Raw genomic sequence first — 192743 nt, 5'->3', positions numbered from 1 at the left:
AATAATTCAAGTGAATTTGTTTGAAAGAAGAACTTTAAAAGCTTTATTTTCACCCGATAAAATACCCATAAAACAAGAGGAAGCTCAAATGAGCTTCCTCTTGTGAAAAATTGTGGGACAGCAGTGGCCAATCAGCTCCCCTTTTTATCCTTGCATGGGCTGTTAAGCAGTTCGAGGCATATCCTGAATACGTCGCCATGGCTGAGCATCTTCAATTTCATATGCCAGTTCAATTAAGGTTTTTTCATCCCCGACATCGGCTGATATTTGCATACTGATCGGTAGTCCATCGTTTTGCGTTTCTCCCATAGGAATCGACATACCCGGCGCACCCACCACATTTTGGATAGGGGTAAAAGTCACATAGTTCTGTATACGTTCGAATAACTGGTCAAACGGTAATTGAGGTGACAAATAGCCAATTTTAGGTGTGGTATGTGCAAGTACAGGCGATAGCAAAACGTCATAATGCTTAAAGATTTCACGATATTGCTGCTGCATTTTCTTTAATCGATACAGAAACAGCGGGGTTTTATAAAAGTTCTTTTTATACAACTTCGATAAACCAACGGTTAAGTGATCTAATTCTTTTGGACTAAAGTCAGCACCAAAAATTTTCTTGCCAAAGGTACTCAGTAAAAAGGACAACATCCCCCAATATTCACTAAAATCTTCAACAAAGCTTAAGGCAAAAGGTAACTGAAGTTCTTCAACATGATGGCCTAATTTTTCCAAAAGTGCTGCACTATGCATTAAGGTTGCAGTTGTTTCGCTATCTATTTGCCCTGTAATCGATTGCGGGACTAAACCGATGCGTAGTCGACGTTTAGATGGGCCATGAATCATGCCTATGCGTGGCAGTTTTTTATTGTAATAACTTGACTCCATTCCTGCATAGAAATGCGCAGTATCTCGTATGCTACGGGTTAAAACACCTTCACTGATAATATTAATCGGAAGAGAGCCTGCTGCTTCACTGTCATAAGTACGACCACGACTAGGCTTTAATCCAATCAAACCGCAGCATGCAGCAGGGATACGAATTGAACCACCGCCATCATTGGCATGGGCAATCGGCACTACACCGGCTGCAACAAGAGCTGCAGAACCGCCAGAAGACGCGCCGCAGGAATAACTTAGATTCCAAGGGTTATAGGTGGCTGAGCCATCTTTATATTCGGTACTGGCATTTAGACCAAATTCAGGGAGCTTGGATTTTCCTAATACGACAAAACCTTGATCTAAGATTTGTTGGCTAATTTGAGGATTACGATCGGCTGGTTTTGAACCGATGGCCTTTGAACCATGGCGTGAGGGCAATCCTTGATAATCTAGATTATCTTTAAAGAAAAAAGGGACACCCGCAAAAAGACCATGTTCAACATATTGATTTTGCTCTAAAGCACGCTGAAAACAGTCCAGTTCAATGGCATTTAGATGCGGGTTCACTTGTTCCGCACGTGCAATGGCCGCTTGTGTTATTTCTTGCACGGAGGCTTCTTTAGATTTGATGAGCTGTGCAATCCCCACAGCATCTAGATCTGTGAGTACATCCGAACTAAAGGCATGTATGCGTTGACTGTGTTTTTGATCTTCCATGAACGAACCCATTTGTTTTTTGAATTTTGGTAAATGTTGAATGAACTCGGTGTTATCTCAACAACAAATATATGTATTTGAACAATATCTGTTTGAGCATAATAATGACAATAAAAATTGTCAAATATTCATCTGATCTGAGGAAAGTGCAGAGATTGTACTAAGGAGGGCATCTAAAGCCTGTTGAATCTCATCCTTCCATGCAAAGGAACAATTTAAACGGATATATTGAGTTTTGGCTTCTGATACGTTAAATAAACGGCCTGGAGCAACACCGATCTGCTGTTGAATTAAGGCTTCATAGACTGCCATACTTTCAACATTCTCCGGTAATTTTAACCAAAGAAAATAACCACTTGGATGATATTGTAATTTGCATCCAGTCGGTAGGCGGCTTTCTAAATAACGGTAAAACTGTAATTTATGTTGCTGTAGACTTTTTCTTAAGACCCGTAAATGTTTTTCATAATGATAATTTGAAATAAATTCCACCAAGGCATTTTGCAATAAGGTATTGACGGAAATAGTACTCATAAGCTGTAAGTGTTGAATCGCTTGAGAATATTTACCCGCATGCACCCAACCGACCCGAAATGCAGCGCCCAACGTTTTAGAAAAAGAAGAGCAATGTAAGACCATATTATTTTGGTCAAAATATTTCATTGAAACGGGCTTCTTAGAGGCATAATGCATTTCCTCATACACATCGTCCTCAATTAAATGCACATGATATTGGTGTAATAACACGGCAATTTTTTGCTTGATTTCATCACTCACTGTGAAGCCAACAGGATTATGCGAATTCAGCATCAGCCAACAGATCTTGACGGGATAAGTTTTTAAAATATGTTCAAATGCGGTTAAATCAAAACCGTCTTGTGGATGTTCAGGTAAGGTCACCACTTTAAGGCCTAAGCGCTCTGCAGCTTGCAAGGCGCCATAGAAAATATTTTGCTGTAACACAATATAGTCACCCGGTGAAGCTATTGCCTGTAAGGAAAGATTCAGTGCATCCATACAGCCTGAGGTAATCACAATATCCTCTGGATCTGTGGCAATGCCTTGCATGCAATAGCGCTGTGCAATTAACTTACGTAGGGCTAAATTACCAGGTGGAAGATTATCAATGGCATCGTAACTTTTGGAATTTCGGGAAATTTGCCCCATGATTTGGGTTAACTTTTTAGAAAAAACAATGTCTTGAGCTGGAAAAGCTGATCCCAAGGGAATGATTTTTTCATCTTGTATTGATTTTAAATACTTAAATACTAGTGAGTTAATTTCAACCGGTGTGTTTAAGGACACGATTTGAGTTTGTTCAGCCTCTATTTCGACTAAGCCTTGCGCCACATAGTAGCCAGATTTCTCACGTGCATAGATTAAGCCACGCGATTCTAACTCCTGATAAGCATTCATGACTGTGATTAAACTAAAGCCGGACAACTGCACTTGTTCACGCAAAGACGGGAGCTTTTCGTGCGCTTTTAAAGTGCCATTTTCAATCAGTTGACGTAGGTGCTGAGCAAGCTGTTCCGATTTATACATAGTCATCAACTAGACAAAATTCTGTTATAAATATATCAGTAAAATTAATTGTGCATTATATTTTTATAACAGATGAGTCTGTACTGTTATATGTTTTTTCAAATTCACTGTATCTAGTTTTAAGCTTGAATTTTTTATAAGGTGCATTGACCACAACACTTGTGGCGTCAAATGGTATGGAAGTTAGGGAGTTGAATATGTTTAAAGCCAGTGAATTAGAACTGTTACAACATTTACTGGTGGATGTTCCATTGACAGATTCAACGCTGCATCTGCTGCAACAACAGCATACTAATTTAGAAGCGGTGCTGTTACGCAGTCGAATTTTGCGTCAAGTACAGCAAGTGGGCTATGTCAGTATTTGTCAGGAGCATATGAATGCCAAGGCTGAAAATGCGGCTTTCTTATTTGCACCATTTATCCTAGCGAATTTGAATCAGAAGGTGATCTACGCTACACCGCAAAGCCCTGAAAATGTTGCGATATTAAATCGTTATTATCAAGCGGAGGCTAAACTTAGCGCATTTAAAGTTGATGATGTTTTATCGGGACTAAATGTCTACATTGAGCTACATAAAGAACAACTATCGCCAGCAGAATACTTCTATTTTGGTTTGATCAATAGCTTATGTAATCCGAAAGTTTCCAAAATCATTTGTATTACACATCTACATATCGACTTAGAAAAATTAAAACAGCTCGCTGAATATTTAGATGTTGAAATCCATGTCTTGGCGGATAAAGCTGAACCGATTGACTTTGATCTAAGTAAAATCAATATGTTAAAGCTGCTATTTAAAGACAAAGATCAGCAATATATCGATTTATGCCAAAAGTTTTCGTTTATCAATGCGAAAATTTTACAACGATTAGGTTTATATGAATTTGACCGTGCGCAAGTCTTGGTAGAAGACATGTTTTATTCAGAGCATATTTTTGAAAAAATGTCGGTCTATGGTGAATATATCCAAACGCATCTTCAGCACCAAGTGAAAAAGCAAAGTCCTGCATAAGCGATAAAGATGACTAATTAAGTTTATAGCTGTGAATTGATCACTTTAAAAATGCAAAAAGCTTGTAAATCTAGACTTACAAGCTTTTTTTAAATTCAAATTTAAACCAAATTATTTGGTCTGATGATCAATTCATTATGAACTGATCATGAGCAAACATGAAATGTAAGATATACATGCAATAGCGAGTTGCAATAAGCGAATAGATTATCGTTTAAGGTAGATAGGAATTATCTGCACCAACGACAAACGCTACACCAATACAGAATAAAAGCACATAGATCGAGAACCAAATAATGGCACGCTTAAAGGCCTTATCTGAAATTTCACTGTCTGCATATTTTTGCGGTTTTTTAGGCTCTTGATTGCTCATAAGATGTACTCTAAATCCCTAGTGGTTATAGGTGATTATTGGGGTATATCGCTTGAAAGCATAGATACAACATTCATCTAAATTTCTATAACAGTTATAGTTTGGAAGCAGCCATCCTGACTTAATCCATTAATAAACTATGATATTGGTCGGTTCTTTTTCTCAAAAAGTCCCAAACCAATTTAATGCGTGGCTCATGTTGTAAATCGACTAAGGTTAGCATCCAAAAGGTATGTACAAAACGAACATCTTGCGCCAAGACCTGTTCTAATTCGGGTTTTTCCTCGGCCAAAAACTTGGGCAATATTGCCAATCCTGCACCCGCACTCACGGCAATTTGTTGTGCCAAAATACTACTACTTCTAAAGTTGGCATTGAGCTGAATAGGTAAGCGCTCTAAACAATACAGTTCAGGGCTATAGACCAAATCATCTATATAGTTCACAAAAGTGTGTGATTTTAAATCTTCTAAGGTATGAATGGGTTGCGTGTTTTTTAAGTATTCCTTACTGCCATAAATCTTTAAACAATAGTCTGCTAGTCGAGTAATGATATAGGGCCCAGATTTCGGTCGATCGATGGAAATAACAATATCTGCTTCACGATGTGAAAGCTTGATCATTTTCGGCACTGGAATAAGGTCAATAGTCAGTAGAGGGTATTTTTTGGACAATTCTGCCAAGAGCTGTGTCAAAAATGCTGTTCCAAATCCTTCGGGTGTGCCAATTCGCACACGACCTTGCATAGGTTGGTTGGGTTTTTCGATTTGTAAAAAAGCCTGTTCCATTTGTTCAACGCGAGGAACCAGTGCCAAACCGTCTAAAGTGAGCTCATAACCTGTGGCTTCACGTTTAAATAATGGCGTGCCTAAAGCCAGTTCTAGCGCATGTATACGTCGAGAAACCGTACTGTGCTCAACACCGATAATACGGGCGGTATTGGTTAGGGTTTTCGCACGAGCCAAAACCAAAAAATACTGTAAATGATCCCAGTCTACTTTCATTGTTATTGTCATCCCTGTGCATATTTGCACATCAATCGTGCGTGAATCTCTATTGGTAGTCAAAATTTTCTTTGCTAGTTTGAAGTGAATTGGAAAATATAAATATAAGGCTTTTGGATATTTTCTAAGTCAGTACAAAACAATAAGTGCCTATGGAGAGGTCATGAACACAATGTCAAATATTCAGTCAGCGACGGCTAAATTATTAATTAACGGTAAATTTATAGAGTCAAACACTACAGAGTGGCAAGACATTCTAAATCCTGCAACTCAAGAGGTTTTGGGTCGTGTTCCAATGGCGACTATGGAAGAAGTGGATGCAGCGATTGCTTCAGCGCAAGAGGCGTTTAAAACTTGGCGCTTAACACCCGTACAAGCACGTATGCGCATTATGTTGAAGCTACAAGATCTGATCCGTAGCAATATGAAAGACATTGCCCGTGTACTGACTGCTGAGCAAGGAAAGACACTTGCAGATGCTGAAGGTGATATTCAACGTGGTTTAGAAGTCGTTGAGCATGCGTGTTCGGTTGGCACACTTCAAATGGGCGAATATATAGAAGGTGTTGCACGTGGTGTGGATACCTATACTTTGCAGCAACCTTTGGGTGTATGTGCAGGAATTACGCCATTTAACTTTCCTGCGATGATTCCACTGTGGATGTTCCCAATGGCCATCGTCTGTGGAAATACCTTTGTTTTAAAGCCATCTGAACAAGATCCATTATCGACCATGATGCTTGTCGAACTTGCGATTGAAGCCGGTATTCCAGCAGGTGTATTAAACGTAGTGCATGGTGGTAAAGACGTTGTTGATCGTTTATGCACACATCAAGCTATTAAGGCCATTTCATTTGTAGGCTCTACAGCCGTTGGTACACATGTATATAACCTTGCAGGACAGCATGGAAAACGTGTGCAGTCGATGATGGGGGCTAAAAACCATGTGGTGGTAATGCCGGATGCCAATAAAGAACAAACTTTAAATGCCCTCGTTGGTGCAGCATTCGGTGCGGCAGGTCAGCGTTGTATGGCTTTGTCGGTTGCTGTCATGGTTGGTGAAAGTAAAGAATGGGTCAATGAACTGGTTGAAAAAGCCAAAACGCTGAAGGTCAATGCAGGGCATGAGCCGAATACCGATATTGGCCCAGTTATTTCACCTCGCGCAAAAGCACGTGTACTGGATTTAATTCAAAGCGGTGTAGAACAAGGCGCAGAACTGTTGCTGGATGGTCGTGATGTTCAAGTCATTGGCTATGAGCAAGGAAACTTTGTCGGAGCAACGATTTTTAATCAAGTTTCAACCGATATGCGCATCTATACCGAAGAGATCTTTGGACCCGTATTAGCCATTATTCATGTCGATACTCTGGAGCAGGCGATTGAATTGATTAATGCCAATCCATTTGGCAACGGTGTTGGACTATTTACACAAAGTGGTGCAGTCGCTCGTACATTCCAAAGCGATATTGATATTGGTCAAGTGGGTATCAATATTCCAATTCCTGTACCTGTTCCTTTCTTTAGCTTTACAGGATCGCGTGGTTCAAAACTGGGGGACTTAGGTCCATATGGTAAGCAAGCAGTTCAGTTCTATACACAAACCAAAACCATCACCAGTCGTTGGTTTGAGGATACACAAGAAAAAGGTGAAGTGAATACCACCATTAACCTACGTTAATTTAGGAGTTCAAGGATGAATATTGCCTTTATCGGTTTAGGAAACATGGGCGGAAAAATGGCCCAAAACCTACTCAAAGCAGGTTTTACGGTTTACGGTTTCGACTTAAGCGAAATTGCGATTCAGCATTTTACTGAAGCAGGTGGCATCGTTTGCCAAAGTCCAGAAGATGCAGCGAAACAAGCAGATGTTGTGATTAGCATGTTGCCTGCTGCCAAGCATGTCAAAGAGGTGTACTTGGGAGAAAATGGTGTATTGGCGGTAATGAAAGCAGGAAGCTTATGTATCGATAGCAGTACCATTGATCCGCAAACCATTAAGGATATAGCCGAGGCGGGTGCTGCACATCAGATAAAAATCTGTGATGCACCTGTTTCAGGCGGAACTATTGGTGCTCAGGCAGGTACATTAACCTTTATGGTCGGTTCGGATGATCAAACTTTTGAAAGAACCAAAGCTGTATTGGGGCACATGGGTAAAAACATTGTGCATTGTGGCGATGTGGGTGCAGGTCAAATTGCGAAAATTTGCAATAACTTGATTCTTGGTATTTCCATGGCAGCCGTTGCTGAAGGTATGGCGCTCGGTGCGCGTCTGGGGATTGATCCTCAAGCTTTAGCAGGTGTGGTGAATAGTTCGAGCGGACGTTGCTGGAGTTCGGATGTATGTAATCCATGGCCGGGTATTTCAGCAAATGCACCTGCAGGACGTGGCTATACCGATGGTTTTGCAACGCAGTTGATGTTGAAAGATTTAGGATTGGCTGTAGAAGCCGCAGGACAAGTCAAACAGCCGATTATTTTAGGTGGACTGGTTCAGCAGATGTATCAACAGCTGTGTTTACAAGGTAATGCACACTTAGATTTTTCAAGCATTGTGCAGCAATACTTACCTAAGGATGCTTAATCGCTTTGAACACCAATCTAGCCTAGGGATGGCTAAAAATACTAACACTCGTGTCGGAATAACAATAAATTGAGACTGAGGTAGAGAAGATGTCGAATTATCAAGATGTTGCAAAGGCATTTGACTTAAATCATGCTGCCAAAGAAATGTTATCAGGCTCTTTAGAGCAATTAAATGCATGTTATGAATGCTGCGACCGTCATGCGATTGATCAAGATAAGGTTGCACTGTATTGGCAGGGCAAAGATGGGCGGAAAGAACAATATACCTTTGCAGAGCTGCAACAGTGGTCAAGCCAATTTGCCAATTTTTTAAAGTCACAGGGTGTGCAAAAAGGTGATCGTGTATCGGGTTTATTACCCCGTACAGTTGAATTACTTGTGGTGATTTTAGGGGCTTGGCGAATAGGTGCTGTATATCAACCGCTATTTACCGCCTTTGGCCCCAAAGCCATTGAACATCGTTTACACCTTGCACAAAGCAAATTGGTGATTAGCGATGTTGGTAATCGCAGTAAATTAGATGAAGTTGCACATTGTCCTCAAATCGTTACTGTTGCAGATCCAGCGGGTCAAGGGATACAACAGGGAGATTTAAACTTTTGGGATGAAGTCAAAGCACAGTCTACAGATTGTGAATTTGTCTTACAGAGCATCAATGATCCATTTCTTCTAATGTTTACCTCTGGTACTACAGGTCCTGCAAAGCCCTTAGAAGTCCCGCTTAAAGCTTTGATCGCTTTTGGTCAATATATGAAAAATGCGGTAGGGCTACGTGAAGATGATTCGTTTTGGAATATTGCCGATCCGGGTTGGGCTTATGGTTTGTATTACGGAATTACTGGGCCACTTTTACTTGGACATGCAACACTCTTTTACGAAGGTGGTTTTAGCATTGATAGTTTGTGTCAGATCGTAGATGACTACAAAGTGACGAACCTTGCAGGCGCACCGACAGCGTATCGGATGATGATGGCAGCTGATCCTGAACAAATGGCAAAACTCAAAGGTAAATTTAGAGTCGTGAGTAGTGCTGGAGAGCCGCTTAATCCTGAAGTGTTCCGCTGGTTTAAACAAGTCCTAGATGCACCGATCTTTGACCATTATGGGCAGACTGAAGTCGGTATGGTGGTGTGTAATCATCATGGTTTACAACATGATATTCGCGCAGGTGTAGCAGGTTATGCCAGTCCAGGATATCGCGTGGCGGTTGTTGATGAACAAGGACAAGAGCTGGCTGCAGGTACACCGGGTGTACTGGCTGTCGATATTAGTCAATCACCGATGATGTGGTTTGGTGGCTATAAAGAAAGTCGTAAGTCACCCTTTGTAAAGCACTATTACCTCACGGGTGATACCGCAGAATTACACGCAGATGGCAGTATGAGCTTCGTTGGTCGTAATGATGATGTTATTACAACATCAGGTTATCGTATCGGGCCATTTGATGTAGAAAGCGCTTTACTTGAGCATGATGCAGTGATTGAAGCAGCAGTCATCGGTGTACCTGATCCTGATCGGACAGAAATTGTAAAAGCTTTTGTGATTTTAGCTGAGCATGTCACACCGTCAGAAGAATTAGCAGAGCAGCTGGGGCAATTTGTGAAAAAGCGCTTATCTGCACATGCTTATCCACGACTGGTGGAGTTCGTTCAAGAACTACCGAAAACCCCAAGCGGAAAAATTCAGCGTTTCTTATTAAGAAATCAAGAGATTGCAAAACAATCTACGCAGCATGCAAGTTAAATGACGCAACGATTAACTCTAAATGAATGCCGAACAATCAGGATCAAAATCAAGCTTTCATTCAGTTCTAGTCATTTTCAAACTGGATGAAAGCAATTGATTGATGTACAGGAAGATAAGATGCAATTTACCGAAGAACAATTATTAATTCAGGACATGGCACGCAGTTTCGCACAGGAACAAATTAAACCTCAAGCGGCCGAGTGGGATAAACACGGTACCTTTCCCAAAGCGGCTTTAGCGCAGATGGGAGAACTGGGTTTATTGGGTATGTTGGTATCAGATGAATGGGGTGGTTCAGATACAGGTAATCTTGCCTATGTTATGGCTTTAGAAGAGATTGCCGCGGCAGATGGGGCAACCTCAACCATTATGAGTGTACATAACTCGGTAGGCTGTGTTCCTATTGCTAAATTTGGCACAGAAGAACAAAAGCAGAAATATTTAGTGCCTTTAGCACAAGGCAAAATGATCGGGGCATTTGCATTAACTGAGCCGCATACGGGTTCAGATGCTGCTGCCATTAAAACTCGTGCAGTCAAAGATGGCAATGAATGGGTGATTAATGGTGCTAAGCAGTTTATTACCTCTGGACATAATGCAGGGGTCATTATTGTCTTTGCTGTGACTGATCCGAGTGCAGGGAAAAAAGGCTTGAGTGCTTTTATTGTCCCTCGTGAAACAGCTGGCTATGAAGTGATTCGTACTGAAGAAAAGCTTGGATTACATGCCTCAGATACCTGCCAAATTGCACTCACAGACGTGCGTGTGCATGAAAGCCTGATGTTAGGAAAAGAAGGTGAAGGTTTGAAAATTGCCTTATCAAATCTAGAAGGCGGTCGTATTGGTATAGCGGCGCAAGCAGTTGGTCTTGCACGTGCAGCATTAGAAGAAGCAACCCGATATGCCAAAGAGCGTATTACTTTTGGTAAACCAATTTTTGAACATCAGGCAGTTGCGTTCCGATTGGCAAGTATGGCAACAGAAATAGAAGCTGCACGCCAATTGGTCTATCACGCGGCACGTTTAAAAGAAGCAGGACAACCTTGCTTAAATGAAGCGTCTATGGCCAAGCTTTTTTCATCTGAAATGGCTGAGCGTGTTTGCTCCGCAGCATTACAAGTCTTTGGTGGTTATGGCTATCTCAAAGATTTCCCGATAGAGCGTATTTATCGTGATGCACGTATTTGCCAAATCTATGAAGGTACGAGTGATATCCAACGTTTAGTAATTGCCCGCAGCTTATAACGTTGTCATTAAGACATTTAAATGAAAAGGCTTCAGATATGAAGCCTACTCATGAATATTGAACATATATAGGGATATTACATGCAATTTGAAACGATTCTGCTTGAAAAGAACAATGGTGTTGGACTTATTACTTTAAATCGTCCTCAGGCCTTAAATGCATTAAATAGCACATTAATTCAAGACCTTAATTTGGCCTTAGATGATTTAGACAGAGATTCTTCCATTGGCTGTATGGTTATTACAGGTTCAGAAAAAGCCTTTGCCGCTGGTGCAGATATTAAAGAAATGGCTGAACTGAGTTTTCCAAATATTTATTTGGATGATTTTTTTCATCTGGCAGATCGAATTGCTCAGCGCCGTAAACCTCTAATCGCAGCTGTCAGTGGTTATGCGTTAGGTGGAGGCTGTGAGTTAGCACTCATGTGCGACTTTATTTACTGTGCCGATAATGCAAAATTCGGTTTACCAGAAGTGACTTTGGGAGTAATCCCAGGGATAGGTGGGACACAGCGTTTAACGCTTGCTATTGGTAAGGCCAAAGCAATGGAAATGTGTCTGACTGCGAGACAAATGGGCGCAGTAGAAGCAGAGCAGAGTGGTTTAGTTGCTCAAGTCTTCCCTAAAGAGGCGTTGGTCGAAAAGACCTTAAAAGCTGCTGAAAAAATAGCCGAAAAATCTGTAGTCGCAACCATGATGATCAAAGAGTCAATTAACCGTGCATTTGAAGTCAGTTTGCAAGAAGGTTTACGCTTTGAACGTAGAACATTCCATTCGATTTTTGCAACTCAAGACCAAAAAGAAGGCATGCAAGCATTTGTTGAAAAGCGCCAAGCCAATTTTAAAAACAATTAAAAATAAAAAAGGATTATATGGATATGAGTACAAATAACTTAATGATTGAAGAACATGGGCATTTAGGCCAAATCAGTTTAGATCGCGTGGCAAGTTTAAATGCCTTGTCTTTAGAAATGATCCAAGGGATTCAACAGCAATTAGCACTATGGGCTGATCAAACTAATATTCATGCTGTACTTATTCGCTCAAATAGTCCCAAAGCATTTTGTGCAGGTGGAGATATTCGCTATCTCTATGATAGTTATATGAATGGTAAAGATGATCATCAAGCTTATTTTCAAGCTGAGTATGAAATGCTGAATAGCATTCGTGCGTATGAAAAACCCATTATTGTCATACTCGATGGCTATGTACTTGGCGGTGGATTTGGCTTAGCCCAAGCATGTCATGTGCTTGTCAGCAGCGAAAAGTCTAGATTTGCCATGCCTGAAACTGCCATTGGATTTTTCCCAGATGTGGCTGCGACACACTTTTTATCACGTTTGGATGATATTGGTGTGTACATGGCAACTACGGGCGATCAAATCAGTGCCAGCGATGCGTTATACCTAGATTTGATTGACTACCATGTTCCGAGTGAGCAACTTGTTCAATTAGAAGAAGATTTAAGAAATTCTAAACAACTAAGCAAGGAAAATATTGAACAATTGATTGCGAAATATATTACTCGACCAGCGGAAAGTGAACTCAGTCAAAATGCAGATTTAATTCGTAAGCATTTTGGTTTTGAGAGCATTGATGCCATTGAAAATAGTCTTGAAAATGAACAGCATAATGATGCTCAAGCGTGGGCGTTAAAAATACGCAATACCTTGGAACAACGGTCTCCAATCGCAAAAAGGATCAGTTTACAGCTCCAACATTTAGGTCGAGGTCTTTCACTGAAGCAATGCATGCAAATTGAACGACATTTACAAGACGTTTGGTTTCAACATGGCGATATTGTCGAAGGTGTGCGCGCATTAATTGTGGATAAAGACAAGCAGCCAAAGTGGCAACAGTCTAGTCCGACTTTAGACAAAATATTGGAGGAAATATCTATTTAATCAGTGATTTAAAAAACTTTTCACGGTTCAAACCCTTGGTCAATATTCATACTTAATTTCTTATTCGATATGAATAAGTGACTCAGCGTAAATTAAACACATATAAGATCTAAAAATATTGATTTTCAAGAAGAAAATCATCATACAAATCAAGCATCGTGAAAATGCAATATAGAAATATCTTGCAGAATAAGGAAGATAACAATGCAAAATGTACAGGGAAACACAGCTCCACCAGCTAAGTCCTCGCATCGTTTAGCGGGTATTTCCAGCATGGTGGGTACAACCATCGAATGGTATGACTTTTTTATCTATGGTGCTGCCGCAGCACTCATTTTCAATCGACTTTTTTTCCCAAATCTTGATCCCTTAACTGGCGTATTGGCAGCATTTGCTACCTATGCTGTAGGCTTTATTGGTCGACCACTTGGTGGAATTGTTTTTGGCCATTTTGGCGATAAAATTGGTCGTAAATCAATGTTATTGGTCACATTAATGTTGATGGGTATTCCAACGGTGATGATTGGGTTGTTACCGACATTTGAAACCATTGGTTATTGGGCAACGGTCTGTTTAATTATTTTAAGATTTATACAAGGCATGGCCATGGGTGGAGAATGGGGCGGAGCAGTCCTCATGGCGGTAGAGCATGCGCCAGCGGGTAAAAAAGGCTTTTGGGGAAGTTTGCCGCAAGCAAGTACAGGTGGTGGTTTATTGCTCGCTTCGGTGGCTTTAGGTCTAGTCTCAATGTTGCCTGAAGAAGCACTTTTTAGCTGGGGTTGGCGTCTACCATTTTTAGCCAGCATTATTTTACTGGCTGTAGGTTGGTATATTCGCGTAAAGGTGCCTGAGTCTCCAGACTTTGAAAAAGTTAAAGCTCAAACCGAAACAATTAAAGTTCCAGCAAAACAAGTGTTTAAAAATCATCCTAAGCAGTTGATTACGATTATTTTATCTCGTGCTGCTGAAAATGCTTGGTTCTATTTGGCATCGACATTTGCTTTAGCTTATACAACCACACAGCTAAATATTCCTCGACAAGATATCTTGTTTGCAACGATTTGTGGTGCTGCAGTCATCATGGTTATTACGCCAATTTTTGGGCATTTGTCTGATAAAGTTGGGCAAAAAAACATGTTTAGATTTGGTTTATGCGTATTGGCTATATACAGCTATCCATTTTTTGCGATGTTAAATACCAAGGATCCTGTATTGGTTTGGACGGCCATTGTGATTGGTATTGGTGTGGTTTTTCCTTTGATGTATGCACCGCAGTCACAGTTATTTTCACGCCAATTTCCAGCAGAAATACGTTATAGCGGTATTTCAATCTCAGTTCAATTTGCAGGCGTGCTAGGTGGCGGTTTAGCACCATTAATCGCGACGAAATTGCTAAGTATTGGTGATGGAAGCCCAAATTTAATTATTGCCTATATTTCAGGCTTTGCAGTGATTGCGATTATTGCATCTTCATTTTTAAAGCCAGATCAAATAGAGCAAAAGACTAAAGTATTTAGTAGTGAGGAAATCAAATCTTCCTAAATCAACAATCAGGAAAACAGTAGACTGATTTAAATATAGAAATACATGTGAACTAGCCATAGCAACAATTGTTATGGCTTTTTTTTGTCTAAGGATTGTGGCAGGACAAATAATATTGTCAGTATTGCGTAGGATCTTGGCGGCACAAAATATGTTTGATGTGTAAGAGCAACAAATCAAGTTTGTTACACAGATGAAAGATTTAAGCACCAATAAATTAAAAAATATTAAATATCAAAGTCTTAATTATGCTATTTCGTATAATATATATTATGTTAAATAAGATATCAGAGATTGCGCCCTAGATCCGCTACCACGTTGGCGCAACTTCACTGGAGAGATTTAGCACAATGTTAATCTCTCCAGTGAAGTATCTTAATGAACATAATATACGTTATGCCGAAATCAGAATCTTATCAATTGGCGAATCTGACGTTCCTGATGTTTAAATTCAAACCCTATCATTTTTTCAACTCGCTCAGGTTATAATAATGGTCTCCCAAAATATGATTGATCTAATATGAGCACCTCCAATGACCCTTTACACGGCAAAAAACTTGCTGACATCTTGGATGAATTATTGGATTACTACGGTGGTTTTGAAGGCTTAAGCCGCAAAATTGAAATTAGATGTTTTTGCATAGATCCAAGCGTTAAATCATCACTACGATTCTTACGTACTACACCTTGGGCACATGAAAAAGTAGAAAGCTTATATTTGTATGTCTTACGCCAAAAAGCCAAACAGAAAGCGTAACGATTAATACCTACGCTCAAATAATCTTGTATAGCAGTTTGTGTTTTAAGATAAAATGAAACTGCTTAATCCTTCTAGCACTTCCTTGTACGCAGTATCTTCGCCTCAGATTTAATTCGATCCCTATTATGAGCAATACTTTTTCCCAGCATCCTCAAATTGGTGTAGTCACTACATTTTCTGAATTGATTCATAGTCATTTCGAAGGTCAAATGAATGCGCTTTGCTGGCAACGCAGCATACAAGGCGACTTTAAAGAAATAGTCGAAAAACTCGAACTGATTGAAAATATAACCGAAATTTCTATAGATGATCTGATGAAGTTAACACTTTCATCGCAAGGCCATTTAGCCAGAGAAGTTATTTTAAATGATCTGCAACAATTAACAGAATTTGGTGCATCACCTTCGTTGAACTTGCTCAAATGTTATGAACGAGATGATGAATTCGATTTCATCTCAACCGATGTTTATTCCTTTCATGTCGATCGATCACCTATCGCTACCGATACCTTTTTATGTACATATTATGGTGCTTCCAGTGATATTGTGCCAAATGATCAAGTGACACAAAGAATCTTAATTCCTAAAATACGAGAACAACTTAAAGATTTGTACGATGGCCCTACCTCAGAATTTGATGATTTTTTAGCGGAATATTTTTTTGATTTACATTATCAGCTCAAAGAAAATGCTGTGCCTGTAAATCTAGGCAATGGTCATCTTTGGCGTTTAGCGGTGGATCATCCTACACAGCAAGTTTTGCCTTGTGTACACCGCGCACCTGTAGAAAATGTAGGTGAATATCGGCTTATACTGATTTGCTGATTTTAGCTGTGTTTAAATATTGATAAATCGTAAGTCCATACGATCCATTCTGTCTAATGAATGAACCGTATGGGTTAATGCAATATCGTTTTAATCAAAATTGCTTAGTCTAGATTATTGAGATCGAGCTGTATTAAGCCAGCGGTAAAGCACTGGCAATAGCACCAAGGTCAGCAAGGTGGAAGAAAGAATACCGCCGATCACAACCGTGGCTAAAGGCCGTTGCACTTCCGCACCTGTACCTGTTGCCAAAGCCATTGGTACAAAACCTAAAGAGGCAACACAGGCAGTCATGAGTACTGGGCGTAATCGAAGTACAGCGCCCTGCCATACGGCTTCATGCAATGGATACTTGTCCCCCAGTTCTTTAATGAAGGTCAGCATGACCAGGCCATTCAGCACAGCAACACCTGAGAGTGCAATAAATCCAATCCCTGCAGACATCGAAAGCGGAATATCTCTTAACCAAAGAAACAATACACCGCCCGTTAAGGCAAAGGGTACGCCAGTAAAGACCAGCAGACTTTCTTTCACATTATGAAATACTGCCATTAATAAAATAAAGATGGTCAGTAGTGCTAAAGGAATGACAATTTGCATTCTTGCTTTGGCAGATGCAAGGTTTTCAAATTGACCGCCATATTCAATCCAATAACCGCTTGGTAATGCATATTGTTTCAGCTGAGTCTGCATACCCGCCACAAAAGAACCTAAATCACGGCCCTCAACATTGGCAGTCACTACAATACGGCGTTTACCATTCTCACGGCTGACTTGATTGATCCCATCTACATTAGACACTGTGGCAACATTTGAGAGTACAATACTGCCACCATTTGGCAACTTTAACGGTAGTTGTGAAATTGTACTTACATTACGATCTTGATCATTTAAACGAATAACAAAATCAAAACGGCGATCACCTTCTAAAATCTCCCCTACACTTTGTCCACCGACACTGGCTGCCACAGTATCCTGTATAGATTTAACGTTTAAACCATATTGCGCAGCCAAAGCCTTATCTATTTCAATATTTAATAAAGGTAAACCTGAAGTTTGTTCAACTTTTACGGCGCTGCTCCCCGCAACTTGCTGCATAATTTTGGCGATCTTAGTGGCTTCTGTGTTGAGCACTTGCATATCATCGCCAAATATTTTGACGCCCACATCACTACGCACACCTGAGATCAACTCATTAAAGCGCAGTTCAATAGGTTGGGAAAACTCACTGTTATTACCTGGAATTGTAGCCACATAAGCCACCATACGGCCACGCAGTTCATCCACACTTTCTTTAGGGTTTGGCCATTCATTACGTGGTTTGAGCATGATATAACCATCGGAAATGTTCGGAGGCATTACATCGGTTGCTACTTCTGCCGTACCTGTACGAGCAAATACAGCCTGAATCTCTGGGAATTTTTTCAACAGCAGTTTCTCAGCGTTTTCCTGCATTCTTAATGATTCTTCTAAACCAGTGCTAGGAGAGCGCATCAGTTGAACTGCAAAATCACCTTCACTCAGCTGTGGTGCAAACTCACTGCCAATTTTGGTGCTTAAAAGCCCAGTAATGAGCAGTAAACACAGTGCAAAAGTCATCACTACAGCCTTGTAATGAAAGGCTTTATTTAAAATTTGAAGATACTGCTTTTTCAGCCAATTCATCCAACGGCTTTCTGTTTCTTTAATTTCACCTTTCACCCAAAGCGCTACAGCAGCAGGTACAAATGTAATAGACAGAATGATCGCCGCCACAAGTGCCAATACCACAGTTAATGCCATCGGATGGAACATTTTTGCTTCTACACCGCTTAAAGCAAAAATTGGCAAATACACCACTAAAATAATTAATTGTCCAAATATCAGCGGACGGCGTGCCTGACGTGCAGCCAAAAAGACTTCTTTAAAGCGTTCATTTTGCGTTAATGGACGTTTCAAAATTTGCTGTGCATGGGCTAAACGTCGTATACAGTTTTCAACAATCACCACTGCACCATCAACAATAATCCCGAAATCCAATGCGCCTAAGCTCATTAGGTTCGCGCTGATATTCTTTTGTGCCATACCGGTTAAGGTAAACAGCATGGATAGTGGAATAACGCAGGCGGTAATTAAGGCGGCACGGATATTACCTAAAAAGATAAATAAAATGATGATGACCAGAATTGCGCCTTCAACCAAGTTCTTTTGAACGGTTTTAATCGCTTTCTCCACCAATGTGGTACGGTCATACACTGTTTCAATTTTTACCCCTTTGGGTAAGCTGGCTTGAATGTCTTTAATTTTGGCATCTACAGCTTTCGAGACAGTTCGGCTATTTTGTCCCATGGCCATCATGGCAATACCTAAAACCGTTTCTTCACCGTTATAGGTTGCACCACCTGTGCGCAAATCATGCCCAATGGAGACTTGCGCAATATCACCCACCCGAATTGGACTGCCATTAGGGCTGTCAATCATGGTGTTTTCAATATCTGAAATGGTATTTAAGGTTCCTGGCACTCGAACTGTTAACTGCTGACCATTTTCTTCAATAAAACCTGCACCACGGTTTTCATTATTTCCCGTGAGCGCTTGCTGTAATTGTTCTAATGACAGATTCAGCTGTTGCATGCGGTTTAAATCAGGTGAAACCACGTAGGTTTTATTAAAACCACCAATACTGTTGACCTCGGCAACACCTTGTACACGCTGTAATTGCGGACGCACAATCCAATCTTGAATTTCACGCAAATCCATCGCGCTATATGCCGTGCCATCTGCTTTTTTTGCATTGGGTTCAGCTTTCAGCACCCATTGATAAATTTCGCCCAAACCTGTTGAAACGGGCGACATCGTTGGAGAAACTTGGGCAGGCAATGTCGACTGAACTTCTTGTACCCGCTGATTAATTTGCTGACGCGCCCAATAAATATCCGTACCGTCTTTAAAGACAATCGTGACTTGTGACAGGCCATAACGGGAAATAGAACGGGTCAATTCCAAATCTGGAATACCAGCCATCGCATTTTCAATCGGATAGGTAATCCGCTGTTCCACTTCAAGCGCTGTAAAGCCACTGGCCTGTGTATTAACTTGCACTTGGCTATTGGTAATATCAGGGACTGCATCAATCGGCAGTTTTTGATAACTATAAATCCCGACGGCAATCCATGTACAAACAAACAGCATCACCCAAATTGCATTTTGAATTGAAAACTGAATAATGCGTTCGAATAGACCTTCTGGCTTTGGTAAATTTGTGTTCGGATTCTCTGAATTAGTGTTCATGGCCAGCCTCGTCTTTTTCCAGTTCAGATTTCAGTAAAAAACTGCCTTGGGAAATATACTTTTGCCCTGCTTCAAGACCCGAAATCACTTCTAGCCATTGTCCATCACTGGATGCTTGTCCAAGTTTTAGCGCTTGTGCTTTTAAATGCACTTGGCCTTTTTGTTCAGATTCAACAATAAAAATACTGTCTTGACCCTCAATACTTTGCACGGCGGACTTTTGCACCCGTAATACATTCTTGTTACCTGAATCTGCCAATAGCACATTGACCATCACATTTGGGCGAAGCTCAGCAGATTGTTGTTTTAATTTGGCGCGTACTACCAAGCGTCCAGTTTGTACATCTGCCTGTGATGTCAGGCTTTGTACCTCCGCGCTATAGAGCTGATCTGAACCATTGATTTTGAAAGAGACATTTTGACCCGTTTGTAATTGTGCGGAATATTGATGAGCTAAGTTAAATTCCAGCCACAAATCTTTTAGTTGTTCGATGGTGAACAATTGATCTGCCAATTGCACATTTTCACCTACAACAATATCTTTTTGACTGATTACACCTGCAATAGGCGCACGAATGATAAAACGTCCATTTTGACTGCCATTTACACCTAAAGCTTGCAAGCGCGATTGTGCTGACTGTACGCTAATTTGAGCCTGACGATAGGTATTTTCGGCACGCTGATAATCTTGCTTGGCAGAAATTCCTTGAGACCATAGCTTTTGCTCACGCTGATATTCTTGACGGGCTAAATCTAAATTGGCTTCAGCCATACGTAAATTGGCTTGCTGATCAATCAATTCAGGTACTGACAGCACAGCTAAAGTTTGCCCTTTTTGTACAGTTTGACCGAGTGCTACGTTGACTTGTTCGACATGACCGCTGAAGTTTGGGGAAATATGTGCCTGCTGATCTGTATTAACGGCCAATTTACCTGGCAATTGAATAATATTTTCGACCAGACCACTTTCCGCAGTCGCCATTTTAATTCCTTGTTCCGCCATTTGCTGAGCGGTGAGTTGCAGTTCACCTTCTTCAGCATGTTCTGCTTCAGCATCACTATTATTAGCCTCGTTATGCTCTCCTTCATGCTCAGTTTTATCCGCATCGGATTTATTTGTACTGAACCAAAGAGCAGTACACAGCATCAGCGTTAAGCCAATTAAAACTGCAATCATCAAAGGCTGTGAAATTTTTCCATCTTGTTTAATTTTCATGTGATTAACTGCCTTATTGTGTTGATGCGCTGTTGATGAGAGTGTGGGATGCTTCAATGGCTTTTTTATTCAATTGACTATAAGCATCTGAACGGCTGATTTCTTCATAACTAGTGCCAATACTTAAGGCTTCAGCACTGAGTGCGCTCTGCCAAGCCTGCGCCAAAATTTGCATTTGGCTAAGTCGAAGGTCTTGGAGTTGTTTTGTGGTTTGCTGTACATCTGTAATGGCAAATTTACCTGCCTGAAAACCTTGCAAAGTTCGGTTTTGAACCTTTTCAGCCAAGCCAATCTGACTGCCTGTGGTATCAAACTGCGTACGCAGACCTTTAAGCTGGTGAACGTTGTTGGCAATATCCAAAACTTGCTGTTTTAACTCACGCTGTTGCTGATGATTTAATAAAATTTGCTGTTTTTGCGCCATTGGGATGGCATATTGCTGGCGGTTAAAAATATTGAGCGGAATATCCACACCAAGCACCAAGGCCGTATCATTGGCGTCAGTTGAAGACTTAGTACGTGACATGCCCATATTTAGGGTTGGGTTTGGACGTGCTTGAGCTTTTAAATGTTCAATTTGCTGATTTGCCTGCTGAATATTCAAGGCATACAATTTTTGTAACCAGCCTTCCGATAAATTACGCTCAACTAAACTTTGGCTCTGTTCAGGCCACGGTGTAACACTGTTATTCAACGCGATTTGCGAGGTGGTTTCACCCCATAAATTAGAAAGCTGACGCGCCGCAGTTTGCTGTTTTAAAACTGCCTGTTGATATAGACGTTGTATTTCCAAAGCTTCAATTTGAGCACGCTCCACATCCACCAAAGCTATACTGCCTGCTTGATAACGTTTTTGTGCACTGTCCAAATTAGATTTGCTGAGTTTGAGCTGTGTAGCGTAAATCGATTGCTCATTTTGAGCGATGGCTAGCTGTGACCATGCAAACTTCACAATCAACTGACTTTGTGCATTCCAAATTTGCTGTTGCAACTGTATTTGCTGTGCAGAGGTACTTGCGAGTGCTTGATTGATTTTACGCTGACCGAATACATCCATTGGTTGGCTGATTGCGATACTGAGTTCTTGATCTTGATTGTTACCAAAACCATTTTGTTCAATCGATAGACTTGGGTTCTGCCAGAGCTTGCTTTGGCGCATATTAAAATCAGAGATTTGCTGTTGTTGTTGCCAAATATCTGTTTGGGCTTGGTAGTTTTGTACTTTGGCAAATGCAGATTCAAAACTGCTGACATTTTCTGCAAAAGTACTTTGTAAGGCCGTCGAAATACCGACAGCTAAACCTAGACGTATAAACGCCGTAAAATATAAAGACATGATTTTTCCCACTCATTTATTAAAAAAAGTGGCGGGAATGTTTTAGGCTACCCCGCCATTAGCGGGGCATAAACAGGAGGAGGTGTTCGCAGTAAGAGATCAGGGGCTTGATAAAGATTCTTCCAAACAAATTTTGGCGAATATTCAAAGGCCTGATGTGCAATAAAAAGAATCGATTGTGGATTTTGTACAATCAAATGCGTCATAGACGGCAAATGGTCTTGATGATCTTCACCAAGTTGCAGATCGTTAGCCGTATTTTTGATGGGTTTGCTACTAGATTCATCAGATGCTTGATGCAACGAATGCTGTGGATCGGTTTCATTGCTAACGCATAAGATATTTTGATGATGACCAAAATGATAGCTTTGAACAACTTGAGTTTGCTCTTCATGCACACAGAAAGCGGCTGCCACGTTCCAAAGGCTTTGGAACATGAACAATCCAACTAAGACTGTTATCCATGTCGCAGAACGCATATTGCATCAATCAAGAAAATTTTAACGATTATAAAGCTTGGAGTCGGTCGAAGGTCAAGTGAATCTTTGAATTTGTCTTAAAAATGGATTGCCATAGAGATATAACGTAAGGCATTCGCTTTAATCCCCTGACACGGCACATGCTAAAGACAATCCATTGGTTCATGATTACGATTTTTATCGGCGAAACCTTTATTTTTAATTCAGTTCGGAATCATTCTTCAACTTAGCTTTTCTTGTCACAACTAAGCCGCAGAGAACCACCAATGTCGTAACACCTAAAGATAATGAAGTTTCATAACTGTAGGCTGGAGATAAAAACATATAGATCAGCACACTTAAGATCACCAAAATGACTGCCCATGTCAGCCATGGAAATAGCCACATTTTAAACGCAACCTCAGTTCCATTTTTTTCGATTTGTGTTCTCAATTTAAGCTGTGAAAATGCAATCACTAAATAAACCAATAAGGCAATTGAACCTGTTGTAGACAGTAAAAATCCAAATACTTGGCCTGGAAATAAATAATTGACTGCACAGCAAATTAAGCCCACTACAGACGATGCAAATACAGCAATAGCAGGTACACCAGAGGCATTAATAGATGTGACCCATTGAGGTGCTTCTTTGCGTGTCCCCAATGAAAATAGCATCCTTGATGAACTATAAAGTGCTGCATTCATACAACTTGCAACTGCAATAAATACCACACTATCAATAATCAATTTTGATTGAGGGACATTTAAACTGACCAAGACATATTGGAAGGTGCCTAATTGTTGTAATTGCGGTGAACGCCAATCTACCAGTGCAACCGTTATAAAAATTGAAACCACAAAAAATAAGATGACCCGATACAATACTAAATTGGTTGCACGTTTAATTTTTTGTTCAGGATCTTTTGATTCTGCTGCAGCGATCGATAATATTTCTACGCCAAAGAATGAAAATGCTGAAATCAATATTGCAGAAAGTACCCCACCCAGGCCATTTGGCATAAATCCATTATTTTTGAACAGATTTTCCACACCACTCACATCAGGTGCTAACGGCCAAAATCCAAATATTGCGGTGAGTCCAATGGCGATAAAAATCACAATAGCCAAGACTTTTATCAGAGAAAACCAAAATTCAAACTCACCAAAGCTCCGTGTACTAAAAAAGTTGGCTAAACTGAGGAGAATAATAAAAATAGTTGCAAAGACAGCGCTGGATATTGATGGAAACCATGCATGCAAAATTTCTGCACCGGCAATTGCTTCAATAGGAATAACTAAAACCCAAAACCACCAATATAACCATCCGATAGTAAAGCCAGCCCATGGCCCTATGGCTTTTCTTGCATAGGTTGAAAATGAGCCTGTGTCAGGTTGAGCAACTGCCATCTCCCCCAACATTCGCATGACTAAAAAAACCAATATACTAGTAATTATATAAGCAAGAACGGCGGCAGGCCCTGCTTTTGCAATCGCAGCAGATGATCCAACAAACAGTCCAGCACCAATTACACCACCGATACTGATCATCGTGATATGCCGATTAGATAGCCCTGCACCCAGTTTTGCAGTTGAATTATGTGTAGCTAAGCTATCATCATGCATCGATTAGATTCCCTGTCTGCACGTTCAGTCGTACAAATCATTATTTCCAAGATCATTAGGAATAAAAAAGGGAAAATGCTGTGTTCTCCCTTGTTTTGTAACAATTTAATCTAGAAAATGAGTTTTTCATAGTTCTAATCAAAACTTTAAGATGCAGCTTAATGCCATTTTTTCATCTAATTTACTGTTATTACTTATATAATTTATATTTACTTAAAAACTTATTTGACCATTTTCTAGATGCAAAATATGGGCTTTTAAATAATCTAACTCATCACTATGATGCGTGACATATATCATCGGCAGCGCCGACTGTTCTTTCACCGTCTTTAAAAATGGCAATATTTGATCTTTCAGCCTGCGGTCAAGTCCTGTCAGCGGTTCATCTAACAGCAGCAGATCAGGCTGTGACAGCAATGCCCGGCCTATGGAAACACGCTGCGCCTCTCCGCCAGATAGTTCATGTGCCCGCCGTTTGAGCAGTGGCTTCAACTCAAGCAGATCCGCTACTTGCTGAAACTGAAATTGTGCATTTTCCTGAGCAGCTAAGTTCTCTGCATATTGCAAATTTTTCTGCACATTCATATGCGGGAAAAGCCATGCCTTTTGAAAAATCAGCGCTATATGGCGTTTATGCATCGGCACGCTAATTTGCTGTGCGGCATCAAACAATTCACACTGATTCAGCGAAATAAACCCTTGCTGCGGCTGCAGCAAACCAACCAAATTTTTCAGCAGCGTAGATTTCCCACTACCTGATGGCCCCATAATGCCCAGCAGCTGATCCTGCATCTGCAGCCGAGCCTGCAACTTAAAATCGGTGTATTGAAACTGAAAATCACACTGAAGCATGGTCGGCTCCGAGTTTTCGCTGATAGCGCTGTAAAATATAATAATTGGCAATCAATGCGCCAAAAGCCGCCAGCAATGAAAGGATCACTAAACGCATTGCGGCCTCTTCACCATTTGGCTGCTGTATTAGAGAATATATGGCAATCGGTATAGTTCGAGTTTCCTCTGGAATATTGCCCACAAAAGTAATGGTCGCGCCAAATTCACCTAAGCTGCGGCTAAAACCCAAAATACTGCCAATTAAAATCCCTGGTAAAGCCAGCGGCAAGCTAATCGAAGCAAATACCCGTAATGGATGTGCGCCTAGTGAACCTGCAACCTGTTCCAGCTGTTGATTGATCATTTGGAAAGACAAGCGGATCGGCTGCACTATCAGCGGAAAAGCTACAATCATGGAAGCCAGTACTGCACCTTTCCAATTAAATGCCAACTGTATTCCCCATGCATTTAACATCTGTCCAATCCAGCCATTTGAACCAAATAAAATCAACAACAGATAACCCAAAACGACTGGCGGCAATACCATGGGCATTTGCAGTAAAGCTTCAACTATAAACTTCAAATGAAAATCATAACGTGCTAAAACCCATGCCAGTGCAATTGCAAATGGCAAGCAAAATAAAGTCGCACAAATGGAAACTTTGGCTGAAAGATACAGCGCACTCCACTCTTCTGGGCTAAGCATACTTTAGCCTTTCACGCCAAAACCATAATGCTTAAAAAGCATTTTGCTTTGCGCATGGTCTTTAAGATAACGGTAAAACTTCACGGCCTCAGGTTTAGCTGCGCCTTGATGTGTTAAAGCCAATGGATAAATGATCGGTTGATGAGTATGATTTGGAAAAATCCCGGCTATTTTAACTTTAGAACTGATCAGCGCATCGGTACGGTAAACAATCCCCGCTTGGCACTCACCGCGTTCAACAAAAGCCAAAGCCGATCGTACATCATCTGTCCCGACAATCCTTCCATTTAAACTTGATAGCCAGCCCAACTTGGTTAGGCTTTGTTTGGCATATTTTCCAGCAGGTACAGACTCCATTTGCCCTGTACATAAGTGACCTTTGAATGCCTTGGCAAAATTAAACTGCGGCACGGCTTTAAATTGCATATTCACCGCTTTAGGCGTAATCAGCACCAAATCATTGCTTAGCATGTTGAATACTTGCTTTGCAGGTATTTTCTGTTTTTGCACCAAATAATTCATCCAGTCCACATCTGCTGAAAAATACAAATCACTTGGCGCACCGGCTTCAATCTGTTTGGCTAAAGCAGATGACGCGCCAAATACCGGTACAATTTTGATGTCTGGATTCTGTGCCTGATATTGCTTTGCAATATCGCTGATAGCATTGCTTAAACTGGCTGCAGCATAAATTTTGACTATTTCCGCCTGAGATGCGCCAGCAATGAAGCTCAGTCCTACTGCTAAAATAAATTTGAATCGCATAGCAAACTCCTAATGCTGAATAAATACGCCTTGAAGAATTTGTCCTGCTTGCACAGACTGCCCTGCAGGAATCCGAACAATGCAATTGGCTTGCATTAAATTGCTCAACATATGCGACTGCTGTTTAGACAGGCTGGTTAGTTGAAGCTTGCCTTGCTTATCAAAGTGCGCCGACATTCTTAAAAACCGCTCACGTGCATCTGCTTTTAGGTCATGTGTCATGACTGCGCTGAACCAGTCCAGCGCAGGTGTTTGACCTTGTAGGGCTTTCAATAATCTATCTGTATAAATTTGCATGCCGACATAGACTGCAGCGGGGTTGCCCGGCAGTCCGAGTAAATAACAGGAACTGCTGTCAGGACGTCGATATTGTGCAAACAGCATCGGTTTGCCGGGTTTTTGTTTTACTTTCCAGAAAATTTGCTGAAAACCGATGTCCAAGGCTGCGGGACGAACAAAATCATAGTCACCCACAGATACACCGCCAGTGGTTAAAATTACATCAAAGCTGTCTTTTAAACGGTTGAATAAATCCAAGACCGCCTGCTTTTCATCTGCAATATGAATCAATTCAACTTGGACGTGCTGCGACTGAAACCATGCTGAAATCAGCGGCGCATTGGCATCAAATATTTTACCTGCACGATAATCTTCTATATTTTGTGCAACTTCATCACCTGTAATGACCACAGCAACTTTAGGGTAAGCGTAGACCTCACAATGCGAAATACCAGCCATGCTCAGTGCTGCAATTGCCCCAACCGTTAGCTTTTGACCACGGACAGCCAAACATTGTCCGACTGAGAATTCCTCACCTGCATCACGAATATCCGCATGCTTATTTAAAACTGAAGTCAATTCAATTTGCTGTGCATCCGCTTTCACAATTTCTTGCCGCGCTACTGTAGTCGTGCCTTCAGGAATCGGCGCGCCAGTAAATATACGGACAGCTTGGCCTGCTTTTAAAATAGTTTCAGCCGTTTGCCCTGCGCGGATTTCTCCAATGAGCTCAAATTGCGTACCTGCTTTAATTTCACCCGCCGCGCAAATGGCATAGCCGTCTACAGCGCTTTGAGCAAATAAGGGCAGCTGAATTGGTGAATGCACATCTGCCGCCAAATAACGGCCTAAAGCGTGCTGAAGCGCCAAAGTTTCATGCGCTAAACTTTGCGTATGTGTCTGAATCAGCGTAAGCGCTTCGTCCACTGAAATCAGTCCAGCCTCGGCCCCGCAGCCTGCGTGCAATACGGCTTGGTTCATTGGTAGCCTCCTGCATGCGGAATATTCTTCTGCACATCAAATAGATGCACCAAGGCAGGTAAAATGGCAATCAATGATTCTTTTGCGCCTTGTCTGCTGCCCGGCAGTGTAATGACTAAACTGTCATCAATATAGCCGGCAACACCGCGGCTAAGGGCCGCATAAGGGGTGCGTTTCTGCCCAAAACTGCGGGATGCTTCCATCAGCCCTGGAATTTCCCGTTTTAACAGCGGCTGAATGGTTTCAACGGTTAAATCTTTCTGGCCTAGACCTGTACCGCCCACGGTCAAAATCAGCGGATATTGCGTCTTATACTGTTCAATAAGAGCCAAAAGCTGTTCAGGACTGTCCGGTATCACTTGATAGCTGATGTTGCTGAAGTTTGCTTCTTCTAAAATTTCGAGGACATTTTGCCCTGCAGTATCTGATTTTTTACCGGCAGCAACCGTATCTGAAAGCACAATAATCGACGCCGATAAGCTTTCTTTCAATACACGGGTAAAATGTGATTTACCGCCTTTTTTCTTTTGCAGTTTCACCTGATCTAGGCATAAATCTTCAGGCTCACAGTGCGGTTTCAGCATGTCATACAGCGTTAAACCGGCAAGACTGACCGCAGTTAATGCTTCCATTTCCACACCCGTTGGGCCAATGGTTTCGACCACAGCACTGATTTCGACATGCGCCTCAAATAATTCATATTCGACATCTGCACGGTAGATCGGCAGCGGATGACACAGCGGAATGAGTTCATCCGTGCGTTTTGCGCCCAATATACCTGCAATCCGTGCGGTTTTCAGCGCATCGCCTTTTTCTGTATTGCCATTACGCAGCAGTTCAATGCAATGTGGCGGCGCATGCAGAATTCCAGTTGCAATGGCTGTACGGTAACTTTCCGCTTTCATGCCCACATTTTTCATTGCTTTGTCCTTATCTTATTCATTTGCGTCTGCAGTATTAAATTTGGAGTTTTATAGGTGCCATTGGTAAATATTGGCGTTCAAATGCATGGTCTGATGGCTGTTTTGATGTGAATATTCACATGACTCGCCATGAATATGAGCATGCTGCGCTGCATGACTTGTCGCCTTGGGCACATGATCTTTACGAATACAGCAGCCCTCTACATATTGGCTGCTGCCGTCCATATAAAACTCTTCTTTCCAGACCGGAACTTCATGCTTAACCCGCTCAACCGCTTCTTCGCAGGCAGCAAAAGCCTCACGTCGGTGCGGCGCATAGGCCATGGCGATAATGGCGGTATCACCGACCTGCAGCGCGCCAATACGGTGTACAACCCGTACATATGACACGCCGTATTTGGCTTGAATTTCCTGTTCAATTTGCCGGATCATTTTTTCAGCCACAGGCGCATAAGCGGTATATTTCAAAGCTTTTACCGCTTTGCCTTCATGGTGATTACGCACCGCGCCTATAAATACACCTATACCGCCGCATTCAGGAAATGCCTTAATGCTGTCAAAATCGGCTTGGCTGAATACCGTGTCTTGTATGCGTGAAATATGCTTGAGCTCCATATTCAGCCTCCCGCCACAGGTGACAACAGCACAACGGTACTGTCCTGCATCAATGCGGTTTGCCTTGGCACAATGTCTTCTCCCATAGCGCAGGCGCAGCGTTCAAGCATGCTGAACGACTCCGGAAATTGATCTGTAACTTGCTGCAAAACCTCTGCAATCGACTGCTGTGCGAAGCAAGTCAGACTCAAATTCTCTGGCAGCAGGCGTTCAATAGCGCCAAAAGATTCTATTTTGATGGTGATATGAGTCATCTTTAACCTCCAATCATATGCATGCTGATTTTTCTAGATGGACTGGATTGAGCTGTTATGGCATGAAAGCCTTGCTCCTTCTGCCAAATATAACTGCCTAATTTTTGCTGCAAAGCCATTGCATCCAACGGTATTAACTCTGTTGTTTTACTGCTTTTCAGCTGCTGAATTTCATGGCTGAGATTTAAACCTTTTCGGGCAAACAGGCAGTTAAAAAACTCGCCTTGCGCATTCAGTCTCAAACGGTCGCAGCTGCCGCAAAAAGAATTGCTGATGGTTGAAATAATGCCTATAGGCAAGCCGTTGATTAAGTATGATCTGGCTGGCGATGTGCCTTGACCGTGCAGTGTTTGCACTTCAAAAACAGTCTTTAGTTTATCTAGTATGTTTTGTTCGGTAACGACCGCAGCTTTAGACCAGTTTTGATCGCCATCCAGCGGCATAAACTCGATAAACCGTAGTTCGAAACCTTTTTGCAGCGCCCATTTTGCTAATGGAATGATTTGCTGTTCATTCAAGCCTTTGATTAACACGGAATTGATTTTGATTTCAAAGCCCGCTTGCTGAGCTGCTTCAATCCCGTCTAATACAGGCTGTAATTGTTTTTGTGTCAGCTGGAAAAATTGCGCTTCATCCAAACTGTCTAAGCTGATATTTATGCCATCTAAGCCGGCTTGTTTTAAGGCCTGTGCATATTGCTTCAGATAATGCGCATTGGTGGTCATGGAAATACGTTTAAGGCCTAGCTTTCTCAACTGCTGCAGCTGTTGAATAAAATGCACAACGCCTTGACGTATGAGAGGTTCGCCGCCCGTGATCCGGATCTGATCAATCCCGAGCAGCACCATAAATTCACAAAAATTGTAAAGGGATTCAAAACTGAGAAGATTGTGCTTTTTCATCCATTCAGGATGTTCAGGCATGCAATAGACACATTTAAAATTACAGCGGTCTGTCACTGAAATGCGCAACTTGCGTTTTTCACGGCCAAACTGATCCTTAAAAATGGTCACTGGCTGTAATTGTGTCATGCTGTTCATGTTTATCTTCCATGGTGCTGTCATTTGCCCTGTCTTAGCTCAGTACAAATTTTGCGCCCTCTTTTCTTGCAGTAAAAATTGCAATAAGTGTTCCAACTTTGCGCTTTTTTGAATATTTATTTCAGAGGATTTGGTTTGTTTTTTGACACACAAAATCAATAACTTATAAATAACTAATAGCAATTAAAAATATAAATTGCCGTTAAGCCCATTATCTAAGGTATAAAAGCAGTCTGTTTTATCTCTAGATATCATGCTCAAAAGCTTCATATTGGCTGTAGATTTTCTCTCTGGGTTCAAAAACAGCACATTAGGCTCATTATTTGAAATGAAAGCTCCGCAAAAGGTACAGCTTTTAGAGAAAATTCAGCTGACGGTGCTGCTGCAGCTCATCTAGAGAGTTAATGCTGTGAAAAAAGAGTGCATTATTTTGAAAACGTGCAACTTGCATGTGCATTTTACTAAAACACCCCTTCAAACTGCGCTGTTTTTGATCAAGATGCACCTGCAGCATTGTGAGACTGCTTCGTTTCAGCAAACAAAATGGATACAGCGCTTTGCCATTAATTTCCACTACAGCTACTTCACACAAGGGATCCCGCTGCATGGCCTGATGCAATCTCGAAAGCACTTTCTTCGGGATATAGGTCACATCGCACGGGACAAACAAAACATAATCAGACTCAACATGTGACCACGCGCTTTTCATCCCCATCAATGGCCCTAAAAATCCGGCTTCATCATCTTGATAAAAGCGGATCGAGGGAATGAGCCGTTTATAAATCGAATGATCGCGATGGCTGTTGATCCAGACATTTTCAGCTCGTGATTTCAACTGCTGATGGATCTTAATCAGCTGAATTTCATTATCAAATTTTTGTAAAACTTTATTTATACCGTTCATTCTGCGGGCTTGACCGCCCGCCAAAATGACCAAGTCTGTTTCTGGATAGCCTACTGATTTGGTGATTTTCTTCATCATTCTGCGTACTCCGTCTGACAGGCTTTAATTAAGCCTCGAATTTCTGATAAGCACGAACCGCAATTGCCGCCGGCCTTTAAACATGCAGTAACTTGTTTTTCATGGGTAATATTCTTTTCTTTAATGGTTTCGATAATGGTATTTTTACCGACTTTAAAGCAGCTGCACACCAGCGGACCTGCACTGTTGGTCATGTTTATCGGCTGACCTGCAAGCAGCGCTTTGCGGTGCATTGCGCTGAGTCGTTCACGCTTAAACATGCCAGCAATCCAATCACGGTCTGGCAGCATAGAGCGTTGCGCAATATATAGACTGGCAATTAAATGCCCATCTTGCAGCACCACGGTATGACTCAAATCGGCAGTTTGATCTTCCAAATTCAGCCATTCAAAGCTTTCATCGGTAAATGGCAGTAATGTTTTCAGCTGCTGAACCGTGTTTCTAAATTTTTTACGATCGGCCAACTCAAAACGCGTCGCTTTCGCTGTTTTAATTTTGGTCCACCACACCGTGTTTTGAATGGTGTTTTGCACCATTTGCTCAAAGCCGTCACGTACATACAGCACGCCTTGCCACTGTGTATAAAACGGCTGCACAAATACAGGTGTGTGTTTAAACTCAGGTTCGCCTGAAAGCGCATCAACCACAGGGTTAACCACTTTACCAATTCTCGCATCGGACGCTACCTGATCATTCCAATGAATTGGCGCAAAAACTTGTCCACGGCGTATATTGCTGCTGACTTGTGCACGTAAGATGCACAGTCCCCAATTGGATTTAACTTCAACCAATTCGCCATCTTTGACACCAAACTTCAGTGCATCTTGCGGGTGTATTTCACAAAATGGTTCGGCGATATGTGTACTCAAATTTGCAGATAAACCCGTACGGCTCATGGTGTGCCATTGATCACGGATACGGCCAGTATTTAAAACCAGCGGATATTCGCCGCAAATCTTGTTCAAAGGGTCAATAGCGGTTGTTGCTACAAACTTAGCTTTGGCATCCGCATGGCTGAATTGGCCTGCTGCAAACAAACGGCTGACTGCATCAGCGCTCTGATCTAACTGCCAAACTGGCCATTGCACGGGCTTTAATTCAGCATAATCTTGTGCAGATAACTTACTTAAACCCTGCAAATTAAAGTAGCGAAAAGACTCAGTGGTATCACGTTGATCTAAAGGCGTATTTTGATAAGCAGATAATTTTGCATGTTCAATAAATATGTCATAGCTGCTGCTGTAGTCAAAACCGCTATAACCCATCTTTTTCGCAACTTGTGCAATAGACCACCAGTCTGCTCTGGCTTCACCCGGCGCATCTAAAAAAGCAGTTTGACGTGAAATACGGCGTTCAGAATTGGTAACGGTTCCGTCTTTTTCACCCCAGCCCAATGCAGGTAAAAGCACATCTGCATATATTGCTGTGTCTGTGTCTTTGCAAATATCCGACACCACTACAAACTCGCATTGCTCTAAGGCACGTTTGACTTGATCTGCATCTGGCAAGCTAACTACAGGATTAGTAGCCATAATCCAGATGACTTTTATTTTGCCGCTTTCAACCGCCTGAAACAGATCAACCGCTTTTAATCCCGCTTTATTGGCAATAAATGGACTTTGCCAAAACGCTTGTACTAATGCCTGATGCGCTGTGTTATCGACATCTAAGTGCGCAGCCAGCATATTGGCTAAGCCGCCAACCTCGCGGCCACCCATTGCATTGGGCTGACCTGTCATAGAAAAAGGCGCTGCACCTAATTTTCCGATTTTGCCAGTCAGCAAATGGCAGTTAATAATACTGTTGGCTTTGTCTACACCGCGCGAAGACTGATTAACCCCCATCGAAAATAGCGACATAACTTTGTCAGTTTGCGCAAATTTTTCAAAAAATAGCTGTAATTTTTCTAAAGAAATACCTGTACGCTCAGCAACTGCTGTCATAGAAGCTTCTGTTTTACTTTGCTCCAGCGCTTGCGCCAAACCTTGAGTATGTTTGGTGATAAAATCTACATCACTATGATTATTTTGTACTAAATACTGCAGCAAACCGTTGAACAGTGCGACATCTTGCCCCGGTAAAATTGGCAAATGCAAATCTGCAGCCTCACAGGTACTGGTAAAGCGCGGATCAATGACCACTACGAACAAATCACGTTCTTCTTTGGCTTTCATAATGCGCTGATACAGCACGGGATGGCACCATGCTGTATTGGATCCGACCAGCACCACCATATCTGTATGCTCAAAGTCTTCATAGCTTGCTGGTACAAGGTCTTCACCAAATGCACGCTTATGTGCCGCCACAGCCGATGACATGCAAAGCCGTGAATTGGTGTCAATATTTGCAGTACCTAAATAGCCTTTGACAAATTTGTTAACGGCATAGTAATCCTCCGTCAGCAGTTGGCCCGACACATAAAAAGCGATGCTTTCACGTCCGTAAAGATCTATACATTGCTGAAATTTTTCGGCAATCAGTGCTGTTGCTGTGTTCCAATCTGTAGCCTGACGAGTATGAAATGGTGATGTTTGACGCCCAAGCATCGGCTGTAAAACACGTGTTTCTAATCCAATCGTATCGGCTAAGTTACTGCCTTTAATGCACAGCTTGCCATAGTTTGATGGATGGTTCGTATCGCCAGTCACACTGACTTTTTGCCCTAAAGCAGTCTGTTCAACTGTTGCGCTCACGCCGCAACCGACACCGCAGTATGGACAAGTGGTTTGCGTTGTTTTAATTTTATTTTCTGTGGAGCTATGCAGTTCCACTATTGGGATGCTATTCACTTCTGCTGGCTCCTTTTCCAATTCTAACGAGGTATTGCAATAATTTTTAATATTAGACTACTTGCATAAGTAGATTTTTAATCAACACTTAATTCATATAGGAAGTTCCCTCTCCTTTTAAAGGATGAGGAACATAATTCCGCAAGTGGGAGAGGATTTATATGATAAGCACCCTCATCCTAACCTTCTCCCAGTGGGAGAAGGGACTTTCAAAATTAAAGACGCATTACCCTGCTTTCTTTAATGCAAAATCCTTACCAAACAGCAATTTGTTTCGGATGCTTGAAATTGGAGTTTGATCTGAAATCAATTCTGCATACCATGCACCGTCTTCAGTATCGCCAAACAGCACAGCACCAATCACTCTATCTTTTTGAATAATAATGCGTTTATAAATCTGACGCTTTTCATCATTCAAAATGATGTCTTCAAAATCATCCTGCGGTTCAAAGTTGCCAGCTGAAAATACATCACAGCCGCTGACTTTTAACTGCGTCGGAACCGTGGGCGCTTTGAAGGTTAAACTGCCATGTTCGGCCAGATGCGATGCACAAATGAATGCCTGTCCCCAAAGCGGTTCAACTAAACCGAAAGTTTGGCTGCGGTGTTCTATGCATTCACCCACCGCATAAATACTCGGGTCAAAGGTTTGCATGGTGTCATTCACCATCACACCGCGGCCGCAGCGCAGTCCTGCACTTTGTGCCAATGCAATATTTGGGCGAATACCGACTGCAAACACGACAAGATCTGCAGCTAATACCGTGCCATCCTGCAAACGTAATTGTGTCACATGACCATCTTGCCCAATCAACTCTTGGGTATTCGCTGCAGTCAAAATACGAATGCCTTTTTGCTCAATCGCTGATTTCAGCATCAGGCTGGCTTTTTCATCCAGCTGACGGTCCATAATACGGTCCATCAAATGCAGTACAGTAACATTCATGCCACGCTGTTTCAGGCCATAAGCTGCTTCTAGCCCTAATAAACCGCCGCCAATCACCACTGCATTTTTCTTCGTTTTGCAGTAGTCCAGCATTTTGTTGACATCATAAATATCACGGAAGCTGAGAACACCTTTTAAGTCAGTTCCCGGTATAGGCGGAATAAATGGCTTAGAACCTGTCGCTAAAATCAGACGGTCATAATCGATGACCAAGCCTTTTTCTGTGTATACCTGCTTGCGCGGACGGTCTATGCGTACCGCCGCATCACCTGCTACAAAACGGATATTTTTGTCTTTATACCAAGCATGTGAATGCAGCATGATATCTTCAATGGTTTTATCACCTGAAAGCACAGGTGAAAGCATAATTCGGTTGTAATTACCCCAAGGTTCTTCGCCTATGACTGTAATTTCATAACGCTCTGGCGCCATATCCAGCAGATCTTCTAAGCAGCGCATACCCGCTAAGCCATTGCCGACCAAAACTAGTTTCATCAGTTCAGACGATGGCGCGTTATTGGTAATATAGGTTTTTTGAGCAGTTGGACTAATCAGCACACGGCCATTTTCAATTTTGCTTGGAAAAACCAAGAGTTTTTGGTCTTTATCTTCTAAGCAGCGTCCAGTAGCAAGGCTGAAATGCTGTTTATAAATGGGTGATGCAATAACACGTTCACCCTGCAAGTCACCAATAATACCGCGGGACATAACATAGGCTTGGCTAAATGGGTCCTGATTGCTCAGCGCATAAACCCGCTTTTCTTCACCGACACGGAATATCGCAATTTGCTGATTTTCAATCAGTGCGCCCACACCTGTATTTGGCGTAATATCATCTAATGCACAAACATCAAACCAGTCTAAATCATTTATTTCTTTTAAAATTGTCATATTCTTGATCCTTTTTAAACTTCTTTTAGATCACTATCTTTTCATTTTCGCCTTAGCGAGAAACCGAATAAGGATGTAAATCAAATAAAAGAAGTTTTAAATTCGTTATTCTCTTAAGCTTCAACCACTGGAATGCGTGTCGTATCGCGTTCAGCTTCTGTTTTGGGTCTGATTTGACCGCGAACGGATGCAAACTGAATATGCGGATCATTTTGCTGTTCTGCTTTTGCATTCACGAAAGTCACAAAGCGTTTACGTACTTCAGGATCTTCTACAGCAGTACGCCATTCATCTTGATATGTACCCACAACATGGCTCATACGGCGTTCAAGTTCAGCAGCTACGCCAAGCGAATCATTCACAACGACATCTTTCAGGTAATCTAAACCGCCTTCCATGTTGTCGCGCCATACAGAAGTACGCTGCAAACGGTCTGCTGTTTGAATGTAGAACATAAAGAAACGGTCAATGTATTTGATCAATGTTTGCGTATCTAAGTCTGATGCCAAAAGCTCTGCGTGACGCGGCTTCATACCGCCGTTGCCGCATACATAAAGGTTCCAGCCTTTTTCAGTCGCAATCACGCCAACATCTTTACTTTGCGCTTCAGCACATTCACGGGTACAGCCTGATACTGCCATTTTCAATTTATGCGGTGAACGCAGGCCTTTGTAGCGGTTCTCTAAATAAATCGCCAAACCCACAGAGTCGTCTACGCCATAGCGGCACCAAGTACTGCCGACACATGATTTCACTGTACGCAATGATTTACCGTATGCATGACCAGACTCAAAACCTGCAGCAATCAATTTTTCCCAAATTTCAGGCAACTGATGCACTTGTGCACCAAACATATCGACACGCTGACCACCTGTCAGTTTGGTATATAGACCATATTCTTTCGCAATTTGACCTACGGCAATTAATCCATCCGGAGTAACTTCACCGCCTGCCATACGTGGCACGACTGAATAAGAGCCGTCTTTTTGTATGTTGCCTAGGTAGTAGTCATTACTGTCTTGCAAGCCTGCATGGCTTGGTTTAAGTACAAAGTCATTCCAGCATGACGCTAGGATATTGGCTGCCGTCGGTTTACAGATGTCACAGCCTAAACCATGGCCATGCTGTTGAATCAGGTCATCAAAGGTTTTGATTTCGTTCACACGTACCAAGTGATAGAGCTCTTGGCGTGAATAAGCAAAGTGTTCACATAAATGGTTATTTACAGTGACACCTTGACGCTGAAGCTCAGATTTGAGGACTTGAGTGACTAATGGTGCACAGCCGCCGCAAGCTGTTGCAGCTTTGGTGCATTTTTTCAATGCGCCTAAAGAAGTCGATCCGTCAGCAATGGCTGAACAAATGTCTGCTTTAGAGACGTTGTTACATGAACAAATCGTTGCGCTGTCTGGCAACAGATCGACACCGCTTCCGCCCGATTTACCTGCAGATTGTGCATAGCCAGGCATGATTAGGCTTTCTGGGCTTTCTGGAACTTCTAAGCCATTCAGCATCATTTGCAGCAGGTCATTGTATTCTTTAGCACAGCCCACCAATACTGCACCTAGCAGCTTAGTTTTCTCTGCATTCACGACTATTTTTTTATAAACCTGAGCTGCTTCATCTGCATAGAAATAGCTTAAAGAATTTGGTGTCATTGCATGCGCATCGCCTACAGATGCAACATCAACTCCCATCAGTTTCAGCTTGGTGCTCATATCTGCACCAGCGAAAAGCGTGCAGTTTTGTTCCATCACATGCTTTGCTGCAATACGCGCCATGTCATAGCCCGGCGCAACCAGGCCATAAATTTTATTTTGCCAAAGCGCACATTCACCAATGGCATAAATGTCAGGGTTTGAAGTTTGGCAATAGTCATTAATCGCAATTCCGCCACGCTCACCAATGGCTAAACCGCTTTGGCGCGCTAATTCATCGCGTGGGCGGATACCTGCAGAGAATAAGATGATGTCGGTTTCCAGTTCAGAACCATCACCAAACTTCATTACATGCTTCGTATTTGCACCGTCTTCAATGCAAGATGTTGCTTTTTGCGTATGGACTTTAACACCTAGATTTTCAATTTTTGAGCGTAAAACTTTACCGCCTAGATCATCAATCTGAACTGCCATTAAGCGTGGTGCAAATTCAACAACATGGGTTTCTAAGTTTAAATCACGCAGCGCTTTTGCTGCTTCTAGACCCAATAAACCGCCGCCGATCACCACACCTGTTTTAGCATTCAAGCTTGCGGCACGGATGGCATCCAAGTCTTCAATGGTACGGTACACAAAGCAGTTTTCACGTTCATTGCCTGGAATTGGTGGCACAAAAGCGTATGAACCTGTTGCGAGCACTAGCTTGTCAAAAGAAAGAATATCACCGTGATTGGTTGTGACCGTTTTATTGCGCTGATCAATTTCAACCGCTTTGGTGCTAAGGCGTAAATCTATACCGTATGCATCGGCAAAGTCGCTGCGGCATAGGGTTAAATCTTTAGCCGATTTACCGCTGAAATATTCAGTTAAATGCACACGGTCATAGGCTAAACGCGGCTCTTCAGCCAAAATGGTTAATTCAACATCATCACCTGCGTGTTCCAGTACAGATTCGATAAACTTGTGGCCAACCATGCCATGTCCAATCATGATGATTTTCATATTCTTACTCCGCAATTTTTTTTTGTTTGCCCCTAAAGCGCTATGTTTTGTTTAGAGGCAACTTTCAGTATTAGTTTTGAGCTTCAGCTAGATTTCTTTCATTCACAGCTTGTTCAAACAAACGCTGTTCTTTTTCTTTATGCTCTACAGAAAAGCGGATCATCAGTACACAGCTGGCTGCAATCACCACCAAACCGCCAAGCACCATTAGCGTGGTTTGTATATCCAGCATGCCTTTAAGCAAAAAACCTGCAGCCACTGCACCTACGTTACCGCCTGCGCCGATAATGCCTGCCACGCCGCCTAAAGCATCACGGTCAATGAATGGCACCAAGGCATAGGTTGCGCCGCACGCCATATGGGTGAAGAGCGCAAAGACTGTCATTGCAAGGATTGCAAGCACTGCAGTATTCATTTGTGAGAAGACAATCAGGAATAAGCCTTCTAGCAGAATCATGGCAAATAACACTTTGGTACGGCCATCTAAGCCTTTTTTAGTCGCGACTTTGTCCGAAACAATGCCGCCAAGCGCACGAGCAAACAATGCAAGCAAACCAAAGATACCTGCTGCCATACCCGCCTCTTTTAATCCAAAGCTGAAATGGTCGACGTAGTACATTGCTACAATGTTGTGAATAAAGATTTCAATACCGAAACAAGCTGCGTAAGCGCCAAATAGAATCCATACACGGTAATTGCGTGCTGCATGCATTAGAATTGCCAAGCCGCCTTTTTTGTCACTGCCAACACTGATGCCTTGTTCGCGAAGTTCTTTAAAGTTGCCTTGCGGACAGTCTTGTGTGAACTTCCAGTAAAGCACACCAACAATCAGCATCATCACACCGGGTACAATCAGCGCAATACGCCAGCCCATCGCTTGCTCTACACCAAACATAACGAGTGCGCCAAGCAGTAAAGGCATAAGGGCTTGAGTTGCACCGCCGCCTGCATTGCCCCAGCCTGCTGTTGCAGCATTGGCTGTACCCACAACATTAGGCGCAAACATAATGCTTGTATGGTATTGAGTGATGACGAAGCTTGCGCCAATCGCGCCGATCAGCAAGCGGAAGAAAAGAAAGGATTCATAGCTGCTCGCAGAAGCGACACCAAAGACTGGAATACTGCCGATGACTAATAAAGCTGTATAGGTTTTACGCGGGCCATATTTATCACATAAAGGACCAACGATCAGACGGACTAAAATCGTGATCGCAACAGCGGCAATATTAATATTGGCAATTTGATCTTTCGTGAGGTGAAATTCGCCAGCAATCACTGGCATCAACGGTGCACAGGCAAACCATGCAAAGAAGCAAACAAAGAATGCGAGCCAACTCATGTGGAAGGCCCGCATTGCTGCTGAAGAAAAATTAAATAGACTTATTTTTGTGGCTTTTTTGGCATTTAAATTTGAAGACATAACCTTCTCCTGACTGAACTGAACGCATGAATTACTCGGTTATGTCGCTAACACATAACAGAGTCGATCAGAACGGACGTCGTTGGCCGTCTAACAAATTTTTAGAGTCTTCTTTGACTCAATAAGTATTAAGCACGATACGTGCCAAGTTTTTATTTCAATCGTAAATTTCATCTCTATATTTAAGCATTGAGCGCCGATCTATCCGAAAATAAGCGAATTAAGGTAAATAGATAGTCAATATGCCTATAGAGATGCGGCTGAATGTTCAAACGTGGTTCAGCCCTGCACAAGATCAGTGCACGGAAATGGTTCAATTTTAAAATGTGCATATAACCAAGCTAAAATTTAGAAGCAGATTTATATTTTGTATTGTCTTAAAATTTGGCATTTAAATTGCTTAGAAAACTCAATACGTATTTGTTTGGCTCTGTCTGAGCGTTTGCATGCCAAAACTAAAAATAGCCCTAATTGATGATGATCAAGAACGCGCTGAATTTATTCAAGCCTCATTAATTCAACATGACTTTGATGTGGTCGCCAGTTTCATGATTGATCATTTAAATATGTCATATCTGCAAAATATTCAGGCAGATGTGATTTTATTGGATATGGATCATCCACATCGCGATGTCATTGAAAGCTGTGTCAGCCAATTTGACTTACCGACTGTTCTGTTCACTAAAAATTCGAGTCTTGAAATCATCCGAAGCGCGATTGATGCGGGTGTCACGGCATATATTGTCGATGGTATTGACCCTGCACGTTTGAATAGCATTTTAGAAATTTCGATTGAACAATATAAAAAGCATAAAAAACTGCTGAATGATTTGGCTGAAACCAAGTGCAAATTGGCCGATCGAAAAGATATTGAAAAAGCCAAAGTGCTTTTAATACAAATGCATGGTTTAACCGAAGATCAAGCATTTAATTTGCTGAGAAAAAATGCCATGAGTCACCGTATGACGATGGGTGAAATGGCGCGCCGACTGCTTGATGCGCAAGCGCTGTTACAGTCTCAATTTAAGGAATAAACCATGCAAAAGCTTGAAAAAACTGATATTCAATTGGGCTATATTCCTTTACTTGACTGTGTTGCTTTGCTCTGGGCAGAACATCAAGGGTATTTTGCTGAACAAGGCTTGAATGTCACACTAACTCAAGAACCGTCTTGGGCAAGTTTACGTGACCGTCTAGCTTTTGGTTTTTTAGATGCAGCACACTGTTTATCGGCCATGCTGCCTGCGTCTGTGACGGGCAAAGACCATCTCGGCATCCCCTTACAAACCTCACTAACGCTCAGTACCAATTGCGCTTATATTAGTCTGAGTCAAAAGCTCTACTATGAATTAAAGATCCATGCATTAGATCTACCAATTAATTCAGCAGAGAAAATCGTATCTGCGATAAAGCAGAATCAAACGATTCAGTTGGCGCATGTTTTTCAGCATTCGATTCATCATTATATTTTAAGAGAATGGTTGGCACTTGCCGACACAGAACTCGCTCAAACGCAGACCTTTTCAACTCTACCACCGCCTTATATGGTGGAAGCAATATCAACGCAACGAATTGATGGATTCTGTGTCGGAGAGCCGTGGAATACGCAAGCTGAAATACAAGGCTATAGTCGTATCATCGTCAATAGCCAAGATATTATTAAGCCTATACCAGATAAGGTTTTGGCTTTTACTCATGATTGGGCAGAAAAACATCCCAATACCTTAAAGGCGATCAATCTTGCCATCCAAAAAGCACAAAACGATCTACTTCAACAAACACATTTCTCAGAAATATTTTCTTTGTTAAAGCAATATCACATCATCCGTTTTGATTGTTCTGAGCAGATTCACGTCGAGGCTTTTCATCGGATCAAAAGCATCATTCAAAATTTTGGCAAGACCCAAGCGCCACAAACTTCAGACTTTGAATGGATGATTCAAAAAATGCAGCAATATGATCAATTAAATATTGAAGATGAAAAGGTTTTTGAAATAGCACAATCTTGTATTTATCAGGATGCTTTGGGCTGAAGTGATTGATATTCCATAAGACCCTATCATCTGAATAGTGGATCTTGTGTTACATCGACCATGAAACCTTGATTAGTTATGCATCTGCATCGATGGCGTGTAAGTCGATATTTTCTTCAACGAAGACTTCACGAATGCAATCCAGTATCTTTGGAATGTAATTACTATGATCCATATTTCGTACTGACAAAGAGATTGGACTATAGGCTTCCAAATCTAAGATTGGGATGTACATCAAATTTTTCATGCCAATATCACTGGCACTTTCAGGAATCAAGGAAATGCCCTCTCCCGACGCCACTAAGCCCAAAGCCATATGAATTTCACGCACTTCGGTTAAATGTTTAGGTACAAGTCCTAATTCGGTAAATATCGATTGAATGAGCGTGGAAAAATTCGGTTTCGGTGTCGTTGGATAGGCAAAAATTGGTTCATCTAAAATTTGAGAAAGATAAATGCCTTTGTCTTTAAATTCAGCCAAATGATGATTTTTATGAATAGCTAAACGTAGCGCTTCTTTTCTTAATAAAATACGTTTAATGGACGGATCGGTTAAGCGAAGTCGTCCAAAACCAATATCGATTCGACCGGTTTTTAAGGCTTCAATCTGGTCGCGTGTACCACATTCTATGAGTTCAACATGAATATCTGGGTTGCGTTGTCGAAATAGATAAATAATTTGCGGCAATAATGCGTATAAAAGCGAACTGACATAACCAATGCGGACAGTTTTATCGACGGCATTAATTCGCTGTGCCATGGTTTTGGCCTGGGCGGTATGCGTCAATATCTGTACAGCATGCTCATAAAAGAACATACCAGCTTCTGTGGTTTTCACGGGTCTAGAACCACGCTCAAACAAGGTAATGCCCAGTTCTTCTTCAAGCTTTTGAATTTGGCGGCTCAAAGGCGGCTGAGCAATACATAATTTTTCTGCTGCCTTGGTAATACTTTGCTCTTCAACCACGGTGACAAAGTAACGTAAGTGCCTTAATTCCATTTATATACCTTTTAAGTATCTAAAAATACCAAAATCGCTCTAGTTAAAGATATTACATTAAATTAGGGTATATAAATAGTTGGATAGATAAGAAATACGCAAGATGTATAAGTCGATTGAAACCCTGCTCGTGGAAATCCCAACAATCCGTCCGCACAAGATGGCTGTTGCAACCATGCAAACGCAAACCCTTGTTTTGATTAAAATCACCACCGAAGATGGTTATATCGGTTGGGGTGAAGCGACGACGATTGGTGGTCTAGGCTATGGTGAAGAAAGCCCTGAAAGCATTCGTACCAATATTGAAACTTATTTTAGTCCTTTACTGAAAACTCTCACTGGTTTGAATGTTGCTCAAACCATGCAAGCTATTAAACGTAGTATTAACGGCAATCGCTTTGCTAAATGTGCCATTCAAACGGCGCTACTCGATATTTTGGCGCAGCGTTTAAATCTGCCCTTAAGTGAAGTATTGGGCGGCCGTTTACGTGACAGCTTGCCTGTTCTTTGGGTACTTGCATCTGGCAATACGGAAAAAGACATTGCCGAAGCACAAAAGATGATTGCGGCAAAACGACACAATATTTTCAAACTCAAAATAGGTTCACGCCCCGTTGAAGCTGATGTTGAGCATGTTTTAGCTATTAAAAAAGCGTTAGGTTCAGACATTTCTATACGTGTGGATGTTAACCGTGCATGGTCTGAATTAGATGCCATTAAAGGCATTCAGTTGTTACAAGATGGTGGTGTTGACCTGATTGAGCAGCCTTGCGCAATCGATAACATTGACGCGATGCGCCGTTTAACTCATCGTTTTGATATTGGGATTATGGCAGATGAATCACTGATGGGGCCTCAAACGGCATATCAACTTGCTCGGCACAATTCTGCCTCTGTTTTTGCAGTCAAAGTTGCACAGTCTGGCGGTTTAATCGAAGGCTGTGAGGTTTCAAAAATCGCCAAACTTGCGGGTATCGATTTATACGGTGGAACCATGCTTGAAGGTCCTGTAGGCACTATTGCATCGGCACATGCATTTTCTACATTTGACAATTTAGCTTATGGCACTGAGCTTTTTGGTCCATTGCTGTTAACTGAAGAAATTTTAAAAACCCCACTTCAATATCAAGATTTCGAACTCAAGATTCCAACCACGGCAGGTTTAGGGATTGAAATTGATGAAAACAAAATTGATGACTTACGTCGTAAATAACATTTAGCTAGGAGTAAGAAATGCTTTACCAAGTACGCATGGATGTCAATATTCCATTAGATATGCCAGTCGAAAAAGCCAATGAAATTAAAGCTGTAGAAAAGGCTTATTCACAAGATCTACAACGTCAAGGCAAATGGCGTCATATCTGGCGTATCACTGGTCAATATTCAAATATCAGTATTTTTGATGTTGAAAGCAATGAAGAGTTACACAACATTTTACAAGGGCTTCCCCTTTACCCGTATATGAATATTGAAGTTATGGCTTTAAATCGTCATCCCTCTTCTGTTCGTAGTGATGACAGCTGATGTGATTGGATTCCAATTGGGTAGCACATAGTTGGAATCCATTTATCTGCATTTTTAAGTTTGTAAATATTTGAAATAAAAGATTATCTGCCTTGCATGACTGAAGTGGTTAGTCAGGTAAATAGTTTTATCGTTCTTGATGAAGGATCGTAGCATGATTGATAAAAGTACCGCTTCCTTAACAGAAGCACTTTCTCAAATTAAGGATGGATCTACCATTATGATTGGCGGCTTCGGTACGGCTGGTCAGCCTGCTGAACTGATTGATGGACTGATTGAACTTGGCATCAAAGATCTCATCATCGTCAACAACAATGCAGGTAATGGTGACTATGGACTTGCTAAATTACTCAAAGCTGGTGCTGTCCGTAAGATGATCTGTTCTTTCCCTCGCCAATCCGACTCTTGGGTGTTCGATGAGCTATACCGTGCAGGAAAAATAGAACTTGAGCTTGTACCACAAGGTAATTTGGCTTGCCGTATTCAAGCGGCAGGCATGGGTTTAGGTCCAATTTATACACCAACAGGTTTTGGTACGTTGTTGGCAGAAGGCAAACCTACACTCAATTATGAAGGCAAAGATTTCGTCCTCGAAAATCCAATTAAAGCTGATTTTGCTTTAATCAAAGCTCATCAGGGCGACCGCTGGGGCAACTTGGTTTACAACAAATCAGCGCGTAATTTTGGCCCCATTATGGCCATGGCGGCAGATGTGACGATTGCTCAAGTCTCAGAAGTGGTTGAACTTGGTGCATTGGACCCAGAGCACATTATTACCCCTGGCATTTTTGTACAACATGTTGTTGCTGTTCAACCTGCACAGCTTGAGCAATCTGCATAAATCACGTGAGGAAAGAACCATGAGCTATACCAAATTAACCCGTGATCAAATTGCAGAACGTGTTGCGCAAGATATTCCAGATGGCGCTTATGTCAATTTAGGCATTGGCTTACCCACCAAAATTTCAAATTATTTGCCAACAGACAAAGAGGTTTTTCTACATTCAGAAAATGGCCTTTTAGCTTTTGGTCCTCCTCCGGCTAAAGGCGAAGAAGACCCTGAATTAATTAATGCAGGAAAAGAGTTTGTCACCATGCAAACGGGCGGCTGCTTTTTTCACCATGGCGACTCTTTTGCCATGATGCGTGGCGGTCATTTAGATATTGCAGTATTAGGCGCTTTTCAGGTTGCCCAAAATGGTGACTTAGCAAATTGGCATACTGGTGCGCCAGATGCAATTCCTGCTGTAGGTGGTGCAATGGATTTGGCTGTTGGGGCGAAAAAAGTCTTTATTACTACAGACCATGTGACCAAAAAAGGTGAACCGAAAATTGTCGCTGAATTGTCATATCCTGCCACAGGCCTGCAATGTGTCGATCGTATTTACACAGATTTGTGCGTCATTGATGTGACGGTTGAAGGTTTGAAAGTGATTGAAAAAGTCGAGGGCTTGAGCTTTGACGAATTACAGTTAATGACAGGTGCTAAGCTGATTGATACGACAGCTTAAAGCAAAAAGTCCCTCCTTGATTAAAGGAGGGATTTAGGGAGGATTAATATTAAAAAATTAACTTCCTGTAAATCCCTCCCAACCTCTCTTTAAAAAGGGAGGAGCTGAGTTTTTAGGATTTATAAAATGAAAAATGCCTATATTATTGATGCAATCCGCACCCCTTTCGGTCGTTATGCGGGCGGTTTAGCAGCAGTGCGTACCGACGACCTAGGTGCCTTACCCATTAAGGCACTGATGCAGCGAAATCCAAGTATTGCTTGGGAGTCAGTTGATGACGTGATTTACGGCTGCGCGAACCAAGCCGGTGAAGATAACCGTAATGTTGCACGAATGTCGTCGCTACTTGCAGGTGTACCTTTTCAAGTTCCTGCTACAACTGTAAACCGACTTTGTGGTTCATCACTTGATGCGATTGCGATGGCAGCCCGTGCAATTAAAGCAAATGAAGCAGACTTAATTATTGCCGGCGGTGTAGAGAGTATGTCCCGTGCGCCCTTTGTTATGGGTAAATCGGAAAGTGCTTATGGACGCAGTCAAAAGATTGAAGACACCACCATGGGTTGGCGTTTTATCAATCCAATACTCAAGCAAATGTATGGCGTGGAAACCATGCCTCAAACCGCTGAAAATGTGGCAGAACAATTCAACATTAACCGTGCTGATCAAGATGCTTTTGCCTTAGAAAGTCAGCGCCGTACAGCCGCTGCACAGGCCAATGGTTTTTTTGAGAAAGAAATCATCCCTGTAGTCATTCCACAGCGTAAAGGCGACCCACTGATAGTCGATACAGATGAGCATCCACGTGCATCGACGATAGCAGAAGGCTTAGCAAAACTCAAACCTGTGGTGAAAGCTGATGGGACGGTAACTGCGGGCAATGCTTCAGGGATCAATGATGGTGCAGCTGCACTACTGATTGCTTCAGATAATGCTGTCAACAAATTTAAGTTAAAGCCACGGGCCAAAATTATTGCAGCAACGGTGGTGGGTGTTGAACCCAAAATCATGGGTTTTGGTCCTGCGCCTGCCATCAAAAAGCTGTTAGCTCAAACAGGTCTAAGCCTTGAACAAATGGATGTGATCGAGCTGAATGAAGCTTTTGCGGCTCAAGCCTTAGCGGTTACCCGTGAACTAGGTTTGGAAGATGGTGCTAAACATGTCAATCCAAACGGTGGCGCTATTGCTTTGGGGCATCCTTTAGGTGCATCTGGAGCCCGTTTAGTGATGACTGCGTTAAATCAACTTGAGGCAATTTCAGGTCAATATGCCCTCTGTTCGATGTGCATTGGTGTCGGTCAAGGCATCGCTTTGATTATTGAACGTGTTTAATCCTCAATAAAAGTCCTCCTTCTTATAGGGGGATTTAGGGGATTTATAAAATTAAGGATTCAAAATATGCCTACATTCATATCCAATGATGCAACGATTAATTACGCAACTTTTGGTGACCACACACAACCTGCGATTGTCTTTTCTAATTCTTTAGGCACAAAGTTCAGCATGTGGAAGCCTCAGATAGAGGCGTTGCAGCAGGATTATTTTGTCATTTGTTATGATACACGTGGTCATGGTGCATCTTCTGCCCCTCAAGGGCCTTATAGCCTTGATCAATTGGGTACAGATGTCATCCATTTATTGGATCATTTAAATATTCAACAGGCCACATTTTGTGGAATATCGATGGGTGGTTTAACAGGCCAATGGCTTGCAATACATCATCCTAAACGCTTTAACCATGTCATTATATGCAATACCGCTGCAAAAATTGGGCAAGAATCAGCTTGGAATGAACGTGCGCAGTTAGTCCGTCAACAAGGTTTGAAACCAATTGCAGTAACGGCAGCATCACGATGGTTTACAGAACCCTTTATCCAAAGTAACACGGCAACTGTACAATCTTTGAGTAACGACCTCGGAGCTGGCAGCCCAGAAGGTTATGCAAGTTGTTGTGAAGCTTTGGCTAAAGCGGATTTACGCAATGAAATCTCGTCTATTCACGTACCTGTATTAATTATTGCAGGTCAACAAGACCTTGTAACTACAGTTGCAGATGGTCAATTTATGCAAGAACACATTGCAAATAGCCAATTATTTGAAATTAATGCATCGCATATTTCAAACATTGAACAGCCAGATGCATTTAATCAGGCTTTGCAGAATTTTATACAGCAATAATATGCAGCTGAACAAATTCAATGTAATGTTATTAAAATAGAGCCTTGCCATTGTGCAGGGCTTTATTTCGTTTGAAGGCTTTGATTTAATGTCCGTTCTTAAAATAAATGGACAATTAGAAGAATGGTTCATCTATATAAAAAACGGATCAATATTACTTTTTAGTTTAATCATTGGCTTTAGTTCTACGATTTCTTATGCAGATGTTAAAACTCAGCGTATTAAGGATATAAAGACTTATACTCTCGTCAATGGAGATGGTATCGAAATCTTTCTGTGCAATTAGTAGACTTGAAAAATAGGCATATAAATGCTTATTGCGTGCAGCATTGCGGAAATTGGTTTGTGTATAATCCAGAATTTGAAAGTTATAGCTTAAAGAAAAAATATCAAGGCGCAAAAGTATGGACATCTCTTTCATACAAAAAAATAAAGACCGTATTGCAGGCCCAAGCTTTGATGAATAATTATACTTTAACTAGAAAATTAACATTAAAAGCACTCCGTAAATGAATATTGATATTGAAAAAGACCGAAGTATTGGAGTCCTTCGGTCTAAACTTTTAACTCCACTCATTCCACATAGGCGTTTAAGCCCATATATTGAAGAATAGTTTGAAGAATAATCCCATGAAATTTTAAGCTGCAGGATGATTGAGTTGATCAATGATGCCTTGTGCAGCCAATTCATTTAATTCAGCTTCAGTTCTATATTGGGACAAAATTTCTGTCGTGTGCTGCCCTAACTGTGGAGGTGCATGACGGTATTCCACAGGCGTATCAGATAATTTCATCGGTGATCCAATCACTTTAAAATCATGATTTAAAGCATGTGGAATATTCACCACCATTTGACGGTGTTGAATTTGTGGTTCATTTAATGCGTCTTCTACAGAGTTGATTACACCGACTGGCACTTTTACCGCATGAATCGCATCGACCCAAACTTGAGCATCTTGAGTGAGAAAATAGGCACTCAATAATGGAATTAATTCTTCACGGTGCTTTACCCGATCTTGATTACGTAAATAGTTTGGTTGATCTAGCAGTTCTTTATAGCCAATCGCAATACACAAGTCTTTAAATTGCTTGTCATTACCACAGGCAATAATAAATTCCTTATCTTTGGCTTTAAAAGTTTGATACGGCACAATATTCGGGTGATTATTTCCCATACGCTTGGGTGCTTTACCCGAGGTCAAATAGTTCATACCTTGATTGGCCAAAGCCGCCACCTGTACATCGAGTAATGACATATCAATATATTGACCACGTCCAGTATGTTGCCGTGCTAACAATGCCGCCTGAATGGCAATCGTTGAGTACAGTCCGGTCTGAATGTCGACTACAGCGACTCCCACCTTTTGTGCGCCACCACCGATTACATCATCAGATTCACCAGTAATACTCATCAAACCGGACATACCTTGAATGATAAAGTCATAGCCTGGTTCTTCCGCACGTGGACCATCCTGACCAAAACCAGTAATTGAGCAATATACGATATTTGGATTTAGCGTACTAAGTGATGCATAGTCCAAACCATATTTAGCAAGTGAACCTGCTTTGTAGTTTTCAATCACGACATCTGCAGTTTGGGCAATTTCACGGACTAGGGTTTGCCCTTCTTCACTGGCAATATCAATGGCTACAGAATATTTATTACGGTTCGCACATTGGTAATAGCCTGATTCTTTCGTCGCTTGACCTTGCTGATTTGGCATCCAAGGTGGTCCCCACATACGGGTATCATCCCCGACTTTAGGACGCTCAATTTTGATTACCTCTGCACCTAAATCCGCCAATATTTGACCGCACCAAGGACCTGCCAAAACACGGCTTAAGTCCAATACACGAATTCCTTTTAATGCACCCATAGTTCACTCCAGATGTGCCATAGGATTGAGCTATGGCACAGATATTTTTAATTATTTTACTGTTGCAGTTTTTGCAGACGCTTTTTGCTCTGCATCAGCTACATGTATATCTAAACTTGCCAGTTTTTCTTTTTCCGCATCTGAAGAAAGTGATGCTTGCTGTGGGTCATATTGGCGTTCACGAATGAACAAGCCCGGAATAACACCTGCAATAAAGTACGCAGCACCCATTACAATAAAGGCCATAGTGAATGATCCGCCAGCGGCAATCATACCAATGGTTGCAGGTGCAATGGCTGCGCCTAAGCGCCCCATATTGTAAGCACCGCCAATAGCCGTACCGCGTACATCCGTAGAGAAACTTTCTGCCATATAAGTTGCATTTACACCGTATGGAATACCGTATAAGAAACCGAAAGTTACGAGTAAATAGGCAATGTTGCTTGGTGTGTTATAGAAAATGATGATCGGTAAAAATGCTGCCGTGGCTACCGTACCAAACACAAAGGTAATACGACGTCCAAATTTGTCAGCGGCATAGCCTGCTAAAATTTTACCCAGAATCATGGCGGTATATGCACCTACCATATAGCCAGTCATGGCTTTAAAGTTCATGCTGAGTTCAGTTTCTAGATACGTTGGCATCCAGTTGTTAACACCGTAATAACCGAATTGTAGAAATGCAGCGGTCGACATCCAAAAGAAGAACATTTTGCGATGATTAGTGTGTCCAAAAATACGTTTATAAATACTTTCAGAAGGTGCATTTTGATTGACTGCAGCTTGCTGCTGTACAGGTTCAAGTTTTAATTCACGGCGTTTTAGCTGCTCAATTTTTGCTTCCTGCCAAGATTTTGGTTCAGGAACAAAACGCATAAAGATCAGGGCAAAAGCAGCAGGAATAATGGTGACATAAAATAGCATCCGCCAGCCGTGATCTGGAATAATGGCACCCGCCAGCAGCGTTGCAACGATATAACCCACGGTTTGACCGGTTTGCAAAGTCCCAAGTACCGTTGTTCGATATTTGGTTGGCACATATTCTGCCATGAGCGTATTACACGCCATGTAAAGAGAACCCAGTCCAAAAGCGCCAATAAAACGTAAAATTAAAAATTGTTCATAGCTTTGGGTAAAGCCTAAGATACAGGTCATGATCGAGAAAAATACGACCGACCAAGCAATGGTTTTCACACGGCCGAATTTATCGCACGCCCATCCACCCGAAATACCACCCAGCGCCATCCCTGCTAAAGAAGAACTACCGAGCATTCCAGCTTGAAATGTACTTAAACCAAATTCAGCCTTTAAACTGGTCAGGCTGAATGACAGCAACATGATGTCTACACCATCAATCACCAAGGAAATAAAGGCAAAAATAAAGGCCATTTTCCAAGTGTTGCTGGTAATCCGATGCATCGTGCCCACGTTAGAAGGCAATTTGAGCGTTCCTGCTCCGTTTTGCATTTCGTTATTCATTTCCTTGTTCCTCATTTTCCCAAATGAGTCATCGGCATTCCTATGTCTGCACATTTGCCTTTTTTATTCTTTTTATTTCATCACTGCTCAGGCTATTGCACAGAGTTACAAGAGTGTTTCACGATGAATCCTTTATTGATTAAGTTTATTTTTGCATAAAAAGTCTCTAAGGCACTCTATGCAGAGCACCTTATCGATATATAATTCAATTAGTTACCAAAAGCCGCGATGCCTGTTTGCGCACGACCTAGAATCAGTGCATGTACATCATGTGTGCCTTCATAAGTGTTGACGACTTCGAGGTTAACCAAATGGCGGGCAACACCAAACTCATCAGAAATACCATTTCCGCCCATCATGTCACGCGCTACACGGGCAATATCTAAAGCCTTGCCACAGTTGTTACGTTTAATGAGTGATGTGCCTTCTACTGCAGCTAAACCTTCATCTTTCATACGCCCAAAGCGAAGCGCAGCTTGTAGACCCAAGGCAATCTCAGTTTGCATATCCGCCAATTTCTTTTGTATTAACTGATTCGCCGCCAATGGTCGGCCAAACTGTTTACGGTCCATGGTGTATTGGTGCGCTGTATGCCAGCAGAATTCAGCTGCGCCCATTGCACCCCAAGCGATACCATAACGAGCACTATTTAGACAGGTAAATGGACCTTTTAAACCACGTACTTCTGGAAAAGCATTCTCTTCAGGGACAAAGACATTGTCCATCACAATTTCACCGGTAATCGATGCACGTAAGCCAATTTTACCGTGAATTGCAGGAGCAGATAGACCTTCCCAGCCTTTTTCTAAAATAAAACCACGAATGTCACCAACATTACCTTCAGGCGATACTTCTTTCGCCCAAACAACAAACACGTCGGCAATTGGGCTGTTGGTAATCCACATTTTTGCACCCGTGAGACGATAGCCACCTTCGACCTTTTTTGCACGAGTAATCATGCTACCTGGGTCAGAGCCATGATCTGGTTCAGTTAAACCAAAACAGCCAATGTATTCGCCTGTTGCCAGTTTTGGTAGGTATTTCTGTTTTTGCTCTTCAGAGCCAAATTCATTAATTGGCACCATCACCAAAGAACTTTGCACGCTGGCCATTGAGCGGTAGCCAGAATCCACATATTCAATTTCACGTGCAACGAGACCATAACTAACATAGTTTAGACCTGCGCCGCCGTATTGCTCTGGAATCGTTGGGCCAAGCAAGCCCAGTTCGCCCATTTCTCGGAAAATAGATGCATCGGTTTTTTCATGGCGGAATTGTTCGAGTACACGTGGCTGTAAACGCTCTTGACAGTATGCATGCGCAGTATCGCGAATCATGCGTTCTTCTTCAGTTAATTGCTGTTCCAAAAGAAATGGGTCTTGCCAGTTAAATTGTACTTTTGCTTTTTTTACATTGACCATTTGATTCATCGCATCCTCTGCTTTTTCAAGTTTTCGTTGTTTTATTCGATGCTATGTGTGAAAAGTGATTCATTCAAACGATTAATTTGCATGTAGATATGCGCCTTTCGCATACCTGAGCATAGCTCACAGCGTGTTAAGCACTTTAGCCACTGATTTGAACTACGGATTGCTTTATTTATAGACTATAGTGGTATATGAAAATCATTCTTATATGCCATTTTGTGATACCTATCGATAAAAAGGACTTTATCTATGCGGCGCAATATTCCGTCATTGCAAAGCTTAATTTGCTTTGAATCTGCTGCGAAACACGCAAGTTATACGCATGCTTCTCAAGAGTTATTTATTACGCAAAGTGCCGTGTCGCGACAAATTCAACAGCTTGAAGAATATTTAGGTGTCATGCTATTTAGCCGAACACGTCACGGTGTAGATCTCACAGAAGCTGGCAAGCAATATGCAAAAAGTATTAAACCATTTTTGCAAGGCATCGAAAAAAGCACCTCAGATATCATGACGCACAAAGGATTGGGCGGTACTTTAAAGCTTGGCGTTGTGCCAACCTTTGCCACACGGTGGCTGTTGCCAAAATTACATAAATTAAATGTGCAGCATCCTGAAATTACCGTGCATTTGGAAACCAGTACCAAACCTTTTTTGTTTAATGAAAATGTCTTTGACGCAGCGATTTTTGCAGGAACGCAACAGCAAATTGAGCATTGGCCGGGCATTCAAGCGTATTATTTAATGGATGAAGAAGTGGTTCCCGTTTGTTCCCCCAAATTGATTGAAAACAACTTTTCACTTGCGGAAATGACCGATGATCACAGTTTTAATTTAAGCGATGACGAGTTACTTCAATTGCCCTTATTACAGCAAACCACCCGTCCAAGTATTTGGCAAGAATGGTTTCAAGCCCATCAGCTTCAGCATCCCAAACCATTTGATGGTCAGCGACATGAACTATTTTCTATGCTTTCTGTGGCAGCCAGTCATGGCATGGGTATGGCACTCATTCCACAAATGCTGATTGAAGCAGAACTGAGAAAAAAAGAATTGGTGATTGCATCAAATAAAAAATTGCACGGTAGCCGAAAATATTATTTAGTCCACTCGAGCCAAGACAGTTCACCGCAAATACAAAAATTTGTCGATTGGGTGCTACAAGAATTGCATCAGCTAAGTTGAAGTAATCGCTATATTTTGAGTACAGTAAATTCGCTGAATTATTCGTTCAATACATGCAACCGTACGCAATGGACTCATCAATTAAAATATAAGGCTAAATATCTATGCAAAAAATTGTGGTGTTTTCAGGTGCCGGCATGAGCGCAGAAAGCGGCATCAATACCTTCCGTGACAGTGATGGTCTTTGGGAGCAGCATCGTATTGAAGATGTGGCCACACCTGAAGCTTGGGCACGTGACCCTTCTTTAGTACAGCGATTTTATAATGAACGCCGTAAACATATTTTAGCCGCAGAGCCAAATGCAGCGCATAAATTGATTGCAGAACTCGATGATTTTTTTGATGTTCAAGTCATTACTCAAAATATTGATGACTTACACGAACGTGCAGGCAGTCAAAATGTGCTGCATTTGCATGGTAATATTCGCTACGCTAAAAGCTCTGGCCCTCAGGCTCCACACCCAGAAGAACTATTTGAAGTAGAAGGTTCAGATTTAAATTTAGATACAGACAAATGCCCAGCTGGTTATCCACTCAGGCCCCATGTGGTGTGGTTTGGCGAAGCAGTTCCAGCTTATGACGATGCCAGCATAAGCGTACAAAGCGCGGATATTTTTATTGCGATTGGTACGAGTTTAGCGGTCTACCCTGTGGCTGGATTGATTCACCAAATTCGACCGAGCTGCCGTGCATTTTATATTGACCCGAAAGCAGATTATCAGCGTGTACCTGAGCAATATGAACTGATTAAAGCAGGTGCCAGCGAAGGCATGAAAAAGCTATTTGAGCAATTAGTTGCGCCATAAAAGTACATTTTGGCATTGTTCTAGATCCAAAAAATCATTTTGTCTGCTACCTTGGCAGGCTTTTTCAGATATTTAGTCCATTCAACTTTATCAATTGCAGTTAAATCACGGCATACAGGCCTTTGGCATTCTAATTGCTTAACAGTATTACGTTTTATTAAAAAAGTAATATTGGGGCTTGGTCAGTATGGGTTATGTCGCAAGAGAGCTCAGTCCAAAAAGTAAGCTATTGCTTGGCTTAGGATCATTTTTAATTCCTGTGCTTATTTGGTGTGCAGTGAGTTATTTGCCATTTTTATGGCATCCGCAGGTGCAAATTACGCAGTCAGGCAGTGTGCCTTATTTTCAGGTGGATAGCCGTGTCGACAAAGCGGTGTTTTATGCCGAAGCGCAATCTGCGGTCAATGCAGGTTTAGCGCCACCTCAAGGCAAACTGGTCAATCCAATCTATCTACCTGCACCGCATGAAGTGGCAAAAGCGCTGGTTACGGCCTTTATTACTCCGCCTGCCCAACCTGATGCCCCATGGTTTCATCAAAGCTTATGGCACAGTATTAAAATTGTGTTCAGCGCTTTTTTTATTGCCTCTCTCATCGGTATTCCGCTCGGCATTCTTTGCGGTTTTTCTCAAAAAATATCACAACTGACCGAACCTTTTGTTGAATTTTTTCGCTACTTGCCCGCTCCTGCTTTTGGCGCCTTAGCCGTTGCGATTTTAGGCATTAATGATGCACCTAAAATCGCCATTATCGTGATTGGTACGCTATTTCAGCAAATTCTAATTATCGCCAATACCACACGGATGGTTGACCGTGGCTTGATCGAAGCAGGTTTTACGCTAGGCACCAATAAAATGAAAAGCTTATTTTATGTGGTGATTCCGGCGGCGCTTCCCGACATTTACCGCGACTTGCGTGTATTGCTGGGTTGGGCTTGGACCTATCTTATTGTCTCTGAACTGATTGGCACAACCTCTGGGATTACGTGGTTTATCACCCAACAAGCGCGTTACCAAAACTTTGACAATGTCTATGCCGCGATCCTCATCATTGGGGTGATTGGTTTGGTATGCGATGTGGTGCTAATGAAACTCGGACAACATCTATTTAAATGGAAAGCAGGAGCAAAATAATGAACAGCACAGAGTTTAATGCCACCACTTATTTCGATGCAATTTATGCACGCCCTGTCATTTTAGAAGCAAAAAAACTCACACAAAGTTTTAAGCACGGCAAAACTGAACGCACTATTTTAAATCAGTTGGATTTAAAGATTCATAAACGTGAATTTATCTGCGTGATTGGCCCATCGGGTTGCGGTAAATCGACCTTTAGCCGAATTGTGGCTGGAATTGCCCCTTACAGTAGCGGTGAATTGCTGGTCGATGGCCAAGCCATTGAAGGCCCAAGCCCTGAGCGTGGCATGGTGTTTCAAGGCTACACGCTTTTTCCATGGAAAACCGTCAAAGAAAATGTGATGTTCGGCCCTTTAATGAAAGGTGCCAGCAATGCTTCGGCTGAATCCAGCGCCCGCGAATGGATTGATATTATTGGTCTAGAAAAATACCAAGATCAGTACCCGCATGAGCTTTCTGGTGGGATGAAACAGCGCGTTGCTATTGCCCGCGCATTGGTCAATGAACCAAAAATATTATTGATGGATGAGCCGTTTGGCGCGCTTGACCCGCATACCCGTCAAAAAATGCAAAAACATTTAATGGATCTTTGGCAAAACATTGATATCACCATCATTTTTGTGACCCATGATATGGATGAAGCCATTTTATTGGCGGATCGTATTGTGGCGCTCAAAGCCAATCCTGGTGAAATTAAAGAAATTATTGAGGTCGATTTACCCCGTCCTCGTAATCCTGAACTCATGCTGAGTCCTGAATTTAAACAACTGCGCGAACGGGTGGATTTCTTGGTACATGCGCAGGAAGACGAGCTCGACCCAGCGATGGAAAACCTACCGAAAATTCCGCGTATGACTCAAGTCAGTACGCAAAAATAACTGGATTAATCCCTCTTCATCTTTAGGACGGCCTAAATGATGTACTACAGCGTTGGACGGCCAACTTTATAGGAATTGAAGATGAATGAATCTTATGTTTTGCCACTTGTAGATATTTCAAAAATGCAAAGCACGGTACTGTCAGAACGCTTAGAGGTGGCAACCGCGTTGGATCAAGCCTGTAAAGATGTTGGTTTTCTATATTTAAAAGGTGATCAGTTCAATTTTGATTTTGCGACATCATTGATTCAGGTGGCAAAGCGCTATTTCCAACAAGATACCGCCAGTAAAATGCAACACTATATTGGGCTGTCGAAAAATCATAGTGGCTATGTGCCAATTGGTGAAGAACAATTTGCAGGCAACAGCTATGACTTAAAAGAAGCCTATGACGTCAATTATGATTATCATGGCGAAACTAAGGCATTTCCTTTAATTGGCCCTACTTTATGGCCAGATGATGCCACATTTAAAAGTACAGTCAGTGATTATTACCACCATTTACGCAGTATTAGTGAGCAGATTTTTCAGGCCTTTGCTTTAGCTTTGAATGTAGATGAGCATTTTTTTGAGCGCAAAATTACCCATCCGACCAGCCAACTGCGTCTAATTCATTATCCGTATAACCCTGAAGTGAAAGATGCCGAAGGTATTGGCGCGCATACAGATTATGAGTGCTTTACACTGCTCTTACCGACTGCACCAGGTTTGCAGGTACTCAATAAACAAGGTGAATGGATGGATATTCCATTGATTGAAAATACCTTGGTGATGAATATTGGCGACATGATGGAAATTTTGTCGAATGGCAAATATTTGGCCACCAAACACCGTGTTAAAAAAGTCTCTGAAGAACGCTACTCTTTCCCCTTATTCTGCGCCTGCAATTACGACACGATCATTGAGCCAGTACATTCAACTGAAGCGCCTAAATATCAGCCCTTAATTGGTGGTGAACATTTATTTAATCAAACCGCGCAAACCTTTAGTTATCTCAAAAAACGTATCGCTTCAGGAGAGCTGAGTCTAAGAAATGCTGTGCCTTTGTCATCATTTGGTATGGATGAAAATACAGAAGTACAAGGAGCAAGCGCATGAATCTATTTCAGGCTTTAGCACAGCTTCCAGCCAGCCAAGAGGTTTCAGGTCCTATTCCAGACTATTTGTATGGTGCTTTTCGCCGTAAAAGCATTAGTTTTTCAAATGGTTTGACGGATGAAAAGACCATTGTGTATTGGTTTCAGTCACGTAGTTTCACCATCGATCTACGTTTAAAAAGCCAAGAAAATACGCCAGTGAATGAGCGTCAAGGCTGGATTGGTAACACCCTATGGGATGCTAAACAACAATTATTGTCTTGGGACGTTAAAGCACACTCAAATTATCAAAATCATGTGCAATGGCCAGAACCTGCAAAACTACATGCGATTGGCAACTGTATTTTAGAATTCTCTCCAAGCAATGCGTATGTCGAAGACTGGCGTCAACAAGTGCATGAAGGGTTATTTTTAGGCCTGCGCTTGAAGTCAGCTTTAGATGTAGAAAGCCATCAGCCATTGCAGATGGATGGCGGTTTAATTATTTGTGATAAGCATGTGGCCTTTGCACTGAGTCGTTTACCTACAGATCAGCAAACTGTTGCCAGCATCGATATATCATCTGCACCTACTATGTATGAAACGGTGATTGAAAGCTTTGAAGTATCCATCGCTGTAGATGGTCTGCATAAGCACTATACAACGACTTCATCTCAGCAAGATCAACCACTTAACTTTGATCATTTCAAAGTTATTGATGAAACACATTTAATGCAAAACGTCATTATTAATGGTCAAGCAATACAGCTGATGTTCGAGGTGGATATTTATGTTCCACATTATGCATTTCAGCGTCGCACTGATACCACGACAGAAAGTACAGATTGGTTGCAAAATGAAAAACAGCACCTCTTGTACCATGCCGTAGAATGTCTATAGGAAATCAATGTCGTTTATATATTTGCTCATCGCAATCATTGCTGAAGTGATTGCCACGTCCGCCTTAAAAGCCAGCAATGGCTTTACTGAACTAGTACCGATTATTTTTACCGTATTGGGCTATGCCATTGCACTCTTCTTTTTAGGTTTGACCTTTAAATCGATTCCAATGGGATTGGCCTACGCCATGTGGTCTGCTGCAGGCATTGTACTGATTTCTTGTGTGGGCTGGATTGTGTTTAAACAAAATTTAGACCTGCCTGCCATGATTGGTTTGGCCTTTATTTTATTGGGTATTGTGATTATTAATGTTTTTTCTAAAAGCACAGAGCTTTGAAATGTCAGTTTTAAAATGAAGTTTTTAAATAATATCTCTGAAATTTTAAAGACTTAAATTGCTATAGATAAAAATGCTCTAGCTTGCTGTTGCACACTAGAGCATACGTTTCGAATGAATTAACTGTGATCAGTCGGCTTCTATAAAATGCCTTTCACTAGAAAAAAGCATCCAACAATACATAACAGCACAGCAAAACATTTTTTCAGTACTGCTGGTGAAAGCGCATGCGCAGTTTTCGCGCCATATTTAGCCGTAAAGAAACTCATCACACTAATGCCCAAAAAGGCATAGATATGAATAAAGCCAATGGTATTTGGAATTTCAACTTGCTGTTGCATGCCAAAGAACATAAAGCCTAATGCACCCGCAATGGCAATGGGTAAACCGCACGCCGCAGACGTCCCGACCGCTTTTTGCATCACCACGCCATTTGCCGTTAAATACGGCACTGTAATACTGCCACCGCCAATTCCGAAGATTGCCGATGCAACGCCGATACCCGAACCCGCCGCAATTTGCTTAGCTGTAGATGGCAGTGTTTTGTTTGGATCGACTGGCTTTTTTGCTCCCATAAACATGGTATAAGCCACCCAAAGTAAAAACACACCGACAATCATTTGCAGATGTAAGCCCGACAGCCAGCCTGCAATGCCCGCGCCTGCAAAACAGCCAATCGCCATAGGTGGGGCTAAATTTTTAAATACAGGCCAAATCACAGCGCCATTCTTATTGTGCGCCATCAAGGAGCTGATCGACGTCACCACAATCGTAGCCAAGGACGTACCTAGCGCCAAATGCATAATCACATCGGGGCTATAGCCCATTTGGCTAAAAACAATATAGAGCAATGGCACAATGATAGTACCGCCGCCAACGCCAAACAGCCCCGCAGCAAAACCAGCAAATGCGCCAATAATTAAGAAAGTAATGAGTTCCACGAAATAGATACTTTTAAAAAGATGTATTGAAGAAGTCTGACTGGTTTAAGCCAACTCCACTTGACCTACAGCATGATAAGCACGGTTGAAATACACCAAACTTTCTTCCTGCTGACTTTGCTTGATTGCGACCACACGGCACATAAACACGCTGTGCGTACCCACTTCTTGAATCTGTTCAATCTGACAGTCAAAACTGACCAAAGCATCTTTGAGTATTGGTGAACCTGTTTCTAATGTGGTCCAAGAACCCAATTTAAACCGCTCTTCCGAATTAAATTTGCTTGAAGCAAAGGCATTGGAAATTTGCTCATGCTGTGCGCCCAAAACATTGACAGACAGAACTTTATTTTCAAGAAAATGCGCATGAGAACGAGATGATTGATTCATACAAACCAGCAAAGTTGGCGGTGTATCTGTCACACTGCATACTGCTGATGCTGTAAATCCATGCATGCCTGCTTCACCCTCAGTCGTAATCACGTTGACTGCAGTCGTCAATAAAGACATTGCATTTCTAAAATCAGTTGCTTCAATCATCTCTTCAATCTCAATGGTCTATATGGCTTATCTCTTTCTCATGTTTGGATAATAGGGATTTCATTTCCTTCTTGCTCCTACATGAAATTGAGTCAGCTCGAATTTATGCGGTCAATTCTTGGCGAATAACGGCAGCGCCTGCGCTTAGCGCATTTAGTTTGCCTTGCGCCACGTGGCGAGGTAAAGGCGCCATACCGCAGTTTGTTGAAGGATATAGCTTGTCGGCATCTACGAATTGCAATGCTTTGCGTAATGTATTTGCTACTTCTTCTGCTGTTTCTACTTGATTGGTTGCTACATCAATTGCACCAACCATCACTTTTTTACCGCGGATGAGTTCGATTAAATCCATTGGTACACGAGAGTTTTGGCATTCAAGTGAGATGATATCCAGCTTCGATTGTTGCAATTTCGGGAATGATTCTTCGTATTGGCGCCATTCATTACCCAAAGTCTGTTTCCAATCGGTATTGGCTTTAATGCCATAACCATAGCAAATATGAACGGCTGTTTCGCATTTCAAACCTTCAAGCGCACGCTCTAATGTCGCAATACCCCAGTCATTGACTTCATCAAAAAATACGTTAAACGCAGGCTCATCAAATTGAATGATATCCACGCCTGCCACTTCAAGCTCTAACGCTTCTTGATTCAGGATTTTAGCAAATTCCCAAGCCAATTTTTCACGGCTCTTGTAGTGTCCATCATACAAAGTATCAATCATCGTCATCGGGCCAGGCAAAGCCCATTTGATCGGCTGATTGGTTTGGTTGCGTAAGAATTTTGCATCATCAACAAACACTGCTTTCTTACGCGATACTTCGCCCACCACAGACGGTACACTTGCATCGTAACGATTACGAATACGCATCGTTTCACGCTTTTCGAAATCTACACCTTCAAGATGTTCAATAAATGTGGTCACAAAATGCTGACGGGTTTGTTCACCATCACTGACAATATCAATGCCTGCATGGATTTGTTCATGCAAAGATAATTTCAACGCATCACGTTTTGCATCTAATAATTCTTCGCCTTCAAGTTTCCATGCTGACCACAATTTTTCAGGTTCAGCCAGCCAAGACGGTTTAGGTAAGCTACCAGCAGTTGAAGTTGGGAGTAAAATGGCCATATTCGATCTTCTATCTCTATTTTCTTTAAAACGGGTGGTTTAACTCACCCGCGTTTTCATCTATTTAAGTGATTTAAAATTAAGCTGCGTCTGCATTTTCAATACTAAAATTAGTCGCCCACTCATTCAAAATGTCTTGATATGGCTGGATAAAGTTCTCTTCCGTCCATTTGCCCTGTTTAACCGCCAACTGGCCACGTTCAACACGGTCGTACACAATACGTGTTAATGAGTAATCGCCAAAGCTTAAGCTTGGTTGATACACTAAACCTGCTGCCGCATTGGTATTGTAAATTTCAGGACGGTAGATTTTTTGGAAGCTTTCCATGGTGCTGATCGCGCTGATCAGTTCGAAATCTGTATAGTCGCTCAGCAAGTTATTTGCTGAATAAAATGCCAATGGCGCAGTCGCATTTTCAGGTTTGAAGTAACGAACACTTAAGCCCATTTTTGCAAAATAATCATCGGTACGTGAATAGTCATCATTGGTGTATTCCACACCTAAGATCGGATGCACATTTGCAGTACGGTAATAAGTTTTTGTCGTTGAAACACTTAAACAGATGACAGGCTGTTTTTTAAATTCAGCTTTGAATACGTCTGAATTGATCAAGTGTTGATATAGCTTACCGTGTAAATCGCCAAAATCTTCAGGTTTTTCATTGAACTTACAGCCGAGTGCTGGCAATACCACGCTGAAGTCATAGTCACGTACATACGATGAAAAACTGTTGCCGATCATGCCTTCAATGCGTTCATTGGTTTTATGGTCGATGATGGTGCTCTTTAAAGTTTCAATAAATGGGAAAGTTTGACCATTGCCTTCCACATCGAGTTCAGCCGAAATGATGTCAATTTCAAGTGAATAACGATCTGCATTTGGGTTGTCACAAGTAGCTAAACTATTGAAACGGTTATTAATCATTGCCAAAGTACGGCGTAAATTTTCTTCACGGTGTTCGCCGCGTGCCAAATTGGCAAAGTTCGTTGTTAGACGTGTATTGTCAGCTGGTTTATAGTTTTCATCAAAGCGGATACGTTTGATTGAACATGCAAATTTATTACTCATGGAGATTCACTACCCTAAAATTAAAATAATCAAAATTTCTGTATGGAGTAATTTATACGTGAATCTTAAGATGAATAAAAATGATTTAACCTCAACACAAAGTGAGTGAAATTCATGTTTGGTAATTTTATAAGATGAATTTATTTCAATTTAGCTCAATGAGCGCACTTTAAAACTGATCACCCCAAAGAATAATATTCAATTAATTATTGTATAAACAATATCTTATGATTTTATTGTTTGCGTATTCATATCAGAATTTTGCTGATTTTTTGATGTAAAAATGAAACTCATCAATTAGAATGTCTACTTTTAGAATATGATTATTTATTAACCTAAGTGAATTAAACTCAGCTTAAACTGAAAAAAGATCAAATGATTAACTGATTTTGTGATTTCTTATATGTAGATACAAATATCTAAATTTCTCATTTAGATACTTGCCCTATCTTTGTTAGCAGCTATGCAATCACTTTAAAAAATGAAAGATTTATGCGCCACAATTCCTGTCATCGCACCGTCACCTACAGATAATGCAACTGAACCGCCAGAACGGGTCACATCACCGCAAGCATAGATCCCTTTAACATTTGTTTCCTTGGCTGGCGAAGTTTTAATGGCCTCGCCATATTCATTGCAGTCAATCTCTAAACCTAAATGATGAATCCAATCTGCTTGCAAACGAGTCACAGTTGAAACAAACAAACCGTCAAGCACTGTTTTTTCACCATCATCAAAAATTACCTCACAAAGCCCTTCGATACGTGAAATTTTGCGCGTTTCAATCTGAATTTGACGTTTTGAAAGCTTCGCTAATAGCTCATCATCCAATTGATCTGCACTAATGGCATCATTTAAAAACAGCGTTGTATTACCCCAATCTGGTAGCATCAATGCCATATGTAACGAATGCATACCCGATACCAGCATGCCGACTTCACCTAAATTTAGTTCATAACCATCACAATATGGACAATGATAAACAGATTTCCCCCAACGTTCGGCCAAACCATCAACTTGAGGCAATTCGTCACGTACGCCAGTCGCAATAATCATTTTTTCAGCTTGAATGTGCTGATCACCTGCGATAACTGAATATTTTCCATCAACCGCTTTTACATCTGTAACAGTTTCAGCAAGCCATGAAATCGTTGAATACTTTTCTAATTGTGCTTTAGCGTCTTCTGCAATAGCACTTGGGGAACGGCCATCTTGGGTTAAAAAATTATGTGAATGTTCGGCAAAACGATTACGGCGTTGCCCTGCATCAATAATTAAAATACGGCGGCGCGCACGTGCTAAAGGTAAAGCAGCAGAAAGTCCTGCATAACTGCCACCAATAATCACAACTTCATAATTCATATTCCTAATACCTATATGTAACTTTAAAAGTTACTATATCATTTAACATGTTTATAAGAAACTTTTAATGTTACAATATATCAATTACCCTAATCATCTATTTCCTCATGCGTAAAGACAGTAAACTTTCAAGAATGCTACATGTTCTGTTGCACATGGCACGTGAAAACAAGCCTTTTACTTCCGATCAAATCGCTGAGATGCTGGAAACAAATCCTGTTGTAGTGCGTAGAACCATGTCGGGATTAAAAAAGCATGGATTTGTTGATTCTGAGAAAGGCCCTGGTGGCGGCTGGAGTTTGATTAAACCTTTGCATGACATTTCGCTGTATGACATTTACCTTGCTGTCGGTGAACCTTCAATTTTTGCGATTGGCAATGAAAATATGCAGCCAGATTGCTTGGTAGAACTGGTGGTCAATCGGGCGCTTGATCATGCCTTTTTTGAAGCGCAAGAAGTGCTGATTAAAAACCTTAAAGCAACTCAATTAGACCAATTGGCGCATGATTTTCAGATTGAATGGAATCAGCAGATGAACACTAAATAAAATAAATGCATCTTCAAATTGATTTCAATTTTAAGTCGCTATACTGAATCTGACTCAGCTCCAACTTAGAAAAAATCAGCATATTCGAGCTTTGATATGTCCATGAATCGCTAAAATATAAAGTTTATACTTATAGCTTATGATTATGTCTAACAAACTTGACCGTCAGAAACTGACGCTCCCAACAGGTCATGACAAGCTTTTATTGCATTCTTGCTGTGCGCCCTGTTCTGGCGAAGTCATGGAAACTTTAATTGAATCTGGTATTGATTTTTCGATCTTTTTTTACAATCCCAATATTCATCCAGTAAAAGAATATGAAATCCGTAAAGAGGAAAATATCCGCTTTGCAGAAAAACACAATATTCCGTTTATCGACTGTGATTACGACACAGACAACTGGTTTGAACGCGCCAAAGGCATGGAAAATGAGCCTGAAAAAGGTATCCGCTGTACCATGTGTTTTGATATGCGCTTTGAACGTACGGCATTATATGCAGCAGAACATGGCTTTAGCCTAATCAGCAGTTCACTGGGTATTTCACGCTGGAAAAATATGCAGCAGATTAATGACTGTGGTCATCGTTCGGCTTCACATTATGACGGAATAACCTATTGGGACTATAACTGGCGTAAAAATGGCGGTGCTGTACGCATGCTGGAAATCAGTAAAAAAGAAGAATTTTATCAGCAGGAATACTGCGGCTGTGTGTATTCACTGCGCGATACCAACCGCTGGCGTATGAGCCAAGGCCGTGACCGAATCAAATTGGGTGTGAAGTTTTATTCCAATGCGATGGATGAAGAAGCTTGAGTTCTGCCCTTCGTTATTTTTTATGGATATTAATTTGATGTTGTTAAGCCCTGAAATTTTTACATCATTCAGGGCTTTTTTTAGCTATATTTCAACTTATTTCAGTTCTTCAACCAACGTTGGATAGATTGATCCATCGACATCCATTTCGGTTTTATAAATGCCATTGGCAACATTAAATTTGTTCACGTGATAACTCGAGCCATAAAGTGAATCAAATCCTGTACCTTTTTTAAAGACTTGTTTATTGGCAGCCAAGTCCAATAAATGTGTGCCTCCAATAAACTGTTCATATTGTGCAGGGTCAACACCAACTCGGGTTGACATGATTTTCACTGCATCGGCATGCGTTGCAGGGTCGTTGATGTATTTAACCGTTTTATCCCAAACTTGAATGATTTTTTTCCATTCTTCTTTGTTGGCAGATAAATGCGTCATGTTGACGGTTAATGTGTCGTAAATCAGACCGGGTTTATCTTTCGATGTATAAATGATTTTAGAACCTGCTACCGCTTTCAAAGCTTGATTTGCGACCGGTTGCCACACGGCAATCGCTGCAATATCAGGACTTGCAAATACTTGTGGCAGCTCATTGGTCATGGTGTTGACCAACTTCACTTCAGAAGCTTGAATTTTTGCATCATCCAAAGCCGTCGCTAAAAGCAAATGATCAACCAAGCCTTTTTCAGTCGCGACACTTTTTCCTTTTAAATCGGCAAGGCTATTGACGCCATCTTTAGCAATGATGACATCATTACCCGCAGAATAGTCCGTCGCCATAATCATGACGCCTTTCGTGCCGCCAGAACCCGTGACTAAGTTGTCGCCATTGGTGACCAAAACAGCATCCAACTGATTAGCCGCAAATGCAGATAATGAAGCTGAATAATCAAACCATTTAAAGTCCACATTGACACCGGCTTCTTTCAACCAGCCTTTTTCAATAGCAACTTGCCATGCGACAAAACCAGGCCAGTCGCTATAGCCAATTGTGATGGCTTTTGTATTGACAGTGCCTTCTGCCTGAGCATTTGGTTCAGGTGTTTTGGCCGTATTGTCACAACCACCTAGTAAGATGGCGGTCAAAACGGATGCAGATAAGCAGGCTTTTTTGATCATAGTGCGATTTCCCCGATGGCATTACAGTTAAATTTGGTATTGGTGTACAAAAACGATGGTGTATTCGGATTGCTGACAGATTGAGCATTGTGCTTTGCACGATTTGGTCTTTGGTTACCTGCATTAGCATGTGCTTGCTGTTGGTCTGTGATTCGGTCTTTAAACTGACCTTGCGATCGATATAATTGGCCCATTTTAAAACTCCTTAATTCTTTGCATTTTGCGGAATTGGCGGCATTACAGCGTCCATCAACTCCAAATGTCCTTTAATCACACCTTTAAGTGCTGAAAAATGCTGACTGATGACTTTTAGCTCTGAACTAACGCCTTGCAGAATCATGACTTCTAAAATTTTGTGGTCATCAAGCTGAATATGCAGCGAGCTCACCACTTGTTCTAAAAACTGCTGCTGTAAATCTAAAAGCTGAATACGTAGCGCCGTACTACTTGCGTCATAAAGTAAGGTAAACGTGCCAACCATCACTTCGTTGCGCTGCTCCTGATCGGCAATCAGATGCTTATTGATCATGTCGACAATGGCCTGAGAACGGCTTTCATAATGCTGATCGACAATTTTTTGATCCAAAGCATCGACTGTTTTTTCAGGCACTGTAATACTGATACGCGCCAGCTTTTGTTTAGGCACTGTTTTTCCTTATTTTTTTTGCTGAATATAGAAACCCGCACGGGTGCTCAGTAGTTCAATAAATAAATGCTTTAATTGATGCAGAAATGTTGCAGATTGATGGCGGTTCATATGCATCTCCTGTTTAAGTAATACAAAATATTTATTTCGTAATATCGATAGAAATGCAGAATCTGTGCCAAGTGAGAAATACAAAAAATGATCGATTTTTTGGACTTTTAACTTTCTTTTAGATTTTACTGTTCATCATTTGTGCAATAAATGCACCCATCGAGACCCCTTTGCACTATTGCTGCGATGTGTCATTTGATGAAGGACCATTTATTAAGGGCGTTGTTCTTAAGCAAGAGCATTGACCGACAAGCAACAAACTCTATGTTCAATTTATTTCATCAACATTGAACATCATTTATACTGATTGATCATTCTATTTATCACTCAACGCCTATGAAGTATTTCAGCTGCGCGGTATGTTCTAACCAAATCTTTTTTGCCAATTCACACTGTGTCAATTGTCAGACTGCGCTAGGTTATATTGCCTCTGAAAAGCAAATGGGCTGTTTTGAAAAGCACAGCAGTAAGTTATGGCTTGCCTTAAATCCTGAAATAAAGGGAAAGCGCTTTAAACCTTGTCATAATTATCAGCATCATCAGGTATGTAACTGGATGGTGCCTGCTGACAGTGAGGAAATTTATTGTGAGTCTTGCCTGCTCACGCACACCATTCCCAACTTAGATAACCCAGACCATATTGTGTACTGGGCACGATTGGAACATGCCAAAAGGCGTTTTTTGTATTTAATGCAGCAGCTCAATACCATGCCGCGTCCTAAACGCAGCCAAGATGACCGTTTTGGACTTCGTTTTGATTTTCTGATGCCAACAGAAAATACACCTGTTATGACCGGTCATGCCAATGGAATTATTACCTTGAATGCCAGTGAAGCAGATGTGATTTACCGCGAAACAACGCGTATAAAAATGGGTGAAAACTACCGTACACTTCTAGGTCATTTTAGACATGAAAGCGGTCATTATTATTTTGATTTGATCAAACATTTACACCCTGAACTGATTGAGGAATTTCGAGAACTGTTTGGTGATGAACGACAAGATTATAGTGAAGCTTTGAAACGTCATTATAATGACGGTGCTCCGCAAAATTGGGCGGATTACTATGTTAGTTCCTATGCCAGTACGCATCCTTGGGAAGATTGGGCGGAAACATGGGCGCATTATTTGCACATGATGGACACTCTTGAAACCGCCTACTATGCAGGATTAGTGGTCAAAACCAATAAGTCAGATTTGAATAATTTAGAACTGAAAGAGAACCCGATTGGCGCTCAGGATTTTGACCTACTACTGCAACACTGGATGACCTTGACCTTTAATTTAAATGCGTTGAACCGCAGCATGGGCTTAGATGATGCATATCCATTTACATTATCAAATCCGGTATTGGATAAACTTAGATTCATTCATCATAAATTGCTCAACATGACCTTAAAAAATCAGCAGCATAATTAGATTGAACAAAACAAGGGATATAACTTAGATTTCTATTTAAACGCTATGTTTAACTCATACTGACTTATGGGCTACTCAGAAAAAATTCTAAATAGACCTTTAGTTTTAAACTTCAATTCCTTTGAAACATTTTCATAGCCTATCAAATAAACAATAGTCACCTATTAATATACTCTATAAATACAAATTCTATTAAAAGTTAACATTTCATTCATATTTTCTATTAGGCAACCGTTGTCACCTCACATATTAATTAATAAACTTAATGATAATTGTTTTCATTTATGAAATAAAAATGTCATCTCATAAAAGCCTTGTTTTTAAATTATCACTCATCAGTTTGGCTGTACTTTCCCATCAAAGTTATGCTGAGACATCCCAGCAGCTCCCGACCATAACTATTGCTGTCGATCGTCAGCAAGCAAATAAAAGTTCAGAACAAAGCAAAGCCTATATTATTCAAAACTCTTCTACCGCATCTAAACTGGATATTGCACTGAAAGAGACGCCTCAGACTGTCAATGTGGTTACACGCCAGCAACTGGATGATTTTGCACTGAATAACACACGAGACGTACTGCGCAACACTCCTGGTGTAATTGTCAGCAATCAGGAAACCGAACGTTCTTCCTATTTAGCACGCGGTTTTGAGATCTCGAATATCATGTTTGACGGTGTGGGATTCCCGCTCAGCAGCTACAACTATAACAATGATAATCCAGACAGCTTTTTATTTGACAGAGTTGAAGTGGTTAAAGGTTCTGATTCGTTAAACAACGGTATTGGAGATCCGGGTGCCAGCATCAATATGATTCGAAAACGTCCTGCACAGGAACTTCATGCCTCGTTGAACTCAAGCTATGGCTCTTGGGATACTCAGCGTTATGAAGCGGATATCTCCTCTCCCCTGAATCAAGATAGCACTGTCCGAGCGCGGGTATTTGGTTTTGAACAAAAAGGTGGCAGTTATTTAGACCACTATGAATTGGAGAAAAATGGCATTGGCGCAGTGTTTGCTGCTGATCTTACTGACAGCACGACATTAATTGCTGGATACACCGAAACTAACCATAAACCGAATGGCAATAACTGGGGAGCAAATCCGCTGATAACGACCGAGGGAGAACAGCTCGATTTTCCACGCAGTTACAATTACACCCCAGACTGGACCTATTGGAATACCAATGTCAAAAATTACTTCGCCGAGCTTGAACAGAAGCTGGGCGGCGATTGGAAAGCCAAACTGGTTTATGATGAAAAGCAGACCACTCGCGACTCAAAACTTCTATATTTATTAGGCAATCCAAGTGCTGATGGCACATCTGGTGTGTATTTATGGCCAGGCATGTATGACGATAATGATAAAGAACGTCAAGTGAGTTTAAATATTAACGGAACTTACCCTTTATGGGGGCAGCTCCATGAAGCCTCTTTTGGCTATTCATGGGCAGATAACAACATGAATGAAATTGCACATGGCGGTACTTATACCAACCCAATTACATCAGACTTAGGCAGTCTAACGCCAGATGAACCTGATTGGGATATGTCTACAATTACGGGTGAAACACATACCAAGCAAAAAAACCGCAGTCTGTATGCCGCAACCCGCCTGCATTTAAATGATGATCTCAAGCTACTTGTAGGTGCTAATTATGTTCAAGCGCAAAGCAAAGGCAGCAGTTATGGCACCGACATGTTTTATGATGAAAGCAAAGTATTGCCATATGCAGGTTTGACCTACAACTTTACGCCTGAATATACAGGCTACATGAGCTATACCTCAATTTTCCGCCCGCAAACAACAAAAGCGCTCGATGGCAGCATCAATAAACCGATTGAAGGTGAAAGCTATGAAATAGGGATTAAGAGTTCATGGCTAGATGATAAGTTAACTGCAACTATGGCCGTTTTCCGTACAGAAGAAAGCAACTACCCGCTTCGCAACTCAGATGGCATCCCGACTTTACGTAAAACTGAGGTCAGTGATCTGCGCTCGCAAGGCTATGAATTTGGCTTGGCTGGGCAACTCACAGATCATTTAAATCTAAGTTTCGGCTATACCCAATTTAGCCTTAAAGATTTAATTAACGGCGGTGATGCTCGTACCTTCAACCCTACACAAGCCATTAATTTATTGACAACTTATCAAGTCCCGCAGCTCCCAAAATTAAAACTCGGTTTCGGATTGCAATGGCAAGACAAGACCTATTTAGATGTTCCTGAAGCCAGCTCTAATGGCACTATTACACAAAAAGCGGGTGTGATTGAGCAGGATGCCTATGCCTTGCTGAATGCCATGGTCAGCTATGAGGTGAATGATCATCTGACTATTCAAGCGAATGGCAACAACCTGACCAATGAAAAATATCTCTATAGTTTTCCTGACCAGCAAGGTTTTTACGGCGCGCCAGCAAATTACAGCGTAGCACTCAGATTTAAATATTAATTCCATACAGGCCTTAAGTATTTGCCTTAAGGCCGTCCACAGATTTTCAATATTGCAGGATGAATCATGAAAAAAATCTTTGCGCTTTGCACTGGTCTCACATTCACACTCTCCGCACAAGCGCATATGCTTTGGCTGGAACGCGATGCAGATGATCAAACCCGCGCCTACTTTGGCGAATACAGCGAACAGGTGAAAGAAACACAAGATACATCTCTCAAATCATTTAATTCAGCCGTGGCAGAGCAAAATAAACAGAAGCTCAAGGCCAAGGTTCAGTCCGATCATCTTGCCTATGCCTCCAAAGGCGCGGCTGATGTAAAACTCAGCAGTGAACTGATGTATGGTGAAGCACTGCTCTCTTACCATGCGAAAGCGGGAAGATCAGATTTAAAAGCAGTTTCTGAACTGGATATTGTTCCTGTTCAAGCCAACAGCAATACATTCGCTGTATTTTATCAAGGCAAACCTGCAGCTGGACTGGAACTGACTGTATTTTCCCCTCAATTTTGGCAAAAGAAATATACTGCCAATTCTCAAGGCCAAATCACCATAGATACGCCTTGGAAAGGCCAATATGTAATTGAAGTCAGCAAAGAGTCTGACAAAGTAGGAAAATTTAATCAGCAAAATTACAGCAAGCAGTATTTGGTCACAACTCTAAGTTTTATTCAGTAAGTTCGGCCAATAATTGCCTGATTGATCCTCTCGTTTAGGCTTGCAGGATCAATCTGTTTTCACATCAAGTAAATTAAAACGACTCAGCATGATCTCTGTTCCCCAGCCACTCATCCTTCTTTACCGGCTATTGCTGACCTTTGGCATAGGCTTCTTGTGCTGCGCATTAGTGGCGCTGAATTTAACCCAATTGTTCAGCACATTTTTACCTAAAGCAGAATCGGTATTTCTTGCAGGTTTTTGCGCATTCATTTTTTATACCTGCTTCGTCATCTGTGCATTTTGTACACCACATATCAAACGCTTTTCTGTTATCAGCATCGCTTTTTTATTCGGGCTATTTTTACTTGACCATTCCATAGGCTAATTCATGCATAAATCTGTACGCCAATCGATGGCATGGCTTCATTCATGGATTGGACTGCTCTTTGGCTGGCTGTTATTTGCGATTTTTTTAACAGGATCCGTCACATATTACCGCCAAGAAATCAGTCTATGGATGCAACCACAATTTGCAAGTATGCAAGTTAATCAGCAAACTGCTGTTGAAACTGCAGTCAGCTATCTGCAAAAAAATGCGCCTGATGCTAAAAGTTGGTACATCGGGGTTGCAAATCAAAGCATGCCCGTGAATAAAATTTACTGGCAAAAGGCAGATGGCGGATATGACAGTAAAACCTTAGATGCAGCCACAGGTAAAGAAATGGCCGCATCTACAACTCAAGGCGGAGATTTCTTTTACAGTTTTCACTTTCAGCTCTACGGTGTGCCCTATTATATTGGCAGGCTGATTACGACCATCGCGGCGTTTATTATGCTGATTACGCTCATTTCAGGAGTGATAACGCATAAAAAAATATTGACCGATTTTTTCACTTTAAGAGCCTTTAAAGGACAACGATCATATTTAGATTTTCATAATGTTTCTGCTGTTGTCGCACTTCCCTTTTTTTTGACTATAACTTTTACTGGTTTAGCCATTTTTTTCTATGTTTTGTTGCCATCTGGTATGAAAAAAATCTATCCAGATAATCCATTTCAATATTTTGAAGAAATTCGTACCACAGTAACTATGCCTCATCAAACTACAATAAATAAAGCAGAGATGAAGTCAATTCATTATTTTTTAAATACAGCACGGCAGCAGTGGGGAAATTCGGCTATTGAAAATATAACTATCCAACAACCCAATACTACCCAATCGCGGCTCACCATTACCGAATTGAAAGATCAATCAATTACTCGAAATCAAGCGCAAATAACCTTTAATGCTGCCAATGGCAAAATGTTGGGCTCAACACGGAATACCAGTGCCATCGCAACACTCAATGCAGGTGTATATGGGCTACATATGGCAAAGTTTGCTCAGCCTGCATTACGTTTGGGCTTTTTCTTTTCTGGCATTTTAGGCTGTGCCATGATTGCTTCAGGCCTTTTGCTGTGGAGTTTAAAACGACAAATGCAAAGGAAATCGGAAAGTTTTCATCTGGGCCACTATGTAGTGAACCGTCTCAATATTGCGGCTATTCTTGGGCTCCCGCTGTCTATGCTGGCCTACTTATATGCAAACCGAGTGATGCAAGGTCATAGCAGTGTCGCAACTTATGAAGTTTACGCATTTTTTGGCATTTGGCTTAGTAGTTTAATTACAAGCTTAGTTATGCCACAACGCATGCTTTGGAAAATGCAGCTTAAAATTTTTATTCTTGGCGCCCTGCTGCTACCGATCATTAATATTTACTATTTAATTTCACATGGCTACATCCATTCATGGGCTCAATATTGGACCTTTTTGAGAGTAGATCTCATGATTTTAATTTTTGGACTGTTGGCCTTATTTTTACATCAAAATATTGTGCCCATTCAACAAAGGGCCGTAGATAAAATTAAACGTAAACAGCAGGCTGTACTGGAGAACATCTAAACATGCATTTGATTTTTGGTTTTATGTTGATTGTCATTGCGCTTTGGTGCTTTTATCAAGTGAGTGCAAAACGTTTAGTACACACCCAAAAAACTCAGCTGGCTTGGATGGCTCGTTCTCCACTATTAACCAAATTAGTAGCAAGCCTATGTTTGCTCATAGCACTGTTTGTATTTGCTCAACCTTATGGCAACAGCATTAGTATTATTGCACTTTGTATTTTTACCGCACCGCTTTTATTTGCATTTATCCTAAAAGTGAATAATTTAAAATCAACAAAATAGCTTAAAGCACTTGTTATAAACAATAATATTTATAACAAGTGCTTAGGTATATAGGTCGTTTACTTTAGACGTCTAATGAATAATAAATTCTGCTAAACAAACTTTTCTACTTTATATCTTTAAGCCACTGGAGCTAAAGTAAACAACACCTGCCCCGTTTTCACTGTTTGCCCTTTTTCAATGGTAATTTCAGAAACCATCATACGTTCAGGCGCAATAATCGGAATTTCAATCTTCATCGCTTCAATCACCACAAGCGTTGCACCTTCTTCCACAATATCACCTGACTTGCATTCAATTTTCCAAATACTTCCCGGCATGTGTGATTCCACCGCACAACCACCTTCAGGAATTTGAACATCACTATCATCTATCACAGCATCTAAGCTTTCAGAAACATACTCTGCAAGCCCAGCTTCATGCCAACGACGACGTTCTTCATCAAAATTGGCTTGTTGTACCGATTTAAATGCTGAGATTGATTCTGCATTTTCAGTCAAGAAGTCATTGTATTCTTTTAAGTTGAGTACGCCTTCTTCTACACGCAGTTTTAAGCGACCCGCTTTAAAGTCCTCACGCATCTGCATCAGTTCAGCTTCTGAAACTTCATAAAACTTAATTTGGTCAAAGAAGCGTAGTAACCACGGCATGCCTTGTTCAAAATCAGGGTTTTTACGGTAGCGTGACCACATTTGCGTGGTACGACCCACAAATTGATAGCCCCCCGGACCTTCCATACCGTACACGCACATATACGCACCGCCAATACCGACAGCATTTTCAGGTGTCCATGTCCGTGCAGGATTGTATTTCGTCGTCACTAAACGCTGGCGAGGATCAAGAGGTGTTGCCACAGGTGCACCTAAATACACATCGCCCAAACCCATGACCAAATAACTCGCGTCATAAACCACATCTTTGACCGCTTGTTTGTCTTTTAAACCATTAATACGACGGATAAACTCAATATTGTCAGGACACCATGGCGCATCTGGGCGTACTGTTTGCATATAACGCTCTGTCGCTAGCTGGGTTTGTGAATCCTCCCAAGCGAGTGGTAAATACACAGTCCGTGACGGTACTTGCATTTGGGTCACATCAGGCAATTCAGCTTCAGCGACTTGCAGTAAACGAAGTAAATCAATTTGATCAAGCTTGATCGAATCAAAATGGATTTGTAGCGAACGAATCCCCGGTGTGAGATCAATAATCCCTGTGATATTTTGCTTTTGAACCCATTGCATGAGTGCATGAATACGGAAACGTAAGTTCAGATCTAAAACTAACTCACCATATTCCACCAACATGTAGTTATTGCCGGCAGGACGATACACCACATCAGGCGTACCATTCTGACCTTTTAAAGTATCAAGCACCGCATTTTTTAAGGTGGAAAGTTCAGGATAAAATGACTCATCAAATGCCACAACCTGCGTATCAGATGCTTCTAATTGTGCATGATATTTTTCATTTAAAAGTTTCGCTTGATGATAACTCACAGGTATAAATTTGACTTTGTCTCCTGCTTTCAATTGACCGAGTTTCCAAAGCTCAGAATTAATCACCACGGCAGGACAAACAAAGCCTCCTAAACTTGGACCATCTGGACCCAAGATAATCGGCATATCGCCCGTGAAATCAATCGCACCAATCGCGTATGCATTGTCATGAATATTTGATGGATGCAAACCTGCTTCACCACCATCCTCACGTGCCCATTCAGGTTTTGGACCAATCAAACGAATACCTGTACGGCTTGAGTTAAAGTGAATCTCAAAAGTATTGGCAAAGAAGGTATCAATGTCTTTTTTAGTAAAGAAGTCTGGTGCACCATGCGGGCCGTACATCACCGCAATTTCCCATTCATGACTAAACGTTGGCACTTGTTCAGGCGCAAGTGCTGTCACTTGTTCAGATGTAAATGCCGTGATTGGCAACATATCTCCAATCAATAAATTACGACCAGCATGACCACCAAACTGACCCAAGGTGAAGGTTGCTTGTGAGCCGAGATATTCAGGTACATTTAAACCGCCTTTAATCCCGATATAGGTGCGGCAACCTGTGGCAATTTTGCCACATTTGAGCACCTGACCTTTACGCACATTCACGTTCTGCCACATCGGAACTTGAGCGCCATCTAGTGTTGATGGCATATCGCCCCCGGCAAGCACGATTTGGCTGTCACAATGGAATTTTAAAGTCGGACCTTGTAGCGTACATTCTAAGCCTGCAGTGTTATAGGCATTACCAAGTAACTGGTTTGCGACATTCAGTGATAGTGGATCAATGGCACCTGATGGTGGCACACCGACATCCCAGTAGCCCAAACGACCTGTGACATCTTGCACAGAAGTTTGAATGCCTGATTGCAACACTTCAATTTTTTGGGTTTTCCACTCAAATGTATTTAAGAATCGTGTGGTTTGCGTACCAGCTTTAAATACATCACAGTCGATAATATTTTGTAGATATTCAAGATTGGTTTCGATACCTGCAACCGATGTTTTGCCGAGTGTTTCGGTCATTGCAGCAATTGCCAAGTCTCGATCATCCGCTGTCACAATGATTTTCGCAATCATCGGGTCATAGAATGACGATACATTTGAACCCGTTTCAACCCAAGTTTCATTACGCGCATTGGCATCAAAATCAACATGCGTTAAAAGCCCTGCACTCGGTTGGAAGTTTTTGATTGGGTCTTCGGCATACAGACGCACTTGAATTGAATGACCTTTAGATACAAGTTCTGCTGTTGGTGCAATCCAATCGCCACTACCTAAAGTCACCATCCATTCCACAAGATCTACACCAAAGACTTGCTCCGTCACACCATGTTCAACTTGCAGGCGGGTATTCACTTCTAAGAAATAGAATTCCTGTGTGTCGGTATCCATCACAAACTCAACTGTACCTGCCGAACGGTAATTTACCGACTGCATCAGCCCAATCGCAATCGATTGAATATAAGCACGTTGATCATCATTGATATGTGGTGCTGGGGTTTCTTCCACAACTTTTTGATTACGGCGCTGTACCGAACAATCGCGCTCGCCAAGTGCCAAGACTAAGCCTTTGCCATCACCAAAAATTTGCACTTCGATATGACGTGCATTTTGTACAAATTTCTCAAGGTACAAACCCGCATCTTTAAAGTTGGCTTGGGCAAGATATGAAACCGTAGAATAAGCATCTTTCAACTCTTCTTCATTCCACACCAAACGCATACCAATACCGCCACCGCCTGCGGTACTTTTCAGCATCACAGGATAACCAATACGATTGGCTTCAAGCAGTGCTTCAGCTTCATCTGCCAAAAGCTGACTGCCCGGAAGAAGTGGTACATTGGCTTGAATCGCGAGTTGACGCGCGGTATGTTTTAAGCCAAAGGATTTCATTTGTTTTGAGTCTGGCCCTAAAAATACAATGCCTTGCGCTTCACACAGATCACAAAATTCTGCATTTTCAGACAAGAAGCCATAGCCGGGATGAATCGCTTCTGCACCTGTTTGCTTTGCAACTTCTAAAATTTTATCGACATTTAAATAGCTTTGGCTGGCAGGACTATCACCAATAAATACAGCTTCATCAGCTAAGGTCACATGCAAAGAATCACGGTCTGCTTCTGAATACACAGCAACAGATTGAATGCCTAATTTTTTAAGTGTACGAATCACACGGCAAGCAATTGCACCACGGTTGGCAATGAGGACTTTATTAAACATGATATTACTCCTCACCTTCACGAATGATCAATTGAATTTTTGTTGGGTTATAGGCATTACATGGGTTATTCAGTTGTGGACAATTGGAAATGAGGACGATTAAATCCATTTCAGCTTTAATCTCGACATATTTACCCGGTGCAGAAATACCATCATCAAATTTAAGATGACCCTCCGCTGTCACAGGCACATTCATAAAGAAGTTAATATTTGGACCGATATGGCGCACATTTAAGCCATGTTTTTTGGCAATCGAATGTTGCGACAGAGCAATCATGAAATTATTACGGCAACTGTGCATTGGAAATTTGTCATGTGCATAGCGAACAGTGTTGCTTTCACATGAACATGCACCGCCTAAGGTGTCATGACGGCCACAATTATCGTCATGGATGGTAGCAATTTTGTTGCCAAAGTTAGTGTATAGCGCTGTGCCTTTTTCTAAATAAATCTGTTGGTTAATGGCTAAGGTATCTGTTGCGCTATAACGCTCTTCAGGGTTTTGGCTAGAGATAAATAGCGTATCCACCGCTTGATTGCCTTCGAGGTCAACGATACGGAAATATTGCCCTTTTTTGACTTCGCACATCCATGCTTCGCCAGCAGGACATACTTCGCTTAACACTGATTTTTCAAAATTTTGTGTTGGATTTACTAATGCAGTCATGATCATTCCCCTCAAGCCGTTAAAGCGTAATAGCGTTTATTATTTTGAAAAGCACGTTGATTTTGCGGGCAAGAATCACGGCAAACATCTGTATCTGCCAAAGGCAATGCCTTAAATAAGCTTAGTTGTACATCGGCAGGGTTATATTCTTCTGCTTGAGATAATCCATGTGGTGCACTAGATAAAAAGACCAAACAATCCATTTCAAAGCGAAGTTCAATCACTTGATCAGTGTTGTCCGAAGCAACATAACTTAAGTTGCCATTGTCATCAGGTTGAACTTTAGAGAATAAATTTAAGGTACTGCTGAGGTCAGTTGCATATAAGCCAAACTTGGTCATTTCAAGCAATAAGCTATCTTTGCCATTACGGTACATATCATTACGGGCATCTTGGAAAGTTTTGCTGCCGTATTGTTTTTCAATTTGCGATGCCGTACTTGGTGCACAAAAAGCATCATTCCAAGCGTGATCATCTTTCACAATCGAAATCATGGCACGGCCTAAATCCGATGCCAAAATATGACCTGTACTTAAATATGCCGTGTGCTGCCCTTTAAGGCTATCTGGCATGTTGTAGCGTTCGAGCTTATCTTCACTATTTACACAGTAAAGCGCCACATTGGCATTTTGCCCTAGCGATTTAAGCTGTAATACAGCGCCACGCTGAATACGCGCTGACCAGTGGTGTCCACCCGGTAAAAGTTCAGTCCATAGTGCTTTATCGTCATGATAATGTTTTGTGCTCATTGCAGCCTCTGCCTAATTCTTAACTGTTTACCTCCCGGGCTTTTATCCCTCCGTGCAGCTTTGCTTTGAATTAAAACGAAGCCGTGAACTCTCGGTCGCGGTCATACATATAAATGCATCGGAACCCTAGATCACTTTATGATGTATGTAGAAATGCAAAGGCTGTGCCAATTTAGTATTACCAATTTATATAAACGTAATACTGCTATTTATTAGACTTTTTTATAGTATTGAGCTATAGCATGACCAAATCGGGTGCAGCCCATGCACAAAATTGCTGCAAAAATTGCAAAAAAAAAGCCCAAAATCATTTTTGGGCTTTATGTAATGCATAAAAATTATTTTACCAATATCTCATGGAACATATGACGTAGCCATTGATGGCTGGTTTTATGATGGCAAGACATATGCCAATATTGCTTCACGCCATAGGTTGGAAATGCAATCGGTGCGTCAAATATTTTTAAGTTGCCGCGCGAAAGCAATACTTCACTCAAGTAATACGGCACAGTAGCAATCGCATCAGTGTCTTGCACGACTAAGCCTACACCTAAATAACTAGGTAAACGCATCAAAATATCACGTTTTAAATCAAGGTTAAGCAGCTCATTTTCAATATGGTAGTGCCCCATCCCTGCATCAATATCAATATGCGACTCTGACAAATATTGCTCAGTTGTAATAGTGTCACCCGTTAATCGTGGATGATCCTTAGCTGCAATCACCACATAATATTGCTCAAACAATTTTTGCTGATAAAAGCCGCTTTCCAAATGCGGTAAAAACCCCAGTGCTAAATCAATTTCACCATTCGCCATCTGATAACTGGTTTCAGTGGTAATCGGGCGTACATTCAGACGTATTTGTGGCGCGTGTTTTTTTAGATATTGGCTGATTTTAGGCAATAAAACCAAATGCGAAACATCGGTCATGGCCAAAGTAAATTGTTGATCTGAAATAGCTTGATCAAAATTAATCGTAAAATTATTAATGGCTTCAACTTTACTCAAGGCTTCGCTGACTAAAGGAAATAATTGACGCGATAACTCCGTAGGCACCATTTCATTGCCGATACGTAAAAATAAGGGGTCGTTATAATGCTGTCGTATTTTATTTAAAATATTACTGACTGTAGGCTGACTCATTTGCAAGTGTTCAGCAGCTTGCGACACATTTTTGTACTTATAAACATGAAAAAAAATGCTAAGAAGTTTACAGTCCAATTCAAACACGAAAGATTTAGTCCCTAATTAAATATTGCAAGTTATGCTGTGCATCATCTGCTGAATTATACAAAAAGCCAATAACGAAATATTACTTTTATTGCAGATGAAACGCCAGTTTAGCCTGCTCAGTTGAGTTCAGCTTTTCAACACTCCAATCAGTCCGCATAATAGACCCAGCACGAATTTGGATATCAACATGCTTCAAGGAAAAAAACTGGTTTGTTTTGATTTAGATGGCACACTTATCGACTCTGTTGGCGTGTGGAATCAGGTCGACGCAGATTTGATTCAACAGTTAACTGGACAAACCATCCAACTGGGTTTAATTCAACGTGAACGTGACATTCAGCTGCAATTATTTAAAAACACACCAGACCCTTACTTAATGTATTGTAACTATCTAAAAGATACTTATAAGATTGAACAACACACAGCAGATCAAATCAAACAGCAACGATATGCCATTTCACAGCATTTTTTAGAACATATCATCTTGCTTAAACCACATGCAGCGTTATTTGTTCAACAGCTCATTCAGCAAGGCATTCAGGTGGCAATTACCACCACGACCAGCTTGCAAAATATTTATCGATATCAAAAAAATATTAACATCTATCCAATGCTGCATTTTGAAAATAGCTTTGATCTGATCCTGACCCGTGAAAGTGTCAAAAATATTAAGCCGCATCCTGAAGTCTATTTACAGGCGATTGAACATTTTGCAGTTCGACCTGAAGAATGTTTAATTTTTGAAGATTCACTCATTGGTGTAGAAGCTGCAAATGCAGCAGGCATTGAAGTGGTTGCCGTGTATGATGCATATTCAGAGCACGAAATTGAGCAAATCAAAAATAAAGCGGATTATTTTATCCATGATTTCTCTTCGGTTCTGAACTAAGTTAAAGTAAATAAACGTTCGCTTAAAAGTTAAAAAGCAGCCCAACTTAGAGGCTGCTTTTGATATTTTTGCATCTATAGATAATTGATCTATTTTACTTTTTTATAAATGGATCCAGACCCAACTAAATTTCCAGTTTTTTCGTCAATCGCAAATTCAACAGCACCTGTCCCAGAGTTTACAGCCAGTAACCCAGATTCAGCAACAGACGCAGGTACAGGATTTTTCTTTTCAGATTTACCACTTTGTTTATCTTTTAAAGTATTGGTAATAAAATAGTTTTCACCATTTTTACTAATAATCAACGCATTTTCAAGCTGCGGATCTACTGCGGTATTTTGCCATGTTCCAGCATAATCAGGCGCTGGGCTTTGTTTACATGCCGTGAGGAGAACTGCGAGCAACATCGCAGAAAATAATTGAATCTTTTTCAAAATACTGACCTTCTTTGTCAATGAGTTTTGCATTATAGAAAGCCTTGAAGATAACTTAAGACCGTTCGTGTTATGCAAAAGTTTCAAACCAAGTGCTGCTGTTTTTCTTTTGTCATGTTTTGAAACATTTGTAGTCTTTCATAATAAATAAGCCCACTTGATCGTGGGCTTATTTAAAAATTTTCAATCTTTAGGTTTATACGATTTGACGCATTGAACCGGTTTCTTCAAAAGTGGCATGCCAAGATAAAGCCTCTTTTAAAATATGCGGCGTTTGACCACCACGCTCACATGCGCGTTCAAAGTAGCTCAACAATGCTGCGCGATAATCTGGATGCGCACAGATTTCAATGACTTTACGTGCACGCTCACGTGGTGAAAGACCACGTAAATCTGCCAAGCCCTGCTCTGTAACCACGATATCAACGTCATGGTCAGTATGGTCGGTATGGCTCACCATTGGCACGACCGATGAAATTGCACCGCCTTTTGCAATCGACTTGGTTACGAAAATGGCAATGTGTGCATGACGAGTAAAATCTCCTGAACCGCCGATACCGTTCATCATTTTCGTACCCGTCACATGGGTCGAATTTACATTTCCATAAATATCAAACTCAAGCGCCGTATTAATCGCGATAATGCCTAAACGTCGAATGATTTCAGGGTTATTGGATAGCTCTTGTGGACGTAACACAATTTTGTCTTTGTACTGATCAAAATTATTCATTACATGCTGTGCACACGGCTCAGACAGCGTCATTGAACAGCCTGAAGCAAAATTCATTTTTCCAGAATCAATTAGCTGGAAGGTACAGTCTTGTAGTACTTCTGAATACATTTCCAAATCATGGAAATTTGAATGCTCAAAACCTGCAAATACAGCATTGGCAATGGAACCTACACCTGACTGTAGCGGGCCTAAATTTTCAGGCAAACGCCCTGCTGCCACTTCACCTTCGAAGAAATCAATCAAATGCTGAGCAATCGCTAGGGTTTCAGCATCAGGTTCATCCATTTTAAACTGGGTATCTGGCAGATCATTCAACACAATAGCTGAAATCTTATCGGGGCTGACATTGATCCCAATTGTACCAATACGTTCACCGACCTGAGTCAGTGGAATTGGCCCACGGTTTGGTCGCGCTTTCGGCACATAAATATCATGTACACCTTCGAGCACTGGGTTAATCGTATTATCAATTTCAATAATCACATGATCTGCCATTTCAATGAAATTGGCTGAGTTACCACATGAACCTGTCGGAATAATTTGACCATCTTCGGTAATTGCAGTCGCTGCAATAACGGCCACATTAATGCGCGGTAAATTATGATGACGAATATTGTCAGCCATTTCAGACAAGTGTTGGTCAATATACATGACCTCGCCAGCGTTAATGGCTTTACGTAAACCAGGATCTGCCTGATACGGATAACGACGTTCTATCGCATGCGCCGCATTGAGGCGACCATCGATACTATTTCCTAAACTAGCACCCGTTGCCAACGTGATACGAAGAGGATGTGAAACTGCATGATCTGCAAGTGCCAATGGAACCGTCTTTGCCTCACCTGCACCACCAAAACCACTTAAACCAACCACTGAACCATCTTGAATTAACTCAATCGCTTTTTCAGCAGACATTACTTTGTCGCGAAGGGAGAGTAAGCGAATGCGATCTAAACCATTCATAATTAAATCTCAAAAAATAAATATCTCAAAATAAACATCTTTTTTCGCCATCCCAGCGAACTGAGATAGCGTTTGTTATTGCTTATCTAAAAACGTACTTATCTAAAAGCTTACTTATATAAATTGAGGCAAATTAAATCAGTTCAACCGCAATTGCAGTTGCTTCACCGCCACCAATACACAGTGCTGCGACACCTTTTTTACCGCCAGTGCGTTTTAAAGCATGAATCAGCGTCACAATAATACGTGAACCTGATGAACCTAGTGGGTGACCAAGTGAGCAAGCACCACCATGAATGTTCACTTTTGCTTCATCTAAGTTAAATCCATCAATCGCCAGCATTGTAACCATGGCAAATGCTTCATTGACTTCCCACAGGTCAACCTCTTGTGCATCCCAACCGGCTTGTGCAAGCACTTTCTCAATAGCACCGACTGGAGCAATCGTGAACTCTGACGGATGCTGTGAATTTGTGGCATAAGCAACGACTTTTGCCAGTGGTGTTAAACCACGTGCTTGGGCCGTTTCTTCTGATGTAACCACCAAAGCTGATGCACCGTCAGAAATTGAGCTGGCATTGGCAGCTGTGATCGTACCGTCTTTTTTGAATGCAGGACGCAGTGTAGGGATTTTTTCAGGCTTAGCACTTAAAGGCTGTTCATCCGTGTCAACAACGACGTCACCTTTACGGCTTTTAACAGTAACCGGCACGATTTCATTTTTAAAGAAACCACCTTGAATCGCTGCAACGGCTTTATTGAGTGAGTTGATGGCAAAAGCATCTTGCTGTTCACGGGTATAGCCTTTTTTATCTGCCATATCTTGTGCCAGAATACCCATCGATAAACCTGTCTCAGCATCTTCTAAGCCTTCTTGGAACATGTGATCAGTGGTTTTACCATGACCCATACGATAGCCTGAACGCGCTTTTTCAAGTAAATATGGCGCATTTGACATCGACTCCATACCACCAGCAACCACAATATTGGCAGAACCGGCTTTAATCGCATCAGCTGCTTGCATCACCGCCTTCATGCCTGAACCACAGATTTTATTAATCGTGGTGGCACCCGTTGTATCTGGTAAGCCTGCTTGACGCATCGCTTGGCGTGCAGGACCTTGTTTAAGACCAGCCGGTAATACACAGCCAAAAATAACTTCGTCAATATCTGTAGGTTCTAAACCTGCACGTGCAACAACAGCTTGAATCGCTGCAGCACCTAAGTCTGGGGCTGTACAAGATGAAAGTGAACCCTGAAAACCACCCATCGCTGTACGTACGCCATCTACAATTACAATCATTTCTTATTTCATCCTGTTTTAAATCTTTTAACCCCAAGGAACCATGACTGGTTCCTCAGATTTTCCATCTTAATGTTTTTCACAGTGGTTTCGATGAAACCTTAAGATTGAGCGGTGAAGTATTCTTCAGATAGCTGCATGATAAGTTCAGAACCTGCTTTAATGCGTTGAGCACGGGCAGCAAGGTCAGGTAGAACTTTCTCAACATAGAAATCTGCGAGTACCAGTTTGTTTTGGTAGAAGCTCTCTGGTTTTGCAGCCGCAGCTTTGCTAATACGTGCAAACATATAAACGAAGCTGAGTAAACCAACAGCGTGCAGGTAATCGACTGCCACCGAACTGCTAAAGTCTGGGGTGGCCTTAGATTGTTCTACAATGAATTGCGTTAATGCTTCAACTTCGTCAGAAACTTGCAATGCTGCAGATTTAACTTTTGAATCAGCCATGGTTGCAGCAAAGTCACGAATTTCAGTAATGTATTCGGCAATAAATGCACCATTACATTTCGTGGTTTTGCGTCCAATTAAATCAATCGCTTGTACGCCATTTGTGCCTTCGTAAATCTGTGAAATACGTAAGTCACGAATGCATTGCTCCATACCCCATTCACGGATATAGCCATGACCACCAAAGCACATTTGCGCTTCTAAAGTAGCTTGTAGGGCTGTATCTGTTAGGTAGGCTTTTGCAATAGGTGTCAATAAAGCCACGCGGTCATTGGCTTTTTTCACTGCAGCTTCGTCAGTTGAATATTTTGTAATATCCAGTTGCTGGCCAACATACACAGCAAATGCACGAGATGCTTCGTTGTTGGCGCGTACATTCAACAACATACGACGTACATCACCATGTACTAAAATAGAGTCTGCTGGTTTTTCAGGAGATTTCACACCTGTCGCAGAACGACCTTGTAGACGATCAGTCGCATACTGTGCAGCATTTTGGTAAGCAAATTCTGCAGCGCCAATCCCTTGGATACCCATCGATAAACGTTCATAGTTCATCATGACAAACATCGCCGCAAGACCTTCGTTTTCTTTACCAACGATATAACCTTTGGCACCATCAAAGTTCATAACACACGTTGCAGAACCTTTAATACCCATCTTGTGTTCAATTGAACCCGCTGAAACAGCATTACGTTCACCGACTGAGCCATCGGCATTGACATGAAATTTTGGAACGATAAACAATGAAATACCACGTGAACCCGCAGGTGCATTTGGCGTTTTTGCTAACACAAGATGGATGATGTTTTCACACAGATCATGTTCACCACTGGTGATGAAAATTTTAGTGCCTGTAATGTTAAATGAACCATCTTCATTCGGCTCTGCTTTGGTTTTAATGATCCCCAAATCAGTCCCTGAATGTGGTTCAGTTAAACACATAGTGCCTGACCATTCACCCGTATAAAATTTTGGAAGATAGGTTTCTTTTTGCTCTTGCGAAGCACGGTCATTAATCGCCATACCTGCACCCACAGTCAGTAGTGGATACAACATAAATGATGGATTGGTACTCCAAATCATTTCGTCAGCAAGTACTGTCAACATTTTCGGCATGTTTTGGCCGCCCCATTCTTCAGAAGCGCCTAAACCAACCCAACCACCTTCGGCGAATTGTTTAAAAGCGTCTTTAAACCCTGTAGGCGTAGTAACAACACCATTACTAAACTGCGCACCACCTTCTTCATCTGCAGTACGGTTCAAGTCTAGAATAACGTTTTTAGAAAACTTAGCCATTTCTTCTAAAATGGCATTTGCAGTCGCCATATCAATATGAGCTAAGTTTTCATTTGACTGCCAGAACTCATCTGCATTGAATACATCATTTAAGATGAAGTCCATGTCCTTTAACGGCGCATTGTATATTGGCATTGTACTTTCCTTTTCTACAGGCTTTGTCAGCGTCTTTGACAAAGTACTTTTTTAAAGTTGCACGCTCCCGCACAAAATCATCAAATCAATTTTGTGTGGATTTTTTAAAGATCTGTTTTTTCAGATAGATATCTAAAATGGATATAGATAATGTGTTTTTACCGACAAGTGGAAAATAACCACCTGATATTTTGAGCAGCATTATTTTATTACAATTAAATAAATTTATTGAATTGACTAAATTTATAATTGGTAATTGATTAAAACCAAACATAATAGCACCTATAATCATGTTTAATTTAGGTTGTATTAATAACATAACAACCAAGACCGTTTTGTTAAATGCTGCTTTTGTTGTAAAAGCGAAAAGACAATAAATTAAAAAAAATAAAAATGGAATTTTATTTCAAAAAAATGACCTCAAGGGTTCAGTTTTATTGACATTAATTTTATGCTATGAATTCTATATGCTTTACGCACTCTACTAATGTGTTTATTTTTAAACCAATTTATGTAATATTTGAGACCATAGTGGAATGTAAGATTCACAAGATTTAGCTTAAGCTAGGCTTGTTCACCCTCAAGCTGTTTATGGAACAGGTATCATGAGTTCAGTACGCCAACAAAATTTTATCCTTCGCAAGGAAAAAATTTTAGCCATGGCAGAAACCCTGCTATTAGATAATAATCAAGACATCACCTTAAGTGAGTTAGCTTGTGAACTAGATATTGCCAAAGGCACGATTTATAAACATTTTAAAAGTAAAAACCAATTATATTTAGAACTTATTATTTTGAATGAAAAACGATTATTAGAAATTTCAAAAAAATATAATCACGATATTAAAACTTATGTTTCACAATATATGCTTTATAATATGTTGAATTCTAATAGAACTATATTATTACATGTCATTGAAGAACGCTTAACCAATAATGAACGTAAATTAAAAGAGTTATTTGAAGAGCTCTATCGTGTTCGGGAAGAACGTATTATTGAAATTAAGGACATGACCAGTGATTATTTAAAATCACTTGAAAGCGCAATGTCGATTCGTGATTATTTATCCTATATTTGGACTGTCACTTATGGTGCGTCCCTACTCCTCAATTCAACGCATTATCAAAAATCAATTGGTTCACGTGAACGTTTAATCAAGCTATATATTAATCAGGCGCTGATGACGCCAGATAAAATTTCAGCCGTATAAAATTGATTTATAAATAAAAAAAGCCGAACAATTGTTCGGCTTTTTTTATACATTAGACAATATCTAAGTTATGCAATCACAGGTGGGAAACCATCTTCGGTTAAAGCGCTAATCAATTGCTCTGCACTAGCACTAGATTTAACGTCAACTAATTTTGCGGCTACATCAATAGTGACCGTTGCATTTTCATCTAAGTCTTTAATCGTTGCTGTCACGCTACGTGCGCAACCACCGCATGTCATATTATCAATACGAAATTTCATGATATTCATCCTTCTTTTCTAATAACAACACTATAAACCTTGCCACGATTGTAAGGTCAAGCGGGTTTAAATCTTTGCTGTATGGCAGCACTCAGCCATGCCCGTTTCGATTTGATTTAAAATCGTACAATCGGCTTGATCATTACCGGCACAGCCATCTACAGATTGTTGCAAGATCTCAACCATGGCCTGTAAGTCTGCGATTTTTTGATTTAAGGTCTGGATATGTTTTAACGCCAATGCTTTAACTTCTACACTTTGCCGACTTTGATTTTTCCAAAGCCCAAGTAAATCTTTCATTTGTTCAGAAGAAAAACCTAAATCACGCGCATGTCTTAAGAAACTCAAGGTTTTAATATCGGCTTCCGAGTAAATTCGATAGCCTGTATCGGTGCGCTGCGCATTATTTAACAGCCCAATCGATTCATAATAGCGGATCATTTTTGCAGAAATGCCCGATGCTTTCGCTGCTTGTCCAATATTCATCTCAAGACTCCTGAAAAACTGGCCCTTTAAATGCTTTTAAACGTAAGGCATTTGACACAACAAACACCGATGAAAGTGCCATTGCACCTGCGGCGAACATAGGTGAAAGCAATATGCCAAAGAATGGATATAACACACCTGCAGCGACAGGAATCAATGCTGCATTGTAAATAAATGCCCAAAATAGGTTTTGGCGAATATTATTCATCGTCGCAGTACTCAGTGCGATTGCTGTCGGTACCATTTGTAAATTACCCGACATAAGCACAACGTCCGCGGCCTCTATCGCCACATCTGTCCCTGTACCAATAGCCATGCCGACATCTGCTTGCGCAAGTGCAGGCGCATCATTAATGCCATCGCCCACAAAACATACAACACCATGTTCTTTTTGCAATTGTTGTACAGATTGCACTTTTTGATCTGGCATTACTTCAGCAATCACATGATCAATTTTCAACTGTCGTGCTATCGCAGTGGCAGTGTGTCGGTTGTCGCCTGTAATCATGGCCACTTTCAGTCCTAAATCATGCAAAGCTTGAATGGCTGCGAAGGTTGTGGCTTTGATCGGGTCGGCTACAGCCACAATGGCAGCAAGCTGTTGATCGATCGATACATAGAGCGGGGTTTTCCCTTCATTGCCCATGCGTTCCGCCAGTGATGAAAAGATTTGTGTTTCTAAACCAAGTTTATGCATCAAATGATCTGCACCGATAAAAATGCTTTGTCCTTCAACAACGGCCTGAATCCCAGCACCAGTCACGGAATCAAAATGCTCAACCTCTGAAAGTTGCACTTGCATCTCTTTTGCAGCTTGAACAATGGCATATGCAATCGGATGCTCAGATTTCTGCTCTACAGAGACCAATAACTGAAATACGCGATCTTTATCAAAAGCTTCAGTGACTTCAAAATCTGTCAGTTTCGGTTTACCTTCCGTCAATGTCCCTGTTTTATCGACTGCAACCACTTGAGTAATTTTGAGTTGTTGTAAGGCTTCACCTTTACGGAACAATACTCCAAGCTCTGCACCTCGCCCTGTACCGACCATAATAGACGTTGGCGTTGCCAAACCCATTGCACATGGACATGCGATGATCAGTACTGCTACAGCATTGACTAATGCATAGGTTAAACTCGGTTCAGGTCCTACAACATACCAAACTAAAAAGGTGATCAACGCCAACGCCATTACCACCGGTACAAACCATAACGTGACTTTATCCACCAAAGCTTGAATCGGTAATTTTGAACCCTGAGCTTGTTCGACCATATGGATAATTTGTGCCAAAACAGAATCTTGACCTACCGCAGTGGCTTGTATTTTCAAGGCCCCATTTTGGTTAATCGTTCCACCGACAACTTGATCACCGGCTTTTTTCTCGACAGGAATTGGCTCGCCACTGATCATGGATTCATCAATATAACTGTTCCCAGACACTACAGCACCATCGACTGGGCAACGTTCACCAGGCCGTATTTCAATCAACATACCTGTTTCAACATCACTAATCGGCAAATCTATAAAGGTACCAGATTGCTCTACACGTGCTGTTTTGGGTTGCATGCCGACTAAGTATTGAATAGCTTGCGAGGTTTTACCTTTGGCTTTCGCCTCCATAAAACGACCCAAAAGAATCAACGCCACAATCACTGCAGCTGCTTCAAAGTACACATGAACGGTACCTTGTGGTAATAATTGCGGAGCAAACGTGGCAACGCAAGAAAAACTATAAGCAGATAAAGTCCCGACTGCGACCAAAGAATTCATATCCGGGGCAAGTCGCGCAAGTGCTGGTATGCCGTGCTGATAAAAGCGTCTTCCGGGTAGGATTAACACCAAAGTAGTTAATATAAACTGAATATACCAACTATTTTGTGTCCCTAAATTATGCGCAATAAAATGATGAAAAGCTGGAATCATGTGTGATCCCATCTCCAAGATAAAAACAGGAACAGCGAGTACCAATGCGATGATTAAATCACGTTTGAGTAACCGAGCTTCGTCGGCTTTTTTTTCTGCCATTGTCGGTTGTTGCTGCGTAGCAATGCTAGCACTGTATCCCGCTTTTTTAACTGCCGCGATCAATTCTTGTGTTTTTGAAGCGGGAGCCTGAACAAAGGCTTTTTCACTGGCTAAATTTACCGTTGCTTTATTAACACCGTCTACAGCGTTTAAGGCTTTTTCAACCCGTGCCACACATGAAGCACAGGTCATTCCATCAATATTTAATTCAATATTGGGCTGTGCAATATGAAAACCTGCTTTTTCTACAGACTTCGCCAATGCAGAATTTTCAACAGATGCCAATGCCGTAATCGTGGCTTTTTCAGTTGCCAAATTCACTTTTGCATCGATGACTTCTGGAACTATCTTTAAGGCTTTTTCAACACGTGCAACACACGATGCGCAAGTCATCCCTTCAATTTCAAGTTCAAGCTGCTTTTGTGCAACGCCAAAACCTGCCTTTTCAACGGCCTGAATTACAGCAGAATAATCCACATTTTTATCACTCTGAACATGTGCTGTTTCAGTGGCTAAATTCACTTGAGCATCAGTGATGCCATCGACTTTTTTTAAGGCTTTTTCCACCCGTGCCACACAAGAAGCACACATCATCCCTTCAATAGCAAGTGTGCCATCAAAAAGTTTGCGTTCTGTCGAATCTGTCATGGCAACATCCCAATCATATGTGCTTGTTTTAGGCTATAGCTTAAACTTTACCACAATGGGAAGGTCAAGTTTTTCTGACTCACAGCAAGGCTTTTCTTTAAGGTATAAAATTGCGAAGATTTAAAAATATAATCAATAATATTGAATAATGATTATTCAATTAGTTTATTTTTCTGATATTAAAACTACACATTTCCTCATTATTCAGTAAGATAGAGATTCGTGACCGCCAAACGAATTACTCTCTTTCGCATGTACAAACTGTCGAACATTTGCTTTAACTGCGCATATTTGTGTGCTTTTTTAATTTTAAGTTGGAGTCTGGATCATATTGATGTTTGGCTCACTCAAGTGGTTATCCCTGCTGTCACGATATGCATACTCTTAGGCTTCCTGTTTAAATACATCGCTCGAAAGTTAGGACATGAACCGCCTAAACGAAAAATTAAACAACAAAATGCCAAAAACGATGATCAATACGCAGCTTAAGACACTTATAAATAACAAAATCATCAATAAAAAAGCCCATTCAATTGAACGGGCTTTTTTTCATGTCAGAATTATTAGTCAGCACTAATATCTTCAAATAAAACTGAAGAAAGGTAACGTTCACCACCATCCGGTAAAATGACCACAATGGTTTTGCCTGCATTCTCAGGACGTGCAGCAAGTTTTGCCGCCGCAGCCATAGCAGCACCACTAGAGATACCCACTAAAATACCGTCATGAGTAGCCGTTTTACGTGCCCATTCGATCGCTTCAGCACTTTCAATACCGATCACTTCATCAACAAGGTCTAGATCTAAGTTACCCGGAATAAAGTTAGCGCCAATCCCTTGAATTTTGTGTGGCCCAGGAGTCAGTGTTTCGCCTTTTTTCGCTTGGGCAATAATCGGAGATTCAGCCGGTTCAACCGCAACAGAATAAAGTGGCTGATTTTTCACTTTTTCAAAATAGCTTGAAATGCCTGAAATCGTACCGCCTGTACCTACACCTGAAACTAAAATATCCACTTTACCACCGGTTGCTTCCCAAATTTCTGGGCCTGTGGTCAATTCATGAATTTTAGGGTTTGCAGGGTTTTCAAACTGTTGTGGTAAATAATACGTTTCAGGATGTTCGGCAACGAGGCGCTGTGCTTCTTCGACTGCACCTTTCATGCCTTTAGCAGGTTCAGTCAATACGAGATTTGCACCAAAAGATTTCAACACCTTACGGCGTTCGATACTCATACTTGCTGGCATGGTTAATGTAATTGCATAACCTTTCGCTGCTGCAACAAATGCCAAAGCAATCCCAGTATTACCACTCGTTGGTTCTACAATATGCATACCCGGTTTTAATAAACCTTTTTCTTCTGCATCTGCAATGAGAGCTGCACCTACACGACATTTCACTGAAAATGCTGGGTTACGGCTTTCAACTTTAGCCAAGACCGTTGCTTCTGACTGAATCGCACGATTAATACGAACTAAAGGTGTATTACCAATCGCTTCAGCGTTATTACTATATACTGCGATACCTAAATTACTCGTTGCTGGAAAAGCTGAATCTGTTGTCATGACTATTTATCCCTTGTGTATTTATTGAATACGATCTTTAGATGATACAATTATTTTCAAAGTGTGCATGATTTTTTAAGCTAATGTCTTATATTTATGTGCATTTTGTGAAAGCTTGTACTAAAATCAAGCAATAAATTTAACTGATTAACTAAATTTAAACTTATAAAAATTAATGATATTTGATTTCATAAAAAACCATAGAAATTGTCTTATTTATTCAATGTATTAAGCCGTGATATCCGTATACTTGAGCTGTTGTTAATCGTATGGACATATCCAATGAATACCGATCTGGAAATCACTACTATGCGTGATTCTGCCGAATTAGTCGTGGGCGTTTTAAAGTCGCTGGCAAATACGGATCGTCTACTAATTTTATGTCATCTAGCACAGCAAGAATTGAATGTGTCTCAGATTGAAGAAATCACTGATATTAAACAGCCAACCCTCTCACAACAACTGATGATGTTACGCAAAAGTGATGTTGTGACCACGCGTCGTGATGGAAAGCAAATTTATTATTCAATTAAAGATGCAAATTTAGTTCAAGTTCTCAATACTCTTTACCAATTGTATTGCAACCAATCTTATAAATAACACTCAGTTATTTTAAAATTTCAAGCCAGACATGCTGTTCTTGCACCACTATAGATGAATTATCGCAATGGACAGCAATTCAATACCTTAATTTACCCTCCAGACTTCTTTTAAATATCAATAATTATTTCGAATATCCTAAGCTTTAAAACAGCTTATCCTTTTCATTAATTCATTTAAAATGATGGCTTCTTAAATATCCCCTTAAATTTACTCCAATATTGTACGGTCAAAATTTATTGCACAAGACTTCTTAGCATTTTTTATGCATAATATATATGAAATTGTGATTTAGATAAGTTTATGTCAGATTTAAAACCTCATTTCTTACAGAAATTTCCTGCTTGGCAGTGGTTACAGCACTACAGCAATGTGAAATTTAAATCTGATGTACTTGCTTCGCTGATCGTGATTGCCATGTTGGTTCCTCAAGGTATGGCGTATTCTATGCTGGCCGGTTTACCTCCAATCATGGGTTTATATGCCAGTATTTTACCAATGATTGTGTACGCCCTCATTGGAGGAAGTTCAACCTTATCGATTGGCCCTGTGGCAATCATTTCGATGATGACCTTCGCCACGCTCAATCCGCTATTTGAAGTTGGTTCGCCTGTTTATATTGAAGCCGCTACACTTTTGGCCTTAATGGTCGGGCTGATTTCTCTGCTGCTAGGTGTACTACGTTTTGGTTTTTTAATTCAGCTGATCAGTCATCCTGTCATTAAAAGCTTCATTATTGCCTCGGCTCTGCTCATTGCGCTCGGTCAGTTTAAGTTTCTCGTCGATGTCCCGCTAAAAGCTAATAACATCCCTGAGTTTGTTTTGAGTCTTTGGGAATACCTGAGTTTGACTCACTTCGCTTCACTCATTTTTGGTGTGCTGGCCATACTGTTTTTAATCTATGTGCCGAAAATATTGGCGACTCAATCAATTCAATCTAGATTCGGCTCTACAGCCTTTCTAAGTAAAGCACTTCCATTGATACTAGTGGTGATCTCGATTGCATCGGTCATGTTATTTGACCTGCAAAATGTCGGTATTAAAACCGTCGGTGAAATTCCTTCAGGTTTTCCACCCTTAAGCTTTCCACATTGGAACTGGGAACTGGTACAAACCTTACTGCCCGGTGCAACAATGATTGCAATGATTAGTTTTGTTGAGTCACTGTCTATCGCCCAAGCTACTGCCTTACAACAACGAAGCCAACTTAATAGTAACCAAGAGTTGATCGCTCTAGGTTTAGCCAATCTAAGCGCTGGGGTTAGCTCCGCCTTTCCTGTGACAGGTAGCTTATCGCGTACAGTGGTTAATGCAGATGCAGGTGCGAAAACACCGATGGCTGGCGTGTTGTCGTCATTGCTGATTATCGTTGTCAGTCTCTACTTCACTGGGTTTTTCCAAGACTTACCCTTAGTGATCTTGGCGGCCACGATTATTGTTTCTATTTGGAAATTAGTCGACTTTAAACCTTTTGTGGATACATGGCGTTATTCAAAAGCTGATGGTATTGCGATGTGGGTGACCTTTTTCGGTGTGGTGTGTATCGATATTTCTACAGGTCTCATTATTGGCATCATTTCTACTTTTATTCTGTTGTTATGGCGCATCAGTCGTCCACACATTGCGGTGATCGGTTTAGTCGAAGGCACACAGCACTTCCGCAATGTACAGCGTCATCATGTCTATACCGCACCACATATACTCTCGCTCCGTATAGATGAAAATATCTCGTTTTTAAATGCCAATACGCTTAAAGGTTTCCTGATCAATGAAGTCAGTCAAAATATTGACCTAGAGCATGTTGTTATCAATTGCTCAAGCGTCAGTTCAATTGACTTAAGTGCCTTAGAAATGTTGGAAGAGTTAAATGCTGAATTATCAAAATTAGATATTCGACTGCATTTTTCTGAAGTCAAAGGTCCTGTCATGGATAAATTGCAGCACTCAAAATTACTCACTCATTTGAGTGGTCAAATTTTTCTCACCCATTATCAAGCCATGACAGAGCTTGCTACAGCCAGTTCTGAATACCAAATTTAAAGGTGTATTCGCTCACTGTTTAATCAAACCAAATTTGATAAACAGTGAGTTTTGAAAGGCTTACATTTTAATACACAAAAATAGATTATAAAAAACAAAGATTTATTTTTAAATAAAATTATTTTATAAGCATTCTATATTTTCGTATAAAATACAGCACTAATTTTCATCATTTTGTCATTGTAATTCTGACAAGGCTCTCCTATGTTTTCAGCATTTACACGCTTGAGTTTAGTAACCCGAATTATTATCGCCATTATTTTAGGTGTATTGGTTGCTGTTGTGGCTCCGGGCGTTGCACCCTATTTAAGTTTGCTTGGTGATTTATTCATTAAGGCATTGAAATCCGTAGCACCGATACTGGTCTTTGTACTTGTACTGTCATCCATTGCAAATTTCAAAGTGGGTAGCAGTAATTCTTACATTAAACCGATTATGTTGATGTACGCTATTGGTATGTTCCTTGCTGCTTTAAGTTCAGTAGTAGCAAGCCTTTTATTCCCTAGTACATTAATTCTTGATGTTGCTGCAGAAAACCTTGTGCCGCCAGGCAGTCTTGCTGAAATATTGAAAAACTTATTATTAAGTTTTGTCGCAAACCCTGTTACAGCAATTTCTGAAGCAAATTTCATTGGTATTTTGGCTTGGGCTGTTACCTTAGGTATTGCATTTCGTCATGCATCAGAGAACACCAAAGTCTTTTTATCTGACGCTGCTGATGCAGTGAATAAAGTGATCCGTTTAGTGATTAACTTTGCACCTATTGGTATCTTCGGTTTGGTTGCTGTTACATTTGCCGACTCAGGTCTAAAAACGCTTGTTAGTTATGCGCACTTACTTGCGGTATTACTCGGTACCATGTTCTTTGTAGCTTTGGTCATTAACCCACTAATGGTGGCATTTATTACTCGCTCAAACCCGTTCCCATTGGTTTTCCAATGTCTACGTGAAAGTGGTATCACTGCATTCTTTACACGTAGTTCCGCTGCAAACATTCCAGTTAACTTAGACCTTGCAAAGCGTCTTGGTGTACCAGAGTCAACTGCAAGCGTAGCGATTCCTTTAGGTGCAACTGTCAATATGGCAGGTGCATCGGTCACAATTACAGTCCTCACACTAGCAGCAGTTCATACTTTGGGCATTTCTGTTGATTTCAGCACAATGTTGATTTTATCAGTCGTTGCTACCGTTTCTGCATGTGGTGCTTCAGGTGTTGCTGGTGGTTCATTGCTGCTTATTCCAGTGGCTTGTGGCCTGTTTGGTATTTCAAGTGATATCGCGATGCAAGTTGTTGCCATTGGTATGGTTATTAGCGTACTTCAAGATTCAACTGAAACAGCTTTAAACTCTTCGACTGACGTATTATTTACAGCTGCAGTCGACCGTGGTTTAAGATAATATCCTGATATTTGATACTTTTTAAGGCGAGGCCATGCCTTTTCAGACTTTACCGCTTTGGATACAACTGGGTGCTTTTTTTCTCGCAGTGAATGCAGGAATGATTAATGTACTCGGCCTGGTGACGATCTTGCACCAGTCGGTATCTCACATGACGGGTAATGTCAGTATGTTAGCCATGGCTTTAATTGCATGGCAGCCGGCTACAATTATTTATTTGATTTTAGTGTTGCTCTGTTATGTGATTGGCTCATTTTATAGTGGGCTAATTCTAGGAAATAGTCACTTTAGCTTAACGCGACGTTATGGCGTCCCATTAAGCTTAGTGGCTTTTTTTATTGTCCTGTGTTGGATGATATTGCCCTATTTTCCACGTTACGCTTTGCTTTGGGCATGCGTGGCGATGGGTGTACAAAATGCAATGGTCAGCCACTATAAAGGCACCATTATTCGTACCACACATCTCTCTGGTGTTTTGACGGACTTAGGTTTAGCTTTGGGCTATAAAGCTCGCGGATTGCCTGTTGAGTCTAAACGTGTGGTTTTACATGTATTAATTTTGGTTGGATTTATCGTTGGTGGCATACTTGCCAGTTGGCTTTATCCTTATTTAAAATTAAACGCATTCCTAATTCCTGCCGCACTCAGTGTAGTTATGAGCGCAGTATATTGGATCATCTATTTTCATTATCGACATATACACGATTAGTTGGAACGTACTATGGTTAAAAATGCATTACAGGCGCAACTGCTTAAAGCAGGTCTGGTCGATAATAAAAAGGCAAAAAAATTGTCTAAACAAGCCGTACATGAAAAACGTACCGGTGAAAGTAAAGATGCTGAAATCAAGGCGAAAATTGAGCAAGATCAGCAGCAAAAAATCGCAAAAGATCATGCTTTAGAGCAAGATCGTAAAGCAGTGTTGCAAGAAAAAGAATTAAAAGCTGCCATCATGCAAATGATTAATCAGCATAAAATTCGTGATACCGATGGCGAATCGACCTATCAATTTATCGATGATGCCAAGATCAAAAAGCTTTATATCAATCAGCAAATTTATAATGCCTTGGTTGCTGGCAGTCTTGTTATTGCACGGGAAAATAGCAACTATGCTTTTTTACCAAAAGAATTAGCCGACCGTATTAATGCGAAAATGGAAGGCTTTATTATTGTGAATAATTCTGAAGTGAATGAACAAACCACGGATGAAGAAGATCCGTATGCAGCTTATGTAATTCCTGATGATTTAATGTGGTAAGCACTTCAAATCGCCAATGAAGCTCCCGATTCGGGGGCTTTTTTTTATCAACATTAATCTTTTTCAGTCCATAAATATCGGTTATACCTTCAAAAAATCATTCCTTAGCACCCAATAAGTAACATTATGGACTATACATGTCGTAACTCCGTAAATTTTACGAGTATAAAATTGCTTATATAATCACCACAATTACAATAGTTTGATCATTAACCCTTTCATTTACTTCAATAAGAGTAGGATAATTTTGGAAAAATTTCAGTTCATTAAAAATATTCAAGATTGGTCAGATCAATACCCTTGGTTAGAAATGCTGACATCGCTCAGTTTCATTATTATTTTTGCCATCATTGCAAATTTTATCGCCAAGCAAATTGTGGTACGTGGTATTCGTAAGCTCGTGTCTAAAATGGCCTTTAGCCACAGTCAAATTTTGTCAGAACATAGTGTGATTAAACGCTTTGCCAACATTGTTCCAGCAATTGTAATCTTAAATGGCATAACCACAGTCCCACATTTATCTGTGAAGTTTATCTCAATCGTTCAAATGGCTTGTCAGGCCTTTATCTTCCTGACCATTGCTTTAGCCATTTCTGAATTACTAAATATTTTTAATCTGATTTATCAACGTAATCCAAAATCTAGAAACAAACCAATTAAAGGCTATTTGCAGTTGGTCAAATTGATCATCTTTTTGGTTTGTGGCCTAATGATCTTAGGTACTTTTCTGAAAAAAGATGTATTTACATTACTCGCAGGCTTCGGTGCTATGGCGGCTGTACTGATGTTGGTCTTCCAAAATACCATTTTGTCACTGGTGGCTTCGGTACAAATTTCTTCTTATGACATGGTGCGAATTGGTGACTGGATTGAAATGCCCTCGCTCAATGCGGATGGCGATGTCATTGATATGTCATTACATACCATTACTGTACAGAACTTTGATAAGACCTTTACCACGATTCCAACCAATAAACTGGTGACAGACACCTTTAAAAACTGGCGTGGTATGGCACAGTCCGGTGTACGCCGCATCAAACGCTCACTTTATATCGATCAAAGCTCTATTCATTTCATGACTCAGGATGAGCAAAATAAACTCAAAGAATTTTTATTATTAGATCAATATCTTGATCATAAGCATGAAGAGCTTGCTCAGTTTAATCAGCAACTTTCCAATCAGTCGCAATATAATCAGCGCCGTTTAACCAATCTTGGGACCTTTCGTGCCTATGTAGAATTTTATTTACAACAGCATTCAGGCATTGCCCAACACCAAACGATTTTGGTGCGTCAGTTACAACCCACGAGTGAAGGCATTCCTTTAGAGATTTATGCTTTTAGTAAAACTATTGCATGGAAAGATTATGAAGCGATTCAATCGGATATCTTTGACCATCTGATCGCAATCACACCTGAGTTTGGACTTAAAATCTATCAAGCCCCTTCTAGTGCCGATTTTAAAGCCCTCATCCAACCAAATGCCGATAAAATCTAAGGCCTAAACGTTCGTCTTCCCATGTATATTCGAAGTAGAAATTCTGTAAATTAAAAAAGTCACAATGGCTGTTGAATATATATGGGACTTTCGTTTAAAACCTACTCAACTATCACAAATGATTATTGATCATGCGTTGCAAGGAATGAGAGCGAACCAGATAAATGCCCAGAGCAATATTTCCTTAAACATATAATTCATCTGAAACAGCTAAAATAATTAAAAAAACCAGAACAAATACTATACAAATGTAGACATTTTTAGATACTATTTGTTAACAGTTGCATAAAAACGCTTCTAAAATAGGAACTTGATCATGGAAGGCCCCAATCAACCTTCTCGGAAATCAGTTAAAAACGAATCACAATTACTCATAGAATCGATGAATCGCACTTCTGCCAAACATACGCTCATACAGGCAGAAGCATGTGACTTAGAGAATCGTGTCCGTATTGAGCGTGCTTTATCCGACCCGATTGCACGTATCCCGGCACAGTTTAAAAATGCTTATTACAAATTTTTGTACTACAACCAGAAAGACTATTTAAAGCAGGTCAACTATTTCGCTCAATTGGCATTTTTAATCTATTTTTGGGCAGATCGCTATGTTCTGCCTGACATAGAAGTACTGTCAGGTGTGATTCGTATCATTGCTATTATTGGTGCATTTAGCCTGAACTATGTTCTGTTTAAATATATCAAACAGATTAAATTGCTCGATTTAATATTACCACTAGCGACTTGCCTTTCTGCAATCCTCTGGTTTGAGATATTACTTCAGTCGAAAAATGAACTGGTTCATAGCTATCAATATGCCGCCATTATTTTGATCGTATTGGGTAATTTAAGTATTCATGTGCATTTTCGCCCTTCGATTATGACCTCAGCCATGATCACGGCAGCGATCCTTTTTGGCGCATGGCGCATTAATGATTTTGGTGATTTTACAATATTTTTATTGGTGTACGTTCCTGTGCTGCTGTTCAGTATGTATATCTGCTGGAACTCTACGCTCAACTCTCGTAAAACGTTTCTAAGAGCGCTGCTAGATGACTGGAACTTTCATACCCTGCGCAAAATTGCCCATACGGATGAATTAACCCAGTTAAGCAATCGTCGCCAATTTGTACATGCTGCCAATAAAAAAATCCAAGAAACCCCAATGACGGTCTGTACCAGTCTTTTGATTTTTGATGTCGATCATTTTAAAGCGATTAATGATCAATACGGACATGATGTCGGCGACCAAGTGCTATGCCAAATTGCTGAAATTGCGCGTAAAGAAATGCGGTTTTACGATATGTTGGCGCGTTTCGGGGGTGAAGAATTTATTGTACTTTTGCCTTTTACCGTCCCAGAAGATGCATTAAAAATTGCTGAACGGTTAAGACATAAAATGGAGCAACATCAGTTTCATATGGATGGTCAATTGGTGAAATTTTCGATCTCCATTGGTGTTTCCAAAATTGACCCTGACCACGCCAAACTTGATCAGTTAATTAAACAAGCAGATATTGCTTTATATGAAGCAAAACGCCAAGGTCGTAATCGGGTTGTGCATTTTAATTTTATGAATTTTTGCAGCCAAGTTTTTAAGTAAATAAACAAATCAAAATGGAGAAAAACCAGCGAATCCATTACACTCAGAGCTGAAGAAAGAAAGATTAATTACAGTAAAATTCTCAGGTTATCTGCATGCTTAAATGGTTTGAAAATTTAGTTGACGCTTATCCTGAACAGGACTTGAATAAACCATTGCCGACAAAATTTTTCCCCTTTGTATGGCAAGCTGCAACGGGTGTAAAAAAATACCTATTGATATTGGTACTCTGTACAGCTGGTGTAGCGAGTTTTGAAGCACTGCTTTATGCCAAAATTGGTGAATTAGTCAATTGGATCAGTAAGTCTCAACCTGAAACCTTTTTACAGCAGCACCAGACCAATCTGACCATTTTAAGCTTTATTTTATTGGCAAATATCTTCTTTTCTTGCCTTCAAACCATTATTAAACATCAGATTTTATATAGCACCTTTCCAATGCGTCTACGTTGGAGATTTCATAACTTATTACTGAAACAAAGTTTAGATTTCTTCCACAACGACTTTGCTGGTCGTTTATCTGCCAAAGTCATGCAAACTTCACTGGCTGTACGTGAGTTTTGGATTATTCTTGGGGATATGTTGGCCTATGTCTTCATTTACCTGATTTCGATCACCGTCATTTTAGGTGCTATATCGCCACTGTTGATTGTTCCGTTATTACTTTGGCTGGCTTTATTTATTGGTTCTGCATGCTATTTCATCCCAAAATTGAGCAAAATTTCAAATGAACAAGCCAATGCACGCGCAGTAATGACTGGTCGTGTCACCGATGCTTACACTAATATTCAAACGGTGAAATTGTTTGCCCATGCGGGCCGCGAAAGCCAATATGCCAAAGCCTCAATGAAAGAATTTATGGTGACGGTGTATAAGCAAATGCGTCTTGCAGCAAAATACAACATCGCGACGAATTTGCTGATCATTGTTTTATATGGTGGCGTACTTGGAACAGCCGTTTGGCTTTGGATGGATGGTCAAGCTGAGCTTGGGGTCATTGCAGCAGCGACCGCTATGATTTTAAAACTCAGTAGTATTTCCGAGTTTATGATGTGGCAAACGTCTGCCCTATTTGAAAATGTCGGGACCATTCAAGATGGGATGAAAACCATGGGTCGCCCAATTCAGATTCAAGACAAAGCTGATGCAACCGACTTAAAAGTACCGCAAGGCGAAATTAAATTTGAGGACGTCAGTTTTGCTTATAATGATAAAAATGTCATCGATCAATTTAATTTAACTATTCGACCAGGTGAAAAAATTGGTATTGTCGGGCGTTCGGGTGCCGGAAAATCAACATTAATTCAACTTTTACTCCACTTTTATGATATCAACCATGGTCGTATTTCGATTGATGGCCAAAATATAGAAGATATTACCCAAGATAGCTTAAGAAAAAATATTGCTTTGGTGACTCAAGACACCTCGTTATTGCATCGTACGGTCGAAGAAAATATTAAATATGGTCGCCCGAATGCAACAGATGAAGAAATGTATGATGCAGTGCGTAAAGCGAAAGCTGACGAATTCATTCCTCAATTGATCGACTTACGTGGTCAACGTGGTTATGACGCATTTGTCGGTGAACGTGGCGTAAAATTATCAGGTGGTCAGCGTCAACGTATTGCGATTGCTCGGGTATTTTTAAAAGACGCACCGATTTTAATTTTAGATGAAGCCACAAGTGCGCTCGATTCAGAAGTCGAAGCCGCGATTCAATCGAGTTTAGATGATTTGATGCAAGGCAAAACTGTGATTGCCATTGCGCATCGACTTTCAACCATTGCGCAAATGGATCGCTTGATTGTCTTGGATCAAGGACGTACTGCTGAGCAAGGCACCCACGAAGAGCTTGTTGCTTTGAATGGTATTTATGCACACTTGTGGCAGCGTCAAACCGGTGGATTTTTAATAGAACAACATAAAGTAGAATCAAAGGAAGATGAAAATGCTGTATCTGGAAGACCTTAAAGTTGGTGATCACTTTAGCAGTCGTGAATATGAAATGACTGTTGAAGAAATCAAGCAATTTGCCAACGCTTATGATCCTCAGGAATTTCATACAGATGAAGTCAAAGCCCAACAGCACCCGATCTTTCAAGGATTAGCGGCAAGTGGTTGGCATACCGCTGCTGTAACGATGCGCTTATGGACTGAATGTTTCCCTGTGGCTTATGGCTTAATTGGCTCTGAGTCAAGTCTGCGTTGGCCATGCCCAACACGTCCGGGAGATAAAATTCGTGTAGAAGTTGAAATATCTGCAATTACTCCGTCGAAAAGTAAGACAGACCGCGGCATTGTGACCTATGTTACGCAAGCGCTTAATCAGCACAATGACGTTCTTTATATGTCTACGACCAAAATTGTGGTCTTTTCCAAAGATTTTAAACCGAATTAATCCTTAACGGCCTACTTTACAACGCTAAGGTAGGCCGCTATAAATAGTTGAGCCTAGTCAGTTTGTCCAACAATTTTTGTGGGATACAACACGGAATCATGCCAATATAACCTTGAACAGAAGAAAAACCCGCATTGCAACGGAACGCTATGAAAACAATTAATTCCCGTCAGGATCAGGGTATTCCCGGAGTGTATGGATTGCTCCTTTTAGATGTGGTCTCTCGATGGGGCTACACTGCAGAAACATTATTTAGTCCCTTCGGATTAAACAGCGAACAATTGGCTGAACCAGATTTCCGTATTCCAACACCCATCGCCAATCAATTGGTAGAGCACGCACTACGTTTAACTGGTGAGCCAACATTAGGTTTTCATTTAGGCAACCAAATGCGCATCTCGATTCATGGTTTTATTGGCTATGCCATCATGACGGCGAAGGACATAACCGATGCCTTAGTCTTGGCAAACCGTTTTATTCAGTTACGCATGCCCTTTTTACAGCTTTTTTTCTCGACTTTTGGAACCAAAGCGACTGTTCAACTACAAACCGACGTTACGATAGAGCCTTTACGTACTGAGATTTCAATTGCCTTAATTTTTGGCATGATCAGCATGGGCAAAGCAATTACCGGTGTGGATTATTCTGCTGGTGAAATTGATTTTGATTTCCCTCAACCTGAAGGTTTTGAGCGGTTTATTGCCAAATATCCACGGCACCAATTTAGATTTGATCAGCCACACCTTTTACTCAGTTTTGATAACCAATATTTAACCAATAAATTGGTCCATGCAGACCCGATTGCCAGTCAAATCGCGATTAATCAATGTGAAGCTGAACTCTCCGCTTTGGGCGAACGTCACCGTATTGCCATGCGCGTTCGTGACATTTTAACCAACTCCGAGCAGCACTATTTAAGTATCGAAAGTGTTGCTGAACGGCTACACATGTCCGATCGAACCCTTAAACGCCAACTTGCTGCTGAAGGGACTTCATTTTCAACTTTGGTCGACGAAGTTCGCTACCGCCATGCTACTTCGCTTCTATCACGGACTGACTTTACCTTAGAGCAAATTGCTGATGAATTGGGCTATAGCGATGTTGCCAATTTCAGCCGTGCATTTAAACGCTGGAGTGGTCGTAGCCCAAGCAATTGGCGTAAAGATCCGTACTTATAAGTCTTTTGTTTTACGTAAAAAGCATGTATAACTCATGCCAAAAATGAATTTAATGGATTTAAGGAGTTATCAATGAATCATCCTTCAGATTTAAAGTACGCAAGTACACATGAATGGGTGCGAATTGAAGGTGACCTTGTTGTTACAGGCATTTCTGATCATGCACAAGACGCATTGGGTGATTTAGTTTATGTTGAAGCACCAGATGTGGGTCAACATATCACAGCTGGCGAACAAGCGGGTGTGGTTGAGTCGGTAAAAACTGCTTCTGATATTCATGCTCCAGTTTCTGGTGTGGTTGTTGAAGTCAATCCGGACCTTGAAGATGATCCTGATTTTGTAAATGATGCACCTTATAGCAAAGGTTGGATTTATAAAATTAAACCAGACAATATGGCTGATATAGATGCTTTATTGACCAGCGAACAATACGAAGCTGGTCTGTAAATATTTATAATATCTAAAAAATCAGCCCTCAGGCTGATTTTTTTATTTCAATAAGATGGCTAAATTGCCTTATATAATATTTGCATGAATATGCAGCTTATATTTCTTCCGAAGCTTCGGTACTTTCAGGTTCTTCTTTCTTTTCTTCAACCATACTAAAAGATTGCGCAGCCGCTGAAGTACCATTTGCACGTGAACTTTTCAGTTTAATTTGCAAACGTAATTCATTAGTTGAATCGGCATTTCTTAAAGCTTCTTCATAAGAAATAGCGCCGTCATTATATAAATCAAATAAAGCTTGGTCGAAAGTTTGCATCCCAAGTTCACGAGATTTTGCCATAATCGCTTTTAGTTCATGAAACTCACCTTTCAAAATCAAATCTGAAATGAGCGGCGTATTTAACATAATTTCAACGGCTGCACGGCGTCCTTTGCCATCTTCAGTCCGGATTAATCGCTGAGAAACAATCGCTTTCATATTGCTCGATAAATCCATAAGCAATTGATTTCTTCGCTCTTCTGGGAAGAAGTTAATGATTCGATCTAGGGTTTGATTGGCGTTATTTGAATGTAGCGTACCTAAACATAAATGTCCTGTTTCAGCAAAGGCAATTGCATGTTCCATAGTCTCGGTGTCACGAATTTCACCAATTAAAATCACGTCTGGTGCTTGTCGCAAGGTATTTTTTAAAGCGTTATGCCACGAATGACTGTCTACACCGACTTCACGATGTGTAATCATGGATTTTTTATGCTTATGCACATATTCCACTGGGTCTTCAACAGTGATGATATGCCCTGCGCTGTTTTCATTTCGATAATCAATCAGCGCCGCTAAAGAGGTTGATTTTCCTGAACCTGTACCTCCAACCACTAAAACCAAACCACGTTTTTCCATAATCACGTGCTTAAGCGAAGCCGGTAATTTAAGCTTTTCAAAATTTGGAATTTCTGCGGTAATGGTACGAATGACCATACCTACATGTAACTGTTGCTGAAATACATTGACACGAAAACGCGAAACGTTTGGCACACTAATCGCAAAGTTACATTCTAATTCTTTCTCAAATTCTTTGCGCTGCTTCTCATTCATCAAACTATAGGCGAAAAGCTTTGTTTTCTCAGCATCAAGCGCTTGCTGCCCAAAGGGTTTCATCATGCCTTGATGTTTAATACTTGGTGGAAAATCTGCCGTAATAAATAAATCAGAACCACCATATTCAACTACTTTTGTTAACATGTGGAACATAAAACGGCGTGCTTCTTCCAGCAATTCAGCAGTGTACATCAACTTCCCCAATATAAAATTTCAAACACCCAAGCACAGATTGTCATTATTTCTGGCGCTGTATTGGGCTTAGACATTATTGTGCATAAAAAGTGTGACTCACTCAAACATAAGACACTGAATTATCAGTATATATTTTAAAATATGGGCCATATTTCAATTTTTACATCACAGTTTACAATAAAGTAAATTTCAAAATAAAAGCCTTAGAACAATCAATATTCTAAGGCTTTGGGCTACATTAATTCAGACTGAGTATGCTCTGGATTGTTAAGCACTACGTTTGATTTGTGATGCACGAAGTTCATTCGCAACCTGTTGAATTAAATCAATGGTTTTGTCCCAACCTAAGCATCCATCTGTTACAGATTGACCATAAGTCATGTCACAACTAATTTTTTGATTACCATCCACTAAATGACTTTCTAACATCACACCACGCACTTGGGTATGCTCACGCTCCGCCACAATTGTACGTAATACTTCAGGTTGCTTCATTGGGTCTTTATGGCTATTGCCATGACTACAATCGATGACTAAAGCCGGTAAATCGCCTTTTACTTTGCTGCGAATTTTGTCTATTTCAGCCAAACTATAATTTGGACCTGTATTGGAACCACGTAAAATCAAATGTGCTTGCGGGTTGCCAACGGATTCTAAAATACACGGTAAGCCGGCTTGGCTCATACCTAAGAACTGGTGTGGATGCGAAGCAGATTGAATGGCATCTAGTGCAATTTGGATTGAACCATCTGTTCCGTTTTTGAAACCGATGCTGTATGGCATATGACTTGAGATTTCACGATGAATTTGTGATTCGCTGGTACGCGCACCGATTGCACCCCACGCCAATAGGTCATCAAAATAACCTGTCGCCATTGGGCTTAAAATTTCAGAGGCAATTGGCAAACCCATTTCAATAATTTGTAAGTACAGCTCACGTGATTTTTCTAAGCCCAATTGCATATTAGATGAACCATCTAAACTTGGGTCATACATATAGCCTTTCCAGCCCACTGTAGTTCGTGGTTTTTCAATGTATGCGCGCATCACAAGAAAAATTTGATCTGAAACCTGTGCCTGTAATTGTTTTAATTTTTCAGCATATTCCAAAGCAGCAATTGGATCATGAATTGAACATGGACCTGTAATAATCATTAGGCGCGGGTCTTGACCCGTCAAAATATTTTGAATCGTTGCACGATGTGCAGCAATTTGTTCAGCAGCATGAACTGATAAGGGTAATTGTTTTTTCAGTTGATGAGGCAAGCTCAAAAGCGTTTCTTTTGGCTGTGTAGATTTCTGAATTTCTGAATTTTGAGTTTGTTGTAAAGCTGTATTTAGCGCATTCATTGGTTCTATTCCTTTGGACTGTATACATTAACAGTCCGATCTTTTATCTGAGCGTTATGGGACTTTGGGACTTCAAGGCTTTAGACATAGACTGACTAAAGTAAAACCAATAACCGTTGCTAAAATATGAATTATTTACTGTAAACATGAGATTTCTCCAAAAATATTATAAAAATCAAGACATAAAAAAACCTGATCAGGGTTGCCGATCAGGTATAAACTTGGTGGGCAACCTTTTTCATGCCCGAACGCGTTCAGGCAATTATCTAAACTGCCAGAAGTAATAATATGCGTTTGAGATTAAAGGTTGCTTTAACATCTTGATTTCATCAAAAAGTATCTGTCTGAAAATTAAAATACGCTGTATTCATCGGTTTGACAATAGTTTTTTGCTATTTTGTTGTATTAAATAACTCTGCTGTAAATAATTGCGACCTATTTTTAAAATTTGATGTATTGATTAATAAATAAACATTTATTAGACTGCACAACATTAGGCTGTCTTAAGATTTTTTCCATTTATTTTTAATTCGAGTATTTGCCAATGAAGTAAGCCCTGTTTTTTTCATCATCAAATCCATTTTTTGATGTGCAAACACATGGCTAATGACTTCGACTGCATTTTCTCAAATATTGTCTTTTTTATAGAATAAAATTAGTTATTTGTATTGCGCATCTTTGCTATCGCAAGGTGCATCTATGACTCAAACAGCTTGTACAATTTCCAAACTAAGCTTGGAATTTCCTTCTAAAACACTTTTTAAAAACCTGAAATTTAACCTCAATCAACAACAGCTTTCGGCATGTATTGGTCGCAATGGTTTAGGAAAGTCCTGCCTCCTTAAAATCTTACATGAGCAAAATCTGAAAGATCTCCCCTATGAAGGTGAAATTTTATGGAATGTACCACATGCTTATTTATCACAATTTTCTCGACTAGAAGCTGACACGATTGCTTCTGCACTCGGTGTGGAAGATTTATATAACGCATTTCAACGTATCGAAATAGGCAATGCCAGTTTTGAAGACTTTGAGCTGACTGAAAACCAATGGCACCGTCCTGCACTATGGCAGCAACAACTTAAGCAGGCTTCACTTCCAACAGATTTAAATTTCCCAGTCGCTCAGCTGAGTGAAGGTCAAAAAACCAAATTGGCTTTGTGTGCATTATTTTTAAAAACTGGCCATTATTTACTTTTGGATGAACCTAGTAATCATTTAGATGCATCTTCACGTATATGGCTCATTGATCGCTTAAAAAACCATCCTGCCGGTGCATGTGTTGTCAGTCATGATCGAGAGTTGCTGCAACATGTAGAGCATATTTATGCTTTAAATGAGTTTGGACTCAGTCATGTTACTGGCAACTATGAAGACTACGTTCAACAAAATGATCTGCAAAATAAAGCCTTACAGCGTAATGTTTTACAGCATCAGCGTGAGTTAAAACAACTCAAATCACAGCAACACAAAACACAGATGAACGCGCAAAAACGAGAACAACAAGGTCATGCACTACGCAAGTCAGGCTCCCAAGCCAAAGTATTACTCGATTTTAAAAAAGAACAAGCCGGTCAAAGCCTCGCGACAGTTCAAACGCAACAGCAGAAGCAATTGGAAGAAAAGAGATCTCAACTGATTCAGTCACAGCAACTACTTGAACATGTCAAAGAGCAGAAATTCGTTTTTCAACATCACGCTGAAAAAACAGGAGAAATTTTAAGAGTTAAACATTTTCATCGCAAAACATCTCAGCACCTTCCTTTCGATTTGGCCTTACAGGCAGGTGAAAAAATTCATTTAAAAGGAAAAAATGGTATTGGTAAATCTACATTTCTAAAATATCTGAGTCAGATCACATCACAGTCTAGCCATGAATTATTTTTGTCTGTGCATACCCTGTATTTAGACCAAAACTTGAGTGATTTATCACCTGAATTGAGTGTTTTAGACAATCTAGCAAAGTTTAATCCTGAGGTTTCCTCAACGGAATGGCGTAATCAACTCGGTCAACTTAGAATCCGCGGTCAAAAAGCGGAACTACCATTTCACTGTTTAAGTGGTGGTGAACGTTTAAAAGCGACCTTGTTGGGCTTAAATTATTTAACATCGAATATTGAGCTTTTATTGTTAGATGAACCTGAAAACCACTTAGATATAGAGTCTAGAGCGTTATTGGCTCAAGCCATTCAGCATTATACAGGTGCGGTGATCCTCGTTTCACATGATGCATATTTTGTAGAATCTTGTGGCATTCAGAGTAGCGTGCAATTAGTTGAATAACTCTTGCTCACTAGATATATCTAAAAAAGCCAAAGTAGATGAACGCTACTTTGGCGAATTTAATGCTTTAGAAATCATCCATTGGAAGCATTAAGGGCAATATTGCTAAACAATACTGTATTTTAACACCCGATTTTCTTCATGATTTTTTGTTTAAGACGCTGCTGAAGTGATGCTGAGCGTTCCTTGAGCTCGGCTCTCCAGTCATTCGGCACTGAGCATTTCGCGAGGCGAACCCAAACGCTGGCAAACTGTTTTATAAAACTGGCTTCGTTATAGTGAATACCATATTCTTCACAAAGTGCTTTAATTTTAGGTGCAGCTTCTGCATAGCGGTTTGCAGGCATATCTGGAAATAAATGGTGTTCAATTTGGTGACTCAAATTACCACTGAGTATATGCAACCATTGTGTTCCACTAAAATTACTTGAGCCACGAATTTGACGGAGATACCACTCTGCTCGAGTTTCATTTTCGGTATTATCCATCTCAAAGTTTTCCGCATCTTCTGTAAAATGGCCATTAAAGATGACAGCGGAAGCCCATAAGCTACGAATCACGTTGGCTACAGCATTTCCTGCAAATACCGGAATCGCATTGGGACCTGCAATAAGCGGGAAAAATACATAATCTTTAATCACTTGGCGCTTAATTTTCTGACGTACATCGGCCGCTTCATGCCATACATCTTTCCAAGTTTTGGTTTTATACGCAATAACATCTTCTAAATGTAAACGTTGAATGCCGACATACCACTCAAAGAAAACCATGAGTTGGGCAGCCAGTGGAATATTAAAAAGGAAACGTGGCTCCCACTTTTGTGATTCACTCACACGGATTAAGCCATAGCCGACATCATGGTCCATACCGACAATATTGGTATAGGTGTGATGCACATAGTTATGGGTATATTTCCAGTCTTGGCCCGTGGCGATGGTATCCCAATCATAATTAGCACCATTTAAGCTTGGGTCATTTAACCAATCAAACTGACCATGCATCACATTGTGTCCGAGTTCCATGTTCTCTACGATTTTAGAAATACCCAATAAACCTGTACCCATTAACCAAACCGGTGGAATCCAACCTGCAAACATCAACATGCCACGAGAAGCAATCTCGCTATAACGGACAAAATTGCGAATTTTATAAATATACGCTGCATCTTTTTCACCTACACTTTGCATGATTTCACGGCGAATTTGCTCAACTTTTTCGCCAAATTCAGCAGTTTGTTCTGGAGATAAATAACGTGACTTACTATTCGGACGAATATATATCGATTGATTCATGATGATGCCCTTGATTTGTTTTTATGCGGCTTGGGTTAGAGTTGAATACGTACAGGTGAAATGGCCTGAGAGACACATAATTTGATTTGTGTGTTATTCGCATGATCGATTTCGCCAGTGAGTAAGTTTTTCACCGAACCCTGTAATTTGGTACACGAACAAGTATTACAAATACCCATCCGACAGCCATGCGCAGGTTTTAAACCGGCTTTTTCAGCACTTTCAAGTAAGTTACCTTCTGCTAAAAAATCTTGCTGGGCTAAACTAAAAGTGACAGGTTGAGCAGGTACTGAATCATCAGCAATCATTTGAAAATATTCAGTGTATAAATAATCTGAAAGCTTGAACTCACGATACAGTTGCTCAATGCTTTGCATCATTGGCGCTGCACCACAGGCATAGCAATCTCGCTGCTTAAAATCAGGGACCATGTGATTTAGCACCTCTGGTGTGATATGCAATTTGGTTTTCAGCGTATTAATCCCATGTAAATGTGCATGGTTAGATTGCTTCGCCAGTTGAATCAATTCATCCAAATAAGCATCATCTCGATTGAAATAAATCAGGTCAACCGTACGCCCAAGCTGAATTGCTTGTTTAAACAAAGCCATGATTGAGGTAATGCCACTACCAGAAGCAAGCAGCAAAATTGGTCGATCCGAATTTAGCTTTAAGCCAAACTCACCTTGCGGTTGCGATAATTCAACAACCTCACCTTTTTTTGAATGAGTTAAGCAGTTGGACACTTTGCCTTGTTGTTTGACTGCGATTACTACATGACCAGATGTATTGATTTCGACGATGCTATAGCTACGTTGATGCCGTACACCATCCTTTACAACTGTCACCAGAACACATTGGCCTGGTCGATAATTTTCTGCTTTAAAGTTGTGATTCGCTAAAAAACTCAGTTCATAAAACCCGATCCCCACACAACGTGATTTAACCAATTGTGCTTTTATACGTTTGTAGGCCCAAATTGCATCAAATTTTTCTGCAATAAAATCAATAAAATCTTCCCGAATCCACTCAGGCTTGTAACTTGTAGTTGTCATTTTTTGCCTCGGACAATGTATTAATATACATTTGTTTTTAAATTATGCATACCTTATGTTTAGTGCTAATTTTCCACCATGTGAATTCGGGACAAAATCTATCATTTGGCATTTTTTATCATTTTATGTCTAACAATCTGTCACTTTTTGCAAATCCTAATTTGACGTTTTGATTTGTTATAACGACACAAATAAAAAAAACTAGGCCAAAGCCTAGTTTTTAAAAAAGTGAAAATTAACGCATTAATATTTAAATGATTAGTCGTTTAATCAAAAATATTTAAATCAATGTTTAATCTTCAAAATGTACAACAGAGCGAATTGATTTACCTTCATGCATTAAATCAAAGGCTTCATTGATTTTATCCAGCCCCATGGTATGGGTCACGAATGGTTCAAGTTTGATCTCGCCTGACATGGCTTCTTCTACCATACCCGGTAATTGTGAACGACCTTTAACACCACCGAAAGCAGTGCCTTTCCAAGTACGACCTGTAACCAATTGGAATGGACGGGTTGAAATTTCTTGACCTCCACCTGCCACACCAATAATCACAGATTGCCCCCAACCACGGTGAGCACATTCCAAAGCAGAGCGCATCACCTTGGTATTGCCAATACATTCAAATGAATGGTCAACGCCCCAGCCGGTCATTTCTACAATCACTTCTTGAACTGGACGATCATAATCTTTTGGATTAACAAAATCTGTAGCGCCAAATTCTTTAGCCAGTTTGAATTTGTCAGGATTGGTATCTACCGCAATGATACGACCTGCTTTGGTTTTTTAGCACCTTGTACCACAGCCAAACCAATACCACCTAAACCAAAGACTGCAACTGAGTCACCTTCCTGAACTTTAGCGGTATTTTTAACTGCACCAAGGCCTGTTGTTACACCGCAACCCAACAAACATACATGTTCATGGTTCGCTTCAGGGTTAATTTTTGCCAAAGACACTTCTGCAACCACAGTATATTCAGAGAATGTTGAACAGCCCATATAGTGATAAATCGGCTGACCATTATACGAAAAACGTGTTGTACCATCTGGCATTAAACCTTTCCCTTGTGTTGCTCGAACAGATACACAAAGATTCGTTTTACCCGATTTACAGAATAAACATTCACCACATTCTGCAGTATAAAGCGGAATAACATGATCACCCGGTTGCACTGAAGTCACACCTTCACCGACTTCAACCACAACACCTGCACCTTCATGCCCTAAAATAGCTGGAAATACACCTTCAGGATCATCACCTGACAATGTAAATGCATCTGTATGACACACACCTGTATGGCTAATTTTGACTAAAACCTCACCTGCTTTCGGTGGTGCCACATCAATTTCTACAATTTCTAAAGGCTGACCCGGTCCAAAAGCAACGGCTGCACGTGATTTCATGTCTAAAAACATCCTGTATGGCTTATATTAACAGATGAGTTACAGTAACCTCTTTTTAAGCCTAAATACAACCTTAAAACATGATGTTATGATGAATTTTTCAAGGAATGATTAATGCTATTCGAATGATACAATTACGTGAAATAAGTTGTACTGTCGGTTTAACTGTTTCGATCAGCCTATTAACTGGATGCAGCTTACCTAGCAATCAGTCAAAAAAAGATGTCCCTATACAATCACATGCAGAAAAATGGATTACGTCTGCTACGGATTTTGAAAAATTAAAACAAAAACAAACGGCTTATTTAGCCTTAGATGATGCTTTCTTAAGCATTGCTTCTCGCCTACATTTAATTCGAAATGCAAAATACACCATCGATTTGCAATATTACATTTGGGGAAATGATGCTATTGGGCATCTGATGTTTCGAGAATTACTGCATGCCGCTGACCGTGGGGTAACAGTCAGGCTACTAATTGATGATCAAAACGGGACGAAACTCGATCCGACCTTACAATCCCTTTCAGCTCATCCCAACATTTCAATCAAACTGTTTAATCCCTATAAATTCAGAAATTTACGTGTCATTGATTATGCATTTCGCTTAAAGCACATTAACCAGCGTATGCATAATAAATTAATTATTGCCGATGGTTTTATGGGCGTAACTGGTGGTCGTAACATCAGTAATGAATATTTTGATGCCAGTGAAAGTTTTCAATTTACAGATTTGGATATCCTTTTCTATGGCGAAGCTATTCAACAAGCCAATCAGGTGTTTTTGAACTTTTGGAATGATGATTTAAGTTATTCTGTTCAGCAATGGATTGGTGCAGGTACAAAAGAAGAATTAAGTCAATTAAGACAACAATACCAAGAAAACTCTACAACGTTGACTAAAGATCAACAGCGCATTAACTATGCACAGCAACAACTGGCGGCTCAGCTTAAACTAATACCGGTGAATTGGGCCGAAGCACATTTCATTGCGGATAGTCCGAATAAAATTCGTGGTGAGGCTAAAGAGCAAGAATTAATTTATAACCAATTTTCTACTTTGATGGGACAGCCCAAGGAACGTATGGAATTGGTTTCAGCTTATTTTGTTCCCACGCAACAAGGAACTGACTTTTTGACGGGTCTTGCAGGCAAAAATGTAGAAGTCCGTGTGTTAACCAATTCATTTTTAGCCAATGACGTCGCTGTCGTTCATGCGTTTTATCAAAAATATCGCAAAGATTTACTTGAAAATGGCGTGAAACTATATGAATTTAAATCTTATATAGAGCGTTCAAAACGCACATGGTATGAGGTCATAACTGGAAATATCATCCCTGCAAAAGGCAAAAATGCCTCTAGTTTGCATGCAAAATTTTTCGATATCGACGGAATGGTGTTTATTGGATCATTTAACTTTGATCCACGTTCCGCAAATTTAAATTCGGAAGTTGGCCTTGTCGTTAAGTCTGATCGATTACAAAACGATATTTCTGCCGCATTAAACCAATATTTACCGCAAATTGCGTATGAATTAAAACTGGATGAAAACGGCGAAATCATTTGGTTAGAGCATCAAAAAAATGGAAAAACCAAAACCTATACCCATGAACCTGAAACAACTCGATTCCAACGATTTAGTATAAAAGCAGTGTCATACCTCCCGATTGAATGGATGATGTAATGACAACGTACTGATAAATGATTGAATTGCCCTCGTCGAGGCTATTTATTGAAATAATCTGATAAGTTCGATCAAGTCAAAAACGGTCTTAGTCAGTCTCGTTAATATGAGTGCTGGCTTTTGAAAACAACCAAGCCATTGATTTCGCCAAGAAATTCCACTTGCCCATATTTGGCTGCTTTCAGCGCGGCTAAATGTTCCTCAACTGACATATACAACTCATGATTTTGCTGTGCATGTGGTGCATATAAATGATCACATACAAAATACACGCCTTGTGTATTTAACAACGTTTTTACAGTCCGATGAAACTCTGCTGCATACGCCTTATGTCTCAATTCATGTAAGGCCTGATGAATAATAATCACATCAAAGGTGCTGTTTTGATTAAACTGAAGTGACTCTTCCCAATTAGATTGTTTGAAATCCCCTGTTATAAAATTACATTTTAAGCGTTGCGCTGCACTTAGTTTTTCTTTTGCCAAGTCATGCATAGCTTCGGAAAAATCAAATGCTGTGTAATCTATATTTGGACAATGATTGATTAAAAATTCAGCAAAATAGCCTAGACCTGAACCGAGTTCAAGCACGTGCGCATTCGGGTTTAAAGCCAAAATAGAGTCGACATACATTTGAAAGATGTCATAACGCCACGGACGTTTAAGATTGACTTCAGCGGCCCATTGTTTAGCTTCGATTGGATCTTTTAAATCTATAGGGCTGCGCACATCATTTATGTGTATATTATTTTCGCAATTCATTTATCTTAGACTTAATTTAGATAGATTGAATGTTATTTATACATAAAATATCTCAATAAAAGCAAAGGTTTTACTCACACTTGATGATGCTTTAACATCCACCTCTTATTTTGTTTTATCTCCTCCTAAAGTTTTCTAATGCAATTTTTTGATTTAAGCCGCCAATTTAATTTAAGTGATATTTTAACGCCTTTTACGACACTTCCCGAACTGGGTCACCAAGAATGGTTTTTGTCGAAAGTTCGAGTTGAGCATGACTGCTTATCTGACAATGAAATGATTGAAGGTCAAGCTGTGCTTAAATCTAATCACAATATTCAAATTGAGTTGGAATGGTTAATTCAAGATACAGGTCATGAATTACAGCTTTTATTTAAAGGCATTGAAACTGCAGCTAGCGAAGAAACTTTGGTGATCGTGAAAGGCGCGCAAATTGTAGATGATGTAAACAAAAAAGTTTCATCTCAGACATTGAGTTTATGGATCGATGGCACTTTACTACCTATGCTGCCGAATATTCGCAAAGAAATTAAAGCGCGTTTAAACCTTTGGGATTATGTTGAATATGATGGCTAAGGAATTGGTGTTTATCCCTTATTAAGATGCCACGTTTTAATCATTGAATGTTTGCCTGTTTAAATGAGATATATATTTCAAGGTATCTCACAATAACGTAAACTTCCCTAAAGTAAGCCTATATCTTTGAATAAGCTTTGGTAGGCTTCAGATTTTTTTTCCAGTGCTAGTGGATAAGCTCTAGATGATGATGGCATACGGTATAAAGTCAAATCTCTGCCTGCAAATTCGGTATGAACAGCATGCCCAATGTGTGGTTTTTCCGTATTTTCTGGCATCGAGAGCATCAAAGTATCAGTCGCCTTGTCTCCCGTCGTCATAATACTGTGACAATTCGGCATTTTTTGAAGCAGCTTCGTAATATTGGTTGGCTGATGGATCTGTAAAAACTTGTCTGATGCATTACCTTTCAAACGAATCACTTGATAGGCCGTATCAAAAATGCCTATGCCTGTTTCATTTAAAAAATCTCGAATGAGCTGTTCTTTAAAAGTTTTGTTATCTAGATTGAGAAAATGATTTTTATCCTGAAAAAAACATAGGCCAAAGATCTTCCACATGTCATTTTGAAAATTTGGATAATAAAAATCCATCTTCCAGCGTGTTTTAGGTGGCGGAAAACTCCCTAGCATCAAGAGTTTCCCATTTGCTGGCAAAAATGGCGCTAAAGGATGCGTTTCGATTTGCGGATTTGCGTCGGAAATATCTTTGCTCATGTAGATTTAACTTCGCCCAGTGTTTGAATCATTATTGTCTATGAAAATTCTTCAGTGATGTGTTTCGCTATTATTTCAGCCCATAACTGATAAATTTCTTTACTCGGGTGAAAGCCGTCTTTGGCCATTTTTAGTTTTTTTTCACGATACTCGTGTAAATCGTATTGAATTAACCGCATATTCGCTTGAGTATTAACATAATTTTTTAACAGCGCATTCATCTTCTTTGAATATTGTCCAAACAGCCATGACAATGGAAACGGTAAAGCTGGAAACTCATCCATTGGTGGCACACCTGAAATGATCAATAGCTGTGGATGAAACTTTTCCTCAACAGCTTGATATAAGCGCTGCTGGAGCTTCAACCACTGGTCTGGTTGTTTTAATGCTGTGACATCATTGACACCAACAGAACTGATCACGACATCAAAGTTCTGCTTTGCGACATTATCCAAAGCATTGATAATTTGCTGGCTGTTATGTCCCGTTGTGGCTTCAATGCAATAGTGAACTTGATAATCAGGCGATAAAATTTTAAGCAATTGTCCCAATAACGCATCCGACTGATGCTCGACGCCGACACCTGCTGCTGCTGAATCACCTAGTATTAATAGCGATAATGGTCGATTACCCTCACCACTCATCCCACAACGTTCTCCCATCGGTTCTGCTAAACGTGGGGTATTTTTTTTCACACGGTAACCTTGGATCAGTAATGCAGGTAACAGCAGCAGTGTTGATACTTTAAGTAGCATAATATTAGGGCAATGATTTAAAGCTTGTCGACTGCATTATTTTAAATAGTTTATAAAACAAAGCATTGACTCTATTGTTATTTTTCTACATTTTCTTTTGTTAAAAACATCATTTTACGGCATATTGCTAGTTTTTTATATTAATAATGATTATCATTTATTGGTTTTCATCCTACCTATTTTATTATTTCAATGAAAAAACTTTCCCCACTTTTTTTAGCTTGCTCTATGAGCGTTGCTGTTTCTTCTGCTTTTGCCCAAACTCAAAATTCACCCGCTTTAACCGATACAATAGAAAAAAAACATTTCCCCTATGCTGCTGCATGTGAAGATGTCAAGGCGCAAAGCCAAATATTATTAAACCTACAACATCAGTTAAATCAAAATCCAAAACAACATGCTCAAATTCTTGAAGATTTTTGGAAACGTGTAGAGCTTATGGGTACACCAATCATCGAAAACTATGATGAACAACATAGCCGCATAGTTTTCTTATGGAAAGGTGCACAGCATAATGTTCGTCTTATTGGTGGCCCAAGTAATGACCATGAATGGTTGACACGCCTACCGAATACCGATATTTGGTTTAAAGAATCGATTATTGATCATCGTTACATTGGCAGTTATAGCTTTGCTGTCGACTTACCAAACTTAGAAGGCTATCTGTCAAATTATTGTCCGCATCTGAATCCAAAACTTAAAGAATCAAGAACGCAGCGTCGTGCTGTGATACAGATGCAACGAATTGATCCTTTCAATGAAAAAACTTATCTCGCAAGTGATGACACATCAGGCTTGCGTAATGAAAATTTTTTGGCTCTTAAAGATGCCCCACCATTTATTGATCCAAAACAATATCCAAATGTGAAACAGCCCCAATTACAAGAGTTTGTTCTACACAGCACAATTTTGAATAACTCACGTAAAATCCAAATTTACCAATCTAAAGCCAAGAAAAACCAGAGCTATATCACTGCTATATTTTTTGATGGTCAGCAATATAATGAGTTGCTGAATGTTCCAAAAGCATTAGATATATTAGTCGAACAAGGTCAATTGCCACCAATTCAAGCCATATTTGTGTCTCCACCGAACGATCAGGAACGACCGAAAGAATTAACACCCAATGCAAAATTTTCAGCTTTTTTTAGTGATGAACTGATGCCTTGGATTCAAAAAAATGCACCTGCAAAAGTCGATTCGAAAAAAACGGTATTGCTCGGGTCAAGCCTTGGTGGTTTAAGTTCAGCTTATTTAGCCTTAGAAAATCCAAATCAAATTAGTCATGTCGTGCCGTTATCTGGATCATTTTGGTGGCAAAATACAGCGACAGACCTCCCCAATGGCATGAGTAAAATCATTCGTGATAAAACCTCGCAACCTAAACAGCATTGGTTTATTACTGCTAATAGTTATGAAAGCTCACGCAATAATAATGGACTGAGTATTTTAGAGACTTCGCCTATTGTTGCAGCCGACTTAAAAAATAAAGGTCATGATGTACATTACAAATCGTATATCGGCGGACATTCCTACGCGGTATGGCAAGTTGCCTTGCAAGATGCGCTCAAGCATTTTTTTGCGCAAAAGTAGTTTATAAACGTTTAGATCATAAAAAAGCCCTCAATTGAGGGCTTTTTTTGAAGCTAGTACTGATTTAATTCCAGCGATTTATGCGTTTAAAGGTTCCAAAATCATTGAAACGTACACCAACCTCACGCATGACTTGGTGTGCAGTTTTTGCGGTTAGATGACGAATATAAAACGGCTCTTTGACCACAAAATGGTGGATGGCATGGGTCGAACCAAAGTTAAAGCAAAATAATTGCATTGGGAACAACCACCACGGATTTAACACCTGAGTTTGTTTAATGACATCGCGTGGGTCAATATCGCCATAATAATGCATATTTGAGCTGATAAATTGTAAGCAGAAAGAACGTATAAAGTTCGGAATAATCCAAATCACAGCTAGAAAATTAATCGTTGGAATTAATTTCACTAAATTGACTGACCAACTAATACTTTGTCCTAACATTGGAGCAATACCATTCACCACATGATAAATGACAAATACATACCAAATGCCGTAATAAACAAAACTTAAAGGGAAAAATCCAGTCAATTGAGAGAACAATGCCGTTTTACGTTCTTTTTCAGGTTGTTTTTCAATGAATATCCTAATCATCTTGAACATTTGAAATGGGCGCAAATAAACCGTCATCAATTGATCGCTAATGACCAATATACGACGTAAACCCCACGGCATGCCATTACTAATGCCCCGTTCTTCCAAATCGTATTCTGAACCTGAATACTTATGATGATTGAGGTGCAAACGACGACGTGCCCAAGGACTAATAGTATTCGGACGTGCTAACCAAACCAAGGCCAACATGAGATGGTGAGCCCACGGCGTCTTTTTAAAATACATATAATGAATCAGGTCATGTTCTAATTCATGTGTCAGTGAAGCAAACATCGCCACTAAAATCACACAAGCCCATGCCGGTAAAATGCCAACAGCAAAGGCCCAAGCTGAACCCAACATTCCCAGTAGCGCAAAAATAAGGATGGCTGCGCCTATAAAGTTTTGATGTTTTAAAATGGGATATTGCTGACGTAAGTCTTCACCAGCTTTCGTTACGACAGTTCTGACTTTGTTAATTCGCTGTTGATCTGTCATATCGGAAGACATAGACATAGTACAAACCTAAAAATTAATGAACAGTTGTACATTAAAGCAAATTAAAAAAAAGGAAATCGCTATTTTGAGAACAAATCATCGTCTGTTCAAATATTCAACATTTTATTTATTTTCAATATCTTATTTATAAATAATCTGAGTAATTACTCCAATTTTTCTTTGCAAAATCGGCTGCTTTTAATGTCTTTTGATCACAGGTTTTATGTATTCCTTTTTAACCTACAGAGGAAGGTGAAGATCATTTGAGAATAAAAAAGCCCCAAAATTGGAGCTTTATTATTGAATAAAGGTTTAACCCAATTTATTCACAATTTTCAACGGCAATACTTTCATTGCAAGACCTAAAGGCAACCAGGGCCATTGTGGTACATAAGCTTTAACCGGTGCTTTCTCAATGGCTTTTGCTAAAAGATGTGAACCAGTTTTTTCATCGACTTCAAATGGCAGTTTTTTCGCACCTTCATTGATCTCTGTACGAATATAACCAGGGAAAATAGTCGTCACTTTAATTGGGGTATCAATCAGTTCTGCACGAATACCTTCAGCTAGAGCAGCAACACCTGCTTTACTCGCACCATAAGCCGTTAAATGTTTAGGCATGCCGCGCATAGCACTCATCGAAGAAATCACCACCAAATGCCCTGCATTTTGGCTACGGAAAATTTCAACCGCAGCTTCACATTGCGCTAATGCAGAGATAAAGTTAGTTTCAACTGTGGCACGGTTAATTTCAAAATTGCCTTTACCAATACGACGACCTTCACCGACACCTGCGTTGACAATAACACGATCAATACTGCCAAAATCTGCTTTAAAGGCACGGAATACTTCAAACACTTGATCGTAATTTGTGACATCGAGGGTTTTCGCAATCACTTTGATGCCATATTGGCTTTCCAGTTCATTTTTTAGCGTTTCTAGACGCTCTAAACGACGTGCGCAAATGGCTAAGTTGTAGCCTTTTTGTGCAAACTCGCGTGCCATTCCTGCACCAATCCCTGAGCTTGCACCTGTAATTAAAATTGTTTTAGCCATGATAATTCCTTTGTTTATCTTAGATCCAAGTTAATAAATTTGGATCAACTGCTTTTATAAAATGATGTTCATTTAAACTGAGTAATTGCGGTTCATTTCCGACTAAACGCAGTGTTGTCATACTGGTATTGGCAATGGCCCAATTGAGTGCAAATGTTTTTTCTGGACTCAGCCCTAAAATTTTACCTACGGCAACGGAGATCACTCCACCTGAACTAAACACAACAGCATAGCGTGGTTTGGTTTCAGCCAGTTGAGTGCATAACTTTTCTAGCGCTGTTTCGACTCGACTTTTAAAATGTGGCCAAGATTCATCATATTCATGATGAAATTCTCCACCTGTCCAACGCTCAATGGCGCCTTCAAAAATTTTCGATAAATAAGCACGTGGGTTTTCATGCTTAGATACATCTTCTTTTAATAAATGCGGTTGGTTAAATCGAGGTTCATATTGAGCAAAAACTTGCTGATGATTAAATTCATTCCACGCGTTATCTGTATCAACTTGTGCTTCTGGAAAGCATTCAGCCAATGCAAGATTGGCTGTTTGTTGATGACGTTGCATGGAGCCCGCAACTACATAAGGACTTTCTTTTAAAATACGGTCGAAATACTGTCCCAGCACCTTAGCCTGTAGCTCACCATTGGGAGAAAGCTTGTCATAGCTTTCTGCACCAAAAGAAGCCTGACCGTGCCGAATTAAATATATCGTGGTCATTTCCCTAAAATATCCTTCATTTTTTCAATATATTTTTGTGCCACGTCATTGGCTTCAAGTTTTTGCAAACCGATGAGTTTTAAGGCACGAATATGTAAAGCATGGATCACAATCCAAAAATCTTTGAATGCCGGATTATTGGTTTGCTTGTGGTAAAAGCGGTAATAAATTTGCTGTGCAATTACAGCTAAACGGAAAATGCCGAACACTTCATAAAAGGTCCAATTGTCCGTTTGAAGACCAGTTTTATCCAAATAATATTCAACGACTTCTTTACGGCTAAACATGCCTTTTAGGTTGGTCGGCTGACGGCGTGTCGCTTTAAAAATTGCGTTATCGCCACTTTCAACCCAATACGCCAAAGCAGAACCTAAGTCCATCAATGGATCACCCAGTGTTGCCATTTCCCAATCCAATACGCCAATCACTTGGGTTGGGTCATTTGGATCTAATATCACGTTATCAAAACGCCAATCGTTATGAATTACACAGGTTTTAGAGTCAGCAGGAATATTGTCTTTGAGCCAATTACGGACATATTTAAACGAAGGAACATTTAAGGTTTTGGCTTTTTCATAGCGTGCGTCCCAACCTTCCACTTGACGACGACAGTACCCGTCGCCCTTGCCTATTTTTTCTAAAGCTGTGCCTTCATAAGGCACTTGATGCAGTTCAATTAACTTATCGATGACGTTGGTACACAACGCTCGAACTTGAGTTTCATCAAAATTGATTTCTTTGGGTAAGTTTGCACGTGGAATGATACCTTCTACGCGCTTCATCACGTAGAAATCACAGCCAATCACTGATTCATCCTGACATAGCGCCACCATTTCAGGGAGCACAGGATAAAATTCAGATAATGCCTTCTGTACATTATATTCACGTGCCATATCATGTGCAGACTTGGCTTTGGTGCCTTTCGGTGGACGACGTAAAATTAAATCAGCATTGTCGTATTTTAAGCGATAAGTCCAATTTGACGCACCACCTGAATATTGAGTGACTTCTACAGGCCCTTCTATTTCAACGCCATGTTCAATCAACCAATTTCCTACAGCACGTACATCCAGTTCTTCACCCTCACGAACTGAACCGCCTACATCGATCACTGACATGCTTTTCTTCCTAAACTTGAATCTATCATGATGATAAAAATATAATTTTCTATAGTTTTATAGCATGGACAACTCGGGGTTGCCATGCCAAATATGTGACTACAACTTGTTTATTTTTTACGACGGCTGCTGTAACCGCGCTTAGCCAATTCTAATTTAGCAATCATGCCTTTATGTACTTCATCAGGGCCATCAGCTAGACGCAGTGAACGTGCTTGGGCAAAGAAACCTGTGAGCGGTGTATCTCGAGAAACCCCAGCACCACCGTGAATTTGAATCGCCATATCAACGACTTTTTCTAAGACACTTGGCGCAACCACTTTAATTGCCGAAATCTCGGTTAATGCAGCCATATTCCCTAGAGTATCCATTTTATATGCTGCATAGAGGGTCAGTAAACGTGCTTGATCGATCGCAACACGTGCTTCTGCAACACGCTCTAAATTGCCACCGAGTTTTAAAATTTCTTTACCAAAAGCAGTACGGCTCATACCGCGGTCAATCATCAGTTCTAGCGATTTTTCGGCAGCACCAATACAACGCATACAATGATGAATACGGCCTGGGCCTAAACGACCTTGTGCAATTTCAAAACCTTGACCTGCGCCGCCAATGAAGTTTGCAACAGGAACACGAACATTTGTGAAGCTAATTTCACCATGTCCATGTGGCGCATCATAGTCGCCAAAGACCGGAAGCATACGTTCTATTTTGACTCCAGCAGTTTCAACAGGTACTAAAACCATAGAATGCTGATGATGACGGTCTTTGCTTTCATCTGGTGTATGCGCCATAAAAATAATGATTTTGGCATTAGGATCACCTAAACCTGAAGACCACCACTTACGGCCATTCAATACAATTTCGTCGCCTTCAACGACAGCCGTAGCTTCCATATTGGTGGCATCACTTGAAGCAACAGCAGGTTCTGTCATACAAAATACTGAACGGATTGTGCCGTCTAGTAATGGTGTTAACCATTGCTGCTTTTGTTCTTCGGTACCATAACGCCAAATCACTTCCATATTGCCGCTGTCAGGTGCATTGCAATTGAATACTGTAGGTGCAAGTAAGCTACGGCCTGAAAGTTCTGCGATTTGTGCATATTCTTGTACAGATAAGCCTTGCCCAAGTTCAGGACAAGGTAAAAACATATTCCATAAGCCTGCAGCTTTGGCTTTATCTTTTAAAACCTCTAACTGTGCTGGCCATTGCCATTTGGTCCAATCACCACCTTGGTTCAGCTCATGAACTTCTGCCCAAAACTCAGTTTCTACAGGCTCAATTTCATCTTTAATAAATTTTTTTGTTCTTTCAATATAATCTTGTGCACGTGCTGAAAGTTCAAACATGACAACATCCTTTAAATATTCTGTTCTTTACGCTTTACAACACCATAACCTGAAATCTAATATGAACAAAATGATTTAATTCAATAGATGAACATGAATAGTATTCATAAAAACACAGTCATCGATATGGGTGTTTTCCACCGTATGGATATCAATTTATATCCACTATATATCGCAATTTATGAACAAAAAAGCATTTCAAAAGCAGCACAAATTTTGTGTATTACTCAGTCTGCAGCGAGTCATGCACTTCAACGTTTAAGACAACATTTACAAGATGACTTATTTGTACGTGCTGGGGCGAAAATGCTTCCGACCCCATTTGCCGAGCAGATCTATCCAGTAATTAAAAATGCGCTTATTGCGATTCAAAGCATTTCTATCCAAAAACAACAATTTACTCCGTCGATGGTGCAGAGCCTAAAAATTGCGGTACATGATGAAATTGAACCGATTATTTTTCCTAAGTTAGTTGAACACTTTCAACAGCAGCAGTTTCAGATCCAATTTTCCAGTATTAAATTAGACCGTAAAACCATTGTGGCTGATCTTGCTGCACAGCAAATCGATTTTGCGATTGACCTTGAGCAAAACTTTGGTGAAAAAATAAATTTTCAAACCTTGGTTGAAGACCAATTCGTGGTTTGTAGTCAACATCCTAAGATGGATGAATCTATTTATCTTTCTGCTCCTCATATTGGGGTTTCTTCACGACGTGCAGGTGTATTAGTCGAGGATATTTATTTAAATCGTAAAAAACACTCTAGAGAGATTTTTTTACGCTGTCAGCATTACTCTACTGCGCTACAAATTTTGGCACAGCAACCCAAGGCAATATTAACGATTCCGCAAAATATTTTGACGCATTTACAGGTTGCTCCCGAACTGAATATTTTTGATGTACCTGTAGACTTGCCGAAAATTAAACTAGGGATGTATTGGCATAATGATTTGGAATTAAATTCACGGCATGTTTTTTTGCGAAGCCAAATTTCTAAAATTTTTGCTTAGGCTATTTTATGATGATATATCAGCTTGCTTAGGCTATTTACATGGATTTAGATTTAATTCTGCGTGATGAAACTTGCTGTATATTTATAGATCAAATGCTGATTATTTAAGGTATTTTTAACTGACCGTCGGTTTATTCGACAGCCATAAATCATGAGTTCTTATAAAATCTAAATTCCTGTTTTTATGCGATATGACTTCGTTCATATCATTATGTATGCTTTCAAATCTCTCCGCGAATTGGCTCATGGCTTTAGGTGCAGTACTGTGCTTGATCACAGTCTATGTTCTCTATAAAGTCACCATTTTCTTAAAGGATTTTTTTCAACCTTTTAAGAAAGGAAAATCTTACCTCTGCCGTGTATCCGACATTAGTGATGGCGACACCCTCACCTGCTATCGGATGAATCTGAGACGTTCTAAAACCAAACTTCGCTTTGCTTATGTGGATGCGCCAGAATCGACACAAGCTTACGGTAAAGAGTCTGCACGCCTGATCAAATCCATGGTTTATAAGAAATTTGTCCGCGTAAAAATCACTGATGTAGACCGTTATGGCCGCTGCGTTGGGGTTATTTATCGCTATCGTAAATGCATGAATGAAGAAATGGTAAAACGTGGTGCAGCGTGGGTATACGAAGAATACATCCGTGACCAAAAGCATTTGGACTATATGATGAATTTACAAAGCAAAGCACGTTAACAAAAGAAAGGTTTATGGAAAGCCAGTCGTCCAATGCGCCCTAAAGAGTATCGTAAATTAAATAAATAACAGACCACATTGCAGCATGGCTAAGGAATATTTGATGACTTAGCCATGTCTAATATTTGACCTTTTTTTACTTCGCTATACAATAATGCTGCCCTTTTGGGCATAGAAAATAAATTAGATAATTAAAATTGGAATAATAATGACTGAACTTACTTCAAGCGAATTGAATCCGTTTCAACAAGATCAAAATATTCAGCCTCAAATTCAAAAAGCCGATCATCCCCTGTCTCCTGAAGGACGTTTTGGCCGCCTGTCCTATTTAGCGTGGTTATTTATCATTAGTATGATTTATACCTGCCTATTAGGCATCAGCGTCGCACTGGGACTTTTTGCATTTTTCAATTCAGCAGAACGTAGTATTGAAGCACTTTTTAATTCGTTTTTAGGACTCAGTGCGATCGCACTGATTGTCGTTTCTATCGTTGCAATGTTTGTCGCAATGATCTGCATTACGATTCGTCGTTTACATGATCTAAATAAAAGCGGTTGGCTCTGTTTAATTTTTCTCATCCCACTGGTCGGTACCATCTTTAGCATTTATGTGATGGCTGCAAAAGGCACTGAAGGTGAAAATAAATATGGTATTAAACGTCCAACTGAACAAACAGAGAAAGTCATTGGGTCACTGTATCTGATCCTGATGATTGTTTATTTATTGGTTATGATTCCATTGATGTTCAATATGCAAAGTATGATGAGCAATTTAGAACAAGCGCAATTACAAGAACAAGCAATGATGTCTGAAGGTGAACCTGAATTAACGGATGAACAACTTGCGGCTTATTTAGAGCAAGCTGAATCAGAAGGTGAAGAACTTGCTTATGCAGATGGTGAAAGTGTAGAAATTTCAGAAAATGCAGACAGCTCAGCGGAAGATGCAGCAATTGCAGCTGCAGAAGCTTCTGTAGAATAAACACGTATTGTTTAAGGTATCAATTCAACGATATGCATTGAACGATAAGCTTTAAATGAAATGTTTTGCAAGAAAACCTGTGTGCGCACAGGTTTTTTTTATACCTGTTTTTTATGCTTTGAGTTGTTCACTTGAATTCAAAATAAATTAGGCGTAAAGTTGCGACAATTTAGTTACCCTAGTTAACTATCATGAATTCCACATTAGGTTTCCGCTCTTCTCTTCTGCGCTGTGCGCGTCTGATGAGTGATGAAATCAACACGATTTTATTGCCCTATCAATTGAACTATTCACTTTGGCAAGTCATGTTTGTCATCCGTGAAAAAACTGCTTGTACATCTATTGAAATGGCGGAATATTTAAATGTATCCAAGCCATCCATCACTAAGCGTGTCAAAATTCTTGCTCAGATGGATATTTTGGCACATGTGCAAACTGACGATAAACGTCAAAAGAAAATGATGCTCAGCGAGACTGGACGTGAGTTATTTCAGCAATGTGCAAAAGACATAGATGCCTTTGAGCAGCGCCTGATCGCGCCATTAGCAAGCCAAGATATCCAACACTCCATTCAAATTTTACACCGTGTCATGCAAGAACTTGAACAAAACACTGTAGGTGATGATCATGCAAGATAAAGCACCACTTTGGACTCGAAATTTTATTTTAGTCAGCGCCATTAACTTCCAATTGGTTTTAACCTTTTATCTCTTGGTTGTGGTGATCGTGGGCTATGCGGTGGCTGAATTGGGTGCGACTACAGCCCAAGCTGGTTTAGTTTCAGGCTTGTTCATTGTCGGTACATTGGTCGGGCGTTTATTGGTGGGCAAGTTCCTAGAACGTTTTGGTCGTAAAACAACACTGATCGTTGGTTTAATTGGCTTTTTAGTCTTTTCTGGTTTTTACTTCATTCAGTTTGGCGTCGGCATGTTGCTTTTCATACGCTTTATGCATGGCTTTATGATGGGTATGGCATCAACAGTGCTGGGTACCTTAATTGCCCAAATCTTACCAGCGACACGTCGCGGTGAAGGCATTGGCTACTACAGCATGAGTAGTACTTTAGGTACAGCTATTGGGCCATTTCTTGCCATTTGGATGATGTTACATATTGGTTATCATGCGATTTTTATCGTTTCTACGATTATCGCATTGAGCTGCCTATTGGTTGCCTTGCTGATTCAAGTGCCCGATTTACCCAAAATCAATAACCCCCTCGATACTGTTGAAGCTGTCAAAAAACCGAGTTGGATTGCTCAATTTGTAGAACCTAAAGCATTACCGATATCATTCATCATGCTTTTCGCTTCAATCTGCTATTCAGGCGTTTTGTCTTTCATTAACTTTTATGCCAAAGAAATCGATTTGGTTGAAACAGCCTCGTTTTTCTTTTTGATGTATGCCATTGCGATTTTAATTTCTCGCCCATTTACAGGCCCGTTGATGGACCGTAAAGGTGAAAATATTGTGATCTACCCTGCTTTTGTGATTATGGGCGTGGCATTGGTATTGCTCAGCATCACACAGAGTTCATGGATGCTTTTACTTTGTGCAGGCCTACTTGGACTCGGTTATGGCAATATTCAGTCGGTCTGCCAAACAGTTGCGGTAAAAAGTGCGCCGCTTGAACGTATGGGCTTTGCCACTTCAACTTTCTTTATCTTTTTGGATGCCGGCTTAGGCTTTGGACCGTACTTTATCGGTAAATTGCTCGACCATATTGGCTACTCACAATTGTATTTGTATAGCGCCTTTGCAGCCTTTGCATGTATTGGTGCCTACTACTTTTTACATGGCCGTTATACCGTTCGAACCGCTTAAACTGTAGCTAAACATCAAATCGTCGGCTGAAACGTCGACGATATTCTAAGGGGCTCAGCCCCGTTTTTTTTTGAAATAACCGTCGAAATGAGCTTGGGTCATTATAGCCGACATCTCGCATAATCAGATCTAAAGCATGTCCCGTTTCTTCTAAACGCTTTCGTGCAGCTTCAATCCGTATTGATTGTAAGTATTGATTGGGAGGCATATCCAAAGCCGCTTTAAAATGACGAATCAATGTCCTTGTTGTCACATTAAACTGCGCCGCAAGTTCATCTAAGACTATATTTTCATGATAATGCTGTTCTAACCAATCTTGAACTTTTTGCACCAAACCATCCTGATGCGGTTTAGATATTTTCAATAATGAATAGGACAACTGACTATCACGACGATAATCCAATACAAATGATTTTGCCGTGTGGATTGCCGTTTCAAAACCATAAAAACGTTCTATCAGGTGCAGTCCCAAATCAAACCATGCTAAGCCACCTCCAGCACAGTAAATATTTTGATCATGGCTAATGAGCTGATCTGCATTCAGTCTTACCAAAGGATAGCGTTCACGAAACATTTGCTGAAAGCCCCAATGCGTCGTTGCCTGCTTACCATCTAAAAGCCCTGCTTCTGCCAGAAAAAAGTTACCCGTACAATTTCCTGCGATCAGTCCGCTTTGCAATTGCCGAGTTTTTAATAATTCGATCAGTGCTGCGTTTTGCGCTAAAACATCTAAGATCGGCGCACCTATCGTTGGGACAATGATGACATCTGCATCTGTTATTTCAGAAAATGCTAAATCTGCAAAAAGCTTGATGCCATTGATACATTGCACTGCTTGACTATGTTGTGAGGCAATTTTGACCTGAAATAGCCGCTGCACATTTTGTTTTTGGATCCGGTTCCAACTGACTCCCGCCATTGCAAATAGATCAACAACCCCTGTAATCGCAGAAGCCAAAGCACCATCAAATGCTAAAATTATGATTTTCTTCATTTAAAGTTCAAATTATCAAAATGTCATTTTTAACTTATTAAGTGTCATTATTGACAATTCTATATCTAAAAATCAACTGCTAGGCTTAAGACATAAAATTCAACCCGATTAGAGATTGAGCAATGGCGCAGTTAATCAATGACAAAGATTTAAATTTTTTGCTATTTGACGTGTTTAAAGCGCAAGACTTAACGCATTACCCACGTTTTGCTGAGCATGATGCTGAAACCTTCAAAAGCATCCTAGAAACTGCACAAGGTATTGCTCAAGACTTTTTTGCCCCGCATAACGCAACAGCCGATCAAAACGAACCTACGTTTGATGGTCAACAGGTTAAAACCATTGCTGAAGTCAAAACGGCATGGAAGCAATTTGCAGATGCCGGCTTGCTTTGTGCACAGCATGATTATGATGCAGGCGGTATGCAACTTCCGACTTTGATCAACATGGCTGCAAATGCTTATTTCATGTCAGCAAATCCATCGTCAGTGGCTTATTCATTTCTAACCGCTGCGGCTGCAAATGTGATTCAAGCTTTCGGTACGACTGAACAAAAAGATAGGTTTGTACCACATATGTTCAACGGTCGCTTTGCAGGAACGATGGCCATGACTGAACCTGATGTGGGTTCATCTTTAGGTGATTTGACCACAAAAGCTATACCGCAAGCCGATGGAACATACCTCATCAAAGGCCAAAAGATGTTTATTTCAGGGGGTGACCAAGACATCACTGAAAATATCGTGCATTTGGTCCTTGCTCGCATCCAAGATGCACCTCAGGGCGTGAAAGGTATATCGCTATTTATTGTTCCGAAGTTTAAAACCCTGAGCGATGGTTCACTTGCAGGCGCCAATGACGTTCAACTGGCTGGCTTATTACATAAAATGGGCTACCGAGGTACAACATCGACAGTACTGAGCTTTGGTGAAAAAGACCAATGTACAGGCTATCTGATTGGTGAAGCAGGTGCTGGTCTTAAATATATGTTTAAGATGATGAATGAAGCACGAGTCGGTGTCGGCTTAGGTGCAGCCATGATTGGATACCGTGGCTATTTAGAGTCGCTCGAATATGCCAAAAACCGTCCACAAGGCCGCTTAGTTTTAGATAAAAATCCTGCCACAAAACCTGTCAATATCATTCAACATACAGATGTTAAACGGATGCTTTTGGCGCAAAAATCCTATGTGGAAGGCGCACTTGCATTATGCCTATTTGCTGCACGTTTAATTGATGAACATCAAGCCGCTAACAATGAAGACAGCGCGTTGTTATTAGATTTGATTATCCCTGTCGTCAAATCATTCCCTTCTGCCTATGGTCCAAAAGCCAATGATTTAGCCATCCAAGTTTTAGGTGGTGCGGGCTATACCCGTGAGTATCCGCTTGAACAATGCTATCGCGACAATCGCTTAAATCCGATCCATGAAGGCACATTTGGTATTCAATCTTTGGATTTGTTGGGTCGTAAGCTTTGGCAGCACAACAGCAAAGGTTTAATGCTGTTATTACAACGTATGCAAAATACGATTGATCAAGCTCAACATCCAAAAACTCAAGCGCTTGCAGCAATTTTTTCAGCGCATTTAAACACGGTGAAGAAAACCACACAAAGTTTGGGACAAGTCCTCGCCCAAGGTCGTGTCGATCAGGCACTGGGAAATTCTGCGTTGTATCTAGACATGATGGGCAAAGTCATCATTTCATGGCTATGGCTTGAAATGGCCAATCAAGCCCTTGTGAAATTTGAACATTCAGATTTAGCTGAAGATCAACAATACTTAGCTGGTAAATTACAAGCCGCGCAATATTTTATCCGCTGGGAACTACCTGAAATAGAGCACCAAGCCAAGTTATTGCTAGAACTTGATGATACTTGTCTCAACATGCAAGAAAGTTGGTTCTAGCCACTCGTTTAGCTCAGTCCTCAATGGGCTAATCTGGACAAGATTTTCACGGATGAAAATCTTGTCCAACCCTATCTATTTCAATAAAACTGCCATAAAAATAGGAACTTAGTTTTCGTTCCTTTTTTATCAAAATTGAGTGCTATACGTTGTAATTATTGAAAGACTTTAAAACGATCAGCATCATCCATATAGCCTTTTTCTTTCGCTTCACCTTCCACTGAACCAAAAACCAATTGAGCACGAAGTTTCCAATGCGCAGGAATGTCCCATTCAGCATGCACTTGTTCATCCACAATTGGGTTGTAATGCTGTAGTGATGCGCCTAAACCTTCGGTATGCAATGCGGTCCAAGTCGCAAATTGGGCAATGGCAGTTGAATGTTCGGCCCAAATCGGAAAGTTTTCTGCATAAGAAGGAAACTGTGCTTGTAGGCCACTGACCACATCCAAATCTTCAAAGAACAGAACTGTACCTAAACCTGCTGCAAAACTTGCCATTTTAGCCGTCGTCTTCGCAGCACTTTCTTCATCTTTTGCATAAGATTTTAATTTGTCAGCGACTAAGCCCCAAAATTTTTCACTTTCAGCATTAAATAAAATAACAGCACGAGAAGATTGTGAGTTAAATGAAGACGGGCTTTGTTTAATCGCTGTTTGGATCAAATCAGTTAAATATTCTGTGCTTTGGCTTACATTGTCCCCAATAGCATAAATAGTGCGACGTTTGCGAATCAGGTCAATAAACTGATTTGACATATAAAATGGTCCTTTAAAATAAAATGTGCAGATGAGTCAGAAACATTTGGAATGATAAGTCTCGCGACTTTCCAAATGTTTTGAATGCTTTACTTGCTTGATGGGTCACTATGAAACAGTCACTTGTCGAAGTAAATCTGAAGTTCTGCTGTACATATAAAAAATCCTCCTAAGCGGAGGATTTTTCGACTAACTTTTTGACGTTTAGAATTTTGCTTCTAGTACATTCGCTGACACTTGGTTTTTCCAAAGCTCACGTAAAGTCGGTAGATAGAATTTTTCACCTAGCTCGACCAACTCTGCATCAATCAAACCATGAACTTCGTGCATGAATAGATAATCCAGTTCAACAGTTTGTAATTTTGACTGTGCTTTTTTATATTCTTTGCGCTTTTGCTGTGCTTTTTTTACCAAGTTATCTGCATAAGCACGGTCTTTATATTGGGCAATAGCATTCAAACGTAGTTCGATTACGCCCCAACCACTGAGTAGCAATTTAAATTTTTCAAAATCTGTCGTTGTCGATTCCCAGCTCATTTCTTCTAGATTTTCATTTTCAGGCAAAACTGGTAGCAAAAGCTCCATAACACTTGGGAAAATCTTTTTAAAATTCAAAACAAATTTAACAGGATGCTCGCCCGGATAGTCTTTAAATTGAACGTTCTTTTGGACATCTGTCAAATAGATGGTGAGCATTGGGGGAAATCCTTAAATAAAACACTGTCTTGCAAATATTTATTCAAACAAATGTCAAATAGCAACGAAAACAGAAAAAGAAAGGCATTTTAACAAGTGTGCCAATGAATTCAAAGCCCAATCCAATGAATTACTTGCTTCATCATCAGGCCTTTCTTCATTTTGTTCGTTCCCCTATTTTTAATAAATCGTCTGGTTTCTATACATACATTTCAAGATGAATATGAATCCAAAGAATCTGTATTAGGTAGGATCCAGCTGAAAAATAAAGCAATCATATATCTAATAAAAAGAGAAGCTAAGTATGAGTTAGCTTCTCTTTTTATTTTCAAACACTCTAGATGAATGATCTCAAAAAATTTATTTGGTATTTGGTGAAACCATTTGCTCAGGACGAACCACTTCATCAAATTGCTCAGCAGTGACTAAACCGAGTTCTACCGCAACTTGTTTTAAGGTTTTTCCTTCCTTATATGCAGTTTTAGCAACTTTTGCAGCATTTTCATAACCAATTACAGGATTGAGTGCCGTAACTAACATTAAAGAATCATGTAAGAAATGGTCGATTTTTTCACGGTTTGGCTCAATGCCTACTGCACAGTGGTCATTAAAACTATTACATGCATCGCTGAGGAGTTGAATAGATTGCAATAAGTTAAAGGCAATAACAGGCATAAACACGTTTAATTCAAAGTTACCCGATGCCCCCGCAACATTAATAGTTGTATCATTTCCAAGTACTTGAGCAACCACCATTGTCATGGCTTCACTTTGAGTTGGATTGACCTTACCTGGCATGATGCTTGAGCCTGGTTCATTTTCTGGAATGCGTAGCTCACCAAAACCACAGCGTGGGCCACTGGCTAACCAGCGCACGTCATTGGCGATTTTATTTAAACTTACAGCAAGTGTTTTTAACGCCCCCGATGCAAATACAGCAGCATCACGTCCTGCAAGTGCTTCAAATTTATTGGGTGCAGTGACAAATGGTAGACCCGTTTGCTTCGCAAGTTCTGCTGCTGCTTTTACAGCATATTCAGGATGTGCATTTAGACCAGTACCCACAGCCGTACCACCTAGTGGTAATTCATACAGTCCTTCTAAAGCTTGATTTAAACGCTTCAATCCATGATCGAGCTGTGAAACATAGCCACTAAACTCTTGGCCTAATGTTAAAGGCGTTGCGTCCTGTAAATGTGTACGGCCAATTTTAACAATATCTTTAAATTCGTTAGATTTTGCTTCTAAAGTATTACGCAGTTTCGTTACTGCAGGAATTAAAAGCTCATTGATTTGTAGACTTGCAGCCACATGAATTGCGGTTGGGAATGAATCGTTGGTCGATTGAGCACGATTGACATGATCATTGGGATGGACAGGTTTTTGTGAACCCAATGGATTACCCAGTTTTTGATTGGCAATATTGGCAATGACCTCATTACAGTTCATGTTACTTTGCGTGCCTGAACCAGTTTGCCAAACTACCAGTGGAAATTGTACATCCCATTGACCGGAGATCACTTCTTCGGCTGCATTGACGATATATCCAGAAAGTTCCTGAGGGATTTGACCCAATGCTGCGTTGGTGATCGCAGCTGATTTTTTCACGAGACCCATTGCACGAATCATTGGACGTGGTAAACGTTCACCACCAATTTTAAAGTTTTGCAAACTACGCTGTGTTTGTGCACCCCACATCGCATCGCTAGGTACTTCAACATCGCCCATTGTGTCATGTTCAATACGTGTTTGCATAAATGACCTCATATCCTTATCTATAAAACTTGAACGTCTGTGCAGAATCAAATTCTGCTGATAAATACAGTTTAGGTAACTTGCTTAGGTTTGTAAATAATAACCATTATCAATTATAAATGGTTTATTTGATAATCTTTATCGTGATTTTATAAAGAAAATCATGCACGATGATTAAATTTACCGAAAACAAGACGAGTTAATTCCCTCTTAATGTTTGTTGATAGAAACGCCATTCATCTTCTAGCATTTTCTTTAAATCTTGTTCAGGCTGCCAATCAAAAGTACTTTTCGCTTTCTGTGTACTTGCCCCAAGCTGGTCATATTCATGGCTTGGGTAAAAACTAGATTCGACCGTCTTAATCTCCGCCTGTGTCACTTCTGAAAGCGTATCCAACAGTTGCTGTATCGAAACCAACTCACCTGAAATATTAAAGGCCTCACAGGCGAATTGCTGCTGCGACAACCATTGCAAACATTGCCACACCGCCTTACAGCAGTCGAGTACATGCAAGAAACTCCGTTCCACAGTACCATCTTCAGTTTTGGCTTGTTTGCGAAGTTCGATAAAGTCTCGTTGTAAAGCCCCGACTTGCATCGCAAGCGGCACAATATTTTTTGGCAATGGCGCAACAAACTCACCTAAAACTGCATGTTCGAATGCACCTGCGACGTTTCCTAAACGCAAAATCGCAATTTTCCACTCATTATCAGTACGTGCCGTATCCCGTATAATTTCTTCCACCATTTGTTGAGATTTCACATAGGGATTTGGATAGGTAAAATTGATTTCTGTGTCTTCTGTTAATTCTGCCGACGACTGTCCATATACCGCTAAACTTGATAAATGGATCAGTGTTCGTACACCTGTTCGCTGCATAGCACGCAGCAAACTCATGATACAACTGACATTATCATTATAATATTCAAGTGGTTTAAGGACGGATTCTTCCAATGACTTAAAGCCTGCCGTATGAATGACAGCATCGACGGTATATTGTTCAAATACTTTATTGAGTGCGGGAGTATTGCGAATATCGAGTTTGACAAAAGGCACATACATGCCTGAAATAAATTCAAGTCGTTCAAGTGTTTGTAAATTTGCATTGGATAAATTATCCACAATAATGACTTCTTGACCTTGAGCCATTAAACTCAAGGCTATATGTGAGCCTATAAAGCCTAAACCACCAGTCACTAAAATCATTGTTTAGATACTCCTTATAGTTATCAAGCTTTTACAAATCTTTGGCATCATCTTGGTGTCGTCACCAACTTATCTACAGATCTAAATTTTGAAACTTCGCCTCAGCATTTTTCATGAGCCGAACAATCTGCAAGAGCATTCTAGTTTTATCTTACTGCTTTAGAATTTTGACTGTGTTGCAGTTATGGATATTAACTGTATTTGATTTACGACAAATGACCTCGCTAGCGATCCAATTTGAAGACATCACAATTATTCGTGGCATTTGAGTGAACGCGTTTAGAAGAAGATATTTAAAAATAGTCGCACTGCAAACATATTACACAGCAACAAAATATTAGAAGTGATCTACTCGAATGAGCAAACAGCATTGAGCAGTCTGACTATTTTTTGAGGTATAGGATCTGGATGTGAATGCCAGATGAATCATTAGAATTACTCATCTAGCAAGATGTTGGCAATGTAACTATAACAGCAGCAAACGTTTGAAATCGCAAATATCTAAGGAACTTAATTTAGCGGATATAGCCTTTTTTGATCATGGCTGAGAATAGGAACTCGTAAACTTTTAAGATCATGCTCACCAAATAAGACCCATATTTTCGCCATAAAGACAGCCCAACAAAATTCAGCAAAACCGCAATGATCAGCGCCCCTGCCATATCCATTGGATAATGCACACCTAAATAGACTCTCGACCACGCCACAAGAAAAGCGAAAGCTAGAAATACATAGCCAACAGCTTTTTGCTTTGAAAAAATATAAGAAAATGCAATCGTGCTAAAAAACAGCATGTGATCACTCGGGAAGGATCCATTCGGTGAATGTTCTATAATCGTGCGTCCAACATCCAAGACAAAAGGTCTAGGATAGTAAAAGAAACTTGAAATCACTTGGCTGATAAGAAAAGCGACGATAGTAAACACAGTGGCTTTAACGATTTGTTTTTTGATATCAAAATTGCCTTTAAACCAAGCCAAAAACATCAAAAGAATCACGATATAAAATAGATCATTGGCTATAAATATGGCGAAAGAAATGGTGAAATCTAAAGCATTGTCCGAAGCATTGATTGAATTAAATAAACTTAAGTTAAATTTCTCTATATTCATGAGATGGTTTAAAAAATGAAAAGATCATAGCATTCTACAAAATCAAAAATTGCGTTTTATTCATATAAAGATTTTTCAGTATGTAACCGCACAGTTTATTTATGAAAAGTGTTAGCTTGAGGCTGAATCCCAAATAAACCAAAAGTTATATTTGAAGAAAAATTGGCAATGACTTCGCTGCCTAAATAAGCAAAACTTCGTAAATATTCAGATCATTGAGTAAATCATTGTATACTAGCTTTTTCTTCTGAACTCAGAACAAACTGTCGATCTAGACCGTTTATTCATTTAGTGAATTTCGATGAGTACTCTATTACTAATTACCTCCTCACCTACTTCGATATTGGCTTGGCATGCTTTTGGTCTTGCCCAAGCGCTGAAGCAAAAAGGCGAAAACTTTCGGGTTTTTTTCTATCAAGATGGTGTAAATGTCGCAAATGCCCTGCAATGGGTGCCAGATGATCAACGCAAACTCAGTAGTGAATGGCAAAAACTCGGCATTCGTTTACCTGTTTGCGTAAGTGCAGCTCTCGCACGTGGGATCACAGATCAGGAAAATGCACAGCGTCACAATATTCAGCAACATAATCTAGCTGAGCAATTTGAACTTGTGGGCCTAGGCGAACTCGCCGATGCCGTACAAACTGCAGACCGTTTATTGCAATTCTAAGTATTTTTATTGCCGCGCATTTGTAGCATTGAAAAGGAAAATTACGTGAAATCTGTACTGGTTGTTTTAACCCATGCAAATCTTGCAAGCTTACAAGTACATGAAAGTCTTTCTGCGACCATGGTGCTTGCAACCTTCGGTTGTGACGTAAAAGTGTTGCTCAAAGATGCTGCGCTAAGCTTACTTCAAGCAGAACAAGAGTTTAGTCAGCTCAAGCATGCGTTTAAACTCGCTTCCAACATGGTTGATAGCTTTGAGTTTTATGATCTCACCCCGATTTATATTGAACAAAAAAATTCACAGCATCCATTTGTGATCAACAGTGAACAAGAACTTGAATTTGTTCAATTCAATACTGAATTAATTCAACAATTTGATCATGTGTTGTATTGGTAAAAGAGGAATGATGATGTCAAATTCTACGCTGTATTTAGTCCAAGCCAGCTATGCCAATACCCTACAGCACATCCAGCAGTTAGCCAGTTTAATCAACCCTGAAGATGCAATCATCCTGATGGGTGAAGCAGTCTTACATATTGCAGATGAACAAATTCAGCAATTTGGCACATGTTATGTACTTGAAAATGATGCTGAGATTTTAGGTAAAAGTATGAATTATAGTCATATGAAAGTGATCGACTATGCCGCTTTTGCTGATCTATGCCTCAGATTTAAAAGATGTATTTCACTCAAATAATTTGAGTGAAAGCGATCCATTTCTACAATCTTCTCTTTTGGAACGAATATGAATCTTGAATTAGACCAAGATGGCCATTTGGTGGATTACACTATTTGGAATGAAGCTGTTGCCCAAGAACTGGCTAAAAGTTTAGAACTTGAGTTAAGCCCTTGGCATTTTGAAGTTTTACAAGCTGTGCGACAGTTTTATCAACAGTTTGGTCACTCGCCGGCAACTCGCCCACTCATTAAATTTTTAATGAAAACCGTGAGTGCAGATATTAATAATGCAGTATTACAAGACAAATTTAATACGGGCTTGGTCGCTCGACATTTAAGTCGTTTAGCGGGAATTCCTAAACCTGCAAATTGTTTGTAATTTTAAAGTAATCTAAATACTGCTTAGGCTATTTTGGCTATATGGATGCAAATCAGCATCTTGAAGAAAGCCATAAAACAGCTTAGGCAGGTTTTAATTGATTGAGAGCGATGTAATAGGCTTGGGTAAAAACTGGTTTGACCTGTTTGGCTTGGATCGGTTCTGCACAACATGAACACACTAAAACGGGTTTAAACTTTTCACCACATGTCTGATGGACATATTCAACAGGTGATCCCAAGCCCTGATCCATATATTGATCGGCCCAATGCGTCATGGCTAGAAGAATTGGATACAAGTCTAAGCCTTTTTGAGTCAGTCGATATTCAAAACGTTCCTGACGCTCGACATAAGCAACTTTGGTTAAAATACCTTCTTCAACCAAACGCTTTAATCGGTCAGATAACACATGACGCGTCACACCGAGATTTTGTTGAAAGTCATCAAAACGTCGAATGCCCATAAATGCATTACGGATAATCAACATCGTCCAACGATCCCCTAGCACTGAAAGTGCACGAGCGATTGAACACGGTTGTTGACCAATATCATCCCATTTCATTTTATGAACCATCAAAAATAACGACCAACACCCAATTTAATTCATGCCTGTTGATTTTGCAAAATCCTTTTCAATAATCTTTGATGTACAAATCATAAATCCACCATCGTTTCAACGCATTCATTTTATCTATTGATCTGTAAATGAACTAAAAATGTATTTTGTCTTTATTGTCCTCAATTATTTCTAGCCATGCACGCGTTGCGGGACTCATGGCAACAGTGGTATTCCAGGCCATACTGAGTTTCCAGTCTAGGTTTGGATTTTCTAATTCAGCCATATGGTATTTTGCCGCATCAAGTTGTTCACAATAAATTTTAGGCAGTAGTGCAATCCCGACATTTGAATCTACCATTTTGGCGATAAAGTCCCACTGGCTACTTTTACACACCACATTTGGCTCAAATCCGACGTAGTTTGCCGCCTGTATAATGATGTCATTGAGTGTGAAGGTATCATCATATAATAAAAAGGATTCTTCTTTTAATTCAATCAGCGATACTGTTTTTCGCTTACGCCACTGTGAGTTTTTTTTGGACAATAGACACAAAGGTGACTCCATCACTGGAATACCACTCAGCACCGGTTTCAAGTGACCCAAAATAATCCCGACGTCGACCTGTTTTTTTAAAATGGCACTTTCTATACCTGTCGCCCCAACCTCAAAAAAGCTCAGTTCAATATTGGGGTATTTTTTATGAAACAGCGCGATTAACTGACTGAACAACACTGATGCCAATGGCGGTAAACCTAGGGTCAATTTACCTTGTTTTAAGGCACGAACTTGGGTGACAGTATCAAGCATCCGTTGTTGTTCATTCAATATCACTAAGGCATGCTGATAAATCTGCTCTCCCATATAGGTGAGCTGTGCTTCCCTTTTTCGACCTGCTTCTCCTTTATGAAATAAAGGCACGCCGATCTCATCTTCTAACTGACGAATTAATTTACTAATGGTCGGCTGAGTGACAAAAAGCGCTTCTGCTGCATGACTAAAACTCTGTTTTTGTACGATGGTCACAAAGACTTTTAGGCTTTTAATGTCCATTATTATTCCATATAGGCATAATTAATAATTAATTATTCATAATTATACAGGGTATGCACTTTTAAAATAGCGTCATCTCCTATTCTGCTGTTGTCTCATGGATACGCTTCCACAATCTTCTTCCAAAATTACCCAGTTTCTCAAGACTTTAGCGCAGCTAAGTTTATTGATATTGATCTGGTGGATCGGCTCTTGCATTCAATCTTGGTTTAACTTGCCGATCTCTGCTGGCGTGATTGGTTTATTGCTGCTATTAGCCGCATTATTGAGTGGTTTATTTAAAATGCAGTGGGTCAAACAAGGCTCAGATTTTATTTTGGCTGAACTGGTTCTATTCTTTATCCCCTGTGTAGTTGGATTAATTAAATATCAAGATTTATTACTCAGCTCTGGCTGGCAGTTAATTTTAGCCGTGGTACTGGGTACCGTCTGTGTCATGGTGTTTACAGCATTTACGGTTTATTGGGGCTTTAAACTCGAGGCAAAACTTAAAGCGAAACACCAAACTGCGACAGATCATGATGTCAACACAGCAGGAAAAACCTTATGAACGATTTTGGGTTGAACAGCATCTCTGTATTGTTTTTCGTCCTGACCCTTGTCGGTTATATTTTGGCGAAAAAGCTACATCGTAAGTTACCGTATATGGTTCTTTCCCCTGCACTATTCGTCCCGTTTGTGCTGATTATACTCATGCTTTGCTTTCATATTTCATATGACACCTATATGCAAGAAAGCCAATGGATTGTATGGATGCTCGGCCCGGCAACTGTGGCCTTTGCTATTCCCATCTATGAATATCGGCAAATTATCCGTCAGCATGCGCTGAGTATTAGTTTGGGCATCGTGATTGGCATGTTAGCAGGAATTATCAGTGCTTTTTATTTGGCACAGTTGTTTCAGTTTGACCAAGAAACGTCTTATAGCTTAATGGCACGTTCCATTTCTACGCCCTTTGCCATGGAACTTACCTCGAATATTGGGGGTTCAGTCGAATTGGTGATTCTATTTACCATGATTACTGGGATTGCCGGCGTGGCTTTGGCTGACCTAGTTTTGGCTGGGCTTAAATTGCATTCACGCTTTGCGCAAGGTGCGGCTCTTGGCAATGCTGCACATGGATTTGGTACAAGTAAGGCGTTATCACGTCATAAAGAAGAAGGTGTTGCAGCCTGCTTGAGCATGGTACTAGCTGGGGTCTTTATGGTATTGCTTGGGCCATCACTTATTCATTTGGTCATTTATCTATTAGGATAAAATAAAAAGCCCAGTGCATTAGCTGGGCTTTTTTTAAATCAGGAGTTAAGTCATTTCACTGTAAAACTAAGCAATTACATAATGAAGTGCTATGACAAACGCTAAAAGACTCGACACTTCTGTGATTTCAATCGCGGCACCAATTGTATCGCCCGTCACGCCACCAATACGCTGAATAAATTTCCATCGCAAATACAGTAAAGTACAAATAAACGCGAATATACTCACCACTCCAGTCCAGCTAAAATACAAACATGCACTTAGGCAGAGTATAAAGACCAGGTATGCCGACTTTCGTGGAATAGTTGCTGCTATCGATGAGCCCAAGCCTTTTTCACGAACATACTGAGTTGTTAAAAACAAAAATAAAGGGGCTAAACGACCTAATACTGGAAATACAATTAATGCCAAATACATTTGCTGTTGTAGCAAAACATAAAGCGCCGACCATTTGAGTAAGCAAATCACGACGAGGCTCAACACACCAATCGGCCCACATGCAGGGTCTTTCATGATTTTAAGTGTACGCTCGGCATCGCCAAAGCCACCGACCCATGCATCTGCCGTATCGGCTAAACCATCTAGATGTAAACCACCTGTGAGCCAAATCCAGACCACAAGCAAAATACTGCTGAGTAAGATGATCGGCAGACTATGCAATATAAAGGCAAGCAAGGCAAGAATGCCACCGATCAACAATCCCACCGCTGGATAAAACAACAAAGACTGTCCATTTTGCTGTTTCGATGGCATCGCTTTAAGTTGAATCGGAAACGTCGTGAGAAACTGTAGAGCAATCCAAAAAGGTGTCATTCACTTTGCTCCAAAAGACGAATATTTGCACGATTTTGAACAATGAATGAATTTAATTGTCCCAATTCGGCAGTCATTTCTAATAAATCATCTAAATGACATTGCTGTGCCATACATTTTAACAATTTAATCACGCCACCATGGGAAACCAATAAAACGCGGTGCCAATGATGCTGTTGAGCCTGCAAGACTAACTCATCTAGACCGCTAAATATCCGTTGTTGAAATTGCTGAAGACTTTCTGCATTCGGCGGCGTAAATGTGCTGGGACTTTGCCAAAACTGTGCGAGTAACTCTGGGGTGTTTTCATAGATATGTTTGGTTGATACCGCTTCCCAGTCGCCAAAATGCATTTCTTGAAACTTCGCATTTTCAAACATTGGACGTTTGAGTTGTTGAGACAAATCTAAAGCAAATAAACGGCAGCGCTGTAAGTCAGAAGTGATGATGACATCCCAACTCGCTAAATCGTGTGTATGTATGACGTTCAATACATCATCTATGGTCTGCTGCATCTGCTGCCAACCTTTTTGCGTCAAAGCATCATCTGTAGAGCCACGTAAGGTATTGCTTAGTTCAGTCTCACCATGACGCAATATATCTAAACGGAAATGTTCCATTTAAACTTTTTCACCAATCACAGCAGCTTGTGCAAAAGTCGCCATGTTGTTATGTAAACGACATGCCAAACGAATTAAACCCAATGCCGCACCGGCACCGCTGCCTTCACCTAAACGTAAATTCAACTTCAAAAGTGGATCAGCTTCAAGGGCTTGAAGTAAACGTTGGTGCCCATATTCAGCCGATTGATGACCAAAGAGCATCCATTCACGTACAGAAGGATTTAAACGAACAGCGACCAAGGCAGAAACCGTACTAATAAATCCATCCACCACCATTGCCAAACCCAATTGCGCACAGCGAATGTACGCTCCAGCCATCGCGGCAATTTCCAAGCCACCAACAGCACAAAGAGCTTTAAAGACATCTTGGCCAACATAGTCCTGATGTAAAGCCAAGGCCTGATCAATCACTTGTTTCTTATGTGCCAATTGTTCAGCACGAATACCTGTACCAACACCTGTCAGTTTTTCGGCCGGCTCATTAAATAAAAAACATGCAACAGCAGAAGCAGAACAGGTATTGCCAATGCCCATTTCCCCTGCGACATAAATTGACGCACCTGCAGCGATAGCATCTTCAACACTTTTACGGCCGAGATTCATCGCTTCAATACATTGTGATTCGCTCATCGCAACAGTTTTAGCAAAATTTGCTGTACCCGCTGCAATACAGTAGCGCTCTACTCCTGCATATTCATAAGCGTCACCTACCGAACCACAGTCAATCACTTGTAGTTTGGCTTGATACTCACGTGCAATGACACTAATACATGCACCACCGGTCGTGAAGTTTTGTAGCATTTGGCGTGTGACAGCTTGAGGATAGGCCGAAATATTTTCTTCCATCACGCCATGATCACCTGCAAAGATGGTGATCCATGGGAAGTCGATATTGGGCTGATCCGTGTTTTGTAATGATGCAAGTTGTACCGCAACATTTTCAAGTTCTGAAAGTGAGCCCGTAGGTTTGGTTAGCTGTAACTGGTGATTTGCCGCCTGTTGCTTAGCTTCGATACTCGGATTTTGACAGGGTTCTTGCCACCAGTTCATGCTTTATCTCCTTTTAAGATCATTGGAAAACCTGCAACACAAAACACCACATGGTCAGCAATTTGACCAATTTGTTGATGTAAGCGCCCAGATTCATCGACGAATTTTCGACTGATTTGTCCCATGGGAACAACGCCCAGCCCAGTTTCGTTACTGACTAAAATAATGTCTGACTTTAATATTGGCAGCACCGTAAGTAATTTTTGGCATTGATGCTGTTGAAAATCTGCTTGTTCATGCAGCAATAAATTACTCATCCACAGCGTTAAACAATCGATAAGAATGGTTTGATAAGCCCGATCTATTTCAACTAAGCGATCAGCTAAATACAAAGGCTCTTCAATCAGCCCCCAATGCTCAGGACGGTCTGCTTGATGATGCTGAATTCGCTCCTGCATTTCCTCATCATAGGCTTGTGCTGTAGCCACATAGATGACGGCTTGAGCACTTTCTTTGGCTTTTTTTTCTGCAAGTCGGCTCTTACCTGAACGCGCCCCACCCAAAATGAAATGAATCATGACTGTGCCATCTCTATATTTTGTCTGAACTGATGTTGATAATAAGGACTCAAAGCCCCTTGTAATACTTGAGCCTGATAATGACCAAAAGTCAGTTGCTCGCTTTCAAAATCAAAGCTGTGCTGCTCAATTTGTTGGATTCTTTCAAAAATATCATCGCTATTCCACGCCTGTTTATACAATCCCAATGTAATATGCGGACAATAGTCTATTGGTGCAATTTCATTCGAACTAAAATTCAAAGCTTGACGTAGATGGTCTAACTTACGTTCTAAATCCACAATTTCAATAAACAGCGCGCTTTGAAAGCTATTGATCTGACCTGTACGTAACCGAATATTAGATAGTGATAACTGTCGAAGTTGTTGTTGGTGCAGTGCCAATTCATCTGCTGAGAAATTATCATTCCATCGTTGTTCAGAATGATCGATTAATTGGGTTTTATTCAGCTCTTGAAAAAAACCACAAATAAACACGGTGATATGAAATTGGCGCGTATTCGGCGTGTATAAAAGATCTGAAAACTGCGCTCGAAGTGCTGTGAGATATGCCAATAATTCAGGATCCTGTATTTCTATATACCACAAAGCATAGTGCTGACGACCTTGATGCCAATCGGGATAATCCTGATTGAGCGTCGGTACGACTTGCATTGAGGGTTTTAAAAACACAGATAAATCACTTTAAATTTAATCTGCTTTATTAAAGCATGAATCAAAACAGACTTTGCCCAATTTTGATTTAGTAATATTCATTTAAAGCTGAAATTCATTCATCTAAAGCTTCTTTGTAAGAAAAAAATGCCGAGTCATACTCAGCATTTTGATTCAATATACATTGCGCACAGATAAGCATTATATTTTAGGCAAATTTCGCAGTATCTTTCTGATCTTGCGTTACAGCATGGTTTTTCCAAGATGTAAACTGCTCTGTGGACTGATCAGAAAAATGCTGCAACTGTATCATTACATTGGCCTCAATCTGTTCAATACGTTCCAGTTGTTCAAGCTCGTTGGTCTTTTTCAGTTCTGAAAATTGCAACTGGATAAAGTTGATAACCTGTTCCATCGAACATTGATTTACACTCACGGCATACATCAAACCATAGACAATCCCTTGCTGTAGGTGCTTTGTCTCCAGTCCATATTTCAGATTGGTCGCCAACGAGCCCAACACTCGTTCATTAATTGCAAGTTTACGTAAAGGATCTCGTGCCACACGCGCACATGGATCTTTATACGCATGTTCACAAGAGTTTATAAAGCTTTCTGCCAGTCGTGTTAAATCAAAAGCACGATTAGGTAAGCATCGTGCTAAACCAGCCTGCACCTCGTCAATGAGTTCATGCATAAATTGATCAACACGATGATCTGCAAGTGCCACACCTATGGTTTGATGATTGAACAGTGCAGATTGCCAAGCCAACATGGCATGTACGCCATTCCATAAGCGATTTTTGATTAGCTGAATATCTTCAATATGATCGACCAAAATCATTTGACGCATTTTTTCTAACAAAGGACTGTTATTTTCTACATAGATCGGCATGTCAGACTCAGCATTGAATAAAATTAAATCCATGCTTTGCAATATATGACTTGGGTGGAAATTGCGGCGCATATCCTCAACATATAAAGTAGCCTGACGTTCCTGATCTGGATTTAATTTCGTCGCATCTTCTAAGTCTAATTGAGCATCCACTTCAACTTCATCTAATTGAAATTGTTTGAAGATATTATATTTTATACGGAGCTGACGATATAAGTTTTGGTCACTTAACTTAGATACCATGCGGTTGACCACGGTATCGCAAAAATAGTGTTGTTGCATGATTTTCTCTGCAACAACCGCTCCAGCAAGCTCAGTTAAAGCCTGTTTTAAATGTGACATTAATAATTGTTTTGCTCCGACTTTGTTCAAAATGATCAGCATCGTTAGAGGTTCGATGGCTTTCTCATCATGTGCAATATGTCGTGCATACAGGCCTTGTGCAATGGTTTTGGCCTCTTCTGCAATCGCTTTTTCAGGCAAACAGATGGCAACCAAACTTGACTCTGTGTACATCTCTTGCATCTGCTGAATATTTTCAGCATCAATGACTGCCATGTTTTCAACGCGTTCGTCATAAGACAATTGACCATAGCGAATACTATAGGTACCAAATGCATTGACCGCAGAACGATATAAAGGGTTACGAGTCGATGCATAGATTTTTTTCGGGCGAGTATAACCATCCCAATGCGACAAAATTTGAGCTAAATAGCCACCACCAATCGCCCCAAAACCATGAATACCGACAGTGAGCTGATTAAGTGTTTGTGGAAAAGCCTCTTGCACATGCGGCATCTCTAAATGCGCAGTGAACGGGTCAAGTTCCGTCAAGCAGTCATACATACATTCATAATAATATTTGGCTTTGGACAGCATGTTTTCATTGGGCGATTTAATATCTTTAAACAGTACAGTAATACCGCCAGCGTCAAAGGCTGAAGTCACACCATTTTCCGAATCTTCAAACATCAAACAATCAGCAGGACTTAAATTCAGCTTTGCGGCAGCACGTATAAATATTTCCGGATGCGGTTTACCATTTTCAACTTCATCACCACAGACTAAGACATCAAAGAACTTATACACATTGGCATTGATGAGATATTCTTCTGCGATTGCTCGGCGACTCGATGTTGCTACAGCCATCCGTAGTCCTGACTTGCGTAAGCGTTCTAATACTTGAACCAAGCCTTTTTTGATCGGTACACCAAACTGACGAACATGCTCCAGCTCTAATTCATCTGCACGTTTGCGAATATCTGCGTATGGAATGTTTTCATCATATTCGGCTTGGGCCAATCGATGCGCGCTTTGTGCACTTAGCCCCAAACAATTCATCAGATACGATTCGGAAAACTCAACACCGGTCAATTCAAGAGATGCCTGTTTCAATGTTTGAAACCGTAAACGTTCAGTATCAAACATTGTTCCATCCATATCAAAAATGGCGCCCAGAACCAAATCATTATTAAATTTAAGCATTTAACCTCCGTTATTTTTTTATGTAAAAAGAATAACGGAGAAAACTATTGATTCAGTACTTTGAGAATTAATGAAACAATTGTGGTTATTTTTTAATCAAAAATCTTGCTTTTAAAATCTATTTTGTAAGATCAATCACCGATCAAGTAACATCATGTAATCAAAACCATCTATTGGCAGGATAGTCCTATCTTCACACCGACCTATTGAAGTATTTATACAACTCGATGCATATTTCACTCAGTCACTCGCTTCACGGTTTGAGTTTTGGTTTGAAATAAAAAGAATACGATCAGACCGAGCATCACTAAAAATAAAAAATAATACGGAAATTCTTTGTGCCACTGGTATAAACCCGTGCTAATCAGTGGCCCGACAACAAAGCTCAAAGCCTGAGTGGCTGTACACCAACTTGCCACCTTGGTCTGTAACGCACTGGGCGCCGTTTGCGCTGCACCCGTTGTAAATGCAGGGATTAAACACGCAACCGATATACCATATAACAGGTACGTGGCTTGGAATATCCGTAATTCATTGGTGAAAACCGAAATTAGCAAGGCTGCAGCCATGCTAAACAGCCCAACCCACAGTAAGCGATATACAGACCAATTTAAATATTTAGAAATCAGTGTTTGCATCACCACCAAAGCAATACCCACGATGAGAGAACACTCTGCAAAATGCACTGCGCCTTCTGCAGCAGTCATATTAAAGCGGTCTTGAATATAAAACCCGGCCGTTAAATTTACGGTCACGATGGCAAGATAGAGACTGAATCCCAACATTAACCAAGGATAGCATTGCTGAATGCTCAAATCCGTAGATGGTATCTCATCCTTAGCTGTCACTGGCTTTTCAACGCTATGCTGTTCGGTATGTCGATCAAAGCTGAACACCAAGACCACAGAAATCAACGCTAAAATAATGATTGCAGCCCACAGCGGCGTCATGATTCCACCAAAGCCCAGCAGCAAGGTTGTTAGAAATGGACCAATGATCACGCCTGCACTGTTTAATGCACCAAATTTTGACATCGCTTGTGAACGCTGCTGCTCATTACTAAATCGGGTCATCACATAAGTTTGCAAGGCAATCTGTGGCATCGCCATAAATATCCCAGTCGCTGCGCGTGACAACATCAATAAACTAAACAGCAGCAACATCCCTATCTGAACAGTAAGGCCATACATCAACACAGCTGTAAATAGCCCCCATGTCACAGCCATGCCCACAAAACCGATACTCAAGAGTTGATAAATCGAAAACTTAGATTGATTTTTTGAAATGTAAATGGCACCGATGGCCATCAGCAGCGCACCAACGGAAACCATCGCGCCGCCTTGTAGTTCAGAAAGTTTTAACTCACGAACCAATGGCGCCAACAGCGGCAATATCATCGAGAAACTTGCACCATTGGCAAGACTGGCAGCAATAAACAGTTTGTTATTTCGATCCATTATTTTTGTTATCCATTTTTAATGGCTACGTTATAAACAATAGAGGTGACTTAAGCCACCGCTATTTTGTAAGTCACGATACCGTGCTTTAAACACGATTCAGGATTTAAATCAGTATTTCACTGTATAACTTAAACCGTAGGTACGACCTTGTGCAGCTAGGCTAGAAATTGGGCCATAGACAGTTTCAACCGACTGGCTGTACACCGACTTATAATCCGTATTCCACACGTTGTAGACACCAAAGCCCACATTACCCGGTCCTACTTTTGCATTGGCAATCACGTCCATCGTTGCAAAGCCTTTAATTGACGCTGCTGGAGCAGATCCATATTTCACAGCGTCTTTTTGGGCTTTGTCTGTACCGCCAATCGCTAAAGCTTGAACACGTAGGCTCATGTCATTATCAAATTGCCACTCTGAAAATGCTGTACCTTTTAAAGGTGCTACACGAATGGCATCCAATTCTTGCCAGTCACCTTGGGTATTTTTAAATTGGCCCGTGGTATATGCAACTGTGCCGCCAACAGTCCAATTTGGTTGAACTTCATAACTGGCATTGGCTTCGACACCATAGATACGTTCATCGGTATCAATAACATCAATGGTGTAATTCGGCGCACCAAATTTCAGGCTTTTATCTGAGTCATTATAAAAAGCCGTGACTCCTGCATTTAAACCACCGGCATTTTGTACACGCCAACCGAGTTCATAGTTATTGACTTTAATCGGGTCAATGGTTTGGCTATTAATCACAGAATTTGCCGGCACATCGCGCAGCATACGTTGCACATCGGGCAAGTTTGAACCTTGTGAGAAATTGGCAAACACTTGCTGTACATCTGTTAAGTGATACACCGCGCCAACATTAAACAGCGTTGCATCATGTTTTACTTTGCCGCCGTTCAGTGTTTTCGCCACATAACCTGGGGTTAAATCTGCGGTAATGGCTTCCATATAAGGCACAGATGAATCGACATCGCTTTCTACACGTTCATGGCGAATGCCTGCTTGTAAGCCTAGTCGGTCAGTTAATTCATATTGCGCTTGGGCAAATACCCCAAGTTTTTCTGTTTCAACATCAGGGCCAAAAGCATAGTAGTTAAACGGCTGATAACTCAAACCATTACTTTGAATAAACGTTGCGCTGTCATACATTTGGATATTTTGTTGATCTTTTTCATTTTCATAGTCCACACCATAGGTTAGACCCAGTTCACGACCATTTAAGTTAAGATCTTTTTGTAGAGCAACACGCGCGCCTAAAACATCGATATCGGTTTCTGACTGATACACCAAGAAGAGTTCAGGTGCCATTTGACGTGCAGATGGGAACCACCGTGCTTTTTCATTTCGATAATAGGTTTCAGCATTTAGACGGTGGCCTAAAATATCTTGATTTTCATATTGTGCGTTGACGCTATAACGTTCAGTTTGTGGTTGTTCGGCAAGTTGTAAGCCTTTTACCGCATTTAAAGACAACGGCAGCTTGCCACCCACGGGCTGTGAGCGCAGCGCATTTAAATTTGGACCATAGTCAGGGCCATAGTCACTATCTTGCTCATCATTATAATATTGCGCACCAAAACTCAGCGTTTGACCATCGGCAATTTTCCAACTGACACGACCATTTAGATCTAAAGTGTCGGTATCTTGACGGTCTGTTTGTGCAATTTCAGGCCCAATACGGTTGCCATGACTATCCTGTATTTCGCCACGTTTGGTATAGCTTGCACCTAAAGTTCCGCGTAAATTGCCTTGATTAAAGTTCATGGTTTGTGCAGCTTCATAAGCTAGCGCATCAGACTTAAAATTATTACCAGAAGTGACACCGACTTTCGTTTCAAAACTCAGCGGCTCAGATCCACCTCGTTTGGTGATGATATTGATAATACCGCCTGTTGCACCTGAACCATAAATACTACTTGCACCTGAGACCACTTCAATTCGTTCAATCATCGACGGGCTAATACTTGCCAGTTGTCGAGATCCATCACGATATCCCGTTTGCGGCACACCATCGATCATGTATTGCACCACACGTCCACGCATGGTCATCCCATAGTTAGACGTTGTACCACTCGATGGAGTCAGTGATGGCACCAATAAACCGACAATATCGGCTGTGCTTTTACCTGCATTGGCTTGTTTTTCAATTTCTTCTTTAGGAATGCTGTACACCGTACCCGCAATATCGGCAATGCTTTTCGCAGAACGAGTAGCCGTCACAACAATCGGTGCCATTTTAGTAGCTTCTGTAGTTTGTGTTTCAACTGCTGTATTTTGTGCAGTGTCTGTCGTGACGTCTTGCGCATAAAGCTGAGTGCAAATTGCTAAGCTGAGACAAGTCAGTTGCATCGGTAGAGCTAAACGTTTCATATTCTTTTCCATTTCTTAGAGTTCCGATTGAGTCGGAAGAGTTTGAGTTTTTAAATTTTGTGTTTTTAAAACAATGCGTTGACTAAGTAAGACACTGATTACTGAGCCGATTGCCAATACCAAGTAAAAATGTCCATAGCCTAATGATTTTGCGAGAAAGCCTGAAAATGCGCCGCCAATGAAGTAAACGAGCAATTCAAAGCACACTAATATAGTGAAATCGGTACCCGCCTGTTCTTTAGAACTGGTCTGCATGAAATAGGCATAGAGTGATGTCATGGCGATATAACGAATGGCTAGCATCAACACGACAAATAGACCTAAAAGCAGATGCCATTGATTCAACCACTCCAATACAACGGCTGCCCCAATGACGGCATATAGCAATGTACGTAACCATCCTGCCCAGACCAACAATTGCGTCGCTTTGATTTTTTTCAGCAATACAGCTGCACTAACAGCTGCAATCAGACCGACACCGGCACCGACCACAGACATCAACACCCCGATCTGAGACAGTGACCATTTTTGATCGATCAACATGGGATTCAGCATTGCCATAGCGGGTGCTTCCACCACGCGATAACAAACGATGAGCAGCAAGGCCCAACGAATCGCAGATCGTTTAAACGCTTGTCGTAGGCTTGGTTTGGCTTTGGCAATTTGAGTTTGTGGTTCTTCTTGAATAAAAAACACAGCAAACATGGTTAAAAATGTCAGCAGCGCTAAAGTTGTGAGCGCTGACTGCCAACCCCAATATTGGTAAATCCATAAAGTTGCAGCGCCACCAAGCATGCTACCGACGGCCACCCCAATACTCTGTGCCATACTGCCCAGACGGTAATTTCCTTCGGTAAATTTCTCTACGGTATAACCATCAATCGCAATATCTTGCGTTGCCGCAAACGTTGAAATCCATAAACCAACAATGACAAATAAAGTCAGCCCATAAGAAAACTGCGTAAAGGCTAAAACCAGTACCCCCAGTACTAATGCGATTTGCGTAAACAACAGCCATGTTTTACGTTTACCGAGTTTTTTGACATAGAGCTGATCGATCCAAGGCGCCCAAAAAAACTTGAATGCCCATGGAATATAAAGCAGCGATAACATGCCGATCCAGCGTAAATCTACCCCTTGATGTCGTAAAATGGCAGGCAAAGCCACATTGTAAAAATACAAAGGCAATGCATGTGCTAAGTACAAAATAATCACGACGCTCAAACTCAGGACTGAAATTTGAGATGGTGAAATTGCATGATTTAATTTTCTTGGGTGTTGTTGCATATCCACCTCTGCACTGCCCATTGCAGCGCATCAGACTGTTCTAATGAAACGTAATAAGGCACACGCCACGCTGCATGCAGCGCGGGTGTATTTAAACGTTTGAAGTCATCTGGATCTTGCGCAATACGCACCAGACCCAAACAATATTGAAAAAAGAGATGTTTAAACTTCTTGTACCAAACGGCCTGTATTTGCCGATATTCTTCAGGAAAAGTCGTTCCCTCAGCCGTTTGCATAACCAAAACAAAGGGCTGACTTTTCAGAAAAAAGCGCTCAACTTGAGTCAACCATTGTTCAAACTCTTCCACTGAAACATGCGCTGAAAAGCGCATGTCCAGTATGTGCATGTGGGTGCAGCGATAACTCATGACACCGCCTTAGCTAGTTGCTGATGCTGAAATGCCTTGGAGTCGTTTAAGTAATGACCAAATTTTGAATAAAATGTTTCTCTAAAGCAGTAATACAACATGGCGGTCTTTTCAGGCATTGGGATTAGGCGCTGTGCTTCATAGCACATGTCTTCAACCACGACGGCATAAGGCTTCACACTATGATCAGGCTCTCCCACAATCTTGGCTGATGCGGCATTTTCAAAGATATAAAAACTCAATAAACGCATGACAGGACGTAAATAGCCTTTACCAAAAACGGACTTTTCACCAAATAACAAATGCCAACCTAGATCTAGCTCGTCACCGTCGTAGTACAAACCTAATCGATCCCGTTTTCCTTCGTAGATCTCTGTGTAGCCCACATCTTCACCATTTACCCCCACAATCAAAATTCGGTGATGATCATCTGCCAGCATTTTTTCGTAATACACTTTTAGTTCAGTTTCTGACTTATTGAGCTGCCACTGTGGAATAACATGAGGTTCATGCATCCATTTATGAACCAAAGCCATATCTTCTGGATATTGCATTTGTCGTAAGTAGTATTGCGTCTCATTCTCATGGTATTCATAAAAATCAGGTGGTTGTCGTGATAACGTTGTCATGATGTCGTCCTTTAAATTTGTTTAATCTTTTCTGTTCTTAGCTCAAAAATCTGTTTATGACGCAATACGATTAGTTGTCGTTTTCTGTTCGGCGGTATGCTGTTGTTTCGCCCACTGATTTAAAGTGCTTGGACTCACAGGGTTTGCAATAGGATCTAAAAATACAGGTACTGGTCGTTCTGCTTCGTCGTTATAACTGGTGGTAAACAGTCGAACACGGTTCAGACAAATTTTCTCGAAACGTGGACGGAACATACTGAATTTTTCAATACGATCTGCCAATTCAGGATGTGCCTGATGAAATTCGTCAATCACGGTGGAGATGGTTTGCCAAAACTCAAGTTCTGTATGCTGTGGATAATCTTCAAGGAAGACATTACAGATATAGCGGTAATGCACCATGAACAAACCTGTAAAGATAAAGTGGCTAAGTTCTTCAGCAGGATGACGCAGTAAAATTTGCCCTTCAGGTGGTAAATTTTCGAGTTCTGGAAAATCTTCATCAACTAAATTGACATCATCAATAAAGTCCTTCAGCACCATTTTTTTTGGTAGACCATTTTCATGGATTAACATGGTGTTTTCACCGTGTGGAGAAAAAGCCAAACCATATTTGTATAAGCAAATCAGTAGCGGTGTTACACAAACTTCGGCAAATCGTTTCAACCATTGCAAAGGCGTTAAACCTGAAGCTTGAATCAACACGGATAAAATAGACTGACCGTTTAGGTCTCGATGTAACAATGCTGCTTGGGAAAGCGCCAACTGATGTTCACCGATACAAGGCTCTACACTTTCACGCCATAGGCAACCAAACAATTCTTTAAATTGGTAAGGCGCACCGTCTATCTGATCAAAACACGGCTGTTGCAAAGTGAGACTTGCGACTTCGCCCAAAAACTCCACCTGAGTTTTTTGCAGGTCTACATCATGATGTTGAATGTCCTTCAGCCAAGCGGTCACCGCAGGTGCAGCTAAATTTCGTTTTGAAGGCAAACCTCGATATACCGCCGTATTAAAGATACTGACAGGTAACTTCACATAATGCCGTTCAGGATGACTGGTATTGCATAAGGTACGAATTGATTGCATTGGCACATAGTCATCTTGTCCAATGTCCAATTCAACAATGCGCTGATCAACGATTTCATTGGCATAGGTCGGGATTAACCACTGATGCCACTGCCACGCATGTACAGGAATAAAATAATACTCAGCAGCATCTACGGCTTTGTCCGCCAATTGCTGTTGAAAATCGTGTAATTGCGCAGAATTCAATTCATGGCGATATAAGCTTTTCGCATCCCAAGCCTCGGTCGAACGAAACTCAGCTAAATTACGATGAACAGCTAACCACAAGACTTTGACTGTTGGAGAAATCTCTGGTGCTGAGCTTAAATAATCATCATAGCCAAAGCCCATACGCCCCTTACTCATAATGAGCCATGGGTGTCCACGTAACATGCCTTCAATTTGATAGTGTGGCGCTGACAGCACAGCCTGACTCAGCAATCTTTGCTCATCAAAAACATGGGCTTCTGCTAACCATGTATTGTTCATTTCTTTAATCAAATAGGCCTTGGTAAAAGGTTTCACTTCAGCTTGATTTGAAAAGGCACGAATAAATTCATGTAGATTCCATGCGGGCTGTGCTGTCGAATCACCTAAATCTCGAACACTCCCTTCAACTATACGCCAATGCCCAAGCAGAAACTGAGTCGCTTCAAATTGATACGTTTTATCATCCAGATTGAGTTGCCAAGTGTTATTTTCCACTGGCTGAATTTGAATAATTTCTTCATATAAAAATTCAGCAATCGCCATTTCAATCAGTCTTTGCCCTGCACGGCGCCACTGCGTTTGATTTATCTGTAATTTTGCAAATGTCATTATAATTTCTCGAGTTTAACCGCATTCTGTTCTTGCTTATTCGGCATTGTTGTATTGCGGTTCATTGCATAGTTGGCAATGGTTTTTTTTACGGAAAATGGTCTTTGGATATTGGTTGGCGCTGATTTCTTTACAATGCCCATACTGTGCATTTCAGCATTTTCACTGGGTGAAAAATGTTGGAAACTTTGCGCTTGATCACCTAAATCGTATAAGTCAAAACCCAATAATTGATTGGCAATGATCGCTGCACGGTGAGCACCCAACCCTAAATCAGGAGTCCCGACACCGTGACTGTGCATTTCCTGATTTTGAACAAAGATCTCCCCAACAGCGTCATGCTGTACGCGGTAGTCCTGACTGATTTTCCAGCGACCGAATTCATCACATTGAATCAGTGGTTTTAGATATTTGAGATATTGCCACTCTGGACTGTGATATCCCGTTGAAGCCACGACAAAGTCCGCATCTAGATAGAATTGTTCTGCCGTGACTTTATGCTGAAACTGCAAACGGATGCCCGCACCATGAGGCTCGGCATCGACCAAACCCACCTGAGCATGTAAATGCGTCTGTTGAATATTTTGACCAATACTCCGGTGATATAGTTTTTGGTAAATATCACGGATGGTTTTTGCACTGATGCCCTTATATAACAAACCTTGTTGTTTCAGTTGTTCGGCTTTATTTTCAGGACTTAGTTGATAAAAGTGCGTAGTATAATCCGGACTAAAATGCTCTAAACCCAGCGGCGCATATTCCATCGGGAAAAAACCATTAGAACGGGTCAGCCAATGCAATTTAAACTGCGCTGTTGTCGTCTGATCCTGCAAATATTGACGATCAAACAGATCCATAAAGACTTCGGCCGAAGACTGGCCTGATCCCAGTACAACTACATTACCTTTCAAGTGATTTAACGCTGCATTGCAATAATTTGCAGAATGTAAGCAACGCTCTGGATATTGCTGTTGAATGTCTTTTAGACACTGTGGTAAATGCGGAATATTGCCCGAACCAATGACCAAATTTCGGCATTGATAACGTCTAAAACGTCCATCTTGTTCAACCATGACTTCAAAGCCTTGCTCTTGGGCATAAATGGCTTTTACGGTTGATTGATATTGAATATGCTGTAGTTGATCTGCAACCCACTGACAATAATGGTTATATTCACGTCTAGGAATCTGAGCTTGTTCTAAAAAATAGAATTTGTATAAACGCTGCTGTGCCTTTAAGTAATTTAAAAAACTAAAAGGACTGGTTGGATCGACCATGGAAACCAGATCGGCCATAAACGGCACTTGCAATACTGTATTGGGCAATTGCATACCCGCATGCCAGTCGAACTGTGGTTTCTTTTCAAAAAATTGATATTGCAAATGATTTTGCTTATGTAGCAAACTCGCCAAACTAAGGTTAAATGGCCCTAAGCCTATCCCAATAAAATCAAGCATATTGCACATCCTTCTGTTCCACACATAAAGGATTTGGCAACTGTACATAAACCGATTGCTGATCGACTGGGGCAATCAATTCATCCAGCTCATACAAGCGTGTCAACAGATTGCCCTTATACGGCAAGGTTGGCTGATACAGTAATGAATGAATCAATGAACTCTCTGGATAAGCCTGATGTAAGTCCAACAGTTCATTTTGCAATATCAATATCAACACTTGCTCTGTGACATATCCAGTTGCACCAATTGCATTGATAATGCCGAATAAAGTATTACCAAAGAAATAATAGCTAAAGCGCTCATCGACAAAGGCTTTGGAACCCACGGCATGCGCTTTTTCTTGCAACTCTGGAAATGCGCTTAAGACCTCACCTGCAAGTTCTTCGATATAGTAAAAGCCTTGATTGTCACGCAGCCATAGATATTTAGGCATTGCATTTTCAAGCTCAAGTAAGACATTTTGCTGATGTGATTCAAAGGCCATTCCGTATTGATGGTACAAATACATTAATGGTTTTAGACTGATAGCTAAGAATTGTTTAAACCAATTGATCGCAATGGCGCTTTGATTAAGTTCAGGTTGTTGTTTTTCGATTTGTTCGAATAGTGCATTAAAACGGCTTTTCGGCTGTGCAGGATGCTCTTGGCACAATGACGCAATACAACTCACCTGCTGCTTTTCACTGAAAGGCTGATCACGGAAGATGCAAATAGTTTCTTCGACGATTTCATCATCTATGCTCAATGCCATCCACGCAGGATCATTCACCGCTTTGAGCGTTGGGCATTGTTGTAAAATACGTTCACCGAGATTTGAATGCCAAAGTCGATGGGTCATTTCACCACGGTGGCATTCTTTGGCAAGGTTGACTCGGATTGAATTGGTGATCATTACAGATAGTGATGGTTTTAACATCCACGGCGCTGCAAAACTTGCCATAGTCCGTACCGAAGTTGTTGGTGAAAATGCCCAACCTTTCTCGCCAAAATCGATAATTTTTAATTTGGTTTTTAAGTTTTTAAACCATACTTTTGACTGTAAATAACGTGCTTGCCAAGGATGCAAAGGCAATAACTTATAATGTGAATAGGCATTCAGTAGTGCTTGATCAGTTTCTGATAAATGCCATTGCAATTCGCTTTTCAATTGCGCTGATACAGCTTGATCTAAAGCTGAACCTTCTTGAATATATTCTGGAGCCACCAACCAATAATGCAGTTGGCTGAGACCTTTGGCTTCTGGCGAATACCTTTCCCAATCTTCATGCACAAAACCGACCCGACTTTTCGGTGCAGGATGCATGCTGTGCCCTAAAATTAAAGCTTGTTCCGATTCAATGAAACTTTGTTCCGCTTGGACTAAAGCCTCAAAATCATGTTCACGTAGTGTCAAAAATTGAATAAGCGCTTCACGACTTTCGATCCAACGTTCTAATAATGATGAAGCATCCAGTGTATGACCTGACTCTTGTACGAGCTGTTCAAGTAATAAACTCGCGATCGCGGTGATACTAAATGACTGTTTCTGTCCCTTGTTAAAGACGTGTGGGAGATCTGCAAGACGATGTCTACCAACAAGGCTGACATAAGATAGTGGTACAAATAACTGTGATTGAATGCAATCTAAAGGGATGCATAACAACGTCAAGCCTTGGCTAAACGTCAATTGTGATGAATTCTGTTGATACTTTTCCAGTAAAATACCTTTACCGGTTTCTTGTGAGTATGCATTGACAAGATGCTGCATCGCCAAGCGATTAGCAAGCTCTTTCATCTGACCATATCCTCTATTTTTAAGCTTTTCCAAGCTTTGTCATGTAATTATGTTTCTTTAACTGTGCAAATAATGCTTAGTACGCTGGCCAGCGTGAAACCATGTTAATGATAATCATTATTGTTAATAATTGCATTTTTGTGAAGATTTACTACAGGATTGCAAATTTGGTCTTATCTCTATGTATTTAAAAATTAATTTTTTTGATATGAACTTTTCTGTTTTTATTTATACAATTTTCTGAAATGGAACTAAATGATAATTTTCTCATTTAGCATTGAACAAATAAATCATATTGCTTATTTTTTAGCCGAATTATCACATTGTGCAACTTAAACTAAAAACCCATGTCTTTTACATGGGTTTTTATATTCTGCTTTTAACCAAGCTTTTATTTAAATCAAGGAACGAAATATGCAGTTAAATTTTAATCATTGAAGACTTTACTAACACCATACTGGCCATACATCCTTATTGCCAATTAGCATGTATTTCATAACAAACACCTACTGATTTCTGATCTATATCTTCTATTCAGACTGGTTATACAGCATGAATTATGTACTCCAACGATTTGGTTGAAATCAATCGATTGATTTAACAACCCAATCCAAAAATTTGTGCTTATCAAAAAAGTCTGGCGCAGCATTCGCAAATATACTTTTTTCTCTGTTATTAAAGATTCCTTTGTAATAAAAAGACCTATCTGCGGTAAATTTTGACTCATCCCCTTCATGCAATTCTCTAAAGAAGATCGATAACTGCATAAATCGACTTTTAGACGCTAAACCATGTTTTTCTAATACAAAATTATAGATTTGCTCAATAATCGCTTTAGTATTTGAATAAGGCATTTTGTTGTCTCTTAATTTGATCGCTCTTTCAAATTACAGCTTTTAAATTAAAATACAACTGTTTTAGTCGGATTTTAAATACCTATTTTTTATAGGTATTTTTACATTTAAATATAATTAAGCACTGTTAATGAATTAACCTCTAACATGAAGTTTTACTAAATTCTACTTCTGCAACTTCATGGATTTTCGTTATTCAAAGCTAAAAATAAACCCACATTTGGCGAGCATTTTGTACTAACTGAATTAAGACAATTTCGTCCACTATTACAGAAACATCTTAGATACCCTGATCTAGGTCTAATTCTCAATTTGCACTTCTAACTTTGCTTTAATACTATTCACCTAAGCACTTAAAAAAGCATATAAGCGGATCCAAGAAACATTACATATGAAATTTAACTTCAGTTTTGATATAGCCCTCTTTACAACAATATTTACTATTTACTTATTTGTTTGCGGTTACTTTTACTACGATGGTTTAATCAGCTACTACGGATTTAATCAAGTTTCACTTGGCATATCTATTCAAGACTATCTAATGTATGGATGGGTAAACGGTATGTCAGGGCTAGTAGTAGGCTTCTTAATACTTTTACTCGCTGCTTTGGTACATACTGTCTACCAAAATAATTTATATGAAGTGATGATAAAATTTATATTTGTCTTTATTACATTTATCCTTCTCTTTATTTTCAACCTGATTTTTAAAAGGATCTTAGTAAAATTGTGGCAAATTTTACTAACTATTTTTATCTATACCATTAATAGCAAAATACAAAAACCTTTATCAATTGTAGGCTTATTTTGGATTTCTCTTGGGCAATTTACGCTCAATATCATAAAACCTGCAGCTAAAGACGCCATTGATTCATCAGAGAAATTTCATAATTTTGAAGTCATAGAACACAGTGAAAAAATTGATAAAATTGTTCAAAGTGGTGGAATTTACTATGCATATTTAGTTGGTTTTTATATTTTATTTTTCACATTTACTTTTTATGTTATTAGTATTGGTAAAGATGCCCGTAAAGAAGCTGAAAATGAATTTAATAGCACAAAACATAATCAAATTATCATTGACGATGCCCTCATTACTGATTGGCTCGAAGCTAAAAAACTAACTATTACATATCCAGCTAAAGCTAAAGTTATCCATTGTGGCACGCAAAAATGTCTAATTGCCCTGCATACATCAAATTTAAAAGATGCGAATGGGCTCACTTTAAATACAAAACAAAACTACTTAATAAAGCTTGTAAACACTGAAAGTTATGTTGAATTAAAATAAAGTTATCTCTCGTGATTTTGTGCATAATTAATAAACTTGCACCTGAAATATTATGCAGAAAAATAAGTATCGAACATTTAATCAACACCCCAGACAGCAGCTGAAAATCTAATAGTAAAAGTTGTAATTATCATCAACCAAAATTTTTCGGCTGTTCCGAGATAACTAAATTTTCGCTTAAAAGAGAAGATGAGTTGTGATTATATTCCTAAGCATCTCTTCCGTACACTTGATGCATCATCGAACCACAAAGCCGCTCTATGCGGCTTTTGTTATTTTATAGATTTTGAAGTGGAAGGTATTCCCTCTAAATTCACTTAAATTTAAGTAGTCAAAAACCACATTTAATCATCAATCACATCAGCAAAGTTTGCACCCAAAACTTTTGCTAAATCTTCGGGTTTTAAACCAATATCCAAACCACGCTTACCACCACTGACATAGATTTTAGCTAAGTTCTGTGCGGAAGCATCGATCACAGTTTTTAAGCGTTTTTTCTGTCCAACTGGACTAATACCACCAACCAAATAACCAGTTAAACGCTCTGCATCTTTTGGATCGGCCATTTTGAGTTTTTTACAGCCAAATGCTGTGGCCACTTTTTTCAAATTCAGCTGATATTCCACTGGCAATACGGCAACAAAGTAATTTTTATCGTCCGTAACCATCAATGTTTTAAATACTTCATCGACCGTTAAGCCTAGTTTTTCCGCAGCTTCTAAACCAAAACTTTTTGCTTCTGGGTCATGATCATATTCATGAATGGTAAAGTCGATTTTATTAGATTTTAAGAGTTTACATGCAGGTGTCATTGCTTTTTCGTCATTCCATTCGGACAACTAGGAAAACTCGATTATAAGCCTATTCTAGAAAGACTGGCGAAGACTTTTATATTTTTCATGAACATGGCTTGTGCAATAAGTTCGAGTTGAATACATTTAAACAAAGCAAAAATTTCAAAAAAAGATGACAACACTGATTCAAGACCTCATCCAATTATTATCTGTAGTGCCCAAAGAGCAGGGCTACTTTTTAGCACAAAGTAAACCACTGTTTGGTGACCATATTTTTGGTGGACAATTACTTGCTCAGAGCATAGTCAGTGCATCCTATACCTGTACACTCCCACTCCACTCTTTACATGCCAACTTTACTTCTGCGGGTCATGCAAATCATCCCGTATTATTTAAAGTCGAAAATTTACGTGATAGCCATAGTTTTTCTACACGACAAGTGACCGCCATACAGCATGGCAAACCAATATATATGGTGATGTTGTCCTATATGAAAAACGAAATGGGTATGGAGTATCAAATACCTGAACCAGATTTGATCCAACAATTTCCACCAAGTAGCCTCAAAGAGGAGCAATTCTATAAAGCGCAAATCCAATCATCTATTTCACCTGAATATCTATCCACATTTTTACAGCCTTTTCAGCTTATATCTAAACCAATTGAATACGTGCTGACAGATTTGCCACCGTCCGGTCAAGCTTCTGTCTTAAATCAAAATCAATATGCAGAATATTTAAAACTCCATGATGCCTTAGATGCCCAATTTGACCAACTTCATATACATCAGGCCATTGCAGCATACTATTCAGACTATAATTTATATTCTGCGGCGCTCAAAACACATGGTTTAAATTATCTGTCTCCTGAACTCATCGCAACCAGCCTTGATCATTCGATGTATTTTCATCATACCTTTCGGGTGGATGATTGGATTTTCTATGACATGAATACCACTCGAACCTCGCAATCACGTGGGCTTAGTCATGGGCAAATGTGGCAAGATGGAAAATTAGTCGCAAGCACCACACAAGAAAATTTAATGCGTTATACAGGCGAATCGTCAGCCTTGTGACAATCTTTAACATTCAAATTCTTGTTAAGTTAAGCATCAATCGTATAAAATTCATGCAAATCATACCGCTATAACAATAATATGCCTTCGATCTACCAGCTTAAGCCTGCATTTCAAAACCTGCTTCGACCTTTGGTTAAATCACTTCATCATCTTGGTATTACAGCAAATCAAGTAACACTACTGGCAATGTTCATTTCGCTAGCTGTGGCATTTTTTATTTATATCTATTTTTCTCACAACGGTATTGGCATTTTACTGTTGATTTTCCCCGTGTGGATGCTTATTCGAATGGGCTTCAATGCCATAGATGGCATGCTGGCACGTGAGTTCAACCAACAATCCAAACTCGGTGCTTTTTATAATGAATTATGTGATGTGATTTCCGACTCAGCACTCTATTTTAGTTTAATTTGTTTTGCTTTTATTCAAGCTGAATTACTTATTTTAACCTGTTTTCTCGCCATACTTGCCGAATATACCGGTGTGATGGCGCCATTAGTGGGGCAAGAACGTCGTTACGATGGTCCAATGGGAAAAAGTGACCGCGCTTTTGTATTTAGCATCATCTGCGTCATCATCGTGACCTCTTCTATATTGAATGTTGGCTTAAATACATTGTCTCTTATCTGCAATAGTATTTTGATTATTACCATCTTTTTATTATTTATTACGATTTATAACCGCATTAAAAATAGCATTATCAACCCACAATAAATTTCAGTTTAGATCGTCAGTCGATTCATTATTTTGAGAACAACACAATGTATAACAATACTCAGCATACCTTTACGAGCCATGATGGAACATCCTTGTTTTATCAACATTGGGAAAATAGCAGTTTAAAAAGCAACCGTAAGAAAAAAGCGGTGATCTTATTTCATCGTGGCCATGAACATTCGGGACGAATGGCGCATTTGGTCAATGAATTGAATTTGCCTGATTTTGATTTTTTCGCTTGGGATGCGCGAGGTCACGGTAATACTCCTGGTGAACGAGGAGATGCACCGAGCTTTTCTGCATGCGTTCAAGACATTCAATATTTTGTTCAGCATATAGAACAAAATTACCAAATTCGATCAGAAAATATAGCAATTGTAGCTCAAAGCGTTGGCGCTGTTTTAGCCGCGACATGGGTGCATGATTATGCCCCTAAAATTCGTGCTTTATGCCTTGCCTCGCCTGCATTTGACATCAAACTCTATGTGCCTTTTGCAAAACCTGGCTTAACACTTCTCAATAAATTCGCTGGCAACTTTTTTATTAATAGTTATGTCAAAGCCAAAATGCTGACGCACGATACTGCACGTGCGCAGAGTTATGACACTGACCCGCAAATCGCTCGGGCCATATCGGTCCGTATGCTGCTGGGTCTATATGCAGCCTCAGATCGAATCGTTAAAGATGCACAAAATATTTTTGTTCCTACTCAAGTCTTATGTTCAGGATCTGACTTCGTGGTGCATCAAAAACCGCAATTGGCGTTTTATCAAAAACTCCCTCATCCATTGAAGGAATTTCACGTCTTAGATGGTTTTTATCATGATACTTTGGGTGAAAAACATCGCAAAATCGCCACAGATAAAATCCATCGCTTTATTCAACAATGTTTTAAACAACCCTATTCCGCACCTAAACTTTTAGATGCCGATAAAATTGGCCCGAGCTGTGCTGTAGCAGAAACCTTAAGTTCAACGCTTCCAAAGCATTCTTTAAAACATGCATTTTGGAGCTTAACCAAACAAAATCTTAAAATTGGTAGTCTCTTTTCCAAGGGTTTAAAAATTGGTGAAGAGACAGGATATGACTCCGGCAGTACCTTAGATTTTGTCTACAGAGATAAATCAGAAAGCCAAAATGCACTGGGTAAAATCATCGATCGACAATATTTAAATGCGATTGGTTGGCGTGGTATTCGCGTTAGAAAACAAAATATTGAAGCGCTATTAACGAAATATGCTTCTAAGTTACATGATGACCAACACGCGGTACGGATTATGGATATTGCTGCAGGCCATGGCCGATATATTTTAGATGCTGTACAAAAACTGCCTGAGCAGCCTGAATCCATCCTGCTTAGAGACTATAGCTCGATCAATGTACAAGCAGGTCAAGCAATGATTGAGCAAAGAGGTTTAAGCCAGATTGCCAATTTTGTAGAAGCGGATGCCTTTGATGCCACTTCATTAGCCAGTGTTGAACCTAAACCCACTCTAGCCGTGGTCTCAGGTTTATACGAATTATTTAGTGATAATGATTTACTCAGACAGTCCTTATCCGGCTTATGTCAGGCCATTGAGAAAGATGGGTATCTCATCTACACAGGTCAAATTTGGCATCCGCAACAAGAGTTTATTGCCCGTGCTCTGACCTCACATCGCCAAGGAGATGCATGGGTGATGCGTTTACGCTCACAAGCAGAAATGGATGCATTAGTTGAGCAAGCTGGTTTCAAAAAAATCGATCAAGTTATTGATGAGTTTGGTATTTTCACCGTTTCCGTTGCACAAAAAATTTAAGCTTGGACGGTCAATCTTATGCATAAACTGGATACTGAAAAAGGAACTTGGAAATACGGCCTACTGTGTTTGGCATTTCTGGCACCTTTTTTCTTCTTAAGTTATGGTTTTGCCAATCAATACGCTGCGGGCTTAGCTTCCGTACCTGTTATCGTCTTTGAATGGGAAAAATATATTCCACTTTGGCCATGGAGTATTGTGCCGTATTGGTCGATTGATCTGTTCTATGGTTTGTCTTTATTACTTTGTTGGAATAAGTTTGAATTAAAACAACATGTACTGCGACTATTTTCGGCACAAATCCTTTCAATCAGCTGCTTTTTACTTTTCCCGCTACGTTTTAGCTTTGAGCGCCCCGAACTCACAGGTTTTTTCGGGCTGTGGTTTGATGTCTTGATGGGCTTTGATAAACCGTTTAATCAAGCACCCTCTCTGCATATTGTGCTACTGGTGATACTTTGGGATTTTTTCCGTCGGCATAGCACAGGTAAGCTAAAATATCTGGTAGATGGTTGGTCCTTTTTGATTGGTCTCTCAGTTCTAACCACTTGGCAGCACCATTTTATAGATATTCCAACAGGTTTATTGGTCGGTGCCTTATGTTTATGGCTATTCCCGATGGCTGGCTCTGCGCCATGGGTTCAAAATAAACAAAGTCGGCTAAGCTTAAAGCACATTAAAATCGGCATCCTTTATCTGTTTGCTGCCTTATTGTGTAGCGCAATCGCACATGCAAAAGGTTGGTGGCTTTGGCTGCTCTATCCTGCAAGCAGTCTGCTTTTAGTTTCGTTTGCATATTTATTCAATCGTCCCCATTTTTTTCAAAAACTCAGTCATGGTGATATGACCATTGCTGCAAAAATATTGTTTGCGCCTTACTTTGTATTTGCTTGGATCAATAGCCGAATCTGGACCTATCGCCATCCTGAAGATTCTAAAATCATCAAAATCAATCAGAGTTATATTTATTTAGGTCGCTATCCGTCCAAACACGTCATGCAGCAATATGATGCTTTACTCGATTGTTGCGCAGAATTACCCACTTATCCAAAATGCTCCTATGCTCAAAACTTGAGTTTAGACCTGATTCCTTTACAGGCCAATCAGCTACATAATGCTGTAGAGTCTTTAGAACTATTCTTGAAATCTAATAACAATGATGAAGCACAAAACATCTTGGTCTTCTGTGCTTTGGGATATTCACGAAGTAGTGCTGTAGTTGCCGCATTATTATTGAAACAACATCCTGAATATTCAGTCGAAGATGTTTTACGGATTATTCGCCATAACCGTCCTTGGGTTGTGCTTAAAACACCGCAAATAAAACATTTAAATACTTATCGTTTAAAACTTAAAGGACTTGCACCATGAATTTACAACTTGTGGTGCTATCAAAGTTGTTGCAATCCACCACTGGATTGCTCATTTCAGCTTATGTAGCAGCGATCCTCACGCTCTGGCTCATTATCCAGTTTGGTAATGTGATGCTATTCGATTTGCTATATATATTAATTTGTCTAGTTTTGCTCGGAATACAACATTATTTAAGCCTGAGAATCAAATTTGATTCGGCACTTTTAGCCACTGTCGCTGAATACAGCCAAACTCAAAACCTTGAACAAACCACCAAGGAGCTGGACTTAAGTTTAATCAACTTAAAATTAATGCCTGCAAATAAATGTGGTCGCGCATGGGAGCTGCGTGAATTAGGTTGTCTGGCTTTATTTAAATGGCAGATCTTTGTGCTTTGCTTGCAATACATCGCATTCATCTGCATATTTTTACTGTATAAATAATTCACAATAATTTGAAACCATGCCAAATCCATTAGACACTTCAGGGAATGCTCACTCACCAATGAAAGGTAATTTTTTAAGCCGTTCAATTGCTCGCTATATTGCCTTTCTCACTCGTCGTGGTGCGCGGCTGCTCACGGGTGCGCGGAGTCTCTGGGTCGGGTGTAAACCTGTAATGAAGCAGCGTATTTATTATGCAAATCATAATAGCCATATCGACTTTATTTTACTTTGGTCATCACTGCCGACAGATCTCAGACGGAGGACCCGTCCTGTAGCGGCTTCGGATTATTGGTTAAAAGATGGCTTTCGACGTTTTCTCATTCAAGACACGTTTACTGGCGTCACTATTCAGCGAAATCGAGAGCAAAATCAAGACCCCTTAGAACCGATCAAAACCGTATTAGCTCAAGGTGACTCGATTATTTTCTTTCCTGAGGGTACTCGAAATTTAAATGATGACGTTGAATTATTAGCCTTTAAAAGCGGCTTATTTCATCTCAAAAATCAATTTCCTGATGTTGAAATCGTACCGGTATGGATCTCTAATTTAAAACGTGTCATGCCTAAAGGCGCGCTTATACCATTGCCATTATTATCTACCGTTATTTTTGGCAAACCTTTAGAAGCCCATAATGAACAGAGTAAAACTGAGTTTTTAAACTACGCTCAGGACGAATTACTCAAATTAAAAGCATTGGAGTATCAATAATGGAATTCACCAATGCGCAAATGACCTATGTATTGTTTGGTATCTTTGCGGTTATTTTGATTATTGCCTCAACCATTGGCTCAATACTAAAATTTAAAGCGGGTTATGCGCCGGCACCGGTCATCGACAATTTAAATGCGCGGATCAATGCATGGTGGGTCATGTTGTTGGTACTTGGTGTAGCAATTTCATTAGGCAAAATTGCCTTTGTGATCCTGTTTGCGTTGATTTCACTCTTTGCTTTACGTGAATTTATCAGCTTACTTCCAACCCGTCGCGGTGATTATCTTCCTTTATTGATCGCTTTTTATTTTGTCATCCCTTACCAGTATTACTTGGTGTATATCGACTGGTACGGGCTATATTCGATTTTTATTCCGCTGTATGTATTTCTTCTTATCCCTATCGCTACACTCAAAGCCGAAGATACCACGCGATTTTTAGAGCGCAGTTCAAAAATTCAATGGGGTCTGATGATCAGCGTATTCTGTATTTCGCATGTGCCTGCGCTATTAAACCTCAAACTTCCCGGATTTGAGGGTGAAAAAATTTGGCTAGCAATCTGGCTGATCATGGTGGTACAAGCCTCCGATGTCTTGCAATATGTCTGTGGCAAGCTATTTGGAAAGCACAAAGTCGCACCGATACTTTCACCATCTAAGACCGTAGAAGGATTAATCGGAGGCATTGCTTTAGCCACTGCATTAGGTGTTGCTATGTCATGGCTTACACCCTTTAGCTATCTACAGGCTGCATGTATTGGATTTATTGTTTGCATATTTGGCTTCTTTGGTGGTCTTGTCATGTCAGCCATTAAACGCGATCGTGGTGTAAAAGACTGGGGACAACTTATCCAAGGCCATGGTGGCATGCTCGACCGAATTGATTCCATCTGCTTTTCTGCACCGATTTTTTTCCACATTTTGCGCTATTGGTGGTCTTAAGAAATGACTAAGTTTCAAACAGAAAATTTGGGATTTTAAATGATGTTACGCACGTAGAATTAATTTTACATTTTAAAAATGATTTTTAAGTCTATGCGACGGAGTCTTACATCTAAGGATTGAATAAAGGTATTAGCCTTCGGCTGGAGATACTCTTACGAAGCGTTGTTTCTTATTCGGCAAAATGAGAAGCGTGCTTCATAAGGAAACAATCTTGCGGAGCATTGCTCCTCACCGTAAAAATAGTTCACTAGCGGCAAATTATTCAAAGAATCGCAGAAACATTTTTGATTACAATTAGTCCTGTCTCAAACAATTGCGGATGACGTTACCGTGTATCGTTCTTTTATTTGAATCAACGTGCGCTTCTGATGTTACTGCGTAGCATCGGTTAATAATACGCACAATAAAAAATCCCAAGCAAACAAGCTTGGGATTCTTCTTATCAGGTATTCGATTTAAATGTCTGAAATTGCAAACTTTTTAAAAATACTTGCACGACGTTTAGGATGAATATTGGCTTTAGTTAAATCGCCTTGGTAGTGATCATAGACACGTTTATCCATCATCTTAAACCAAATAGAGGGTACTAAAGCAGGAATTAGCATAGTGGCATAGCCGCTAGGCAACTCTGGCGCTTCATCAAAATGTCTTAAAGCCTGAAATGGACGAGTCGGATATGCATGATGGTCTGAATGTCGCTGTAATTGATACAAAAATAGATTGGTCACAATATTATTGTTATTCCAACTATGTTCAGGCATGGTGCGCGCATAGCTTCCATCCGGTTTTTGCTCACGCTTCAGGCCATAATGTTCAATATAATTAATAATTTCAAAAAGGCTGATTCCATAAAAGGCCTGTGTAACTAAATACGGTGTCACGCCTTTACCAAACATTTTCAGCATCGAGGCATGAAAACCTGCACTCATCGCCCAACCATGAAACAGTTCATTTTCCTTCGAAAAGAAACTTAAACCTTTACGTTTTAAACGTTGTTTCTCAATCTGCACCGCCGATTTAATTCCACCAAATACAGTGCGTGGCCAAAACTCATAAAAGGTTTCGCCCATTTTTGAAGATGCAGGATCTTCAGGAGTTGCCGCACGTTTATGGTGTCCATATGGATGTTCTATACGGAAATGGCTATAACCTAATGGTGCGAGCGTCGCATGTGCCCAGTAATGGTCTTTTTTATGTGGTCGATGGCAGAGTTCATGTGCTGTATTTACACCGACGCCATTAATTGCACCCATCGAAATCCCAAGTAGAACTTGATCTAATATTGAAACATCTTTACGGGTAACCACATAGCCAGCAAAAGCATTCGCTGCCATTTGCAGTAGAATAAATAATTTGACGATACGATCATAATAAGGATCATTTACTAAAACTTTAATGTCATCATCTGTCGGGTTATTGGCATCATCACCGATCAGTGCATCCAGTGCAGGAATAATGACATGCAATAGAAGCGGCCCGCCCATGGCAAATAGTTTTTTTGTCGGTTTTGGACCAAAATGATAACCCGCCAAGATCCCCATACCAATGACAGGTAAACCTGGACTCAATAGCCAACCATAACGTTTTTTATCTAAAACACTACCGATTTTGCTTTCTAACTGAGCGAGCTGCTGTTCATTTAATTTTACTGGTGCATTCATGCGCTAGACTTCCCTAATTACTTCTTCTGTGTTTATATTCGTAAAATATGGGCAGCCAGAACAGTTTTAAGCGTCCAAAAAAAATATGCGATCGTCTTTGGCATTTAAGGATAAATGTTGACCTTTAAACACATAGTGACCATCTATAAATACAAAATTAATATGAGTAAATATTTGAAATATGGATGCTTTAAGTAAAATTTTTGATGATATTCATCTCCACCGATCTGAATATATTTATTTGAGATCAAAGCATCCTTGGGCTTTTCATTTTCAAGATCACAATGCCATGGTTGCGTATGTAGTGATTCAAGGTCAGTGTGTTGTGCATATAGATCAAGAGCAGGTTTTGCTTGAAGCTGGCGATCTTTGCCTTATTCCGTCAGGGCAAAACCACCACTGCAAATCTATACAGTCTGATATCTTGGTCGAATCAGTGAACATCACACCACTGTTTCAAGAGCAACGAAATAAAACCATTGAATTAAATTCTGCCGAATCTCATGAAGCAGAAGAATTATTTGTACTCGCGATCCGTGGACATGTCGACAGCATTATGGCAAAGCCTTTAGTGAATGCACTCCCCACGCTATTACACACACCACACATCATGAGCAGTACCGCACCTGAATGGTTGCAAATTGGCTTACATTTTCTGGCCGTTGAAGCGAATCAGATCCGTCCAGGCCGCGACAAAATTTTGGATCATTTGGTGAGTATTTTATTTATCGAATGTGTGCGTGATTATATTGCAGCCTTGTCAGATTCAAGCAGTTGGTTGCATGCCTTAAGTCATCCTGAATTATCCAACGCTTTGGCCGCGATTCATGAACAACCACAGCATGCTTGGACCGTCGAAAGCTTGGCAGAACAATGTTGCATGTCACGTTCTAAATTTGCCAGTTTATTCACTCAAATGCTCGGTGAATCTCCACTCGCCTATTTGCAGCAACATCGTTTGCGACTGGCGACACAGCACTTACAAATGGGGCAACTGACTATTCAGCAAATTGCCCATCGTATCGGTTACTCATCTGAAACAGCATTTAGCCAAACTTTTAAAAAGTTTTATGATCTAACACCGAGCCAGTATCGACAGCAGCATCAACTCGCAAAAACTGAGTCACCTTAGAGGTTTAATCTAAAAGCTTTAAAATCGCTTCCACAGGGTTTTCACTGTTGCCTGAAAGCAGTTGTTTATGCATGGTGATGTGCTGCATCACTTGAATTTGCGATTTTTCAACATCCATCAAGCTTTCAATTTCTGCTGCTAATTTTTCAGGTGTTGCATCATGTTGAATAAGTTCCTGAATCACTTTTTTTCCCGCAATAATATTTGGCAATGAATAATACGGAATTTTGATCAGCAATTTCACCACATGATAGGTCAGCCAATTTAACTTATAAAAGGTCACCATTGGACGGTGTAAAAGCATCGCTTCTAAAGTCGCTGTACCCGAAGCCAAAGCGACAATATTCGATGCGTTCATCACCAGACGGCCAATTTTAGATTCGGTATCGGTGTTTTCCATCAAGCGAACTTTGGCTTGTAATGCTTCAGGGTACTGCTTGAGCAATAATTCGATTTGCTGTTTACGTGCATCATTGATTGCAGGAATCAGGAACACATAGTCTGGATGCTGCTCCGTCAAAATCTGTGCGGCGGACAGTACCAAAGGCCCCAAACGCTCAATTTCGCCGCGACGGCTGCCCGGAAGTAATGCAATATGTTTTTGATGCTCATCTAAGCCTAACTCGTGTTTAGCTGCAACGAGTGGATTATCTAAAGGCAACTGACTTGCCAATGGGTGTCCGACAAATGCAGCCGGAACTTGCCATTTTTGAAAAAATGCTTTTTCGAAAGGAAATAAACAAAGAACTAAATCGATACTCGCCTTGATGCCATGCACACGGCCTTGTCGCCATGCCCACACTGAAGGGCTGACATATTGCACTGTTTTAATTGGTAGCTGCTTTTGCTTCAAGCTCTTGGATAAACGCAAATTAAAATCCGGCGCATCAATCCCCACAAAAACATCGACAGGATTTTCAGTCCATTTTTCAACCAGACCATCGCGTACAGCAAATAGTTTTTTAATATCTTTTAAGACCTCAACAATCCCCATCACCGATAAAATATCCATCGGATAATAGCTATTAAAACCTTCTGCAATCATTTGCGGACCGCCGATGCCTTCAAATTCCGCATCAATCCCTTGCTCTCGAAAACTGCGGATAAGCTTGGCGCCTAATGTATCCCCGGATACTTCCCCAACCACGATGCCAATTTTAAGTTTCCGATTTTGCAAAAGTCTGTCCTTTTAACTCAATGTTCTTCAGCTATAGATTCTATACGAGTCCTTCGCAAAGTTAATAGATTTCCAAAAAAAAGCTGCACGTCTTTAAGTCACCATTTTAGAAATATTCATCACTGCTACTTAGCTACTAACTAAAAATTTTTATACCAATGGTTCTGATTTTTACCGTATTTACTCTTAAACAATTTACGAAATAGTACTGCGGTTTTAAAACCCGTGCTTTCCGCAAGTTTATCAACTGAATAATCTGTCAATTCGAGCAATTCAGCCCCACATCGCAGTCTTTAATTATTTGACCAAGTGACAATAGGTAGTTCTGACGCATGTTTAAAATGTCTAGTTAGTGTCCTTCTACTCATATTCGAATAATGGCGAAACCTTATCTTTTTAAGGAGTATAGATTTTGCAGGAATGGACTTTAAGTTCACAGTCGCATATATCGATAAATAACAAATCAAAAGCTTAGAATTGAAAACCTACAGTGCATTTAGGTATTGGATATCCACTTCAGATATTCAAAGCCTTATATTCAAAATATACGATTTCACTGCAGCATAATCTCCATTTTAACTATTAACTACTTGAGAAAGCCGAAATCAATAACTTAGCTTATTTAAAATCCATTATTTTCCAAATTAAAACCACTCTTTATCTATTTTTTTCACAAGCAAATCACTAATCGAGACAACGACTTATATCAATTAGTCATAAGATATGCACGTTTTTTGATATTTGGCATTCAGCGATGGTCGGTCCTTTAGAGTTCATTCTGGCAGGTGTAATTGTAGGTTTCTGCGTAGGTATTACCGGCGTTGGCGGTGGTTCATTGATGACCCCGATCCTGATCAGCCTGTATAAAATTGAACCCCATATTGCGATTGGTACAGACCTGCTGTATGCCGCTATTTCAAAATTTTGTGGTTCTTTAGTTCATGCACGTAAAATGAATATCGTATGGACCATTGTTATTTGGCTTGCTGTCGGCAGTATCCCTGCGTCTTTTGCGACCCATTGGGTACTGGAAAACTATCTGAGCCAATCGACACATTACAAAACGGTATTAACCATGTTTTTAGGTTTTATGCTGACGATTACAGGGATCTCAATTATTTTCCGTGGTCATATCGAAAAATTCTTTAATAAATTTCGAAAAACTGATCAGTTGGATGATATGAGTGCTGATCTGGAGCGTATCAATTTCCAAGCTAAAAATAAGCGTGCATATATCATCATCATGGGGATTATTTTAGGCGTATTCGTTACTCTATCGTCTGTGGGTGCAGGTGCCTTCGGTATTATGGCTTTGGTGCTTATGTTCCCGAACTTACCGATGATTCGTATTATCGGCTCTGACGTCGTACATGCCGTGCTTCTTACACTGGTTGCAGGCTTGGGTCATATGAGCTCAGGTAATGTCGATTTTCATTTATTGGGTTGGTTATTGGTGGGTTCTATTCCTGCAATTGTGGTCGGAACTTTAATCAGCTCACGTTTACCTGAAAAAGTCATTCGTAAAGTCTTAGGCATTACCTTGTTTGTTTTAGGCATGAATTTCATCATTAATCCAGTAAAATCAAAACCTGTCGAAAAACCAACAACTGCAATGTTGATCGCACCGACGGTGAATAGTCAGCAGGTTTAAATTAACTGCCCGATTCATCACTTTTTTTTCAGAGACTTATTGATCTTTTTTATAACATTTGAATGCTATATTCATGTTATATTCGGCTCACGAAACAACCTTTTGTATAATCAAACCAGTGACGGCAATGAATACTTTACAGTCAAATTCTATTACCCAAAACGACATTGATGACGTGAATGTAAAAAGCATTCAGCCTCTTGTTACTCCTGCAGAACTAAAAAAAGAGCTACCTCTGACTGAAACTGCCTATCAAACAGTCCTTAAGGGCCGTGAAACTGTACGTAATATTTTAGATGGAAATGACAAACGTCTTTTTGTTGTCATTGGCCCATGTTCAATTCACGACACAGTCGCTGCACATGATTATGCTGACCGTTTAAAAGTTTTAAGTGACAAAATACAAGATACGATTTATGTCGTGATGCGTGTGTATTTTGAAAAACCACGTACCACTGTGGGTTGGAAAGGTCTAATTAATGACCCAGACATGAACGATTCTTTCAACATCGAAAAAGGCTTACGTATTGGTCGTAAACTTTTACTTGAATTGAATGAAAAAGGTTTGCCTTGTGCAACTGAAGCACTCGATCCAAACTCACCACAGTACTACCAAGATCTTATCTCTTGGTCAGCGATTGGTGCGCGCACCACTGAAAGCCAAACACATCGTGAAATGTCTTCTGGCCTGTCTTCACCTGTGGGCTTTAAAAATGGTACAGATGGCGGTTTAACCGTTGCGACCAATGCCATGCAATCTGTTAAACATGGTCATAGCTTCTTGGGCTTAAGTGACCAAGGTCAAGTTTCTGTTATTCGTACCAGTGGTAACCCTTATGCACACGTTGTACTCCGTGGCGGTAACGGTAAACCAAACTACGACGCAGGTTCTGTTGCAGATGCAGAGGCGGCATTAGCCAAAGCAAAAGTTAGTGGCAAAATCATGATTGATACCAGTCATGCAAACTCAAACAAAGACCCGTACCTACAACCCCTTGTTCTGAAAAATATTACTGAACAAATCCTTGACGGAAACAAGTCAATCGTGGGTATTATGGTAGAAAGTCACTTAAAAGGTGGTCGTCAGGATATTCCTGCCAACCTCTGTGACCTCGAATATGGTAAATCAGTGACTGATGGCTGTATCGATTGGGATACGACTGAAAAAGTCTTGTTAGAGATGCATGAAGCACTTAAAGACGTGTTACCGACACGCTAAGTGAATGAAAAACGCCATCTTCGAGATGGCGTTTTACTTTGAAGGATTATTTGTCAGATGAATGAAATCGAAAATGCGTTAAGTCATATTGAAAACTTCCAATATATACATGAACACTTATTAACGTCAGGACAACCATCTCCTTCTGAGCTTCAAACGATTAAAGAATATGGTGTTTCAACGGTTATTAATTTAGCACTGACCGATGCATCCAATCATATCGAGCATGAAGACCGCATTTGCCTAGATCTAGGCCTGAACTACATCCAAGTTCCAATCTCTTGGGATACCCCTTCAGATGATCAATGCCTTTTAGTACTCGATATGATTGACCATTTGGTTCAAGGTCAAACGGTTTGGCTGCACTGTGCAAAAAACTTCCGTGTCAGCAGTTTGATGTATTTATATCGTCAATACTATATGGATGTTGATATGCCAAAGGCTCAAGATTTGATGCATCAAATTTGGGAACCCAATGAAACATGGACAGGTTTAATCCATGCGGTTGCCTTACAACTTCAAGGCCGTAAAGCAACTCAAGATTTACAACATGCGCTGATCCATCCAGATCATTTTGCGTGAGAAATCAGTACTGTTGCAGTAGAAAGAATACCTTCTTGGCGACCAGTAAACCCTAATTTTTCGGTGGTGGTCGCTTTGATGCTAATTTGTGTAACTTCAACATCCATAACATCTGCGATACTTTGACGCATTTCTAAATTATGTTTTGCTAGTTTAGGGCGCTCACAAGCCACGGTAATATCAGCATTATTAAGTACATATCCACGATCTAAAATCAGTTGGTAGACGTGTTTTAAAAGTACTCGACTATCGGCACCTTTAAATTTTGGATCTGTATCTGGAAAATGCTGACCAATATCTCCAAGTGCCAAAGCACCTAACAATGCATCACAAAGCGCATGTAGTACTACATCACCGTCAGAATGTGCTTTGAGTCCATGTGTATGTGGAATTTGAACACCAGCAAGCGTTACAAAGTCACCTTCTTCAAATGCATGCACATCCATGCCCTGACCGATACGAATTTGAGCTATCATGCTTGAGTTCCTTGAGAAAATAATGATTGAAATCTTGTATTCACGCTTTCTATTTCGCTATAGTGTGGGCAAGCGCAACATAGTGAAAGTATAAGCGATCATGCTGTTGAAAACTGAAATAAATATCATCAAAAAATTCGGACTGGTTCTGCTAATAGGTTCTGGCCTAGCGACGTTTACGCATGCAGAAAAGATTGACTGTGATCAGGCCAATACTCAGGCAAAAAAAAATTACTGTTCTGACGGTTTTGAAGAACAACGTGAAAAGCTAGATGGGCTTTTTTTAACGGCACAGTTGATTACCGATGCCCCAGTACGCTTGCTGATAGATACGCAAAAATTATGGTATAGCCGAGTTCAGCAATGCAAAAACTTGGAGTGTTTCAAACAACAATTTGAGCTTCGCCATGAAGATTTGAATATTTATACCTCGATGAACCAAAGTTTAACGCAGCATTATCTTAAATTTGAAAATGGCCATTTTGCGACATCACCTGTACATTTAAAGGTGCATCAACTAGGCAAAAACAGCATCAAAATCGAAGGCATTGCCTATCGTAATCCAAACAATCGAGTCGAAACACAAACCATCCCATTTTTAGCTTACACAACACCCGAACAAAAAAATCAAATCACCGATAATGAACACGACTGCAAATATCAGTTCAATTACAGTAAGGCCTTACTCTCAGTAAAAACCGAACAAAAAGGCTGTGAACGTTTTGCAGGGATTTATCGTTTATATGATTAAGATCAAATTCGAATGACTTAGAAAAATACAAAAAAGCCTCAACGTTGAGGCTTTTGGGTGTCTAAAATATATCAGTTAAATCGGATGTGTTTGCTGCACTTGCTGGCTAATCATCGCAGCTGTTGCCGCAGATAAGGTCCATCCAAGGTGACCATGCCCTGTATTATAGAATATATGATCTCGCTTACCTGCATGCACTACAGGCATCATATTGGGCATCATTGGTCGTAAACCCGCCCATGGCACCACATGTTCTGTTGATAGATTAAAGTTACGATTCGACCAATCAATTAAGGGCTGAATGCGATCTGCACGAATGTCTCGGTTATAGCCATTAAACTCTGCCGTGCCTGCAACACGTAGTCGATTTGCACCTAAGCGTGAAGTCACAATTTTGGCACTTTCATCCAACAGACTCACCCAAGGCGCATTGGTCTGACTTTGTTCATCATTTAAGTTTATGGTAATTGAATATCCTTTGACTGGATAGACATTTACACGGTCACCGAGTTTATGCGCAAGTTCATAACTACCTACGCCACCACAGACCACTACAGCATCTGCCTCAAGTATGCTATCTGCATCAGGATTTTCCATATTTTCATCACTGGCTTTTAATCGAACATTGACACCTTTTGTATGATGCTCAAAGTCAGTCACCTCAAAACCCCACATATATTTCACATCAAAGCGTTCCGTTGCTTTGGCAAGCTGCGTTGTAAATTTATGGATATCTCCAGTGGCATCACCCGGACAATAAAAGCCTCCATAGTATTCACCTGTCAGACTAGGCTCAATGTCACGGATTTCAGCTAATGTCACAGGATGACGCTCTAAACCACCTTCACAGAGCATATTATTAACTTGAGTCGCCACCTCATAATCATGTTGATTATGAAAGAAATGTAAAATGCCGCGTTTTTCTAAATCAAACTGTAAGTTTTCATGCTCAGCTATTTCAAATAAGCGCTGACGTGCCATCAATGCAAGACGGACGGTCTCGTGAGTATTTTCACGGTAATCTTTAATATGCCCCATAAACTCAAAGAGCCATGAATATTTGTGTAGATTAAAACTTGGATTTAATAATAATGGCGCGGTTTTTTGTGACATCCATTTGATGCCTTTCACTACCGTTGCTTTTTGGTTCCAGACTTCAGCATTACACGCTGATAATTGTCCACCATTGGCAAACGACGTTTCCATCGCAGGATAAAGATGTTTATCGACCACAGTGACACGATAACCGAGTAATCCGAGTTCGTAAGCTGTCGTTACCCCAGTAATACCTGCACCAATCACAACAATATGACACATATAGGCTCCTTGGAAATTATATTTCCTATGCTCGCCCCATCTGTCATTGGTACCTGAGAGCTTTGGTTCCTTGCGAAGCAATGTGAACCTTCCCCTTCGGTGAGTAGATCCGGCCTACTTCTCTCCAGATTTTTTATATGATTACAGTCCTTTTGCCTGAGAGTTTCCTGGGGGAACTTGCTCCTTCGGCGAGCACGATCTGTGCTTCTCTCCTGCAATCATCCATTCGTTTTTATTCGGCATTCATCTTGGTATTGCCTTAGTTAGATATGAGCAATATTTGTACCAAATCTCAAGTCCTGTTTGGGTCAATATTGTTAAATATTATTTTTATATCGATTTAAGTTGTTAGGTTATAAATTTAAAATCATTTTTTCTAAACCTAAATACTTCATCTTTAAGATAAAGGTTTAAAATATTAAATGAAATTTATAACTAGAAAGATTGAAGTTTTATGTCGGATTATACGCTTTTCTCTCGCTTTGCATCTGTGATCAAAACACATTCTATTGAAGAATTAACCCAAAGTGATTTACTCCTTCTTAAGACTCTGGGACCTGTTCAAAGTTTTTATGCACCATTCGAGGCCATAAATCATGATGCAAAAGTGGTCATCGTCGGCATCTGCCCAGGCCAACAACAATGGCGTAATGCATTAATCGCAGCAAAGGACGGCTTAGAACAGCAAGTATCTGAGGAAAACATTCTTAAACTTACCAAGAATAGTGGCGCTTTTAGCGGCCCTATTCGTAAAAATTTAACTCAACTGCTAGATCATATTGGATTACACAATCAATTAGGCATTCAGACCACCGCAGAGCTCTTTAGCAATCATCAAGATATGGTGCAAATGTGCTCGGTTTTACAGCAATGCATTTTGATCAATGGAAAAAATTATGCAGGTTTAACGCCCGCAATGCTAAAAAATGAATTATTAAAACAACATATTGATGATTATTTTATTCCTATGGTTCAACAGCTTCCGAACGAAATTTATATCCCGCTAGGCAAAGGTGTAGATGAGGTTTTAAATTATGTATGTAGCTTAGGCTATTTAAATGATCAACAAATTCTAGCGGGACTTCCACATCCATCGGGTGCGAATGCTGAACGGATCAAATATTTTTTAGGTGAAAAACCACGTGATCAATTGTCTCGACAAACCAATCCCGAGCAGATTGATAGCGCAAAATCACAGATCTTACTTAAATTATCTAAACTTCTATGAAGTGCGATAAAGATCATTAAAAAATATTTTTTATTTGAATATCCACTACTTATATTAATGCAGTGCTCGAACAAAACTAGAAAAGTGTGATGTATTTCACTTTTTTGTTTTTCTGTGTGAATATGCGCCAAAATAAATATTGCTTATAAAAATAACGCTAACATGGAAAAACACATGAAAATTTATTTAGTTCTAGGATTTACACTCCTACTACTCATGGGTTGTATTACAGTACCTAAAAATAAACCTGAAACAAGAACCTTGAAGCTAAATGGTGTGAATACCGTTGAAAACAGCAAAGTGATCCAACGAACCATTACTCGAGGTCAGTTACTATGTGAAGCTGGGCAAAAATGTCCTGAACTTGCAATTGATTGGCAAAAAAACAAAGGTGAGTATGCACTTTCACTGCATTCTTATGATCAACAGCAGCTTGATATGAATGAAATATCGTTTGTGATTGACGGCAAAGTTTTGTCTTATCCTGCAATTGGTCAAACAAATTATCGTCGCTTAGATAATTCAAATGTGATTGATTCGTCCAATACTGTGATGGTTCCAGATACTGTGCTTAAACAATTCCGTGACGCAAAAAATATTGCTGTGATTATGAATACCAACCAAGGTGAAATCGCACACTATATGTTAAAAAACCAAAAATCTTCAGATGCCTATCGACTATTTCTACGTGCTTATTCTTAAGCTCAAATAGTCTAAAATAAAAATCCCAAAAGTTAGTGTATGTTTTCTTTTGGGATTTTTTATTCATCTCGCTTTATAAATTGATCAAATGCATCACATGGTCTTTATTTTATTCGTTTAATTAATTGTTTAATTGTCAGTTCACAAATCGGTTGACCTACCTCTAGATGAAGAGGATAGGCTTGATTTTCATCTGTAAGCTTATAGCCACGTCGTTGATAATATTTTATTAATTCTAAACGCCGATCAATCACATACATCACAAATTCTTCAACATTGGGTTCAATCAACATCGCTTGCTGTTCTGCAAATTGCAATAATTTTTTTCCTAAGCCCTGAGCTTGCTCATTTGGATGAATTGCAAAATGACCAATTTCACAGCTCATTCCCTGCATTTGAATACCAATACACCCCATGATCTGCGCATGTACCGACTCAATCACATATAAATGAAAATCCCTTTTTTGTAAGAGTTGACTGAGTTGAGACACATTTATTCGATTTCCTCGAACAATATGATGTTCTGTCGTCCAACTCTTGGGATGATTTTCCCGATAGGCTGTATTCATTAAGCTTTCAAGCTGCTGAATATCACCAAGTAAAGCATTTCGTATATTCATATTTTTTTGCTATTTATTTTCATAGGCCTAGTTTACCGAAATAAAAAAACCAGACAATTGTCTGGTTTTTTTATGCAATTTTCTCATCACTGTGACTCGCTAACGCTACTCACCAACCGCGTTCGAAACAAAGCTGTGCTTTGTTATTTATCCACTGTGACTCGCTAACGCTACTCACCAACCGCGTTCGGAACAAAGCAGCGCTTTGTTTCCTCACTTGGGTTCAATTGGGGCAAATGGTGCAACAACCTCTGCATTTTGTGCACGGTTACGCATGAAGTGATCCATGAGCACAATTGCTAACATTGCTTCCGCAATTGGAGTTGCACGAACACCGACACAAGGATCATGGCGACCTTTGGTCAACACATCAGTATCTTCACGATTAATCGTAATGGTTTTACCCGGCGTAGTAATGGATGCTGTTGGTTTTAAAGCAATCGCAACACGAATGTCCTGACCACTCGAAATACCGCCCAAAATGCCGCCAGCATGGTTTGCCAAGAAACCATCCGTAGTTAACTCATCACGGGTTTCATGACCAAACTGCTCGGCAACACCAAAGCCATCACCAATTTCCACACCTTTTACAGCATTGATGGACATCATGGCATGTGCAATATCTGCATCTAAACGATCAAATACAGGCTCGCCCCAACCGACTGGCACTTGCGTCGCAATAATTTCCAGTTTGGCGCCACAGCTCGTTCCTTGTTCACGAAGTGACGTTACGAGAGCTTCGAAACGTGGGACGGCATCTGCATCACCACAGAAAAATGGGTTATTCGGAACTTCAGTCCAGTCCAATTTCTCTGCTTTTTCGGTACCAATTTGGGTTACATGACCACGAATTTCTATGCCGAATTTCTCAAACAAGAATTTTTTAGCAATCGCACCCGCAGCAACACGCATCGCAGTTTCACGAGCACTAGAGCGACCACCACCACGATAATCACGGAAACCATACTTATGTGTATACGTATAGTCTGCATGACCCGGACGGAAGGTTTGCGCGATGTTGCCATAATCTTTTGATTTTTGATCTGTGTTACGGATCAATAGACCAATCGATGTACCGGTCGTTTTGCCTTCAAATACGCCTGAAATAATTTCAACTTCATCGGGTTCTTTACGCTGAGTCGCAAACTTAGATGTGCCCGGCTTACGACGATCCAGATCCTTTTGCAAATCGGCTTCAGTCAGTTCAATACCCGGTGGAACCCCATCCACAATGGCCATCAAACCAACGCCATGAGATTCACCACAAGTCGTTACACGGAAGAGTTGCCCTATACTATTACCTGCCATGTCAAACGACTCCTTATGCTTGAACAGATTGAATAAATAAATCTCGGTATTCGCGGCATTGAGCAGCAGTCAATGCAAAGATACCTGTACCGCCTTTTTGGAACTGTAACCAGTAAAAATCAACGGTATTGAAGTTTTGACGCATTGCCCATTCTGAGTTACCCACTTCGATCACAATTAAGCCATCTTCAGTCAGGTAATCTGCAGCTTGTGCCAACATTTTACGGACAAGATCCAAACCATCTTGACCCGCAGCAAGCGCCATTTCAGGTTCATGGTGGAATTCTTCTGGTAAATCTGCCATGTCTTCAGCATCCACATACGGTGGATTCGACACGATCAAATCATATTGATTTTCTGCTGGAATTTTGGCGAATAAATCAGACTCAAGTAAAGCCACTTGATATTGTTTATTGTGGTGTTCACAGTTAATTTGTGCCACTTCAAGTGCATCTTTAGATAAATCTGTTGCATCAACTTCAGCATCTGGGAATGCATAAGCTAAAGCAATCGCGATACAACCTGAACCCGTACACATATCTAAAATGCGCTGAGGAGTTTTTGGATTGGCATTTTCAGGTAGATTATTAACTGCAGCACCCATTTCGCCATTTTCACCTAAGCAATATGGCGCAAAACGGTTTTCAATTAACTCTGCAATTGGAGAACGTGGAATCAGAACACGTTCATCGACATAAAATGGCTTACCAAAGAAATATGACAAGTTAAGTAAATAAGACGTTGGAACTTTTTCATTAATACGACGTTCTAACAATGCTAAAAATTCTGCAACTTCACTTGGCAATAATTTCGCATCTAAGATTTCCGCATCTGCATTCCAATCTAGAGATAACGTTTGTAAAACCAATGCTGAGCTTTCAGCAAAATAGTCTTCTGTACCTTGTCCTAAGTGGGCATCATATTGACGTAAAGCTGTTACCCCAAAGCGGATATAATCACGAATTGTTGATAGGTTTTCAGCTGCTTCCTGTAAATGTTCAGGGCTAATAGTCGGTCGATCCACTTAAGGCGTCTCCAGTTCATAATTTTTTAAACGCCCTATGATACCTTGTTTTGATGCTATTTATAATAAAAATACGGCATTATTCACCGCTTGAAAACATTTCATAACCCGCACATATAGGTCAGATACATTCGCTGAAATGAAATTTGTACTTTAGGCTTTTCTTCAGCATGCTATAAAACCTAATAGATAAAAATTACGAATAAAAACCAATTCAAGCTCAAATGTTTAGCAATTTGTACTTGATCATAAGCTTTAATTTTATAAAATTATCCCCATACAAACAGTTAAATTTTAAATGCGGAGCTCCAATGAGCTATAAGCACAATAACCTCATGGCTATGCGTCAGAGCTATTGGGAAGACACTCAGTCTTTAAATGTGCAAACTGAAAAGGCATTTTTTCAGCAACTACTGATCGAACATCAAGTTTTCCCTGATGCGAGTCTAGAAAACGCACGTACCCTATTTTTTAGCTTACCGAGCATTATTATTGTCAAAGGTTATGCTGCCGGATTTAAAGACGAATCTGTCCAACATCTTATTCATCAACATATTGAAGAACATAAAGCCGCATTGATGCAAAACGATACGGTAAAAATCAAATATCGTTTATAGTTTTCTTTCCAATGTACCTGTCTACGCGGCATCTTGCTTAAGTTTGCAAATGCTTACTGCATATTCAGTAAGTTGAACTATTTTAATACGTTAAGAAACGTTAAAATTAGCTACAATGTATTTTTCTGCGAATTGCTGATTAAAGGATTTAATTTACATGTCAGATCAGAACGATAAGCTCAAACACTTGAAAACGTCTTCTATGGATCGACGCTTATCTATCGCAAAGGCATCGCTACTTGCGGGAACTCGTTGGGCAGCATCAAACGCCACTTCTATTTTTTCGAGTGAAGAAGAAAAAGAGAAAAAACGTAAAAAAGCCATGAAAGATCAGGCTGAATATCTCGTCGCAGAAATTGGTAAATTAAAAGGTTCGATTGTAAAAATTGGGCAAATGATGGCGTTGTATGGTGAACATTTTCTGCCTGAAGAAATCACCCAAGCCCTCAACACCTTGAACAATCAAACAGTTGCATTGGCATGGCCAGCCATCAAAGTCCAATTACAAAATCAACTTGGCTCAAAGCTTGATGATCTCGTGATTGATCATGAGCCACTTGGCACTGCGTCTTTGGCACAAGTTCACCGTGCAAAACGTAAATCTGATGGTTTAGAACTGGTATTAAAAATCCAGTATCCGGGTGTGGCAGATGCAATCGATTCGGATATGAATCTATTCAAAAACATGCTCAAACTGACACGAATGGTGCCCCAAACCCGTGAATTTGATCAGTGGTTTGATGAAGTTCGTGAAATGATGCATCGTGAAGTAAATTATAAAATCGAAGCAGATACCACTCGCCGTTTTGCTGCACGCTTAAAAGAAGACCCACGTTATATTGTGCCGCAAATCATTGAAGGTTATTCAACACCTCAAGTACTGTGTATGACTTTTGAACGTGGTGTGCCGATTAACAGCCCTGTAATGCTATCACTTCCTCAAGAGCGCCGTAATGCCTTAGGTGAAGCATCACTTGAAATTGCTGTACGCGAAATTTTTGAATGGGGTGAAATGCAAACCGACCCTAACTTCGGAAACTATTTGGTCCGTTTAGGCAATGGTGCGGATGTGCCAGATAAAATCGTACTCCTCGACTTTGGTGCGATTCGTCAGTTCGATGATCATCTATTAGGCGTTGCACGTAATTTGATTACCGCCGGTTATCACCATAGCTCCGAGCAAATGGTCAAAGCGATGACAGGTTATGAGTTCTTTGATGGTATTCCACAAAGTATTAAACCTGATATGGCTAAAGTCTTTCTGTTAGCGACAGAGGCATTTAGTAGCACTGAAAATAACCCAGACATCCCTGCTGGTGTTATGGACGAACAACAACGCTATGACTGGAAAAAAAGCCAATTACATAGCCGTGTGATGCAACAAGCGTCAAAATCGATGGCATCTCGCTATTTCTCAGTTCCACCTAAAGAGTTTATGTTTATTAGCCGTAAATTTATCGGTGCATATACCTTTATGACCGTCATTGAAGCAAAAACCAATGTTCGTCGTATGATTCAAAAATATCAATAATCATTCAATACAGACCTTAAAACTTGGCTGACTCAAATGTCAGCCAAGTCAATTTTAAAATAACAATACTTTTAAGCCTTTTTACTTTTCTATTCTTAATTAATTATTTAGCTATCGAATCCCACCTAATCTCGCCGTTTATCTTTGACAATCATGCATGTCATTTATGACATGGTTTTTCTATCTTTGGCATGTCAGCATTAAATAAGAACAACGCAAATGGAAAACAACAATGACCAATATGGTAAACAAGGCACAAGGATTTGGACTCTCACTTTTAACTAAAATTGCCGGAAGTGATGTACTCGATCAGTTTAAACTGCGCAAATTTGTTGAAAAATCTTTGTATCAAAGCTCAAAAGCTGGTTTTAAAACCCTGAGCCAGACGCAAAAAGTATTTCAGACCAACAAAGATGTGCATAAGCAACGTTTGCCTAATCAACAAAAATCATTATTTGATTTAAACCTGACTGAAGAACAACAAATGACTGCTGATGCGATGCAGCAGTTTGCCACAGAAGTCTTGTATCCACTTGCTCATCAAGCCGATCAAGAGGAAAGATTTCCTGAAGCGTTATGGCAACATATCCAAGATCTAGGTCTAAATTATTATGCCTTACCTGAAGATTTGGGTGGCGTCGCGGCAGAAAAAAATATCATTAGCAATATCTTAATTGCGGAACAATTGGCTGAAGGTGACTTTAGTTTAACAGCAGGTTTACTGTCGACGTTTAGCTGTATCAACGCCATCACCCAATGGGGTTCCGAATCTGTTCAAGCAACCTACTTAGCGGCATTTGCAGATGATTCAGCCCTACGTGCAAGCTTTGCGGTTCAAGAGGCAACAGCGGCATTTAATCCCTATCAACTTAAAACTCACGCGATTGCTGATGGCCAGCAGTATAAAATCAGTGGGGAGAAAACCTTAGTCCTTCTAGGCGAACAGGCAGATGTGCTGTTAGTGAGTGCCATGCTCAATGGACAGCCTGAAGTTTTTATTGTGCAACGCGACCAGAGCATTAGCGCAAAAAAAACACCTGCTATGGGTTTGAAAGCCACTGAAACGGTAACTTTAAAATTTGATCAGACCCCTGCCCAACGCTTAGGCGATCAAGATTTCAACTACACCTCATTTATCGATCTTGGCAACTTAATGTGGTGTGCCATGGCTGTTGGCACCGCAACTGCAGTCAAAAAATATTGCATTCAATATGCAAACGAACGTACAGCTTTTGGAGAGCCAATTTCGCACCGTCAAAGTGTGGCATTTATGATTGCAGATATGGCAATCGAAATTGATGCCATGCATATGCTCATCCTAAACGCAGCAAGTCTAGCCGAAGCCGGCAAGCCATTTCATCGTGAAGCCTATTTAGCCCGCGTGCTATGTGCTGAAAAATCGATGAAAATTGGGACCGATGGCGTGCAAATATTAGGTGGTCATGGCTTTACCAAAGAACATCCCGTAGAACGTTGGTATCGAGACTTACGTGCCACAGCGATTCTTCAATCTGGCTTACATGCATAATTCAGCAAAATAAAAACAAGGAAATGTCCATGAACTTACAAAATCCGAAAAAATTTAAATTGCTGATCGACCAAGCCCATGAAGTCGCTTTAAATGTTCTACGCCCTATTTCACGTAAATATGACAAAGCCGAACACGCCTATCCAAAAGAATTAGACATGTTATCTTCCCTCGTTGACGGTATGAATGATGGCGGTGATGGCATGAATGCAGGTGCCGCCGTCAATAAACGTGGCGACACAGACACTGGTAATAAAAACGGTGTCAATATGTCAACAGCCCTCAGTATCATCGAAATGTGCTATGGAGATACAGGCCTGTTACTCAGTATGCCTCGCCAAGGGCTTGGAAACTCGGCTATTGCAGCAGTAGCCAATGATGAGCAACTAGAACGCTTAAAAGGAACTTGGGCCGCTATGGCCATTACAGAACCAAATTGCGGCTCTGATTCTGCAGCTATTCGGACAACAGCGACGAAAGATGGTGATGAATACATCCTCAATGGTGAAAAAATCTTTGTCACCTCAGGCGAACGTGCTGATTCAGTAGTTGTTTGGGCAACGCTAGATAAAAAATTAGGCCGTGCAGCGATTAAATCCTTTGTTGTTGAAAAAGGTACGCCGGGCATGACTGTAGAACGCCTAGAACATAAATTGGGTATTAAAGCCTCTGATACTGCTGCCATTAGTTTTGTAGATTGTCGTGTCCCTGCTGCAAACTTATTAGGCAATGCTGAAATTGATGTAGCAAAGGGTTTTGCTGGGGTTATGGAAACTTTTGATAATACTCGCCCACTCGTTGCCGCGATGGCTATTGGCTGTGCCAAGGCATCTTTAGAGCGAATTAAAGAAATCTTTAAAGATGAATTAGATGAGCAGTATTCAACACCGATCTTACAAAGCTCGAATATTGCTGCACAAATATATCGAATGGAAGCAGACTGGGAAGCAGCACGTCTCCTCATGCTCAAAGCCGCATGGATGGCCGACAACAAAAAACCAAACTCACGTGAAGCATCCATCGCTAAAGCAAAAGCAGGCCGTGTAGGTAATGAAATCACATTAAAGTGTGTAGAACTCGCAGCGGCTGTCGGCTATAGCGAAGATGAATTATTAGAAAAATGGGCACGTGATTCAAAAATCCTCGATATATTTGAAGGCACACAGCAAATTCAACAATTAATCGTTGCACGTCGTGAACTGGGTAAAAGTTCAAGCGAATTAAACTAATTTTTTGCTTGAGTAATTTTAAACTTAGAGATGGATTTTTTTATAGGATCAGTCTATAAACAATCCATCTTTTTGTTTTTCGATGATTATGTTTCAGATCCGACCACTTCAACTTGAAGACAATGTAAGCATTGCCAATGTCATTCGCACAGTTTCCAAAGAATTTGGATTAGCGCCAGAGTCAGGATTTGCTGTTGCAGATCCAATTTTAGATGATTTATATCACGTCTATACGCAAGCAAATGCACAATATTGGGTTATTGAAAATCAACACGGTACAATTTTAGGTGGTGGGGGCCTTTCTCCTTTAGTTGGAGACTCAAGCATTTTAGAAATCCAAAAAATGTATTTTATGCCTGAATTACGTGGTCATGGCTTAGCCAAAGATATTTTAGAACTTTGTTTTCAATTCGCCAAAGATCATAATTTTAAAGCGTGTTATTTAGAAACTACACATACACTTGGGCAAGCGGTGAAACTCTATGAAAAAGTAGGATTTGAACACTTACAAGCTCCCAAGGGCAATACAGGTCATAGCCAAGCATGCGAAATTTGGATGCTTAAAACGCTTTAAATAAAATTAGATTCTACAAATTTCACTGGAAAGATTTACAGCTTTATCAAATACAGTTATTTGATAAATGGATATTCTAGTTTTTTATAACTAAAGTTCTCGGGATTTGAATGTTCCCATAATCTTAATAAGTACCATGTTAAGAGAGAAATACTGATTCAATTAACACGATCTTTTTCTCTCTTCACTTAAAAAATCATGTAATTTGAGTACATTTCCATCAATTCTTACAATTTCACTGTACAGAGCATCTTAAGAAAATATTGACCTCTAAGTCTCCAGTTCATAATATCGCTTTAGAAATTACACTTAGCCATGATTATTTTAAAGTGAATATAAATGCAGAATGTACTGAATAAAACTCGCCTTTCAACTCGTCTTTCGTCGCTCCTAAGCGCTCACAGCTTAAAGTTTTCAACTGTTATTATATCTGTAACCCTGATTTCTGGATGTTCATCACTAGGTGGTGGCTCTGTAGAAAAACGTGCAGTTAAACTTTCATCAGGGATCCAAAAGGCCTATTCAGTCAATCCTGAAACTGCAAATCGAGTGTCACCCTACATTGTGCAAACTGCCGATCAATACAACTTAGATCCTTTACTACTGGCTGCCGTTATTCGCCAAGAATCAACTTTCCGCCCTTATGTCAGTTCTCCTGCAGGTGCAGTCGGTTTAACTCAGGTGATGCCACGTTATTGGCAAGCAACATGCCCTGGGGATTTATATGACGAATTAACCAATATTAATTGTGGGTCATTTATTTTAACTAAATATAAAAATGCGGCAGGTAGTATTCCAAAAGCTTTAGCCTACTATAATGTCGGACCTACTGCTTATAACACCAATCGAAAAATGAAAAAACAAGGCAAACGTTATGCAAAACAAGTTAAAGAACATCAAAATAATTTAAAAAGTTCCTTATAATTTCTAAAAATTTAATCTTTTATTTAACCATATAGACCTAACTAAGCTTAAGAGGATAAATTTTGTTAGGTCTAATCTCTTCAATTATTTCATAGATTGACGCATTTTATCTTCATCAAAATATTGCGCAAATGATGCAATACGTTTTTCAACAATTGGATTTTTCATCAGATTTTCAGCTGCACGATTTCCCAATAGTTCAAATGCTTTACCTAGAGCATTTGTTCCTTCATTTTCTGTAACAGCTTTGATTTCAGCATTACAACGTTTAGTAAATAAATCTTGAAATAGAATAGCCATATTTTTATCAATTTTTTGTATCTCAACTGGCGTTACTTTACTATATTTAGAAATTTCTGGATGTGCTGAAAATGCCAAATAAATCCAAGCTGTTAAGTTCTGACTCTCTTTTGCTGAAATTTTATTTACCAAACATTCACTTAGTTTATCCTGATACACACCGGCTGTAGTATTGAAAGAAACAAATGCAAATAAAACTGTAGCTAATAATTTTTTTAAAAACATCTTAAATACCCTATATATTATTAAAGAGACAAACGATTTTATTATATTGATTTATTACACATTTTCATTAGCAAAACATTTTAAATGATATAAAAGAGTTCTAGACGAGTTTATTGTTGATCGGCCTTATTCTTTTTAAATATCTATCATTTCCCTGTTTTTTCTTCTGCTTTTCTTATTATTTTTTTCTTCCCTTTTCATCACACATAAAAAAACACCCCCTGGACTAGTCAGGGGGTGTTTCGAATAATGAGCTGGCGATGACTTACTCTCACATGGGTAACCCCACACTACCATCAGCGCTAAGAGGTTTCACTTCTGAGTTCGGGAAGGGATCAGGTGGTTCACTCTTGCTAT

General features: G+C 40.3%; 172 protein-coding genes, 1 rRNA gene, 4 pseudogenes and 2 riboswitches. Of the genes and pseudogenes, 83 read left to right on the top strand and 94 right to left on the bottom strand.

Annotated elements, in window-relative coordinates:
- Positions 1 to 162 precede the first annotated feature (162 nt).
- Together FTT72_RS08075 and FTT72_RS08070 are read right to left on the bottom strand one after the other, a co-directional pair.
- Positions 163 to 1599 (bottom strand): amidase, encoded by a 1437-nt coding sequence (locus FTT72_RS08075; protein WP_180178180.1) that lies wholly within the window; start codon positions 1597 to 1599, stop codon positions 163 to 165.
- Between the two features lie 120 nt (positions 1600 to 1719).
- Positions 1720 to 3144, bottom strand: coding sequence for a PLP-dependent aminotransferase family protein (locus FTT72_RS08070; RefSeq protein ID WP_180178185.1), 1425 nt, complete (start codon positions 3142 to 3144; stop codon positions 1720 to 1722).
- 197 nt (positions 3145 to 3341) lie between these two features.
- Between FTT72_RS08070 and FTT72_RS08065 the strand changes: the two genes are divergently transcribed.
- The gene (locus FTT72_RS08065; protein ID WP_180109341.1) at positions 3342 to 4157 is read left to right on the top strand and encodes a hypothetical protein; all 816 of its coding nucleotides are present in this window, start codon (positions 3342 to 3344) and stop codon (positions 4155 to 4157) included.
- Positions 4158 to 4371: 214 nt separating this feature from the next.
- Here FTT72_RS08065 and FTT72_RS08060 read toward each other — a convergent pair whose 3' ends face one another.
- Together FTT72_RS08060 and FTT72_RS08055 are read right to left on the bottom strand one after the other, a co-directional pair.
- Complete coding sequence (locus FTT72_RS08060) at positions 4372 to 4530, bottom strand: hypothetical protein (protein ID WP_168379604.1); 159 nt, start codon at positions 4528 to 4530, stop codon at positions 4372 to 4374.
- A gap of 121 nt (positions 4531 to 4651) precedes the next feature.
- Entirely contained in the window at positions 4652 to 5533 is an 882-nt protein-coding gene (locus FTT72_RS08055; protein WP_078190721.1) for a LysR family transcriptional regulator, read from the bottom strand.
- A 163-nt stretch (positions 5534 to 5696) separates the two neighbouring features.
- Between FTT72_RS08055 and FTT72_RS08050 the strand changes: the two genes are divergently transcribed.
- The 9 genes from FTT72_RS08050 (at position 5697) to FTT72_RS08010 (ending at position 16143) form a co-directional block, all read left to right on the top strand.
- Positions 5697 to 7214: a CoA-acylating methylmalonate-semialdehyde dehydrogenase gene (locus tag FTT72_RS08050; RefSeq protein WP_180178179.1), complete on the top strand. Its 1518-nt coding sequence runs from the start codon at positions 5697 to 5699 to the stop codon at positions 7212 to 7214.
- A 15-nt stretch (positions 7215 to 7229) separates the two neighbouring features.
- A complete protein-coding gene (gene mmsB / locus FTT72_RS08045; protein WP_180109343.1) occupies positions 7230 to 8120 on the top strand; it encodes a 3-hydroxyisobutyrate dehydrogenase in 891 nt (296 codons plus the stop codon).
- Between the two features lie 89 nt (positions 8121 to 8209).
- Positions 8210 to 9865, top strand: a complete 1656-nt coding sequence (locus FTT72_RS08040) for an AMP-binding protein (protein ID WP_180178178.1) — start codon at positions 8210 to 8212, stop codon at positions 9863 to 9865.
- 120 nt (positions 9866 to 9985) lie between these two features.
- A complete protein-coding gene (locus tag FTT72_RS08035) occupies positions 9986 to 11113 on the top strand; it encodes an acyl-CoA dehydrogenase family protein (protein ID WP_180059943.1) in 1128 nt (375 codons plus the stop codon).
- Between the two features lie 81 nt (positions 11114 to 11194).
- Positions 11195 to 11968, top strand: coding sequence for an enoyl-CoA hydratase (locus tag FTT72_RS08030; protein ID WP_180178177.1), 774 nt, complete (start codon positions 11195 to 11197; stop codon positions 11966 to 11968).
- Between the two features lie 23 nt (positions 11969 to 11991).
- The gene (locus tag FTT72_RS08025) at positions 11992 to 13017 is read left to right on the top strand and encodes an enoyl-CoA hydratase/isomerase family protein (protein WP_180178176.1); all 1026 of its coding nucleotides are present in this window, start codon (positions 11992 to 11994) and stop codon (positions 13015 to 13017) included.
- Positions 13018 to 13221: 204 nt separating this feature from the next.
- The gene (locus FTT72_RS08020; RefSeq protein ID WP_180093911.1) at positions 13222 to 14559 is read left to right on the top strand and encodes an MFS transporter; all 1338 of its coding nucleotides are present in this window, start codon (positions 13222 to 13224) and stop codon (positions 14557 to 14559) included.
- 520 nt (positions 14560 to 15079) lie between these two features.
- Positions 15080 to 15316 carry a VF530 family DNA-binding protein gene (locus tag FTT72_RS08015; RefSeq protein WP_168377462.1) on the top strand — a complete coding sequence of 79 codons (237 nt, stop codon included), beginning with the start codon at positions 15080 to 15082 and terminating at the stop codon, positions 15314 to 15316.
- Positions 15317 to 15444: 128 nt separating this feature from the next.
- On the top strand, positions 15445 to 16143 hold the full coding sequence (locus tag FTT72_RS08010) for a DUF1826 domain-containing protein (RefSeq protein ID WP_180004439.1): 699 nt from the start codon (positions 15445 to 15447) through the stop codon (positions 16141 to 16143).
- A gap of 114 nt (positions 16144 to 16257) precedes the next feature.
- Here the strand turns inward: FTT72_RS08010 and FTT72_RS08005 are convergent, their stop codons facing one another.
- The 18 genes from FTT72_RS08005 to FTT72_RS07920 form a co-directional block, all read right to left on the bottom strand.
- Positions 16258 to 19413 (bottom strand): efflux RND transporter permease subunit, encoded by a 3156-nt coding sequence (locus FTT72_RS08005; protein ID WP_180178175.1) that lies wholly within the window; start codon positions 19411 to 19413, stop codon positions 16258 to 16260.
- The gene (locus FTT72_RS08000; RefSeq protein WP_180178174.1) at positions 19403 to 20629 is read right to left on the bottom strand and encodes an efflux RND transporter periplasmic adaptor subunit; all 1227 of its coding nucleotides are present in this window, start codon (positions 20627 to 20629) and stop codon (positions 19403 to 19405) included. The genes FTT72_RS08005 and FTT72_RS08000 overlap by 11 nt, the downstream gene beginning before the upstream one ends.
- Positions 20630 to 20642: 13 nt before the next feature.
- Positions 20643 to 21965 carry a TolC family protein gene (locus FTT72_RS07995; protein WP_180178173.1) on the bottom strand — a complete coding sequence of 441 codons (1323 nt, stop codon included), beginning with the start codon at positions 21963 to 21965 and terminating at the stop codon, positions 20643 to 20645.
- Positions 21966 to 22012: 47 nt separating this feature from the next.
- On the bottom strand, positions 22013 to 22444 hold the full coding sequence (locus FTT72_RS07990) for a cation efflux protein, CzcI-like (RefSeq protein WP_218953481.1): 432 nt from the start codon (positions 22442 to 22444) through the stop codon (positions 22013 to 22015).
- Between the two features lie 198 nt (positions 22445 to 22642).
- Entirely contained in the window at positions 22643 to 24046 is a 1404-nt protein-coding gene (locus FTT72_RS07985) for an amino acid permease (protein WP_180027005.1), read from the bottom strand.
- 213 nt (positions 24047 to 24259) lie between these two features.
- Complete coding sequence (locus FTT72_RS07980) at positions 24260 to 24898, bottom strand: ATP-binding cassette domain-containing protein (protein WP_180178172.1); 639 nt, start codon at positions 24896 to 24898, stop codon at positions 24260 to 24262.
- A complete protein-coding gene (modB, locus tag FTT72_RS07975) occupies positions 24885 to 25583 on the bottom strand; it encodes a molybdate ABC transporter permease subunit (protein WP_180178171.1) in 699 nt (232 codons plus the stop codon). The genes FTT72_RS07980 and modB overlap by 14 nt, the downstream gene beginning before the upstream one ends.
- Before the next feature lie 3 nt (positions 25584 to 25586).
- Positions 25587 to 26348, bottom strand: a complete 762-nt coding sequence (modA, locus tag FTT72_RS07970) for a molybdate ABC transporter substrate-binding protein (RefSeq protein ID WP_180178170.1) — start codon at positions 26346 to 26348, stop codon at positions 25587 to 25589.
- 9 nt (positions 26349 to 26357) lie between these two features.
- The gene (locus FTT72_RS07965) at positions 26358 to 27608 is read right to left on the bottom strand and encodes a molybdopterin molybdotransferase MoeA (protein WP_180178169.1); all 1251 of its coding nucleotides are present in this window, start codon (positions 27606 to 27608) and stop codon (positions 26358 to 26360) included.
- Complete coding sequence (gene moaCB, locus FTT72_RS07960) at positions 27605 to 28528, bottom strand: bifunctional molybdenum cofactor biosynthesis protein MoaC/MoaB (protein ID WP_180178168.1); 924 nt, start codon at positions 28526 to 28528, stop codon at positions 27605 to 27607. The genes FTT72_RS07965 and moaCB overlap by 4 nt, the downstream gene beginning before the upstream one ends.
- 51 nt (positions 28529 to 28579) lie before the next feature.
- The gene (locus FTT72_RS07955) at positions 28580 to 29146 is read right to left on the bottom strand and encodes a molybdenum cofactor biosynthesis protein MoaE (RefSeq protein ID WP_180178167.1); all 567 of its coding nucleotides are present in this window, start codon (positions 29144 to 29146) and stop codon (positions 28580 to 28582) included.
- Between the two features lie 2 nt (positions 29147 to 29148).
- Positions 29149 to 29400, bottom strand: a complete 252-nt coding sequence (locus FTT72_RS07950) for a MoaD/ThiS family protein (protein WP_180011191.1) — start codon at positions 29398 to 29400, stop codon at positions 29149 to 29151.
- Between the two features lie 2 nt (positions 29401 to 29402).
- The gene (moaA, locus tag FTT72_RS07945; RefSeq protein ID WP_180178166.1) at positions 29403 to 30440 is read right to left on the bottom strand and encodes a GTP 3',8-cyclase MoaA; all 1038 of its coding nucleotides are present in this window, start codon (positions 30438 to 30440) and stop codon (positions 29403 to 29405) included.
- 355 nt (positions 30441 to 30795) lie between these two features.
- Positions 30796 to 31419 (bottom strand): molybdenum cofactor guanylyltransferase, encoded by a 624-nt coding sequence (locus tag FTT72_RS07940; RefSeq protein ID WP_373686906.1) that lies wholly within the window; start codon positions 31417 to 31419, stop codon positions 30796 to 30798.
- Complete coding sequence (locus FTT72_RS07935) at positions 31419 to 34211, bottom strand: nitrate reductase (RefSeq protein WP_180178164.1); 2793 nt, start codon at positions 34209 to 34211, stop codon at positions 31419 to 31421. The genes FTT72_RS07940 and FTT72_RS07935 overlap by 1 nt, the downstream gene beginning before the upstream one ends.
- 226 nt (positions 34212 to 34437) lie before the next feature.
- Positions 34438 to 36048 carry a nitrite reductase small subunit NirD gene (gene nirD, locus FTT72_RS07930; RefSeq protein ID WP_180178163.1) on the bottom strand — a complete coding sequence of 537 codons (1611 nt, stop codon included), beginning with the start codon at positions 36046 to 36048 and terminating at the stop codon, positions 34438 to 34440.
- Between the two features lie 113 nt (positions 36049 to 36161).
- Positions 36162 to 38708, bottom strand: coding sequence for a nitrite reductase large subunit NirB (gene nirB, locus FTT72_RS07925; RefSeq protein ID WP_218953479.1), 2547 nt, complete (start codon positions 38706 to 38708; stop codon positions 36162 to 36164).
- Between the two features lie 70 nt (positions 38709 to 38778).
- Positions 38779 to 40128, bottom strand: a complete 1350-nt coding sequence (locus tag FTT72_RS07920; RefSeq protein WP_180178162.1) for an MFS transporter — start codon at positions 40126 to 40128, stop codon at positions 38779 to 38781.
- A 446-nt stretch (positions 40129 to 40574) separates the two neighbouring features.
- Between FTT72_RS07920 and FTT72_RS07915 the strand changes: the two genes are divergently transcribed.
- A complete protein-coding gene (locus FTT72_RS07915; RefSeq protein WP_078190882.1) occupies positions 40575 to 41162 on the top strand; it encodes an ANTAR domain-containing response regulator in 588 nt (195 codons plus the stop codon).
- 3 nt (positions 41163 to 41165) lie between these two features.
- Positions 41166 to 42161 carry an ABC transporter substrate-binding protein gene (locus FTT72_RS07910; RefSeq protein ID WP_180059975.1) on the top strand — a complete coding sequence of 332 codons (996 nt, stop codon included), beginning with the start codon at positions 41166 to 41168 and terminating at the stop codon, positions 42159 to 42161.
- Between the two features lie 76 nt (positions 42162 to 42237).
- On the opposite strand, the gene catM is transcribed toward FTT72_RS07910, so the two are convergent.
- Positions 42238 to 43161, bottom strand: a complete 924-nt coding sequence (gene catM / locus FTT72_RS07905; RefSeq protein WP_180109353.1) for a cis,cis-muconate-binding transcription regulator CatM — start codon at positions 43159 to 43161, stop codon at positions 42238 to 42240.
- A 103-nt stretch (positions 43162 to 43264) separates the two neighbouring features.
- On the opposite strand from catM, the gene FTT72_RS07900 reads away from it, so the two are divergent.
- The 7 genes from FTT72_RS07900 to FTT72_RS16290 all read left to right on the top strand — a co-directional run bounded on the left by FTT72_RS07900 (position 43265) and on the right by FTT72_RS16290 (position 48887).
- Positions 43265 to 44374 carry a muconate/chloromuconate family cycloisomerase gene (locus FTT72_RS07900; protein WP_180178161.1) on the top strand — a complete coding sequence of 370 codons (1110 nt, stop codon included), beginning with the start codon at positions 43265 to 43267 and terminating at the stop codon, positions 44372 to 44374.
- Positions 44375 to 44394: 20 nt separating this feature from the next.
- Positions 44395 to 44685 (top strand): muconolactone Delta-isomerase, encoded by a 291-nt coding sequence (gene catC, locus FTT72_RS07895; protein ID WP_180021835.1) that lies wholly within the window; start codon positions 44395 to 44397, stop codon positions 44683 to 44685.
- A 154-nt stretch (positions 44686 to 44839) separates the two neighbouring features.
- Entirely contained in the window at positions 44840 to 45526 is a 687-nt protein-coding gene (locus FTT72_RS07890; protein WP_078193765.1) for a 3-oxoacid CoA-transferase subunit A, read from the top strand.
- 19 nt (positions 45527 to 45545) lie between these two features.
- Positions 45546 to 46196 (top strand): 3-oxoacid CoA-transferase subunit B, encoded by a 651-nt coding sequence (locus FTT72_RS07885; protein WP_180178160.1) that lies wholly within the window; start codon positions 45546 to 45548, stop codon positions 46194 to 46196.
- A 126-nt stretch (positions 46197 to 46322) separates the two neighbouring features.
- On the top strand, positions 46323 to 47528 hold the full coding sequence (gene pcaF, locus FTT72_RS07880) for a 3-oxoadipyl-CoA thiolase (protein WP_180178159.1): 1206 nt from the start codon (positions 46323 to 46325) through the stop codon (positions 47526 to 47528).
- 66 nt (positions 47529 to 47594) lie between these two features.
- Positions 47595 to 48374 carry a 3-oxoadipate enol-lactonase gene (pcaD, locus tag FTT72_RS07875; protein WP_180178158.1) on the top strand — a complete coding sequence of 260 codons (780 nt, stop codon included), beginning with the start codon at positions 47595 to 47597 and terminating at the stop codon, positions 48372 to 48374.
- A 345-nt stretch (positions 48375 to 48719) separates the two neighbouring features.
- Positions 48720 to 48887, top strand: coding sequence for a hypothetical protein (locus FTT72_RS16290; RefSeq protein WP_257233413.1), 168 nt, complete (start codon positions 48720 to 48722; stop codon positions 48885 to 48887).
- A 125-nt stretch (positions 48888 to 49012) separates the two neighbouring features.
- Here FTT72_RS16290 and FTT72_RS07865 read toward each other — a convergent pair whose 3' ends face one another.
- From FTT72_RS07865 to FTT72_RS07855, 3 genes are all read right to left on the bottom strand, one after another.
- A complete protein-coding gene (locus tag FTT72_RS07865) occupies positions 49013 to 50251 on the bottom strand; it encodes a CaiB/BaiF CoA-transferase family protein (RefSeq protein WP_180178157.1) in 1239 nt (412 codons plus the stop codon).
- A gap of 51 nt (positions 50252 to 50302) precedes the next feature.
- Positions 50303 to 51730 carry an MFS transporter gene (locus tag FTT72_RS07860; RefSeq protein WP_180178156.1) on the bottom strand — a complete coding sequence of 476 codons (1428 nt, stop codon included), beginning with the start codon at positions 51728 to 51730 and terminating at the stop codon, positions 50303 to 50305.
- A gap of 209 nt (positions 51731 to 51939) precedes the next feature.
- Complete coding sequence (locus FTT72_RS07855; RefSeq protein WP_180178155.1) at positions 51940 to 53160, bottom strand: acyl-CoA dehydrogenase; 1221 nt, start codon at positions 53158 to 53160, stop codon at positions 51940 to 51942.
- Positions 53161 to 53406: 246 nt separating this feature from the next.
- Here FTT72_RS07855 and FTT72_RS07850 point away from each other — a divergent pair, with 246 nt between their 5' ends.
- The 7 genes from FTT72_RS07850 (at position 53407) to FTT72_RS07820 (ending at position 59474) form a co-directional block, all read left to right on the top strand.
- The gene (locus tag FTT72_RS07850; RefSeq protein ID WP_180178154.1) at positions 53407 to 54342 is read left to right on the top strand and encodes a LysR substrate-binding domain-containing protein; all 936 of its coding nucleotides are present in this window, start codon (positions 53407 to 53409) and stop codon (positions 54340 to 54342) included.
- Positions 54343 to 54446: 104 nt separating this feature from the next.
- Complete coding sequence (locus tag FTT72_RS07845) at positions 54447 to 55148, top strand: Sir2 family NAD-dependent protein deacetylase (protein WP_180116967.1); 702 nt, start codon at positions 54447 to 54449, stop codon at positions 55146 to 55148.
- Between the two features lie 187 nt (positions 55149 to 55335).
- Positions 55336 to 56280 carry an ABC transporter permease gene (locus FTT72_RS07840; protein ID WP_180042181.1) on the top strand — a complete coding sequence of 315 codons (945 nt, stop codon included), beginning with the start codon at positions 55336 to 55338 and terminating at the stop codon, positions 56278 to 56280.
- Positions 56280 to 57161 carry an ABC transporter ATP-binding protein gene (locus tag FTT72_RS07835; protein WP_180178153.1) on the top strand — a complete coding sequence of 294 codons (882 nt, stop codon included), beginning with the start codon at positions 56280 to 56282 and terminating at the stop codon, positions 57159 to 57161. Before FTT72_RS07840 ends, FTT72_RS07835 begins: the two co-directional genes overlap by 1 nt.
- Positions 57162 to 57242: 81 nt before the next feature.
- A complete protein-coding gene (locus tag FTT72_RS07830; protein WP_180026986.1) occupies positions 57243 to 58259 on the top strand; it encodes an isopenicillin N synthase family oxygenase in 1017 nt (338 codons plus the stop codon).
- Positions 58256 to 59137, top strand: coding sequence for a hypothetical protein (locus FTT72_RS07825; RefSeq protein ID WP_180021811.1), 882 nt, complete (start codon positions 58256 to 58258; stop codon positions 59135 to 59137). The genes FTT72_RS07830 and FTT72_RS07825 overlap by 4 nt, the downstream gene beginning before the upstream one ends.
- A 7-nt stretch (positions 59138 to 59144) precedes the next feature.
- A complete protein-coding gene (locus FTT72_RS07820; protein ID WP_168377505.1) occupies positions 59145 to 59474 on the top strand; it encodes a multidrug efflux SMR transporter in 330 nt (109 codons plus the stop codon).
- A gap of 140 nt (positions 59475 to 59614) precedes the next feature.
- Here the strand turns inward: FTT72_RS07820 and FTT72_RS07815 are convergent, their stop codons facing one another.
- From FTT72_RS07815 to FTT72_RS07795, 5 genes are all read right to left on the bottom strand, one after another.
- Positions 59615 to 60415, bottom strand: coding sequence for a sulfite exporter TauE/SafE family protein (locus FTT72_RS07815; RefSeq protein ID WP_121530785.1), 801 nt, complete (start codon positions 60413 to 60415; stop codon positions 59615 to 59617).
- 45 nt (positions 60416 to 60460) lie between these two features.
- Entirely contained in the window at positions 60461 to 60955 is a 495-nt protein-coding gene (locus FTT72_RS07810; RefSeq protein WP_111884696.1) for a flavin reductase, read from the bottom strand.
- Between the two features lie 103 nt (positions 60956 to 61058).
- Positions 61059 to 62087, bottom strand: a complete 1029-nt coding sequence (locus FTT72_RS07805) for a methionine synthase (RefSeq protein WP_180178152.1) — start codon at positions 62085 to 62087, stop codon at positions 61059 to 61061.
- Positions 62088 to 62166: 79 nt separating this feature from the next.
- Positions 62167 to 63156 carry a putative oxygenase MesX gene (locus FTT72_RS07800; protein ID WP_180178151.1) on the bottom strand — a complete coding sequence of 330 codons (990 nt, stop codon included), beginning with the start codon at positions 63154 to 63156 and terminating at the stop codon, positions 62167 to 62169.
- Positions 63157 to 63630: 474 nt separating this feature from the next.
- Positions 63631 to 64518, bottom strand: a complete 888-nt coding sequence (locus FTT72_RS07795; protein WP_180011149.1) for an NAD(P)/FAD-dependent oxidoreductase — start codon at positions 64516 to 64518, stop codon at positions 63631 to 63633.
- A 107-nt stretch (positions 64519 to 64625) separates the two neighbouring features.
- Here FTT72_RS07795 and FTT72_RS07790 point away from each other — a divergent pair, with 107 nt between their 5' ends.
- Both FTT72_RS07790 and FTT72_RS07785 read left to right on the top strand, forming a co-directional pair.
- The gene (locus FTT72_RS07790) at positions 64626 to 65066 is read left to right on the top strand and encodes an Rrf2 family transcriptional regulator (protein WP_180178150.1); all 441 of its coding nucleotides are present in this window, start codon (positions 64626 to 64628) and stop codon (positions 65064 to 65066) included.
- Between the two features lie 145 nt (positions 65067 to 65211).
- Positions 65212 to 65880 carry an epoxyqueuosine reductase QueH gene (locus tag FTT72_RS07785; RefSeq protein WP_180064195.1) on the top strand — a complete coding sequence of 223 codons (669 nt, stop codon included), beginning with the start codon at positions 65212 to 65214 and terminating at the stop codon, positions 65878 to 65880.
- A gap of 96 nt (positions 65881 to 65976) precedes the next feature.
- Here FTT72_RS07785 and FTT72_RS07780 read toward each other — a convergent pair whose 3' ends face one another.
- From FTT72_RS07780 to FTT72_RS07770, 3 genes are read right to left on the bottom strand one after another with little or no spacing between them, the layout of a single operon-like run.
- The gene (locus FTT72_RS07780; protein ID WP_180008840.1) at positions 65977 to 66999 is read right to left on the bottom strand and encodes an ABC transporter substrate-binding protein; all 1023 of its coding nucleotides are present in this window, start codon (positions 66997 to 66999) and stop codon (positions 65977 to 65979) included.
- Positions 66996 to 67193, bottom strand: coding sequence for a hypothetical protein (locus FTT72_RS07775; protein WP_168377511.1), 198 nt, complete (start codon positions 67191 to 67193; stop codon positions 66996 to 66998). The genes FTT72_RS07780 and FTT72_RS07775 overlap by 4 nt, the downstream gene beginning before the upstream one ends.
- A gap of 11 nt (positions 67194 to 67204) precedes the next feature.
- Positions 67205 to 67645: a CopG family ribbon-helix-helix protein gene (locus tag FTT72_RS07770; protein WP_078190923.1), complete on the bottom strand. Its 441-nt coding sequence runs from the start codon at positions 67643 to 67645 to the stop codon at positions 67205 to 67207.
- Between the two features lie 447 nt (positions 67646 to 68092).
- On the opposite strand from FTT72_RS07770, the gene FTT72_RS07765 reads away from it, so the two are divergent.
- From FTT72_RS07765 to FTT72_RS07755, 3 genes are all read left to right on the top strand, one after another.
- Complete coding sequence (locus FTT72_RS07765) at positions 68093 to 69175, top strand: putative zinc-binding metallopeptidase (protein ID WP_180178149.1); 1083 nt, start codon at positions 68093 to 68095, stop codon at positions 69173 to 69175.
- 295 nt (positions 69176 to 69470) lie between these two features.
- Positions 69471 to 71624, top strand: a complete 2154-nt coding sequence (locus tag FTT72_RS07760) for a TonB-dependent siderophore receptor (RefSeq protein ID WP_180178148.1) — start codon at positions 69471 to 69473, stop codon at positions 71622 to 71624.
- Positions 71625 to 71690: 66 nt separating this feature from the next.
- Positions 71691 to 72302: a DUF4198 domain-containing protein gene (locus FTT72_RS07755; protein WP_180088351.1), complete on the top strand. Its 612-nt coding sequence runs from the start codon at positions 71691 to 71693 to the stop codon at positions 72300 to 72302.
- 120 nt (positions 72303 to 72422) lie between these two features.
- Here FTT72_RS07755 and FTT72_RS16285 read toward each other — a convergent pair whose 3' ends face one another.
- Positions 72423 to 72554: a hypothetical protein gene (locus FTT72_RS16285; RefSeq protein ID WP_257220934.1), complete on the bottom strand. Its 132-nt coding sequence runs from the start codon at positions 72552 to 72554 to the stop codon at positions 72423 to 72425.
- 118 nt (positions 72555 to 72672) lie between these two features.
- On the opposite strand from FTT72_RS16285, the gene FTT72_RS07750 reads away from it, so the two are divergent.
- Entirely contained in the window at positions 72673 to 74226 is a 1554-nt protein-coding gene (locus FTT72_RS07750) for a PepSY domain-containing protein (protein WP_180115603.1), read from the top strand.
- 2 nt (positions 74227 to 74228) lie between these two features.
- Positions 74229 to 74510: a hypothetical protein gene (locus FTT72_RS07745; RefSeq protein ID WP_180088355.1), complete on the top strand. Its 282-nt coding sequence runs from the start codon at positions 74229 to 74231 to the stop codon at positions 74508 to 74510.
- Between the two features lie 119 nt (positions 74511 to 74629).
- On the opposite strand, the gene uca is transcribed toward FTT72_RS07745, so the two are convergent.
- The 4 genes from uca to FTT72_RS07725 all read right to left on the bottom strand — a co-directional run bounded on the left by uca (position 74630) and on the right by FTT72_RS07725 (position 80883).
- Positions 74630 to 78235: an urea carboxylase gene (gene uca, locus FTT72_RS07740; RefSeq protein WP_180178147.1), complete on the bottom strand. Its 3606-nt coding sequence runs from the start codon at positions 78233 to 78235 to the stop codon at positions 74630 to 74632.
- A gap of 4 nt (positions 78236 to 78239) precedes the next feature.
- Positions 78240 to 78902: an urea amidolyase associated protein UAAP2 gene (locus FTT72_RS07735; RefSeq protein WP_120363690.1), complete on the bottom strand. Its 663-nt coding sequence runs from the start codon at positions 78900 to 78902 to the stop codon at positions 78240 to 78242.
- Positions 78903 to 78913: 11 nt separating this feature from the next.
- A complete protein-coding gene (locus FTT72_RS07730; protein ID WP_120363689.1) occupies positions 78914 to 79651 on the bottom strand; it encodes an urea amidolyase associated protein UAAP1 in 738 nt (245 codons plus the stop codon).
- A 29-nt stretch (positions 79652 to 79680) separates the two neighbouring features.
- Positions 79681 to 79792, bottom strand: a riboswitch (guanidine-I (ykkC/yxkD leader).
- Between the two features lie 197 nt (positions 79793 to 79989).
- On the bottom strand, positions 79990 to 80883 hold the full coding sequence (locus tag FTT72_RS07725; RefSeq protein WP_078190935.1) for a LysR substrate-binding domain-containing protein: 894 nt from the start codon (positions 80881 to 80883) through the stop codon (positions 79990 to 79992).
- Between the two features lie 190 nt (positions 80884 to 81073).
- Here FTT72_RS07725 and FTT72_RS07720 point away from each other — a divergent pair, with 190 nt between their 5' ends.
- Positions 81074 to 81775 (top strand): HAD family phosphatase, encoded by a 702-nt coding sequence (locus FTT72_RS07720; RefSeq protein ID WP_180041495.1) that lies wholly within the window; start codon positions 81074 to 81076, stop codon positions 81773 to 81775.
- 89 nt (positions 81776 to 81864) lie between these two features.
- Here the strand turns inward: FTT72_RS07720 and FTT72_RS07715 are convergent, their stop codons facing one another.
- The 4 genes from FTT72_RS07715 to FTT72_RS07700 form a co-directional block, all read right to left on the bottom strand.
- Positions 81865 to 82182 (bottom strand): hypothetical protein, encoded by a 318-nt coding sequence (locus FTT72_RS07715; RefSeq protein ID WP_373685855.1) that lies wholly within the window; start codon positions 82180 to 82182, stop codon positions 81865 to 81867.
- A 223-nt stretch (positions 82183 to 82405) separates the two neighbouring features.
- Positions 82406 to 83905 (bottom strand): succinate CoA transferase, encoded by a 1500-nt coding sequence (locus FTT72_RS07710; RefSeq protein WP_171262652.1) that lies wholly within the window; start codon positions 83903 to 83905, stop codon positions 82406 to 82408.
- Positions 83906 to 84038: 133 nt separating this feature from the next.
- A complete protein-coding gene (locus tag FTT72_RS07705) occupies positions 84039 to 85208 on the bottom strand; it encodes a thiolase family protein (protein ID WP_078193795.1) in 1170 nt (389 codons plus the stop codon).
- Positions 85209 to 85309: 101 nt separating this feature from the next.
- Positions 85310 to 87088, bottom strand: coding sequence for an acyl-CoA dehydrogenase C-terminal domain-containing protein (locus tag FTT72_RS07700; protein WP_180178146.1), 1779 nt, complete (start codon positions 87086 to 87088; stop codon positions 85310 to 85312).
- A 605-nt stretch (positions 87089 to 87693) separates the two neighbouring features.
- On the opposite strand from FTT72_RS07700, the gene FTT72_RS07695 reads away from it, so the two are divergent.
- The gene (locus FTT72_RS07695) at positions 87694 to 88299 is read left to right on the top strand and encodes a TetR/AcrR family transcriptional regulator (protein ID WP_078190941.1); all 606 of its coding nucleotides are present in this window, start codon (positions 87694 to 87696) and stop codon (positions 88297 to 88299) included.
- A 68-nt stretch (positions 88300 to 88367) separates the two neighbouring features.
- Here FTT72_RS07695 and FTT72_RS07690 read toward each other — a convergent pair whose 3' ends face one another.
- The 5 genes and pseudogenes from FTT72_RS07690 to cysK all read right to left on the bottom strand — a co-directional run bounded on the left by FTT72_RS07690 (position 88368) and on the right by cysK (position 93284).
- Positions 88368 to 88562, bottom strand: coding sequence for a heavy-metal-associated domain-containing protein (locus FTT72_RS07690; RefSeq protein WP_180178145.1), 195 nt, complete (start codon positions 88560 to 88562; stop codon positions 88368 to 88370).
- Between the two features lie 66 nt (positions 88563 to 88628).
- On the bottom strand, positions 88629 to 89048 hold the full coding sequence (cueR, locus tag FTT72_RS07685) for a Cu(I)-responsive transcriptional regulator (RefSeq protein ID WP_180178144.1): 420 nt from the start codon (positions 89046 to 89048) through the stop codon (positions 88629 to 88631).
- A 1-nt stretch (position 89049) separates the two neighbouring features.
- On the bottom strand, positions 89050 to 91533 hold the full coding sequence (locus FTT72_RS07680; protein WP_373686905.1) for a copper-translocating P-type ATPase: 2484 nt from the start codon (positions 91531 to 91533) through the stop codon (positions 89050 to 89052).
- Positions 91513 to 91722 (bottom strand): annotated as a pseudogene (locus tag FTT72_RS16395) (heavy metal-associated domain-containing protein); the annotation flags it as partial. The gene FTT72_RS07680 and the pseudogene FTT72_RS16395, both read right to left, overlap by 21 nt.
- A gap of 563 nt (positions 91723 to 92285) precedes the next feature.
- On the bottom strand, positions 92286 to 93284 hold the full coding sequence (gene cysK / locus FTT72_RS07675) for a cysteine synthase A (protein WP_111884368.1): 999 nt from the start codon (positions 93282 to 93284) through the stop codon (positions 92286 to 92288).
- 282 nt (positions 93285 to 93566) lie between these two features.
- Here cysK and FTT72_RS07670 point away from each other — a divergent pair, with 282 nt between their 5' ends.
- The 11 genes from FTT72_RS07670 to gcvH all read left to right on the top strand — a co-directional run bounded on the left by FTT72_RS07670 (position 93567) and on the right by gcvH (position 105700).
- Positions 93567 to 93884 (top strand): helix-turn-helix transcriptional regulator, encoded by a 318-nt coding sequence (locus FTT72_RS07670; RefSeq protein WP_078193801.1) that lies wholly within the window; start codon positions 93567 to 93569, stop codon positions 93882 to 93884.
- 303 nt (positions 93885 to 94187) lie between these two features.
- The gene (locus tag FTT72_RS07665; protein WP_180178142.1) at positions 94188 to 95924 is read left to right on the top strand and encodes a SulP family inorganic anion transporter; all 1737 of its coding nucleotides are present in this window, start codon (positions 94188 to 94190) and stop codon (positions 95922 to 95924) included.
- Between the two features lie 204 nt (positions 95925 to 96128).
- A complete protein-coding gene (gene sstT / locus FTT72_RS07660; protein ID WP_180178141.1) occupies positions 96129 to 97322 on the top strand; it encodes a serine/threonine transporter SstT in 1194 nt (397 codons plus the stop codon).
- Between the two features lie 34 nt (positions 97323 to 97356).
- Positions 97357 to 98031, top strand: a complete 675-nt coding sequence (locus FTT72_RS07655) for a YoaK family protein (protein WP_168377528.1) — start codon at positions 97357 to 97359, stop codon at positions 98029 to 98031.
- Between the two features lie 12 nt (positions 98032 to 98043).
- A complete protein-coding gene (locus FTT72_RS07650) occupies positions 98044 to 98580 on the top strand; it encodes a DUF2058 domain-containing protein (RefSeq protein ID WP_180011723.1) in 537 nt (178 codons plus the stop codon).
- A gap of 247 nt (positions 98581 to 98827) precedes the next feature.
- Positions 98828 to 100078, top strand: coding sequence for a mechanosensitive ion channel family protein (locus FTT72_RS07645; RefSeq protein WP_180011725.1), 1251 nt, complete (start codon positions 98828 to 98830; stop codon positions 100076 to 100078).
- A gap of 316 nt (positions 100079 to 100394) precedes the next feature.
- Positions 100395 to 101678 (top strand): GGDEF domain-containing protein, encoded by a 1284-nt coding sequence (locus FTT72_RS07640; protein WP_257233412.1) that lies wholly within the window; start codon positions 100395 to 100397, stop codon positions 101676 to 101678.
- A 95-nt stretch (positions 101679 to 101773) separates the two neighbouring features.
- On the top strand, positions 101774 to 103648 hold the full coding sequence (locus FTT72_RS07635; protein ID WP_180178140.1) for an ABC transporter ATP-binding protein: 1875 nt from the start codon (positions 101774 to 101776) through the stop codon (positions 103646 to 103648).
- Entirely contained in the window at positions 103626 to 104075 is a 450-nt protein-coding gene (locus FTT72_RS07630) for a MaoC family dehydratase (RefSeq protein ID WP_180054813.1), read from the top strand. Before FTT72_RS07635 ends, FTT72_RS07630 begins: the two co-directional genes overlap by 23 nt.
- A 149-nt stretch (positions 104076 to 104224) precedes the next feature.
- The gene (locus tag FTT72_RS07625; protein WP_180178139.1) at positions 104225 to 105253 is read left to right on the top strand and encodes an AraC family transcriptional regulator; all 1029 of its coding nucleotides are present in this window, start codon (positions 104225 to 104227) and stop codon (positions 105251 to 105253) included.
- A 72-nt stretch (positions 105254 to 105325) separates the two neighbouring features.
- Entirely contained in the window at positions 105326 to 105700 is a 375-nt protein-coding gene (gene gcvH / locus FTT72_RS07620; RefSeq protein WP_180117366.1) for a glycine cleavage system protein GcvH, read from the top strand.
- Between the two features lie 97 nt (positions 105701 to 105797).
- On the opposite strand, the gene FTT72_RS07615 is transcribed toward gcvH, so the two are convergent.
- Together FTT72_RS07615 and FTT72_RS07610 are read right to left on the bottom strand one after the other, a co-directional pair.
- The gene (locus FTT72_RS07615; protein WP_180021768.1) at positions 105798 to 106988 is read right to left on the bottom strand and encodes a PilT/PilU family type 4a pilus ATPase; all 1191 of its coding nucleotides are present in this window, start codon (positions 106986 to 106988) and stop codon (positions 105798 to 105800) included.
- A gap of 270 nt (positions 106989 to 107258) precedes the next feature.
- Positions 107259 to 108341: a 3-deoxy-7-phosphoheptulonate synthase gene (locus FTT72_RS07610; RefSeq protein WP_180178138.1), complete on the bottom strand. Its 1083-nt coding sequence runs from the start codon at positions 108339 to 108341 to the stop codon at positions 107259 to 107261.
- A gap of 699 nt (positions 108342 to 109040) precedes the next feature.
- On the opposite strand from FTT72_RS07610, the gene FTT72_RS07605 reads away from it, so the two are divergent.
- Entirely contained in the window at positions 109041 to 110624 is a 1584-nt protein-coding gene (locus FTT72_RS07605; RefSeq protein WP_180178137.1) for an ATP-binding cassette domain-containing protein, read from the top strand.
- A 122-nt stretch (positions 110625 to 110746) separates the two neighbouring features.
- On the opposite strand, the gene FTT72_RS07600 is transcribed toward FTT72_RS07605, so the two are convergent.
- The 3 genes and pseudogenes from FTT72_RS07600 to FTT72_RS07590 form a co-directional block, all read right to left on the bottom strand.
- Positions 110747 to 111916 carry an acyl-CoA desaturase gene (locus FTT72_RS07600; RefSeq protein ID WP_180178136.1) on the bottom strand — a complete coding sequence of 390 codons (1170 nt, stop codon included), beginning with the start codon at positions 111914 to 111916 and terminating at the stop codon, positions 110747 to 110749.
- Between the two features lie 35 nt (positions 111917 to 111951).
- On the bottom strand, positions 111952 to 112971 hold the full coding sequence (locus tag FTT72_RS07595; RefSeq protein ID WP_180178135.1) for a flavin reductase family protein: 1020 nt from the start codon (positions 112969 to 112971) through the stop codon (positions 111952 to 111954).
- A gap of 292 nt (positions 112972 to 113263) precedes the next feature.
- Positions 113264 to 114378, bottom strand: a pseudogene (locus FTT72_RS07590) (S-(hydroxymethyl)glutathione dehydrogenase/class III alcohol dehydrogenase).
- Positions 114379 to 114503: 125 nt separating this feature from the next.
- Between FTT72_RS07590 and FTT72_RS07585 the strand changes: the two are divergent.
- Positions 114504 to 116060, top strand: coding sequence for a phospholipase D family protein (locus FTT72_RS07585; protein ID WP_180178134.1), 1557 nt, complete (start codon positions 114504 to 114506; stop codon positions 116058 to 116060).
- Positions 116061 to 116161: 101 nt separating this feature from the next.
- On the opposite strand, the gene FTT72_RS07580 is transcribed toward FTT72_RS07585, so the two are convergent.
- The gene (locus tag FTT72_RS07580) at positions 116162 to 116821 is read right to left on the bottom strand and encodes a class I SAM-dependent methyltransferase (RefSeq protein ID WP_218953478.1); all 660 of its coding nucleotides are present in this window, start codon (positions 116819 to 116821) and stop codon (positions 116162 to 116164) included.
- A 138-nt stretch (positions 116822 to 116959) separates the two neighbouring features.
- Here FTT72_RS07580 and FTT72_RS07575 point away from each other — a divergent pair, with 138 nt between their 5' ends.
- A complete protein-coding gene (locus tag FTT72_RS07575; protein WP_180178133.1) occupies positions 116960 to 117397 on the top strand; it encodes a hypothetical protein in 438 nt (145 codons plus the stop codon).
- A 107-nt stretch (positions 117398 to 117504) separates the two neighbouring features.
- On the opposite strand, the gene FTT72_RS07570 is transcribed toward FTT72_RS07575, so the two are convergent.
- Complete coding sequence (locus FTT72_RS07570; protein WP_180178132.1) at positions 117505 to 118113, bottom strand: uracil-DNA glycosylase family protein; 609 nt, start codon at positions 118111 to 118113, stop codon at positions 117505 to 117507.
- 38 nt (positions 118114 to 118151) lie between these two features.
- Positions 118152 to 118868, bottom strand: coding sequence for an SGNH/GDSL hydrolase family protein (locus FTT72_RS07565; protein WP_180178131.1), 717 nt, complete (start codon positions 118866 to 118868; stop codon positions 118152 to 118154).
- Between the two features lie 228 nt (positions 118869 to 119096).
- Here FTT72_RS07565 and FTT72_RS07560 point away from each other — a divergent pair, with 228 nt between their 5' ends.
- Positions 119097 to 120461 carry an alpha/beta hydrolase-fold protein gene (locus FTT72_RS07560; protein WP_180178130.1) on the top strand — a complete coding sequence of 455 codons (1365 nt, stop codon included), beginning with the start codon at positions 119097 to 119099 and terminating at the stop codon, positions 120459 to 120461.
- Positions 120462 to 120525: 64 nt separating this feature from the next.
- Here FTT72_RS07560 and FTT72_RS07555 read toward each other — a convergent pair whose 3' ends face one another.
- The 5 genes from FTT72_RS07555 to FTT72_RS07535 form a co-directional block, all read right to left on the bottom strand.
- Positions 120526 to 121572 (bottom strand): fatty acid desaturase, encoded by a 1047-nt coding sequence (locus tag FTT72_RS07555; RefSeq protein ID WP_180178129.1) that lies wholly within the window; start codon positions 121570 to 121572, stop codon positions 120526 to 120528.
- 294 nt (positions 121573 to 121866) lie between these two features.
- A complete protein-coding gene (locus FTT72_RS07550; protein WP_078193819.1) occupies positions 121867 to 122610 on the bottom strand; it encodes an SDR family oxidoreductase in 744 nt (247 codons plus the stop codon).
- Between the two features lie 19 nt (positions 122611 to 122629).
- Complete coding sequence (locus tag FTT72_RS07545; RefSeq protein ID WP_078193820.1) at positions 122630 to 123328, bottom strand: histidine phosphatase family protein; 699 nt, start codon at positions 123326 to 123328, stop codon at positions 122630 to 122632.
- On the bottom strand, positions 123325 to 124446 hold the full coding sequence (locus FTT72_RS07540) for a phosphotransferase family protein (protein ID WP_180073901.1): 1122 nt from the start codon (positions 124444 to 124446) through the stop codon (positions 123325 to 123327). Before FTT72_RS07540 ends, FTT72_RS07545 begins: the two co-directional genes overlap by 4 nt.
- Before the next feature lie 110 nt (positions 124447 to 124556).
- Positions 124557 to 125798, bottom strand: coding sequence for an acyl-CoA dehydrogenase family protein (locus FTT72_RS07535; protein WP_180178128.1), 1242 nt, complete (start codon positions 125796 to 125798; stop codon positions 124557 to 124559).
- A 93-nt stretch (positions 125799 to 125891) separates the two neighbouring features.
- On the opposite strand from FTT72_RS07535, the gene FTT72_RS07530 reads away from it, so the two are divergent.
- From FTT72_RS07530 to FTT72_RS07510, 5 genes and pseudogenes are all read left to right on the top strand, one after another.
- Positions 125892 to 126809 (top strand): LysR family transcriptional regulator, encoded by a 918-nt coding sequence (locus FTT72_RS07530; RefSeq protein WP_180059601.1) that lies wholly within the window; start codon positions 125892 to 125894, stop codon positions 126807 to 126809.
- Between the two features lie 217 nt (positions 126810 to 127026).
- Positions 127027 to 127509 (top strand): annotated as a pseudogene (locus tag FTT72_RS07525) (thermonuclease family protein); the annotation flags it as partial.
- A 211-nt stretch (positions 127510 to 127720) separates the two neighbouring features.
- Positions 127721 to 128494 carry a DUF805 domain-containing protein gene (locus FTT72_RS07520; protein ID WP_180021740.1) on the top strand — a complete coding sequence of 258 codons (774 nt, stop codon included), beginning with the start codon at positions 127721 to 127723 and terminating at the stop codon, positions 128492 to 128494.
- A 191-nt stretch (positions 128495 to 128685) separates the two neighbouring features.
- Positions 128686 to 129132, top strand: a complete 447-nt coding sequence (locus tag FTT72_RS07515; protein WP_180054836.1) for a MarR family winged helix-turn-helix transcriptional regulator — start codon at positions 128686 to 128688, stop codon at positions 129130 to 129132.
- Positions 129116 to 130315 (top strand): MFS transporter, encoded by a 1200-nt coding sequence (locus FTT72_RS07510; RefSeq protein WP_180178126.1) that lies wholly within the window; start codon positions 129116 to 129118, stop codon positions 130313 to 130315. The genes FTT72_RS07515 and FTT72_RS07510 overlap by 17 nt, the downstream gene beginning before the upstream one ends.
- A 7-nt stretch (positions 130316 to 130322) precedes the next feature.
- Here FTT72_RS07510 and FTT72_RS07505 read toward each other — a convergent pair whose 3' ends face one another.
- Complete coding sequence (locus tag FTT72_RS07505; RefSeq protein ID WP_180011429.1) at positions 130323 to 131309, bottom strand: GlxA family transcriptional regulator; 987 nt, start codon at positions 131307 to 131309, stop codon at positions 130323 to 130325.
- 122 nt (positions 131310 to 131431) lie between these two features.
- On the opposite strand from FTT72_RS07505, the gene FTT72_RS07500 reads away from it, so the two are divergent.
- On the top strand, positions 131432 to 133219 hold the full coding sequence (locus tag FTT72_RS07500) for an acyl-CoA dehydrogenase (protein WP_180178125.1): 1788 nt from the start codon (positions 131432 to 131434) through the stop codon (positions 133217 to 133219).
- Between the two features lie 155 nt (positions 133220 to 133374).
- Here the strand turns inward: FTT72_RS07500 and FTT72_RS07495 are convergent, their stop codons facing one another.
- The 5 genes from FTT72_RS07495 to FTT72_RS07475 form a co-directional block, all read right to left on the bottom strand.
- The gene (locus FTT72_RS07495) at positions 133375 to 133977 is read right to left on the bottom strand and encodes a nitroreductase family protein (protein ID WP_180054843.1); all 603 of its coding nucleotides are present in this window, start codon (positions 133975 to 133977) and stop codon (positions 133375 to 133377) included.
- A 204-nt stretch (positions 133978 to 134181) separates the two neighbouring features.
- On the bottom strand, positions 134182 to 134673 hold the full coding sequence (locus FTT72_RS07490; protein ID WP_078193829.1) for a hypothetical protein: 492 nt from the start codon (positions 134671 to 134673) through the stop codon (positions 134182 to 134184).
- Positions 134674 to 135033: 360 nt separating this feature from the next.
- Positions 135034 to 136428 (bottom strand): class II fumarate hydratase, encoded by a 1395-nt coding sequence (gene fumC, locus FTT72_RS07485; protein ID WP_180178124.1) that lies wholly within the window; start codon positions 136426 to 136428, stop codon positions 135034 to 135036.
- Between the two features lie 199 nt (positions 136429 to 136627).
- Positions 136628 to 137635, bottom strand: a complete 1008-nt coding sequence (locus FTT72_RS07480) for an SDR family NAD(P)-dependent oxidoreductase (RefSeq protein WP_180011423.1) — start codon at positions 137633 to 137635, stop codon at positions 136628 to 136630.
- A 515-nt stretch (positions 137636 to 138150) separates the two neighbouring features.
- Positions 138151 to 138747: a phosphatase PAP2 family protein gene (locus FTT72_RS07475; protein ID WP_180003743.1), complete on the bottom strand. Its 597-nt coding sequence runs from the start codon at positions 138745 to 138747 to the stop codon at positions 138151 to 138153.
- 301 nt (positions 138748 to 139048) lie between these two features.
- Between FTT72_RS07475 and tusD the strand changes: the two genes are divergently transcribed.
- From tusD to FTT72_RS07455, 4 genes are read left to right on the top strand one after another with little or no spacing between them, the layout of a single operon-like run.
- Entirely contained in the window at positions 139049 to 139417 is a 369-nt protein-coding gene (tusD, locus tag FTT72_RS07470) for a sulfurtransferase complex subunit TusD (protein WP_180178123.1), read from the top strand.
- Between the two features lie 45 nt (positions 139418 to 139462).
- Entirely contained in the window at positions 139463 to 139813 is a 351-nt protein-coding gene (locus FTT72_RS07465) for a hypothetical protein (protein ID WP_078193833.1), read from the top strand.
- A 13-nt stretch (positions 139814 to 139826) separates the two neighbouring features.
- A complete protein-coding gene (locus FTT72_RS07460; protein WP_078190986.1) occupies positions 139827 to 140114 on the top strand; it encodes a DsrH/TusB family sulfur metabolism protein in 288 nt (95 codons plus the stop codon).
- 48 nt (positions 140115 to 140162) lie between these two features.
- Positions 140163 to 140474, top strand: coding sequence for a TusE/DsrC/DsvC family sulfur relay protein (locus FTT72_RS07455; RefSeq protein ID WP_111884335.1), 312 nt, complete (start codon positions 140163 to 140165; stop codon positions 140472 to 140474).
- 82 nt (positions 140475 to 140556) lie between these two features.
- Here FTT72_RS07455 and FTT72_RS07450 read toward each other — a convergent pair whose 3' ends face one another.
- Both FTT72_RS07450 and FTT72_RS07445 read right to left on the bottom strand, forming a co-directional pair.
- Positions 140557 to 141036 (bottom strand): helix-turn-helix domain-containing protein, encoded by a 480-nt coding sequence (locus tag FTT72_RS07450; RefSeq protein WP_180007850.1) that lies wholly within the window; start codon positions 141034 to 141036, stop codon positions 140557 to 140559.
- Between the two features lie 148 nt (positions 141037 to 141184).
- Positions 141185 to 142084 carry a LysR family transcriptional regulator gene (locus FTT72_RS07445; RefSeq protein WP_180007851.1) on the bottom strand — a complete coding sequence of 300 codons (900 nt, stop codon included), beginning with the start codon at positions 142082 to 142084 and terminating at the stop codon, positions 141185 to 141187.
- Positions 142085 to 142181: 97 nt separating this feature from the next.
- On the opposite strand from FTT72_RS07445, the gene FTT72_RS07440 reads away from it, so the two are divergent.
- Both FTT72_RS07440 and FTT72_RS07435 read left to right on the top strand, forming a co-directional pair.
- On the top strand, positions 142182 to 142634 hold the full coding sequence (locus tag FTT72_RS07440; protein WP_180178122.1) for a CidA/LrgA family protein: 453 nt from the start codon (positions 142182 to 142184) through the stop codon (positions 142632 to 142634).
- Positions 142631 to 143341 (top strand): LrgB family protein, encoded by a 711-nt coding sequence (locus FTT72_RS07435; protein ID WP_171262654.1) that lies wholly within the window; start codon positions 142631 to 142633, stop codon positions 143339 to 143341. The genes FTT72_RS07440 and FTT72_RS07435 overlap by 4 nt, the downstream gene beginning before the upstream one ends.
- A gap of 66 nt (positions 143342 to 143407) precedes the next feature.
- Here the strand turns inward: FTT72_RS07435 and FTT72_RS07430 are convergent, their stop codons facing one another.
- The 15 genes and pseudogenes from FTT72_RS07430 to FTT72_RS07360 all read right to left on the bottom strand — a co-directional run bounded on the left by FTT72_RS07430 (position 143408) and on the right by FTT72_RS07360 (position 161476).
- On the bottom strand, positions 143408 to 144154 hold the full coding sequence (locus FTT72_RS07430) for an adenosylcobinamide-GDP ribazoletransferase (RefSeq protein WP_180178121.1): 747 nt from the start codon (positions 144152 to 144154) through the stop codon (positions 143408 to 143410).
- Positions 144151 to 144774 (bottom strand): histidine phosphatase family protein, encoded by a 624-nt coding sequence (locus FTT72_RS07425; protein WP_180054859.1) that lies wholly within the window; start codon positions 144772 to 144774, stop codon positions 144151 to 144153. Before FTT72_RS07425 ends, FTT72_RS07430 begins: the two co-directional genes overlap by 4 nt.
- A complete protein-coding gene (cobT, locus tag FTT72_RS07420) occupies positions 144775 to 145827 on the bottom strand; it encodes a nicotinate-nucleotide--dimethylbenzimidazole phosphoribosyltransferase (protein WP_180054861.1) in 1053 nt (350 codons plus the stop codon).
- Positions 145824 to 146345 carry a bifunctional adenosylcobinamide kinase/adenosylcobinamide-phosphate guanylyltransferase gene (gene cobU / locus FTT72_RS07415; RefSeq protein WP_180054863.1) on the bottom strand — a complete coding sequence of 174 codons (522 nt, stop codon included), beginning with the start codon at positions 146343 to 146345 and terminating at the stop codon, positions 145824 to 145826. Before cobU ends, cobT begins: the two co-directional genes overlap by 4 nt.
- A complete protein-coding gene (locus FTT72_RS07410; RefSeq protein ID WP_373685805.1) occupies positions 146342 to 147016 on the bottom strand; it encodes a 2'-5' RNA ligase family protein in 675 nt (224 codons plus the stop codon). Before FTT72_RS07410 ends, cobU begins: the two co-directional genes overlap by 4 nt.
- A 190-nt stretch (positions 147017 to 147206) precedes the next feature.
- Positions 147207 to 149378: a bifunctional mannitol-1-phosphate dehydrogenase/phosphatase gene (gene mtlD, locus FTT72_RS07405; protein WP_180054865.1), complete on the bottom strand. Its 2172-nt coding sequence runs from the start codon at positions 149376 to 149378 to the stop codon at positions 147207 to 147209.
- A gap of 236 nt (positions 149379 to 149614) precedes the next feature.
- Positions 149615 to 150835: an MFS transporter gene (locus FTT72_RS07400; RefSeq protein ID WP_180054867.1), complete on the bottom strand. Its 1221-nt coding sequence runs from the start codon at positions 150833 to 150835 to the stop codon at positions 149615 to 149617.
- Between the two features lie 111 nt (positions 150836 to 150946).
- The gene (locus FTT72_RS07395) at positions 150947 to 153214 is read right to left on the bottom strand and encodes a TonB-dependent receptor (protein WP_180109181.1); all 2268 of its coding nucleotides are present in this window, start codon (positions 153212 to 153214) and stop codon (positions 150947 to 150949) included.
- Positions 153215 to 153229: 15 nt separating this feature from the next.
- Positions 153230 to 154501: an MFS transporter gene (locus tag FTT72_RS07390; RefSeq protein ID WP_257233415.1), complete on the bottom strand. Its 1272-nt coding sequence runs from the start codon at positions 154499 to 154501 to the stop codon at positions 153230 to 153232.
- Positions 154477 to 154869 (bottom strand): hypothetical protein, encoded by a 393-nt coding sequence (locus FTT72_RS07385; RefSeq protein ID WP_078190999.1) that lies wholly within the window; start codon positions 154867 to 154869, stop codon positions 154477 to 154479. The genes FTT72_RS07390 and FTT72_RS07385 overlap by 25 nt, the downstream gene beginning before the upstream one ends.
- Entirely contained in the window at positions 154866 to 155498 is a 633-nt protein-coding gene (locus tag FTT72_RS07380) for a GNAT family N-acetyltransferase (protein ID WP_180178119.1), read from the bottom strand. The genes FTT72_RS07385 and FTT72_RS07380 overlap by 4 nt, the downstream gene beginning before the upstream one ends.
- 54 nt (positions 155499 to 155552) lie before the next feature.
- Positions 155553 to 157211 (bottom strand): annotated as a pseudogene (locus FTT72_RS07375) (IucA/IucC family siderophore biosynthesis protein); the annotation flags it as partial.
- Positions 157212 to 157387: 176 nt separating this feature from the next.
- Positions 157388 to 158845 carry a lysine N(6)-hydroxylase/L-ornithine N(5)-oxygenase family protein gene (locus FTT72_RS07370; protein WP_180178118.1) on the bottom strand — a complete coding sequence of 486 codons (1458 nt, stop codon included), beginning with the start codon at positions 158843 to 158845 and terminating at the stop codon, positions 157388 to 157390.
- Positions 158838 to 160622: an IucA/IucC family siderophore biosynthesis protein gene (locus FTT72_RS07365; RefSeq protein WP_180178117.1), complete on the bottom strand. Its 1785-nt coding sequence runs from the start codon at positions 160620 to 160622 to the stop codon at positions 158838 to 158840. Before FTT72_RS07365 ends, FTT72_RS07370 begins: the two co-directional genes overlap by 8 nt.
- A 584-nt stretch (positions 160623 to 161206) precedes the next feature.
- Positions 161207 to 161476 carry a hypothetical protein gene (locus FTT72_RS07360; protein WP_180023592.1) on the bottom strand — a complete coding sequence of 90 codons (270 nt, stop codon included), beginning with the start codon at positions 161474 to 161476 and terminating at the stop codon, positions 161207 to 161209.
- Between the two features lie 391 nt (positions 161477 to 161867).
- On the opposite strand from FTT72_RS07360, the gene FTT72_RS07355 reads away from it, so the two are divergent.
- Complete coding sequence (locus FTT72_RS07355; protein WP_180007864.1) at positions 161868 to 162767, top strand: hypothetical protein; 900 nt, start codon at positions 161868 to 161870, stop codon at positions 162765 to 162767.
- Positions 162768 to 163111: 344 nt separating this feature from the next.
- Here FTT72_RS07355 and ybaK read toward each other — a convergent pair whose 3' ends face one another.
- A complete protein-coding gene (ybaK, locus tag FTT72_RS07350; protein ID WP_180007875.1) occupies positions 163112 to 163579 on the bottom strand; it encodes a Cys-tRNA(Pro) deacylase in 468 nt (155 codons plus the stop codon).
- 154 nt (positions 163580 to 163733) lie between these two features.
- Between ybaK and FTT72_RS07345 the strand changes: the two genes are divergently transcribed.
- The 7 genes from FTT72_RS07345 to FTT72_RS07315 all read left to right on the top strand — a co-directional run bounded on the left by FTT72_RS07345 (position 163734) and on the right by FTT72_RS07315 (position 170607).
- On the top strand, positions 163734 to 164636 hold the full coding sequence (locus FTT72_RS07345) for an acyl-CoA thioesterase II (RefSeq protein ID WP_180007865.1): 903 nt from the start codon (positions 163734 to 163736) through the stop codon (positions 164634 to 164636).
- An 81-nt stretch (positions 164637 to 164717) separates the two neighbouring features.
- A complete protein-coding gene (locus FTT72_RS07340) occupies positions 164718 to 165353 on the top strand; it encodes a CDP-alcohol phosphatidyltransferase family protein (RefSeq protein WP_168378667.1) in 636 nt (211 codons plus the stop codon).
- A 47-nt stretch (positions 165354 to 165400) separates the two neighbouring features.
- A complete protein-coding gene (locus tag FTT72_RS07335) occupies positions 165401 to 167155 on the top strand; it encodes a bifunctional alpha/beta hydrolase/class I SAM-dependent methyltransferase (RefSeq protein WP_180007866.1) in 1755 nt (584 codons plus the stop codon).
- 18 nt (positions 167156 to 167173) lie between these two features.
- Positions 167174 to 168526: a phosphatase PAP2 family protein gene (locus FTT72_RS07330; RefSeq protein WP_180007867.1), complete on the top strand. Its 1353-nt coding sequence runs from the start codon at positions 167174 to 167176 to the stop codon at positions 168524 to 168526.
- A complete protein-coding gene (locus FTT72_RS07325) occupies positions 168523 to 168951 on the top strand; it encodes a hypothetical protein (protein ID WP_180007868.1) in 429 nt (142 codons plus the stop codon). The genes FTT72_RS07330 and FTT72_RS07325 overlap by 4 nt, the downstream gene beginning before the upstream one ends.
- Before the next feature lie 61 nt (positions 168952 to 169012).
- A complete protein-coding gene (locus tag FTT72_RS07320) occupies positions 169013 to 169663 on the top strand; it encodes a 1-acyl-sn-glycerol-3-phosphate acyltransferase (RefSeq protein ID WP_180007876.1) in 651 nt (216 codons plus the stop codon).
- Complete coding sequence (locus FTT72_RS07315) at positions 169663 to 170607, top strand: phosphatidate cytidylyltransferase (protein WP_078191012.1); 945 nt, start codon at positions 169663 to 169665, stop codon at positions 170605 to 170607. Before FTT72_RS07320 ends, FTT72_RS07315 begins: the two co-directional genes overlap by 1 nt.
- A 458-nt stretch (positions 170608 to 171065) precedes the next feature.
- Here the strand turns inward: FTT72_RS07315 and FTT72_RS07310 are convergent, their stop codons facing one another.
- Entirely contained in the window at positions 171066 to 172271 is a 1206-nt protein-coding gene (locus FTT72_RS07310; RefSeq protein WP_180049600.1) for an alkane 1-monooxygenase, read from the bottom strand.
- 181 nt (positions 172272 to 172452) lie between these two features.
- On the opposite strand from FTT72_RS07310, the gene FTT72_RS07305 reads away from it, so the two are divergent.
- Entirely contained in the window at positions 172453 to 173403 is a 951-nt protein-coding gene (locus FTT72_RS07305; RefSeq protein WP_180049598.1) for an AraC family transcriptional regulator, read from the top strand.
- Between the two features lie 4 nt (positions 173404 to 173407).
- Here the strand turns inward: FTT72_RS07305 and lpxB are convergent, their stop codons facing one another.
- Complete coding sequence (gene lpxB, locus FTT72_RS07300; RefSeq protein ID WP_180178116.1) at positions 173408 to 174580, bottom strand: lipid-A-disaccharide synthase; 1173 nt, start codon at positions 174578 to 174580, stop codon at positions 173408 to 173410.
- Between the two features lie 754 nt (positions 174581 to 175334).
- On the opposite strand from lpxB, the gene FTT72_RS07295 reads away from it, so the two are divergent.
- The 3 genes from FTT72_RS07295 (at position 175335) to FTT72_RS07285 (ending at position 178032) form a co-directional block, all read left to right on the top strand.
- The gene (locus FTT72_RS07295; protein ID WP_078193863.1) at positions 175335 to 176231 is read left to right on the top strand and encodes a sulfite exporter TauE/SafE family protein; all 897 of its coding nucleotides are present in this window, start codon (positions 175335 to 175337) and stop codon (positions 176229 to 176231) included.
- A 127-nt stretch (positions 176232 to 176358) separates the two neighbouring features.
- Positions 176359 to 177450 carry a 3-deoxy-7-phosphoheptulonate synthase gene (locus tag FTT72_RS07290; protein WP_143221612.1) on the top strand — a complete coding sequence of 364 codons (1092 nt, stop codon included), beginning with the start codon at positions 176359 to 176361 and terminating at the stop codon, positions 177448 to 177450.
- Positions 177451 to 177507: 57 nt separating this feature from the next.
- Positions 177508 to 178032 carry a protein tyrosine phosphatase family protein gene (locus FTT72_RS07285; protein WP_078191020.1) on the top strand — a complete coding sequence of 175 codons (525 nt, stop codon included), beginning with the start codon at positions 177508 to 177510 and terminating at the stop codon, positions 178030 to 178032.
- Here the strand turns inward: FTT72_RS07285 and ispF are convergent.
- Entirely contained in the window at positions 178020 to 178508 is a 489-nt protein-coding gene (gene ispF, locus FTT72_RS07280) for a 2-C-methyl-D-erythritol 2,4-cyclodiphosphate synthase (protein WP_168378679.1), read from the bottom strand. The two genes, FTT72_RS07285 and ispF, sit on opposite strands and share 13 nt — an antisense overlap.
- A 100-nt stretch (positions 178509 to 178608) precedes the next feature.
- On the opposite strand from ispF, the gene FTT72_RS07275 reads away from it, so the two are divergent.
- The gene (locus FTT72_RS07275) at positions 178609 to 179259 is read left to right on the top strand and encodes a hypothetical protein (protein ID WP_180178115.1); all 651 of its coding nucleotides are present in this window, start codon (positions 178609 to 178611) and stop codon (positions 179257 to 179259) included.
- Between the two features lie 75 nt (positions 179260 to 179334).
- Here FTT72_RS07275 and FTT72_RS07270 read toward each other — a convergent pair whose 3' ends face one another.
- Positions 179335 to 180576, bottom strand: coding sequence for a D-amino acid dehydrogenase (locus FTT72_RS07270; RefSeq protein WP_180178114.1), 1242 nt, complete (start codon positions 180574 to 180576; stop codon positions 179335 to 179337).
- 134 nt (positions 180577 to 180710) lie between these two features.
- Positions 180711 to 180801: riboswitch (glycine riboswitch) on the bottom strand.
- 229 nt (positions 180802 to 181030) lie between these two features.
- On the opposite strand from FTT72_RS07270, the gene FTT72_RS07265 reads away from it, so the two are divergent.
- Both FTT72_RS07265 and FTT72_RS07260 read left to right on the top strand, forming a co-directional pair.
- Positions 181031 to 181804, top strand: a complete 774-nt coding sequence (locus FTT72_RS07265) for a hypothetical protein (protein ID WP_180178113.1) — start codon at positions 181031 to 181033, stop codon at positions 181802 to 181804.
- 174 nt (positions 181805 to 181978) lie between these two features.
- Positions 181979 to 182506, top strand: a complete 528-nt coding sequence (locus FTT72_RS07260; protein WP_180178112.1) for a hypothetical protein — start codon at positions 181979 to 181981, stop codon at positions 182504 to 182506.
- A 104-nt stretch (positions 182507 to 182610) separates the two neighbouring features.
- Here the strand turns inward: FTT72_RS07260 and FTT72_RS07255 are convergent, their stop codons facing one another.
- The 3 genes from FTT72_RS07255 to prmB all read right to left on the bottom strand — a co-directional run bounded on the left by FTT72_RS07255 (position 182611) and on the right by prmB (position 185458).
- Positions 182611 to 183126 carry a GNAT family N-acetyltransferase gene (locus FTT72_RS07255; RefSeq protein ID WP_180178111.1) on the bottom strand — a complete coding sequence of 172 codons (516 nt, stop codon included), beginning with the start codon at positions 183124 to 183126 and terminating at the stop codon, positions 182611 to 182613.
- Between the two features lie 213 nt (positions 183127 to 183339).
- Positions 183340 to 184434, bottom strand: coding sequence for a chorismate synthase (gene aroC, locus FTT72_RS07250; protein WP_180178110.1), 1095 nt, complete (start codon positions 184432 to 184434; stop codon positions 183340 to 183342).
- 13 nt (positions 184435 to 184447) lie between these two features.
- Positions 184448 to 185458, bottom strand: coding sequence for a 50S ribosomal protein L3 N(5)-glutamine methyltransferase (gene prmB, locus FTT72_RS07245; RefSeq protein ID WP_078193871.1), 1011 nt, complete (start codon positions 185456 to 185458; stop codon positions 184448 to 184450).
- A gap of 311 nt (positions 185459 to 185769) precedes the next feature.
- Between prmB and FTT72_RS07240 the strand changes: the two genes are divergently transcribed.
- The 6 genes from FTT72_RS07240 to FTT72_RS07215 all read left to right on the top strand — a co-directional run bounded on the left by FTT72_RS07240 (position 185770) and on the right by FTT72_RS07215 (position 191861).
- Positions 185770 to 186075 (top strand): hypothetical protein, encoded by a 306-nt coding sequence (locus tag FTT72_RS07240; RefSeq protein ID WP_078191029.1) that lies wholly within the window; start codon positions 185770 to 185772, stop codon positions 186073 to 186075.
- 157 nt (positions 186076 to 186232) lie between these two features.
- Positions 186233 to 187606, top strand: a complete 1374-nt coding sequence (locus FTT72_RS07235) for an AarF/ABC1/UbiB kinase family protein (protein ID WP_180178109.1) — start codon at positions 186233 to 186235, stop codon at positions 187604 to 187606.
- Positions 187607 to 187847: 241 nt separating this feature from the next.
- Complete coding sequence (locus FTT72_RS07230; protein WP_171263801.1) at positions 187848 to 189134, top strand: acyl-CoA dehydrogenase family protein; 1287 nt, start codon at positions 187848 to 187850, stop codon at positions 189132 to 189134.
- 29 nt (positions 189135 to 189163) lie between these two features.
- On the top strand, positions 189164 to 190363 hold the full coding sequence (locus FTT72_RS07225) for an acyl-CoA dehydrogenase family protein (RefSeq protein ID WP_180178108.1): 1200 nt from the start codon (positions 189164 to 189166) through the stop codon (positions 190361 to 190363).
- Between the two features lie 88 nt (positions 190364 to 190451).
- A complete protein-coding gene (locus FTT72_RS07220; protein WP_180054928.1) occupies positions 190452 to 190937 on the top strand; it encodes a GNAT family N-acetyltransferase in 486 nt (161 codons plus the stop codon).
- Between the two features lie 339 nt (positions 190938 to 191276).
- Complete coding sequence (locus tag FTT72_RS07215; RefSeq protein ID WP_180054910.1) at positions 191277 to 191861, top strand: lytic transglycosylase domain-containing protein; 585 nt, start codon at positions 191277 to 191279, stop codon at positions 191859 to 191861.
- Between the two features lie 84 nt (positions 191862 to 191945).
- Here FTT72_RS07215 and FTT72_RS07210 read toward each other — a convergent pair whose 3' ends face one another.
- Positions 191946 to 192386: a hypothetical protein gene (locus tag FTT72_RS07210; protein ID WP_180005580.1), complete on the bottom strand. Its 441-nt coding sequence runs from the start codon at positions 192384 to 192386 to the stop codon at positions 191946 to 191948.
- A gap of 252 nt (positions 192387 to 192638) precedes the next feature.
- Positions 192639 to 192743 (bottom strand): 5S ribosomal RNA (rrf, locus tag FTT72_RS07205); the annotation flags it as partial.

Source organism: Acinetobacter sp. YH01005 (assembly GCF_013420465.1).
In the GTDB taxonomy this organism is placed as follows: Bacteria; Pseudomonadota; Gammaproteobacteria; order Pseudomonadales; family Moraxellaceae; genus Acinetobacter; species Acinetobacter amyesii.
This window is presented reverse-complemented; position numbering and strand designations above follow the sequence as displayed.

Coding starts and splice junctions, on each gene's coding strand:
- FTT72_RS08075 (WP_180178180.1), bottom strand. CDS start 1,599: ATGGAAGATCAAAAACACAGTCAACGCATACATGCCTTTAGTTCGGAT.
- FTT72_RS08070 (WP_180178185.1), bottom strand. CDS start 3,144: ATGTATAAATCGGAACAGCTTGCTCAGCACCTACGTCAACTGATTGAA.
- FTT72_RS08065 (WP_180109341.1), top strand. CDS start 3,342: ATGTTTAAAGCCAGTGAATTAGAACTGTTACAACATTTACTGGTGGAT.
- FTT72_RS08060 (WP_168379604.1), bottom strand. CDS start 4,530: ATGAGCAATCAAGAGCCTAAAAAACCGCAAAAATATGCAGACAGTGAA.
- FTT72_RS08055 (WP_078190721.1), bottom strand. CDS start 5,533: ATGAAAGTAGACTGGGATCATTTACAGTATTTTTTGGTTTTGGCTCGT.
- FTT72_RS08050 (WP_180178179.1), top strand. CDS start 5,697: ATGAACACAATGTCAAATATTCAGTCAGCGACGGCTAAATTATTAATT.
- mmsB (WP_180109343.1), top strand. CDS start 7,230: ATGAATATTGCCTTTATCGGTTTAGGAAACATGGGCGGAAAAATGGCC.
- FTT72_RS08040 (WP_180178178.1), top strand. CDS start 8,210: ATGTCGAATTATCAAGATGTTGCAAAGGCATTTGACTTAAATCATGCT.
- FTT72_RS08035 (WP_180059943.1), top strand. CDS start 9,986: ATGCAATTTACCGAAGAACAATTATTAATTCAGGACATGGCACGCAGT.
- FTT72_RS08030 (WP_180178177.1), top strand. CDS start 11,195: ATGCAATTTGAAACGATTCTGCTTGAAAAGAACAATGGTGTTGGACTT.
- FTT72_RS08025 (WP_180178176.1), top strand. CDS start 11,992: ATGAGTACAAATAACTTAATGATTGAAGAACATGGGCATTTAGGCCAA.
- FTT72_RS08020 (WP_180093911.1), top strand. CDS start 13,222: ATGCAAAATGTACAGGGAAACACAGCTCCACCAGCTAAGTCCTCGCAT.
- FTT72_RS08015 (WP_168377462.1), top strand. CDS start 15,080: ATGAGCACCTCCAATGACCCTTTACACGGCAAAAAACTTGCTGACATC.
- FTT72_RS08010 (WP_180004439.1), top strand. CDS start 15,445: ATGAGCAATACTTTTTCCCAGCATCCTCAAATTGGTGTAGTCACTACA.
- FTT72_RS08005 (WP_180178175.1), bottom strand. CDS start 19,413: ATGAACACTAATTCAGAGAATCCGAACACAAATTTACCAAAGCCAGAA.
- FTT72_RS08000 (WP_180178174.1), bottom strand. CDS start 20,629: ATGAAAATTAAACAAGATGGAAAAATTTCACAGCCTTTGATGATTGCA.
- FTT72_RS07995 (WP_180178173.1), bottom strand. CDS start 21,965: ATGTCTTTATATTTTACGGCGTTTATACGTCTAGGTTTAGCTGTCGGT.
- FTT72_RS07990 (WP_218953481.1), bottom strand. CDS start 22,444: ATGCGTTCTGCGACATGGATAACAGTCTTAGTTGGATTGTTCATGTTC.
- FTT72_RS07985 (WP_180027005.1), bottom strand. CDS start 24,046: ATGCATGATGATAGCTTAGCTACACATAATTCAACTGCAAAACTGGGT.
- FTT72_RS07980 (WP_180178172.1), bottom strand. CDS start 24,898: ATGCTTCAGTGTGATTTTCAGTTTCAATACACCGATTTTAAGTTGCAG.
- modB (WP_180178171.1), bottom strand. CDS start 25,583: ATGCTTAGCCCAGAAGAGTGGAGTGCGCTGTATCTTTCAGCCAAAGTT.
- modA (WP_180178170.1), bottom strand. CDS start 26,348: ATGCGATTCAAATTTATTTTAGCAGTAGGACTGAGCTTCATTGCTGGC.
- FTT72_RS07965 (WP_180178169.1), bottom strand. CDS start 27,608: ATGAACCAAGCCGTATTGCACGCAGGCTGCGGGGCCGAGGCTGGACTG.
- moaCB (WP_180178168.1), bottom strand. CDS start 28,528: ATGAAAAATGTGGGCATGAAAGCGGAAAGTTACCGTACAGCCATTGCA.
- FTT72_RS07955 (WP_180178167.1), bottom strand. CDS start 29,146: ATGGAGCTCAAGCATATTTCACGCATACAAGACACGGTATTCAGCCAA.
- FTT72_RS07950 (WP_180011191.1), bottom strand. CDS start 29,400: ATGACTCATATCACCATCAAAATAGAATCTTTTGGCGCTATTGAACGC.
- moaA (WP_180178166.1), bottom strand. CDS start 30,440: ATGAACAGCATGACACAATTACAGCCAGTGACCATTTTTAAGGATCAG.
- FTT72_RS07940 (WP_373686906.1), bottom strand. CDS start 31,419: ATGAAGAAAATCACCAAATCAGTAGGCTATCCAGAAACAGACTTGGTC.
- nirD (WP_180178163.1), bottom strand. CDS start 36,048: ATGACAATTTTAAAAGAAATAAATGATTTAGACTGGTTTGATGTTTGT.
- nirB (WP_218953479.1), bottom strand. CDS start 38,708: ATGAAAATCATCATGATTGGACATGGCATGGTTGGCCACAAGTTTATC.
- FTT72_RS07920 (WP_180178162.1), bottom strand. CDS start 40,128: ATGTCTTCAAATTTAAATGCCAAAAAAGCCACAAAAATAAGTCTATTT.
- FTT72_RS07915 (WP_078190882.1), top strand. CDS start 40,575: ATGCCAAAACTAAAAATAGCCCTAATTGATGATGATCAAGAACGCGCT.
- FTT72_RS07910 (WP_180059975.1), top strand. CDS start 41,166: ATGCAAAAGCTTGAAAAAACTGATATTCAATTGGGCTATATTCCTTTA.
- catM (WP_180109353.1), bottom strand. CDS start 43,161: ATGGAATTAAGGCACTTACGTTACTTTGTCACCGTGGTTGAAGAGCAA.
- FTT72_RS07900 (WP_180178161.1), top strand. CDS start 43,265: ATGTATAAGTCGATTGAAACCCTGCTCGTGGAAATCCCAACAATCCGT.
- catC (WP_180021835.1), top strand. CDS start 44,395: ATGCTTTACCAAGTACGCATGGATGTCAATATTCCATTAGATATGCCA.
- FTT72_RS07890 (WP_078193765.1), top strand. CDS start 44,840: ATGATTGATAAAAGTACCGCTTCCTTAACAGAAGCACTTTCTCAAATT.
- FTT72_RS07885 (WP_180178160.1), top strand. CDS start 45,546: ATGAGCTATACCAAATTAACCCGTGATCAAATTGCAGAACGTGTTGCG.
- pcaF (WP_180178159.1), top strand. CDS start 46,323: ATGAAAAATGCCTATATTATTGATGCAATCCGCACCCCTTTCGGTCGT.
- pcaD (WP_180178158.1), top strand. CDS start 47,595: ATGCCTACATTCATATCCAATGATGCAACGATTAATTACGCAACTTTT.
- FTT72_RS07865 (WP_180178157.1), bottom strand. CDS start 50,251: ATGGGTGCATTAAAAGGAATTCGTGTATTGGACTTAAGCCGTGTTTTG.
- FTT72_RS07860 (WP_180178156.1), bottom strand. CDS start 51,730: ATGAATAACGAAATGCAAAACGGAGCAGGAACGCTCAAATTGCCTTCT.
- FTT72_RS07855 (WP_180178155.1), bottom strand. CDS start 53,160: ATGAATCAAATGGTCAATGTAAAAAAAGCAAAAGTACAATTTAACTGG.
- FTT72_RS07850 (WP_180178154.1), top strand. CDS start 53,407: ATGCGGCGCAATATTCCGTCATTGCAAAGCTTAATTTGCTTTGAATCT.
- FTT72_RS07845 (WP_180116967.1), top strand. CDS start 54,447: ATGCAAAAAATTGTGGTGTTTTCAGGTGCCGGCATGAGCGCAGAAAGC.
- FTT72_RS07840 (WP_180042181.1), top strand. CDS start 55,336: ATGGGTTATGTCGCAAGAGAGCTCAGTCCAAAAAGTAAGCTATTGCTT.
- FTT72_RS07835 (WP_180178153.1), top strand. CDS start 56,280: ATGAACAGCACAGAGTTTAATGCCACCACTTATTTCGATGCAATTTAT.
- FTT72_RS07830 (WP_180026986.1), top strand. CDS start 57,243: ATGAATGAATCTTATGTTTTGCCACTTGTAGATATTTCAAAAATGCAA.
- FTT72_RS07825 (WP_180021811.1), top strand. CDS start 58,256: ATGAATCTATTTCAGGCTTTAGCACAGCTTCCAGCCAGCCAAGAGGTT.
- FTT72_RS07820 (WP_168377505.1), top strand. CDS start 59,145: ATGTCGTTTATATATTTGCTCATCGCAATCATTGCTGAAGTGATTGCC.
- FTT72_RS07810 (WP_111884696.1), bottom strand. CDS start 60,955: ATGATTGAAGCAACTGATTTTAGAAATGCAATGTCTTTATTGACGACT.
- FTT72_RS07805 (WP_180178152.1), bottom strand. CDS start 62,087: ATGGCCATTTTACTCCCAACTTCAACTGCTGGTAGCTTACCTAAACCG.
- FTT72_RS07800 (WP_180178151.1), bottom strand. CDS start 63,156: ATGAGTAATAAATTTGCATGTTCAATCAAACGTATCCGCTTTGATGAA.
- FTT72_RS07795 (WP_180011149.1), bottom strand. CDS start 64,518: ATGAATTATGAAGTTGTGATTATTGGTGGCAGTTATGCAGGACTTTCT.
- FTT72_RS07790 (WP_180178150.1), top strand. CDS start 64,626: ATGCGTAAAGACAGTAAACTTTCAAGAATGCTACATGTTCTGTTGCAC.
- FTT72_RS07785 (WP_180064195.1), top strand. CDS start 65,212: ATGTCTAACAAACTTGACCGTCAGAAACTGACGCTCCCAACAGGTCAT.
- FTT72_RS07780 (WP_180008840.1), bottom strand. CDS start 66,999: ATGATCAAAAAAGCCTGCTTATCTGCATCCGTTTTGACCGCCATCTTA.
- FTT72_RS07775 (WP_168377511.1), bottom strand. CDS start 67,193: ATGGGCCAATTATATCGATCGCAAGGTCAGTTTAAAGACCGAATCACA.
- FTT72_RS07765 (WP_180178149.1), top strand. CDS start 68,093: ATGAAGTATTTCAGCTGCGCGGTATGTTCTAACCAAATCTTTTTTGCC.
- FTT72_RS07760 (WP_180178148.1), top strand. CDS start 69,471: ATGTCATCTCATAAAAGCCTTGTTTTTAAATTATCACTCATCAGTTTG.
- FTT72_RS07755 (WP_180088351.1), top strand. CDS start 71,691: ATGAAAAAAATCTTTGCGCTTTGCACTGGTCTCACATTCACACTCTCC.
- FTT72_RS16285 (WP_257220934.1), bottom strand. CDS start 72,554: ATGAATGCGCAAAAACCTGCAAGAAATACCGATTCTGCTTTAGGTAAA.
- FTT72_RS07750 (WP_180115603.1), top strand. CDS start 72,673: ATGCATAAATCTGTACGCCAATCGATGGCATGGCTTCATTCATGGATT.
- FTT72_RS07745 (WP_180088355.1), top strand. CDS start 74,229: ATGCATTTGATTTTTGGTTTTATGTTGATTGTCATTGCGCTTTGGTGC.
- uca (WP_180178147.1), bottom strand. CDS start 78,235: ATGTTTAATAAAGTCCTCATTGCCAACCGTGGTGCAATTGCTTGCCGT.
- FTT72_RS07735 (WP_120363690.1), bottom strand. CDS start 78,902: ATGACTGCATTAGTAAATCCAACACAAAATTTTGAAAAATCAGTGTTA.
- FTT72_RS07730 (WP_120363689.1), bottom strand. CDS start 79,651: ATGAGCACAAAACATTATCATGACGATAAAGCACTATGGACTGAACTT.
- FTT72_RS07720 (WP_180041495.1), top strand. CDS start 81,074: ATGCTTCAAGGAAAAAAACTGGTTTGTTTTGATTTAGATGGCACACTT.
- FTT72_RS07715 (WP_373685855.1), bottom strand. CDS start 82,182: ATGTTGCTCGCAGTTCTCCTCACGGCATGTAAACAAAGCCCAGCGCCT.
- FTT72_RS07710 (WP_171262652.1), bottom strand. CDS start 83,905: ATGAATGGTTTAGATCGCATTCGCTTACTCTCCCTTCGCGACAAAGTA.
- FTT72_RS07705 (WP_078193795.1), bottom strand. CDS start 85,208: ATGATTGTAATTGTAGATGGCGTACGTACAGCGATGGGTGGTTTTCAG.
- FTT72_RS07700 (WP_180178146.1), bottom strand. CDS start 87,088: ATGCCAATATACAATGCGCCGTTAAAGGACATGGACTTCATCTTAAAT.
- FTT72_RS07695 (WP_078190941.1), top strand. CDS start 87,694: ATGAGTTCAGTACGCCAACAAAATTTTATCCTTCGCAAGGAAAAAATT.
- FTT72_RS07690 (WP_180178145.1), bottom strand. CDS start 88,562: ATGAAATTTCGTATTGATAATATGACATGCGGTGGTTGCGCACGTAGC.
- cueR (WP_180178144.1), bottom strand. CDS start 89,048: ATGAATATTGGACAAGCAGCGAAAGCATCGGGCATTTCTGCAAAAATG.
- cysK (WP_111884368.1), bottom strand. CDS start 93,284: ATGACAACAGATTCAGCTTTTCCAGCAACGAGTAATTTAGGTATCGCA.
- FTT72_RS07670 (WP_078193801.1), top strand. CDS start 93,567: ATGAATACCGATCTGGAAATCACTACTATGCGTGATTCTGCCGAATTA.
- FTT72_RS07665 (WP_180178142.1), top strand. CDS start 94,188: ATGTCAGATTTAAAACCTCATTTCTTACAGAAATTTCCTGCTTGGCAG.
- sstT (WP_180178141.1), top strand. CDS start 96,129: ATGTTTTCAGCATTTACACGCTTGAGTTTAGTAACCCGAATTATTATC.
- FTT72_RS07655 (WP_168377528.1), top strand. CDS start 97,357: ATGCCTTTTCAGACTTTACCGCTTTGGATACAACTGGGTGCTTTTTTT.
- FTT72_RS07650 (WP_180011723.1), top strand. CDS start 98,044: ATGGTTAAAAATGCATTACAGGCGCAACTGCTTAAAGCAGGTCTGGTC.
- FTT72_RS07640 (WP_257233412.1), top strand. CDS start 100,395: ATGGAAGGCCCCAATCAACCTTCTCGGAAATCAGTTAAAAACGAATCA.
- FTT72_RS07635 (WP_180178140.1), top strand. CDS start 101,774: ATGCTTAAATGGTTTGAAAATTTAGTTGACGCTTATCCTGAACAGGAC.
- FTT72_RS07630 (WP_180054813.1), top strand. CDS start 103,626: ATGCTGTATCTGGAAGACCTTAAAGTTGGTGATCACTTTAGCAGTCGT.
- FTT72_RS07625 (WP_180178139.1), top strand. CDS start 104,225: ATGAAAACAATTAATTCCCGTCAGGATCAGGGTATTCCCGGAGTGTAT.
- gcvH (WP_180117366.1), top strand. CDS start 105,326: ATGAATCATCCTTCAGATTTAAAGTACGCAAGTACACATGAATGGGTG.
- FTT72_RS07615 (WP_180021768.1), bottom strand. CDS start 106,988: ATGTACACTGCTGAATTGCTGGAAGAAGCACGCCGTTTTATGTTCCAC.
- FTT72_RS07610 (WP_180178138.1), bottom strand. CDS start 108,341: ATGAATGCGCTAAATACAGCTTTACAACAAACTCAAAATTCAGAAATT.
- FTT72_RS07605 (WP_180178137.1), top strand. CDS start 109,041: ATGACTCAAACAGCTTGTACAATTTCCAAACTAAGCTTGGAATTTCCT.
- FTT72_RS07600 (WP_180178136.1), bottom strand. CDS start 111,916: ATGAATCAATCGATATATATTCGTCCGAATAGTAAGTCACGTTATTTA.
- FTT72_RS07595 (WP_180178135.1), bottom strand. CDS start 112,971: ATGACAACTACAAGTTACAAGCCTGAGTGGATTCGGGAAGATTTTATT.
- FTT72_RS07585 (WP_180178134.1), top strand. CDS start 114,504: ATGATACAATTACGTGAAATAAGTTGTACTGTCGGTTTAACTGTTTCG.
- FTT72_RS07580 (WP_218953478.1), bottom strand. CDS start 116,821: ATGAATTGCGAAAATAATATACACATAAATGATGTGCGCAGCCCTATA.
- FTT72_RS07575 (WP_180178133.1), top strand. CDS start 116,960: ATGCAATTTTTTGATTTAAGCCGCCAATTTAATTTAAGTGATATTTTA.
- FTT72_RS07570 (WP_180178132.1), bottom strand. CDS start 118,113: ATGAGCAAAGATATTTCCGACGCAAATCCGCAAATCGAAACGCATCCT.
- FTT72_RS07565 (WP_180178131.1), bottom strand. CDS start 118,868: ATGCTACTTAAAGTATCAACACTGCTGCTGTTACCTGCATTACTGATC.
- FTT72_RS07560 (WP_180178130.1), top strand. CDS start 119,097: ATGAGCGTTGCTGTTTCTTCTGCTTTTGCCCAAACTCAAAATTCACCC.
- FTT72_RS07555 (WP_180178129.1), bottom strand. CDS start 121,572: ATGTCTATGTCTTCCGATATGACAGATCAACAGCGAATTAACAAAGTC.
- FTT72_RS07550 (WP_078193819.1), bottom strand. CDS start 122,610: ATGGCTAAAACAATTTTAATTACAGGTGCAAGCTCAGGGATTGGTGCA.
- FTT72_RS07545 (WP_078193820.1), bottom strand. CDS start 123,328: ATGACCACGATATATTTAATTCGGCACGGTCAGGCTTCTTTTGGTGCA.
- FTT72_RS07540 (WP_180073901.1), bottom strand. CDS start 124,446: ATGTCAGTGATCGATGTAGGCGGTTCAGTTCGTGAGGGTGAAGAACTG.
- FTT72_RS07535 (WP_180178128.1), bottom strand. CDS start 125,798: ATGTTTGAACTTTCAGCACGTGCACAAGATTATATTGAAAGAACAAAA.
- FTT72_RS07530 (WP_180059601.1), top strand. CDS start 125,892: ATGAATAGTATTCATAAAAACACAGTCATCGATATGGGTGTTTTCCAC.
- FTT72_RS07520 (WP_180021740.1), top strand. CDS start 127,721: ATGACTGAACTTACTTCAAGCGAATTGAATCCGTTTCAACAAGATCAA.
- FTT72_RS07515 (WP_180054836.1), top strand. CDS start 128,686: ATGAATTCCACATTAGGTTTCCGCTCTTCTCTTCTGCGCTGTGCGCGT.
- FTT72_RS07510 (WP_180178126.1), top strand. CDS start 129,116: ATGATCATGCAAGATAAAGCACCACTTTGGACTCGAAATTTTATTTTA.
- FTT72_RS07505 (WP_180011429.1), bottom strand. CDS start 131,309: ATGAAGAAAATCATAATTTTAGCATTTGATGGTGCTTTGGCTTCTGCG.
- FTT72_RS07500 (WP_180178125.1), top strand. CDS start 131,432: ATGGCGCAGTTAATCAATGACAAAGATTTAAATTTTTTGCTATTTGAC.
- FTT72_RS07495 (WP_180054843.1), bottom strand. CDS start 133,977: ATGTCAAATCAGTTTATTGACCTGATTCGCAAACGTCGCACTATTTAT.
- FTT72_RS07490 (WP_078193829.1), bottom strand. CDS start 134,673: ATGCTCACCATCTATTTGACAGATGTCCAAAAGAACGTTCAATTTAAA.
- fumC (WP_180178124.1), bottom strand. CDS start 136,428: ATGCAAACACGTATTGAACATGACACAATGGGCGATGTTGAAGTACCT.
- FTT72_RS07480 (WP_180011423.1), bottom strand. CDS start 137,635: ATGATTTTAGTGACTGGTGGTTTAGGCTTTATAGGCTCACATATAGCC.
- FTT72_RS07475 (WP_180003743.1), bottom strand. CDS start 138,747: ATGAATATAGAGAAATTTAACTTAAGTTTATTTAATTCAATCAATGCT.
- tusD (WP_180178123.1), top strand. CDS start 139,049: ATGAGTACTCTATTACTAATTACCTCCTCACCTACTTCGATATTGGCT.
- FTT72_RS07460 (WP_078190986.1), top strand. CDS start 139,827: ATGTCAAATTCTACGCTGTATTTAGTCCAAGCCAGCTATGCCAATACC.
- FTT72_RS07455 (WP_111884335.1), top strand. CDS start 140,163: ATGAATCTTGAATTAGACCAAGATGGCCATTTGGTGGATTACACTATT.
- FTT72_RS07450 (WP_180007850.1), bottom strand. CDS start 141,036: ATGAAATGGGATGATATTGGTCAACAACCGTGTTCAATCGCTCGTGCA.
- FTT72_RS07445 (WP_180007851.1), bottom strand. CDS start 142,084: ATGGACATTAAAAGCCTAAAAGTCTTTGTGACCATCGTACAAAAACAG.
- FTT72_RS07440 (WP_180178122.1), top strand. CDS start 142,182: ATGGATACGCTTCCACAATCTTCTTCCAAAATTACCCAGTTTCTCAAG.
- FTT72_RS07435 (WP_171262654.1), top strand. CDS start 142,631: ATGAACGATTTTGGGTTGAACAGCATCTCTGTATTGTTTTTCGTCCTG.
- FTT72_RS07430 (WP_180178121.1), bottom strand. CDS start 144,154: ATGACACCTTTTTGGATTGCTCTACAGTTTCTCACGACGTTTCCGATT.
- FTT72_RS07425 (WP_180054859.1), bottom strand. CDS start 144,774: ATGGAACATTTCCGTTTAGATATATTGCGTCATGGTGAGACTGAACTA.
- cobT (WP_180054861.1), bottom strand. CDS start 145,827: ATGAACTGGTGGCAAGAACCCTGTCAAAATCCGAGTATCGAAGCTAAG.
- cobU (WP_180054863.1), bottom strand. CDS start 146,345: ATGATTCATTTCATTTTGGGTGGGGCGCGTTCAGGTAAGAGCCGACTT.
- mtlD (WP_180054865.1), bottom strand. CDS start 149,378: ATGCTTAAATTTAATAATGATTTGGTTCTGGGCGCCATTTTTGATATG.
- FTT72_RS07400 (WP_180054867.1), bottom strand. CDS start 150,835: ATGGATCGAAATAACAAACTGTTTATTGCTGCCAGTCTTGCCAATGGT.
- FTT72_RS07395 (WP_180109181.1), bottom strand. CDS start 153,214: ATGAAACGTTTAGCTCTACCGATGCAACTGACTTGTCTCAGCTTAGCA.
- FTT72_RS07390 (WP_257233415.1), bottom strand. CDS start 154,501: ATGCAACAACACCCAAGAAAATTAAATCATGCAATTTCACCATCTCAA.
- FTT72_RS07385 (WP_078190999.1), bottom strand. CDS start 154,869: ATGAGTTATCGCTGCACCCACATGCACATACTGGACATGCGCTTTTCA.
- FTT72_RS07380 (WP_180178119.1), bottom strand. CDS start 155,498: ATGACAACGTTATCACGACAACCACCTGATTTTTATGAATACCATGAG.
- FTT72_RS07370 (WP_180178118.1), bottom strand. CDS start 158,845: ATGCTTGATTTTATTGGGATAGGCTTAGGGCCATTTAACCTTAGTTTG.
- FTT72_RS07365 (WP_180178117.1), bottom strand. CDS start 160,622: ATGAAAGAGCTTGCTAATCGCTTGGCGATGCAGCATCTTGTCAATGCA.
- FTT72_RS07360 (WP_180023592.1), bottom strand. CDS start 161,476: ATGCCTTATTCAAATACTAAAGCGATTATTGAGCAAATCTATAATTTT.
- FTT72_RS07355 (WP_180007864.1), top strand. CDS start 161,868: ATGAAATTTAACTTCAGTTTTGATATAGCCCTCTTTACAACAATATTT.
- ybaK (WP_180007875.1), bottom strand. CDS start 163,579: ATGACACCTGCATGTAAACTCTTAAAATCTAATAAAATCGACTTTACC.
- FTT72_RS07345 (WP_180007865.1), top strand. CDS start 163,734: ATGACAACACTGATTCAAGACCTCATCCAATTATTATCTGTAGTGCCC.
- FTT72_RS07340 (WP_168378667.1), top strand. CDS start 164,718: ATGCCTTCGATCTACCAGCTTAAGCCTGCATTTCAAAACCTGCTTCGA.
- FTT72_RS07335 (WP_180007866.1), top strand. CDS start 165,401: ATGTATAACAATACTCAGCATACCTTTACGAGCCATGATGGAACATCC.
- FTT72_RS07330 (WP_180007867.1), top strand. CDS start 167,174: ATGCATAAACTGGATACTGAAAAAGGAACTTGGAAATACGGCCTACTG.
- FTT72_RS07325 (WP_180007868.1), top strand. CDS start 168,523: ATGAATTTACAACTTGTGGTGCTATCAAAGTTGTTGCAATCCACCACT.
- FTT72_RS07320 (WP_180007876.1), top strand. CDS start 169,013: ATGAAAGGTAATTTTTTAAGCCGTTCAATTGCTCGCTATATTGCCTTT.
- FTT72_RS07315 (WP_078191012.1), top strand. CDS start 169,663: ATGGAATTCACCAATGCGCAAATGACCTATGTATTGTTTGGTATCTTT.
- FTT72_RS07310 (WP_180049600.1), bottom strand. CDS start 172,271: ATGAATGCACCAGTAAAATTAAATGAACAGCAGCTCGCTCAGTTAGAA.
- FTT72_RS07305 (WP_180049598.1), top strand. CDS start 172,453: ATGGATGCTTTAAGTAAAATTTTTGATGATATTCATCTCCACCGATCT.
- FTT72_RS07295 (WP_078193863.1), top strand. CDS start 175,335: ATGGTCGGTCCTTTAGAGTTCATTCTGGCAGGTGTAATTGTAGGTTTC.
- FTT72_RS07290 (WP_143221612.1), top strand. CDS start 176,359: ATGAATACTTTACAGTCAAATTCTATTACCCAAAACGACATTGATGAC.
- FTT72_RS07285 (WP_078191020.1), top strand. CDS start 177,508: ATGAATGAAATCGAAAATGCGTTAAGTCATATTGAAAACTTCCAATAT.
- ispF (WP_168378679.1), bottom strand. CDS start 178,508: ATGATAGCTCAAATTCGTATCGGTCAGGGCATGGATGTGCATGCATTT.
- FTT72_RS07275 (WP_180178115.1), top strand. CDS start 178,609: ATGCTGTTGAAAACTGAAATAAATATCATCAAAAAATTCGGACTGGTT.
- FTT72_RS07270 (WP_180178114.1), bottom strand. CDS start 180,576: ATGTGTCATATTGTTGTGATTGGTGCAGGTATTACTGGGGTAACGACA.
- FTT72_RS07265 (WP_180178113.1), top strand. CDS start 181,031: ATGTCGGATTATACGCTTTTCTCTCGCTTTGCATCTGTGATCAAAACA.
- FTT72_RS07260 (WP_180178112.1), top strand. CDS start 181,979: ATGAAAATTTATTTAGTTCTAGGATTTACACTCCTACTACTCATGGGT.
- FTT72_RS07255 (WP_180178111.1), bottom strand. CDS start 183,126: ATGAATATACGAAATGCTTTACTTGGTGATATTCAGCAGCTTGAAAGC.
- aroC (WP_180178110.1), bottom strand. CDS start 184,434: ATGGCAGGTAATAGTATAGGGCAACTCTTCCGTGTAACGACTTGTGGT.
- FTT72_RS07240 (WP_078191029.1), top strand. CDS start 185,770: ATGAGCTATAAGCACAATAACCTCATGGCTATGCGTCAGAGCTATTGG.
- FTT72_RS07235 (WP_180178109.1), top strand. CDS start 186,233: ATGTCAGATCAGAACGATAAGCTCAAACACTTGAAAACGTCTTCTATG.
- FTT72_RS07230 (WP_171263801.1), top strand. CDS start 187,848: ATGGTAAACAAGGCACAAGGATTTGGACTCTCACTTTTAACTAAAATT.
- FTT72_RS07225 (WP_180178108.1), top strand. CDS start 189,164: ATGAACTTACAAAATCCGAAAAAATTTAAATTGCTGATCGACCAAGCC.
- FTT72_RS07220 (WP_180054928.1), top strand. CDS start 190,452: ATGTTTCAGATCCGACCACTTCAACTTGAAGACAATGTAAGCATTGCC.
- FTT72_RS07215 (WP_180054910.1), top strand. CDS start 191,277: ATGCAGAATGTACTGAATAAAACTCGCCTTTCAACTCGTCTTTCGTCG.
- FTT72_RS07210 (WP_180005580.1), bottom strand. CDS start 192,386: ATGTTTTTAAAAAAATTATTAGCTACAGTTTTATTTGCATTTGTTTCT.